General features: G+C 48.0%; 196 protein-coding genes and 2 riboswitches (1 of these 198 cut by a window edge). Of the genes, 32 read left to right on the top strand and 164 right to left on the bottom strand.

Going from position 1 to position 230,686, the window contains the following annotated elements; all coding sequences use genetic code 11:
• The 26 genes from aroA to NQS30_RS03905 all read right to left on the bottom strand — a co-directional run.
• Positions 1-1,294: 3-phosphoshikimate 1-carboxyvinyltransferase (aroA, locus tag NQS30_RS03780; protein WP_350322183.1), on the bottom strand; the 1,294-nt coding region annotated here is incomplete at its 3' end.
• Between the two features lie 11 nt (positions 1,295-1,305).
• Entirely contained in the window at positions 1,306-2,421 is a 1,116-nt protein-coding gene (locus tag NQS30_RS03785; protein ID WP_085342375.1) for a prephenate dehydrogenase, read from the bottom strand.
• Between the two features lie 51 nt (positions 2,422-2,472).
• Positions 2,473-3,555 (bottom strand): histidinol-phosphate transaminase, encoded by a 1,083-nt coding sequence (gene hisC, locus NQS30_RS03790; RefSeq protein ID WP_043021738.1) that lies wholly within the window; start codon positions 3,553-3,555, stop codon positions 2,473-2,475.
• 11 nt (positions 3,556-3,566) lie between these two features.
• Positions 3,567-4,364, bottom strand: a complete 798-nt coding sequence (gene trpA, locus NQS30_RS03795; protein ID WP_007409464.1) for a tryptophan synthase subunit alpha — start codon at positions 4,362-4,364, stop codon at positions 3,567-3,569.
• Positions 4,357-5,559: a tryptophan synthase subunit beta gene (gene trpB / locus NQS30_RS03800; RefSeq protein WP_015240101.1), complete on the bottom strand. Its 1,203-nt coding sequence runs from the start codon at positions 5,557-5,559 to the stop codon at positions 4,357-4,359. Before trpB ends, trpA begins: the two co-directional genes overlap by 8 nt.
• Complete coding sequence (locus NQS30_RS03805) at positions 5,540-6,193, bottom strand: phosphoribosylanthranilate isomerase (RefSeq protein WP_012117858.1); 654 nt, start codon at positions 6,191-6,193, stop codon at positions 5,540-5,542. Before NQS30_RS03805 ends, trpB begins: the two co-directional genes overlap by 20 nt.
• A 4-nt stretch (positions 6,194-6,197) precedes the next feature.
• The gene (gene trpC / locus NQS30_RS03810) at positions 6,198-6,950 is read right to left on the bottom strand and encodes an indole-3-glycerol phosphate synthase TrpC (protein ID WP_007612237.1); all 753 of its coding nucleotides are present in this window, start codon (positions 6,948-6,950) and stop codon (positions 6,198-6,200) included.
• On the bottom strand, positions 6,943-7,959 hold the full coding sequence (gene trpD, locus NQS30_RS03815) for an anthranilate phosphoribosyltransferase (RefSeq protein WP_015240102.1): 1,017 nt from the start codon (positions 7,957-7,959) through the stop codon (positions 6,943-6,945). Before trpD ends, trpC begins: the two co-directional genes overlap by 8 nt.
• The gene (gene trpE / locus NQS30_RS03820) at positions 7,931-9,478 is read right to left on the bottom strand and encodes an anthranilate synthase component I (RefSeq protein WP_015240103.1); all 1,548 of its coding nucleotides are present in this window, start codon (positions 9,476-9,478) and stop codon (positions 7,931-7,933) included. Before trpE ends, trpD begins: the two co-directional genes overlap by 29 nt.
• 223 nt (positions 9,479-9,701) lie before the next feature.
• Complete coding sequence (aroH, locus tag NQS30_RS03825; RefSeq protein ID WP_003153463.1) at positions 9,702-10,085, bottom strand: chorismate mutase; 384 nt, start codon at positions 10,083-10,085, stop codon at positions 9,702-9,704.
• The gene (gene aroB, locus NQS30_RS03830; protein WP_015240104.1) at positions 10,082-11,170 is read right to left on the bottom strand and encodes a 3-dehydroquinate synthase; all 1,089 of its coding nucleotides are present in this window, start codon (positions 11,168-11,170) and stop codon (positions 10,082-10,084) included. The genes aroH and aroB overlap by 4 nt, the downstream gene beginning before the upstream one ends.
• Positions 11,170-12,342, bottom strand: a complete 1,173-nt coding sequence (aroC, locus tag NQS30_RS03835) for a chorismate synthase (RefSeq protein ID WP_003153459.1) — start codon at positions 12,340-12,342, stop codon at positions 11,170-11,172. The genes aroB and aroC overlap by 1 nt, the downstream gene beginning before the upstream one ends.
• Positions 12,343-12,413: 71 nt before the next feature.
• Positions 12,414-13,184 (bottom strand): protein-glutamate O-methyltransferase, encoded by a 771-nt coding sequence (locus NQS30_RS03840; RefSeq protein WP_012117864.1) that lies wholly within the window; start codon positions 13,182-13,184, stop codon positions 12,414-12,416.
• Positions 13,185-13,373: 189 nt separating this feature from the next.
• Positions 13,374-13,820: a nucleoside-diphosphate kinase gene (gene ndk, locus NQS30_RS03845; RefSeq protein WP_012117865.1), complete on the bottom strand. Its 447-nt coding sequence runs from the start codon at positions 13,818-13,820 to the stop codon at positions 13,374-13,376.
• 121 nt (positions 13,821-13,941) lie between these two features.
• Positions 13,942-14,904, bottom strand: coding sequence for a heptaprenyl diphosphate synthase component II (hepT, locus tag NQS30_RS03850; RefSeq protein WP_003153454.1), 963 nt, complete (start codon positions 14,902-14,904; stop codon positions 13,942-13,944).
• A gap of 28 nt (positions 14,905-14,932) precedes the next feature.
• A complete protein-coding gene (gene menG / locus NQS30_RS03855) occupies positions 14,933-15,634 on the bottom strand; it encodes a demethylmenaquinone methyltransferase (protein ID WP_003153453.1) in 702 nt (233 codons plus the stop codon).
• A 5-nt stretch (positions 15,635-15,639) separates the two neighbouring features.
• The gene (hepS, locus tag NQS30_RS03860) at positions 15,640-16,395 is read right to left on the bottom strand and encodes a heptaprenyl diphosphate synthase component 1 (protein ID WP_015240105.1); all 756 of its coding nucleotides are present in this window, start codon (positions 16,393-16,395) and stop codon (positions 15,640-15,642) included.
• Positions 16,396-16,551: 156 nt separating this feature from the next.
• Positions 16,552-16,779 (bottom strand): trp RNA-binding attenuation protein MtrB, encoded by a 228-nt coding sequence (mtrB, locus tag NQS30_RS03865; RefSeq protein WP_003153449.1) that lies wholly within the window; start codon positions 16,777-16,779, stop codon positions 16,552-16,554.
• A 20-nt stretch (positions 16,780-16,799) separates the two neighbouring features.
• Positions 16,800-17,372 (bottom strand): GTP cyclohydrolase I FolE, encoded by a 573-nt coding sequence (folE, locus tag NQS30_RS03870; protein WP_003153448.1) that lies wholly within the window; start codon positions 17,370-17,372, stop codon positions 16,800-16,802.
• Between the two features lie 186 nt (positions 17,373-17,558).
• Entirely contained in the window at positions 17,559-17,837 is a 279-nt protein-coding gene (gene hbs / locus NQS30_RS03875; protein WP_003153447.1) for a non-specific DNA-binding protein Hbs, read from the bottom strand.
• A 374-nt stretch (positions 17,838-18,211) separates the two neighbouring features.
• The gene (gene spoIVA, locus NQS30_RS03880; RefSeq protein ID WP_007409454.1) at positions 18,212-19,690 is read right to left on the bottom strand and encodes a stage IV sporulation protein A; all 1,479 of its coding nucleotides are present in this window, start codon (positions 19,688-19,690) and stop codon (positions 18,212-18,214) included.
• Between the two features lie 185 nt (positions 19,691-19,875).
• Entirely contained in the window at positions 19,876-20,610 is a 735-nt protein-coding gene (locus tag NQS30_RS03885) for a hypothetical protein (protein ID WP_122504094.1), read from the bottom strand.
• Positions 20,611-20,629: 19 nt separating this feature from the next.
• Positions 20,630-20,833 carry a DUF2768 domain-containing protein gene (locus tag NQS30_RS03890; RefSeq protein ID WP_122504095.1) on the bottom strand — a complete coding sequence of 68 codons (204 nt, stop codon included), beginning with the start codon at positions 20,831-20,833 and terminating at the stop codon, positions 20,630-20,632.
• 318 nt (positions 20,834-21,151) lie between these two features.
• Entirely contained in the window at positions 21,152-22,189 is a 1,038-nt protein-coding gene (locus NQS30_RS03895) for an NAD(P)H-dependent glycerol-3-phosphate dehydrogenase (RefSeq protein ID WP_003153434.1), read from the bottom strand.
• 17 nt (positions 22,190-22,206) lie between these two features.
• Entirely contained in the window at positions 22,207-23,517 is a 1,311-nt protein-coding gene (gene der / locus NQS30_RS03900; RefSeq protein WP_218791279.1) for a ribosome biogenesis GTPase Der, read from the bottom strand.
• 192 nt (positions 23,518-23,709) lie between these two features.
• Positions 23,710-24,312, bottom strand: a complete 603-nt coding sequence (locus tag NQS30_RS03905) for a YphA family membrane protein (protein WP_122504096.1) — start codon at positions 24,310-24,312, stop codon at positions 23,710-23,712.
• Positions 24,313-24,388: 76 nt separating this feature from the next.
• Here NQS30_RS03905 and NQS30_RS03910 point away from each other — a divergent pair, with 76 nt between their 5' ends.
• Positions 24,389-24,520 carry a YpzI family protein gene (locus tag NQS30_RS03910; protein ID WP_003153429.1) on the top strand — a complete coding sequence of 44 codons (132 nt, stop codon included), beginning with the start codon at positions 24,389-24,391 and terminating at the stop codon, positions 24,518-24,520.
• Between the two features lie 34 nt (positions 24,521-24,554).
• Here the strand turns inward: NQS30_RS03910 and fni are convergent, their stop codons facing one another.
• The 17 genes from fni to NQS30_RS03995 all read right to left on the bottom strand — a co-directional run bounded on the left by fni (position 24,555) and on the right by NQS30_RS03995 (position 40,407).
• On the bottom strand, positions 24,555-25,604 hold the full coding sequence (gene fni, locus NQS30_RS03915) for a type 2 isopentenyl-diphosphate Delta-isomerase (protein ID WP_122504097.1): 1,050 nt from the start codon (positions 25,602-25,604) through the stop codon (positions 24,555-24,557).
• Positions 25,605-25,618: 14 nt separating this feature from the next.
• The gene (rpsA, locus tag NQS30_RS03920) at positions 25,619-26,767 is read right to left on the bottom strand and encodes a 30S ribosomal protein S1 (protein WP_007612259.1); all 1,149 of its coding nucleotides are present in this window, start codon (positions 26,765-26,767) and stop codon (positions 25,619-25,621) included.
• Positions 26,768-26,994: 227 nt separating this feature from the next.
• On the bottom strand, positions 26,995-27,669 hold the full coding sequence (cmk, locus tag NQS30_RS03925; protein WP_015240110.1) for a (d)CMP kinase: 675 nt from the start codon (positions 27,667-27,669) through the stop codon (positions 26,995-26,997).
• Positions 27,670-27,747: 78 nt separating this feature from the next.
• The gene (locus NQS30_RS03930; RefSeq protein WP_003153420.1) at positions 27,748-27,924 is read right to left on the bottom strand and encodes a YpfB family protein; all 177 of its coding nucleotides are present in this window, start codon (positions 27,922-27,924) and stop codon (positions 27,748-27,750) included.
• A gap of 46 nt (positions 27,925-27,970) precedes the next feature.
• Positions 27,971-28,627 carry a flagellar brake protein gene (locus NQS30_RS03935; protein ID WP_122504098.1) on the bottom strand — a complete coding sequence of 219 codons (657 nt, stop codon included), beginning with the start codon at positions 28,625-28,627 and terminating at the stop codon, positions 27,971-27,973.
• A gap of 87 nt (positions 28,628-28,714) precedes the next feature.
• Positions 28,715-30,064: a germination protein YpeB gene (gene ypeB / locus NQS30_RS03940; protein WP_007409448.1), complete on the bottom strand. Its 1,350-nt coding sequence runs from the start codon at positions 30,062-30,064 to the stop codon at positions 28,715-28,717.
• Positions 30,065-30,088: 24 nt separating this feature from the next.
• Positions 30,089-30,958 (bottom strand): spore cortex-lytic enzyme, encoded by an 870-nt coding sequence (gene sleB / locus NQS30_RS03945; RefSeq protein WP_012117872.1) that lies wholly within the window; start codon positions 30,956-30,958, stop codon positions 30,089-30,091.
• A 130-nt stretch (positions 30,959-31,088) separates the two neighbouring features.
• A complete protein-coding gene (prsW, locus tag NQS30_RS03950) occupies positions 31,089-31,745 on the bottom strand; it encodes a glutamic-type intramembrane protease PrsW (RefSeq protein WP_003153415.1) in 657 nt (218 codons plus the stop codon).
• A gap of 96 nt (positions 31,746-31,841) precedes the next feature.
• Positions 31,842-32,825, bottom strand: a complete 984-nt coding sequence (locus NQS30_RS03955) for a YpdA family putative bacillithiol disulfide reductase (protein ID WP_012117874.1) — start codon at positions 32,823-32,825, stop codon at positions 31,842-31,844.
• A 105-nt stretch (positions 32,826-32,930) separates the two neighbouring features.
• The gene (gene gudB / locus NQS30_RS03960; protein WP_003153413.1) at positions 32,931-34,205 is read right to left on the bottom strand and encodes an NAD-specific glutamate dehydrogenase; all 1,275 of its coding nucleotides are present in this window, start codon (positions 34,203-34,205) and stop codon (positions 32,931-32,933) included.
• A gap of 160 nt (positions 34,206-34,365) precedes the next feature.
• Positions 34,366-34,950, bottom strand: a complete 585-nt coding sequence (locus NQS30_RS03965) for a genetic competence negative regulator (protein WP_003153412.1) — start codon at positions 34,948-34,950, stop codon at positions 34,366-34,368.
• A gap of 151 nt (positions 34,951-35,101) precedes the next feature.
• Positions 35,102-35,890 (bottom strand): metallophosphoesterase, encoded by a 789-nt coding sequence (locus tag NQS30_RS03970; RefSeq protein WP_020956008.1) that lies wholly within the window; start codon positions 35,888-35,890, stop codon positions 35,102-35,104.
• A gap of 86 nt (positions 35,891-35,976) precedes the next feature.
• Positions 35,977-36,435 carry a YpbF family protein gene (locus tag NQS30_RS03975; RefSeq protein WP_007409443.1) on the bottom strand — a complete coding sequence of 153 codons (459 nt, stop codon included), beginning with the start codon at positions 36,433-36,435 and terminating at the stop codon, positions 35,977-35,979.
• 68 nt (positions 36,436-36,503) lie between these two features.
• Entirely contained in the window at positions 36,504-37,286 is a 783-nt protein-coding gene (locus NQS30_RS03980; RefSeq protein ID WP_069007647.1) for a LysM peptidoglycan-binding domain-containing protein, read from the bottom strand.
• Entirely contained in the window at positions 37,264-37,851 is a 588-nt protein-coding gene (locus NQS30_RS03985) for a CPBP family intramembrane glutamic endopeptidase (protein WP_015240111.1), read from the bottom strand. The genes NQS30_RS03980 and NQS30_RS03985 overlap by 23 nt, the downstream gene beginning before the upstream one ends.
• Before the next feature lie 14 nt (positions 37,852-37,865).
• Entirely contained in the window at positions 37,866-39,356 is a 1,491-nt protein-coding gene (locus NQS30_RS03990; protein WP_122504099.1) for a RecQ family ATP-dependent DNA helicase, read from the bottom strand.
• Complete coding sequence (locus NQS30_RS03995; RefSeq protein ID WP_032870103.1) at positions 39,349-40,407, bottom strand: YpbB family protein; 1,059 nt, start codon at positions 40,405-40,407, stop codon at positions 39,349-39,351. Before NQS30_RS03995 ends, NQS30_RS03990 begins: the two co-directional genes overlap by 8 nt.
• Positions 40,408-40,675: 268 nt before the next feature.
• Between NQS30_RS03995 and NQS30_RS04000 the strand changes: the two genes are divergently transcribed.
• Complete coding sequence (locus tag NQS30_RS04000; RefSeq protein WP_003153403.1) at positions 40,676-40,924, top strand: ferredoxin; 249 nt, start codon at positions 40,676-40,678, stop codon at positions 40,922-40,924.
• Between the two features lie 140 nt (positions 40,925-41,064).
• On the opposite strand, the gene NQS30_RS04005 is transcribed toward NQS30_RS04000, so the two are convergent.
• Entirely contained in the window at positions 41,065-41,637 is a 573-nt protein-coding gene (locus NQS30_RS04005; RefSeq protein ID WP_083673820.1) for a riboflavin transporter FmnP, read from the bottom strand.
• Between the two features lie 147 nt (positions 41,638-41,784).
• A riboswitch (FMN riboswitch) is annotated at positions 41,785-41,919 on the bottom strand.
• A 206-nt stretch (positions 41,920-42,125) separates the two neighbouring features.
• On the opposite strand from NQS30_RS04005, the gene serA reads away from it, so the two are divergent.
• Positions 42,126-43,703: a phosphoglycerate dehydrogenase gene (gene serA / locus NQS30_RS04010; protein WP_007409437.1), complete on the top strand. Its 1,578-nt coding sequence runs from the start codon at positions 42,126-42,128 to the stop codon at positions 43,701-43,703.
• 45 nt (positions 43,704-43,748) lie between these two features.
• Here the strand turns inward: serA and NQS30_RS04015 are convergent, their stop codons facing one another.
• From NQS30_RS04015 to NQS30_RS04080, 14 genes are all read right to left on the bottom strand, one after another.
• Complete coding sequence (locus NQS30_RS04015) at positions 43,749-44,849, bottom strand: sugar dehydratase (RefSeq protein ID WP_458410878.1); 1,101 nt, start codon at positions 44,847-44,849, stop codon at positions 43,749-43,751.
• Positions 44,785-45,369 carry an RNA polymerase sigma factor SigX gene (gene sigX, locus NQS30_RS04020; protein WP_003153399.1) on the bottom strand — a complete coding sequence of 195 codons (585 nt, stop codon included), beginning with the start codon at positions 45,367-45,369 and terminating at the stop codon, positions 44,785-44,787. The genes NQS30_RS04015 and sigX overlap by 65 nt, the downstream gene beginning before the upstream one ends.
• A gap of 190 nt (positions 45,370-45,559) precedes the next feature.
• Complete coding sequence (locus NQS30_RS04025; RefSeq protein WP_007409435.1) at positions 45,560-47,341, bottom strand: ATP-binding protein; 1,782 nt, start codon at positions 47,339-47,341, stop codon at positions 45,560-45,562.
• On the bottom strand, positions 47,338-48,060 hold the full coding sequence (resD, locus tag NQS30_RS04030; protein WP_003153397.1) for a DNA-binding response regulator ResD: 723 nt from the start codon (positions 48,058-48,060) through the stop codon (positions 47,338-47,340). Before resD ends, NQS30_RS04025 begins: the two co-directional genes overlap by 4 nt.
• A gap of 81 nt (positions 48,061-48,141) precedes the next feature.
• Positions 48,142-49,317 (bottom strand): c-type cytochrome biogenesis protein CcsB, encoded by a 1,176-nt coding sequence (gene ccsB, locus NQS30_RS04035; RefSeq protein WP_007409434.1) that lies wholly within the window; start codon positions 49,315-49,317, stop codon positions 48,142-48,144.
• Positions 49,318-49,335: 18 nt separating this feature from the next.
• Positions 49,336-50,964, bottom strand: a complete 1,629-nt coding sequence (resB, locus tag NQS30_RS04040) for a cytochrome c biogenesis protein ResB (RefSeq protein WP_032870107.1) — start codon at positions 50,962-50,964, stop codon at positions 49,336-49,338.
• On the bottom strand, positions 50,961-51,500 hold the full coding sequence (resA, locus tag NQS30_RS04045; RefSeq protein ID WP_003153391.1) for a thiol-disulfide oxidoreductase ResA: 540 nt from the start codon (positions 51,498-51,500) through the stop codon (positions 50,961-50,963). Before resA ends, resB begins: the two co-directional genes overlap by 4 nt.
• Positions 51,501-51,584: 84 nt before the next feature.
• Positions 51,585-52,319, bottom strand: coding sequence for a 23S rRNA pseudouridine(2605) synthase RluB (rluB, locus tag NQS30_RS04050; RefSeq protein WP_007612296.1), 735 nt, complete (start codon positions 52,317-52,319; stop codon positions 51,585-51,587).
• A 93-nt stretch (positions 52,320-52,412) separates the two neighbouring features.
• Positions 52,413-52,949: a spore maturation protein SpmB gene (gene spmB, locus NQS30_RS04055; protein ID WP_003153387.1), complete on the bottom strand. Its 537-nt coding sequence runs from the start codon at positions 52,947-52,949 to the stop codon at positions 52,413-52,415.
• Between the two features lie 4 nt (positions 52,950-52,953).
• Positions 52,954-53,544 (bottom strand): nucleoside recognition domain-containing protein, encoded by a 591-nt coding sequence (locus tag NQS30_RS04060; RefSeq protein WP_003153385.1) that lies wholly within the window; start codon positions 53,542-53,544, stop codon positions 52,954-52,956.
• Positions 53,532-54,683 (bottom strand): D-alanyl-D-alanine carboxypeptidase family protein, encoded by a 1,152-nt coding sequence (locus NQS30_RS04065; RefSeq protein ID WP_124692870.1) that lies wholly within the window; start codon positions 54,681-54,683, stop codon positions 53,532-53,534. The genes NQS30_RS04060 and NQS30_RS04065 overlap by 13 nt, the downstream gene beginning before the upstream one ends.
• Positions 54,684-54,795: 112 nt before the next feature.
• Positions 54,796-55,281 (bottom strand): DUF3907 family protein, encoded by a 486-nt coding sequence (locus tag NQS30_RS04070; protein ID WP_076425394.1) that lies wholly within the window; start codon positions 55,279-55,281, stop codon positions 54,796-54,798.
• 89 nt (positions 55,282-55,370) lie between these two features.
• Complete coding sequence (gene scpB, locus NQS30_RS04075) at positions 55,371-55,964, bottom strand: SMC-Scp complex subunit ScpB (RefSeq protein ID WP_007409428.1); 594 nt, start codon at positions 55,962-55,964, stop codon at positions 55,371-55,373.
• Positions 55,954-56,709 carry a segregation/condensation protein A gene (locus NQS30_RS04080; RefSeq protein ID WP_007409427.1) on the bottom strand — a complete coding sequence of 252 codons (756 nt, stop codon included), beginning with the start codon at positions 56,707-56,709 and terminating at the stop codon, positions 55,954-55,956. Before NQS30_RS04080 ends, scpB begins: the two co-directional genes overlap by 11 nt.
• A gap of 207 nt (positions 56,710-56,916) precedes the next feature.
• On the opposite strand from NQS30_RS04080, the gene NQS30_RS04085 reads away from it, so the two are divergent.
• Entirely contained in the window at positions 56,917-57,006 is a 90-nt protein-coding gene (locus NQS30_RS04085) for a YjcZ family sporulation protein (RefSeq protein ID WP_003153376.1), read from the top strand.
• An 88-nt stretch (positions 57,007-57,094) separates the two neighbouring features.
• Positions 57,095-57,616 (top strand): DUF309 domain-containing protein, encoded by a 522-nt coding sequence (locus tag NQS30_RS04090; protein ID WP_218791280.1) that lies wholly within the window; start codon positions 57,095-57,097, stop codon positions 57,614-57,616.
• Between the two features lie 65 nt (positions 57,617-57,681).
• On the opposite strand, the gene ribT is transcribed toward NQS30_RS04090, so the two are convergent.
• From ribT to NQS30_RS04135, 9 genes are all read right to left on the bottom strand, one after another.
• Entirely contained in the window at positions 57,682-58,056 is a 375-nt protein-coding gene (ribT, locus tag NQS30_RS04095; protein WP_015240122.1) for a GNAT family N-acetyltransferase RibT, read from the bottom strand.
• 116 nt (positions 58,057-58,172) lie between these two features.
• Complete coding sequence (gene ribH / locus NQS30_RS04100) at positions 58,173-58,637, bottom strand: 6,7-dimethyl-8-ribityllumazine synthase (RefSeq protein ID WP_015240123.1); 465 nt, start codon at positions 58,635-58,637, stop codon at positions 58,173-58,175.
• A 32-nt stretch (positions 58,638-58,669) separates the two neighbouring features.
• The gene (locus tag NQS30_RS04105) at positions 58,670-59,866 is read right to left on the bottom strand and encodes a bifunctional 3,4-dihydroxy-2-butanone-4-phosphate synthase/GTP cyclohydrolase II (RefSeq protein ID WP_015240124.1); all 1,197 of its coding nucleotides are present in this window, start codon (positions 59,864-59,866) and stop codon (positions 58,670-58,672) included.
• A gap of 14 nt (positions 59,867-59,880) precedes the next feature.
• Positions 59,881-60,528 (bottom strand): riboflavin synthase, encoded by a 648-nt coding sequence (gene ribE, locus NQS30_RS04110; RefSeq protein WP_007409425.1) that lies wholly within the window; start codon positions 60,526-60,528, stop codon positions 59,881-59,883.
• On the bottom strand, positions 60,509-61,624 hold the full coding sequence (ribD, locus tag NQS30_RS04115; protein ID WP_015240125.1) for a bifunctional diaminohydroxyphosphoribosylaminopyrimidine deaminase/5-amino-6-(5-phosphoribosylamino)uracil reductase RibD: 1,116 nt from the start codon (positions 61,622-61,624) through the stop codon (positions 60,509-60,511). The genes ribE and ribD overlap by 20 nt, the downstream gene beginning before the upstream one ends.
• Positions 61,625-61,755: 131 nt before the next feature.
• Positions 61,756-61,902: riboswitch (FMN riboswitch) on the bottom strand.
• Between the two features lie 119 nt (positions 61,903-62,021).
• Positions 62,022-62,366, bottom strand: a complete 345-nt coding sequence (locus tag NQS30_RS04120; RefSeq protein WP_007409423.1) for a hypothetical protein — start codon at positions 62,364-62,366, stop codon at positions 62,022-62,024.
• 247 nt (positions 62,367-62,613) lie between these two features.
• Positions 62,614-63,189: a signal peptidase I gene (gene lepB / locus NQS30_RS04125; RefSeq protein WP_032861567.1), complete on the bottom strand. Its 576-nt coding sequence runs from the start codon at positions 63,187-63,189 to the stop codon at positions 62,614-62,616.
• 80 nt (positions 63,190-63,269) lie between these two features.
• Positions 63,270-63,761, bottom strand: a complete 492-nt coding sequence (locus NQS30_RS04130; protein WP_052827617.1) for a CcdC protein domain-containing protein — start codon at positions 63,759-63,761, stop codon at positions 63,270-63,272.
• Between the two features lie 149 nt (positions 63,762-63,910).
• The gene (locus tag NQS30_RS04135; protein ID WP_003153363.1) at positions 63,911-64,342 is read right to left on the bottom strand and encodes a peptidylprolyl isomerase; all 432 of its coding nucleotides are present in this window, start codon (positions 64,340-64,342) and stop codon (positions 63,911-63,913) included.
• Between the two features lie 284 nt (positions 64,343-64,626).
• On the opposite strand from NQS30_RS04135, the gene NQS30_RS04140 reads away from it, so the two are divergent.
• The gene (locus tag NQS30_RS04140; protein WP_218791281.1) at positions 64,627-65,526 is read left to right on the top strand and encodes a DUF1002 domain-containing protein; all 900 of its coding nucleotides are present in this window, start codon (positions 64,627-64,629) and stop codon (positions 65,524-65,526) included.
• 44 nt (positions 65,527-65,570) lie between these two features.
• Here NQS30_RS04140 and lysA read toward each other — a convergent pair whose 3' ends face one another.
• From lysA to NQS30_RS04260, 24 genes are all read right to left on the bottom strand, one after another.
• Positions 65,571-66,890 carry a diaminopimelate decarboxylase gene (gene lysA / locus NQS30_RS04145; RefSeq protein WP_012117893.1) on the bottom strand — a complete coding sequence of 440 codons (1,320 nt, stop codon included), beginning with the start codon at positions 66,888-66,890 and terminating at the stop codon, positions 65,571-65,573.
• Positions 66,891-67,014: 124 nt separating this feature from the next.
• Entirely contained in the window at positions 67,015-68,496 is a 1,482-nt protein-coding gene (locus NQS30_RS04150) for a spore germination protein (protein WP_007409417.1), read from the bottom strand.
• Positions 68,450-69,058 carry a stage V sporulation protein SpoVABEA gene (gene spoVAEA, locus NQS30_RS04155; RefSeq protein ID WP_025284950.1) on the bottom strand — a complete coding sequence of 203 codons (609 nt, stop codon included), beginning with the start codon at positions 69,056-69,058 and terminating at the stop codon, positions 68,450-68,452. Before spoVAEA ends, NQS30_RS04150 begins: the two co-directional genes overlap by 47 nt.
• Before the next feature lie 3 nt (positions 69,059-69,061).
• The gene (gene spoVAE / locus NQS30_RS04160; protein ID WP_015240131.1) at positions 69,062-69,412 is read right to left on the bottom strand and encodes a stage V sporulation protein AE; all 351 of its coding nucleotides are present in this window, start codon (positions 69,410-69,412) and stop codon (positions 69,062-69,064) included.
• Positions 69,413-70,429: a stage V sporulation protein AD gene (gene spoVAD / locus NQS30_RS04165; protein ID WP_218791282.1), complete on the bottom strand. Its 1,017-nt coding sequence runs from the start codon at positions 70,427-70,429 to the stop codon at positions 69,413-69,415.
• Positions 70,430-70,440: 11 nt separating this feature from the next.
• A complete protein-coding gene (gene spoVAC / locus NQS30_RS04170; protein WP_003153353.1) occupies positions 70,441-70,893 on the bottom strand; it encodes a stage V sporulation protein AC in 453 nt (150 codons plus the stop codon).
• A gap of 12 nt (positions 70,894-70,905) precedes the next feature.
• The gene (locus tag NQS30_RS04175) at positions 70,906-71,331 is read right to left on the bottom strand and encodes a stage V sporulation protein AB (protein ID WP_218791283.1); all 426 of its coding nucleotides are present in this window, start codon (positions 71,329-71,331) and stop codon (positions 70,906-70,908) included.
• The gene (locus tag NQS30_RS04180; RefSeq protein ID WP_007409412.1) at positions 71,321-71,941 is read right to left on the bottom strand and encodes a stage V sporulation protein AA; all 621 of its coding nucleotides are present in this window, start codon (positions 71,939-71,941) and stop codon (positions 71,321-71,323) included. The genes NQS30_RS04175 and NQS30_RS04180 overlap by 11 nt, the downstream gene beginning before the upstream one ends.
• 126 nt (positions 71,942-72,067) lie before the next feature.
• On the bottom strand, positions 72,068-72,835 hold the full coding sequence (gene sigF, locus NQS30_RS04185; protein ID WP_015240133.1) for an RNA polymerase sporulation sigma factor SigF: 768 nt from the start codon (positions 72,833-72,835) through the stop codon (positions 72,068-72,070).
• 11 nt (positions 72,836-72,846) lie between these two features.
• On the bottom strand, positions 72,847-73,287 hold the full coding sequence (spoIIAB, locus tag NQS30_RS04190; RefSeq protein ID WP_003153347.1) for an anti-sigma F factor: 441 nt from the start codon (positions 73,285-73,287) through the stop codon (positions 72,847-72,849).
• Entirely contained in the window at positions 73,284-73,637 is a 354-nt protein-coding gene (gene spoIIAA, locus NQS30_RS04195) for an anti-sigma F factor antagonist (protein WP_007409411.1), read from the bottom strand. The genes spoIIAB and spoIIAA overlap by 4 nt, the downstream gene beginning before the upstream one ends.
• 95 nt (positions 73,638-73,732) lie before the next feature.
• Positions 73,733-74,902, bottom strand: coding sequence for a D-alanyl-D-alanine carboxypeptidase family protein (locus NQS30_RS04200; protein ID WP_099566881.1), 1,170 nt, complete (start codon positions 74,900-74,902; stop codon positions 73,733-73,735).
• A gap of 137 nt (positions 74,903-75,039) precedes the next feature.
• Entirely contained in the window at positions 75,040-75,858 is an 819-nt protein-coding gene (locus NQS30_RS04205) for a purine-nucleoside phosphorylase (protein WP_007409407.1), read from the bottom strand.
• 11 nt (positions 75,859-75,869) lie between these two features.
• Positions 75,870-77,054 carry a phosphopentomutase gene (deoB, locus tag NQS30_RS04210; protein ID WP_167340740.1) on the bottom strand — a complete coding sequence of 395 codons (1,185 nt, stop codon included), beginning with the start codon at positions 77,052-77,054 and terminating at the stop codon, positions 75,870-75,872.
• Positions 77,055-77,221: 167 nt separating this feature from the next.
• Positions 77,222-78,112, bottom strand: coding sequence for a site-specific tyrosine recombinase XerD (xerD, locus tag NQS30_RS04215; protein WP_007612347.1), 891 nt, complete (start codon positions 78,110-78,112; stop codon positions 77,222-77,224).
• A gap of 7 nt (positions 78,113-78,119) precedes the next feature.
• Positions 78,120-78,347: a YqzK family protein gene (locus NQS30_RS04220; RefSeq protein WP_003153331.1), complete on the bottom strand. Its 228-nt coding sequence runs from the start codon at positions 78,345-78,347 to the stop codon at positions 78,120-78,122.
• A gap of 115 nt (positions 78,348-78,462) precedes the next feature.
• Positions 78,463-78,912 carry a ferric iron uptake transcriptional regulator gene (fur, locus tag NQS30_RS04225; protein WP_003153330.1) on the bottom strand — a complete coding sequence of 150 codons (450 nt, stop codon included), beginning with the start codon at positions 78,910-78,912 and terminating at the stop codon, positions 78,463-78,465.
• 112 nt (positions 78,913-79,024) lie between these two features.
• Positions 79,025-79,669, bottom strand: a complete 645-nt coding sequence (gene spoIIM / locus NQS30_RS04230) for a stage II sporulation protein M (RefSeq protein WP_007409404.1) — start codon at positions 79,667-79,669, stop codon at positions 79,025-79,027.
• A 76-nt stretch (positions 79,670-79,745) separates the two neighbouring features.
• Positions 79,746-79,973, bottom strand: coding sequence for a hypothetical protein (locus NQS30_RS04235; RefSeq protein WP_012117898.1), 228 nt, complete (start codon positions 79,971-79,973; stop codon positions 79,746-79,748).
• Positions 79,974-80,029: 56 nt separating this feature from the next.
• On the bottom strand, positions 80,030-80,320 hold the full coding sequence (locus NQS30_RS04240) for a hypothetical protein (protein WP_020956025.1): 291 nt from the start codon (positions 80,318-80,320) through the stop codon (positions 80,030-80,032).
• Positions 80,321-80,432: 112 nt separating this feature from the next.
• Complete coding sequence (locus tag NQS30_RS04245) at positions 80,433-81,746, bottom strand: NAD-dependent malic enzyme (protein ID WP_059368500.1); 1,314 nt, start codon at positions 81,744-81,746, stop codon at positions 80,433-80,435.
• Between the two features lie 12 nt (positions 81,747-81,758).
• Positions 81,759-83,165: a Na+/H+ antiporter NhaC gene (gene nhaC, locus NQS30_RS04250; RefSeq protein ID WP_122504103.1), complete on the bottom strand. Its 1,407-nt coding sequence runs from the start codon at positions 83,163-83,165 to the stop codon at positions 81,759-81,761.
• A gap of 141 nt (positions 83,166-83,306) precedes the next feature.
• Entirely contained in the window at positions 83,307-84,734 is a 1,428-nt protein-coding gene (gene aspA / locus NQS30_RS04255) for an aspartate ammonia-lyase (protein WP_003153322.1), read from the bottom strand.
• 37 nt (positions 84,735-84,771) lie between these two features.
• Positions 84,772-85,761, bottom strand: a complete 990-nt coding sequence (locus NQS30_RS04260; protein WP_003153321.1) for a type I asparaginase — start codon at positions 85,759-85,761, stop codon at positions 84,772-84,774.
• A gap of 176 nt (positions 85,762-85,937) precedes the next feature.
• Between NQS30_RS04260 and NQS30_RS04265 the strand changes: the two genes are divergently transcribed.
• Positions 85,938-86,291: a helix-turn-helix domain-containing protein gene (locus tag NQS30_RS04265; protein WP_122504104.1), complete on the top strand. Its 354-nt coding sequence runs from the start codon at positions 85,938-85,940 to the stop codon at positions 86,289-86,291.
• A 10-nt stretch (positions 86,292-86,301) separates the two neighbouring features.
• On the opposite strand, the gene NQS30_RS04270 is transcribed toward NQS30_RS04265, so the two are convergent.
• Together NQS30_RS04270 and NQS30_RS04275 are read right to left on the bottom strand one after the other, a co-directional pair.
• Complete coding sequence (locus NQS30_RS04270; RefSeq protein WP_122504105.1) at positions 86,302-87,465, bottom strand: TIGR00375 family protein; 1,164 nt, start codon at positions 87,463-87,465, stop codon at positions 86,302-86,304.
• On the bottom strand, positions 87,465-88,019 hold the full coding sequence (locus tag NQS30_RS04275) for an NUDIX hydrolase (protein ID WP_003153317.1): 555 nt from the start codon (positions 88,017-88,019) through the stop codon (positions 87,465-87,467). The genes NQS30_RS04270 and NQS30_RS04275 overlap by 1 nt, the downstream gene beginning before the upstream one ends.
• A gap of 78 nt (positions 88,020-88,097) precedes the next feature.
• Between NQS30_RS04275 and mciZ the strand changes: the two genes are divergently transcribed.
• Positions 88,098-88,220 (top strand): Z-ring formation inhibitor MciZ, encoded by a 123-nt coding sequence (mciZ, locus tag NQS30_RS04280; RefSeq protein WP_003153315.1) that lies wholly within the window; start codon positions 88,098-88,100, stop codon positions 88,218-88,220.
• 62 nt (positions 88,221-88,282) lie between these two features.
• A complete protein-coding gene (locus tag NQS30_RS04285) occupies positions 88,283-89,203 on the top strand; it encodes an aldo/keto reductase (protein WP_007409397.1) in 921 nt (306 codons plus the stop codon).
• 32 nt (positions 89,204-89,235) lie between these two features.
• Here the strand turns inward: NQS30_RS04285 and NQS30_RS04290 are convergent, their stop codons facing one another.
• Positions 89,236-89,460 (bottom strand): YqkE family protein, encoded by a 225-nt coding sequence (locus NQS30_RS04290; RefSeq protein ID WP_007409396.1) that lies wholly within the window; start codon positions 89,458-89,460, stop codon positions 89,236-89,238.
• A gap of 122 nt (positions 89,461-89,582) precedes the next feature.
• On the opposite strand from NQS30_RS04290, the gene NQS30_RS04295 reads away from it, so the two are divergent.
• The gene (locus NQS30_RS04295; RefSeq protein WP_098081554.1) at positions 89,583-90,497 is read left to right on the top strand and encodes an alpha/beta hydrolase; all 915 of its coding nucleotides are present in this window, start codon (positions 89,583-89,585) and stop codon (positions 90,495-90,497) included.
• A gap of 39 nt (positions 90,498-90,536) precedes the next feature.
• Here NQS30_RS04295 and NQS30_RS04300 read toward each other — a convergent pair whose 3' ends face one another.
• The 5 genes from NQS30_RS04300 to NQS30_RS04320 all read right to left on the bottom strand — a co-directional run bounded on the left by NQS30_RS04300 (position 90,537) and on the right by NQS30_RS04320 (position 92,978).
• Complete coding sequence (locus NQS30_RS04300; RefSeq protein WP_003153307.1) at positions 90,537-90,776, bottom strand: DUF2552 family protein; 240 nt, start codon at positions 90,774-90,776, stop codon at positions 90,537-90,539.
• Positions 90,751-91,113, bottom strand: coding sequence for an iron-sulfur cluster biosynthesis family protein (locus tag NQS30_RS04305; RefSeq protein WP_122504132.1), 363 nt, complete (start codon positions 91,111-91,113; stop codon positions 90,751-90,753). Before NQS30_RS04305 ends, NQS30_RS04300 begins: the two co-directional genes overlap by 26 nt.
• 90 nt (positions 91,114-91,203) lie before the next feature.
• Complete coding sequence (locus tag NQS30_RS04310) at positions 91,204-92,154, bottom strand: GNAT family N-acetyltransferase (RefSeq protein ID WP_122504106.1); 951 nt, start codon at positions 92,152-92,154, stop codon at positions 91,204-91,206.
• Positions 92,151-92,495 carry an antibiotic biosynthesis monooxygenase family protein gene (locus NQS30_RS04315; RefSeq protein ID WP_015240143.1) on the bottom strand — a complete coding sequence of 115 codons (345 nt, stop codon included), beginning with the start codon at positions 92,493-92,495 and terminating at the stop codon, positions 92,151-92,153. The genes NQS30_RS04310 and NQS30_RS04315 overlap by 4 nt, the downstream gene beginning before the upstream one ends.
• Before the next feature lie 12 nt (positions 92,496-92,507).
• Complete coding sequence (locus NQS30_RS04320; protein ID WP_122504107.1) at positions 92,508-92,978, bottom strand: GNAT family N-acetyltransferase; 471 nt, start codon at positions 92,976-92,978, stop codon at positions 92,508-92,510.
• Between the two features lie 216 nt (positions 92,979-93,194).
• Here NQS30_RS04320 and NQS30_RS04325 point away from each other — a divergent pair, with 216 nt between their 5' ends.
• The 5 genes from NQS30_RS04325 to NQS30_RS04345 all read left to right on the top strand — a co-directional run bounded on the left by NQS30_RS04325 (position 93,195) and on the right by NQS30_RS04345 (position 96,492).
• Positions 93,195-94,421, top strand: coding sequence for a DNA polymerase IV (locus NQS30_RS04325; RefSeq protein WP_218791284.1), 1,227 nt, complete (start codon positions 93,195-93,197; stop codon positions 94,419-94,421).
• 15 nt (positions 94,422-94,436) lie between these two features.
• On the top strand, positions 94,437-94,781 hold the full coding sequence (locus NQS30_RS04330) for a YolD-like family protein (protein ID WP_124692861.1): 345 nt from the start codon (positions 94,437-94,439) through the stop codon (positions 94,779-94,781).
• Between the two features lie 100 nt (positions 94,782-94,881).
• On the top strand, positions 94,882-95,088 hold the full coding sequence (locus NQS30_RS04335; RefSeq protein WP_003153294.1) for a YqzH family protein: 207 nt from the start codon (positions 94,882-94,884) through the stop codon (positions 95,086-95,088).
• Positions 95,089-95,161: 73 nt separating this feature from the next.
• Complete coding sequence (locus tag NQS30_RS04340; RefSeq protein WP_033574766.1) at positions 95,162-96,244, top strand: AI-2E family transporter; 1,083 nt, start codon at positions 95,162-95,164, stop codon at positions 96,242-96,244.
• Positions 96,245-96,324: 80 nt separating this feature from the next.
• Positions 96,325-96,492, top strand: a complete 168-nt coding sequence (locus NQS30_RS04345) for a DUF4083 family protein (protein ID WP_007409388.1) — start codon at positions 96,325-96,327, stop codon at positions 96,490-96,492.
• A 1-nt stretch (position 96,493) separates the two neighbouring features.
• Here NQS30_RS04345 and NQS30_RS04350 read toward each other — a convergent pair whose 3' ends face one another.
• The 5 genes from NQS30_RS04350 to NQS30_RS04370 form a co-directional block, all read right to left on the bottom strand.
• Positions 96,494-96,883, bottom strand: coding sequence for a VOC family protein (locus NQS30_RS04350; RefSeq protein ID WP_029973629.1), 390 nt, complete (start codon positions 96,881-96,883; stop codon positions 96,494-96,496).
• A gap of 24 nt (positions 96,884-96,907) precedes the next feature.
• The gene (gene coaA / locus NQS30_RS04355; RefSeq protein ID WP_003153290.1) at positions 96,908-97,867 is read right to left on the bottom strand and encodes a type I pantothenate kinase; all 960 of its coding nucleotides are present in this window, start codon (positions 97,865-97,867) and stop codon (positions 96,908-96,910) included.
• A gap of 75 nt (positions 97,868-97,942) precedes the next feature.
• Positions 97,943-99,292: a D-serine ammonia-lyase gene (gene dsdA / locus NQS30_RS04360; RefSeq protein ID WP_124692860.1), complete on the bottom strand. Its 1,350-nt coding sequence runs from the start codon at positions 99,290-99,292 to the stop codon at positions 97,943-97,945.
• 16 nt (positions 99,293-99,308) lie between these two features.
• Positions 99,309-100,085, bottom strand: a complete 777-nt coding sequence (locus NQS30_RS04365) for an SDR family NAD(P)-dependent oxidoreductase (protein WP_015240149.1) — start codon at positions 100,083-100,085, stop codon at positions 99,309-99,311.
• 5 nt (positions 100,086-100,090) lie between these two features.
• Positions 100,091-101,050, bottom strand: a complete 960-nt coding sequence (locus NQS30_RS04370) for an MBL fold metallo-hydrolase (protein WP_069007651.1) — start codon at positions 101,048-101,050, stop codon at positions 100,091-100,093.
• 396 nt (positions 101,051-101,446) lie between these two features.
• On the opposite strand from NQS30_RS04370, the gene proC reads away from it, so the two are divergent.
• Positions 101,447-102,286, top strand: a complete 840-nt coding sequence (gene proC, locus NQS30_RS04375) for a pyrroline-5-carboxylate reductase (RefSeq protein ID WP_012117916.1) — start codon at positions 101,447-101,449, stop codon at positions 102,284-102,286.
• Between the two features lie 36 nt (positions 102,287-102,322).
• Here proC and NQS30_RS04380 read toward each other — a convergent pair whose 3' ends face one another.
• The 15 genes from NQS30_RS04380 to fabD form a co-directional block, all read right to left on the bottom strand.
• Positions 102,323-103,069, bottom strand: coding sequence for a polyketide synthase (locus NQS30_RS04380; protein WP_015240152.1), 747 nt, complete (start codon positions 103,067-103,069; stop codon positions 102,323-102,325).
• A 59-nt stretch (positions 103,070-103,128) separates the two neighbouring features.
• Entirely contained in the window at positions 103,129-104,376 is a 1,248-nt protein-coding gene (locus NQS30_RS04385) for a hydroxymethylglutaryl-CoA synthase family protein (RefSeq protein ID WP_124692859.1), read from the bottom strand.
• Positions 104,377-104,433: 57 nt separating this feature from the next.
• Positions 104,434-105,588, bottom strand: a complete 1,155-nt coding sequence (locus NQS30_RS04390) for a cytochrome P450 (protein ID WP_015240154.1) — start codon at positions 105,586-105,588, stop codon at positions 104,434-104,436.
• Positions 105,589-105,668: 80 nt separating this feature from the next.
• A complete protein-coding gene (locus tag NQS30_RS04395) occupies positions 105,669-111,881 on the bottom strand; it encodes a beta-ketoacyl synthase N-terminal-like domain-containing protein (protein WP_218791285.1) in 6,213 nt (2,070 codons plus the stop codon).
• Positions 111,878-118,030 (bottom strand): type I polyketide synthase, encoded by a 6,153-nt coding sequence (locus NQS30_RS04400; protein WP_218791286.1) that lies wholly within the window; start codon positions 118,028-118,030, stop codon positions 111,878-111,880. The genes NQS30_RS04395 and NQS30_RS04400 overlap by 4 nt, the downstream gene beginning before the upstream one ends.
• A 22-nt stretch (positions 118,031-118,052) precedes the next feature.
• Positions 118,053-125,771: a type I polyketide synthase gene (locus NQS30_RS04405; RefSeq protein WP_218791287.1), complete on the bottom strand. Its 7,719-nt coding sequence runs from the start codon at positions 125,769-125,771 to the stop codon at positions 118,053-118,055.
• A 4-nt stretch (positions 125,772-125,775) separates the two neighbouring features.
• Positions 125,776-141,390: an SDR family NAD(P)-dependent oxidoreductase gene (locus NQS30_RS04410; protein WP_218791288.1), complete on the bottom strand. Its 15,615-nt coding sequence runs from the start codon at positions 141,388-141,390 to the stop codon at positions 125,776-125,778.
• A 51-nt stretch (positions 141,391-141,441) separates the two neighbouring features.
• Positions 141,442-147,168, bottom strand: coding sequence for a type I polyketide synthase (locus NQS30_RS04415; protein WP_015240159.1), 5,727 nt, complete (start codon positions 147,166-147,168; stop codon positions 141,442-141,444).
• Between the two features lie 23 nt (positions 147,169-147,191).
• Positions 147,192-153,503 (bottom strand): type I polyketide synthase, encoded by a 6,312-nt coding sequence (locus NQS30_RS04420; RefSeq protein WP_218791289.1) that lies wholly within the window; start codon positions 153,501-153,503, stop codon positions 147,192-147,194.
• A gap of 18 nt (positions 153,504-153,521) precedes the next feature.
• The gene (locus NQS30_RS04425) at positions 153,522-166,115 is read right to left on the bottom strand and encodes a type I polyketide synthase (RefSeq protein ID WP_218791290.1); all 12,594 of its coding nucleotides are present in this window, start codon (positions 166,113-166,115) and stop codon (positions 153,522-153,524) included.
• Between the two features lie 39 nt (positions 166,116-166,154).
• Positions 166,155-166,892 carry an SDR family oxidoreductase gene (locus NQS30_RS04430; protein WP_025284970.1) on the bottom strand — a complete coding sequence of 246 codons (738 nt, stop codon included), beginning with the start codon at positions 166,890-166,892 and terminating at the stop codon, positions 166,155-166,157.
• A 14-nt stretch (positions 166,893-166,906) separates the two neighbouring features.
• Positions 166,907-168,271, bottom strand: coding sequence for a long-chain fatty acid--CoA ligase (locus tag NQS30_RS04435; protein WP_069007145.1), 1,365 nt, complete (start codon positions 168,269-168,271; stop codon positions 166,907-166,909).
• Complete coding sequence (locus tag NQS30_RS04440; RefSeq protein WP_003153264.1) at positions 168,268-168,540, bottom strand: acyl carrier protein; 273 nt, start codon at positions 168,538-168,540, stop codon at positions 168,268-168,270. Before NQS30_RS04440 ends, NQS30_RS04435 begins: the two co-directional genes overlap by 4 nt.
• Positions 168,541-168,564: 24 nt before the next feature.
• Complete coding sequence (locus NQS30_RS04445) at positions 168,565-169,545, bottom strand: LnmK family bifunctional acyltransferase/decarboxylase (RefSeq protein WP_015240163.1); 981 nt, start codon at positions 169,543-169,545, stop codon at positions 168,565-168,567.
• A gap of 40 nt (positions 169,546-169,585) precedes the next feature.
• The gene (gene fabD, locus NQS30_RS04450; RefSeq protein ID WP_218791291.1) at positions 169,586-171,844 is read right to left on the bottom strand and encodes an ACP S-malonyltransferase; all 2,259 of its coding nucleotides are present in this window, start codon (positions 171,842-171,844) and stop codon (positions 169,586-169,588) included.
• A 733-nt stretch (positions 171,845-172,577) separates the two neighbouring features.
• Between fabD and loaP the strand changes: the two genes are divergently transcribed.
• Complete coding sequence (gene loaP / locus NQS30_RS04455) at positions 172,578-173,108, top strand: antiterminator LoaP (protein WP_007408401.1); 531 nt, start codon at positions 172,578-172,580, stop codon at positions 173,106-173,108.
• Between the two features lie 341 nt (positions 173,109-173,449).
• Here the strand turns inward: loaP and NQS30_RS04460 are convergent, their stop codons facing one another.
• On the bottom strand, positions 173,450-174,328 hold the full coding sequence (locus NQS30_RS04460; protein WP_015240165.1) for a LysR family transcriptional regulator: 879 nt from the start codon (positions 174,326-174,328) through the stop codon (positions 173,450-173,452).
• A 138-nt stretch (positions 174,329-174,466) separates the two neighbouring features.
• On the opposite strand from NQS30_RS04460, the gene NQS30_RS04465 reads away from it, so the two are divergent.
• The 3 genes from NQS30_RS04465 to NQS30_RS04475 all read left to right on the top strand — a co-directional run bounded on the left by NQS30_RS04465 (position 174,467) and on the right by NQS30_RS04475 (position 176,833).
• Positions 174,467-174,790, top strand: coding sequence for a GlpM family protein (locus NQS30_RS04465; protein WP_015240166.1), 324 nt, complete (start codon positions 174,467-174,469; stop codon positions 174,788-174,790).
• A 139-nt stretch (positions 174,791-174,929) separates the two neighbouring features.
• Complete coding sequence (namA, locus tag NQS30_RS04470; protein ID WP_003153250.1) at positions 174,930-175,946, top strand: NADPH dehydrogenase NamA; 1,017 nt, start codon at positions 174,930-174,932, stop codon at positions 175,944-175,946.
• 113 nt (positions 175,947-176,059) lie between these two features.
• Entirely contained in the window at positions 176,060-176,833 is a 774-nt protein-coding gene (locus tag NQS30_RS04475) for an alpha/beta fold hydrolase (RefSeq protein WP_205164423.1), read from the top strand.
• A 49-nt stretch (positions 176,834-176,882) separates the two neighbouring features.
• Here NQS30_RS04475 and rpmG read toward each other — a convergent pair whose 3' ends face one another.
• Both rpmG and rnz read right to left on the bottom strand, forming a co-directional pair.
• Positions 176,883-177,032 (bottom strand): 50S ribosomal protein L33, encoded by a 150-nt coding sequence (gene rpmG / locus NQS30_RS04480; RefSeq protein WP_003153246.1) that lies wholly within the window; start codon positions 177,030-177,032, stop codon positions 176,883-176,885.
• 76 nt (positions 177,033-177,108) lie between these two features.
• Positions 177,109-178,035: a ribonuclease Z gene (gene rnz, locus NQS30_RS04485; protein ID WP_205164424.1), complete on the bottom strand. Its 927-nt coding sequence runs from the start codon at positions 178,033-178,035 to the stop codon at positions 177,109-177,111.
• A 208-nt stretch (positions 178,036-178,243) separates the two neighbouring features.
• Between rnz and zwf the strand changes: the two genes are divergently transcribed.
• Positions 178,244-179,713, top strand: coding sequence for a glucose-6-phosphate dehydrogenase (zwf, locus tag NQS30_RS04490; protein WP_003153243.1), 1,470 nt, complete (start codon positions 178,244-178,246; stop codon positions 179,711-179,713).
• 89 nt (positions 179,714-179,802) lie between these two features.
• Here zwf and gndA read toward each other — a convergent pair whose 3' ends face one another.
• Complete coding sequence (gene gndA, locus NQS30_RS04495; RefSeq protein ID WP_007408395.1) at positions 179,803-181,212, bottom strand: NADP-dependent phosphogluconate dehydrogenase; 1,410 nt, start codon at positions 181,210-181,212, stop codon at positions 179,803-179,805.
• A 108-nt stretch (positions 181,213-181,320) separates the two neighbouring features.
• A complete protein-coding gene (locus NQS30_RS04500; protein ID WP_012117936.1) occupies positions 181,321-182,565 on the bottom strand; it encodes a DNA polymerase IV in 1,245 nt (414 codons plus the stop codon).
• 75 nt (positions 182,566-182,640) lie between these two features.
• Between NQS30_RS04500 and NQS30_RS04505 the strand changes: the two genes are divergently transcribed.
• Entirely contained in the window at positions 182,641-182,922 is a 282-nt protein-coding gene (locus NQS30_RS04505) for a hypothetical protein (protein WP_003153239.1), read from the top strand.
• A 32-nt stretch (positions 182,923-182,954) separates the two neighbouring features.
• The gene (locus NQS30_RS04510; RefSeq protein WP_015240168.1) at positions 182,955-183,791 is read left to right on the top strand and encodes a membrane protein insertase YidC; all 837 of its coding nucleotides are present in this window, start codon (positions 182,955-182,957) and stop codon (positions 183,789-183,791) included.
• 113 nt (positions 183,792-183,904) lie between these two features.
• Here NQS30_RS04510 and NQS30_RS04515 read toward each other — a convergent pair whose 3' ends face one another.
• The 3 genes from NQS30_RS04515 to mce are packed head-to-tail and all read right to left on the bottom strand — an operon-like array spanning position 183,905 to position 186,975.
• A complete protein-coding gene (locus NQS30_RS04515; RefSeq protein WP_015240169.1) occupies positions 183,905-185,020 on the bottom strand; it encodes a tripeptidase T in 1,116 nt (371 codons plus the stop codon).
• Positions 185,021-185,036: 16 nt separating this feature from the next.
• Positions 185,037-186,560 (bottom strand): acyl-CoA carboxylase subunit beta, encoded by a 1,524-nt coding sequence (locus NQS30_RS04520; RefSeq protein WP_025284976.1) that lies wholly within the window; start codon positions 186,558-186,560, stop codon positions 185,037-185,039.
• Positions 186,547-186,975: a methylmalonyl-CoA epimerase gene (gene mce / locus NQS30_RS04525; RefSeq protein WP_015240172.1), complete on the bottom strand. Its 429-nt coding sequence runs from the start codon at positions 186,973-186,975 to the stop codon at positions 186,547-186,549. The genes NQS30_RS04520 and mce overlap by 14 nt, the downstream gene beginning before the upstream one ends.
• Before the next feature lie 93 nt (positions 186,976-187,068).
• On the opposite strand from mce, the gene prli42 reads away from it, so the two are divergent.
• Positions 187,069-187,164: a stressosome-associated protein Prli42 gene (gene prli42, locus NQS30_RS04530; protein WP_007408390.1), complete on the top strand. Its 96-nt coding sequence runs from the start codon at positions 187,069-187,071 to the stop codon at positions 187,162-187,164.
• Positions 187,165-187,177: 13 nt separating this feature from the next.
• On the opposite strand, the gene NQS30_RS04535 is transcribed toward prli42, so the two are convergent.
• The 6 genes from NQS30_RS04535 to brxB all read right to left on the bottom strand — a co-directional run bounded on the left by NQS30_RS04535 (position 187,178) and on the right by brxB (position 191,694).
• Positions 187,178-187,708: a L,D-transpeptidase gene (locus NQS30_RS04535; RefSeq protein WP_007408389.1), complete on the bottom strand. Its 531-nt coding sequence runs from the start codon at positions 187,706-187,708 to the stop codon at positions 187,178-187,180.
• A 69-nt stretch (positions 187,709-187,777) separates the two neighbouring features.
• Complete coding sequence (locus NQS30_RS04540; RefSeq protein WP_007408388.1) at positions 187,778-188,731, bottom strand: aromatic acid exporter family protein; 954 nt, start codon at positions 188,729-188,731, stop codon at positions 187,778-187,780.
• A gap of 76 nt (positions 188,732-188,807) precedes the next feature.
• Positions 188,808-189,530 (bottom strand): arginine ABC transporter ATP-binding protein ArtM, encoded by a 723-nt coding sequence (artM, locus tag NQS30_RS04545; protein ID WP_059368145.1) that lies wholly within the window; start codon positions 189,528-189,530, stop codon positions 188,808-188,810.
• Entirely contained in the window at positions 189,523-190,182 is a 660-nt protein-coding gene (gene artQ, locus NQS30_RS04550) for an arginine ABC transporter permease ArtQ (protein ID WP_003153227.1), read from the bottom strand. The genes artM and artQ overlap by 8 nt, the downstream gene beginning before the upstream one ends.
• Positions 190,183-190,243: 61 nt before the next feature.
• Positions 190,244-191,011, bottom strand: a complete 768-nt coding sequence (gene artP / locus NQS30_RS04555) for an arginine ABC transporter substrate-binding protein ArtP (protein WP_015240174.1) — start codon at positions 191,009-191,011, stop codon at positions 190,244-190,246.
• 245 nt (positions 191,012-191,256) lie between these two features.
• Positions 191,257-191,694, bottom strand: coding sequence for a bacilliredoxin BrxB (gene brxB / locus NQS30_RS04560; RefSeq protein WP_003153223.1), 438 nt, complete (start codon positions 191,692-191,694; stop codon positions 191,257-191,259).
• A 178-nt stretch (positions 191,695-191,872) separates the two neighbouring features.
• Between brxB and NQS30_RS04565 the strand changes: the two genes are divergently transcribed.
• A complete protein-coding gene (locus NQS30_RS04565) occupies positions 191,873-192,769 on the top strand; it encodes a YegS/Rv2252/BmrU family lipid kinase (protein WP_015240175.1) in 897 nt (298 codons plus the stop codon).
• A gap of 44 nt (positions 192,770-192,813) precedes the next feature.
• On the opposite strand, the gene NQS30_RS04570 is transcribed toward NQS30_RS04565, so the two are convergent.
• The 8 genes from NQS30_RS04570 to NQS30_RS04605 all read right to left on the bottom strand — a co-directional run bounded on the left by NQS30_RS04570 (position 192,814) and on the right by NQS30_RS04605 (position 202,846).
• Positions 192,814-194,076: a dihydrolipoamide acetyltransferase family protein gene (locus NQS30_RS04570; protein ID WP_015240176.1), complete on the bottom strand. Its 1,263-nt coding sequence runs from the start codon at positions 194,074-194,076 to the stop codon at positions 192,814-192,816.
• Between the two features lie 21 nt (positions 194,077-194,097).
• On the bottom strand, positions 194,098-195,081 hold the full coding sequence (gene bfmBAB, locus NQS30_RS04575; RefSeq protein ID WP_003153216.1) for a 3-methyl-2-oxobutanoate dehydrogenase subunit beta: 984 nt from the start codon (positions 195,079-195,081) through the stop codon (positions 194,098-194,100).
• Between the two features lie 12 nt (positions 195,082-195,093).
• Positions 195,094-196,086, bottom strand: coding sequence for a thiamine pyrophosphate-dependent dehydrogenase E1 component subunit alpha (locus tag NQS30_RS04580; protein ID WP_015240177.1), 993 nt, complete (start codon positions 196,084-196,086; stop codon positions 195,094-195,096).
• Positions 196,087-196,108: 22 nt separating this feature from the next.
• Positions 196,109-197,530, bottom strand: coding sequence for a dihydrolipoyl dehydrogenase (gene lpdA / locus NQS30_RS04585; protein ID WP_085342183.1), 1,422 nt, complete (start codon positions 197,528-197,530; stop codon positions 196,109-196,111).
• Complete coding sequence (buk, locus tag NQS30_RS04590; protein WP_014721483.1) at positions 197,520-198,635, bottom strand: butyrate kinase; 1,116 nt, start codon at positions 198,633-198,635, stop codon at positions 197,520-197,522. The genes lpdA and buk overlap by 11 nt, the downstream gene beginning before the upstream one ends.
• A 17-nt stretch (positions 198,636-198,652) precedes the next feature.
• On the bottom strand, positions 198,653-199,747 hold the full coding sequence (bcd, locus tag NQS30_RS04595; protein ID WP_085342184.1) for a branched-chain amino acid dehydrogenase: 1,095 nt from the start codon (positions 199,745-199,747) through the stop codon (positions 198,653-198,655).
• A gap of 13 nt (positions 199,748-199,760) precedes the next feature.
• Complete coding sequence (yqiS, locus tag NQS30_RS04600; RefSeq protein WP_059368137.1) at positions 199,761-200,654, bottom strand: phosphate butyryltransferase; 894 nt, start codon at positions 200,652-200,654, stop codon at positions 199,761-199,763.
• A 122-nt stretch (positions 200,655-200,776) separates the two neighbouring features.
• Positions 200,777-202,846: a sigma-54 interaction domain-containing protein gene (locus NQS30_RS04605; protein ID WP_015240180.1), complete on the bottom strand. Its 2,070-nt coding sequence runs from the start codon at positions 202,844-202,846 to the stop codon at positions 200,777-200,779.
• Positions 202,847-202,999: 153 nt separating this feature from the next.
• Between NQS30_RS04605 and NQS30_RS04610 the strand changes: the two genes are divergently transcribed.
• Entirely contained in the window at positions 203,000-203,242 is a 243-nt protein-coding gene (locus NQS30_RS04610) for a DUF2627 domain-containing protein (protein ID WP_007408378.1), read from the top strand.
• A gap of 29 nt (positions 203,243-203,271) precedes the next feature.
• Here NQS30_RS04610 and prpB read toward each other — a convergent pair whose 3' ends face one another.
• The 10 genes from prpB to ytaF form a co-directional block, all read right to left on the bottom strand.
• Entirely contained in the window at positions 203,272-204,177 is a 906-nt protein-coding gene (prpB, locus tag NQS30_RS04615) for a methylisocitrate lyase (protein ID WP_015417790.1), read from the bottom strand.
• Positions 204,178-204,195: 18 nt separating this feature from the next.
• Positions 204,196-205,623 carry a bifunctional 2-methylcitrate dehydratase/aconitate hydratase gene (locus NQS30_RS04620; protein ID WP_161936392.1) on the bottom strand — a complete coding sequence of 476 codons (1,428 nt, stop codon included), beginning with the start codon at positions 205,621-205,623 and terminating at the stop codon, positions 204,196-204,198.
• A 25-nt stretch (positions 205,624-205,648) separates the two neighbouring features.
• Positions 205,649-206,746 carry a citrate synthase gene (gene mmgD / locus NQS30_RS04625; RefSeq protein ID WP_007408375.1) on the bottom strand — a complete coding sequence of 366 codons (1,098 nt, stop codon included), beginning with the start codon at positions 206,744-206,746 and terminating at the stop codon, positions 205,649-205,651.
• A 23-nt stretch (positions 206,747-206,769) separates the two neighbouring features.
• Complete coding sequence (locus NQS30_RS04630; RefSeq protein WP_015240185.1) at positions 206,770-207,903, bottom strand: acyl-CoA dehydrogenase; 1,134 nt, start codon at positions 207,901-207,903, stop codon at positions 206,770-206,772.
• A gap of 29 nt (positions 207,904-207,932) precedes the next feature.
• Positions 207,933-208,784: a 3-hydroxybutyryl-CoA dehydrogenase gene (locus tag NQS30_RS04635; protein WP_205164427.1), complete on the bottom strand. Its 852-nt coding sequence runs from the start codon at positions 208,782-208,784 to the stop codon at positions 207,933-207,935.
• Positions 208,785-208,804: 20 nt separating this feature from the next.
• The gene (locus NQS30_RS04640) at positions 208,805-209,986 is read right to left on the bottom strand and encodes an acetyl-CoA C-acetyltransferase (protein ID WP_218791292.1); all 1,182 of its coding nucleotides are present in this window, start codon (positions 209,984-209,986) and stop codon (positions 208,805-208,807) included.
• A 140-nt stretch (positions 209,987-210,126) separates the two neighbouring features.
• Positions 210,127-210,864, bottom strand: coding sequence for a glycerophosphodiester phosphodiesterase (locus tag NQS30_RS04645; protein WP_012117955.1), 738 nt, complete (start codon positions 210,862-210,864; stop codon positions 210,127-210,129).
• 87 nt (positions 210,865-210,951) lie between these two features.
• Positions 210,952-211,578: an N-acetylmuramoyl-L-alanine amidase family protein gene (locus NQS30_RS04650; protein WP_020956072.1), complete on the bottom strand. Its 627-nt coding sequence runs from the start codon at positions 211,576-211,578 to the stop codon at positions 210,952-210,954.
• Positions 211,579-211,596: 18 nt separating this feature from the next.
• The gene (locus NQS30_RS04655; protein ID WP_014721488.1) at positions 211,597-211,914 is read right to left on the bottom strand and encodes a hypothetical protein; all 318 of its coding nucleotides are present in this window, start codon (positions 211,912-211,914) and stop codon (positions 211,597-211,599) included.
• 308 nt (positions 211,915-212,222) lie between these two features.
• Positions 212,223-212,846, bottom strand: a complete 624-nt coding sequence (gene ytaF, locus NQS30_RS04660; RefSeq protein ID WP_007408366.1) for a sporulation membrane protein YtaF — start codon at positions 212,844-212,846, stop codon at positions 212,223-212,225.
• 146 nt (positions 212,847-212,992) lie between these two features.
• Between ytaF and NQS30_RS04665 the strand changes: the two genes are divergently transcribed.
• From NQS30_RS04665 to alr, 6 genes are all read left to right on the top strand, one after another.
• Positions 212,993-213,625: a helix-turn-helix domain-containing protein gene (locus tag NQS30_RS04665; RefSeq protein WP_007408365.1), complete on the top strand. Its 633-nt coding sequence runs from the start codon at positions 212,993-212,995 to the stop codon at positions 213,623-213,625.
• 296 nt (positions 213,626-213,921) lie between these two features.
• Positions 213,922-214,059, top strand: coding sequence for a hypothetical protein (locus NQS30_RS04670; protein WP_014470646.1), 138 nt, complete (start codon positions 213,922-213,924; stop codon positions 214,057-214,059).
• A 93-nt stretch (positions 214,060-214,152) separates the two neighbouring features.
• Entirely contained in the window at positions 214,153-215,271 is a 1,119-nt protein-coding gene (locus tag NQS30_RS04675; protein ID WP_015240192.1) for an NADH-dependent flavin oxidoreductase, read from the top strand.
• A 127-nt stretch (positions 215,272-215,398) separates the two neighbouring features.
• The gene (locus tag NQS30_RS04680) at positions 215,399-215,611 is read left to right on the top strand and encodes a spore germination protein (protein WP_007408362.1); all 213 of its coding nucleotides are present in this window, start codon (positions 215,399-215,401) and stop codon (positions 215,609-215,611) included.
• A gap of 125 nt (positions 215,612-215,736) precedes the next feature.
• Positions 215,737-215,949: a spore germination protein gene (locus NQS30_RS04685; protein ID WP_003153181.1), complete on the top strand. Its 213-nt coding sequence runs from the start codon at positions 215,737-215,739 to the stop codon at positions 215,947-215,949.
• Positions 215,950-216,125: 176 nt separating this feature from the next.
• Positions 216,126-217,307, top strand: coding sequence for an alanine racemase (gene alr / locus NQS30_RS04690; protein WP_012117960.1), 1,182 nt, complete (start codon positions 216,126-216,128; stop codon positions 217,305-217,307).
• A 148-nt stretch (positions 217,308-217,455) separates the two neighbouring features.
• Here the strand turns inward: alr and spo0A are convergent, their stop codons facing one another.
• The 13 genes from spo0A to accC form a co-directional block, all read right to left on the bottom strand.
• Positions 217,456-218,256 (bottom strand): sporulation transcription factor Spo0A, encoded by an 801-nt coding sequence (gene spo0A, locus NQS30_RS04695; RefSeq protein ID WP_003153177.1) that lies wholly within the window; start codon positions 218,254-218,256, stop codon positions 217,456-217,458.
• A gap of 280 nt (positions 218,257-218,536) precedes the next feature.
• Positions 218,537-219,817 carry a SpoIVB peptidase gene (spoIVB, locus tag NQS30_RS04700; protein ID WP_007408360.1) on the bottom strand — a complete coding sequence of 427 codons (1,281 nt, stop codon included), beginning with the start codon at positions 219,815-219,817 and terminating at the stop codon, positions 218,537-218,539.
• 163 nt (positions 219,818-219,980) lie between these two features.
• On the bottom strand, positions 219,981-221,711 hold the full coding sequence (gene recN / locus NQS30_RS04705) for a DNA repair protein RecN (protein ID WP_007408359.1): 1,731 nt from the start codon (positions 221,709-221,711) through the stop codon (positions 219,981-219,983).
• 31 nt (positions 221,712-221,742) lie between these two features.
• Positions 221,743-222,192, bottom strand: coding sequence for a transcriptional regulator AhrC/ArgR (gene ahrC / locus NQS30_RS04710; protein ID WP_003153173.1), 450 nt, complete (start codon positions 222,190-222,192; stop codon positions 221,743-221,745).
• 96 nt (positions 222,193-222,288) lie between these two features.
• Positions 222,289-223,134: a TlyA family RNA methyltransferase gene (locus NQS30_RS04715; RefSeq protein ID WP_007612503.1), complete on the bottom strand. Its 846-nt coding sequence runs from the start codon at positions 223,132-223,134 to the stop codon at positions 222,289-222,291.
• Positions 223,131-225,032, bottom strand: coding sequence for a 1-deoxy-D-xylulose-5-phosphate synthase (gene dxs / locus NQS30_RS04720; RefSeq protein WP_015240195.1), 1,902 nt, complete (start codon positions 225,030-225,032; stop codon positions 223,131-223,133). Before dxs ends, NQS30_RS04715 begins: the two co-directional genes overlap by 4 nt.
• 143 nt (positions 225,033-225,175) lie before the next feature.
• Positions 225,176-226,066 (bottom strand): polyprenyl synthetase family protein, encoded by an 891-nt coding sequence (locus NQS30_RS04725; RefSeq protein WP_218791293.1) that lies wholly within the window; start codon positions 226,064-226,066, stop codon positions 225,176-225,178.
• Positions 226,056-226,310, bottom strand: coding sequence for an exodeoxyribonuclease VII small subunit (locus NQS30_RS04730; RefSeq protein WP_007408352.1), 255 nt, complete (start codon positions 226,308-226,310; stop codon positions 226,056-226,058). Before NQS30_RS04730 ends, NQS30_RS04725 begins: the two co-directional genes overlap by 11 nt.
• Positions 226,310-227,653 (bottom strand): exodeoxyribonuclease VII large subunit, encoded by a 1,344-nt coding sequence (gene xseA / locus NQS30_RS04735; protein WP_007408351.1) that lies wholly within the window; start codon positions 227,651-227,653, stop codon positions 226,310-226,312. The genes NQS30_RS04730 and xseA overlap by 1 nt, the downstream gene beginning before the upstream one ends.
• A gap of 123 nt (positions 227,654-227,776) precedes the next feature.
• Entirely contained in the window at positions 227,777-228,628 is an 852-nt protein-coding gene (gene folD, locus NQS30_RS04740) for a bifunctional methylenetetrahydrofolate dehydrogenase/methenyltetrahydrofolate cyclohydrolase FolD (RefSeq protein WP_007408350.1), read from the bottom strand.
• A gap of 11 nt (positions 228,629-228,639) precedes the next feature.
• Complete coding sequence (nusB, locus tag NQS30_RS04745; RefSeq protein WP_007408349.1) at positions 228,640-229,032, bottom strand: transcription antitermination factor NusB; 393 nt, start codon at positions 229,030-229,032, stop codon at positions 228,640-228,642.
• Positions 229,033-229,296: 264 nt separating this feature from the next.
• Positions 229,297-229,704: an Asp23/Gls24 family envelope stress response protein gene (locus tag NQS30_RS04750; protein ID WP_003153156.1), complete on the bottom strand. Its 408-nt coding sequence runs from the start codon at positions 229,702-229,704 to the stop codon at positions 229,297-229,299.
• A gap of 21 nt (positions 229,705-229,725) precedes the next feature.
• On the bottom strand, positions 229,726-230,686 hold the 3' portion of the coding sequence (accC, locus tag NQS30_RS04755) for an acetyl-CoA carboxylase biotin carboxylase subunit (RefSeq protein WP_007408348.1). It continues 392 nt past the right edge of the window; only the last 961 of its 1,353 coding nucleotides appear in the window; the start codon falls outside the window, past its right edge; it ends in the stop codon at positions 229,726-229,728.

A 230,686-nucleotide genomic window follows, 5' to 3' on the forward strand; every position in this document is an offset into this window, starting at 1 on the left:
AATCTCTTCGGGCTTTTTTGGCTAATTGATCTAAATGCTCAAAAAATGTCGGATATGAGACATGGATTGCCTCAGTATCACAGATGTCAATCGGCTCTTCTGTCAGGCATGAAGCGACACCGAGCATCATGCCGATGCGGTGGTCGCCGTGGCTTGACACATCGGCTCCGCCCGCAAGCGTTTTTTTGCCGTGTATTTTCATGCCGTCTTCAGTCGGTTCAATGTCTGCGCCGATTTTCCGGAGCTCTGATACGACGGTGTCGATCCGGTTCGTTTCCTTCACCTTCAGCTCCGCAGCGTCTTTAATGACAGTTGTGCCTTCAGCCTGCGTTGCCAAAAGGGCGATAATCGGGATCTCGTCAATTAAACGGGGGATGATTTCTCCGCCGATTTCTGCCGCTTTCAGATCTGAAGTTTCAATAACCAGGTCTCCGTAAGGCTCTGCGCTGTCCGCTTCTGAAGGAATCACTTCAAGTGAAGCCCCCATTTGCTTTAAGACATCAATCATTCCCGTGCGTGTCGGGTTCAGGCCGACGTTTTTCAGCACAATCCGGCTTCCGGGAACGACAGCGCCTGCCGCGAGGAAAAAGGCCGCTGAAGAAATATCGCCGGGCACGAAAATATCAGCCCCCCGAAGCTTCTGACCGCCCGTTACGGAAGCGCTCGTCTCCGTTTCCGCAAGCTCGGCGCCAAAAGCGTTCAGCATCCGTTCCGTATGGTCTCTTGATTTATGAGGCTCAGTGACGGTCGTCGTCCCTTCAGCCTGCAATCCGGCAAGCAGCACGGCGGATTTGATCTGCGCGCTTGCAACAGGGGAGACGTAATCAATGCCTTTCAATTGTCCGCCTCTTACGGATAAAGGCGTAAATCCTCCGTCCGCTCTTCCGTCAATCGCGGCTCCCATCTGTTTTAAAGGCTCCGTCACCCTCTTCATCGGGCGCTTTGCAATACTTTCGTCGCCCGCTACCGTACTGTGAAATGGGCATCCGGCTAAAATGCCGAGCATCAGGCGGATGGTCGTGCCGGAATTTCCGACATCAAGAAGGCTGTCAGGCTCACAAAGTGCGTCAATGCCCTTCCCGTATATCGTTACATCACTTCCGTTTTGTTCAATGGAGACACCCATTTTTCTGAAGCAGGCAATGGTGCTCAGACAATCGGCTCCGGGCAAAAAGTTTTTTACCGTTGTCGTTCCTTCCGCAAGCGCTCCGAACATAACAGAACGGTGGGAGATGGATTTATCCCCCGGAATATGAATTTCACCGTTTAAAGACGTCACTTTTTCTCTTTTCAATGTTTTCCACCTCAGTCAGCGTAAAATGTGTCATATTTGGCGCGGGATTGAATGCAGGTTTCCGCACGCTTCCGGTCATCATCAGTCTGGAAACTGATTCTGAGAATTCCGTTAATATCTTCTCTTGTTTCGATAATGCGGATGTTGGTGATACTGATTTTTTCTTCTGCCAATATCGCCGTAATTTCCGAAATGACCCCCGGATGATCGGGAACATCGACATAAAGGTCATAAAAGGACGGGATCGCTCCTTTTTGACGGAGCGGCAGACCGTCGCGATAATCTTTCGCTTTTTTAAAATATCCGAACAGGCTGTCCGCATCTTCATTTTCTACATAAGACTCGATCGTGTCAATCTCCCGTTTCCATTCTTTGAAGCGGTCAAGCAGTTTATCTTTGTTATGAAGAAGTATGTCCCTCCACATCGCCGGGCTGCTTGAGGCGATCCTGGTGATGTCCCGAAAACCGCCGGCTGCGAAACGTTTCAAAAACGGATAATCTTCTTCAGCATGATGAGCCTGATGGACGAGGCTTGCAGCAACGATATGAGGGAAATGGCTGATGACGCTCGTTACGCCGTCATGCTCCTCGGGGGTCATCTCCACAAAGTGGGCGTTTGCCGCTTTCAAAAGTTCCTTCAGATGCGTTACTGACTCTTTAGAAGTTGATTTTCCGGGTGTTAAAATATAAAACGCATTTTCGAATAAAAATTCTTTCGCGGCAGCGGCCCCGGATTTATGAGATCCCGCCATCGGATGGCCGCCGACAAATTGATAGTGAGCCGGAAGCACTTTGTCGGCGTAGCTGACGACTTTCTGTTTCGTGCTGCCCACATCCGTAATCAGGAGTTCATGGGTGATGTCTGATGCGGCCAGCACATCGAGCATTTTCAGCGTTTGGGCGACAGGCGTGGCGATAATGACAACAGACGCTTGCTGCACACCTTCCGTAAATGAGCCGGCCCGCTCGTCAATAATTCCGAGCTTCAGCGCGGCAGTGAGCTGTTCTTCCGAAATATCCACACCGATAATCCGTTTATGAGGATGCTCCTTTTTGATGGCCAATGCGATCGATCCGCCGATCAGCCCGATCCCCGCAAGCAATATAGTATCCTTCATTTCACTCATTTCCTTTTTCAACTATTTTAATAGAGCAAAGAGGTGATGCCTGATCACCTCTTATAATATTTCAGCTAAAATTGTGAGAATTTCCTCATTCTGCTCTTTCGTACCGACCGTAATCCTTAACGCTGTCGGAAATCCGAGCGCCTGTCCTGAGCGGACGATATATCCTTTTTCCAACAGGGCTTGGAACAGTTCATCCGCCGGGCGGTTAAAATCAATGAGCACAAAGTTGGTTTGTGAAGGATAACAAGTTAATCCGTGAGTTTCTGCAAAATCATAATACTGCTTAAGGCCTGCTTTATTTTTCTCGACGCATTCCTGAATAAATGTCTGGTCATCAAGCGCTGCCAGTGCCGAAGCCTGACCGATTCTGCTCGTATTGAACGGCTCTCTCGCCGGTTCAATCTGGCGGATCAGTGCTTCGTCCGCAATGCCGTATCCGACGCGCAGCGCGGCAAGTCCGTACGCTTTAGAGAAGGTGCGGAGGATCATAACATTCGGATATTGCTTTAAAAGCGGAATGCTTTCTGGGTAATCTTCCGCCGTAACATACTCGTAGTAAGCTTCATCAAGTACAACGAGTATATGCTCGGGAACTCTGTTTAAAAAGGCAATTAGCTCTTGCTCAGAAGTATATGTCCCCGTCGGATTATTGGGGTTGCATACCCATATGACTTTCGTCTCGCCGTCAATTGCTTCCAGCATCCGGTCCAAATCATGAGCGCCGTCACTGCGGAGCGGAACCTCGCGCACCTCAGCGCCTTCAATCACCGCATTGTGTCTGTATTGCGGGAAAGTCGGGGCGGCGGTAATCGTGTTTGCCTGATCATTTAATAAAGAACGGCAGATAATCTGCACAAGCTCATCAGAGCCGTTGCCGAAAATGATCGAAGATTCACTGACCTGCAGATGCTCACTGAGCCGTGTTCTCAAAGCGGCACTGTAACCGTCGGGATACAGCGCAAGCTGCTCAATCTCCTGATGCAGCGCATCTTTAGCGGCCTGTGAACAGCCGAACGGATTTTCGTTAGAAGCGAGTTTTACTACTTTCTCAAGCCCGTATTCCATTTTCACTTCTTCTATTGGTTTGCCCGGCTGATACGGTTTCAGCTGCCGCAGCTGTTCTTTAATCTGCAAATCCAGTCACCTCATTTTACACTGTACAGTCGTCCGAACGTCTTTGCGTATTCTTCAAATTCAAGAAGCGCATCAGCTCTTGTTCCGGGATTCACAAGCTTTGTTTTAAGCTCTTCAACTTTTTTGACAAGCGCGCTGCCGACAACAACACCGTCAGATATTTCATTCATCCCGTCAACCTGTTTGCGGTTTGAAATGCCAAAACCGACCGCCACCGGAACAGGGCTGAATTCTTTCACCTTACGTATGAAAGAGTATACAGACGGATCGAATTCGCTGCGTACGCCTGTCACTCCTAAAGAGGATACACAATACACAAAGCCGCAGGCCTGTTCAGTAATTATTTTCAAACGGTCTTCACTTGTCGGCGCAACCAGTGAGATATAAGCGATGTTCTCCTTTTTGCATGTCATTTGCAAAAGGGCGCTTTCCTCTAATGGAAGGTCGGGTACAAGCAGACCGTCTATGTCGTTTTCCCGCAGTAAAGCGAAAAAGTATTCTTTTTCTAATTGTAACACAGGATTATAATACGTAAAGAGGATAATTGGAATATGAACGCCGTTTTTTTTCATTTTGCCGCCAAGTTCAATTGCTTTTACGATATTCATTCCGTTTTCCAGAGCCCGTTTTGAAGCCCGTTGTATGACGGGTCCGTCCGCAAGCGGATCTGTGTAAGGAACGCCGATTTCAAGGGCAGAAGCGCCTGCATTCTGCAATGATATTGCCAGCTCAACAGAAATGTCAGGAAGCGGATCGCCAGCCGTAATAAAAGGGATAAATAATTTTTCAGAATCTCGCAGATTAAACATGTGTCTCCACCCCGTTTTCCAAAACATTCATCAGCGTATGAACATCTTTATCTCCTCTTCCTGATAAACTGACGAGAATGATTTTGTCTTTATCCATGTCTTTTGCCATTTTAAACGCTTTTGCCAGGGCGTGGGCAGATTCAATAGCCGGAAGAATACCTTCTGTTTCAGAAAGCAGACGTAACGCGGCAATCGCTTCATCGTCTGTCACGCTTTCGTACGTTACACGGCCGCTTTTATGCAGATAGGCGTGCTCAGGGCCGATCCCCGGGTAATCAAGGCCGGCTGAAATGGAATACGGTTCGATAATCTGCCCGTATTCATCTTGTATTAAATAGGTCATTGAACCGTGAATCACCCCGAGCGTCCCTTTTGCGATCGTTGCCGCATGCAGCGGCGTATCAATTCCTTTTCCCGCCGCCTCGGCGCCGATCAGCTCAATATCTTCGTCTAAAAAGGCCTGAAATATGCCCATCGCATTGCTTCCGCCGCCGACACATGCAACAACCTTGTCCGGGAGTGTTCCTTCAACCCTGCGGAGCTGTTCTTTCGCTTCCTCGCCGATGATTTTCTGAAATTCGCGAACGATATACGGATACGGATGCGGCCCCACTACAGAACCGATAAGGTAGAAATGATCTTCACAATGCTGGACCCAATACCTGATCGCCTCATTCGTCGCATCTTTCAGCGTGCCGTTGCCGCTTGTGACCGGCACCACTTCCGCGCCGAGCAGTTTCATCCGGAATACGTTCAGCGACTGGCGCGCAACGTCTTCTTCACCCATAAAAACCGTACACTTAAAACCGAATTTTGCAGCGGCTGTTGCGGCAGCCACACCGTGCTGTCCCGCACCGGTTTCGGCGATGATTTTCGTTTTGCCCATCTTTTTGGCAAGCAGAATCTGGCCTAACGCGTTGTTAATTTTATGAGAGCCGGTATGGTTTAAATCTTCTCTTTTCAGATAGATTTTCGCCCCTCCCAAATACTCTGACACCCTGTCTGCGAACGTTAATGCGGTCGGTCTTCCGGAGTAATCAAACAATAGCTTTTTATATTCGGCATGAAAAACGGGATCATTCTTTAATTCTTTGAAAGCCGTTTCGATTTCCTCAAGGGGCCGCATCAATGTTTCAGGGACAAATTTGCCGCCGAATTCGCCGTATCTTCCGATTTCATTTGGATATGGATACATAGTGGTTCATCCTTTCTTCTAAAAGCCGGATCAGTGTTTGATCCTTTTGTCCGTTTTTTTCAATTCCGCTGGCAAGATCTATACCGCACGGACGCGATCTCAGTAAGCCGGTAATCGTTTCAGGATTAACGCCGCCCGCGATAAAACAGCGCTTGTTTGCATTTTGAGCCTGCTTTCGGTACAAGGGGACACGAGCCCATGAAAACGCGATTCCCGTGCCGCCTCTCATTCCTTTTACTGAAGAATCAATGACATAGCCGTCGACAGCAGGTGCAAATTGAGCCATCTGACGAAGCGTCCCTTCCCCGTGATGGAGCGCTTTCCATATTTCCGAGCGCACAAGCGGACGGAGGCGGCGGGCATCCTCAGGCGATTCATCACCGTGAAGCTGGATGACGTCAAGTGCCAGATCAGAGGCGATTTGCGCGATGTTTTCTATCGTTTCATTTACAAATACACCGACATGTTTCTTGTCTGTCAGGACCTTCTCTTTCCATTTCCTGACCTCACCCGGCGTTACTCTCCGTTTGCTTGCGGCAAAAATAAATCCCAGATAATCCGCTCCTGAAGCTGCCGCAAGTTCGTAATCACGCTTCGATCGTATTCCGCAGTACTTTACCTCAGGCTTTTTCATATCGTCACTCCCCGAACAGTCCGCGGATCGCCTTTTGCTGCGAATCCTCTCTCATTAAGGATTCTCCGACCAATACAGCCTGCGCCCCGTGCTTGTTGACGAATTGCAGGTCAGCCAAAGAACCGATGCCGCTTTCGCTGACCAGCAGACAGCCGTCCGGTACAAGCTGCGCTATTTTTTCCGTTTGCGAAACAGAAGTACGGAACGTTTTTAAGTCCCGGTTGTTTATGCCGAGAATGTCCGGCTGAAACACTTGTAAAATCCGTTCAAGCACAGTTTCATCATGGACTTCAACGAGAACGTCCATGCCCTTCTCGCGGGCTTCCAGATAAAGCTCATGAAGCTCTGAAGGTTCCAGCGCTTCCCCGATCAGCAAAATGGCATCGGCGCCGATCCTGAACGATTCCTCCACCTGAAGGGAATCAATAATAAAATCTTTTCTCAGCACGGGAAGAGACACGGTTTGTTTAACATCTGTCAGAAATTGATTTCTCCCCTGAAAAAAACGGGTATCCGTGAGAACTGAAAGGGCGTCGGCTTTAGCCGCTTCATAATCCGCCGCAATCGTTTCCGGAACAAAATGCTCTTTAATCAATCCTTTAGACGGCGAAGCTTTTTTCACTTCGGCAATCAGCCCGATAAAACGGTTCGGGTTCAGGAGCGCTTTTTTAAAGGATCTCCGTTCAATTTGACAGGTTTCCGGCAGCACGATGGATTTGATTTCTTCTTTTTTCTGCTGAATGATTTGATCAAGCATACATTTCTTCCTCTTTCTGTTTCAGACGTTCGAGCTGCCTTTTGGCATCTCCGTTTTGAATCGCTTCTAAGGCGGTTTTCGTTCCTTCTTTCAGATCGTTTGCAAGACCTGCCGTATAAATGGCCGCGCCCGCATTTAAGGCGGTAATATGCAGAGCGGATGACGGAGCTTTATTTGCAAAAATATTCTGAATGAGGAGCGCGCTTTCTTCCGATGAACTCACTTGAATATCCTTTAGTGAACCTTCTGTAAAACCGAATTGTTCAGGTGAAACGGAATATTCCAGACGTTCACCGTTTTTCAGTTCAATGATATCGGTCGGTGCTGAGATGGACAATTCATCTAATCCGTCACGGGCCGACACAAGCATGACGTGTCTGACATCAAATTGTTCCAGAGCGCTTGCCATCAGGCGCGCTTTATCAAATGAATAGACGCCGATCACCTGCCGCTTCACCTGCAGCGGGTTGCTGAGCGGACCCAGCAGATTAAATACGGTTCGGAAGCCAAGCTCTTTTCTTGCGGCGGCGACGTGCTTCATTGACGAATGAAACAGCGGCGCAAACAAAAACCCCATTTGTTTCATTTCAATGCTGCGTTTGACGCTGTCTGGTGTGGCTTGAATGGAAACCCCCAGTTTTTCCAGCACATCCGCGCTGCCGCTTTTAGACGAAACGGAGCGATTTCCGTGCTTGGCAACTTTAGCTCCGGCAGCAGAAGCTGTAATCGCCGCTGCCGTGGATATGTTAAACGTAGAAATCCCGTCTCCGCCTGTTCCGCACGTATCAACGACATCCGCCAAGCCACCTGATGTCTGTGCCCGCGCCCGCATCACTTTTACAAATCCGGCAAGCTCCTCCGCCGTTTCACCTCGGTGGGCTAACACCGATAAAATCCCGCCGATCTCAGACTGCGACATGTCCCCGTTCATCATCATTTCCATCAGCTTTTCGGCTTCTCCGGTTTTCAGCGTACGGCCATTAACGCATGATTGCAGAAATTTGTTCATCCGTCTTCTCCTCCCCGCCAGAAAAGATGTCTTCTGCGATTTGAATCGTTTTTAAAAGCGCCCCCGCTTTGTTACAGCTTTCTTCATATTCGGCTTCCGGGACGGAATCGGCGACTATTCCCGCGCCCGCCTGCACCGATGCCGTACCGTTTTTGACACTCATGGTGCGGATGGTAATACACGAATCAATTGACCCGTCAAATCCGATATAAGCGATACATCCGCCGTAGGTTTCTCTGGAAGTCGGTTCTAATTCATTTAAAAGCTGCATCGCGCGGATTTTCGGAGCGCCCGTGAGTGTTCCTGCCGGGAATGCCGACATCAGCGCGTCAACGGGATGGATGCCCTGCTTTAAACGGCCGGTTACAACAGAGATGATGTGCATCACATGTGAAAAAGAAACGACCTTTGTGAATTCCGGAACGGCTACGGAACCGTACTCCGCAACTCTGCCGATGTCATTGCGCGCAAGATCGACGAGCATGTAATGTTCAGCTTTTTCTTTTTCGTCATTCATCAGCTCTTTTTTCAGGCGTTCGTCCTCTTCTTTTCCGGCGCCCCTTCTTCTCGTTCCGGCAATCGGATGAATTTCCAGGTGCCTGTCATGCACGCGGATCAGACGTTCAGGCGAACTCCCGACAATGTCTCTGTCAGGCAGTTTGATATAGTACATATAAGGTGAAGGATTGACGATGCGGAGCACCCTGTACAGCTCAAATGAATGTCTGGATACCGGAATGTCAAACTTTTGCGAAAGCACCCCTTGAAAAATGTCTCCGGCTTTTATATATTCTTTCAGTTTATCGACGCCGGCCATAAACTCTTCTTTCGTATAATTGGATGTCACAGCGGCAAAACTTGGCGTGTCAAACGTTTCTTTAGAAAAAAACGGCTCTTTCATATCTTTCGATTCTGTCAAAATACTGATAAGCTTACGAAGCTCCGCGCAATTTTCTTTAAAAACGGCCCGCTTTTCTTCCTCCGTCTCCCGGCCGTTAAGCTCCGCATATTGAATGAAATGCACTTGTTTCGTTTCGTGGTCGTACGCGATGATTTTCCGGCAGACAAACAGCATGCATTTTTCGAAATCTGTTACTTTCGCGTGGCTTGGCACGGAAGGCTCAATCAAAGGAATCATGTCATAGCTCAGATAACCGACCGCCCCTCCCGAAAATGGGATATCAAGCTCGGGTGTTTTAATGCGGAAGCTCTCATTCATCCAGTCAAGCACGGCTTTTAATTCTCCGGCTTCAAACAGCGTATGCCCGTTTGGATCAGCGGCAGTGAATGTGTTATGACTCTCTTTAATCGTGATAAAAGGATCGAGGCCGATAAAAGAGTATCTCGACCAGCTTGACGACTCATCCTTGCTTTCTAAAAGATACGTAATGTTTCTGTCCAGTTTTTCAACCATCTGAATGGGTGTGATCGTGTCGACCGTAAAAGTCTCTGCGATTGGAATGGTGCGGTGTGTCAGACTGTCCTTTAAAAATAAAGAAACATCCGATTGTAAATTCATGATTCTCCTCCTTACGGTAAGGAGAATGAGATGAAGAGTGAGAGGAGTCTTGCGTATAAGAAATAAACCCAAAAGAAAGGCTTCTTTTGGGCAGAATAAAAACGTGTTTATCTCAGCTCAGCTAAACTCATTCTCTGCTACCCTATTCTAAACTCAACTGTTCAATGTCTTACTTACCAGCTCTATACACACTCTTGTGCATTTCTAAGCTTTGTTTATCGTATTACATGTCAGTATTTTTTGTCAATGATAAATCCGGCCTTAACACAACGGCTTTTTCTAAATAGACATGCTTGATTTCATCCTGAGGCGTATCCGTCTGAACCGTCATCAGGACACGGATACACTTTTGCAGAGCGCCGGTAACATCCATTTCCTGCATGCACGTCACCGGGACGTACTGCCACCCGGAAAGGCGGCGGACCGCTTTTGCCGGAAATACGGAATGGATATCAGGCGTGGCGGATAACAGGATCTGTACAACGTCTTCCGGCTTGCATCCATTTTGTTCAATGATTTTTTCAAGCAGCTGCTGTGTTTTTTCTAAAATTTCTTGTTCGGTGTCTTGTTCCACCGTTGTTGCTCCGCGAATGCCGCGTATCATCATGCTGTTTCCTCCATTCGCCATTTGTTCAGCAAATTTTCGAGCTCATCTTTTGAAAGCATGCAGTCCCGCGCTTCGCCTAATTCCTTTAACACGATGAACTGTGTCATGCCTCCGCGCGTTTTTTTATCATTCATCATCCGGGCGGAGAGAACCGGCGTTTCAATATCTTGTCTGATGCTTCCCGGGTAGCCGAGCCCAATCAGCCATTGTGTGAGTTCTTTCCTGTTCATCTTGCAACGTGCAACCTGTTCACTCACGTAAAGGGCAAACTGCATGCCGAGGGCGACCGCATCTCCATGTGTAATCCGTCCGTAGCCGTATTCCGCCTCAACGGCATGGCCGAGCGTATGGCCGAAATTCAGAAAAGCTCTTATCCCCTCTTCCTTTTCGTCCTCACGCACGACGGCCGATTTGATTGAAATTCCTTTATAAATCATTTCATTCAGCTCAGCGCTTGTCAGTCCTTGCAACGTGTCAAACGTGAGAAGTTTTTCTAAAAAAGCATAATCGGCGATAAACGCGTGTTTGATCACTTCAGCCATGCCCGATCTCAGCTCTTGTTCCGGCAGGGTTTTCAGAAGCTCCGTATCGTAAATCACCGCTTTCGGCTGATAAAACGCACCGATTAAGTTCTTTCCGAGTTTATGGTTGACGGCCACCTTGCCGCCGACCGCGCTGTCATGGGCAAGCAGTGTTGTCGGCATTTGAATGAAATCAATTCCGCGCATAAAAGTTGCTGCGCAAAAGCCGGCCAAATCACCCGTCACGCCGCCTCCGAAGGCGATCATACATGAGGAGCGGTCCATATGGAAAGCGATCGCTTCCGTTTGAATCCGTTCATACTCTTTTAGAGATTTCGCTTCTTCTCCGCTTGGAACGATCACTTTTTTCACGGGCCATGTTTCGTTTAAAAGCCGGAACATCTCATCACCGTAAAGCCGGTCAACTTCAGCATCGATGATGAGAAGGATCTTTGTCAGCGGCCTGTTCAGTGAAGACAAAAGGGCAGCGGCCTGTTTCCTTATACCTTCACCGATATACACGGGATATGCGGAGGAAGCTGTCCGAACCTCAAGCTCTTTCATCAGAATTCCCTCGATAATTTTTTCATGTTTTCAACATTTTCTTTAATTCGGTCGATCTGGTCAAGCCCGAATTGTTCTACGACGGCATTTGCGATTTCCCAGGCCACTGCTGCTTCAGCCACTACACTTGCTGCCGGAACCGCGCAGCTGTCTGAACGTTCAATGCTCGCTGTAAACGGTTCTTTCGTTTCAATGTCGACGCTTTTCAGCGGCTTGTACAAAGTAGGGATCGGTTTCATAACGCCGCGGACGACAATCGGCATTCCCGTCGTCATACCGCCTTCTAATCCTCCGAGCCTGTTTGTGGCGCGTGTATAGCCTTTCTCTTCATCCCATACGATTTCATCATGAACTTCACTGCCGTTTTTGCCGGCCGCTTCAAAACCGATGCCGAACTCTACGCCTTTAAACGCGTTAATCGACAGAACGGCAGCAGCGAGCTTGCTGTCCAGCTTACGGTCATAGTGGACATAGCTTCCGACACCGACCGGCATACCTTCGACGATCACTTCAACGATTCCGCCGATCGAGTCGCCGTTTGCCTTCGCTTCATCAATGGCTGCCATCATTTGACGGCCTGCTTCTTCATCGTAGCATCTGACCGGTGATTCTTCCGTTACCCGTTTGAGATCCTCAATGGATGTGTAATCGGTTTTCTCTGCTTTTACACTGCCGATTTGCAGGACATGTCCGGCGACTTTAATGCCAAGCTCAGCTAAAATCTTTTTAGCGACGGCTCCGGCAGCCACGCGAACCGTTGTCTCACGCGCGGAAGATCGTTCTAACACATTTCTCATATCACGGTGATTATACTTAATAGCACCGTTCAAATCTGCGTGTCCCGGTCTCGGTCTTGAAATCTGGCGTTTCATTTCACTTTCTTCTTCTTCTGTAATCGGTGCGGCACCCATAATTTTTGTCCAGTGGGTCCAGTCTTTATTTTCTACAACGAGCGCGATCGGTGAACCGAGTGTCCGGGCATGCCGCACGCCGCTTGTGATCTTCGCTCTGTCCGTTTCAATCTGCATGCGGCGTCCGCGGCCGTGCCCTTTTTGACGTCTGGCAAGCTCAAAATTAATGTCTTCTTCAGTTATATAAAGCCCCGCAGGCACACCTTCTATAATTGTCGTCAGCTGCGGACCGTGTGATTCTCCGGCTGTTAAGTATCTCATTTCTTTCTTCTCCCTTCATCGCATTAACGCTTTTAAGTAAAACTATACCACAAGTTTTCATTAAATGTCTTCTATCTTTTTTGATAAAAAAATGTATCAGTGCTCTCAAGGCCGAATTTTTCCGGGCTGAAAATTTGTTCTGTACTGCCGACAAACAGAATTCCGTTCTTTTTCAGACTGCCCGCCATTTTCACATACAGCTCTTCTTTTGCTTTTTCAGTAAAATAAATAAAGACGTTGCGGCAGACGATCAGATCAAAATCCTGTTCATAGCTGTCGGCAAGCAGGTTGTGCCGCTTAAACCGGATGTTGTTCTGAATCTCTTGTTTTACTTGATAACTGTTGTCAGCCTGCTTAGTGAAATAACGGCTTTTCACGGAAGCCGGCACCTCTTGCAGCGAGCGTTCCTGATAGATGCCCCGCTTGGCTTTGCTTAGCGCCTTTTCATCAATATCTGTCGCCAATATATCAAATCCGGCCAGTCCCGTCTGCTGATTGAGAATCATCGCCAAAGTATAGGGCTCCTCTCCCGTTGAACAGGCCGCACTCCATATTTTTAACGGTTTGTTATGCTTTATTAATGGGAGAATTGAGGTTTCAAGAACTTCCCACCGTTTATAATTTCGGTAAAATTCAGAAACATTGATCGTCATTCTGTCCAATGTTTCGTTTAATAAAAGCTTGTCCTTTTCCAAAGCGGCGGCAAATTCCTGAAAATCTCTGAACCCCTTCTTTTCATAAAGGGACGTCAGCCGCCTTTTCATCTGTGCTTCTTTGTATAAAGATAAATCAACGCCGGTTATTTGTTTCCACTTGGTGATAAAAATGTCGTAAGGCTCCATTGCTTCTCTCCCAATCTCGCTGTCTTTTGTCCTAGTATAGCCTGTTTTCTGTCGAAATTGTACGATTTCAATAAAAAAATCAGCCCGCGGGCTGATTTGTGAGAAACGAAAAGACAGGGCAGCGCAGCCTCTGTCTTTCATAAATGATGTAAACCTTTTCATAATGCGAGAAAAAGAAAGGCTGACGGCTTAGTACACCCAGTCGGCCATTAATTTTTGATACGGTACAAGCTCTTCCTGTTTAAAGAAAATGTGAATTTCCCGCTCAGCGCTTTCTAAGGAGTCTGAACCGTGAATGATATTTTTGCCGACAAACATGCCGTAGTCACCGCGGATTGTGCCCGGCAGTGCATCTTTCGGGTTCGTTTTTCCGATCAGCTGTCTTGTGATCTCTACTACATTTTCCCCTTCCCATACCATTGCAAATACGGGTCCTGATGTAATGAATTCCACAAGCTCGCCGAAAAACGGCTTCCCTTTATGTTCAGCATAATGGGTTTCAGCCATCTGTTCTGAAACTTGCATTAGCTTGGCTCCTGCCAATTGTAAGCCCTTACGCTCAAATCTGGATAAAATCTCTCCGATCAGCTGGCGCTGTACGCCGTCCGGTTTTACCATGATAAAAGTTTTTTCCATAAGATTCTCCACCCCATCATTATGTATAGGCTTTCAAGTTGCACACCGAAATCGTAACATCTTTCTGACAATTAATCAATCCAGGGCGGAGAATGTTCACATCTTGTTCGTAAAAAGGAATTTAAAATTTCCGTTTGCCGATATATTTGGCGATGGCGGCCAATGATGAGCGCGCACGTCCTCTCGGCAGTGTATTCAGTTTTTCAAACGCTTTTTTTAAGTACCTGTCACTGACGGCCATTGATTTTTCAATCGCGTCTGTGCGTTTAATATTTTCAATAATGGGGGCGAGCTGCTCCTGTGTTGTTTCACTGTTAATTAATTTCAGCTGATTTTTCAATTCAGGCTGACGGAGCGCGTACAAAACGGGCAGAGTGACATTTCCTTGCAGCAGATCCCCTCCGACCGGTTTTCCCAGTTCCTCTTCCGTTGAGGTGAAATCAAGAATGTCGTCAATAATCTGATAGGACATGCCCACGTAATAACCGAACCAATATAATGCTTTGTGAATCTTCTCATCAGCTCCCGAAGCGATGGCGCCGAGCTGGCAGCTGACGGCAATGAGAAGAGCCGTTTTCCGTTTAATGCGGCGCAAATAGGTTCTGAGGTTTTGCTCCATATTGTATTTATCTCTGATCTGTTCAATTTCTCCGAGGCATACTTCTACGATGGTTTTGGACAGGATCCGGTGGGCTTTCGGCTCATCCAATCTCGTCATCATCTCAAGTGAGCCCGCAAGCATATAATCACCGGTATACATGGCGATGCGGTTGTCCCACTTGGCTTTGATGGTCGGTTTTCCCCTCCGCAGCTCGGCGTCATCAATGACGTCGTCATGCACGAGGGACGCCATATGAATCATTTCCAGCGTCACCGCAACATATTTTATTTTATTAATGTCATAGTCGCCGAACATGCCGGAAAGCAATACGAAAACAGGGCGGATCCGCTTGCCGCCCGCCTGGAGCAGGTGGAGCCCGGCTTCACTCAGCAAGGGATAGTCTGACCGCACCGTTTGCTCAAGCTCCCTTTCGATCACATCAATATCGTCATTTAAAAAAGAATAGGCCATTTTAAATTTCATATCATTCACCCAAACATCTGTATATTCATCATTTCCAACCGATATGCGTAGCAGCCACTCCGCCGGTAAACGAATGGTATTTGACATTCGTCAGGCCCGCTTCTTCAAACAGACGGGCAAGTTCTTTCATACCGGGAAATTCTCTTGCCGATTCTTGAAGCCAAGAATATTCTTTATAGCTCTTCGCAAACATTTTTCCGAAGAAAGGCATGATGTATTTAAAATAAAGAAAATATGCCTGTCTGAATCCGAACATTTCCGGCTGGGATGTTTCCAGACATACGACCTGCCCGCCCGGTTTGACGACCCGCCGCATTTCTTTCAGCACGGTCAGATAGTCGGGAACGTTCCGCAGCCCGAAGCCGATGGTGACAAAATCAAAAGAATCATCAGCGAAAGGAAGCTCCATCGCATTTCCGTGCAAAAGCTCAATTTGGCTGTAACCGCCCTCTTTCACTTTTTTCTCACCGATGCTCAGCATATTTTTGCTGAAATCCAGTCCTTTGATTTCGCCGCTTTTTCCGGCCGCTTCTGCGAGGGCAATCGTCCAGTCAGCCGTTCCGCAGCAGACATCAAGCGCTTTTGCGCCTTCTTTTACATTCATGATCTGCATCGTTTTATCGCGCCATTTTTTATGCTGCTGAAAACTGATAACAGAGTTCATTTGGTCATAATTTTTATAGATTTTTTCAAACACGCCGTGTACGCGCTGTTCTTTTGACTCCTGCATGTTGATTACCCTTCTTCCACTTTCTGATGATATGTTTTGTCCTGGCTGATCGCTTTAAGCCGGTTCAGCATTAGGTTTTGGATTGGTGAATTGAGCGGCAGCAGCGTTTCAATGCTTTGCTTTGCCTTTCGGAAGCTATCTTCCATTATGTCAGCCTTTGATTTTCCTGACTTTACAATATTGCCGATGACATCGAGAAATATAGCATTGCCGTTCATCAGCCGCTTATATACAAAAAAATCACTCGCCAGCTCTTTCCAGCGCGGAAGATTAAAGTGGTCTGACACTCTGTGAAACAGGGCCGCTTCCACAATCGCCATGCTTTCGATCAATTGATTCAAGTCATTGACAGACCGATCGTACAGACGGATTTTATGCTCATTGATTTCTTTAATTGCCGTAGCGAGCGTCCGAATCATATAGATATCCTTCATTTCAGATAAAAGCGAATAATACAGTCCGCTGAAATAGTCGCCGGCAAGCACGGTGAGCTGCCGGTTTTTATTTTCGTCTCGCTTTAACGCTCTGGCTGTTGTCACTTCATCGTGGGTATCAAGGGCGCTTTGGACAAGCATCGCAGTTACTATGTAATTTTCTCTGTCGTTGTTCTTAATGTCCGCCTCTTCAAACAAAGCGTGAAAAAGAAGAAGCTTATCCTCATCGATTTTAGGCGCAGAAATATGTTTCGCTAAATAAGGATGAGACAGCTTTTGTTTTAATTTCATATTTAGATTCGCTAAAGTTCCGTAGATGTCTTGCAAAAATATCACCCTTGTCCCCAAATTCACATTTATTCTAATATGTATGAGATTTACTCGTCATTATTATACGCAGGTATCATTATAGCATAAAAAAAAGAAATTGGCTGTATTCTCCCGCCGTTTGCGGGCATTTGGCAAAAGCGGGAAACAGCCGGCTTATTTTTTTTCGCTGTTCATTTCTCCGTAAGCGGTCTGGATGAGGGCGTTGCCTCTCACTTTGATGGCAGAGGTATGCTCAGTAAACTGAGCGATAATCACTTCGCCTTTGTCCAGTTTTTCGGAATGGTGAAATTTCGTATCCGTTCCTCTCGTTAAACCGATGACGTTCACGCCGTCCTCGACCGCTTTAATGACGACAAAATCACTTGAATGCTTTGAATTCATATCTGCACCCTCTATCATTATTAATCCGCACGTTTAATATGTTCTAACACTTCGGAACGCGCCGCTGCGTCATCTTTAAAAATACCTCTTACAGCGGAAGTCACTGTTTTTGCACCCGGCTTTCTTACGCCCCTCATCGTCATGCACATATGCTCAGCTTCGACGACAACCATGACGCCGTGGGGATCTAAGGTCTCTACAATGCTTTCTGCAATCGTTGAAGTGATGCGCTCCTGCAGCTGCGGGCGTTTTGAGACGGCTTCCACCGCCCGCGCCAATTTACTCAGGCCCGTCACTTTGCCGCCGCGCGGAATGTAGGCAATATGCGCTTTTCCGTAAAAAGGAACAAGGTGATGTTCACACATGGAATGAAACGCGATATCTTTTACTAGAACAAGCTCCTCATGGTCTTCTCCGAAAACGGTTTTAAAGTGTTCTTTCGGGTCTTCATTTAATCCCGAGAATACTTCCGCGTACATTTTTGCCACGCGTTTCGGCGTATCTAAAAGCCCTTCCCGGTCCGGGTCTTCTCCAATCGCCTCTAAAATCTGGCGAACCGCCTGTTCAATCTGTTCTTTATTAACTTCTTTCATTGTCTGTGTCCTCCACCATTGAATACATTTAATTTCGATTCTAGCACATTTGCCGCGCCAAAAGCAAAACGAAAGTCCTGCCCGGTGACCGAGGCTGCTTAAATATGAAAAGCCCCTTTATCAAGGGGCTTTTCTGTGAAGAAACAAAGTGTATGTATCAGATGCATACACGATCTATATTCACAATTATTTTCCTGCAACAGCGTCTTTAAGAGCTTTACCTGGTTTGAAAGCAGGTACCTTGCTTGCAGGGATTTCGATTTCTTCACCTGTTTGCGGGTTACGTCCTTTACGTGCAGAGCGCTCGCGCACCTCAAAGTTACCGAAACCGATCAGTTGGATTTTATCACCGTTTTTAAGTGCATCTAAAATCGTATCAAAAACAGAATCAACTGCTTTTGTAGCGTCTTTTTTAGACAATTCGCTTGCTTCAGCAACCGCATTGATTAGTTCTGTCTTGTTCATGCCTTTCACCTCCTCCCAAAAGGGTATCAAATCAGCAGTTTATTATCATTTCTTCACAGTTCAGCCTGATTCTAAACCTGTCTGATAAAAAATCAAAGCAGGGAAGAACAGACAAGTAAACGGCTTTTCAAAAGAAAACAGACACTTTGAGGAATGTTTGTCCAACAAAGTGAAGATTTTCTGTATGTAGAGTAACACATATAAAAAGCCATATCAAGCATTTTAAAGCCTCAATCCCTTGCTCGTCAAGGTTTTCACGTGTTTTACCGAACAAATATTCCTTTTTTTGCTTTTTTCCTCCTAATCCTTGATTGATTTCCAGTATCTAAAAAGAATAAAAAAAGACCCCCCGTTTCAGGAAGAGGTCCTTCAGCTTACAAAATAATGGCGATCAGGCCGCCTGAGCCTTCGTTAATAATTCTCTCCAGCGTTTCTTTCAGTTTATATCTCGCATTTTCCGGCATGAGTGACAGTTTTGCGGAGATTCCTTCTCTTACGATAGAGCTCAATGATCTGCCGAAAATATCGGAGTTCCAGATAGAAAGCGGATCATCTTCAAAGTCCTGCATTAAGTAACGGACAAGTTCTTCACTTTGTTTTTCCGTCCCGATGATCGGCGCGAATTCACTTTCCACATCCACTTTGATCATATGAATGGACGGAGCGACCGCTTTGAGCCTTACTCCGAACCTTGATCCCTGTCTGATGATTTCCGGTTCATCAAGGCTCATATCGGCTAAGGCCGGGGCGGCAATGCCGTAGCCGGTCTGTTTCACCATTTTCAGCGCATCTGATACCTGATCATATTCTTTTTTCGCGTGGGCGAAGTCCTGCATTAATTCAAGCAGGTGGTCTTTCCCGCGGATTTCAACACCGACAACTTCTTTTAAAATCTGGTCATATAAATGATCCGGCGCATACAAATCAATTTCTGCGACACCCTGGCCAAGTTCGATTCCGGCCAGACCGGCGCTTTCAATAAACTCAAATTCACTGAAGTGGCCGACAACCCGGTCGACATCGCGCAGGCGTTTAATATCTTTTACGGTTTCTTTCACTGATTCCTGGTAGCTCTCTCTGAGCCAGTGATTTTCTTTCAGCACCATGACCCAGCTCGGAAGGTTGACATTGACTTCCAGCACAGGGAACTCGTAAAGCGCTTCTCTGAGGACGCTTAACACATCTGTTTCCCGCATGCTTTCAACACTCATGGCGAGGACGGGAATATCATATTTCGCGCTTAATTCAGCTCTGAGCGCTTCTGTTTCCGGGTGGTACGGTTTTACCGAGTTGATGACCATAATAAACGGTTTGCCGACTTCCTTCAGCTCGTCGATGACTCTTTCTTCCGCTTCCACGTAATCGCCCCGCGCAATATCGCCGATTGAGCCGTCTGTCGTAATGACGACCCCGATTGTGGAGTGTTCCTGGATGACTTTTCTCGTACCGATTTCCGCTGCCTCATGAAAGGGAATCGGTTCTTCGTACCAAGGTGTATTGATCATTCTCGGGCCGTTTTCATCCTCATATCCCTTCGCCCCGGGAACCGTATATCCCACACAATCCACAAGACGGATGTTGACATCAAGTCCTTCCGCGACATGAACGGACATGGCTTGATTCGGGACAAATTTTGGTTCTGTGGTCATTATCGTTTTTCCTGCTGCGCTTTGCGGAAGCTCATCCTGCGCCCGCGCTCGATCGGCCTCATTGCTGATATTCGGGAGCACCACGAGCTCCATAAATTTTTTAATGAATGTAGATTTCCCTGTACGGACAGCGCCAACGACTCCTAAGTATATATCGCCCCCTGTTCGTTCAGCGATATCCTTGAAAATATCGACCTTTTCCAAGTGATCCCCTCCCGGACTTCCTATCCTTATCATTTTTCATTCACCATTCTCCAATCAAATACAGGACACTATATGTGTATGACGTTGTCCTATTTCAATATGACATCTTTAGAAAATTTTCAGGCAGTCTTTTCTATCAAAATCAAAAAAACCTTTCTCCCTATTTGTATGCGCGGGAAAAAGGTTCATTCCTGTTTCGTTTGACTTTCTAAAAAAACGGGTTCCTGTTTTTCATTTACGGTGTATGTGACTGAAAAGGCCGGGACGAAAGGAGTCTCTTCCCATAAAATATCTTGAATTTCCGCGCCCGGTTTGATTTTCTTTTTGTTTTCCTTCAGGCAGCGGGCGAGATCGACGCGATAGTCGGCATAGATTTCTCCGTCAGCGCCGATTAAAAGCGGCAGAGACGTGCCTGAAACCGGACTTTTGACTGAAGGAGAGTCTTTCATGCCGAGCTTTTTTTTATTTAAAGTGAACAGCCCTTTTGAAACGGCGTCCTCATAGGGAGGATATGTATGCTTTTCCTGATACATTTTGACACGCAGCTTCATGCCGCGGATTGCTTCCGCCATTTGGAGATCGACCAGCTTGACGGTCGGCTTATTTTCCACATCGACAAGCACGTATTGGTACATTCCACCGCTTTCATAAGCTGAGGCCGGCGGCTCCTCTATGTATCTGGGCGCGAGCCGCTTAAAATCTATCGGATATTTTTGATAGAGCGGTGTTTTCATATCTTTTGTCTGAATCGGCAGAAGTCCGCCGTTCGCCTTTTTAAATTCATCCACTGCCGCTTGCACCTGCTGAAGCTGATGTTTGTAAGATACTTTATTTTCAGTTTTTTCCGCTTCAGGGTACAGACAGCCGGACAGCAGGAGCACCGCCATTGCCGTTATGACGGCCATTTTTAACTTATGCATTCCGCGCCCCCTTTTTGCTTTATTCATTGACAGGCCCGCTGAAAACGACCATTAACACGATCAATCCCGAGATGACCATGCAGGCATAAGCAAGTGAAGAAACCGCTGCTTTTATCAGTTTGTTTTTCACTTTGTACCTGCTGACATAAATAGAGACCACCGCAACAAACATTAATCCCATAGCACCAAGCGCAAACCACATTTTCATCAATGCCACACTCACGTTCGTGCCCCCCGTCCCATCATTGTAAGCGTTATATTTCATTTTAATATACAAATGTTGAAAAGATCAACAGGTTTTCCATCTATTGAAAAAACAAAAAAACTGAAGCAAAGAGGGGGACTTTGCTTCAGTCAAGTTGACTATATTCACCTGTACGTCTGAGATACACTCTCTTGGACTTCGATGCTATAGTATGCGCAGATGCATACGTCTGCATCCTCTTCTGCCTAAATCAGCAAATGTTTTAAGCGATTTCAGCCGGAGAGTTCTGCGTTTTGGACTTTCGTCACTTCAGAATATGCTGACGGCATGTTATTGTCACTTCACCCGGTTTTCGAATGTGTTGACCAAGTCTTCCATCTCATGGGTTTTCACTCTGGCCATTAAGGATTCTACGGCCGTTTCTACCTTCTGCCCGTTAAATAATACTTGGTGAAGCGCCTCTGTGATCGGCATTTTCACTTGGTATTTTTGAGACAGCTGATACGCAGCTTTCGTCGTCCGCACGCCTTCAACAACCATCCCCATCTTATCCAGGACAGCTTCCAGCTTATATCCTTTGCCGAGCAGGTTGCCGGCGCGCCAGTTTCGGGAATGAACGCTTGTACACGTCACGATTAAATCGCCTACGCCGGTCAGGCCGGAAAAGGTGAGCGGATTTCCGCCCATCTTTGTGCCGAGTCTGGCGATTTCAGCAAGACCTCGGGTGATTAAGGCCGCTTTTGCATTATCTCCGTATCCCAATCCGTCTGTAATCCCCGCTGCAAGAGCGATGATATTCTTTAACGCTCCCCCTATTTCCACACCGATCATATCCGGATTGGTATAGACGCGGAAATGCTGGTTCATGAATAAATCCTGAACCGCTTCTGCAGCCTTGATATTTTTTGAAGATGATGTAACAGTCGTCGGGTGTCTTAATCCGACTTCCTCAGCGTGGCTCGGCCCTGAAAGCACGACGATGTCTTTTCTGTACTCCTCAGGCAGCTCCTCTTCCATTAATTCTGAAATGCGGAGAAGCGAATCCGGCTCAATTCCCTTGCTGACATGAACAAAAATCGATTGTTTCGGGATGTACGGCAGAGCCTTTTTCAGCACTTCCCGAATGGCTTTTGTCGGAACTGCCACAATGATGAAGTCAGCTCCTTTTAAAGCCTCGCTTAAATCAGCTGTACCGATGATAGAACTTGATAGCTCCACCCCCGGCAGGTAATCTTTGTTTTCATGCAGTTCGTTGATTTGATCGATCAATTCGGCACGGTGTCCCCACATCATGACTTGATGTCCGTTATCAGCCAGCACTAAAGAAAGTGCAGTGCCCCAGCTTCCCGCTCCAAGCATTGCCACTTTTTTCATCTCTGTATCACACCTTTTTATTTTCTTGCTCTTGCAAATATTTTAATTGGCGTACCTTCAAATCCGAAAGCGTCCCGGATTCGGTTTTCTAAAAAGCGTTTATAAGAAAAATGCATCAGTTCCGGATCGTTGACAAAAACAACGAAGCTCGGCGGCTTAACAGCGACTTGAGTCGCATAGTAAATTTTCAGACGGGAGCCGTTGTGCGTCGGAGTCGGATTCATGGCGACCGCATCCATAATGACATCATTTAAGACATTTGTCTGCACGCGGAGAGAGTGGTTTTCACTCGCTTTAATAATCGCAGGCATGAGTGTATGAATCCGCTTTGTCGTCAGTGCCGACATAAACAGCACCGGCGCGTAATCGAGAAATTGGAAATGTTCCCGAATATTCTGTTCAAATTCTTTCATCGTGCGCTCGTCTTTATCAACGGCATCCCATTTGTTTACGATAATGACGACGGCTTTCCCGGCTTCATGGGCGTATCCGGCGATCCGCTTGTCCTGCTCAAGGATGCCTTCTTCTGCATTCAGCACAACGCCGACGACGTCTGAGCGGTCAATGGCTTTTAACGCCCGAAGCACACTGTATTTTTCTGTTGTTTCATATACTTTACCCTTTTTTCTCATTCCCGCCGTGTCAACGATTACAAATTCCTGCTGATTGTAGGTGAACGCCGTATCCACAGCGTCTCTAGTCGTTCCGGCTACGTTGCTCACGATAACCCGCTCTTCGCCGAGCATCGCATTGACAAGGGATGATTTTCCGACATTCGGGCGGCCGATCAGGCAGAATTGAACGACATCATCACTGTACTTCGTCTCCGGAATGTTTTTAAAATGCTCGGCACAAGCATCGAGCAAATCTCCCAATCCTAAACCGTGTGTGCCCGAAATCGGATACGGTTCTCCAAAGCCGAGCGCATAAAAGTCATAGATGTTCGCTCTCATTTCGGTATTATCTAATTTATTTACGGCTAATACGACCGGTTTTTTCGTCCGGTACAGTATTTTCGCCACTTCTTCATCCGCAGACGTCACACCTTCGCGGCCGTTCACCATAAAGATGATCACATCAGCCTCGTCCATGGCGATTTCAGCCTGCTGGCGGATCTGTGTCAGAAACGGTTCGTCTCCGATATCAATTCCGCCCGTATCAATCAGGTTAAAATCATAATTCAGCCATTCCGCCGAACTGTATATCCGGTCCCGCGTCACTCCGGGGGTATCTTCTACTATTGAAATTCTTTCACCCGCAATCCGGTTAAAGATTGTGGATTTTCCCACATTCGGTCTTCCGACAATGGCTACGACAGGTTTACCCATAGTACCCTTCCTTTCAATCCAGCCGCTTACATTTTCACAAAAAATTGTTCAACCGGTTATTAAAAATCATCTTCGCTATGAAAAGAACCCTTCAAACAGAAGGGCTTAACTCATTTATTATATCAGTTTTCACTGAGATCACAATGTATTCTTCAAAATGTTTCGCATTCATGTAACAGTCTCCGTCTGTTTTCAAGACATTTTTGTCGCTCCTTTGCCCTGCTTTTTGCTTTTTTGGCTGATGCGCGCCGCAAGCTGTTCATATGTAGTCAGCCCGACGAGAAGAACCACTCCCGCCGAACAGCCTGAAAGCCATTGATAATCCCCGACGGCTGCAGCACCCGCAATATTGCGGATGACCGCAGCATACAATAGCTCCCCCTGGCACATGCCGAGAACAAAAAGACAAAGCCTCTCAGGGAACCGCCCCTCAACGGAAAGCGTAATAACGGTAAGCAGTATAACCGCCGCCCATTCAGGTTTTATGATAAACCAAACAGGATCATATAATGCAAAAAGAAAAATAAAGCTGTACGCCGCAGCCGCCGTCAGATGAATCACAATATTACGGAGCCGTTTATGCATGCCGAGGCTTCCCGCATAAACAAATGCCGCAGCAAAAAACATGACATATGCCGCATTCAGCGTAAAATAAGCCGTAATCTGATGTATGCTTGCCATCATATTAGTCAAAATAAAGACTGATACGTAAAAACGGCTTTTCGTTTTGGCAAAAATAAAAGTCGCTAGTATCCATAAAAACCACATTGACCAGTAATAATAAAACGGTTCCATAATCGCTCCTCCTCTGATCAGTATGGAGCGGGAACGCATTTTTTAAACCAATTATGCCTGAAAGGAGCGGATAAGGATGGGAAAAGACAGACAGGAGAAAAAACTGAAAGCCTCCCGCCGGGTGGAATCTGATCGCGATGATTCGATTCACCATAAAGGAGCGACAAGCCTTGAGCAAAACGGGGAATTCCGAAAAAGAAAATCGTAAAAAACAGAAAAAGGCATGCGGGTTCGCATGCCTTTTAACGTCTGCTGAAACGGGATGTGTCAATTCCCCGTTCAGAAAGCCAATGATGTGTGTCACCTTTTATGACCAAAGGCGCCTTTTGCAATTGGGAAACCGATTGGCATCCGAGGGCGGTCATAATCATTTTCAGCTCTTGCAAAAGCGCCGTCATCTCGTCAAACAGGCCCTCTTCTCCTTTAGAGGTGAGAGCTTTCAGAAAAGTGCCCGCCATTCCCGCGCCGGAAGCGCCGAGGGCAATCGATTTGGCGACATCCAGGGCGCTTTGCAGCCCGCCGGATGCAATAATTGATTGATCAGCGGAGAGCGAGTGGATTTCCGCTAAGCTTGCGGCAGTGGAAATCCCCCACGTATTAAAAAATTGAAGCGCCTTCTCTCTGCGCATATTTTCAATCTTAGAGAAATTTGTACCGCCGTATCCGCCGGCATCAACTGCTGCTGCGCCAGCCTCAAATAACTGCCGTGCCGATTCCCTGCTCATTCCGAAGCCGACTTCTTTGACAAAAACGGGAACTCCCGCTTCCGCCGCAATCCGCTCAATACGGCCGAGAGCGCCAGTAAAGCTTCTGTCACCCTCTGGCATGACGATCTCCTGAATCACATTTAAATGAATCTGGAGGGCATCTGCTTGAATCATATCAACTGCCCTTTTCGCCTGCTCGGCATCCGCCTCGCTGCCTAAATTGGCAAATATCAGCCCGTCCGGATTCTCTTTTCTGACGATCTCGTAAGAACACCGTTCGGAGGGATCTTTTAAAGCTGACATTTGCGAACCGACAGCCAGCGGCATGCCGGCTTTGCGCGCCGCTCTTGCCAGCGATCTGTTAATTTCGTATGTAAGCTGTCCGCCGCCGCCTGTCATCGCATTGATAAAAATCGGCGAACTGCTTGTGAGTCCGCCGATTTTCGTTGATATATCCACTTTTTCCAATGCTAGGTTCGGTAGGCTGACATGAACAAACGTAATATCATCAAGCCCCGTTTCCCGGTTTTGGCCGGTAGACAGCGCATGATTTATATGTTCTCTTTTTCGTTCTGCTCGTGTCACGTTTTATCACCAATTTATTTTAATTTATTAAGCTTGTCTCCGATTAAATCGCCAAGCTGGAAGCCGGTGCTCGGCTCTTCTTTCGCCTGGTATTGGCGGAAGTCCTCCTGATCGGCTTTCGGCGCTTCTTCAAGCTCACGCATGCTTAAGGAAATGCGCTCTTCGCTTTCGTTCACGTCAAGCACTTTCACTTTAACAGTCTGTCCTTCTTCAAGCACTTCATGCGGCGTTCCGATATGTTTATTGGAAATTTGCGAAATGTGCACAAGTCCTTCCACGCCCGGAAGAATTTCAACGAAGGCGCCGAAGCTTACAAGGCGCTGCACTTTTCCTTCAAGCACATCTCCCTGTTTTACCTTTTCGCCGACCTGGCTCCAAGGTCCCGGCAGCGTTTCTTTAATAGATAAAGAAATACGCTCGTTATCGCGGTCTACGGACAGTACTTTCACTTTTACGTCCTGACCTTCTTCCACCACGTCAGACGGTTTTTCGACGTGTGAATGAGACAGCTGCGAAATATGAACAAGCCCGTCAATTCCGCCGATGTCGACAAATGCGCCGAAATCAGTCAGACGCTGCACTTTTCCTTCAAGCACGCTTCCAACCTCAAGCGTTTGGAGAAAATCATGCTTTTTGGCTGTCTGTTCTTTTTCCACTACAGCCCGGTGTGACAGAATCACCCGGTTTTTATCACGGTCGAGTTCAACGACGATAAGAGAGAGGGTTTTCCCTTTATAGTCAGTGAAATCCTCGACGAAATGAGCTTCGACAAGTGATGCGGGAATGAAGCCGCGAACGCCGATATCAACGACGAGACCGCCTTTCACCACATCTTTCACTTCAGCTTCAAACACTTCTTTTGTGTCGAATTTTTTTTCAAGGTCTTCCCAAGCGCGGTCAGCATCAACGGCACGTTTAGATAAAATCAAAGCATCGTCTTCCACTTTTGTTACTTTCAGGTCAAGCTCGTCGTCAACTTTTACGACATCCGATGCTTTCTCTACATGAAGACTTGATAATTCACTGATTGGAATGATTCCGGACTGTTTGACATTGACAATTTCGACATCTACATGCTTGTCCTCTACCTTTGTCACAATCCCTTTTACTACATCTCCAACCTCTGGCACTTGAACATCAATTTGATTCATTTCCTCTGTCATTTGAATAACCTCCTTGGTCCAAACCTACACAGCTTAATTAATACGGTTTGAAAGCTGAACATGTGAATGTCCGCTTTTCAGCCGAATATGTATTAAAGAATCATCCAAAAAAGATTTTGAATGATCAATAAAAAGTTTTATTAGTATTAACTTCTAATAAATGGACTGGTTTGTCAAGCAATAACATCTTGTCTTTCGAAAAAAATTATAAAGCGCTCCGCCCGAAGTTAACGTGATTTCTGTTCGACGATCTCCAGAATTTTTCCTGCGACTTCGGCAATGCTGAGTGACGTCGTATCGATTTCAATCGCGTCTTCCGCTTTGCGCAGCGGGGAAACTTCCCTCTCTGAATCGAGTTTGTCGCGTCTGGAAATTTCTTCAATGAGCGTCTCGTAATTCACGTCATAGCCTTTTTTCTTATTCTCTTCATATCGGCGCTTCGCTCTTTCCTCTACGGACGCGAGCAGAAAAATTTTCACTTCGGCATCAGGCAGCACATGAGTACCGATATCACGGCCGTCCATGACGACACCGCCTTTTTGTCCGAGCTGCTGCTGTCTTTTGACCATTTCTTCTCTGACGCCTTTATGCTTGGCGGCGATTGATACTTGGTTGCTGACTTCGTCTTTACGGATTTCTTCTGTCACATCTTCTCCGTTTACCAGAACGATTTGTCCTTCCGGAGCGGATACAAGCTCAATTTCCGTACGCTTCAGCAGCTCTGTAAGCGCTGCTTCATCAGTTAAATCGGCATTCTGCTTGAGCGCCGTATATGTAATGGCACGATACATCGCTCCTGTATCAATGTACACATATGATTTTTTCTCAGCCACTATTTTAGCAACGGTGCTTTTTCCGGCAGCGGCCGGCCCGTCGATCGCAATTGATAATTTCTTGTCCATAATCTCTCTCCTTGCTCTTTACTCCTCTATGGATTGTATCATGAACTGCCGGAAAAGGGGCGAAAAAATTGAGCTGATTTACCGCTTTACCGTTTCAATCCATTCTTTTTTCTCCATTTTATCAACTCCCTCATATTTCACAGCTTTCGAAATATAAGGTTCAATAGGCTGATAATGAAGCAAAAATTGCACCGCGCCCAAAATGATAAGCTGAATACAGACCAATTTGACCAGCAGACGTTCAAACGTTTTCATATACGCGCACCTCCATTAGGATTAGTATGGAAAAGTGCGCTGCTGTTTATTCCGACAGACCGTTTCTTCTCTGCTGAAGCTGCGCGCGCATACAATATTGGAGTAAAAGCTGCTGTGATGCGGGATCGATTTCTGCAAATTCAAGCGTCATTTTTTGTTTATCCGCCTTTTCATCATAAAAAATCCGCTGGGTAACAGCCTCGGCCGTAATATCGGCTGTATTTTCCTTGCCGGGAAGAGAAAATGAGACATACAGCTTTTCACCTGGTTCCGCGGAAATATGCTCAGGCATCACAACAGCGATTCCGCCGGCGCTGATATTAGAGGAAACCGTTTGGAAAGCGGTTTTTTTCGCTTCCATTTTGACGGATACATCCAATACTGCGTCTGCACGGACGTATCGGCGTCTTTGAATCCGCTTCATTTCCTCCTGAGGGGGGATGTCCAATCCGATCATCGGGATGGGGTCTTTTTTCTTTCCTTTGATTATGCTTTTAAATTGATACGGCACGTGGCCATTCCCCATAAATTCCGCTGTTATTTCCAATCCTTTATGCAAAAAGACCGTCCGTCCTGAATCCAAATCGACGGGATATGAGATGTGCAGTTCGCCGTTTTCAACGCTTACTGCTTTGCTCCTCGCTTTTTTGGGCTCATTGTTCTCTATGTATTCAATCCAAATATAATCTCCGACAGCTATCATGGGCCTTCACTCTTTCATTATTTATGCTTTTATTAAAGCATGTAACGAAAAAAAGGAAAAGACTTTTAGTCCTTTCCTCCTTTATTTTTATAGGTCTTTATATATAGGTTCTGCACTTTTTAACTTTTCTATTTTTTCCTCTTTTCCGTCGTCCGCATTAATGAACATTTGATATGTGTCTTTCCCGATCGTCCCAAGCATTTCGTAGCAAAGCACTTCCTGACCGAGTTCATTCGTGATCAGCGCCTGCCGGGTCTCCCGCACTTCAACATTTTTATTCAGCTTCGCTTTCGCTTCATCAGCTGACAGAGCGGGAGCCGGAATCGTTCTCGTGCGGTGCGCCGCCAGGTAATCACGCGCGGAAAAACCGACGACTTCACCATCATCCAGCGCCACTTTCATTCGGATGGCTTCCGGATAAATGCGGACATTTTTCTCCACGGGGATAAAAGAAAAGACGCCGATGTTATTATATTGCGCGCTTTCATCAATTTCGAGGCCTTTTGTTTCATATCCATTTTTCTTTAAAAACGCGACGGCCCGGTTAGATGCTTCATTGAGGCTGATCTTTTGTTTCTTCACGGCCCGTTTTTGAATCAAATAGACCGGATGTCCGCCTTTTTGGGTAATATCCATATAGATAAAAGACTTGTTGTCGGCGTCTTTCATGCGGATGCTGTATACGTCCCGATTCGTCTTCCTGCCGCTTTTGACCACTTTAATTGAATAATTATGATCAGGCGCAAACCGTTGTGCGATTTTGACCGCTTCTTTTTCCGTAATTTGTTTTCCTTTCAGATGCGTAAAACCTTTTCGTTCTGTATTTGCTCCCGTAAATGTGGGGCTGATGCTGTCTTCAGAAAAAGCGCCTACATTTTTTTCGACTGTTTTAAAGCTGTCGACGATCGTATTATCGCTTTGTTTTTTGTCAGAGGCGAGCGCCATCTCAACATCCATCCACCGTAAATTTTTGCTCATGACGAGATGCTGAACGCTGCGGAGCTGGTTTTGAATGTTCTCCGCCTGTTTGTACAGGCTGTTCAGTGTTGTATATTCTTTCTTATCAAGCGGTTTTTGATCTAAATCCCGGACGGATGTTTTATAGCTGAAATCTCCTATGTTGGATAAAAACTCCTCCGTCTTATTAAAAGGCATGAGAGTCAGCGGCAGCTGGCTCACATTGTTATGTGCTTCAGATGTAATTCTCCATACATCAATGAGCGCCGGAGACAGAGATTTTTTACTGTTCATTGCAAGCGTCGTCCCGATTTTGTCGTGAAGCTGATCAACATGGTACGTCAATTCATGAAAAGCCCTCTGATAATTATTTTCCGCATGCAGAAGGACCGCATCTTTTTCCTGATGCTCTTTATATCCCCAGTATCCGGTTGCGGCGATCGCGACACCGAGAACAGCGATAATGATTCCTCTAATCATGTTAACACCTCATTTTGCGTACTTTTACTCACAGAAAATGTGTTTTCCGATTCTTTTTATCTGCGGACGTCCCCAAATCCATTTGCTTGTCGCCGTATCAGGATTGAAATAATAAATCGCGTTTTCAGAAGGATCCCAGCCGTTGATCGCATCAAGAACCGCTTCTTTTGCTCTTTCATTCGGCTGCATATATATTTGGCCGTCGGCAACGGCGGTAAACGCGAGCGGTTCGAAAATGACGCCGGCCACCGTATTCGGAAATAACGGGCTTTTAATACGGTTTAAAATAACCGCGGCGATGGCAACCTGCCCTTCAAACGGCTCACCGCGCGCTTCCCCGTACACAGCCTGTGCCAGAAGATTGATGTCGTTGTTTGAGAAACCGCCAGGCATATTGGCCGCTGTCGTATTTTGCTTTTGATTTGACTGACCGCCTGTTTTGTTTTGCGGCTTTTGAGCAGGCTTATTCGTTCCCGCCGGCTTCTGCGTTCCGGCTCTCGGTTTTGTTTGGTTTTTCAATGGGACGTTGCCATAATGAGTGAACGTATTCCCTTTTTGGATCTGCTCCATTACATATTCACGGTAATATTTTGATTTAGAAATCAGCACCTGTTTGGTTTTCGCGCCGACGAGGCCGTCAACCGGCTTCATGCCGAATTTCTCCTGAAAATTTCTCACGGCCCAGTATGTGGTCCAGCCGTAAACACCATCGATTTTCCCGTTATAAAATCCGTTATATTGAAGACGGGCCTGCAATTCTATAACATCATCACCCGTCGCGCCTCTTTGAATCACTTGATTTGAAAACGCATGAACCGTTTCATGATGATCGAAGAAAGCAGCGGCGAAAGAAAATAGAATGAGACATGCCATAAAGGCTCCTTTGCACTTCATCTCTTCAAGCCTCCTACTGCAAAATTTAAAGTGTACCCGTATTGTCTGTCACGAGGTTATTTTTATGCACGTTTCCTTCTTATCCCCTGTCAAGGCATAAAAAAGAAACCGCACGCGACGCGCGGTTTCTTCACACTTGGATCATATTGACGGAGCGTGCTTTTTTTGCCTTTCGCAGCCCGAACCACCATAAAAACAGCATAAACGGCAGCATATAATATACCCAATGATTGAGGGCGGTAAGAATAAAATCGTAAGAACCGTGCAGACATGAAGGCACGGCCAGCGAAATCACAAGCCATTTGACACGGGCTTTTTTCTGCGAAAAGCGGGCTTTTCCGAGATAAAATCCCATAATCACTCCGATCAGCGCATGGCAGGAGACCGGCAGAAGCGCCCTTATGAAAGCATGCTCAACGCCGTGGCCGAATAGATACAGAATATTTTCAAGCGTGGCAAATCCTAAAGACACACTGGCCCCGTAAACGATTCCGTCATAATGCTCATCAAAATGAGCATGCGGATACACACTGATCATCAGAACGAACCATTTCACCGATTCTTCCAGAAATCCCGAAGACAGAAACGAAACGAAAAAGCTTCCTCCCCCCACATGCTCTTTTTCAAGAACATATTGGATAAACATGGTCGGAAACACAAGGACAACCCCGAGAAAAAAAGACCTCAGCACCATATGTACGGGTTCATTGTCATACTGATCTTTTAAATAAAAATAGCTTAACAGCGCAATGCCGGGAGCAATTCCTGCAGAGATGATTGCAAACATCAGGCAACCTCTTTCCTTTATATTCCTATATCTATCGTACCATGTTGTTCATATTTTTACATCTTTCAATTTTTTTAAAAAAGAGCATATGAATGATCATATGCTCTCTGCACCCAGCCGTTTTGATATTTCATTTGCGATCAAGCCGCCGTGAAAACGGCCGTTCTCGATAAAAATTTCGTTGGCGTTATTTCCAGCCGCAATGACTCCGGCGATAAAAACACCGTCAACATTTGTTTCCATCGTTTCTTCCCGGAAAAACGGCCGGCCTGATTCCGCATCAATCCGCACACCGATTTTTTCGAGGAAACCGTGATCGGGATGGTATCCCGTCATGGCAAATACGAAATCGTTTTTCAGCCGGACCGTCTCATTTCGGCCGGAGCGGAAAATGATTTCATCTTCCGTCACTTCTTCAAGACAAGCGCCGAATTCCATCCGGATTGTGCCGTTTCTGACGAGGGCCTCAAACTCAGGCAGAATCCATGGCTTGATGCTCGGGGAGTACTCATGTCCTCTGTAGAGCACCGTGACGCGCGCACCGGACTTCACCAGTTCCAAAGCCGCGTCCACACTTGAGTTTTTCCCGCCGATCACAGCAACATCTTTATCAAAATAAGGATGGCCTTCTTTAAAGTAATGAAATACCTTAGGAAGCCCTTCACCCGGTATGTTCATATAATTCGGATGATCATAATATCCTGTCGCAATGATACAAAACGGAGTGAGGTAGCGGTCTTTTGATGTTTCTACAAGAAAACGGCCGTCTTCCTGTTTCGTTACGCGCTCCACCGTTTCAAAGGCGTTTACGCGCAGCTCTTTTCTTCTGACAACCTCTCTGTAGTAAGAGAGAGCCTGTATGCGGACCGGTTTTCTGTTTTCCGTAATAAAGGCGACATCGCCGATCTCCAATTTTTCACTTGAACTGAAAAAAGTTTGGTGGGTCGGATAGTTATAAATGCTGTTTACGACATTCCCTTTTTCGATCACAAGCGCGTTCACGCCAATTTGCTTCAGATGTATAGCCGCCGATAATCCGCAAGGACCTCCGCCTATTATAATTGCTTTTTCTTCTGTCATGTCCTTCAACTCCTGCGATTGGCATTTCCATCATAAGTTTCCACTCATATAAAAAATCTCCTATATTATCATAGGAGATTTTTTTTGTTTATGCAAACGATTGGTTTATATCCAGCCTCTGAAACGCGAAGCCTCCGCCATTTTCCGCACGCCGACCATGTAAGCCGCAAGCCTCATGTCAATCCGGCGGTTTTGGGACATTTCATAAATATTATTAAACGATTTTATCATCATATTTTCCAGTTTTTCCTCGACTTCTTCTTCACTCCAGTAGAAGCCTTGGTTGTTTTGAACCCATTCGAAATAAGAAACCGTTACACCGCCGGCGCTCGCCAGAACATCGGGAACCAGCAGCGTTCCTTTGTCTGTCAGGATTTTCGTTCCTTCCAGTGTCGTCGGTCCGTTTGCCGCTTCTACAACGATTTTCGCTTTGATGCGGTCAGCGTTCTCTTCTGTAATTTGGTTTTCGATCGCCGCCGGGACAAGTATATCACAGTCCAGCTCAAGCAGCTCCTGATTCGTAATGGTGTCATTGAAAAGCTTGGTCACCGTTCCGAAGCTGTCTCTGCGGTCAAGCAGATAATCAATATCAAGACCGTCCGGATCGTAAAGGCCTCCGTACGCGTCAGAAATTCCGACAACTTTCGCGCCGGCGTCATGCATAAACTTGGCAAGATAGCTGCCCGCGTTTCCGAAACCTTGTACGACGACGCGCGCGTTCTGAATATCGAGACCTTTTTTCTTGGCCGCTTCTTTTATGCAGATGGTGACGCCTTTTGCTGTCGCTGATTCCCTGCCGTGGGATCCGCCGAGTACAAGCGGTTTTCCCGTAATAAAACCGGGTGAGTTAAATTCATCAATTCTTGAATATTCATCCATCATCCAAGCCATAATCTGTGAGTTTGTAAATACGTCAGGCGCCGGGACGTCTTTAGTCGGTCCGACAATCTGACTGATTGCTCTGACATATCCCCTGCTCAGCCTTTCAAGCTCTCTGAATGACATATTTCTCGGATCACAAACAATTCCGCCTTTACCACCGCCATAAGGAAGATCAATAATTCCGCATTTTAAACTCATCCAGATGGAAAGTGCTTTCACCTCTTTTTCAGTTACATTCGGGTGAAAACGAATGCCGCCTTTTGTCGGACCTACGGAATCATTGTGCTGCGCACGATAGCCTGTAAATATTTTCACAGACCCGTCATCCATCCGAACAGGAATTTTAACCGTTAATAATCTGAGCGGCTCTTTCAGCAGTTCATACACTTCTTCTGGATACCCCAATTTTTCCAGAGCTTTATGTATTACGGTTTGGGTTGATTTTAATACATCATGTTTGTCTTCTTCATTATGACCGGTGAATCGATCGGCTGCCATTTGAGTTAACCTCCTAAAATCTTCTGTTTCTCTCATGCTCCCTTTCAGTGACTAGTATACACCTTCAATATCTCCGTGCATAGAAGAAAGACAATGATTTTTCCATTATTTCGCTTAAAAAAAGACGGCCGCTGAAAACAGCTGCCGTTTCAAATCTTTTTTATGAAAAATGTTTCTGGATGGTCTCCACAGCATTGCCGTCCATGATGAGTTTTCCGTACTCATGGAGCCTGTAAATCGTAATCGTCGCCGGGTGTCCGTATTCAGCCAGCACCGCGATGACGCCTTCGGCGGAACGGGAGCCGAGGTCTTCAAGGCTTACATAGTATTGGTTCTCATAGTGGTAGACGGTGCCGCCGGTAATCCCGATTCGGTGAAGGCTTCCGGCAAGCTGAATGATATCTTCAAACGAATGGAACTGATAAATAATATCCGGGCTTTCGTCAAGTTTGACCTGCATCTCGATATAATCATCGTCATATTCGTCATCTTCTGCGTCCGCGTCATGATTTTTCGTTACAATCACAACCATGCCTTGTGCCTGAAGAGAATATACTTCCACCGCGATCGGACCATTCGCTTCAAAGCCGAGCTCTGTATTTGCTTCATTCATCATATCTTTAAATAACTGGTGGACTTTAAACGAGTCCTTCCAGAGGTCTTCTTTTGTCAGTCCCCGATCAGTCAGATCGTCGAGGGTTAAAAAGATTTTAATCTTATTATAGTTCAGACGCTCAAGCCGCATAATGTTCCCTCCTGCCTCTTCTTGCACACAAATCATATAACACAGTATATGAATAAATGAGTCATAGGTTCTTAATTTGTTATCAGTTTACACCGTGTACAGCGGGAAGACAAGCAGAATGCCGTTTTTTATCACCGCGGCCGGGTTTGTTTCAGGAAGACGGCTCATCCGGTCCGCACAGCGTAATCATATGCGTCTCCGGTTTCGCCCCGAGCCTCAGCGGAACTTTTGTCGTCCCGTAGCCGTTGCTGATCAGGTAATGCGCTTTTTTCACCGTTCCCGTCCCGCCCAATTCGTACGGCCCGAACCGGCCGAAACGGATTTGGCCGCCATGCGTATGGCCGCTGAACACAGCGTCAATCCCGTCTGACTCCCTCATCTGCTCATGGATGTCCGGGTTATGGCAAAGCAGGAGGTTTACTTTGTCAGCATCCGTATATCTGATTGCAGCATCGTAATCATCCATCATCATCCTGATATCATCCACGCCGCAGATCGTAACGGTTTCCCCTTTATAAGCAAACTGAACCGATTCATTTCTCAGCGGGATCACTTTGTATGCCCGTAAAAGAGAGAGCAGTTTTTGCTGGCTGACCTCGTAATCGTTATTTCCCCACACATACATGACAGGCGCGAGAGCCGTCAGACGTTTGATGTTTTCTTCAATTCTGGCGTAAGGAACTCCGCCCTCCGCCAAATCACCGCCGAGCAAAACGGCATCCGGCTTATAACCTGCCGCTTCGCGGAGAAGCTTTTCATCAATTAAACGGCGGTGCACGTCAGATATAAAAAAGATGGTGAGCGGCTTCATCCCCTTCATTTTATCAAGCGTAAATGTATGTGTTTTCAGATGGCTGCCGTTTGCCGTTTTGTACATAACGGCCGCCATAACCGCAGCCGCTCCCGCCAATGAGCCGAGAATTCCCGCTGTAAGCTTCATAAACGCACTCTCCATTCTGTCATTGTCTTATATTAGACGGACAAACAAAAAAAGACGTTTCTATCCTTTCCGGAAAACGCCTCATTTTATTTGCTTTCAAAATAAAGATTGATATCATACCGATGTTTCATCAAGTGAAAAACAGATTCTCTCGCCCTCCATTTTTCAGGCTGGGGCCATAAATCCGTGCTTTTTTGGATAATTTCACATCTCAGTTTATGAAATTCACCCTCAGCTTTTTCTTCCTTTTTTTTGAAATAATAAGAAGTGCAATACGCAAAAGCGGAAGCCATAATCCAGCACAAGTAAACCGTATGGCCTAATATTTCCTGCAGAATCAGCTGCGGAGAGGCTTGGGGGGCATTAAAGCTTTTAAACATCAGCAGTATGCACATCAGGGAAAAACAAACGAGGGACGCCCACTGCCATCTTCGGCATTGTGCGGCATAATTTTCGTATTTTAATTTCCGTTTCACCAGCGCCTGAAGCATTTGTTTCGTCGGTCCGTCAGCAAATCGGTCTAATTGCTTCCATAAAGAATCCATGCGCTTCACACCTTGTCCGTTTTCATTGGTACACTATATGAAAAACGAGGTGAAAACATGCATTTATTTTAATCAGACAGCGGAATGTTCAGAACCTGGCCGGTGTACACGTCGTTTCCGTTTAATCCGTTGTAGCTGCGGATTTTTTCTTCACCCGCCCGGCTTTTATAGTATTTCATTGAAATGCGGTAAAGCGTTTCTTTCGGCTGTACAATATGCTGTACGGTCCGCACTTTTTTTGGGACAGTCCCGGCTTGATCACTCGCCTCAGCCGGAGCCGCTTTTTCACGGACAGCCGGCGGAGACTGCTGTTTTGTCTCCGCGTATTCGGTGTCTGTCGGCTTTACTTGTTTTTCTGAGGGCGTTTCCGTTTTTTTAGGTGTTTTTTCACTTTGTTTTTCACTTTGTTTTTCTTTCGTTTTTTCAGGTGCAGCCGCTTCTTTCTTATCTTTGTCGTCAGACTTTTTTTTCGGTTGTTCTAAAAGAGCGGTTTCTGACGTTTCTTTCTGAGCGCCTTTCGGAATAACGGCAGGCGCGCTTTCACTGTGGTCTATGAAGACATCTTCATAGTCCTTCGGGTCAAATCTGCTGCTGTTCGTCATATAAAGAAGACCGAAAAAGACACCGATTGTTACGATAATGAACAGGACGGTCAGAAAAGTGAACAGCGGCGTTTTTGTTTTGGTTTTTTCCTTCACCTGCTCTTCCTTTTTTTTACGCTCCTCTTTTACAGATTGTCTTGTCGGGAGGCTGTCTTCAAGATATTCAATTTGTTCATCCGCGGCCGCGGCAACCTGCTGCTCGGCACGCAGCTGAGCTTTTCTTCTTTCAACTCTTGACATTTCCGTCATGCAAACCCCTCCTAACATATTGAAAACGGATCTGACAGGCAAATACCGCATCAATAATAAAATGCGCTGTAACCGGAACGAATAAATTGCCGGTCCATTCATAGATAAGCCCCAGCAAAAGACTGATGCCCGCAACCATCATAAACAGAAGCCACTTCGCCAAGTATCTGAAATGAAGCACGGTAAAAATGAAGCTGGCGGCCCATAAGCCGATATGTGTCTGCAGAACGCCTCTGAACAAAATCTCTTCGCTGAACGAAATGAGAAGCGTCAAAAACAAAATGTGCAGAACCGGCCTGTTCTTAAAAAGCAATACATTAATGCCGCCGTCATCATATAAATGCGAAGGACACCATTTCATCACCGCCAGATCGGCAAAAATGACAAGGACGGCAAGAGTTACACCGTACCATATGATATTATCGTCACGTATATGCCACAGCTTTAAAAAATCGTGAATGTCGGTAAAAAAGAAAAAGCCGATAATAGCTGAAACCGCCAATATGAGCAATTGGGTGGCATACAGCTGCATCACAATCTCCCGGTCTGAGAGCTGCCGGATCAATTCGCTTTGCCGTCTCAGCTGAACTCACCCGCAGACTCTGATCCGAAAATCCGGCCTAATTCCAGCTTCCAATCTTCAAACCGTTCCATATTTTTACGTTCTCCTTTTTGCTCGTACGGAGCCAGATCAAGTCCGCAGCTGCTGCAGCATTGTCCGGTTTGACCATCAGGCTCATACGGTTCATCAAAATAAGACAGCAGCGCTTCTCTTATACATTCTTTCCGCTCTAATAACGCCGAAAAACGATTCATTTTACGCAGCTTCTTTTCCACGCGGTATGTCAGTTCTTCCTGCAGCTGCTCTTTTGTGGTTTTTCCTTGCAGATACAGATGGACGGCCGTTCGCGCCTGTGTTTCCTGGACGCCCTTATTGATCAGAACGTCCCGAAGCTTTCGCTCATCACTCGTACCGGCATCCCGTATGACGGCCAGAATGCCTTCCAGGTCATAATCAGACAGGCTTTCTGTCTGAATAATCTGCTGCTGAAGCTCGGTATCGCCGGGCGCCCTCAGCAAAATACTGACACTCGGGCTGCCGTCGCGTCCCGCTCTGCCGATTTCCTGCATAAAGGCCTCGGCCGTTTGGGGAGGATAAAAGTGAATGACAAAGCGGATATCTGACTTATCCACACCCATGCCGAACGCATTGGTGCAGCAGATGCAATCAAGCTGGTTATGGATAAATTGCTGCTGGATTAAAATCCTGTCGCCTGTATCCATTCCGCCGTGATAATAATCCGTCCGCTTTCCCGTTTTTTCGTTCAGCTCAGCCGCAAGCTCTTCCGCCCATTTTCTGGTCGGACAATATATGATACCCGGGCCTTCAAGCTTTTCGGCAAGCTCCGTGAGCCTGCTTATTTTTTCGGCATTATCAGCCAAATGTTCTGCCGCCAGGAGAATATTCGGCCGGTTGACTGAATAAAGATGACGCACCGCATGCTCAAGTCCGAGCACATCCGTCACGTCTCTGAGCGTTTCTTTTGTCGCTGTTGCGGTCAGCGCCAATACAGGCGGCTTTCCGAGTGCCTGCCTGAAAGGCCCGAGCTTCGAGTAATCAGGCCTGAAATCATGTCCCCATTCTGATATGCAATGAGCCTCATCAATAACAAATAAACTGACCGGGACATTTTTCAAACGGTTCAGCACATAAGGTGAAGAAAGGGCTTCAGGAGACATATAGAGAAATTTATACCGGCTGATGTTGCTGAGGATAAAATGCCGCTCTGCGGAATTCAGCATGCTGTTTAATGCAGCAACCCGCTTTTCTCCTTTCGCTTTCAGCTGCTGCACCTGATCTTCCATTAATGAAAGGAGCGGCGAAATAATCAGCACCAGCCCGTCCATCATGTAACCCGGGAGCTGATAGCATAATGATTTTCCCCCGCCGGTCGGAAGCATGGCGACCGTATCTTTTTTTTGGAGCACGCTAGTCATAATCTCTTCCTGCCCTTTTTTAAAGGAATGCAAACCAAAATACCTGGATAAAGCTTTATGCAGCTCAGTCATGCTGATTCACCGTCTTTGCCAGCGCCAGCCTGATCTGAAAATAGCTGAAGCGCATCTGCATTCCTTCGCGAATCCGTTTAATTTTATTCGTTTGATGCTGTTTTGCAAATGCCGTTATCATACGCTGTTCCTCTTCAGAAAGATACTGTTCTATAAAAAATGCAGGCTGATGCAATGATATTTCTACGATATGATCTTCGATTGTGGCGGTTTTTAAATTTCTGACCGCGGCGATCCGTTCAATCGGAAACCCTTTTTCCAACAGCTCAAAGGTTTTTCTGGCAGACTGTGTCAGCGCGCTTTCCGCCTGCAGATCGGACAACAGCTCACGCAGAGCGGGATATGCACATTGCGGAAGCGATTGAATAACATAATGTACCGCTCCCCAAAACTGGACGGACACATACCATTCATCTTCGTTCAGCTGGAGAGCAAGCTGCTTATTCGTTTTGCCGATTCTGTTGAATGAAGTTAAAGAATAGACAAAAATAAGCGCCTGCCGTTCACTTACGCCTTGCAGAAGGTGAAACAGCGTCTCATGCATTTGGACGGAAAGCTCTTTAGCATCTCTGTTTTTCCGCATGAACCGTTTGACCCATCTCAGCGTCTGCACATCGTTTGTAACCGGGATATATTGACTGCATTGATGCTCTTTGTTTGACAGGACTTGAATGAGCAGGGAAAGCCGCCTCCACAGGGTGACGGCAGGCGTTTGATAATTCGCGCCGTGGCAGTGCTTCGGCCAAGGCCGCTCGGCAAACGCCCGTTCAAGCCTTTGAACGCCGCGCGCAGTCACTTTCCACGTTCCCTCTTCTTTTCCGGCTGTAATGTATGAGTTCTCGGTGAGTTTATGCAAAGAAGCCGCAATATCGCCGCGTTCACAATGTGAAGCCATGCCGAAATATTTAGCGATCTGAAATAAGCCGGCATCCTGAATGGTTTGAGACGACTTTTTTCCTTTTAATAAATGAAACACAGCACTCGGAGTCCGTTCGCCGTCTATTTTGTCCAGACAGTCGAGAACCACGGTATCAAAGTAGTTTATCGCCAATCTAAACACACCTACATTTCTTCTGTGACAAGTTTCGTTTTTTGGTTCTTTTTATTTTAACAGATTTTCATATAAATTTGACGTTTAAAGTCATCTTTTAGGGGGAAGTGCTAAAGAGAATCCCTTATGTGATAAGCATTCTCAATCATTTTTCTGTTGAAATTTGACACTAACATCATTACAATAAGTAAGAGGAATAGGTGTTATATTTAAAAATATATAAGGTAAACCATTTGTTCCAACACGAACAATCTGGGAGGTTTTATTCATGGCAAAGTACACAATTGTAGATAAAGATACGTGTATTGCATGCGGCGCCTGCGGAGCTGCGGCACCAGACATTTATGATTATGATGATGAAGGCATTGCGTTCGTTACGCTTGACGAAAATAAAGGCGTCGTCGAAGTTCCGGAAGTTCTGGAAGAAGATATGATTGACGCATTTGAAGGATGCCCTACTGATTCAATCAAAGTTGCGGATGAACCGTTCGAAGGCGACCCGCTGAAATACGAATAAAAAAGCCCTCCCCATGAGAGGAGCTTTTTCGTCCTGAATAAGACTCCGGCTGTTATCGGCCGGAGTCTTATTTTTTTGCGTGATCAAACAATCAAAAAAGCGCCCGGTCTGTGTTTTACAGAGCGGGCGCTTTGAAGTGGTTATTGTGTCTGGATGCTGCGTTTTTGTTCAATCCAAGGTTTCAGCCTCGTAAAGATGAACGTAAAGACGATGGTGATGATAACGCCTTTTACAATGTTAAACGGCAGGATTCCTGCGACAACCGCCGTTTTTAACTGGCTGTTTGACAGTGCCGGTGAATGTAAAAACCAAGTATACGCGGGCAGGATAAGAATATAGTTCAAAATACTCATCAATACAGTCATCGCTGCGGTTCCGGCCAGCAGGCTCACTGCAAGTCCTTTAGCAGATTTGAGCTTTTTAAACATAAACGCCGTCGGCAGAATAAACAGCGTTCCTGCGATAAAATTGGCTGCCTGCCCGACAGGCACGCCGGCCATGCTTCCTTGAATGATATACTGCAGAATATTTTTAATCGCTTCAACCGCAATCCCCGCCGCAGGCCCGTAAACCAAAATGGCGATAATTGCAGGAACGTCACTGAAATCAATTTTCAAGTAATCCGGCAGCCCCGGAAACGGGAAATTTAACAGCATAAGCACAAAAGCAATACTGCTAAGCATACTGATGACAACTAATTTTTTTACTTTCACAATGCTCTCTCCTTTTCGATCAAATCTCTCGAAAAGAGGAAAGGTTCTTTTGCGCCCCAATAAAAAAACCGCTTTTGTTAAAAAGCGGGAGCTTACTAAGGCTTGGCAAAGAAACGTTTGATATAAGCATCAAAACGTCTGCTGAACCTCCATCTTCTCCCATCCAGACTATACTGTCGGCTCCGGAATCTCACCGGATCCTGCCGCCGAAGCAGCTCGCGGGCTTAGAGCATGATGCTCATCACCGCCGGTAGGGAATTTCACCCTGCCCCGAAGATTGATCTTATGAATTTATTCACATTATATATGATCAAATTGCAATTGTATAGAGAACCGCTCAAATTTAAATAAAATATTGGGGAAGCCCAATTTAAGCTGATTCAGCGGTTTCCTTTTCTCCTTTACTGCGTCAATACACATTGACACTCTATTGAGAATATGATAAATTATCAGATATTTAGTCAGCTAAACTAGGAGGAAATCTAACAATGTTTCGAGTTTTGGTCTCAGATAAGATGAGCAATGACGGCTTAAAGCCGCTGATGGAATCAGACTTTATAGAAATTGTTCAAAAAAACGTCGCGGATGCAGAAGATGAATTACATACCTTTGATGCCCTGTTAGTCCGCAGTGCCACGAAAGTAACCGAAGAATTGTTTAAAAAAATGACTTCTTTAAAAATCGTCGGCAGAGCCGGTGTCGGCGTAGACAACATCGACATCGATGAGGCCACAAAACATGGGGTTATCGTGATAAACGCGCCGAATGGAAACACCATTTCAACGGCAGAGCATACATTCGCGATGATTTCTTCATTAATGAGACACATTCCGCAAGCCAATATCTCAGTAAAATCAAGAGAATGGAACCGGACGGCTTTTGTCGGGGCGGAGCTCTACGGAAAGACTTTAGGCATTGTCGGTCTGGGCCGGATCGGAAGCGAGATTGCCCAGCGCGCCAGAGCGTTCGGTATGACGGTTCATGTATTCGATCCTTTCTTAACCGAAGAGAGAGCCGGCAAAATCGGCGTAAACAGCCGGACATTCGAAGAAGTGCTTGAAAGCGCGGATATCATTACCGTCCACACGCCTTTAACAAAGGAAACAAAAGGACTGCTTAACAGAGAAACCATTGCCAAAACGAAAAAAGGCGTCCGTCTTATCAACTGCGCAAGAGGCGGCATTATTGATGAAGCGGCGCTTTTGGAAGCGCTGGAAAGCGGCCATGTCGCAGGCGCTGCCCTTGACGTGTTTGAAGTGGAACCGCCAGTTGAATCAAAGCTTCCCGACCATCCGCTGGTGATCGCCACACCTCACTTAGGCGCTTCAACGAAAGAAGCACAGCTGAATGTCGCTGCACAGGTTTCTGAAGAAGTGCTGCAGTTTGCAAAAGGTCTGCCTGTCATGTCAGCGATCAACCTGCCTGCGATGACGAAAGATGAATTCAAAAAAATCCAGCCTTATCACCAAATTGCTGATAAAATCGGAAGTCTCGTGTCACAATGTATGAAGGAACCCGTCAAAGATGTTGCGATTCAATATGAAGGCACCATCGCCAAACTTGAAACATCATTTATTACAAAAAGCCTGCTGTCCGGTTTCTTAAAACCGCGTGTAGACTCAACGGTCAATGAAGTGAACGCCGGCGGTGTAGCAAAAGAACGCGGAATCAGCTTCAGCGAGAAGATTTCCTCCAATGAATCAGGATATGATAACTGCATCAGCGTAAAAGTAACCGGAGACCGGAGCACATTTACGTTAACGGCTACGTATATCCCTCACTTCGGTGAACGAATCGTTGAACTGAACGGCTTTAATATTGACTTAAATCCTGCCGGCCACCTCGTTTATATCCAGCACCAGGATACGACTGGTGTAATCGGACGCGTAGGACGCATCCTCGGCGATAACGATATCAATATCGCTACCATGCAGGTAGGCCGTAAAGAAAAAGGCGGAGAAGCCATTATGATGCTTTCTTTTGATAAACATTTAGATGATAAAGTCGTCAATGAGCTGACTTCAATTCAGGATATTGTTTCCGTTAAACTGATTGACCTTCCGTAACCAACAAAAAACCCAAAACATTCATATGTTTTGGGTTTTTTACGTTTAATGGCTTGGAAGCGGATTAGGCGCGGCAGGCACAGCGATAGGTTTTGTCACATCATAATTACCGATTTTCTTTGTATGCGCATGTGTGAACAGCACCTCAGAATAACCGAATTCCTTCGCAGTTAACAGAAGCCCCTCGATCATTAAAATCCCTTCCAGCGAATCTTCAACCGTATGCTTTTCGGACAATTGAATCCGCAGCTGCTCGCCGTCTTCCCTTTCCGATACCGATGCAATCGCATCTGCTTCTATAATGCTCGCGGTCTGTGAGCCTCCGTCTGTTGTCTTCATCCCGTCAATAGCCTGATATACTGAATAATAGGTTTGTTCAGACGGGACGAGATACTCTTGTCCCAGACTGTCGCTGTAAGAAAAATACGCCCGGTTTGTCTGTTTATGTACGGACATCTCAGCGGAAATGCCGTAAGATTTATAAAAATCCTGTCCGGCTCCGTTTTGAACCTTTTTCAATTTAATCCGCTCGTAAGGACTCCATGTCAAAGTCTCTTTCAGCATCTTTTTCAATAAGTCAGCTTCGGCAGCTGATTCGATAGAAAGCCGTCCGTTTACCTGCACAAGCAAATCCTTCTTATCCGCCGTTACCTGCACACCGTCCAAAAGGTTCGGCACAGACAGGAAGGATTCGGGCACTTCTAGGTTTTCCGCTTCGGATAAAGCCTCTGATACCGATTCATCCGGCTTCTTTTTTTCAAAACTGACCGGTATGACGGCGGATGTATCTGAATCGGCAAACGCCAAAGTAATGTAATTGTTTTTGTTTTCGTTAGAAACGACAAACGTCTTCTGATCCGGCTTGACAGCAGCTGACTGACTGGCTTTTTCAGCTTGACCGCTGTCAGCTGTAAGATCACCGGCAGATTTGTTTGTCATCAGGTGAGGAGATATAATCAGAGCGATGCACAATGCGCAGACGCCGGCTGCGGCGGGGCCGATCCAGCTTCGGGCCGGTTTTTTCCTGTACGGTTTACCCGTTTCAATATTCCGGTAAATGGCCTCGGGTGAACGATGATCTCTAACCGCCGGAAGTTGTCTTAACAACTCCTCTACTCTTTCTTCGTTCCAATATGACTTCATCATCCATTAGCTCCTCCCTCAAAAGCTCCATCTGTTTCCGAAGTATTTTGAGCCCTCTGTGTTGGGTCGTTTTGACTTTGCTTTCCGAGAAGCGGAGAGCGGCGGCTGTTTCCTGAATGGAATATCCCTGAATAAATCTCAAGATAATAACAGCTCTTTGATCAATGGTGCAATGATCAAGCGCGGTATAAATTTCCCGGACGTTTTCATGCTGTACGGCGAGTTCGTCCGGAAGCAAATGCTGATCTCTGACATCTTGTGTATCCCAATCAAACGTACCCATAATACGCTGTCTGATCGTCTGCTGCTTGCGGAACCAGTCAATCGCCACATGGCGTGCGATGGACAACAGCCATGTTTTTTCACTGCTTCTTCCTTCAAATGTATGATAGGAATTCAAGACGCGGATATACACTTCCTGCGTCAAATCTTCAGCCTGCGACTTATCTTTTACCATATAAAATAAAAATTGATATAAATCTTGATGGTATGCATCATATAATATCTGAAAGGTTTCTTCCATGGGAAACCCCTCCGTTCACTTTTTTGTCGTAAAAATGCGTTGAAAAGTTACATTACAACTATATTACGAGAAACTGGAATTTGGAAGGGAATTTATATTAACATATTCTTAAATTTTTAAAGGAGAAACAAATAAAAAACACCCGCAGAACATGCGGGTGTTTCGTATGGAACAAGATTGTTCGTCAATTTCAGACGTCATCCTGCACTTTTGTCGGAATATAAAATGTAAACGTCGTCCCTTTGTCGATGCTGCTGTGAACCGCAATTGAGCCGCCGTGGGCTTCCACGATATTTTTTACGATGGCGAGTCCGAGTCCGGTTCCCGCCCTGCCTCTTGTTCTTGCTTTGTCCGCTTTATAAAAACGTTCAAAAATAAAAGGCAGGTCCTCTTCCGGTATTCCCGAGCCGGAATCTTTGATATCGATCTTCAGTCCGTCTTTTACGGTCTGAGCCGCGATATGAACGCTTCCGCCTGACTCCGTATGGCGCAGCGCATTATCTATAAGGTTGGTAAACACTTGTTCCATTTTGTCTTCATCAAAGACACACTCCGGCTGAGACACCGAGATGTCCTCTGTGAGCGAAACGCCTTTTTCCTTCGCTACCCCGGAAAATTTGCGGGAGATCTTCTCCAGAAATTCATGCAGGTTTACCGTTTCATAGTGCAGGCCCGTATGTCCGGATTCCATTCTGGCCAAATCCAGCAAGTCATTGACGAGCCGGCCCATGCGAAGAGATTCATCATAAATGATCTGCGCAATTTCTTTTTTCTCCTCTTCTGTGCTTGCAATGTCGTCCACTATTGCTTCGCTGTATCCCTGCAGCATAGAAATCGGGGTTCTGAGCTCATGACTGACATTGGCAATGAAGTCTTCACGCAATTTATCCAGCCTGCGCTCTTCGGTCATATCACGGAGCACGGCCACGGCGCCGCGGACGTGTGATTCCGCATAAAGAGGCGACATCAATAAAACCCATGACCTTCCTTGAAGCGTCATTTCAATCATTTGCTCTTTTTCCGTGTTCACTGCATTTTGAAATAGCTCTTTTGCTTCAGGGGGAAGGTTGTCTCCTTCTTTAATGTTCATGTTCTGCTCATAATACCATGCCTGCAGAAAACGTTCGGCCGGCGGGTTGGTCACCAAAATGGTGCCGTCGATATTAATGGTGATGACCCCGTCTGCCATACTGCTTAAAATATTGGACAGCTGTTCTTTTTCCTGATTCAGCGCGTTAATATGGAAATTGAGCTGCCGTCCCATCTGATTAAAGGCAATGGCCAGTTCCCCGATTTCATCTTGGGTCAGAATCGGAATTTTCGTATCAAACTTTCCTTTCGCCAAGTCTTGAGCGCCTTCCCGCATTTTCCGAAGGGGATATGTCACCCTGCTGGATAAAAAGAACGCGAAAAACGTTGTCAAGACGATGGCAATGCCCGCCGCAAGAAAAATATAGCGTGTCGTATGTTTCGTCGTATCTTTTACGGCAAGCAGCGATTGGGATAAAAAGACCATGCCTTTTTTGCCGTCTTTTTCATACGGCACTCCGACGATCAGCCGTTCGTTATCCGAACCGGCATTGTTGGGGACCGCTCGTTTGCTTACTTTTTTGCGGTCTGTCAGCGCCTTGTGCAGATCCCGGTCATGTTTGATCTGCTCTAATGTAATAGAGGATAAATGATTATCGTCATTGGGGGAATACCAGACATGCTTATCATCCTGAATGATCGCGATGCTCGTTAAATTGTCCGCCAGTTCCCACGTGATGGATCTGGCAAGCGGCTGGTCTTCATGATTTTCTATTATGACCGCAATTTTATCGGCAAGCTGCGTTAAATCTTTTTCCGCTTCTTCAACGTGGTAATTTTCGATAAATTCCAGAAGCAGCACCGTTAAAATAAATAAAACAATTAACACGAGTGAAAGAATGGTAAACCAAAGCTTTCCTACTACGCTTTTCCAAAACTTCATTCAGCGCCTACCTCAAATTTGTATCCGACTCCCCATACGGTGACGATTTTTTTCGCCGCTCCCGGGGACACTTTATTTAATTTTTCACGGAGCCGTTTGACATGGGTGTCCACCGTTCTGAGGTCTCCGAAAAATTCATACTGCCACACTTCTTTTAAAAGCTTTTCCCTGTCGTACACTTTGTCCGGTGTTTTCGCCAGGAAGTACAGCAGTTCATATTCCTTCGGCGTCAGGCTCACCTCCGTGCCGTCCGCAGTCACCCTGTGAGCATCGTGATCAATAGATAGATGCGAAAAGACGAGCACATTTTTTGTCGGGGTATTGGCTGTCAGATAAGATGTTTGGGAAGCTCTTCTTAAAAGCGCCTTTACCCGAAGCACCACTTCTCTCGGGCTGAAAGGCTTGACGATATAATCGTCCGTACCCGCTTCAAACCCCTGGACGCGGTTGGCTTCTTCCCCTTTTGCCGTCAGCATGATAATCGGCGTCGCTTTTTTTTCTCTGAGCTGCCGGCATACTTCGATTCCGTCCGTTCCCGGCATCATTAAATCCAAGAGCACCAGATCATAATCTGATGCCAGCCCCATTTTAATGGCCTCGTCGCCGTTTTCCGCTTCTTCAATCACATAGTTTTCCCGTTCAAGGTACATTCTTAAAAGGCGTCGAATTCTGGCTTCATCATCTACTACTAATATTTTAGTTTCATTTGTTTGATCCATCGTTTTCCCCCTGCTTTCCTTCTGTTACTTTCATTTTAACAAACTGTGCGGCAGCTTGAGAACTGTATCGGCTTTTTACATCTATGCGTACGAATGAAGTCCGGCAAGCACGAGATTCACAAAAATTAAGTTAAACATAATAATGGCGAAGCCGATGACGGCAAGCCACGCGGACTTTTCGCCGTGCCAGCCTCTTGACAGCCGCAAGTGCAAATACGCTGCGTAAAATAAAAAGGTGATCAGCGCCCATACTTCCTTCGGGTCCCAGCCCCAAAAACGCGTCCATGCAAGCTGCGCCCAAATCATCGCAAACACAAGCGCGCCGAGTGTAAATACCGGAAAACCGATGGAAACAGCGCGGTAGCCGACTTCATCGACCAAGTCCAGATTCACATTTTTGACGAGCGGGCTGATAAGAGCGCTGATTCTCTTTCTGAATATCAGCCTGAGCGCACCGTATAAAACGAGACCTGCGCCAAACGACCAGATCACCGTATTGACCTTTCTGCCTGAAAAAATGGCCGGAAGCTCAATAAGCGGCTTCATTGCGCCTTCCGTAAGCAATTCTCCCTCATGCGGGCCGACAAGCGCAGGCATATCATATATCATGACGCTTTTGGCTTCTTTTTTATCCACCCAATTAAATTCAGCTTTGTAGTCCGCCAGCCGGAATGCCGACGTGACGGCGATAAATGCCACGGTCGTCACGAGTATAAACATGATGACTTCAAGCCAGAACGTTTTTTTGCCCGGTCTTGATTGGTCGACATGCTTTAACAGGAAAATGACGCCGGCTACAAAACTGATCGCAAGAATCGCCTGCCCGAGCGCCGCCGTCGTGACGTGAATGTACAGCCAATTGCTCTGCAGTGACGGAATAAGCGGCGTAATGTCTGTCGGAAACATGCTTGCATATGCGATAAGCAAAAGCGCGATAGACAATGTGAACATGCCTAATGAAGGCAGTCTGTAAATAAAGTAAATAATAATAAAAGCGAGAACAAGCATCATGCCGAATGACGTCGTAAATTCAAACATATTGCTGACAGGCGCATGTCCGCTTGCCGACCATCTCGCAATGAAGTAGCCGAGATGACAAAGAAATCCGAAAATGGTTAACGTGATTCCGATAGCCGACCAGCGGCCCTTACCGTCCTTAGCACCTTTTGTTCCCCGGATGGCGCCGCCGAAAACCGGGACGGCAATTAAATAAATCAAAAAGGCAGCATAAAGAAAATTTGCGCTCAGCTCCGCCATGACACCACTCCTTTTTCACTAGGCCTGATTTTTGGCCAATTCTTTTTGATCGGCCGGCTCTTGAATCCCGGTCCCGCTAAGAACAAATTCGATATCTTTTTTCAGACCGAACCAGTTTTTGTTCGTATGTCCCGCCACAAGCACTTCATGATCACCTGTTTTGATCCAGATCCTTCTGTGCTGCCAGTACATTCCTTGAATGACGCCGATCATAAAGATCGCGCCGCCGACGGCAAGCACCCATAAGGTTAAGTCTTTTCTGACGGTGAGTCCTGTAATGTTTTTCGTTTCCACATGGTCGAATTTTAATTTGTACTTGTTACTTTCGGAACCTTCAACAGTCTGCTGAATCGCAACAAAACTTTTCTCCCCTTTCGGCTTGTCAGGAGCCGTGATTTTAAAGACAAAAGCCGGATTGTTAGGAACCTTCGTTTTTGTGCTCGGTTCTCCGTCCTTGTTAAAATAAAAATCAGGAAGATAACTGGCGATCTGCACTTTGTAACCGTTACCAAGATCATAGTCCGTGTCGGGATCAAGAAGATTGATCTTCAGTTTGCCGAATGACTGTTTTGTTTTTTGGTCGATCAGCTGAAATACCATCTGATCGAGCTGGTTTTCTTTATAGTCCACCTGATACACAGAATAGGAGTCAAAGCGCAGCGGTTCATTGACGCGGATATTGTTTTCTTTGACTCTTTTAAGCTTCGGCTTTTCACCGAATACAATGTCGCCTTCCCTCTTGTACAAAACCGCGTCCGTTGTGAAGGATTTGGCGACTTTGCCGTTTCCAGCTCTGTCAATGGCGTCGGCGAATACTTTTTTCTCAGTGTCTTTGTTATATGTCTGCATCGTGAACCGGTTGTTTTTTAAGTAATATTTGCCGTCAGTACCGGGGATCTGGGCGGTTTCGCCTTCACGGACCCAGAGCGTTTCATCGACATACATACCGGGTACAAATCTCAGCATGGCTCCGATCAGAAAAATGATCAGGCCGATATGATTGACGTAGGGCCCCCACCTTGAAAAACGGCCTTTTTCCGCCAGAATGCTTCCCTCTTGTTCTCGCACTCTATAATGCTTTTTTTTCAATCGTGTTCTGAGGCTATCAGCCGCATCCCCGCTCAGCTCGGTTTCTGTCCGGCTGTATAGACGCTGCCTCTTCAAAAAGACCGGATTCCGCCGAACTCCTTGATTTTTCAGCGCCCTGTACAAAGGAATCACCCGATCCAGGCTGCAGATGACCAGTGATATGCCAATGGATGCGATCAGGAGCATATACCACCATGAGCCGTACAGATGATGAAATCCCAGCAGATAATACATTTGGCCGATTATGCCGTACTGCTGTTCATAATATGTATCCGGCTGGGCGCCCGGCGGCAGATAAGCTTCCTGCGGAAAAACCGTGCCGAAAGCAGACGCCGCCAGAGTAATGACGATCAGCCATATTCCGACTTTTACGGAAGAAAAGAAGTTCCATACCTTATCTACGATTGTTTTGTTATATGTTTGCGAACGCCTTGCGCTGCCGTCGTACCGCATATCGGCAAGCGGCGATTTTTGATCATCAAGCGGCTTCCCGCACGACTCGCACAAAACCGTCCCGGCTGGATTCACGTGCCCGCATTCACATTTGACCTTTTTCATGAAGACGCCTCCGGCTTAATTAAATTCATATAGTCATGAACCATGCGTTCTGTCATCGTGCCGGTCACCACTTTCACGACTTTTCCGTCGGGATTAATCAAAAATGTCGTCGGAATAGGTGATACGCCGTACGCGTCCAGCACTTGCCGGTCAGTATCGAGCGCAACCGGGAAATTGACGCCGTATGTTTTCATAAAATTATGTACTGCAATTTTTGATTCGCCGACATTTACCGCAACCACCTCGACACCGAGGTCTTTAAAATGCTTGTATTGATTCTCCATATAGGGAAATTCCTGCTTACACGGCTCACACCACGTTCCCCAGAAATTCAGAAAAACACCTTTTCCTTTTAACTGACTCAGTTCTATGAGTCTGCCCTCTGTATCTTTCAGCGCGAAATTCGGGGCTTTGGACCCCTCAGATATACGCTCACCGTTTGTGTATACGGCATTATAGATGGTATATCCGAGCGCGCAGAGTAAGATGAGAAGGATGCCGGTCCGAATGAATAAACGCCGCCGTTTTTTGTTCATTGTACACTGCTCCCCTCCCCTGCCTGCAAATCCATTCAATTATATCATCAACACGTTTTGTAATTTTTGAAGGTTATGTGAAAATTAGAAAGCGTTTTTACCGTGTTCAGCTAAAGCCCGCAGCCTTTTCACCTCATGCGGCGACAATTCTCTTGCGTCTCCTGTGCGCAGGCCTCTTAAATCTAAAAATGCGTATTCTTCACGTTTTAGTTTCAGCACGTCATGACCGATCGCCTCGAACATGCGGCGGACCTGTCTGTTCCGGCCTTCATGAATCGTCAGCTGAATGATGCTCGTCTGCTTTCTTTTGTCCAGGGAAAGCATTTTCGCTCTGGCCGGCGCCGTCTTGCCTTCTTCAAGCTGAATGCCGCGCTCAAGCTTTCTCAGAAGTTCCTTGGAAGGAATCCCCTTCACTTTGGCGACGTACGTCTTATCAATTTCGTATTTCGGATGCATGAGTTTGTTGGCAAACTCGCCGTCATTTGTCAGCAATAAAAGTCCGCTCGTATCATAATCAAGCCTGCCGATCGGATAAATGCGCTGCGGCACTTCTTTGAAAAAGTCGGTCACCACTTTCCGCCCTTTGTCGTCATCAGCTGCTGAGATCACTCCTCTCGGTTTATAAAGCAGAAAGTACACGGGTTCTTCCCGCTCCACCTTTAATCCGTTTACTTCAATCTGATCAGAACCGGTCACTTTTACGCCGAGCTCTGTTATTACTTTTCCATTCACCTTTACTTTTCCTTCTTTTATCAGCTCTTCTGCCTTTCTGCGTGATGCCACGCCGGCATGAGCAATAACTTTTTGCAGTCTTTCCATGTCGTTCACCTCAAGTATAATCTTACTTTTTTCCCCTTGAACAAACAAGCTTTTTCAAGGAGAGTTATTCTGATATATAAAAAGCGCCTGATTTCAGGCGCTTCCAAATAATAACGTAACTATAATGATTGATGCAACCACCCCGATCAAATCAGCAAGAAGACCAACCTTTAAAGCATCCCCCATTTTTTTGATGCCGACCGCCCCGAAATACACCGTCAGGACATACAGCGTCGTGTCAGTCGATCCCTGCATGACCGAGGCCAGCCTGCCGATAAATGAATCAGGCCCGTACACGGCGATCAGATCTGTCGTCATGCCGAGCGCCGCCGTCCCCGAAATCGGGCGGATCAGAGCAAGCGGCACGACTTCTGCGGGAATGCCGAGCGCTGTAAAGAAAGGCTTGCACAGCCCCATGACAAAATCCAGCGCGCCCGAGGCCCGGAATACGGTAATCGCCACCAGCATCCCGACCAAATACGGAATGATGGAAAACGCAATCTCAATTCCTTCTTTTCCGCCTTCAACGAATGATTCATACGTCGGCACTTTTTTGATCGTGCCGTATATCAATATACCGGCGATAATAATCGGAATCATGGCTAAAGACAGCCAATTCACCATTTCCATTCGCTTACCTCCCTTTTCTTTTGCGGCGGTACCAGAAGTAGCGGTCAATGAAAATCGCGCCGATTCCCGAAATTAAAGTCGCTAAGATGGTCGGCCCGACGATATCGGTCGGTGATTTCGCCGAGTAAGCCATGCGCACGGCAATGACGGTTGTCGGTATCAATGTAATACTCGAAGTATTTACCGCCAAAAAGGTAATCATGGAACGGCTGGCCTCAGACTTACCTCCATTCAGCTTTTTCATCTGCTCCATGGCTTTAATGCCGAGCGGTGTCGCCGCATTTCCCAGTCCGAAAAAGTTTGCCATGAGATTTGATAAAATGTATCCCATCGCCGGATGATCAGGGGGAATATCGGGAAACAGCTTAGAAATAAACGGGCGGCACATTCTGCTGAATATATCCAAAAGGCCGGACTGCTCGGCTATTTTCATCAGGCCGAGCCAGAACACGAGAACGCTCATTAATCCGAACGAGATCGTAACCGCTTCTTTCGCTCCTTTAAAAACGGCTTCATTCACATCCTGCAAGGTACCGTTAAACATCGCAAAGACAAGTCCGATTACCGTCAGACATACCCAGATTAAATTGACCATGACGAACCGCCCGCCGCGCTCATAAACAGGCTCGTAAACGTCTCAATGAAATGCTTTTTCGGTTTTTTATGGCGCTCATTTTCATAATAGACGGGGATCTTGGCGATCACTTTCCCATCATGCATAACAGTCATCCGGCCGACGACATCAGGAATGAGAGAGGCGTCCTTTTTCCAGGCTTTTTTCGGTTTTATTAAGGTTGTGCGGATTTTTACATCGTCGATTTCATCCTCATTTAACAAATACTTGACATCCCGGGCAATAAAAGCGTGTTTTCCGTAAAACGTCTTTTTCAGCTTCGGGATGCCGCCTTTTTTGGCGATGACATAGGTTTTATAGTGATCAAAGACATAATTAAACATATTCATATGATCATCCCAATCATCCGGATCATTTATGGTGACCGCGATGAGATCCGTACCGTCTTTTGAGGCCGTCGAGACGAGCGTCCGTTTCGCGATTTTTGTGTAACCTGTTTTTCCGCCTGTGCTGTAACGGTAGAGCCCTGTCAGAAGCTTGTTTTTATTTTTCCATACCCGGTCCATCGTTTCCGCCTTATACACTTTTGTGCCTGAAACGGTCCGGTATTCCTTGATTTTCATCGCGTATTTAGTCAAAAGCGCCATGTCATACGCCGTTGAATATAAATTTTCATGGTCGTCCAGCCCGTGCGGATTTTGAAATTTTGTATTTTCCATCCCGATTTGCTCGGCTTTTTTGTTCATCATAAATACAAAACCGTCAAGGCTTCCGCCGACATATTCCGCTATTGCCGCAGCGGCGTCATTTCCTGACCTTAACATAAGCCCGTATACGAGATCTTTCAGCTTTACTTTTTGTCCCGGCTGAAGATAAATGGCTGAGCCTTCCGTTTTTACGGCATTCGGGGAAACCGTCACGGTCTCTTCCATCTTCCCTGATTCAATCGCCAGCACCGCCGTCATGATTTTCGTAATGCTTGCAATCCGCCGCTTATGATGTTCATCCTTGGCGAATAACACCCTGCCAGATGCTCCGTCGATTATAATCGCGCTTTTTGCGCTGACATGTATTTGGGCATGTGCCGTATTGCCGTCTGTAATGGAAAAAAGAATAACAAAAGTCAAAAGAAATACGGCAGCTTTTTTGAGAAAGCGCATGAATGCTCACGTCCTTGTTGTGGGTTTGTACAAGTTTATGCGCATGTCCATGACTTATGAATACCAATTGCATCACTTTCACATAAAAAAACTCTCCCAAAAGGAAGAGTTTTTATCTGACTGATGCCATATTTGAGCCTGATGCTTCATATTGCGCCAATTCTTCCCGCATGCGCAGAAATTCACTGCTGAGCGAAAGCAGAAGGCTCCGCAGCGAGTCCGGCACTTGCTGGTAGAATTCAATCGCGCTTTGGCCTGTATAAGCGGCGCGGCTGTTTTCGTACCATGTATCCTTTTTCGGCATGAAAAACTCTTCCACGCACTGATGATATACTTTATACAGCGTTTTTTCCGCTCTCGCCTCATGAAACGGCTCCTGCATTAAAAGCCGCCTGCAGGCTTCCTGGGCGCCTTCGCAAAAAACGGTCATCCTCCTCAGCACACTGAGCACGTCGCGGCAGTATGCCTCATCCGCCTCTCCTTGAGCCCGCATCTCCGGCAAAGTTGTATGATTTAAATACCTGCTGACCATCGTGACAACCTCGGCTAAAAATTCACCAGTTTCTTCAGTATGGGCCCTCACAATCGAATTTCCCATTTCCGTCCGTTTCCTTCCTCTCTTGTACGTCGTCATTTGCGTCATTCATCAATGGCCTTTCCCTACTATCGTATGATGAAAAACGATTATTATTTAATATCCTCAAAAGTTTGGTTGAAGTTTTCAAAGAATAAATCAGCTTCCTCCTGGAGAACGTCTTCCTCCGCATTTTCAGGAAGCGGCGGGAGCTCCTCCAATGTTTTTAAGCCGAATTGTTCAAGAAATACCGGTGTCGTGCCGTATAAAATCGCCCGGCCGGGACCGTCGGCGCGGCCCACCTCACACAGCAGCGCTTTTGACACGAGGCTGTGCAGAATCCGCTCAGACTTCACGCCCCGGATATCTTCAATTTCCGCCCGTGTGATCGGCTGCTTGTACGAAACGATCGCCAGCACTTCCAAAGAAGCCTGTGACAGCCCTTTTGACGGCACTTCGATTAGTTTTTTCAAATAAGGCACGAATTCTTTTTTCGTTCCAAGCATATACGTATCCGCATATTCGGTAAGCTCGATGCCTCTGTCGTCTTCCTTGTACTGAGCGGCCACTTCTTCCATGATTCCGGCCAGTTCCGCTTCTTCTATTTCAAGCACCGTCACCAATTGCTTTTTGGTCAGCCCTTCATCACCCGCCGCATACAGCAGGGCTTCCACAATCGCTTTCCAATTCACGATATCAAGCGCCATGAATGGATTCACTCCCCGTAATGTATATATCTGAAAAGTTTTCTTCCTGTTCAATGATAATCTGCTGATTTTTCATCAGTTCCAGGACTGCTAAAAACGTCACGACGAGATGGTCCTTTTGCCGAGAAGGAAAAAGCTCCGTGAAGTTTATTCTTCTCCCCGCCGTTTTTAAGCTTTTTACGATTTCGTTCATTCTGTCTTCAATCGGTATTTCCTGTCTTGTAATGGTCGTTTCTTTCGGCCGCGTGATTTTTTTACGCTGAAGCACCTTTTGAAACGCGCCGATCATGTCATAAACGGTCACCGACAGCTTCTGCTCCGTCTGTTTGATTTCTTTTGCATACTCGCTTAAATCACTCGGCGGCTTTGTAAATGACTTTTGTCTTTCTTCTTCCCGCTCTTTTAAATCCTTCGCAGCGGTTTTATACTTTCTATACTCAATCAGCTTTTCAATCAGCTCGTCCCGAGGGTCTTCTTCTTCAAGCATTTCGTCTTCAAACAGCTCTTCCTCTTGTTTCGGAAGCAGCATTCTGCTTTTAATGCTGAGAAGCGTCGCCGCCATGACCAGATATTCACTGGCGACATCAAGTTCAAGCTCTTGCATTGTATGTACATATAATAAATATTGTTCAGTAATGGTTGCCACGGGTATGTCGTATATGTCGATTTCAAGACGGTTAATCAGATGAAGCAGCAGGTCCAATGGGCCTTCAAACGTATCAATTTTCACTTGATATTCTACCATTATCTCACCATTTTCAATATCACTCTCATTGCCGGAAAAACTGGCTACCCTTTAGTATAATCCACCGAAATGCTCTCGTCCAATACTTTTATACACGTCCTCCGTTATTTAGAAAATACTGAAAAAGAAGATATACGCCTATACCTTTAAAGGCGGATGCACATATGATAGCCGTGTAAACTTGAAACAAAGGGAGGCTGATTTCACATGAGCGGAGCTTGTTTCGGCGGAGGTTTTGCATTAATTGTCGTTCTGTTTATTTTGCTCGTTGTCGTAGGAGCATCTTACATCTGCTAGTTCCTCAGGCTTCAGGCACCAAGCCGCTCTTTTTTTCCTTTTCATAGCGCTGTGGTACACTGGTTTTAGCATAAAAGGAGGAAGCGGCTTGTATCCTAAAGCTTATATCGGCTTTTTGGCCGAATTTCACGCATCAAGAGATTATTTTGAGTGTCATGAACTGTTAGAGGAATATTGGAAAGAAAGCCCGGCTGAAAAGCGGAGCATTCATTGGGTCGGCCTGATTCAGCTTGCCGTCGCTCTGTATCACCAGCGCAGGGGAAATGAAGCTGGGGCGAAACGGCTGATTGCCAACAGCTTACGTATTCTCCGGTCTGAAAAGCAGGCGGTCTGTTCTCTCGGTCTCAGCCATCCGAAGCTGATTGAGCTGATAGAAACGCTGGCAGACGATATAGAAGCGGGCCTGCCTTATAAAAGTGTTATGCTGCCGATTACAGATGAAGCCCTGAAAGAAGCATGTCTTGCCGAATGCCGCCGAAAGGGCTATACATGGGGGCGAGACGGCGTATCAGATACCTTTCTTATTCATAAACACCGCCTGCGGGACAGGACGGATGTCATTAAGGAACGCGAACGGGAAATTGAGAGAAGAAAAAAAAGCAGAGGCTGACGGTCAGCCCTGCTTTTTCTATATCAAAACAGCTCCCGAAACCGTGAAGATTCCGGGAGCATTTGTCAGTTATTATATGAGATATCCTGATCTTTTTGATGTTGACAGCGTTCAAAAAAGCTTTGCGTTAATTCATTCGGAACGAGTGCCTCCGTTTTGAACAGACGTTTTAAGGCGTCCATCATTTGCTTTCCGATTCCTTGATGGCGGTAAGAAGGATTCACGCTGATATGCCGGATTTCAACTTCTGAGTCCTTTTTTTCGACTCCGATCGCTCCGACGATATCTTCATCCTCTTTCCAAAGAAAGAGCTGGCGGCCAGTATCCGTTTCATAGTCCTTTATTGTCTGCTGAAGCTGCTTGAGATCTTTTTCATTCGGCATAAATGACAGAAGACCCATCGCAATCTTTTCAAACGATTTTTTATAACGAATTAACATAAAAACCCCTCTATATCCAAAATGTCCATTCATGTCCTATCAAACGGATACATAAAGGCGATCCGTTTCCTCACATTATATCATTTTCGCCGCTGTTTTAAACGCTTTTCAACAAATTATTCAAATGAACGGTTTAAGTTTGCCATTTCAATGGCAGATACCGCGCAATCCGCTCCCTTATTTCCGGCTTTTGTTCCGGCTCGTTCGATGGCCTGCTCAATGGTTTCAGTCGTCACGATGCCGAAGATAACCGGGACGCCCGTCGCCGTTCCCGCCTGGGCAATGCCTTTTGCCGCTTCATTGCAGACATAGTCATAATGCGTTGTCGCTCCTCTGATAACCGTGCCGAGCGTAATGACGGCATCGTATTTTTTCGTTTCCGCCATTTTCTTTGCCGCAAACGGGATTTCAAACGCTCCCGGCACCCAAGCGATGTCAATGTCGTTTGATTCTACACCGTGGCGAAGCAACGTGTCTTCCGCTCCGCTTAACAGCTTGCTCGTTATAAATTCATTAAATCTGCCGACGACGATTCCGATTTTAAGTCCTGTTCCTACTAGGTTTCCTTGTATGATATTCATATGTTATCCATCCTTTTTTGTGAGATTTGTTTTTAGAAATGAAGCAGATGTCCAAGTTTTTTCATTTTGGTCTGTAAATATTGCTTGTTATGCTCACTCGCTTCCATTTGAAGCGGCACCCGTTCTGAAATGCTGAGACCGTATCCTTCGAGGCCGGCGATCTTCCGGGGGTTATTGGTTAAAAGCTTCATATGCTGAACCCCTAAGTCGCGGAGAATCTGGGCGCCGATGCCGTAGTTGCGCAGATCAGGCAGAAAGCCGAGCGCTTCGTTCGCTTCAACCGTGTCGTACCCTTGTTCCTGCAATCGGTACGCCTTCAGCTTATTGATTAAACCGATTCCTCTGCCTTCCTGGCGCAAATACAATAGAACGCCGCGGCCTTCTTCAGCAATTTGCGCAAGCGCGGCATGAAGCTGAGGTCCGCAATCACAGCGATGGGATGCAAACACATCGCCCGTCAGGCATTCTGAGTGCACTCTGACAAGAACGGGTTCGCTGTTAAACGGGACATCCCCCATGACAAAGGCGAGATGTTCTTTTCCGTCAACCTCGTTTGTATATCCGTAAACTCTAAACGTGCCGAAGTCAGTCGGCAGCGTAATATCAACTTCTCTGTTCACAAGTGTCGTAATGTTGTAACGGTACTCTATTAAGTCTTTTATCGTAATCATTTTCAGCTGGTGGCTTTCGGCGATTTCGGCTAACTCCGGCACTCTGGCCATTGTGCCGTCTTCATTCATAATTTCACAAATGACGCCCGCTCCCTGAGATCCGCAGGCTTTTGCAAGGTCAACGGCTGCTTCCGTATGGCCGGCCCGCTTCAGGACGCCTCCTTTTTTTGCGATTAAGGGGAAAATGTGGCCCGGACGCTGAAAATCGTCAGACACAGATTCTTCGTTCAACAGCGCCTGAATGGTAAAGGATCGTTCCTGCGCGCTGATGCCCGTTTTTGTCAGCCTGTGGTCAATACTGACCGTAAACGCGGTCTCATGTGAGTCCGTATTATGATCGACCATCGGGTGAAGATCCAGCCGGCCGGCGATGTCTTCAGACAGCGGCGTGCAGATCAGGCCTCTCCCATGGGTCGCCATAAAATTCACCACTTCCGGCGTGGCATGCTCAGCCAGCGCTACGAAGTCTCCTTCGTTTTCTCTGTCTTCATCATCGACAACAATGATGACTTCACCTTTTTTCAGCGCCTCTAACGCCTCTTCTATCGGATGAAACATATTGATCTTCCTTTCTAAAAGCCGTTCTCGCTTAAAAAGGCTTCCGTGATAGTTTGATTGCTTTTCGTTTGTTCTGTTTTGTGCAAAAAGCGGTATAAGTATTTGCCGATCATGTCACACTCAATATTTACGGTCGATCCGACTGTTTTCGTCTGAAAAATCGTTTCTGAGATGGTATGCGGAATGATGGATACCGTCACGCTTTCGTCTGATAAACCGAAAATCGTCAGGCTCACGCCGTCTACCGTAATTGAACCTTTCAATACGAGCGTTTTTGTCAATTCCGGCGAAAGTTTTAAGTCGTAATAGACCGCGTTGCTTTTTTTCTCGATCCGCGTAATTTCCGCCGTTCCGTCCACATGCCCTGATACAAAGTGGCCGCCGAACCGTCCGTTGGCGGACATCGCTCTTTCCAGGTTTACTTTACTGCCTTTTGACAAGCCGTTCAGCGAAGTGGCTTTCACTGTTTCCGGCATGACATCAACCGTAAATTGATTGTCAGAAAATCCGGTTACGGTCAGGCAGATGCCGTTTACCGCAATGCTGTCGCCAAGCTTCACATCACTTGTCACTTTTGAAGCGGCGATGGTTAATGCCATGGAAAGGCCTGTCTTTTTGATTGCTTGGATCGTGCCTGTTTCTTCAACGATTCCTGTAAACATCGTCACCATCCTTTCCATCTTTAGGTATGGCCGTCAGTTTTATATCCGGCCCGATTTGGGTGATTTGTGTGAATTGTAAATGGGGGACATCTTTCATTGATTGAAAACCTTCACCGGAGATCAAGCTGGGAGCAAGCGTTCCTCCGATTAATTTAGGGGCGAAATAGAAATGAAGCTCTTGGAAACAGCCTTCCTTGACAAAACTTCCGTGTACGGATGCTCCGCCTTCCACATAAACGGACATTATGCCGTTTTCAGCGAGAATACTGAGCACCTCAGGGACGTGAATGCGGTCTGTTTCCAACGGAATAACTTTTATTCCGAGTGCGGTCAGCCGGTCTTTCTTTTGCACGTCTGCACCTTTGGCCGTAAATATCCATGTCGGCGCAGCGCCGTCAGTGAGCACATTTGCCGTTTCAGGAATGGTCAGCTTTGTATCGAGAATCACTCTGACCGGCTGCTTCACCGCATCAGGAAGCCTGCAGGTCAGGCTCGGATTATCGGCTTTGACTGTGCCTGCTCCGACAAGAATGCTTTGATGCGATTTCCTGTATTGCTGGGCATCAAGCCTTGCTGCCTCTGATGTAATCCATTTGCTGTCACCGGTTTCAGTCGCTGTTTTCCCGTCAAGGCTCGCGGCCGCTTTCAAGGTGACATACGGAAGTCCGGTCCGCATGAAGTGAAGAAACATTTTATTCAGCTCTTCTGCCTGCTGCCTGAGAAGTCCGGTTTTCACTTCGATGCCCGCTGCTTCCAGCATTCCGATGCCTTTTCCGGCTACAAGCGGATTCGGATCTTTCACAGCGATGAACACCCTTTTTATCCCCGACTTTATTATCAGTTCGGCGCATGGCGGTGTTTTTCCGTAATGGCTGCAAGGCTCCAGCGTCACATACAAATCGGCGCCTTTTGCGTGTCTGCCGGCCATATGAATCGCGTGAACCTCGGCATGCGCTTCTCCGTATTGCAAATGGGCGCCCATTCCGACGATCTGTCCGTTTTTGACGACGACAGCGCCGACAAGAGGATTGGACTGTGTCTGTCCTTCACCGCGTCTGGCAAGTTCTATTGCCGTATTCATATAATATTCTTCCATCGTTATCCCTCCCTTCTTCCACGCAATTTGGCGTCAAAAAAGCCCCGAATGTTTACACAGTTCGGGGCTTTGCCAGTTTTAATCCATAGGAAATAAGACTATACAGTAAGTTTATTTTTTGCATAGCTTCTCTCATCCTTCTCCCATCCAGACTTTCACTGTCGGCTTCAGCTTTTCACTGAATCCACCGTATACAGATGCATACGGGTCACGGGCTGTAAAGCGCAAAACGCCTTATTACCGCCGGTCGGGATTTTCACCCAGCCCCGAAGGATACAATCAATATTTTTTTGTCCTTATCCGCTATTATAACATCCTTTGCGGCAGGCGCAATGAATTTGCACCTAATTATTCAGAAAAATAAAAAGCGCCCTTTTCCCATAAAAGGCGCCTTTATTTATTCGTTCACTTTGACGACCTTCAATAAGCCGTCAATCCGGTTTGATTTGCTGAAATACGCTTTAATCTTATCTCCCTTTTTCACGTCGGAGAGATCCTGCTTCAGCTTGTCGCCGTTAAAAATAATTTTTGTGCCGTTTTCTGCCGTACCGTGGTACTCAGTTCCTTCGATTTTCGTAATTTTATATGTTTTGACTGTATATTCTTCTTTTTCCTGGGACAGGGTTTGTCCGATTGCAGTCGGCACGTCTTTCAGTTCAATATCGTTTATGACCATATAACCGCCCGCTAATAACAGCAGCAGTACAAGTAAAATGGCTGCTTTTGTTTTAATTCTTCCCATTTTTCTACCTCCAGCCCGTATCAATCTATTCATTACTATGTCATATTCCTTTTTTTCATGAATAGAAAACCGTTCTTCCCTGCGTGAGTTATTCATATAACGTTTCATAAAGGGAAGATGTTTCATGTATCTGTAAAACTTTCTATCTATTAAATAGATATACGAATTTATGTTCTGTTTTTGAGGGTGGAAAGATAAATTTATATAAAAAAGCAGTTTTCCTCATGAAGAAAACTGCCTGTACGGTTTATTTCGTCTTGCGAATTTCATTAAACGGGAAGAAGACGAATTTTGATGTGCCCGCTATTTGTTTTTTCGTAAAAAGACCGAGGCCGTTGCGGCTGTCCATAGATTCTCTGCGGTTATCACCCATGACGAAATATTTGTCGTCCGGCACCTTCACCGGGCCGAAGTCTTCTGTCAGCCGGTCATAGCCGTCTTGCTTCGCCTTGTGCTTATTTGCCGCTAAATACGGTTCGGACACTTTTTTGCCGTTGATGTACAGCTGGTCGTTTTTCATTTGTACCGTGTCGCCGGGAAGTCCGATAATCCGCTTGACATAGTGCTCGTTTTCTCCGTTCAGAACGACGATCTGGCCGCGTTTGAAGTCGCTTATGTATTTGACCGTCATATTGACAAAGATTCTCTCGCGGTCATGCAGCGTCGGATCCATTGATCTTCCATCAACGAGATAAGGGGCAAATAAAAAGTTTCGGATGAGCAGTGCCAGAACGACAGCGATGATAATGGCTTTCGCCCAATCAAGTACGGCGCTTTTTTTAGAAGTTTTTTCTTTTTCTGATTTCAAGTGATTTCCTCCCATTAGCCATGGTCGTTTTTATTTTACCATGAATCCCTGCACAGAGGGCAAATAAGCCCCGCACCTCATCCATTTTTTTCATTTTATAAGCTGGATCTGCTGATTTTACGGTATTTCACGAAGCTTCCGATCCGCCAAATGCACAAATACACAAAAGCAAGTTCCATCGTTAAAACGGCGAATTCCGCCGCGTCAATGTTTTTGAAATATTGGCTGAGCACGATACGGATCGCAATAATCGCGATAATGACATATTTAAAGTTTTTATTCCGCTTGGAGTAGACAAAGCCGTCTTCCCGGATTTCATAGGCGGTTTGCGACAGCATGATGACGCCGAATACCGCGCCTAACAGTCCGGCGATGGCGAGCTCCCAAAGAGCGGGAAAATGAAACGGCTTTCCCGGGATATTCATGAGCTGGCTGATGCTGAATGTAAAAATGACGGCGATAATCAAAAGCGGGAGAATGATGCCGAAGCCGCCGCCTTTAATCGGCCTGTTCCCCTTTTTCACCCTGAACCAAATTATAAGTGCGAGAATGATAATGACAAATAAAACGGTTGCCAATTGAACCAACGTTTCTACCTCTTTTCATTGTTGTAATCGGTCTTTATCACTATACCAGAGGAACTACTATCATTCATATATGTATTTCTTCATGATTTACACATGAGAATTTTCATATACATAAAAAAACCCGCCTGAAAAAGGCGGGTTTTCCGTCATTATCCTTCTACACGGATTTCTTTCATTTTGTCTCCGTTAGACATGTTTTTCGCATGCTCTAAACCGCTTGTCACTTTTCCGAATACAGTATGAACGCCGTTTAAATGCGGCTGCGGCTCATGTACGATGAAGAATTGGCTTGAACCCGTGTCTTTACCGGCATGCGCCATTGATAAAGAACCGGCTTCGTGTTTATGCGGATTGCCTTCTGTTTCACATTTGATCGTTTTTCCGCTTCCGCCCATGCCTGTCCCAGTCGGATCTCCGCCTTGGCTGACAAAGCCCGGAATCACGCGGTGGAAAATAACGCCGTCATAAAAGCCCGTATTCGCCAGGTTTTCAAAGTTAGCGACTGTATTAGGCGCTTCATTCGGATAAAGTTCAAATTCAATTCTGCTGCCGTTTTCCATTTCGATGTAACCAGTTTTCATTCTCATTCCTACTTCCGTATTGTTTTTTGTCAAAGCCTTCTTCAATATGAATTTCAATTGTAAGCCGGCTTTCTTTTTGATATTCTTTTGAAGGAAGAGGCCTCTGCTCTTCTTTTCGCGGCTATTATACCACACCTTCAACCGGAAAACGAATCTCCCCGCTTCCGCAGAAAGAAAATGAAACCAGAACAGCTTCACAGCCGTCTATGTATCGGAACTGCTTCACGCAGGTCCTCACAAACCGCTTCAAAACGGCATTTGTGAAAAGAAGGAGGTTAACCGCTTTGAAAAAAATGTGGATTGGATTGCTGGCGGCGGCCGTTGTATTGTGTACAATACCGAAAATCAGCCTGGCCGATGCCGCAGTCGGAGATGTCATCGTCACACTAGGGGCGGATCTGTCAAACGAAAACCGTCAGAAAGTGCTTGACGAATTAAGTGTCCCTGATAACGCGACAAAAGTGACGGTCACGAATAAAGAAGAACATGAATATCTGGGAAAATATATATCGAATGCTCAAATCGGCACAAGAGCCATCTCTTCATCATCCATCACGGTGGCAAAGAAAGGGTCCGGGCTTGACGTTAAGACCCATAATATCAATTCCATCACGGATGAAATGTACTTAAACGCCCTGATGACAGCAGGAGTGAAAGATGCGAAAGTATACGTGACGGCGCCGTTTGAGGTATCAGGCACCGCAGCATTAACGGGAATTATCAAGGCATATGAAGTCTCATCAGACAAAGCGATTTCAGAAGATGTAAAACAGGTCGCCAACCAAGAGCTTGTCACCACTTCAAATCTCGGGGATAAAATCGGGGATAAAAACGCCTCCGCGCTCATCGCAAACATTAAAGATGATTTCGCGAAAAACGGTGTGCCCGATACAAAAGAAGGAATCGAGAAAAAGGTCGATGATGCGGCTTCAAACCTTAACATTACACTGACTGACGCTCAAAAAGACCAGCTCGTTTCATTGTTTAATAAAATGAAAAATGCCAAGATTGATTGGGGCCAAGTCGGCAGCCAGCTTGACAAGGCAAAAGACAAAATCACGAAGTTCATTCAATCCGATGAAGGCAAAAGCTTTGTTCAAAAAGTCATTGATTTCTTCGCTTCGATTTGGAATGCGATCGTGTCTGTATTTACAGGAGACAGCGGATCAAGTTCTAACAGCTGAATGCAAAAAGAGACCGGACGCCATTGTTCCGGTCTCTTTTTTATTTATTGTTTGACCCCCGTCTTAAACGGCAGATCCAGTTTTACAATGTCTTCATAAGTTTCCCTTCTAATGACAAGATGCGCTTCGCCGTCTTCCACAAAAACGACGGCGGGACGCGGAATGCGGTTGTAGTTGTTAGCCATGCTGTATCCGTATGCTCCCGTGCAGAAAACGGCGAGAAGATCGCCTTCTTTCACTTCCGGAAGATCTATATCCCAAATGAGCATATCACCGCTTTCACAGCACTTACCCGCAATGGATACCGTTTTATCGTGGTGTTCTCCGATTCTGTTTGCCGATACGGCTTCATATTTCGCCTGATACAGCGCAGGACGGATATTATCGCTCATGCCCCCGTCAACCGCTGCATATTTACGGGTGCCGGGCACTTCTTTTTGCGAACCGATGGTATAAAGCGTCGTTCCGGCGTCTCCGACGAGCGAGCGTCCCGGTTCAATCCAGATCTCCGGAATGTCAAAAGCGTGCAGCGCTGCGTTTTCTTTTACCGCTTCGATAATTTTTTCCACATAAACGGCGGGATGAAGGGGTTCATCCTCCTCCGTGTAGCGGATGCCAAAGCCGCCCCCTAAATTCAGCACTTCAGAGACAAAGCCGAATGATTCTCTCCATTCATTCAGTTTTGCGAAGATTTTTTCTGCGGCCAGCACAAAGCCCGCCGTATCAAAAATTTGCGATCCGATGTGGCAGTGAACGCCGAGAAGGCGGATATGGTCTGACTGTAATACTTGTTCAATCGCCTTTTCTATTTGCCCGTTATGCAGATCAAAACCGAATTTGGAATCTTCCTGTCCCGTTGTAATATAATCATGCGTATGCGCCTCTACCCCCGGAGTGATCCGCAGAAGCACATCCATTGTGCGCCCTGATTTGCGGCACAGTTCCGCGAGTAAGGATATTTCATAAAAATTATCAACGACAATGCAGCCGATTTGATGATCGAGCGCCATTTTCAACTCTTCTTCGCTTTTGTTATTGCCGTGAAAGTGAATCCTGTCAGCCGGAAAACCGGCCGCAACCGCCGTAAACAGCTCTCCGCCGGATACAACGTCCAGTGAGAGCCCCTCCTGCTCAGCGAGCTGTATCATCGCAACAGAAGAAAACGCCTTGCTCGCGTACGCGACCTGCGCCTTTAAATCCGCGTCAATGAATGCCTGTTTAAAGCTTTTAGCGCGCTCACGTATTAAAGCCACATCGTAAACATAAAGAGGCGTGCCGTAATGCTCCGCTAAATACAGCGCGTCCACACCTCCGATTTCCAAATGACCTAGTTTGTTTTGTCTGCTTGTGCCATGTAAGAACAATGCTCATTCCCTCTTTCTGATCCGCATATGGGTGAAAAGGACAGCTTCTTTTGAGCTGTCCTTATACAAGTCCCGTATAAGTTAAGACATACAATATCATAATCTTCTGTCGGTTTCAATGCGATTATGAACCGCTTGGCTGTCTTTGACGGTCTTTCGGGTGAACAATGCTCGGTCTGACTTTGGCTCCCGGCACTGTCGTCCGGACGAGCACCTGCCACAGCGCCTTGCCGTTAAACGGTAAAAACGGCCATAAATACGGCGTGTGAAACGAGCGGATATTCGCCATTATGATCAGCAGCAATGTAAAACCTATCACAAAGCCTTTCACTTGGAAAATGGCCACGAGCACCATTAAGATGAGGCGTATCATTTTATTGGCGAGGCTGAGCTCATAGCTCGGCGTGGTAAATGATCCGATGGCGGCGATCGATACGTACAGAATCACTTCTGCTGAAAACAGCCCCACCGCTATGGCGATTTGACCGATCAGCACCGCCGCAATCAGACCCATGGCGGTGGATAAAGCGGTCGGCGTATGGATCGCGGCCATCCTGAGAAACTCAATCCCCAAATCGGCCAAAAAGATTTGCAGAATGATCGGGATGTGCGTATTTTTATTTAAACCGATAAAATCCAATCTTTCAGGCAGAAGAGACGGTTCGAGAACAAAGAGGAACCAAATCGGAAGCAGAACGGTTGAAGCAATAATACCGAAAAACCTGATCCATCTTAAAAATGTGCCCACTGAAGGCGCCTGCCTGTATTCTTCCGCATGCTGAACATGGTGAAATATCGTTGTCGGCGTTATGATAACACTCGGTGACGTATCAACGACGATGATGACGTGCCCTTCCAAAATGTGATTGGCTGCCACATCCGGCCGCTCTGTGTATCTGACCATCGGAAACGGATTGTAGCCTTGTTTGACGATGAATTCCTCCACCGTTTTATCAGCCATCGTCAATCCGTCAATGTCAATCGCATTCACTTCGTTTTCGACGATGCTGACAAGGTCCGGGTCCGCGATGTCTTCTATATACACAATCGCAAGATCGGTCTTAGAGCGCTCGCCGACTTTCGTAATTTTGACGCGGAGCCTTTCGTCCCTGATTCGTCTTCTGATCAATGCTGTATTAATGACGATATTTTCGATAAAACCGTCTCTTGCACCGCGGACGACCTTTTCCGTATCCGGTTCTTCAGGTGTGCGTCCGGGATAACTTCTGACGTCAACGATAAAGGCGAAGCCCGCGTCTTCAACGATAACCGCCACAAGTCCGGAAAGCACTTGATCCGTTGCTTCGTCGAGCGTTTTGACTTTTTGAACCTGCTGATTGACAAGCCTGTTTTCAACAACGTCAATCGCTTCATCCGCATTCTCGTCATAATTATTGACGTCGACGAGCTGTTCCATTAAATGAATGATAAACAAAGTATCGGTTAATCCGTTGACAAAGTAAATCTGGACTTCCCGGTCTAATACTCGAACTTTGCGGACGCCGACATCATAGCTCGTTCCCATACCGACGCGGTCTTTAAAAAATTGTTCATTTTTTCTAGGATCCCGGTACACCTTGATCATGTTTTCCGGTTTTTCCGGCATGGCTTTCGCTCCTTTCTAAAATGAATTCGACCGCCTTCATCGTAATCGGCGAGCCTTTGGATATGTCATCTTTTCTCCCCATCTTTCCTATGTCGCCGATGCCCACAATGAGGGGAACGTCCAATTTATCCAGACAATACACCGTATCTCCGTTCATTCTGTGCTCGTCCATTTCTCTCATTCCGGTTTTATCGACGCCAAACTCCGTCACTTCTCCATCACGGTCAATGGAGACATCGACTTTCGTCCATTCAGCCTGATGGGTCTTAGAAGCGACCGCAATCACCCCCAGCACTTCAATGTCCTGATGTGAGGCGACATATTTCAGCGCCGTTTCGCCCGGCCCTTCCCCTTGCAGGCCTGAATCGTCAAACATGACAAACACCGGGTCATTCGGCGCGGCTTTAATCAGCTGAACAAGTTCGGGGCCGCTTCTCGTTGACGGATTGCCCTTTGATTGGGAAATACACCGTCCGCCTGCTTTTTCCGCGGCGTATTCAATTGTTTTTGCGGCGTATACGTCCCCGTCTGTCACAAGAATGACCTTCCGTTTCGTCATCAGGCATTATCCTTTCGGTTTAAAAATAACGGCTACAAGAAATGCGAATAAAATCGCTGAAGATATACCGGCGGAAGTAAGTTCAAAAATCCCCATGGCGATCCCGATAAATCCATGCTCTTGAGCTTGATGCATGGCGCCGTGCAATAAGCTGTGACCGAAGCTGACGATGGGAACCGTCGCGCCCGCGCCTGCGAATTCGATAAATTTGTCATAAATTCCGAACCCATCTAACAAGGCGCCGATGACGACAAAAGTTGTCATCACATGGGCGGGTGTCAGTTTAAAAATGTCAAGCAGCAGCTGACCGATAATGCATATGATTCCCCCGCAAACAAAAGCCAACAGATATTCCATTTATGATGCACCTCCCGCCCGCTCAAATACCACACCGTGCGCGATGGTCGGAATGGTTTCCTTCTGCTGGATCATTGTCGGACTCAAAAGCGCTCCTGTCGCGACAACGAGTACCCTGTTTAGAGTCCCCGCTTTTAATTGATTAAAAATATGTGTGTACGTAACAAGCGCGGAGCAGGCGCAGCCGCTTCCGCCCGCAAACACCTGCTGGTCCGGCGTATAGATGAGAAGACCGCAGTCATCGTGTTTCGTTCCCACGGGATAGCCTTCTTCTTTGAGCAAATCTTTCACGATCGGCGAGCCGACGCCTGAAAGGTCTCCCGTTAAAATCAGATCATAATCATCCGCCGTGCGGTTTAAGTCCTGCAGGTGCTGTTTGATTGTGTCGGCGGCAGCGGGCGCCATGGCGGACCCCATATCGAACGGATCTGTTATTCCGAGGTCGCTTACTTTTCCCACTGTTGCGCTTGTAAGCTTGATATCAGAAGGGTTTTGGCTGATGATGACCGCCCCGCCCCCCGTGACCGTTGAAGTGGCGGTATCCGGTTTTTGCCCGCCATACTCCGTCGGATTGCGGAATTGCCGTTCTGCCGTCGCGTTATGGCTGCTCGTGGCTGCGATCGCCCGGTTCGCAAAACCGCCGTCAATGAGCGCGGATGCGACGGCAATCGTTTCCATTGATGTCGAACAGGCGCCGAACAGACAGAGGAACGGAATTTTCAGATGTCTGGCGACGTAGTTGGCGGTCACATTTTGATTTAAAAGATCCCCCGCGAGTAACAAATCAATATCGCTCTTTTTCAAATTCTGTTTTTGCAAAGCGGAGTTGATGGCATCTTCCATTAACTGACGTTCCGCCATTTCCCAGTTTTTCTGATTGCAATGCATTTCATCGTATGTCTTATCAAACAGCGAACCGAGCGGGCCGTCTTTTTCTTTCGGTCCGGCTGCCGTCCCCGCCGCATTTACAAATAACGGGTTTTCAAACACCCAGGTTTGCTTTCCGGTCAATTTCATTTTTTCTCCTCCTACGAAAACAGTTTTTCACAAGCAAACCGTATCAGGCCTACGATATAGGCTGCCACGACGCCGAATACAATGACGTTTCCCGCCAATTTAAACATGTTTGTCGCTACCCCGAGCACGAGTCCTTCACTTCTGTGTTCGAGAGCGGCGCTTGTCATACTGTTTGCAAAACCCGTCACCGGCACGGCTGAACCCGCTCCGGCAAATTGCCCGAGTCTGTCATAAATGCCGAATCCGGTCAAAAGGGCGGAAATTAAAATAAGAGTGGCGGCCGTCGGGTTGCCCGCTGTTTTTTCATTAAAATTAAAAAAGTGGATGTAAAAGTCTTGAAGAGCCTGCCCGATCAGACAGATCAAACCGCCGATCAGAAAGGCTTTGACGCAATTCCAAACATATGGCGGTTTCGGCTGATAGTCTTTCACTTTTGTTTTGTAATTTTCTTTTAAGTTTGTCACGTCGGTTCCTCCTTATGAATGATGGATAAAATACAGCCAATGAAATAAAGAGCCGGCTATTTTACCGAACACAATGGCCATCAGCAATATGATGATTTTGCTGCCGAAGCCGATCCGTTTGGCAAGAATGGGAAGCACATTCAGCACTTCTGTAAGCGCGGCGGCCAGCATGCCGACAAACATGCCGACCAAAAGCCCGACCGGAACGGCCAGCCATTCAGATAAAAAAAAATGATTCATATTTAAGGTTTCCCAGCCGCCGAACACAGCTCCTGAAATAACAGCTCCTTCGTAGGCCTGTACAAAGCGCATTGTTTTTGTCAGCTGCATAAGGCGGGGGACGATTCCCATAACGGTTAAAAAAGCCACAAAGCCCGCTCCCACGGTCAGCCCTCCGCCAAGCCCGACAAACATAACGAAAAGAATGCTAACGATCATGCAGATCTTTCATCGTCTCTTCATTTTCGTGCATTGCGACATAATGATCGAGATCAAGCTGATAATTAAACATCTCGACTTCCAGCGGGCTTGGCTCTTCATTCAGGCGTTTTTTGAAGATGTGATTAAAAAAGACGATCATACCGAGACCGAGGCCGATGCTGTACGGAATCTGAAGCAGATACGGATATTCATTCCGTTCGCCCGTTATGATTTCATATAAGGCGATATGAACTTCTCTCATACTGACATCTTCATGAAAATTCATAATGGCAAGACATGAACCGATAAAAAGCAGGAGCCAGACACCGACGAACAAAACGGCTGACAGCTGCTTTTTCTGGTAATGGATTTCCACTATCGTTTCAGCGCCGCCGACGGTCTGTACATCAAGAGCGGGAAAAGCGGTATGAATGGTTTTCAGCACTTTTATAATGTCCAGCACAACGATATTTTTGTCTTTTTTCGTGACCTTATACAGCGGCAGTGCCGACAGTTTTTTTTTCAGCTTTTGCTGTCCCGCGATCTGCGCGGCATCGCCGATTGTGATGATATCTCCGGTATGAGCCTTCACGCGGTGGCGAAGTCTGAGAAATATTCGTCTTTCCATCTTGCATCACCATCTTTCGGGTGGTTATATATGTAGTATGCGGTTCACTTTTGTTCTCATTCACCAGCGGCAAAAGACCATAAATTACCACCGATGCACAAATAAAAAAAGCCGGCCCGTAAAAGGTCAGCTTTCCGTATGATCCATCTGCACTTTAATCTGCTTTAATATTTTTTTCTCCAGCCTCGATACCTGGACTTGGGAAATCCCGAGCCGTTCGGCTACTTCCGACTGTGTCTGATCTTTATAATATCTCAGATAGACAATGAGTTTTTCCCGTTCTTCCAAATCACTGATCGCTTCCTTGAGGGCGATTTTGTCAAACCACTTCTCTTCTGAATGATCGGCGATCTGATCAAGCAGGGTGATCGGGTCCCCGTCATTTTCATACACGGTCTCATGAATGGATGAAGGCGCCCGCACCGCTTCCTGCGCAAGCACCACATCCTCCGCATCAATTTCTAAATGGTCCGCGATTTCCTGGACGGTCGGCACTCTTCCGTATGTTTTTGACAGTTCATCTTTCGCCCGGCGTATTTTATTGCCGAGCTCTTTTAAAGATCTTGATACTTTGACGGTTCCGTCATCGCGGATGAAGCGCTGGATTTCTCCGATAATCATCGGCACGGCATAAGTTGAAAAACGGACATCATAGGACAAATCGAATTTATCAACGGATTTTAACAATCCGATACAGCCGATCTGAAACAGATCGTCCGGCTCATAGCCTCTGTTTAAGAACCTTTGAACGACGGACCACACAAGACGCATGTTTTTTTCTATGAGGAGGTCTCTTGCCTGCTGGTCGCCCTCTTGGCTCTTTTTGATTAATTCTTTGACTTCATGGTCCTTGAGCTGCGCGTTTTTGGTGTTTTTCTTAACCTCCACATCCATAACAAATCTCCTTAATTACAAAGCGCTTTGCTTTTTGATAGGTGTTTTGTTAAGCGTATCGTCGTTCCCATCTCCGGCGAGGAATCAATCGTGACATCATCCATGAAGTTTTCCATAATGGTAAAGCCCATTCCGGAGCGCTCAAGCTCGGGTTTTGTCGTAAAGAGCGGCTGGCGCGCTTCCTCAAGATCCGTGATCCCGAGGCCTTCGTCACGTATGGTCAGATAGACGACATGATCCTCCAGCGTAACGGAGATGTACACCTTTCCGTCGCAGTTTTCTTCATAGCCGTGGATGATCGCGTTTGTTACCGCTTCTGATACGACGGTCTTGATTTCCGTCAGCTCATCCATCGTCGGGTCGAGCTGTGCGATAAAAGAAGCAACTGTTACGCGCGCAAACGATTCGTTCTGACTGAGGGCTGAAAATTCAAGATGCATCTCGTTTTTCATGATGCCACCCCCAACGTTAAAAGCGCTTTTTGTTCTGATTGTTCGAACCTGATGATTTTAAACAGGCCGGACATGTCAAACAGACGTCTCACCGCGGGCGAAATCGCGCACACGACCATTTCTCCGCCGAGCTGTTTAATTTGTTTATAACGCCCTAAAATCACGCCGAGGCCGGAGCTGTCCATGAAGGTAAGATCTTCAAGGTTCAGCACGATGTGACGGATGCCGTCAGCCTCCAGCGATTCAGTAACCTTTTGTTTTAATGATTCTGCCGTATGATGGTCGAGTTCACCTGTTAATCGAATACAAAGCACGGATTCTTTGACATGAAAGTCAATTCCAAGGCTCATGCTCATTCCTCCTTGATATGATCGGATAATGAGTGTTTCGATTTTCGGGAAAGCAATTCCTTCACTATGACAAAACTAGTGCCCGTTCGCCACGATTATTTAAATTTTGTCCAATCTCCCATCGTCCGCTTCAGAAAAGTGAGAAAACCCGCTTTTTCCATGTCGTCTTTTGCCGTGACCGGGCTTTCAACGAGCACCTTTCCGTCTTTTTTCAGAACGAGGCTGCCGAGCACTTCTCCTTTTTTAACCGGAGCCGTTACATTGCCGTTGATTTTCACTTCTTTTTTTACTTTGTCCATGTTCTCTCCCTTTTTGGCCAGAAGAGAAATCGGCTCAGATGTGGTCAGCTTGATCAGTTTCTTTTTTCCTTTTTTCACTTTTACCGTTCCGACGATTTGAGCCCGTTTGTACAGCGGGTGTGTTTTAAACTGGCTGAAGGCGTAATCAAGCATTTTGGTCACTTGGGCATTTCTTTCTTTCGGAGTGCTGGCTCCGAAAACAACAGCAATGACCCTCATATTTCCTTTTTTAGCGGTGGCGGTTAAACAATACTTCGCTTCGCCTGTAAAGCCCGTCTTCACGCCGTCTACACCCGGATAAAATTTGATCAGCCGGTTTGTATTGACGAGCCAGAACTTTTTGTCTGTATTTTCTCTTAAATAATCCTCATACGTTCCCGTAAATTGAGTGATTTTATCATACTTTAATAATTCCTTCGCCATTTTCGCCATGTCATAAGCAGAGCTGTAATGGTCTTTTTCAGGCAGTCCCGTCGGGTTTTTGAAGGAGGTATCTTTCAATCCCAATTCTTTTGCTTTTTTGTTCATCCGGCTGACGAAATCCTCTTCTGAACCGGCAATATACTCCGCCATTGCGACAGATGCGTCATTTCCGGAAGCTATCGCAATTCCTTTGAGCATTTCTTTTACCGTCATTTCTTCTCCGGGTTCAAGGAAAATCTGTGATCCGCCCATGGACGCGGCATGTTCACTCGTCCTGACTTTATCGCCCATCTTTATTTTCCCTTTGTCAAGCGCTTCCATGATTAAAAGCATGGTCATGATTTTTGTCATGCTTGCCGGCGCCAGACGCTCCCGGCTGTTCTTGTTATAAAGAATGCTTCCCGTATCGCGTTCAATCAGCACGGCGCTTTTGGCTTCATGAGCGAGCTCCGATGTATGTTTTCCGTCCGGCTTTGCAAAAGCGGACGGTGCTGATGCCGTTAATAAAATGCCAATCAACAAAGTGGATATAAGACGTTTCATCTCCAAAGCCCTCCATTTTCATAATCCTTTTTATTTTTTCCAAATCCGGTGGTTTTATACGCCTCATCTGGAAAATGTTTCGTGTTGAGGGCACAAAAAAACAGCTGCTTCCGAAGAAACAGCTGACTTATGCTGACTTATTTTTGAGATCGTGCGACTACGGCTTTTACAAGCTTCAAAAAGCCGCCTTTTACTTTTTCCGTCATTTCCATTACTTCTTCATGGGATAACGGCTGGTCAAGAATACCTGCCGCCGCGTTGGAAATGCATGAGATGCCGAGCACGCGCATCCCCGCGTGGTTGGCGACGATGACTTCCGGCACAGTCGACATGCCGACAGCGTCAGAACCCATCGTTCTTAAAAACCGAACCTCAGCAGGCGTTTCGTAAGACGGCCCCGTAACAGCTGTATACACTCCTTTTTGAACAGGAATGCCTAGCTCATCGGCCGTTTTTTCAGCCAAGCCTGACAGCTCTTTGTCATAGGCTTCTGACATGTCCGGGAATCTCGGTCCGAATTCAGCTTCGTTCGGCCCGATTAACGGGTTGGTGCCCGTAAAGTTGATGTGGTCTGTAATAATCATCAGATCGCCGGCGCGGAATTCAGTGTTGATACCGCCGGCTGCATTCGTCACGACGAGAGATTCAACGCCGAGCGCCTTCATCACGCGGACGGGAAATGTGACCTGATCCATTGAGTAGCCTTCATAGTAATGAAAGCGGCCCTGCATCGCGATGACCTGCACACCTTCAAGCGTTCCCATCACAAGCTGGCCGGCATGGCCTTCTACCGTTGAGACCGGAAAATCAGGGATCGTTTCATATGTAAGCTTGACAGCTCCTTCAATTTCATCGGCCAATACGCCGAGCCCTGACCCTAAAATCAGACCGATCTTTGGTGTTTCTTTCACGTGTTCTTTAATAAATGCAGCAGCACGTTCGATCTTTTGTTTCAAAAAAAGTCCCCCTACTGTAATCTTGATAAAAAGCTTTTTCCGTATTTCGGCTTTTCCGTTTTGAAATTATCCGCAATGGTTGCGCCGATATCGGCAAATGTATCCGCAAGCGGCAGCTGTTCAGTGTGTTTGTGCTTTTTGCTGTACACAAGAAGCGGCACATACTCCCGCGTGTGATCCGTGCCGTGATGGACAGGATCATTGCCGTGATCCGCAGTGATGATAAGCAGATCGTCTTCTTTCATTTTCTCAAACACTTCCGGAAGCCTCGCGTCGAATTCCTCGAGCGCTTTTCCGTACCCTTCTGGATCGCGGCGGTGTCCATACAGCGCGTCAAAATCAACGAGGTTGGCAAAGCTCAGGCCCGTGAACTCTTCACCGAGCGTTTCAATCACTTTGTCCATGCCATCCATATTAGATACCGTGCGGCGGGAAGATGTAATGCCTTCTCCGTCATAAATATCAGAAATTTTGCCGATGGAAATGACGTCTAATCCGCTGTCTTTCATTCCGTTCATTACCGTGCGGCCGAACGGTTTGAGCGCATAATCATGACGGTTCGGCGTGCGTTTGAAGCTGCCCGGTTCTCCGACGAACGGTCTTGCGATAATCCGGCCGACCATGTATTTCGGATCAAGCGTCAGTTCTCTGGCCGTTTCACAGATGCTGTACAGTTCGTCAAGCGGAACGACATCTTCGTGAGCCGCAATCTGCAGCACGGAATCTGCTGATGTATAAACGATCAGCGCACCCGTTTCCATATGTTCTTTTCCGAGCTCATCCAGAATCGCCGTGCCTGAAGCCGGCTTATTTCCGATGATTTTATGTCCTGAACGCCGCTCTAGTTCCTGAAGAAGTTCATCCGGAAATCCTTCCGGAAACACTTTAAACGGTTTTTCAATGTAGAGGCCCATAATCTCCCAGTGCCCCGTCATCGTATCTTTCCCGTTTGACGCCTCCTGCATTTTTCCGTAGTACGCAAGAGGGTGCTCCGTTTTTTCCACGCCCTTAATGTCTCCGATCAGTCCGAGACCGAGCTGCGCCATATGGGGCATATGTAAGCCGTTCATGTGCTCTGCGATGTGTCCGAGCGTATTTGCGCCTATATCATTAAAATCGGCGGCGTCCGGCGCTTCACCGATTCCGACAGAATCCATTACGATCAAAAATACCCGGTTATATTTGTATTCAGACATCATAAAAGCCTCCTTTTCTTCCATCTGTCCATTGTAGCTTACAGAGGTCAGACAACTCAAGTATAAACCGTTTACATTCTTGCTGACAATGCCGATTCAAATAATTAGAACCTTCTCTGTATTCCGCCAATCCGGCAAAAAAGCCGCGGCCCCTCTGGCAGCGGCTCCTAAGCGCGCGGATGATACTGTTTGTACACGTCCTTCAGCCTTGTTTTCGTCACATGCGTATAAATTTGCGTTGTGGAAATATCGGCATGTCCGAGCATCTCCTGCACGGCGCGCAGATCCGCCCCGTTTTCGAGCAGGTGCGTTGCAAAGGAGTGCCGGAGCGTGTGCGGTGTCAGCTCTTTTTTAATCCCCGCTTCAAGTGCGATTTTTTTCAGGTTTTTCCAGAATCCCTGACGGCTGATCTGCCTGCCGTGATGATTCAGAAAAAGCGCTTCGGTTACGTTTTTCTTTAATAATTTCCCTCTGGCTTTTTCAATGTATGCTTCTATCGCATGAGAAGCGGCTTCACCAATCGGCACAATCCGCTCTTTCCGCCCTTTTCCGAAGCAGCGGACAAATCCCATCGTCAAATGGACGTCGGATAATTTCAGCTCGATCATCTCGCTGACCCTGATGCCGGTTGCGTACAGCAGTTCAAGCATGGCTTTATCCCTGAGACCGAACGGGCTGTCAAGCTTAGGCGTGTCCAATAACCGCTCAACTTCGTGAAGCGCCAATACTTTCGGAAGCGTCCGCTCTGTTTTTTGTGTTTCAATATGTACCGAAGGATCTTTATCCGCGGCTTTTTCCCTTAACAGAAATTGATGAAAAGACCGGATCGACGCCAAATGCCTCGCAGACGTCTTGCCGGATTTCCCGGAGTCCTTTATATGCTTTAAATATTGAATAATATGAAGACGGGTCACATCATTCCATGAAGTGATCTGAAGGCTTTCAGTTAAGAAGAGAGAATAACTTTTCAGATCACGCTCATAGGACATCATCGTATTTTGGGACAGCCCTCTTTCAACCCTCACATAATGGATGAAATCCTTAATTTGATCCTTCACTCTTGATCTACTCCCCGTTTTGGTAAAAAAAGATCAATCGGCCGAACCAGCCGTCTTTCTCCTCATGTTCCGTTTTGGCCACTTTGACGGCGGAGCCTTCCGGTTTATCGTACCGATGATAGTTTTCATACTCTGAATTCACCCATATCATAGCATAATAGAACAGCGCGGTAAAACCTGTGAACAGAATAAACACTTTGATCGTATCCGCGGCTGTTTTTAAGAATCTGCCCATCTTTCGATCGACCCTTTCTTTTGGCGGCTGTTAGTACACCTTATGCCAATTTCAAAGGCTTTTATACATAAAAACAGCAAAAAACCCTTTCCTGGCAGAAAAGGTTCGTAGGCTTTTACTCTGTTTCATCCCCGCGGCAGCGGTGGCAGATTCCGTGAAAAGTCAATCTATGATCTTTAATTTTAAATTTCCAATCACGTTCAATCACTTCTTCAACGTCTTCAAGCAGATCTTCTTCAATTTCATCGACGGCTCCGCACTCCATGCACACCAAATGGTGATGAAAGTGAGCCGCGCCTTCTTTGCGAAGGTCGTAGCGGGATACGCCGTCCCCGAAGTTAATTTTATCAACGACTTTTAATTCTGTTAATAATTCTAATGTACGGTATACTGTAGCGAGACCAATTTCAGGAGATTTCTCTTTTACGAGGAGGTATACATCTTCTGCGCTTAAATGGTCTTCTTCGTTTTCAAGCAGCACTCTTACCGTTGCTTCCCGCTGTGGCGTAAGCTTGTAGCTTGACGAGTGCAGCTGCTTTTTAATTCGATCAATACGGTTTTCCATGTCTTTCCCTCCTACGCCGCATTCCATGACTCATTATAACAAAATACGCGCAGAGTTCCAACTATAATTATTATAAACTGATAAATAAAAGTATTATTTTATGATAATCATTCTAAAATATGCGTGATGACAGCTTTTCCATAAACAGCGGAGACACGTACGCCTCGAGCAGCGAGGCGATGACCGAGAAGAAAACGATGAGAATCAGCACGAAGGCGTAACGTCCGAACCATTGGATCGGCGCGTCATGAAGGCTGCGTTTGACAAACAGCTGCCGGATCAGTTTCAGTGAAAAAGCGATAGAGCATGTCCCCATGATAAGATACGCCGGAATGAGAACGATGTTTTGCGGCAGAACCGAAATAAATGACAGGAAAAACCCGTTCATCCCCATTTGATTCACTAAAAAACCGACCGTGAAGCCGACGACGATTCCTTTTAAGAACACCATAATGAAAATAACCGGAAGACCGATCACGGAAATACCGAGAATCCACATCAGCCCCAAATATTTCACATCATGAAAGACGGCCTGCCAAAACATTTCTGAAGCGCCGGCATGTTTTCCGTCAGACAGCTGTCCGAAAAACTTGCTTAAATAGTAATACAAATCTTCTTTCTGCGTGATGGTCATGCTGTTGACGATGATCGCCCCGAAAATGACCCCCATCAAAAACAAGACGAACACAAATATATAAAGTGACAGATGATCCTTTACATGGCGAAAAAACAGTTCTTTGTACGATTGTTTTCTCATACCGCTTTCCTCCCGCTAATCTATTGACTTGATTTAGTAGATTGTATGAAAGAAAAGAGAAAACATGACAGAGAAATCATAGAAAGGCGCGAGATTCGGGCATAAAAAAAGAACCCCCGTCATCACTCCGGTGATCATAGGGGTTCCTTTTTTTATGCTTTATTCTTTCAAGCCTGTCTTTTTTGGTTTTCGTCACTCTTTCATGGGTGCTGAAAGACGGCGCCGTCCCCCTTGACAGGACTGCGTCACGCATCCCGTTTCTTTTGAGATGCTCCCGCATTTTTTTCGTTTTGCTCTTCGCCATGTGCCAACCGCTCCTTTTTCCCTTTTCTTTATCATAACAAAAAAGTCCGGATGTGTTCATGAATACGGCTTATGTTTCGACCGGTAAGCGCGCAGAGACGTTTTGGCAGATGAATAGCTCCCCATTGCGGCGTATCCGTAAAAAAACCCCATAAAAATCCCCGCATACACGTGTTCATGATGACCGAAAACGATAGACACAACATTTCCGGCAGCAAGGGCAATCGTGGGAACGAATATGCCCGGAACCCGGCAGAACACTTTGATCAGCTGTGTGACGCATAAGACGACCGGCACGCCGATCACAGCATCCCAAATATTTGTATGGATCAGCGGAAAATAATCCACATCGACACCTCTTTATTCCGTCTTTTGCTATCTGTTAGCCTGCCTAAGAATTCCGCTTCCTATTCATGATAAAAAAACAGCACCGGCACATGTCCGGTACTGTAAGAGTTGTTTATTTTCCTGCCGCGGCCCGTTCTACGGCTGCTGATACGGCTTGATGCACGTCCGCATCCAAAGGCTGAGGCACGAGATCGCCGTGTTTCGTGCAAGAGGCGATGGCTTCTGCGGCCGCCACAAGCATTTCATGGTCGATTTTCTTGCTTTTGGCGTTCAGCGCGCCGCGGAAAATCCCCGGGAAGCCGAGAACATTATTGACCGAACGGCCGTCAGCTGCATAAGCGGCTCCGGCTTGTAATGCCTCTTCCGGTTCAATCTCCGGCTTCGGATTAGATAAAGCCAGAATGACGTGTCCTTTTCTGACATCCTCTTTTTTAATGAGACCCGGAACTCCTGTGGTGCTGATCACAATGTCACACGTGTCCATTAATTCTTTGATGCTTCCAAGCGGCTGACCTCCGTACTGAGCGAGGCGGTTCATTGCGTCTTCTGACTTGTCCGTTCCGCAGACCGCTTTGACTCCGTATGCCATAAACATGCGGCAGATGGCGACGCCTGCCGCGCCGAGACCGATCTGACCGACCTTCGCTTCTTTTAAATCAAGACCGGCGCTTTTACAAGCGGAAATGGCGGCGGCGAGCGTGACGACCGCCGTGCCGTGCTGGTCATCGTGCATAACCGGAATGTTCAGTTCTTCTTTCAGGCGGTCTTCAATGTCAAAGCAGTGGGGCGAACCGATATCTTCAAGCAGAATTCCGCTGAACCCCGGAGAAATATGTTTTACCGTGCGAATGATTTCTTCCGGATCAGAGGTATCGAGCAAAATCGGAATTCCGCTGATACCCGCCAGCTGGTCAAAAAGCGCGGCTTTCCCTTCCATTACGGGCATTCCGGCGACAGAGCCGATATTGCCGAGGCCGAGAATTGCCGTTCCGTCGGTGACAATGGCGACAGAATTGCTGATTGTCGTATAGATGGACGCTTTTTCAGGCTCGTTTTCAATCAGTCTGCACACATCGGCGACACCCGGTGTATAAACACGCCCAAGCTCAGCCAGTGTCCGGATCGGCATTTTGCTTTTCATCTGAATTTTGCCGCCTTCATGAGCAGAGAGCACTTCATCTGAGACTGTATGAAGCCGGATGCCTTCACCGAGAGCTTCAATGGCTTGAATGATTTCCTGCAGCTGCTCTTCATTTTCGGCCTGCACCGTGATGTTGCGCATTGTGTAGTTCGGGCCGACTTTAACGGTTTCAACTTCCCCGATATCTCCGCCCATCACTCCGATGGCAGTTGCCACTTTTCCGAGATTTCCGGGAACAGTCGGCGTTTCAATCATTAACGTCCGAATCATATGCTTTGTAATCATGAAATGAACCTCCTAACCCAATTTTTGAGATTGCAAGGATTTTTCTTTCGTGTACCAAATGAATTTCCCCGTGTACCCGTACAATATTGCCAGTCCGATAGATACAAAACTGAGCCACATGAACGGCAGATAAGAAAATGTGGATACGCCGAGAATGCCGGCCATATAGATGCCGTTATCAGACCACGGCACCATCCCTGAAGTAAGCGTGCCGCCCACCTCTGCGTTCCGGGATAAAACTCTTCTGTCAAGTTTCAGTTTATCATAACTGTTCTCCATGATTTTCGGCGTCAGGATCAATGACACGTACATCGCACAGCCGAAAATGTTTCCTAAAAGGGCGACGATCAATGTCGAAAGCGTCACATTTCCCGGTGTGGTCAGCTTTTTCTCAAAAGTTGAGACAATCACTTTTAATACGCCGAGCTTCTCAAGAATTCCTCCAAAACCGAGACCGAACAGGATAACGACTAACGTATCCAGCATACCGGTAATGCCTCCGCGGTTTAACAGGCCGTTTAAAAATTCGACATCCGTTTTAATGGAAAAACCATTATAAGCAGTCGCGATGGCACTGGCAAAATTCATTCCCTGAAAGACGGAAGCCCAGATTGCGCCAAGCAAAGCACCGATGATAATAACGGGCATAGATGGCTTTTTCAAAATCAGAAGGACAACGACGACAACAGCCGGAATGAGCATCCATATATGAATGTCAAACGTTTTCTGCAATGAAGATTTTAAAAATTCCACTTTGCCAAGATCAATATTTTTTCCGCCGTATATAAATCCCGTTACGGTAAACAGAATGGCCGTAATAATATAGGACGGAATTGACAGAAACATCATCGCTCTGACGTGTGACAGCACATCCACCTTAGAAAGCGTGGAGGCAAGCACCGTACTGTCAGACAGCGGTGAAAGCTTGTCTCCGAAGTAAGCGCCGGACAAAACGGCTCCCGCCACGATCGGAAGCGGTATACCCATTCCTTCTCCGATGGCAATCATGGCGATCCCCGCGGTCCCCACGGTTCCCCACGACGTTCCGGTCGCAACGGACATAACGGAACAAATCACCAATGTAGCAAGCAGGAAAACATGAGGATTAATAAACTCTAAACCATAATAAATTAACGTCGGCACAACGCCGCCGGCAATCCATGTCCCGATGAGCGCACCGACCGAAACGAGAATCAATACCGCTTCAAGACCGTTTGATATCCCGGTGACAATCGAAGCCTGCAAGTCTTTATATGAATATCCCAGCCTGACTCCGAGAATAATAGCGAAAAACCAGGATATTAATAGAGCTAGCTGGATCGGCAGGTCTAAAAACACTGTGAACGATAAGACAAGTGCTAAAAACCCGAATAATAAGATAATAATTTCCAATAAATTTGGCAATCTGGCCTCTTTCACAAGAAAATCCCCCTAGAAGAAAAAAGCTAAAACGCTTTCATCAAATGATATAACAAATTATACTATACTGCCTCATCCCTTTGTATGGCAACCGCCTATTCACTAAAAAACGTGAAAAGGCGGCTGTTGTTGCTTTAAAATTTATTTTTCTAATAGATCTTTTCCGGCAATCCCCGGTTTTGTCATTTCATATGGATTCAAAATGATATCCAATTCTTCTTCTGTCAGTACATCATTTTGAAGACAAAGATCTCTTACAGATTGCCCCGTCATGATTGCTTCACGGGCAATTCGCGCAGCCGCTTCATACCCGAGGTGCGGATTGACCGCTGTAATGACGCCGACGCTTTTTTCCACGTATTGCTTCAGACGTTTTTCGTTGGCTTCAATTCCCGCCAGACAATGATCGGTAAATGAACGGAACCCGTTATTCATGATGCTGATGGATTGAAGCAGGTTAAATACGAGTACCGGCTCCATTACGTTAAGCTCCAGCTGGCCCGCTTCTGAAGCGAGGCAGATCGTATTGTCATTCCCGATGACCTGGAAGGCGATTTGGTTGATCAGCTCTGCCATTACAGGGTTGACTTTCCCAGGCATAATGGATGATCCCGGCTGACGGGCGGGCAGTGAAATTTCCGCAAGTCCCGCGCGCGGACCTGAAGCCATTAAGCGCAGATCGTTGGCGATTTTAGACATGTTCATCATGCATACTTTCAACGCGGCTGAAACTTCCGTATACGCATCAGTGTTTTGTGTGGCGTCAACCAAATGGCCGGCGCCGACAAGCGGCAGTCCGCTGATGTCAGCCAGGTGCTTCACAACCTGTTCTATGTAGCGCGGATCGGCGTTAAGTCCCGTACCTACGGCCGTTGCCCCCATGTTTACTTCATACAGATGCTGGCGGGATTGTTTAATTCGCTTTATGTCACGCTCAAGCACGCGGCTGTATGCTTCAAATTCCTGTCCGAGACGGATCGGCACAGCGTCCTGAAGGTGTGTGCGCCCCATTTTAATGACAGAATCAAATTGTTTCGCTTTATCTTTAAAGACACTGAGCATATGCGCCATCGTATCAAGGAGCTTATCCAAAAGTTTCAAGGTTGAAATATGGATTGCCGTCGGAAACACGTCGTTCGTCGATTGTGACATGTTGACGTGTGTGTTCGGGCTGAGGTGAATGTATTCACCTTTTTTATGCCCCATGATTTCAAGAGCCCTGTTGCCGATTACTTCGTTGGCATTCATGTTCATGGACGTTCCGGCTCCCCCTTGGATCGGATCGACGATAAATTGGTCATGCCATTTTCCCTCAAGAATTTCATCTGCGGCCTGTACAATCGCATTTCCGATTCCTTCATACAGCCGTTTTACATCCATGTTGGCAAGCGCCGCCGCTTTTTTGACGATGGCGAGCGCATTAATCATTTCTTCGTGGATGCGGTAGCCGGTAATCGGAAAGTTTTCTTTCGCGCGCAGCGTTTGTATTCCGTAATACACATCAGCTTCAATTTGTTTTTCTCCGAGGAAATCTTTTTCCTGACGATATTCTTTTTGCGCGTTTGTCATGCTAAAACCCTACTTTCTCTTTGTGGTAGTCATGTTTTTACAGTACAACGTCGTCTGCGATCGGTGTCTCCATAATGTTTTTGACTTCAGCCAAGTTGTGAGACTGGCCGAGCGCCCACATTAATTTCGGCACGATGGCTTCCGTGTTCATATTTCTGGAGCGGATAATGAGATCTTGATTGACTCTTCGGCCGACTTCATAGACGCTCATGTCCTCTCCTTCTTCAAGACATTGTGTCGTAATGACGACGACAATGCCGCTTTCAATCATTTCATTGACTTTGGCGAGAATGTCTCTTCCTTCAAACGGCACGCCGCCGCTGCCGTAGCTTTCAATGACGATTCCTTTGTACATGCCCTTTAATGCGTCAAACATTTCCGGTTTCAGCCCCGGGTGTAGCTTGAGCAGGCACACGTCCGTGCAAAGTGAAGTATTGACCGTAAAAGCATCGTCTTTTGGCATGTGCACTTGTTTGTTGTATTCAATTCCGTTTTCGGTAATAAACGCGATATACGGATAGTTAATGCTCTCAAATGCATCATAGCTTTTCGTTCTTAATTTAATGGCGCGTGTGCCTTGAATGACTCTGCCGTCAAATACGACGTATACGCCGCCCACCCCTTCACATGCGAAGCGGATCGCGTCCGTGATATTTTTTTTGGCATCGGTTTTTTGAAATGTAATCGGGATTTGCGAACCCGTAATGACGATCGGTTTATCAGCATGCTGAAGCATATAAGACAGTGCCGCCGATGTATAAGCCATTGTGTCTGTCCCGTGCGTAATGACGAACCCGTCATAAGCGTCGTATTTTTCTTTGACAGCATTTGCGATTTCGGCCCAGTATTCAGGCTGCATATTTGTGCTGTCGATGTTCATTAACGAATGGGTTTCCATCGTGTAATCGTTATCAAGTTTTGATACGTAGGTTAACAATTCGTCTGCTTTCACCCCGGGTGCAAGCCCGTTTTCTCCTTCGACTGAGGCGATTGTTCCTCCGGTTGTTAACAGCAATAATTTTTTCATACCCTGCACCTCTTCATCCATTTCTCAAGATGTGTTAAGCATTCGCTTTTCGCATACTTTTAATCAAATTATAGACAGACGAATGAAATTAATCAAGTGATTATTATTCAATTCGCGTACACTTTTGCATATCGATATGATATAATTTGCTCAAGTGAAAAGGAGCGGTTTTGAATATGAATTTAGATCGTTTAACTGAACTGAGAAAAAAGAAAAATTGGTCTCTTCAATATACGGCTGACCGTCTCGGCATCGCCAAAAGCACGTACGCCGGGTATGAATCAGGGTACCGGCGGCCGTCATTCGAGGCGCTGGGCACGCTTGCCGATCTGTTTGACACGACGTGCGACGATTTACTGGGGCGCACTGAAAAAAAGGCGGAGGCGTTTACCCAGACCATCGAATTAACAAACGCCGCACAAGGCTGCGGCATACTGACCGTTGACGGACAGCCGCTTAACCAGGATGAAATCATCGAATTGATTGCGTTTGTCCGCACGAAAAAGAAGGTGCAGGAGGAGCTCCGCTAAAAATCGGCTTTTACGGCTTGATTCTGCCGTACGTCCCTCCGCCCCCGGCCTCAAGGACGAGCTGCCCGGTGCGCGCTTTATGAATGACAGCCGCTATTTTAGGTTGGACGACACGCGCCAATTCCTCTTCTTGCGCCTGATGTAGAATCGCCATCTCCGTCCCGAAAGCCCGCTTCAGTTTTTCTAACGTTTTCGGCCCGACCCCGGGAATGAACTGCAGCGGGATTTGATGAATATACGGCGGCCGCGGCACGCGGCTTTTTTTCGGACCGCTCAGTTCCTCCAGCCGTTCACTGACCCCTTTTGTCATTGTTTTCCCCCCGCACTCCGGACATACGGTAGCTCCTTTTTCAACCGGGCTGCCGCAGCGGTCGCAAGCCGTCCGGTAATACTTCCCGAGCTTCGGGTTCAGCCCGTAATTCGCCGTGATTTTTCTTCCGTCCTTCCCTTTTAAAGCCAGCGAAAATTCCGTGAAATTCGCTTCTTTAAGAAGCATTTCATTATATTCTCTGCCGATTTTTCCTAAGGAATGCGCATCAGAATTTGTTAAAAATGTATACGGATCAAGTTCTGCTACCCGCGAAGCCATGTCGGTGTCACAGCTTAACCCGAGTTCCGCCGCGTCAATGAGCGACGGGTCGAAAACCTCTGTCAAAGAAGATCTAACCCCTTTTCCGTACAGGCTTTTATGCGGGGTGAACATATGGGCGGGAATAAACAGCCCGCCCAATTCCTTTGTTTTCCTTTGAAGATTCAAACCGGTTTCATAAATGCGCTGGGAACTGAGATGGATATTTTTAAGCCTTTTTGCAAGCCACTCAGAAAACATCTTCATTTCGGCAAGAGACGGCATAAAGACGAGAACGTGAATCGGCCCGCGGCATGTGTGATCATAGATTTCAAGCTCACTGCCCAACAGAAGCGTCGTATTCCGATACCGGATGCCGCCTTCTTTCAGCTCACGGTATCTGCCTTCATCAATTCCGCGCTCGATTTCTTCTATGACTTCCGGGGAATGGCAGTCGATGATGCCCAATAGTTCAATTCCCTTCCCCTCACTGGCTTCTTCTAAAATCCGGTGCAGCGTCAACGTTTTGGCCCCGGTGATTTTGACCGGTTTTCCCGTATAGGTGCGGCCGATATGAATATGCAGATCCGCATAGATGGTTTTCATCATTTTTCCTTCAGCGCTTCTTTCAGCTGGAGATACTGAATCGCGTAAGCCGTTTTTGCGTCATACACCCTGCGGGATTCAATCAGCTTCACGGCCTCTTCAAGCGTGACCTGCATGACTTCGACAAATTCATCCTCATCCAGCTCTCGTTTTTCTTCCAGCGGCGAAAGCCCTTCCGCAAGAAAGAGATGCACGATTTCATCAGCAAACCCGGGTGATGTATAAAAAGCGGTGATTTTCGTCAAGGTTTCCGCCGTATATCCCGTTTCTTCCTCGAGCTCTCTTAACGCCGTATGTTCCGGCTCTTCCCCCTTTTCAAGCTTCCCGGCCGGAATTTCAACGATTGTCCGTTCCAGCGGCTTTCTGAACTGGTTCACCAAAATGATTTTTCCTTCTTCGGTTACCGCAAGTACGGCCACCGCTCCCGGATGTTTGACGATTTCCCGCTTGCTTGTTTTTCCGTTCGGGAGCTCTACGTCCTCTAAGTAAAGATCTATGACTTTCCCGTCATACAGCTTTTTTTTCGCAAGTGTTTTTTCTTCTAAATGTTTCATCATGTCATCTCCCGTTCTGTCTCTCTATTATGCCTCATATATTTTATCATACATGCATGAGAGGGAGGTGCTTTTCGATTGAAGGTGTACCGGAAGGATAAGAGTATCGTATTGGTCGGAAAGGCGTGGGAAGTGCGGGCTAAACTGAAAGAATACGGACGGACATTCCGCTATGTCGGAGATTGGATCACCGGGCCTTAACAGTTGAAAACTTCGCGCCTTTATATTACGGTCAATAAAAGACTATAAAAAGGAGCGAAACGATGAGAAAACGCACACTGGGACATTCTGATTTAGAAATAAGCGAAATCGGGCTCGGCTGTATGTCGCTGGGCACGGATAAAGCTAAAGCGCTGTCTATTTTGGATGAAGCGATCGAGCTTGGAATCAATTATTTAGATACCGCTGATCTTTATGATTTCGGCAGAAATGAGGAAATTGTCGGGGAGGCCGTCAAAAACCGCAGGCACGACATCATTTTAGCCACGAAAGCCGGAAACCGCTGGAATGATGATAAAGACGGCTGGCATTGGGACGCTTCCAAAGGATACATAAAAGAAGCGGTCAAAAACAGCCTGCGCCGGCTGAAAACGGACTATATCGACCTTTATCAGCTGCATGGCGGCACGATGGAAGACCATATTGACGAAACGATCGAAGCATTTGAGGACTTAAAACAGGAAGGTGTCATCCGGTATTACGGCATTTCCTCGATTCGTCCGAATGTTATTAAAGAATATGTGAAAAAATCAAATATCACCAGCGTTATGATGCAATACAGCCTGCTGGACCGGCGTCCCGAGGAGTGGCTTCCCCTTTTAGAGGAGAACGGAATCAGCGTAGTCGCAAGAGGGCCTGTCGCTAAAGGGCTTCTTACGGAAAAACCGCTTGATCAAGCGGCCGCAAGCGTAAAAGAGAACGGCTATTTAACATATTCTTTTGCAGAACTGGCAGAAACCAAAAAAGCGATCAGCGCTGCCGCACCTGACTTGAGCATGACGGAGCTTTCTCTTCAATACTTGCTGTCACAGCCGGCCGTCGCTTCTGTCATCACCGGAGCCAGCTCACTTGAGCAGCTGAGAGAAAACTGTTCGGCTGCAGAGGCCAGGCGTTTAAGCAGCCAGGAAATCAAAGCCCTGCAATACCATACAAAACGGGACGTATACGAAGCCCATCGTTCTTAAACAATAAAACCGGCACCTTTTCGGATGCCGGTTTATTTATATTTGTGCCAATCGAGACTGCTTTCATTCAGCAGCTCTTCAAAGCTTTTATGTTTTTCTTTTTCTTTTCGTTTTCTGATTTGTTCCGCCTTTTGCTGCGCCTGTTTTTTCTCGTCTTCTTCCTTCAGCTCACTTTTCATTTGCAAAAGCCTGGCCTTCAGATCTTCCTCCAGATCGTCTTTTAAGCTGTGTTTTTCTTTAGGCAGCTGCTTTTTCATCATTACGCCCCCCGTATCTGAATATGGTGAAGCAAGTGTACCACGGAGCGCCGGAGGCCGGCAACGTTCACGGTCCTGAATAGCCGGAGGAAGGATTTTTCATATGAAAGGAGGGTGCCTGTGTGAAAAAATGGCTGGCGGTGTTCGGTTCGGCTTGCGCAGTCTTTTTGGCTGCCGGATTCGCTTTTACGAATCTGATTATGTTTATGAAGAAAAAGACGGATGAAGATATCATGAAAAAAGAAACGGCGGACGGGCATGATAGATTTGATTCCTTTCAGGCCATGGAAAAAGAAGAAGCCGTCATCCTGTCACGCCACGGGTATGAGATCAAAGGCTTTTACGTCGCCCCGCATCATACGGCAAACACCATGATTATTTGTCACGGCGTTACCGTAAATTCGTTCAATTCATTGAAATACATGGATTTATTTTTAGATTTAGGCTGGAATGTGCTCGTATATGACCACCGCGGGCACGGAAAAAGCGGCGGCAGAACGACGAGCTACGGCTATTTTGAAAAAGATGATTTGGAAGAAGCCGTGAATTGGGTGAGACACAAAACCGGAGACGGCGGTCAAATCGGCATCCACGGGGAATCGATGGGAGCGGTGACGGCCTTATTATACGCGGGCGGGCATCAGGATGAAAACGGCGCTGATTTTTATATTGCGGACTGTCCGTTCGCAAGCTTTCGCGATCAGCTCGCCTACAGGCTGAAACGGGAGTTCCGGCTGCCTCCGTGGCCGCTTCTGCCTTTGGCTGATTTCTTTTTGCGGATGAGAGAAGGCTACCGTATCCGTGATGTATCTCCTCTATCGGTTATCAGCCGCATCCGGCAGCCCGTGCTGTTTATTCACAGTAAGGAAGATGATTATATACCCTCCGCTTGTTCCGAATTGCTGCACCGCAAAAAACGCGGCCCTAAGATGCTCTATCTGCCCGAATCGGGAGGGCATGCCATGTCGTACACCAAAAATCCGGAGAGCTACCGCAAAGCCGTTCAAACCTTTTTAGATACCATGACGCAAACGTAAAAAAGCGAAAGAACGTATGCTGGTTCTTTCGCTTTCCCGTCATAAAACGTCGGTAATCCCGTCCATATTTTCTCCAATCCAATCAATGGCGAGGTCGATTGTCGTAAACTCCTGCGCTTTGAAGGTCATCTCATCCTGAAGCAGCCAGACATCCTTCTGAACGGATTCAGCGCCTCCGATGGACCAGTGCAGCAGACTGTACGGGTGGTTGTTGTTCAGAAAGGATACCCACGTTTTATGCTGTGCCGTCTGTTTAATGGCTTTCAGCTTTTGATTCACTTTCCGTTTCTCCCTGCTTTACTAATATGCTCATTCTCGGGCTCAGCATCTCTGCCGGGCTTTTTAAGACGAGCGTTTTTGCCTTTTCATTGTAATCGATTGTCATTTCCTCGTCAAAAAACACTTTTTGTGAGGTCTGGATGTAAAGCGGAAGTCCGTTGGTTTCAATGGCTTCGCATTGTCCCGTTAATTCGTCCGCCAGCCAGATGGTCGGCACGCCGCTCACCGCGCACCCGCAGCCTTCTGCGTCATAGCGGAGCTGCGCTTTTTTCCCCGGGTTGACGTCCATCGCCTGCTGAAGTGTGTGTTTCGCCGCATCCGTCACATGTATTTGCATAGATGATCCTCCGTTTTTCATTTTCGCCATTGTAGCATACCGAGCCGCTGTATGCATTGTTTCTGCTTTCTTTACAGCAGCCCGCTCTCCTTAGTCCTTTGCCTCTTGTTCAGCCGCCTTGATCCAGTCATTTTTCCCTTCACTATACTTTGCCATATCGTATGGGTACGTCTTAGCGAGGTGCCGTTTCAGTTCCATGTATTGAGCCGCTTTTTCAGGCTTTGCGGTGAGGTAATCCCGGAACAGCAGATGACGCTTCACGTCCGGATGGCCTGTTTCGTATATGTGAACGTGGTGTGTGCGCTTGTTGCCGCCTTTTTGAAAGAAACGCCGGCCCTCTATCCCGTTTTCCCCTTTCGCCTCATAGCCGAGTGCTTCCAGCTGCGGACTGAATCGGTCAGCGTCCGAAATATCTTTAACCTCCGCCAGTATATCGATGACGGGTTTGGCGGCCATCTGCGGGATGGAGGTGCTGCCGATGTGGCTGACAGAATGAAGTGCTGGGCCGAAGATTCGGATCAAGTCCGCCTTCTCTCTTTCAAACATTTCTTTCCATTCCGGCTTGTACGGAACAACTTCCGCTTTCCTCTTCGGATAAAGATGAAAAAACGAGAGGATCAGCCCTTCCGGCGTCTCTATCTGTCCGGCTTCTGTGAACCCGGTTTTTAAATAGAGAGAGACTGCCGGAACGTTTTGGCTGGCGGTAGCCGCCTCTATTTTTTGGGCGTCCCGGTTCTCGTCTATCACAAATTGAATAAGCGCCTGTCCGATTCCTTTCCGAAAGCCGGACGGGTGCACCGTCAGCCTGCATATGACAAGGTCATATCCCTTTTTTTCATACGAAATGACACCTGCAAGCTGATCTTTTTCCTTGAAACCGGCAAACGTCTCCCGTGACTGCTGTATATCATCAGGTGTTTCATGCAGGGCGGGAATGCCGAAAAAGCCGATCAGCTCGGCTTCTTTTTGATAAGAGCAGCGCTGAACCGCCGCAATTTCCCGCGCGGTCTGTTCTTGTGTATGCTGTAAAAATGTAATCAATCTTCCGCCCCTTTTGACGCAAACATCCGCTGTGACTCCGTCTTCGTAATGCGGACCGCGTACGCTTCATACCAGGCGGTTTTTCCTTTTTGTTTTGCCGCCTGGTGGTCAGTATGATCTTTCCACCTTTTAATCGCCTCCAGGCTGTCCCAGTAGGAAACCGTGATGCCGCAGCCGTTTTCCTCCCGAACGCTTTCCGCGCCTAAAAAGCCCGGCTGTCCGCCTGCCAAATTCATCATGCGCTCTGCCGTATGTTCATATTCCTCATCATATTTTCCCTTTATTGATGAAAAAATGACCGCATAATAGGGCGGTTTGGGCGTGTCAGCTAAAAAACCCATATTCAACCCCCTCTACATATATTTCACAAACAGAATCCGGTCTTCTCCCGGACCGTCATAATTCGCAAAAACAGGGATTCCGTTTACGATTTTGGTTCCTTTTTCAGCTTCAAAGCCTAATTTTGTATGATAAGCGATTGATACTTTATTGACAGGCGCCGTCACGCAATTGACTTTCGTGCAGCCCCTTTTCTTCACCGTCTCCATAAATCGGTCGTAGAGCTGTTTTCCAATTTGCATTTTTCTGAAATCCGGATGCACACCGGAAAAATGAATGTAGGCTGTCTCAGGGTCTGATTGTGACTGAAAACCGATTAAAAAACCGGTCATTCCCTCCGGCCCGTACGTGATAAAGCTTGTGTCCTGAAAATGTTCAAAAAACAAGCGCGGCAGTTTGTCTTTCATCTGCCTGCCACCCCACCATTCATTCAAAACAGACGTAACCATTTCATAGTCTTCAGGGGTAATTGTTCGAATATCCATTATCGATTGACTCTCCTTTTCGTCCGGCAAAATGAATGTCAGCTCTTCTCATTGGAATATAAAAAATTATATGTGGGTTGTTTGCAATTGTAAATGATTTCTTTTCAAGCGAACGAATCAGCACGTCTTCCAGCCGGGGAATGATTTACCAGTATAAACGTGATCATTGTTCGGGTACAATGAAAAAATAGAACAAATGTTCCCGGAGGTTTTTTTATGGCTGATATTCTTCTTGTAGATATGCAATCGTTTTATGCGTCTGTGGAAAAAGCGGAAGCGCCTCATCTCAAAAGCCGGCCCTTGATTGTCTCGGGAGATCCCGAAAGACGCAGCGGCGTCGTGCTTGCGGCTTGTCCGCTCGCCAAACGATACGGCGTAAAAAATGCCGAACGGCTGTGGGAAGCGCAGGCCAAATGTCCCGATGCCGTTATTGTCCGTCCGCGGATGCAGCGGTATATTGATGTATCCGTCATGATTACCGAACTGTTTGAACGGTATACCGATCTTGTAGAACCCTACTCCATCGATGAGCAGTTTCTCGACGTGACCGGAAGCAGGCGGCTGTTCGGTGATCCTTTTACAATTGCCAAAAGCATTCAGCAAGCGATTATGCGTGAATTCGGAATTTATGCCCGTGTCGGCATCGGGCCGAATAAGGCGCTCGCGAAAATGGCTTGCGACCATTTTGCCAAAAAAAACGCATCCGGCATCCACAGATTGGATATGTCAAATATCAGGCAGGATCTGTGGCCGCTGCCGGTCGGAAAATTATTCGGCATCGGAAAACGGATGGAGCATCATTTAAGACGGATGGGCATCGGCACAATCGGCGGGCTTGCCGGACACCCCGCCGAATTGCTGAAAAAACGCTGGGGCATTAACGGCGAATTGCTTCAGCGGACAGCCCGCGGCATCGATCCCTCTCCGGTCACCGTCAACACGCACAGCCGGCAAAAAGCGATCGGCCATAACATGACCCTCCCGAGAGACTACAGCCGCTTTGAGGATATCAAAGTCGTGCTGCTGGAGTTAAGCGAAGAAGTGGCCCGCCGCGCCCGTTTCAAACAATACATCGGCCATACGGTTTCGGTCAGCATCAGAGGCGCTGATTTTGAATTCCCTTCAGGTTTTCACAGACAGAGAAAGCTGGTGTCTCCGACTAATTTCGGAATGGATATTTTTAAAGCGGCGGTCAAGCTCTTCAAAGAGCATTGGAACGGTGAGCCCGTCCGCAGCGCCGGCGTCTCCCTTTCCCAGCTGGAGCCCTGTGATTATGTTCAGCTGAGCCTGTTCGATGCCCAGGAAAAAAAGATCAGTCTCGGCAAAGTATTGGATGATATTCATGAGCGGTACGGCCCTGCGTCGCTCCTCCATGCCGCTTCACTGACAGAGGCCGGCCAAGCCTTTCACCGGGCTGAAAAAATCGGCGGGCATTACAAATAATTTGAGGTGATATACATGAATCCGAACAAATTAACACCCGGGTATAATGTCATGTGGGAATCAAGCCGGATGATGCTGCCCGAACATCGGGAGCAGCTGCTTGCAAAAAAACGAAAAGAACGGGAATTCCGGCCTCCGGAACTGAGCGAAGAGCAACTGAACGACATGAACCGCATCGTTGCGGCGTCAATTGAAGAAGACAGGGCCATCTCGGTCACCTATGCTTCAGCACACGGTCCCCGCCGCTTTTGGGGCTGGGTAAAACAAGTGAGGCATGACGAAAAGCGTTTAAAAATCATAAACGATGAAGATGCGTTAACGCTGCCGTTTCATCGTATTCTCTCAGCTGAATTGGAATAAAAATCCTACCCCGGCCTGACAGAAAATATGATAGAAGAGTGGGAGGATCACATGATATTTAGTAGAATAAAGATGAATGACAAGAATAGGAGAATATATGATGGATCAATTTATAGAAAAAATGCTGGGACAAGCCCTCCGCCAGTATGGACGGAATGTGTCGACAGATCCGCTGAGCCCCTATGAAAAACAGAGTTTAAAAAAAGCTTTAGAAGAAAGAAGGAATGAAGAACCCGATGAGGATCTCCATGCCCATGTAGAAGATATTATCTACGATTACGTCACCAATCAGGGGCAGTTTTCCTGACACGGACGTTTATGCACCGGGCGATAAGGGAAACGTCCGAGAGTAAACCCTTAAAGATTGCGTGGTGCAGGATATGCCTGTCGGGCCTTATTTCAGGATCGGCTATGCCGTTCTTCTGTTATTTCTCATCATTTATCTCGGAACATTAATAGACTTTTTGTTCCAGCCTGTTGTGATTACGGTTAAAACCTTGTTTCCGCCCATTGTATTATCGGGCGTCCTTTACTATTTGTGCCGCCCGCTCGTCAGAGTGCTGCATGCGAAATTAAAGCTGCCCGAAGGAATCGCGATTTTAGCGATTTATGCGGGAACAGCCGGCCTTTTTGTCCTCTTCCTTTATACGGCGGGCCCTGCCGTTCAAAAACAGTTTACAGCCTTCACAGATCATATTCCGGAGCTTTCCGCAAAAGCTGAAAATTGGATCGGGCATCTCCAGGACAGCAAATGGTTTTCCCGGCTTCAGCATGGGGATTCCTTTAAAAAATTAGCAGACAAAGCCGCAAATTATTCCGGTTCAATCGCTGATTCTCTCAGCAGCCTGGCCGGTACGGCTGCCAATGCCGCCATCACCGCAGCCATTATTCCGTTTGCGCTGTATTACATGTTAAAAGAAGGAAACAAAGCCCCTCGGCGACTGCTGCAGCTTCTTCCGGAAAAACATCAAAAAGAAGGAAAACAAATCCTTCGGGACATGGATGAAGCTCTCAGTTCATACATACAAGGACAGCTGCTCGTCAGTTTCTGTGTCGGCGTTCTCGTCACGATCGGCTATTTTATAATCGGGCTCGATTATCCGCTCGTTCTGGGCGCGTTCGCCATGGTGACAAACCTGATTCCGTTTATCGGGCCTTGGATCGGCACATTTCCCGGAGTCATTGTCGGATTGTTCGATTCACCGACCGAGGCGGTGCTGGTGATTACGGTCGTCGTCATTGTCCAGCAGCTTGAAAGCCAGCTGATTTCCCCGCAAATTATGGGACGGAAGCTGGACATTCACCCGCTGACCATTATTTTTCTTCTGCTTGCCGCCGGCAAATTCTCAGGAATTGCCGGGATGCTTCTGGCCATTCCGGGATATGCGGCCGCAAAAGTGGTCATAAGCCACATGCAGAAACTATTCATTCTCAGAAAAAAAACAAAGCTAGGAGAGAAATGATTCATCCCCCATGTCTTCACATCGGTCAAAATGAAAAAACGGCGGGCTGAAGAAGCCCGCCGCACACGGAGGTAAAAAAGATGAACATCGGTGATGTCATTTTTCAATTGATTTCATTTATTGCAGCCGCATTTTTCCTGTTTGCCGTGATATACGTATTCAGAAGCTTGAACAAGCGCCGCATACAATTGGACAGAATCGAAAAGAAACTCGACGCGCTGCGCGAAGAAAAAAATGAAAAGTTATAGTTCATTCAGAAGCAGGCGCAACGAGCTCCACTTTTATCCGATCCGGGTCCTCCGTGTATACGGCGTAATGCGTGCTTCCGCCTGCATATGGATGGCGGTCCCTGTAAAGCACGGGGCATCCTCTGGCAAGCAGCTTTTCTGTCATCTCGTCAACCTGCTCTCTTGATGCAGCATGAAAAGCCAGATGGTTCAGCCCGACCCGGCATCTGTGGTACTCCGGTGTTAAAAAACGCTCCTCTGTCTGTACAAGCACAACATAAAATCCTGCGTTTTTCCAGCTGATGCCGGAGTCCCAATTTTGAAATTCCCTATAACCGAGCTCACCTAAAAACCATCCCCAAAACCGGGCGGAGGCTTTCAAGTCAGATACATACAACTCAATATGATGCATCATAATATTCGCTTCCTCCTCACATCACACCCGCCTTACCAGCACCTCTTCAACTTTATGGCCATCACCTTTTCTCAAAATCAAATCCGATCTGAATTTTGTCGGCAGGATATTTTCATACAGATTCGGACGGTTGACGCTCTCCCAAATGGAGGCGGCCATGGTATCCGCTTCTGCATCAGACAAATCCTTAAATTTATGAAAATAAGAAGCCGGATCCTGAAAAGCGGTTTCTCTTAAGAGGCGGAAACGCTCCAAATACCACGTGAAAATCCGGCTTTCTTCGGCATCCACATAGATCGAAAAATCAAAGAAATCCGATACAAAAATCCGCGGATCTTCCCTGTCGTCCTCTAAGGTCGGCGACTGCAGGACATTGATTCCTTCGATAATAACGATATCCGCACCTTCGACAACCTCGACGGCGCCCTCTTCCCTGTCATAGGTAAGATGGGAATATACGGGCGCCTCCACTCTCTCTTTCCCTGACTTTATATCGTTCAGAAATTCAAGCAGCGCTTTCACGTCGTAGCTTTCCGGGAATCCCTTTCTGGACAGAAGGTTTTTCCTTTTTAATTCCGCCGTCGGATACAAGAAACCGTCGGTTGTCACCAGGCTCACCTTCGGCCTGTCCGGCAGACGGGAAAGAAGCTTTTGCAAAATTCTCGCCGTCGTGCTTTTGCCGACGGCGACGCTGCCCGCGATTCCGATGATAAACGGGATTTTCGCTGAATGCGGATGTTTAAGAAACACATTGACATGCTGATTCCGTCTTGCGGCAGACGTGACATGAAGATGGAGCAGGCGCACAAGCGGAATGTAAATTGTTTCTACTTCTTCCACCGACAGGTAGTCATTCAGCCCCTCTACGGCCTTGGCTTCTTCCTCTGAAACGGCAATGGAAAGATGGCCGCCGAATCCGGCCCACGACTCGCGGCTGTGCTGCGTATACAATGTATGTAAGTTCAATTCTTTACTTTTCACAATTCACACCAATCTCTCTGTATGGCTTTCCGATAAAAAAACAAACGCTTACAAAGATTGTAACGGAAAACCGCTTCACTGTCTGCCCATTTTTTTCAAAAATGAGGAACCGATCCGGCTGTACTCTTCCATTTCCTCCTCCGGAACCATGCTTCCGCCGGTGCTCCACACAAGGTGCACGGCATTTTCCATCTCAAGCCCCCGCTCTTTTATATAACGGTTTCCGGCTTCGGTCTGGACGACCTTGACGGCTCCGGCCAGTCCGGCGAGTGCAGAGGGTTCAAGGCTCTTATTCTCGGCCGCCCTTAATTGATAAAGCAGCGAAAAAAGCGTGCCGTCATCGGCGGTATAACAGCCGCTGAGTATAGGTTCCATCAGAGGGCCGGCCAGTCCGGACGGCCTTCCCACCGCAAGTCCGTCGGCGGCCGTTTGATTATCAAGACCGATATCCTGCACGCTGATTCCGTCATGCAAGCCGGAAAACAGTCCTAACAGCATACACGGTGAATGCGTCGGCTCACCGAAAAAAATATGGACATGCTCGCCATAGATCAGCTTTAGCGCAAGCGCGACGCCGCCCGGGCCTCCTCCGACCCCGCATGGCAAATAAACGAAAAGCGGTTCATCTGCATCAGGCTTTATGTTCATTTGATCGAGCTGCTTTTTCACACGGCTTCCCGCAACGGCATACCCCAAAAACAGATCCCGGGAATGCTCATCATCAATAAAATAACAATAAGGGTCCTGCTTCGCCTGCATGCGCCCCTCTTTGACAGCCAGACTGTAGTCTGCTTCATATTCGATGACGCGAACCCCCTTTTCCCAGAGCAGCTCCTTTTTCCACTGCTTTGCGTCACTGGACATATGAACGGTCACACAAAAGCCGAGCTTCGCGCCGATTATGCCGATACTCAGACCTAAATTGCCCGTAGAGCCGACGGCTATAGAGTATTTTGAGAAAAAAGCGGTAAACCGTTCTTCAGTCAATATGCTGTAATCGTCGTCTGCTGAGAGCATTCCCGCTTTTACCGCGAGATCTTCGGCATGCTTCAGCACTTCGTAAATCCCGCCGCGCGCTTTAATGGAACCGGAAATCGGAAGTTCGTCGTCGCATTTCAAAAGCAGACGCCCGGGGAAAGCCTGAGCGGCGCTGTGTTCCAGACGCTTTTTCATTTCATTAACCAAGACAAGCGGAGATTCAATGAGGCCTCCCTCCGCTTCCGTCTCCGGAAAAGCCGACGCGATATAAGGCGCAAACCGGCGCAGCCTTTCTCCCGCTTCGGCAATCTCCTTTTTCCATTCAGCGCCATGCTTTACTGGATCATCGGTTTTATGCGGATTGATCCAAAATACTTCACGCGCCTCCGCCATTTGCCTGACTAGAGGCTCTGCCATCAATGCCTTGTGTATATCCCGGTCGGACATTCCTTTTTCCCCCTTGTTACTTTTTCTTTAATGCGCGGCCGGCCAGTTTTTCTGTAAACGATGGGAAAAGCTGATACAGCTTCGTCCCGAGGCTCATCCATCGCGGAAGATTCATTTCCCGTTTATCCGTCAGAATCACGGATGTAATGCGCTCTGCCACATGGTCGGCATCAAGCATCCATCTGCCGACGCTTTTCACATAACCGCCCTCTTTATCTGCAATTGTAAAGAAGTCTGTTTTGATCGGACCGGGATTAACCGTTGTCACAGCTACACCCGTACCGGCCAGCTCAAGCCGCAGCGCATTGGAATACCCTAACACGGCGTGCTTCGTTGCAGAATAAAGGCTTGATTTCGGCGTCGCCAATTTGCCGGCCTGTGAGGCGATATTGATAATATGGCCGCTTTTCGCATGAAGCATCACAGGAAGACAGGCCTTCGTACAGGCGATTAATCCGAAGACGTTGACTTCAAACATTGCCTTCATATCATCCAAAGATGAATCAGCGGCCGTTTCAAAAATGCCGAAGCCGGCGTTGTTGATTAATACGTCAACATGACCGATCAAACGCCTTACGTTTTCAGCCTCTTCTGCATACCGGACGTCAAACGGAACGACATCACACTGTCCGCCGCGCGCGGTAATCGTCTTTTTCACTTCCTGCAAGCGGTCCTCCCGCCTGGCGGATAAAAAAACATGAGCCCCTTCTGCCGCGCAAGAATATGCAAGCCGTTCTCCGAGTCCGCCGGATGCTCCGGTGATCCAAATCCGCTTATCCGTTAATCTGCTCATTTCCTTCACCCCTTCACAGCTTTAAACTTCAGAGTGTTCCCCGACTGAAAGGATACAGCCTTCCCTTCGGCGGCCAGCACGTCAAGATGGCCGATCGTTTCTGACATCGTTAAAAACAATTCATTTTCATACACAGCCGGAAACAGCCGCCGGCATACCTGGAAAGCCGTCAGTGTTTCCTCTGACAACAGGCGCAGCACATATTCCGACCGATTTCTCTGTTTTTCAAGCCGCCTGTCAAAAGCAGGCTTTACGTCTGTCAGCAGATCGCCGTGTCCCGGATATAAAAAGGACGGGTTTACGTCATACAGCCGCTTCATTGAGTTCAAGTAGTCGAGCATCGGGGCCGCGCGCACGCCCCCCTTTTCCGGAGCTTCCAGAATCGGATTGGTGGAGCTGTTGGACAAAAGCAGATCGCCGCTGAACATTTCACCGCTTTTTTCATGGTAGAGCGCAATGTGAGAAGCGGCATGACCCGGGATTTCGAGCACCGTCCAGCCGTTAAGCCCGTCAATTTTTCCGCCTTCCCTCACTGTTTTCGTTAACGGACGGTTTGCAGAAAATAAGTATGACAGCTTAACTGTTTTATGTATGTCTTCGGGCGTCAGAGGAACGCCCATTTCTGTCATAAGCGACAGAAAAAAATCCTCCTGCCGGGCGATATACGACTGGTCCTGAGTAATGTACCTGTCATTCAGCGAGTGCCCTATTACTTCCGCATCATCGGAAAAAAGGTGCAGCAGACCTGAATGATCTGCGTGATGATGAGTGAGCACCACCTGTTCTATATCCGCCGCAGAAACCCCGTGTTCCTTAAGCTGAAATGAGAGCGATTCAGCCGCTTCCTTTGTATTCGGGCCGCAATCAATAAGGGTTAGGGCTTCATCTTTTACTAAATAAACGATAACGTCGCCGACTGCAAACGGAGTCGGCACACGTATCGGAATGATCTTTCTCGCTGCCATGTTTACGCTCCTTCGTTCTTTTCATTCCTGAATAATCATATTTTAGCGTTTTCTTTTCACTGTGTCATTATTGCCGCATATCGGAAAAAAAGATTGACATCCCGCTCTTGCGCATAGCATAATGAACAACAAACTAGAAAACACGGAACGCGATGACGAGGAACTAGTATATAAACAACGGCAGCAGAGAGCAATGTCCCCGGCTGAAAGACATTGCGGCCCTCTTGTTTACAGAACCTGCCCTCAGAGCGGTTAGGAAAACCTAAACGTATCCCCTCGTTACGGGATTTGAGCTGAGCACGGCTGATTCGTGCTAATGTAAGGTGGTACCGCGAAACCTTTTCGTCCTTTTTGACGGGAAGGTTTTTTTGTGTTTTGAGAAGAAGGAGGATTTATATGAAGAAAATCGGTTTTATCGGGGCCGGATCAATGGCGGAAGCAATGGTGAACGGACTGCTGCAAAGCGGGATGACAGCCCCCGGACATATATATATGACAAACCGGTCAAATGACAGCCGGCTTGAAGAGCTCCAAAAAACGTACGGAGTGAAACCGTGCCGGGATAAAGAAGAGTTTTTCAGCAATACCGACATTATCGTTCTCGCCTTTAAACCGAAAGATGCGGCAGAAAGCATTGAGAACATTCGCGAATACGTGAAAGATCAGCTTGTGATTTCTGTCATCGCAGGGCTGACGATTCACACGATTCAGCAATATTTCGGCAGAAAGCTCACCATCATCCGGGCGATGCCGAATACATCCGCGGCCATTCAGCAATCGGCGACCGGTTTTTCCGCAAGCTCCGAGGCGAGTGAAGCTGAAATCCGGACGGCAAAAGAGCTTCTGGAAACAATCGGAGAAGCGACGCGCTTTGAAGAAAAACACCTTGACGCCGTCACAGCCATTGCCGGAAGCGGTCCCGCCTATGTGTACCGGTATGTCGAAGCAATGGAAAAGGCCGCCCTTCAAGCCGGCCTGCCGGAAGAAACGGCAAAAGAGCTGATTTTACAAACCATGGCCGGGGCGACGGAAATGCTCAGAACAAGCAGCAAACGGCCTGAACGCCTGCGCAAGGAAATCACAAGCCCGGGCGGCACGACTGAAGCAGGCCTTCGCGCATTAGAAGAGCGCCGCTTTGAAGAAGCCATCATGCACTGCATCGCAGAAACCGCAGCCCGGAGCGCCGAAATTAAAGAACAATTCGCAGGCTCCGTTCTGCAAAAGACGGACCAGTGATAAAGCATGGGGCTTCCCATGCTTTTTTCATTCTGTTTAACTGCCGTATAAGCGGCTGATTCTCTCTTTTACTTCAGGAAGATGGAATGTGGCTTCGTGCATGTTCACCTCTTCCTCAACCGCTTTTGTCAGCTCTCTTTTGATCCGTGCGGTCACATTGGTTTTCAGCGCAACCAGTGAGGCTCTCGGTTTATCCGCCAGCAGCCGGGCTAATTCGCGGCCTCTTTGAAGGACGTCTTTTTTCGGCAGCACTTCAAACGGAACTCCCCGTTTTTCCAGAGCGGCGCCGCTGAAATTCGCGGCCGTAAACAGCATTTCTTCCCCGAGGACAATTCCCAGTTTTTCAGGCACAATATACGTCGCGCCCATTCCCGGTGTAAATCCGTACTTCATATAATTACAAGAATAAAAACTCTCTCTGCTTAAAATCACGAAATCCGAGCTCAGACCGATCGTAAAGCCGGCTCCGATCGCATGCCCCTGCATGGCGGAAATCACAGGGATCCTGCAATCCAATAAAAGACTGTGAAGCTTTAAATCTGTAAATTGGAGCTTTCCGCTCTGAATGGTCAAAAGCCCCTCCTGCGTTCCTCCCGTGCAGAAATAATTTCCGTAACCCGTCAGAAGGACGGTTTTATAGGACGGATGGGCATTGATGTCTTGGAATACCCGGTGCAGCTCTCTGACAAACTCTTCTGACAGCCCGTTTTTCCCGGCCGTATCCTGCATTGTGACCTGCACAATGCCCGGTTCTGTTTCCTGTACATCAATCATTGGATTCATGTTTATTCTCCGTTTCTTTAAAAATACTCAAGCCTTTCCGGCTCTGAGTGTTTCTGATACTAGGTCGTCCATTCATACTTTCTGTGAAACTCTTTTATTTCAGTCAGCATCAATCGCGTTTTTCCTTGATGCGTATTCGGGATGTCTGCTGCGGGCGCGGCATTTCTTGTGCCGAATTTTACGATACCGCTGTCTTGGAGCAGCCGGTCATAATCAGCCATCGATAAACGGACGCGTTCATCCAAATGCCGGCTGATCTGAAATTGATTCTGCCGCGTACGGCTTTGCGGCAAAACGACACCGCTGTAAAATTCAGAGCAGCAGCCCGAACCGTATGAAAAACAGCCGACGCGTTTCGGCGTTTCAAAAGAGCCGTTATCAATCGTGCTGGCAAGAGATAAAAATACGGTGGCCCCCATGATGTTGCCGACGCGCTGACAGTATTGAATCCCAGGCAGCACGCGTTGCTGAAAATCCGCTTCAATGTCTTGCGGCTTAGCCTTTGCCAATTTTCTCATCATCGTCCGATGCGCTCCTTTTACCATTCCGCCAAACGGAGTATGAAAAGAAAGGTATTGAAATGTATTCTTATAATCCGCCCCGCTCACACGCTTTCTGTATTCCTGAAATGATTTTTCACAGCAGTCCAAATAAGACATGAGCGACAGATCAGCATCCCCCGCTTCACTATCCGGGATCGGGCGGCACGTATCCATGACTTCATACCCGTAATACCCGCTTGCGCCTTGATCAAGCAAAAAGACATGAGGGGTGCTGCTGACTAAAAGCGCCACAGCTCCCGCCCCCGCACTCGGTTCGGCATAGGACCATTCCTCCGTCAACGCGTCACCGCCTTCAGCCACTAAAAAGCGGGAAATATCCGTTCCGATGATGAGCGCTTTCGCTCCCGGCGATGTTTGCGATAAGATGAAATTCACGCCCATTTGAAACCCGGCCGTTAAAGAATAGCAAGCCTGTTTCACCTCAAATAACCGGCAATTCCGCTTCAGCTGCAAATAATCATGGACGTATGTACTGATGGATTTGCCAAAATCAATCCCGGATTCCGTACAGGTGATGACCATTTCAATCTGATTCCGTTCCTCTTCTGACAGAGAGTCGATAATTGGTTTTGCGGCATTTACGGCGAACGTAATCGGATCTTCAAACGGAAGCGCCACCACTTTTTCTTTCATCAGCAGGTTCTCAAACCTTTTTTTATCCAGGTTCCGATGTTCCGCAAGCTCCATGACGTCTACATACGCGGTTCCGCCAAACACGTTCATTGCTTCGATTCCTACATTCATTTCTCCAAGCCCCCAGAGTAAAGAGGCTTCCTGTGGAAGCCTCTTTTATTTTTTCGCTCAAAACTCAACAAGCAGCCTGTCAACGCCGTGAAATACAGGGCTCGGAACCAGATTCGGCTCTTGATCCTCAGTAAAACGCCATGCGGGCACCTGTTCAAAAAAGTGGGAAAGCGCGATTTTCGCTTCAAGCCGGGCCAGCGGCGCTCCTAAACAATAATGGCTGCCCTGACCGAATGACAGATGCTGATTCGGCTTTCGTCCCAAGTCAATTTGATCGGCATTTTCAAACTTCTTTTCATCTCTGTTCGCCGATCCAATCCACGCATACACTTTTTCTCCGGCCGGAATCGTTTTTCCGCCAATCTCGCTCTCAACCGCGGTGTAGCGGGTTACCCGCTGAATGGAAGGTCTGAGGCGGATGACTTCCTCAATAAAGTCAGGAAGGAGCGCCTTGTTTTCAAGCAGCCGGGGCAGAATGTGCGGGAACTCCTTGAGACTGAGAAATGAATTTCCGATCACATTTTCCGTCGTTACGTGCCCCGCGACGATCAACAAGCCGCAAAAACCGATTAATTGCTTGTCTGACAGCGGCTCTCCGTCTAAATCAGCTGAAATTAAATGGCTGATTAAATCATTTTGCGGCTGTTTTCTCCGCTGTAAAATAAACTGCATGAAGTATCCGATCATCTGCTTTTGCACTTCATTCATTTTCTTTTCATCTTTTACATTCTGGCTTTGGTCGACCCAGCTTTTAAAGATATCTCTGTCTTTCGGAGGAAATCCTAGAAGCTCTGCGATCACGATAATCGGAAGCGGAAATGCGTAATCTTCAATAATGTCCATCCTGTCTTTTGAACGGACGGTCTGAAGCAGGTCATCAGCGATAGCGGCTATACGCGGTGCAAGAGTCTCAACCGATTTCGGCATAAACGGCTGATTGACCAATTTTCTGAAGACGGTGTGTTCAGGCGGGTCCATTTTCAAAAGGCTGTCTTTGTTAATATGCCGAATCATTTTTTCCTGTTTGTCCGCACTTAAGTATTTATGATCGGAAGAAAAATGACTGTAGTCAGAAATCACCCGCTTCACTTCATCATAGGTGAAGATTTCCCAGCAATCTTCCTTTTCATTGTAATGAACGGGAGAGGTTTCTCTCATCGTTTGGTACCACTTGTACGGCTGCTGCTGTCTGATTTTTGTTAAACTGGTCATTTTCATTCCTCCAAGATGTGATCAAGATTTGAAATGACCCGCCGAAGCTTACGAGTAACCCGGCGGGCGGATATGTGAAATTAAGGTCTTGTTTTGGCGGGCTGCTTCAGCATCTCACCATGCACGTTCAGTATCTTTTCCTGCAGCTGCAGAAAGCTGTGTTCTGTCATTCCGTCTGCCGAATATAAAACGCCGCAAAATTCAGAAATCGTTTCGGCTGCGCTGTCTTCAGCCAATAACGTCATATGGTTGGATACCGCCACATCCATGATGGCGATGTTTGTCATATGCTCTTCCCACTGGCTCCAATAGTTGACGAAATCAGCAGATAAAATATCAGCCCTGATTGTAAAATACGGATCAAGCTCACCCAAGAAAATACCGTTTTTATTTCGGAAATAATAGCATGTCACCCCGTTCGGATCCGGAAGCAGCAGGAGTTCGTAATCAGTGATTTCGTAAGCGTCCTGAACATTTATATTCTGCCTGATCAGATTTTTCACCAACGCGTCCGTCTTCGTTAACCCCCGCTGTTTGGCTTTTGCGATTAATTGCTCTAAAAATATGTCTTCATGAAGATCGGCATTCAGTTCATCACGATGAATCAAGGTTTCAGAAATGCGTTCCGGATGTTGATAGATTGGTGCAAATAAAGCCATGTTCACCGTCTGCAGCATCATATTTTTATCAAATAATTCATCAGGAATGTTTATTTCCCGCGCACCCGCTGAGTCAAAGGAGTCGAGCATGACGATTGACTCAACGGTTTCTCCAGCCAGCTGCAATTGCCGGGTGACTTCATAAGCGAGCATGCCCCCTAATGAATAGCCGCCTACATCGTAAGGACCCCGGGGCTGCACGGTACGTATGAGCTTAACGTAATATTCGGCCATGTTTTTAATGCCGCGGATCGGTTCCCGGTCTGTCATCCACCCTCTTGCCTGAATTCCGTAAAAAGGACGCCCGGTCCGTTCGGCAACAGGCTGGTACAGCTCTACTGCCCCCAGCGCGGAATGAAACCAGAAAATCGGTCTTCCCTTTCCACCCGGGTTAAGACAGATCAGCTCGGGCGGATCTTGATCATCTGTCTCTTCTGATATATCGTTTTGTTTCGTATGTTCCCCATGTACTTCCTCGGTGTCTTTTTGGACAGAACCGGTCAGATACCCGGCTAATGTTGCGATTGTCGGATATTCATAGACCAGATTTGCCGTAATAGACGCTTGATAGGTTTTATTAATGGACTGAACCCATTCCACACCGATAATAGAATCCAGCCCCATCTCAATGAATGCCTCATGCTCATCAATATCTTCCGGCTTCAGAAACAGGATGTCCGCAAGGCTTTCTTTGAGCTCTTTGCGCAAAGTGCCGTCAGAGATGCCGGCAAGGGGAGTTTCTGCTTCCGGGATTTGCGGACGTACCGCTGTTTCCTCCGCTTCAGCATACTCGGGTTTCTTTATTTGTCCCGCTATATATTCCGCAAGCTCTTCAAGCGTCGGGTGTTCATACACCTTATTGGCAGTAATCTCAGTGTGGTACGTTTTATTTACTGATTGTATCCATTCAACCCCGATAATGGAGTCAAGCCCCATGTCGATGAAAGGCTCATCAGCATCAATATCTTCCGGTGACAAAAATAAAATATCTGCCAGGCTTATCCTCAATTCTTCAAGCAATGTTCTATTGTCTTCGGAAACGGCTTTTTCTGGCTGCTGGACAGAAACAGTACAATCCAAAGGCTGTAACACGATCGGTTTTTGCAATGTCTCCGGTTCAAACGCTGTCATTTCGATCTCAGTTAAAGGACTCAGAGAAATCAGCCCTTCATGTTCAGGCGGCGAAGACGGGAGAACGGTTTGCGTTTCAGACTTTTTCATGGTCTGTCCTGGTAAAGAACTGTTTACATCAGCCGCCCAATACCTTTCTTTTAAAAACGGGTAGGCAGGCAGCGGCGTTTTATAATATTGTCCTCCGTCAAAAAGCCGTGTAAATGGAAGATCACACCCTCTGCAAAAAAGGTCAGCGATATGTGCCAGGTTTTCTCTGTACTGTGCGGGCGAAGCCGCCGAGCGGCACTGTTCAATGCATTCCATTCCGAATGTTTTCATTCCGGCTTCTTCTGCCGGCTTCTGATCCTTCAAATTGGACACAAACACACCCGGAAGCTCTCTTTTTACAAGCCACTCCGATAATACCCGCTTCAGTTCGTCCGCACTGCTGACGATACAGGCAAACCGGTGATGTAAATGCTTTCTGCCGAGCAGGAGCGTATAACTTATATTTCCCAGATCGCTGTCTTTGTTCTTGCTGAGTGAATCCAGCAGGCGTTCTGCCTGAATTTCCAGCTGACGCTCCGTCCGCGCAGATAAAGGAATGAGGCAGGCTGGTTTTGCCGGCGACCGGCGCACGGTTTGCGGCGCCTCTTCAATCACAAGATGGGCATTTGTTCCGCTGAATCCGAATGAACTGATGGCGGCTCTGCGCGGTGCATCCGGATTCCGTTCCCACGGTATCAGCTTTTCATTCACAAAAAACGGGCTGTCCGCAAATTGAATATGCTGATTGGCTTGATGAAAATGCAGGGAAGCCGGAATCTGCCGATGCTTCAGCGACAGCAGGATTTTAAACAGTCCGGCCATCCCCGCGGCCGCAGCGGCATGTCCGAGATTGGTTTTCACAGAGCCGATGGCGCAATATCCTTTTTTATCCGTATAGCGGCGGAAAGCGCGCGTTAAGGCGCCGAATTCGATCGGGTCGCCCAGTGCAGTGCCCGTTCCGTGAGCTTCCACCATTTGAATGGTTTCCGGATCAATGTGAAAAGTATCATAGACATGACGTTCCAATCGTTCTTGAGAAAGCGCGCTTGGAGCGGTGATTCCGTTTGTAGCGCCGTCCTGATTCATTGCAGATCCTTTTATGACGCCGTACACATGATCTCCGTCACTAACGGCGTCGCTAAGACGTTTCAGCACCACCGCTCCCACGCCTTCACCAGGCACGAACCCGTCCGCGCTTTGATCAAACGTATGGCAGCGTCCGGTCGGTGACAGCATATTCGCCTTATTTGACGACTGATAAAAAGCGGGAGTGGATTGAATGAAAACCCCGCCCGCCACCGCCATTTCCGTTTCTTTCGTCCAGAGCCCCTGACATGCCAAATGAATGGCTGTCAGCGAACTGGAACATGCCGTATCAACAGTGATCGCCGGACCTTGTAAATTAAGGTGATAGGCGATCCTTGCCGGAGTGACGGAATTATGATTGCCCCAAAACGCCTGCGCGGGCCCCTGCTGTTTAAAAATGGCCTGGTAATCTCCGCCGCAGGAGCCGGCATACACGCCGCATTCCCGGCCTTTTACCGAGTCTCCCGCATATCCCGCATCTTCAAGCGCTTTCCATGATTCTTCCAAAAACAGCCTCTGCTGAGGGTCCATATAGGTCGCTTCACGTCCCGATATATGAAAGAAAACGGGGTCAAAACATTCAATGTCCTCTATAAAACTGCCATACTGGCATTGGCTGTCAGAGATATCCCATCTGTCTGCTTTTTTAATCAGATCCCGTCCGGCGGCTAAGTGTTCCCAAAACTCATGGAGATTCTCCGATTCAGCAAACCGCCCGCTCATCCCGATAATCGCGATCGGTTCTTTTTCAGGTAACACAGCTGCTGATTTTACTGTATCGGCCGGATCCTTTTGTTCGGGGCGGTACGTCATTTGATACGGCTCAGAAACGCTGATGACGATTTTCCCGATATTTCCGCGGTCATCCAGACAGTGATACGCTTCTTTTATGTCTTCAAAGGAAAAGATTTTTGAGATGACAGGCTGAATGACTCCCTCTTCCGCCAGCCGCTGCAGTTCCAATTGATAGTCCTTGACCTGATCCGGATTTTGAAGGGACAGCTTCCGCAAATCCACGCTGTGAAACGATTGATTGTTATGAAGGACGGACAAGTCGACTGATTTAGCGGATTTCAGCGCAGTCATGGCAATTTCGATATATCTTCCGCCCGGCGCCAGGCAATTCATTCCTTTTTGCAAGGCATCACCGGCCAGGGTATTAATGACAACATCCACCCCCCGGCCGCCGGTCATTCGCATGATTTCCGTTTCAAAATCTTCTTCTAAATAGCAAATGGTATTGCGAACCCCGAGCGAATGCAAATACTCAATTTTTTTCTGTGATCCGGCCGTGGCATATATTTCCGCGCCGATATGCCGGGCCATTTGCACCGCGATCAGCCCCGTTCCTCCCGTCGCGGTCTGAATTAATATTTTTTCGCCTTTTTTAAGTCCGGCTTTCCGGAAGGCGTCTATCATTGTCACCGCCACGGTGGGAAGAGCGCATGCTTCTTCAAAGGTCAGCCGGGCCGGTTTATGATAGACTTGATGTTCTTTACATGTGATGAGATTTGCCTGAGATCCAAATTCCTCTCCCATGCCGACAATCACTTCATCACCTGGAATGACGGATGTTACATGCCTCCCTGTCTTGATCACGACGCCGCTTGCTTCAAATCCCGGTGTGAACGGATAAGGCGGCATCGTCGGGTACAGCCCTCTGACACAAAGCAAGTCTCCGAAGTTTAAAGAAAAGGCGCGGACGGCTATTTGAACCTCGTCATCTTTTGTCTCGGGCACTTCACTGCGGGCAATCGTCAGATCTTCAATGCCGCCCGGACGGTCAATCACAACCCGGAACATTCCCGAGTCATCGGACTTTGCGAAAGAAGGCGGCATACGTTCTTGTTTCGGTTTCTGATAACCGTTTTCCTTTCTTTCCGTCTGCAGAGGTTTTTCAGCAGGCCGTTCTTCCTGAAGCGCCGGGCGGATTTTCGCTCTTTCGGCCTTCAGAGACGAGGCTATGATGGTTTCGTATTCTTCCGAGATATAACCGGTCAGCAGTTTCACATGATAGTAATCAAATAAAATCGTTGTCTGCAGTGTAAGATTCAATCGCTTATTAATCTCGTTAATCACATTGACGGCCAGAATGGAATCAATGCCGTATTCAGAGAAATTCAGTTCTTCCTGAATATCCTCTTCTTTCATTTTTAATACATCGGCAATACTTGTTTTGATGACTGAGCGGACATGGGAAGCGACCGATTCCCCATCAGCCTTAACAGCTTGATGCTCCTCTGGCGCGCGGCTGCGGGAAGCAGGCTGCGCGGGCTTTCGGAAAACTTCGGCCGGGGCGGCGTATGGCTTTCTGCCGTCTCTGATCCCTTGCATCCGGACGAGTCCGTCACTCTCAGCTGCGATAATCTGCTGGCCTAAATCATGAGCCGTTTCAGCAGGGAAACAAACCGCTCTGTATCCTTCCGAATGCAGCACACGCTCCCACGATTTTGGATATAAGCCGGGACTTCCCGGAATCCGAAGCTCAGCATCCTCATAGGACCACCAGCCGTCAAGCAGCCCGAAGGTTAAATGGGTAAAAACAGAACGATCGCTGATTTCGTTTATCAAAATCATCCCGTTGTATTTCAGGAGCGCTTTCAGGCGGCGCAGTGTCAAACCGATATTTTTTGTGGCGTGAAGCACATTGGCGGCGATGACAATATCGTAAACACCCGTTTTGATATTTTGTGATTCGCAAGGCTCCTCCGCATTAAACAAGGCTGTTGTCAAATACGGCACATCAGGTCCGTATTCCTGTTCGGCATGCATTAAAAAAGCTTTAGAAACGTCCGTATAACAATATTCCGCAATCTGTTTTGCAAATGGTTTCAGTTTTGTAAACAGCATGGCGCTCGTTCCGCCCGTCCCGGCCCCTACTTCTATCAGCCTGATACGGGCATCGGGGTGTTCTGTAAGATAGGCTTTCAGGTAAGCGGCCGCGGAATCTGCTAACACTTCATTAAAATAATCCGCGACGGGATTATGCTTATAAACACCTTCAACGAGCCGCATTGATGAATCGGGAAATACGATATCCGTAGCCGGACGTTCTCCTTTTAAAATGGAAGGCATCGCTTTTATCGTCGCCTCGGCCAATTCAGCTTGCGCCTGCTCCCCATTGGGAAGCAGGCGTTTATGGGCATTCCACTCATTCCAGACTGTGCGGCCGTCCGGGCGCTGATCCGTGAGAAGAGTGATCGTGTATCCGTCATACGCGATATATCCGTTTTCTTTTAATAGATTCAAGCTTTCTTCCAGCCATCTGCCGTATGTGCCGATCACGCCGGCGCTCCGCATGGATGCTGCAGGTGTGGTGACAGGCTCGCTGAAAAACCCGATTGACTGTAATTGGTAAAAGAGCAGTTTGCAAAGAAGGCTGTTCATATGCGCAACTCCATTTCTCGTTTTAAAGTCTCAAGCCGTTCATTCCGATCCGGATTTTGCCGCTTGACGCTTTCCATAAATGAAGGCTTCGGGCCGGATACAACCGATATTGCATCTTGATCCGTCAGCGCGGCTAAGCCGTGCGGAGCAGCTTTGATGAATGCCGCTTGGCTGAACGGTTCTGATAGTAAGACTTCCAGCGCCTCCATTGCTTCATCGGGTTCAATAGAACCGATCCCTGACGCCTCCATCCGTTTTCTGTAAGACGGGTCTGATACAACACCCAGACTGCCCCAATATCCCCAATTCATGACTTTCACTTCACAATCAAGCAAGGAAGCGATATGGCGGGCAAAGGCGTCTTGAAATGTACACCCTGCCGCATAGTTGCTTTGCCCGGCATTTTTTGTGAAAGAATTAACGGATGAGAAAAACAGCACAAAATCAAGCGGTTCTCCCTTAAAAGCTTCGATCATTCGGACGCTCGTATTCACCTTAGCTGAATAAGCGTTTCTGAAAGAAGCTTCATCCATATTCGCCATACTTTTGTCGGCAAGCGTTATCGCGGAATGGATGACTCCCGTTATATTGCCGTATTGCTCTCTTACGGAACGGACGGCCGCTTTAAGCGCTGCGGCATCTTGAGCATCAGCCTGTATATAATGCGGCGCGGGGCCTGATAGCGCCAGCCTGTCTATTTTGCTCTGAATCTCCTGATCCTTCGGCCGCCTGCCGATCCATATCATCCGTGCCTTGTAACGGGTGATCATGTATTTGCTCCATGCTTCTCCGATGCCGCCCGCTCCGCCGATGACAGCATAAACGCCGCCTTCTCTGTACGACATACGCGGAGCGGAACTTGTCAGCACCCGGACTGTTTTTTGCTTGTGCCAAGCTCCGTTACGGTACGCGGCAGCATTTCCGTCCGGATCTGGAGGAAGGCACCAGATGTTTTTCATCTCAGACGAATCACTGCCTTCTTCTGCATCAATCAGCCTGATGTCCCAGTTCGGATATTCTTTTGCCAATGAACCGATCAAACCGTGTACGCCTGCATGCTCAGGCTGCGGCAGATCACCCGGATACACGGACTGTGTCTGCCGGGTCACCGCCGTAAAGCTGATGTTTCGGTTTCCATACCCGAGTGACAGCAGCGCTTTGATGAAACGGAAACATTGAATCACCCCATTCTCCTGCTCATCAAGCATTTCCTGACTGACGGATGCGGGTGCGAAACGATCCGGCGCAATCCATAAGAAATGGCGGATATCCTGATACCCGGCTGTCAATTCACGGAATGTTTGCTCGCTTGAATGATCCGGCGTCTCCGCCAGATGGGCGCGGGGCCACATTTTTGCCGCAGCCTTTATTGTATTTCCCGGCTTTCCGATGATCAGCATTTGTTCTTGATCAACCGCTCGATTTTCTTCCAGAGAAAAGAAAGTTTTGTCCCAAACAGGGGCAAGCATCGCCGTCTGAACTTCCTGCCGTTTGCTTTCGGTTTGGTTTGTCTGCCGGACAGCCCGGCAGGAAAATCCTGTTAATCTCATACAAACAGCGCCGTTTTCATCACATAAATCAATATCCAGCGTCAGCGCTCCGTTATCTGACCGATCGCTCTGTTTGCGGACAAGCGCCCACATCGTTTTCTGAGTCGGCTGAAATATTTCTGCCTGCCTCAGGGAAAACGGCAGCATCGGAGTGTCTCCGGCAGTATCTGAACCGGCACCCAGTGACGCCTGAAACGCGGCATCTAAAAGACTCGGATGGATGTTAAACTGATCGGCGGTACTGTCTGCCGTTTCCGGCAGCGACAGCCGGGCTGCAGCACCCCTCTCTCCGATCATCAGCTGATCAATTCCTTGATGGCTCGGCCCGTATATCATACCCGCATGCCGGAAAGCCTGATAAACCTCATCAGACGTCATAACCGATTGGCTGCAGCCGGACAGCCAGCCCTCTAAGTGAACTGACGGAACCGCTGCTATCTCTCCTGATACCGCGGTGCCTTTACTGTATATAATCCGTTCTCCCCCGGGTTCTTCCGATAGGCTGTAAATTGTAAAATCAATGTCTTCATTTCCCTTAAGGATAAGGCTGATATGGACTTCTACATCCGTCCCCTTATGAACGACAGGCCTCATCCATATGAGATCTTTCAAATACAGTCCTTTACGTCCGTCCGGCACAGCGTATGCGGCACGCTCAACGGCCGCCCTGGCCATTTCGATCACAGCGGCTCCCGGGAGCACCTTCTCCCCATTGACTGTGTGGTCAGTGAAAAAGAATTCCCGTCCGGTAAAAACAGAGGTGAATTTCAGCTCCCACAGATCGGATGTGTTTTCATGAAGCAGCGGATGGATCACCGTTTTGCCGTCATTCCGTTTTGAAACCGCCTCGGCTTCATCTTGAATCCAGCATCTGACCTTTGCAAACGGATAGGCGGGAAGGCTGATTCTCCGGGGTTTTTGTCCCGAATATAACAAGTTCCAGTCCACATCGACTCCCTGCACCCACATGTTCAGCAAATGACCGTACTTTCTCTTTTTCAGCCATTTGACCATGGCTTCCTGCAAATCTTCATCAGATTCAAACACAGCCACTGTCTCATGATTTCGCTTCGCCCGCCCCCTGTAAAGATGCGGTGCGTTTTCATTTTCCAAGTACGATCTGAGCTTGTCCTCCAGCTCCTTAAGAGAGTCCGCAATGAAAGCCAGCCGCTCATCCATCGCTTCCCGCCCCGCTTGTAAAGTGTATGCGACATCAAATAAGTCCGGCTTATCCGTATGCTTCTTTTGAAGTAAAGCAAGAAGGCGCTCCGTGTATTCTGTCAGACGCTCCCCATTTTTCGCAGACAGCAGAATGACAGCCGGCTCTTGGCTGCTGATTGCTTGTTTGACAGGAGCCTCATATTCTTCAATAATGATATGCGCGTTAGAACCGCCCGCACCAAAGCTGCTGATCCCCGCCCTGAGCGGCTGTTCTGCTCCGTCTGCTGCAATCCGTTTCCAATCTGTTAATTCCCGGCAGACGGAAAACGGTCCTTCATCAAATTGGATATTCGGATTTAAAACATCTGCATGCAGAGATGGGGCGATTTGTTTGTGCTTCATCTGCAGCAGCACTTTTGTGACAGCGGCGATGCCTGCTGCAGATTCCCCGTGTCCGATATTTGATTTGACAGACCCGATGAGACATGTTTCAGGAACATCACCGAATGCATCGGTTAAAGCCCGGATTTCAATCGGATCGCCTAATTTCGTCCCTGTCCCGTGCGCTTCCACATAGCTGATCTGGCCCGGAGATACCCCCGCCTCCTGTAAAGCTTGAGAAATGACTTCGCTTTGCGCCTTGGGGTTCGGTACGGTGTAACCGCTCGCTCTCCCGCCATGATTAATGGCAGCTCCTTTAATGACGCCGTAAATCCGATCTCCGTCTTGTACGGCGTCTTCTAAACGTTTAAGAAGCAGCACCCCGACCCCTTCTGCCGGAATATAGCCGTCACCCCCGGCGCCGAAACTCCCGCAGTGTCCTTTAGATGAGATGAACTGCCCCTGGCTCAGCATGAAGTACTTGTTAGGATGAACGGTGAGATTCACTCCGCCGGCAAGCGCCGCGCGAATCCGATGATCCCGCAGATCTCGGCACGCCATGTACAATGAAGTCAGCGAACCCGAACACATCGTATCGACCGAAATGCTCGGCCCTTGAAAATCACAAAAATAGGAGACACGGTTAGCAATGGATGAAATCCCGCCGGGGAGCCCGATATGCCGTCCTTTCACTCCCGCTTCAGCCGCGAATAGCGGGTATTCCTGATACATGACACCGGCATACACACCTACCTGACGGCCAAGTTCAGGTGATGTCCTCGTATATCCCGCATCCTCCATGGCCATCCACGCATGCATTAAAAACAGCCGTTCCTGAGGATCAAGGTGTTCCGCTTCACGGGGGGAAATCTTAAAGAACTCAGGATCAAAATCGGCGATCCCGTCAATGAATCCGCCCCATTTGCTGTAGATCGCTCCCGGCGCCGTCCGGTCCTCGGAAAAGTAATGTTCCCATTTCCAGCGGTCTTTCGGAATTTCGGTAATACAATCCTTTCCTTGTTTGAGATTTTCCCAAAACGCATTGATATCATCGGCCTGCGGATACTTGCCGGAAATCCCGACAATGGCAATATCCAGCGGTTTTCCTTTCGTTTTCGGACGGTTTTGATTCCCGGACGGGACAAAAGACGCATTTTCAAGCCGATTTGGCTGAAGCACTTCTTTCACAGACGCGTTTTTCAATTCCGCCAGCTGTTCCCCGGTATGACTGAGGACTGCGGCATCAAATGAGAGAAACCCGTCTTTTTTATGTTTGATTGTATTCACCACATAGACGGTATCAGACATGACTGGTCCGTAAAGCGTCAGCCTCTCAATCATGAGCGGGACGTGAATCCGCTTTTTCAGCTGCAATTCTTCTTCACCGAGCGACATATAACAAGAATTCAATATAAGCGGGTCAAATGCAAAGTGACGCAGATCGCCTTTTTCTTTTTTTCCTGATAAGTCCAGCTGCAATAAAAAGGAGCTCTCACTCATTTTGTATCCCGCCGTTACCGTTTTCAGCATCGGGCCTATCGTGAAGCCGGCAACCGAATCGTACAGACGGGAAATAACATCCGGTGCTACCTTTTGTGCATGCGCCTTCATTTGTTCAACGTCATACGATTTTTTTACGGGTGCCTCTATACCTCTGCTTATTTCTCCTTCGGCACACGTCTTCCGGCTTTCTTTACCGGAGACAGTGCAGCTTGCGGTAAAGCGTTCGGCACTCTTTTCTGCCGCAAATGAAATGTCAATCTGTGCGGCCTCTCCCGGCTCCAGCGTGACGGGCCCGCCCGTAAAGCGGATATCTTTCAGCTCGGCGGGATACGTGCCGGAATGAGACGCTCCGGATGCTTCAAGCACCAGACACGGATACACTACACCCATCAGTGCCGGTTTGCCGAAAACCAGATGATCCTTAAGGAATGCTTCATGTTCATAGAAAGTAAATGTCTGACTGACTGATTGCGTTTCAGAGACCGGTGCTGCATCCGCGACAAGGCCGGAAGATTCACCTGTTCCTTTTGTTTTTATGTCTTCAAGCAGTTCGGATATGCTGCTGCACTCAAATAAAAGAGTCGGATTCAGCCGCAGATCAAACGCCCCTTCGATGTCTTTAATAATGGCCAGAAGCTGTGACGATTCAAGGCCTAATTCAAAAAATACGGTGTGCGCATCATTTCTTGTGACAGGACGGCCTACGTATGTTGAGAAAATGCGGTATAAGGTTTCCTCCATCTGCTGAACGCCTGGTATCAGCTGCCGGTCTGTCCGCACCTTTTTGGCTGTCAGGCCGAGCAGTGAAGCAATATGCGCACCGCTGAGGCTGTAAAAGTCAATATCCATTTTCACCATTTCAGAAGGCGTGCCGGATTTTTTCAAAATCACCGCGTAACAGCGCTCCGTAACGGTTTCAGCGGCACTAAACGAATCATAATAAATCGGTAAAAACAAACCGGCGCCTGCAGCTGTCTGCAATACGCCGGAGGCCATGGCGGCACCGTCCATCAGCGCGGGATGAAAGAGAGCGCCGGGGAGATTTTCCTGGCATGAATCAGACTGCCGAATATCAAGGAAACATTCCTCTTCATTTGCATAGATCTCTCCCTCCGGCTTCATCAGCCCGTCATGCGACAGTCCGCGGCTTCTCGCGCCTTCGTAAACCGTATGCAAGGAGACTGATGGAAGCGCAACTTGTTTTTTCTCTTCCGCGTCAAGGCGCTTATCTGATGAGAAAACCCCTTCATGCACCTCCGCTGATAAGAAAACCGTCCCGGAATCCGCCCTGCAAATCGAGGCTGTCCAGAACTCCTTTTCTTTGCTGAATATGACACTCACATCAAGCCGCTCTGACCGTTTCACTGATAAAGGATGATAAATGGTCACCCGTTTCAGACAGATGGAACGGAATGAAAGATCAAGGCTTTGCTTTGCCAGCTGATACAGCATATCAATATAGGCCAGACCGGGCATGACAGATTCTCCGTGAACAAGATGGTTTTTCATAATGGGATGTTCTGCCGTCAGGCGCAGATTCACTGTTTTTTTCATGGTTCGTCCCCTTTTAAAAACGTCACGTTGTCACCTGCCAAAACGAGTCTGCAGGTGCAGTGCTTGTCTCTGCTTTTTTCTCATATTTCTTTAAAAGATCCGCAATGTCTGTTTTTTCATTACTTGTTTTTTCCGCTTCATTCTCCGTGCTGTTCCAGCCGCCCAAAAGCGGGTAGTGTTTTTTTCTGAATTCCGGCGGCTGAGGCGCCCGGTGATGTTCCCGCTGCCTTTCACCTCTGTATTCTTCAACGAGGATATGAGCATTTGTCCCGCCGTCAGGAAATGAACTCTGAGCTGCGACGCGGGGTTTCTTCTCTGAATGCCAATCAATGGGTTCACGATTAAAATGAATACGCGACGCTTCAAAGTCATAATGTTCAAATGGCTCACGCGCTGATAAGAAAGGCGGAATCCGCTTATGATAGACGCTCAGCACACATCGGATGAAGCCCGCAAGACCTGAAGACAGAAGCAAATGCCCCACATTCGGTTTCACCGATCCGATCCGGCAGGGCAGAAGCGTTTTCCGGTTCAGCTGATAGACATCTGAGAGTGCCTTGATTTCCACCGAATCAACGATTGGGGAACCGCCTCCGTTCACTTCTATATATCCAATGTCTTCGGGCGACTTTTCCGCCATGTCAAGCGCAGTTTGAATGGCGTCTCTCTGCGCTCTTATATTCGGTGAACCGGGACCGAGCGTCCGGCCGTCATTGTTTACCGAGACGGCTTTTATGACGCCGTAAATACGGTCTCCGTCCCGCACCGCATCGCTCAATCGTTTGATAAAAACCGCCCCCGCTCCTTCTCCGAGCACTTCTCCCGCTGATTCACGGTCGAATATATGAAACACGCCGTTCTCATTTAAAATATGGCGCGCTCCGAATAACCGGTGCGCGGACGGAGATAAGAGCAGACTCACCGAACCGACTAAGGCCGCGTCAATCCTTCCGGCCAAAAGGGCGTCTTTTGCAAAGGACAGCCCGATCAGCCCTGAGGAACATGCTGTATCCACGACAAGGCTCGGCCCTGTGACATTCAAAAATCGTGAAATGTTGGCCGCTAAATAGTTTTGCCCCGCCCCCAAAATCGGGTTAGGCGCCTGCAGGATATGTTCCATACCGGCTGAAGGCTGCGCCCTGCCGCCGATGTACACGCCGACTTTCCGGCCCGATAAATCCTTTTGGCCGTACCCGGCATCATAAACGGAATGAACCGCTTCTTCTAATATGATCCGCGCCTGCGGGTCCATAATTGCCGCGTCTTTTTCAGAGATGCCGAAAAAGCCCGCATCAAACATGTCGATATCATCAATCCACCCCGCATAATCCTTTGCATTTGCTGTTGCATGCCAGCGCGATGCGGGGACAGGCCGGATGGCGGTGTTTCCTTTCATCAGCAGCTCCCAAAAAGCATCCGTTCCGCCCGCCCCCGGAAAACGGCAGGACATGCCGACGACGGCAATATCGTCTTCAGTATCCGCTTTCGGCTCCATGAATGTTCTCTCTTCAGCGGCGGCGGTTACATCAGGCTCTACGTCCCTGTCTTGAACGAAACCATTTTCTTTTGTCACAAAATCGGCTTCATGATGCGCTGCGAAATAGTCAACCATTTCTGTAATCGTTTGATATTGAAGCATTAAGGACGGTGTTAACTTTATGCTGATCCGTTTTTGCAATGATTGAACCAATTCCGCAAAGAGTATTGAGTCAATCCCGTATTCATCAAACGGCATATCATCTTTTATCTGCTCATCCGTCATTTTCAGTTCTTCGCTGAAAACGGTGCGCACCCATTGACGAATCATATCCTTCACCTTTTGGTCACCGGCAGTGCTTTTTTTCGTGGGAGCTTCAGCTTTCTTCACCTTCAGAAGATCACCAAAATCAGCCTCACTGTCTTCGGAAACACAAGGAATTCCGCAGCTTTGTCCGTTTAAAATGATGTAATCTAAAAACTTCAGTCCGTCTTCGGCAGACAGCCTGGAAAGTCCTGATTTTTGATAAGCAGGTGTTTCCGGCAGGCCTTCAGCCATGCCGGTTTCTTTCCAGACGGGCCATTGAACGGCTTTAACAAACACGTTTCCTTTACCTGCTTGATGATTTGCAAAAGAGTCCATAAATGAATTAGCCATCGCGTAGTCACTTTGCCCCGCAGCAAGCGAAGGGATCAGACCCGAAACGGATGAGAACAAAATAAAAAACGACAGCGGCTCATTCTGAACAGCTTCATAGAGACCGCGAAGCCCTGTTACTTTCGGCTTGCAAACGCTTTCTATTTCAGTTTCGGTTTTATTATAAAAAGCGGGGTGTTCTCCCATTGCGCCCGCGCAATGAAAAACGCCGGTAATCGGTCCCATCGTGCCGCGGATGCTGTCCGTCATTTTCCGGAGCCCCTTTTGATCCGTAAGAGAAACGCTGTAATAACGGATCTCCGCGCCCCGCTCGGCTAACCTCTGCATCCGCTCGGCTTTTTCCGGGAGAATGCCGTCCTTTTTCATGTCTGCCCACTCTGAGGAATCGGGAAGCGGCTCCCGCCCCATGATGACCAGTTTCCTGCATCCGCGTGAAACGGCATGCTCCGCCGCAATTGCGCCGATCCCGCGCGATCCGCCCGTTATTAACAGCACATCATCAGACGAATAGGAAAGCTCAGGCGCCGCCGAAACATTCATACCCTGCTTCAGAAACGGCACATAACGGCGATTCAGCCTGTAGCAGCATTCACTGACGCTTTTGGCCCGCGGCTGTAAAAATTCAGTCTCAATCTGTCTGCTTAATTCTTCTGTATGCTCAATCTCACAATCGCTATCTATCGTAAAAGAATGAATGTTGGCATACTCAGCGCCCAGCATCCGGTACAGCCCCGCCGTTTTCGCCCCTTGCATCAGAGGTTTACTTTCCTTGAAAGGCTGGAGGCGGTGTGTCACTTGGCTGAACACAGCGCCGCTATGACGGAGTGATTCCAGAGCCTGCTGTAAAAAGGCAAGCTTTCCGTGTTCTATCTCTTCCTGCCGTTCATATTCCGCGTCATATGCGGTTATGTCGACGACCCCGAGTATCTGTTTGTTTTGAAGAGACTCCCGCACTCTGCCGTAAAGGTTTCGCCCCGATGCGGCGGCGTAATAATCAGCGCCGTCTTTTGCCTGATGGATGAAGCGGATCGTTTCAATATGGCCGTTTCCTTTAAAAAGAGCATCGGCCAATCGGCTCGTCTTATCAGTTGCAAGTATCATTACTGTTCCTGATAATGCTTCAGATTCCGCCGGATCTTGCTGCTTCCAGTCTTTTTGAAGAATGATCTTTTGGTTTTCCGCCGGTTCGTCTGTCTGTTTCCGGATATCCGCAGGCACAGGCACCCAATACCGCTCCTTCGCGAACGGATATACAGGAAGGCTGACCCGTTTCGGCTTCTCTCCTTCGTATAACAGGCTCCAGTCAACGGCGGCTCCTTTTGCCCACTCAGTGAGCAATCTGGAATATTGCTTGTTTTTCAGCAGCTCGGCCATTCCACTTGATGAAATATCATCTTGAGCACGTCCGCGGAAACATCCTTCAATTTCTGTTTTCCGTTCAAGCACATCCTTCAGTTTCGCTTGCAGGCCGCAAACGGATGTAACGATAAATGCCAGCCGTTCAGGCATCGCTTCTCTGCCAGCTTGAAGCGTGTAGGCCAGGTCTTTAAGGTTGACTTCTTTTTCCCGTAAAAAGCGGTCATACCGTTTGACATATTCTAATAGGCGTTCTTCATTTTTTGCCGAAAGCAGAAACAGAACCGGCTCGTCTTCCCGTATATTCACCGATTTCTTTTCAGCCTGCGGCGGCAGATATTCTTCTATGACAAAATGGGCATTGCTCCCGCTGGCGCCAAAAGAGCTTAAACCCGCTCTTCTCAGCTGGTCAGGATGTGACGGCCGTTCCCATTCTACCAGCCGGTCCGCCACATAAAACGGCGTGTCCTGAAACGGAATATGGGGATTCAGCGTGTCCGCGTGCAATGACGGAAAGATTTCTCCATGCTTCAGCTGCAAAAGCACCTTTGTTAATCCGGCGATCCCGGCTGCTCCTTCTAAATGGCCGATATTTGATTTGGCAGAGCCGATGGCGCAAAACCGCTTCTTGTTTGTCCATTTGCGGAATGCGCGGCTCAGCCCTTCAATTTCAATCGGATCACCCAAAGACGTGCCTGTTCCGTGAGCTTCAATATAACTCAATGTCTCCGGATCAATGTCGGCACTCTGAAAGGAATCTGTAATGACTTCCGCCTGTGATGCCGGATCAGGCACGGTCAAACCGGATGTTTTTCCGACATGGTTTAAAGCGGAGCCTTTTATGACGCCATATATCGGACAGCCCATTCTTTCCGCTTCTTGAACGGTTGTCAGTAACACCGCGCCGACGCCTTCTCCCGGCACATAACCGTCACCGCCGTCGGCGAAGCTTTTGCAGACGCCTTCTGAAGACAGAAATCCGGCATTCGCCAAAAACGCATATTTATGCGGGTGTGTGACCGCATTCACACCGCCGGCAATGGCGAATTCGCACTCCCCTCTTTTAATGCTTTCACATGCCAAATGTATGGATGTGAGCGAAGAAGAGCACATCGTATCAACAGCCATTGACGGCCCTGTAAAGTTCAGGCAGTGAGACACGATATTCGGAACAGAGGCAGGCGTCACGCCCATAGACAGCGGTGTGCCCCGCTGTGTGATTTCAGCGCCGAACAGCTCATAATGGCTCCAAAACACACCTGCGAATACCCCGACGCGTTTTCTTTTTTGTGAAGATGGCCCGCGCGCCGTTCTGTCTTGATAAAAACCGGCATCTTCACAAGCTTCCCAAGCCGTCTCTAAAAACAGCCGCGCCTGCGGGTCCATCATTTCAGCCTGGCGAGGAGTCAGATTGAAAAACAGCGGATCAAAGCTGTCTATGCGATCTAAAAATCCTCCGTAACGGTAGAACTGATCTGCTTCATATGAGAAAGGATAACCTTTCCATCTGTCTTTCGGCATTGTTGTGATGCAATCTTTCCCTGAGCGCAGATTTTGGTAAAATTCATCAATGCTTCCCGCCTGCGGGTATCTTCCCGCCAATCCGATTACCGCAATATCGTGCTCTTCTGTATGTCTCTCTTGTTTTCGGCTCCTTCTCTTTACAGCTGCATGGGACAATGAAGAGCGGTTCTTGTCTGCCACCTGATCCAATCGGCCCATGCTTTCAGTTACAGCCGGCTCCTTCCCGTATAAAATAACAGATTGCAGCTTGCCGAGACGCAGCATATATTCAAGTGAAGCCATCCCTTCCCCGTCCGGAAGCGGGCTGGTGCCCGTTGCATCATTCATGATCTCTTTCATCAAGCTGTCAACCTGCATGCCGCCATCTTCCCAAAGCGGCCAGTTGATCGTCATAGAAGCCCCGGTCCGTTCGCCTTTTTCCGCTCTGCAATCGCGATATTTCATATATTCATCCATAAAAGCGTTCGCTGCGGCATAATCTGTTTGGCCCGCATTTCCGGCCAACGCCGAGAATGAGGAAAATACGGCGAAAAACTCAAGCGGTTCATGCCGTGAAGCTTCGTCCGCATGAATCAGGCCGCTGATTTTCGGCAGGAACACCTGCTTCAAGTCAGAACTGTCTTTTTGGATGATAAATTGATCTTTTAAAACACCGGCGCAATGAAAAATGCCCGTCAGCCGGCCGAAGGTTTCTGTAATCTGAGCAAATGCCCGCTCTGTTTCGGCTTTGCTGCCGATGTCCGCTTGAACGTAAAGAACTTCTGCGCCCAATGCTTTCAGTCTGCTGATCTTCTCAGACTGTTCCGGCGAACGGCCGATGAGTGCGAGCTTCACCTTTTCTTTTTCTGCAAGGTGACGGGCTAGCAGAAATCCAAGACCGCCGAGACCTCCTGTAATGACATATACGCCGTTTTGTTTCCAAGGAGACTGTGTCTGCCCGTCCAGTTTCTCAATACGTTCGAACAATCTGATCTGCCGCATATTGTCTTTATACCGAATGTCTGTGCAGCCTGCATGAGAGCAGTCTGCTTCTGTTCTTATCATTGCGGCCGTATCACTTGGCAATCTCTCATTCTTGTCACAGAAGGTGATTACCTGAGTGCGAAGAGCCGGATTTTCCAGATGTGCCGTTTTCAGCATAGCCCCGAGAGCGGAAGACAATGCCGCTCCATTCTCAACGGCGCATACAAGCTGAATCAATGTATGTTCTTTCGGATGGTCTGTCAGTTCTTGTTTGAGCATACGAAATATGCGCTCGGCATCTGCTTCAAACTGCTCATCTGCAACCTCATGCTCCCTTTTCAGTTCTATCACTTCCGCTTCCGGGCAATGTGTGCCGAGTTCACCGGTGAGACGGGGTCCTGCATCGGCAGCGATAATGAGATGACGGGTGTGTTTTTGCCCGTTCTGCACCGCCGTTTCCAGCGGATGATCTTTCCAGGCGGGTTCAAAAAACAGAACCTCATCAGCAATGTCAGCGTCTGATGTATGCCGTTCTTCGGCCGAATCTTTCAGCACACAGCCCGCTTCATTGATAAGGTAATCCGCAAGGCGGCGGACAGAGGAATATTCAAAAAGCAGTGTCGGATAAAACTGCTGCTGAAAAGTCTGCTCTAATATCTTTACAAGCTTCAGCAAATGCGCCGAGTCAAGCCCCATATCATAAAAGCCTTTCCGCACATCAATATCCTGTGCCGGACGATTGATCAACCTGGCGATTTCCGACTTTATGTAAGTCACCATGTTTTGTTCCGGCGTTTGCTGTTCAGACACGTCTTCTGCGGCCACAGAATTTTCCGACTCACCACGGCCGCTTCTGTTCTGCTGAGGCGGCTTCTCTTTGTCTATCAGATGGGTAATCATATTCGCTTGTCTGACCCTTTTTACTGTCAGTTTCTCACATTCGGCCAATACGTTCCCTGCCCTGTCGTAAATCGTGAAGTCAGCCGAATAAACATCAGGTTCGCTATCTGATACGCCGCTTTCAGTGCGGCTGTTTTTCGCAGAATAAGTGTAAATCGTTTTCGGAAACGGCTGATACATGCAAAAACGATCGATCATAAAAGGAATATAAGGTGTGTCATTCTGCTTTTGGGCCGACAATGCAAAGGAAGAGCCGGCAAGGGTGGACGCATCTAAAAAAGCCGGATGCGCCTTAAATTTCTCCCGGAATCCTTCAGCCAAATCACTTAGAGTGAGCTCCATTAATTCTTCTTTATCCTGAAGCTGATAAACGGCCCCTTCATTTTTCATAAACTCGCCATGCTCAATATGGCTTCTTCTTGCAATTCCGTAAATGTCATGCATGTCCCATTTTCGGCTTGCGTTTTTCATGAACGCTTCAATATTCAGTTCTTTTGCCCGGGGCGTGTCTTCTTGCAAATAAAGCTGGCATTCCATATTCTCATCCCGGTTTCCGCCAAGCGGTGTGCCGTTTTTTGCTTTTTCGCTAGTAATCTCAACTTTCCAGCTGTCACGCGCCGGCGTAAAGGTCACATACAGGTGTTTATCAAACTCTTCAGATGTTACAACAGGCTGCTTAAAAATAATCTGTCTTAATTCTATAGGCCTTTCACCGAGATACCCGGCGGCGAGCCGATACAGCATATCTATTAAAGTCACGCCCGGGAGGACGCGGATTTGATGAACGCGATGATCCCGGACGATATAATTCGTATGGCTGATTTTCTGCAGGAACGTTTTGACTTGATCGGTGGCAACTGCCAATCTATCACACCTCGCTTATTTCAAACATTGCTTCTGTGCCCGCCTCATTTTCTTCCACTTCGGACAACTGTGCTTTTTCAGGCCAATACCGTTGTTTTCGGTATACTGTCTGGCCGCCTTTCGGTTCCATGGCCGCTTTTCGCTCTTTCGGAATTCCTTCGTTGCTGACAATGATATGGGCATTATTCCCGCCCAAACCGAACGCGCTGACCCCGGCCCTGAGTATCTCTTTTTTTCCGTTCCACCGCTTCAGCTCAAGCACAGGATAAAGCGGCGAATCTTTAAATTGGAAGCGGGGGTTCGGTTTATGGCAATGCAAAGTCGGCGGCAGTTCTTCATTGGCAATCGCCAGCAAAACTTTGATGATTCCCGCCGCGCCCGCCGCACTCAGCAAGTGGCCGATATTGCTTTTGACGCTTCCTACACCGCAAAATTGTTTTTCATCGGAATAAGCAGACAAGACATTGGTTAATCCCTTTAATTCAATCGGGTCGCCGATCAATGTACCGGTTCCGTGCGTCTCTACGTATGTCATGGTGTCCGGATCGATTTCCGCTGATTGAACCGCCTGCTCAATCAAGTCCTGCTGCGCCCGGGGATTCGGCGTCGTCACGCCCATTGTGCTGCCGTCATTATTTATCGCAGAGCCGTCAATAACGCCGTATATTTTATCTTCGTCTTCTATCGCTTTTTCGAGCGGCTTCAGCATCAGCACACCGCAGCCCTCTCCGATTCCTGTTCCGTCCGCATCGGCATCGAAAGATTTTGAACGGCCATTTGGCGATAAGATTCTCGCCGCGCTCATTGTGAGAAAAGGTTTTTCATCAAGCAAAATGTCAACCCCGCCCGCAAAGGCCGCTTCCGCTTCTCCATTTTGAATGGCCTGTACGGCCAAATGAATTGCCGTAAGCGAACTGGAGCAGGCCGTATCCACGACCAGGTTAGGCCCTGTAAAGTTATAAATGTGCGCCATATGTGCAGTAATAAAATTTTGCCCCGCGCCAATAATCGCATCTTTTTGCAAATATTGAAATTTCTGATGAAACGCACCTGCCCTTGCACCGGCAAAAACGCCGATACGGCGGCCCCAGAGATCCTCTTTTTGATAACCGGCATCGGCCAAAGCTTCCGCGCTCACTTCGAGCCACTGCCTTTGCAGCGGGTCTATCATCGGTGCCAGCGTTTCTGAAATATTGAAATACTCCGGGTCAAATTGATCAATATCGTGAATAAAACCGCCCCATTTACTGATGCTTTTTCCTTCTTGATATTCACCCGGCTGATAGTGTTCCCCGGCGTTCCATCTGTCCGGCGGAACTTCAGTGACGGCATCCGTTCCGCTGCGGAGATTCTTCCAAAATTCTTTTATATCTCCCGCTTTCGGAAAATGGCAGGCCATGCCGATGATCGCAACCTTTCCCCGTTTCCCAGGCTTATCTGCCTTTTTTTTGCTCCGTTTCGGCGTCTTCTGCAAAGGGACCTTCTCCGCGGGAACTGCTGCATCTGCCGAAAAAGCTTCCGGACAATGTACGGCTAAATAATCCGCGAGCTGTTCTATGGTAGGGTGTTCCAGAAGGACAGTCGGATCAATTGAAACGGACGGCAGTTTTTGATCGATCTTTGTCAGCACTTGCGCCAGAAAGATAGAATCCATTCCGTATTCCTGAAAAGGCACATCGATATCCATATGCGTTTCATCGATACTCAGCTCTTTTGCCAAAAGCGACCTTAGCCAAGATTGAATATCAATCCGGTTATGTTCCCGTTTTTTTGTTTCAGGAGGTTTGGAAGCTGCTTTCATTCCTTTATGGGCGGCTGGCTTGGCATTTTCCAGCGCTTTGGCGTCCCAATCATGTTTCACTTGTGCCGGCAGCACGACAGCTCCGGGTCTTTCTCTTAAAATGTAATCAAGCATCTTGAGACCTTCAGCGTCAGAGTGCCGCAGCAATCCCGTTTGCTCATAAATCCCGCTTTTTATATCCCTGCTCATGCCCGTCTCATCCCATGCCGGCCATTGTATGCTAATGATGCCGCTCTCATTGTTTTCTGCAAAATAGTCCATGTAAGAATTAGCCATCGCATAATCGCTCTGTCCCGCCGCAAGAATCGGGACGGCTGCTGAGACAGATGAAAACAGGACGAAAAATGCCGGCGCATCATCCTTTACACTCTCATACAGACTGTGAAGGCCGTCTGCTTTCGGCGCGAGCACCCGCGCGATACTGTCTTTGGATTTGCGGAGAAAAGCAGGGTTTTCACGGTCCGCAATTCCCGCGCAATGCAGAATGCCTCCGACAGGTCCGAGCGTTGTGGTTACCTCTTTTATAAGCCGTCCGACGGCCTGCTTATCCGTCAGATCAACTGCTGAGACGCACACTTTTACACCTTGTGATTCCAGCTGCCGGATAAGCTGTATTTTTTCCGAAACGACAGGGTCTGTTTGCTCAAGATCCCACTCGGTTTTCGGCGGCAGCTCCTTTCTGCCTGTCAGAAGCAGTTTCTTCACACCGTATTCGGAAACGAAATGCTTGGCGCATAAAGCGCCGAGTCCGCGCGTTCCTCCGGTTATCACCAGGACGGCGTCTTTTGGAAACGCAGTCCGGTCTGTTTGCACAGCTTCTGGTTCAATCTGATCAGTCTGCTGAAGAACATAGCTGAAGCGCATGCCGTCCCTGCAGCAAACAGCAGACTCCGTTAAGTCTGATTCAATTTCTTGTTTAATAAAAGCGGCTGTCTGCTCCAGCGGCCCTTCAGGATCAATATCGGCGTGACAGGTGAGAATATGGCTGTATTCATGCCGCAGCATGCGATAAAGCCCCGCTTTTTCAATACCATGCATGACGGCAGCCTTATTTTTGAAGGCTTCAAGCCCTTTTGTAAGATAAAGCATTTTCATGTTTTCTTGTCCGCGGCCGTATTCAATCAGCTGCTGCAGCGATGCCACCCAGCTGATGTCCTGCCGCTTTTGTCGGGAGCCGCAGCCGGTGAAGTCAATAAACCCGGAATAGATGGCCGCGTTCGGATCCTGTAAGAAAGAGATGAGCTGATTTTCCTGCACAATGTCAGCATCATTCAGCTGTTTTTTCACCTCGGCGGCAAGGTCTTTTGTATCTTCAGAGACGATGAGCGCTATTTTGTTGTTGAATGGCTCGGATGAAGACACTGGCTCGCACGGTTCCCATGTTTTTTGCAATAATACTGTTTTTTGATTCGAAAGCGGCAGCTGCTCCCGTTTCGGCACCCAATAGCGGTCGGATCTGAACGGATAGGAGGGCAGGCTGATGCGGCGCGGTTTCCTGTCCGTATACAGCTGCTCCCAATCTGTGTCAAATCCGTTTGCCCAGAGCCGCAGCACTTTCCTGTATTTCTTTTTCTCAAGCCAGGCGCTGACGAGGTCAGCCGCGTCTTCATCGTCTGAGAACATGGAAATCGTGTTATTCTCGCGTTTTTTACGGCCGCTGATGATATCTTCGCTGTTTTTTCCCAACAGAAACGCATTCAGTTTTTCAGTCAGTTCCTCTGCGGAGCCTGCAATGATTCCCAGCCTCGCTTCCATCGCGTCCCGTCCGGTCTGCAGTGTGTATGCGGCATCTGCAAGATCGATATCGCGGGATGATCCGTTCTGGATAAAATCTCGAAGGAGACGCGCTCTTTCTTTCAGCCGCTCTTCATTTTTAGCTGACAAAACAAAAAGAGATGACGCTTTCTCACTGGTTTCCTGCTGTTCCGTCTCACTTCTGCCCATGTATTCTTCAATAACGATATGCGCATTGACACCTCCGAAACCGAATGAGCTTACACCCGCCCGGCGGGGCAGGACCCGGCCGTTTTCATCACGCAGCGCTTCCCACTCCTTTGTTTCTGTCACAATGTAAAACGGACTGTCCTTCAACTTGATATGGGGATTGATGTTCTCGCAATGCAGACTTTTGGCGAGCGTCCGATGTTTCAGCTGCATCAATACTTTGATAACGCCCGCAATACCTGCTGCGAGCTCCAAATGTCCGATATTTGTCTTCACTGAGCCTATCCCGCAATATCCGCCCGGCGCCCCGTCTGTTTGGAAAGCTTTTTTCAATGCATTGATCTCAATCGGATCTCCGAGTGCCGTTCCGGTTCCGTGCGCTTCTATATAAGTGATCGTTGACGGGTGAATACCGGCTTTTTGATAAGCGCTTTTCAGCACATCCGTCTGAGCCTGCGGATTCGGCGCGGTAAGTGACGCTGAGCGTCCGCCGTGATTTTCCGCTGTACCGCGGATGAGGCCGTAGATGTGATCCCTGTCACGCTCAGCCTCTGAAAGCTTTTTCAAGACAATCATGCCGGCGCCCTCTCCTCTGACATAACCGTCAGCCTGATCGGAAAATGTTTTGCAGCGCCCGTCTTCACTGAGCATGCCTGCTTTTTGAAAACCGATATGCCCTTCAGGCGTGACGATCGTGTTGACGCCCCCTGCGACCGCCATATCACAATCTCCCGTTTCAATGGCTTTTACCGCGCGGTGAATGGCGACTAAAGAGCTTGAACAAGCGGTTTCTACCGGCTCGCTCGGCCCGTGGATATCAAGAAAATAACTCATCCGGTTCGGCCCGACGGACGGCACGATTCCGGTCATCGTATACCCCTCGACAGGAAGACCCGCCTTATTGATTAAAGTTTGATATCCGCTTCCCAGTGTGCCGGTGAAAATGCCGGTTTTTGTTCCAGCAATCCGTTTTGCTGAGTACCCCGCGTCTTCAATGGCTTTCCACACATACATCATTAATAGACGCTGCTGAGGATCCATCATTTCAGCTTCTTTCGGAGATATCCCGAAAAACAGCGGGTCAAACCCGGCGATTCCATCTATGAAACCGCCCCATTTAATTGACGTTTTATTTGCATCCGCTGCCGGATCGCCGTAATATTCGCGCCAATCCCAGCGATCTCGGGGAATTTCTGTAATGCAATGCTCCCCTTTTGATAAACGTGTCCAGAATTCATCTATGTCTTTCGCTTGCGGAAAAATACCGCTGATTCCGATAATGGCTATCGGTTCGGTTTTTTCTTCTGATCTTCCTTTTACGGATACGGGCGTTTCCCGCTTGACATGAACGGCCGCCGGAGCTTCAGCTTTTCTTATTCCGGCTTTTGGAGCGGTTTTTAAACGCTCTCCTTCTAAGCCGCTGAATGCTTCTTTCCATTCAGATATCAAATGGCCGCTCAGTTTGCGCAATGTCGGAAATTCAAAGAAGATAGTCGGGCTGAGCTCAAGCTGATAAGACCGATTTAATAGATTGGTAAATTCAGTGAAGATGATCGAATCAAATCCGTATTCCGTCAGTTCGCTGTCAGCCTCAATATCTTTCATGCTTACCTTTAAAAGATCTGATACATGCCGCTTTAGTTTCTCTTGAACCTGATCTTTCAGATCTCTTGCATCTGCCACTGCCGGAGCTTGTCCGGCGGCGCTTTGTTCTTCGCCCAGATCGAAAATATGGCTGCGGATCCGTTTTTCGTCGCCTTCTGCCACCATGACCTGATGTTCTCCGGAGGCAAAAGCGGCGTACAGTGCTTGGATGCCTGAGGCTGATCGCATGGCTTTCATTCCGGTCTGTTCGTACATCAGCCGTTCGGTCTCTTTGTCCACGCGCATACCGCCTTCTTCCCAAAGCGGCCAGTTGACGGAGAGGGTCTTCCCGCTCCGCTCGTTGTCCCGCACGAGACGGTTCCGGCGGGCTGCATAAACATCCATAAATGCGTTGGCTGCCGCATAACCGGCCTGCCCCGGATTTCCCATGCCTCCAGCCAAGGAAGAAAACAGAATGAAAAAATCCAGCCGCACATCTTTCGCTGCTTCATCAAGATTGATAAGCCCTTTCACCTTCGGCGCCATGACGGTCTTCCGTTCGTTTTCTGTCTGGTTCAGAATGTAATTGTCAGCGATCACGCCTGCGCCGTGAATGATCCCGTCGAGTGTTCCGTGCTCCTCCTGTATGCCGCGGACGAGGGCGATGACCGCCGCCCTGTCTGTCACGTCTACCGGTTGATACAATACGCGGGCACCCGACGCTTCCAAGCGCCGTAAGCGGGCGGAGCGGTCTTCATCAAGCGCTTCCGCCCTTCCCGTTAATACGAGGACAGCGTTTTTGACGCGGGAGGCTATTTCTTCAGCGAAAATCAGGCCGATGCCGCCCGCTCCCCCGGTGAGGAGGTAGACCCCTTCGTCTTTCCACGGAACGGCGCCGCTTTGAGGCGCCGGCAGATGACGCCAGTTTCTGACGAGACGTTTGCCGTCTTCATAACGGATTTCCGCTTGTTCAGGATGCGCCCGGTTTTCTTTCAGCTTGGCAAGAAGCGCCGATGCTGACTCGTCCGGATCGGCTTGGATGACTTGGCCGTACAGCTTCGGATGTTCAAGGTGAGCCGTTTTCAGAAAAGCGGCCAGCCCCGCCAATACATTGTCTTCCCCCCTGTCGGGGACAAGAAGCTGGATCAGCGTTTTTTTCTTCTGTTTTTCTTTGATAAGACGCGTGACGATCGCTGACAGCTCCGCCGCGCATGCGTCATAACGGTCTTCAATCGGACCTTCGCCGTCAGCCGCACATACGGCGCCGCTTATGTCCTCAGCGTTCATTCCGCCATACAGTGTCACGTATCTGAAAGACGCTTCTTGTCCGCCGCCTTCATCCGGCGGTGATTCCTGCCACTTTGGCTGAAGCAAGAGCGGTTTTTCCTCCGTTTCCTCTTCCAGAAAACGGGCGGTGAGCCCCTTCAATCGGACACATACCGCGCCGTTTTCATCACACAGCTCAATATGATAGGCGCCGTCCGCTGAGGAAAGCACCGCCCACATCGTCTCCCGGCACGCAGAAAACACCTGCATATCCTGGAGGGCAAACGGCAGAAACGGCCGTCCGGACGCGGAACCGTCTGAGAGCACGAGACCGATAGAAGCCTGAAGGGCGGCGTCCAGCATGCTCGGATGCAGGATGAACGGCTCCTTTTCCTCGCGGGCGGACGGCGGAAGAGTGAGCTTCGCGAGCACTTCTCCGTTTCCGGCATAGACGGCGTCAAGCGCCTGATGCGACGGTCCGTAGGTGATGCCGAGGCTGTCGAACGCTTCATAGCACTCAGCCTTTGACAAGTGACGGCCGCTGCAGCGCGCCTGAACCGCTTCCACATCGAGAACAGGAGCACGCTCCGTCTCTTCGAGCACGGCCTTTCCCTGGAAAAAGACAAGCGGCTCTTCTCCTTCGGCATACGCTTCAAAAGCAATGTCTCCGTTTTCTTCCGGCTGAAGCTTTACATGAAGCGTCACTCCTTCAGAAAGCGCCGTCACCGGACGGAGCCAAACGATCTGTTTGAGCCTGACACCCGTTTTCCCGCCGGGTAAGTCTTCAGCAGCCAGCGTAACGGCGGCCCGGGCCATTTCTAAAGCAGCCGCGCCCGGAAGCACCGGTTTTCCATTGACGATATGATCGGCAAAAAACGGTTCATGCCCTGAAAAAACAGAAGTGAAGCGCTGGGCGGTAAAGGTCGATGTATTCGCATGGAGCAGCGGGTGAAGCTTTTCACGTTCAGCTGAATTCCGGCTTCCAATCTCTCTCTGAAGACGATCCGACGCCCAATACGTCTGCCTGGCAAACGGGTAGCCCGGCAGATTGCCGATTCGCGGCAAAGGTCCGCCATAAAGCAAGTCCCCTTCGATTTCATAACCTTGACAATAAAAATCTGCCAGCACGCATAACAGCTCCTGATATTTTCTATGGTCAGAATATGAGGCGCTGCACTTGCCGAGCACTTCTATCATGTGCTCCTGAATATGCTGACGCCCTGCAAAGTGCTGCGGTACTTTTCCCGAAAACACATAAGGATGATGTTCATTAAGCTTTGCCTGCTTCCATACATACACTGCGTCATCAGCATCTTGAACCACGATGGCGGCGCGATGGTTAAAGTGATGCCGTCCTTTTAACAACGTATAGCTGAGCTGGGCCAGATCATTTTCTTTCAGTCCGCCATTTTCCGCCCAAGTGATCATATCTTCGATTTTTTCCTGAAGGGCCTCCTTTGTTTTTGCAGACAAAGTCAGTAAATATGCAGGGGCATCCGGATGAGGTGAAGCGCTGCGCTTATAGCTTTCCATAACGACATGGGCGTTTGTTCCGCTCATCCCGAATGCGCTGACTGCCCCCATTCGGTTTTTACCCGGCAGAGAAGGCCACGCTTTAGCCGTTTTATTCACATAAAAAGGACTCTTCTCCCAGTTGATATAGCGGTTTTCCCCGCTGCAATGCAGACTGGCGGGAATCATTTCACGGGAGAACGCCTGTAAAAGACTGATCAAACTGACAATGCCTGACGCGGCAAACGTGTGGCCGATATTGGTTTTAATTGATGTGAGCGCGCAAAAAGCTTCTTCGTTTGTATAGGCAGAAAATGCGTCATAAAGCGCGTTAAATTCCACCGGATCACCGAGTTTTGTACCCGTGCCGTGTGTGACGATATATTCGATATCTTCAGGGTTGATACGGCCCCGGTCATAAACGGAAGTAAGCAGCCGGGTCTGCGCGACGCCGCTCGGAGCGGTAATTCCGTTTGTTTTCCCATCATAATTGATGCCGCTCGCCCGAATCACCCCGTAAATCGGATCACCATCTTTTTCCGCCTCTCTCAGCGGCTTCAGAACAACCGCCGCGGCCGCTTCCCCCGGAACCATGCCGTCAGCCCTTTTATCAAACGCGAAGCATTTCCCGTTTTCCGACAGCATTCCGGCTTTATCTATCGTTTCAAAAAAGTCCGGGGTATTCATGATATTCACCCCGGCCGCAACAGCTGTTGTGCACTCTTTATTCTGCAGGCTTAATACCGCCTGATGGACAGAAACGAGCCCCGAAGAACATGCTGTATTTATCGCCATCACAGGACCGGATAAATTCAAGTGATAAGCCAGCCGCGCCGCCAAAATACCGTTATGATGAGACGTGACATTGCCTTTGTCCCGTGTTAAAAGGTGATAATCTCCTTCTTCCGCCCCCACAAACATACCGATCGTCTGCTGCTTGATGTGACTGGCGCCGTAGCCGGCGTCCTCAAGGGCCCTCCACGCTTCCTGAAGAAGCAGCCGCTGTTTCGGATCCATCGTTTCAGCTTCCCTCGGCGATATTTCAAAAAATAAAGGGTCGAATTCGTCCGCCCCCGGTACAGCGCCGAGTTTCCATTTTGAACTTGTGAAGCCTTTTTTTGCGACCGGTGCGACAACATCCTTTTCCTGAAACAGAATGTCCCACAGCTCGTCCGCCGTGCGCGCCTGAGGAAATCGGCCGCTCATGCCGATAATGGCAATGGAATCAGCTGCCTGACTGCCCTCGGTTCCGGCATTCAGCTTATTTCTTCCCCTCTGCTTCTTTCGCTTTTCCGTTCCTGCCTTTTCAAAGACAGATTGATCTGCGGATTCAGGTTTCTTTTCTTCATAGACATGCTCCATGACGGACTGGTGTTCCGTCAGAAAATAGCGGACGACCTTCTCCAGTGTAGAATGTCCGAAAAACAGGGCCGGTGTCACTTCAATTCCGTAATGGGCGGACAAAGAAGAGGCGAATTCCGCCAAACTGATAGAATCAAAGCCGAAATCAGCCAGATTGTCAGCGTCCGTCAGTCTGTTCTTGTCTATTTTCAAAAGCCCCGCCGCCAGTTCTTTCACATCCCAGCTTACGCATTCTTCCAGTGTAAAGCCTTTCATTTCACTCCGCCTTCCTGAAAACGGGACGTTTCTGTTTACAGAACCCGAAATCGGCCGTTCGCCTTGATCTATCTGCAGGAAGCGTTTGGCCCTCGACGGAAAACCAGCCAGGACGAGATACTGGCTGGACGGCTGGACTAACAATGTTTTAAAAACTTCGAGTCCTTCCTCAGTGTATAAATAACGCTGTCCGCTTGATTTTAAATACATATCGGTGCTTTCCGCCGTGCCGACATGCATCCCCCCTTCTTTCCAAAGCGGCCAATTGATTGCAAGTGACTTGCCGCTTCTGAGTCCGAGGCTCACAAGTTTATCCCGGTGACGGACAAAAGCCATTTGGAAGCGGTTCCCCATCGCGTAGTCACAAGAACCGAAGTCTCCTAAAATCGCTGAAGAAGAAGAGAAACAACAGAAGAAGTCAAGCGGCTCCCGTGACAGAACCTGATCTAACACCGCGGTGCCGTCCGCTTTTGGCGATAAGACTTGCTGAAAGGTTTGCAGATCTTTCTCCAGAATGCTTTCAGTGCCTTGAAGACCTGCAGCGTGAATGACACCTTGAATCGGCCCGCATCCTTTCTCTTTCGCTTCTTGCAAACCTTTCTCCATCTGAGCCTGATCAGCGGCATCCGCCTGCACGTAAAACACCTTGGCGCCTGATTCTTCCAATCTCTTTATCTTGTTCAGCACCGGGCCGCCTGCCGCTGATCTCCCCGTCAAAATGAGCGTAATCGGTCCTTTTTCAGCAAAATATCCGGCAAATAACAAGCCTAATCCCCCGCATCCGCCGGTAATCAAGTACGTTTTCCCGCTTTTTATCACACGCTTCTCAACAGGGGCAATATCCGTCTGCTTCATTTCCATGACGTGACGAATTTCCCCACTGTACATGACACTGCGGAACGACTCGCTGTGAAATTCTTCACATACGTTATAGATCAGTTTTTCTAACGGTCCTTTTTGTCCAAAATAAACCGCGGCCGTATCCGTCTCCGGCAAGATCAGTTTCAGCGACCGTTCCAGCCCGATCCATGACTCGGCGTAACTGATATCGGTATCGGTCCCGCACTGAGCGGAAAGAAGGATCCGCCTCGGTTTAGAACGCAAAGAAGCAGCTGCGCGGATCACATGATACAGAATGGAATAGTCTTTCACGGCCTTTTCATCTTCAAGCGGCCATCCATATAAAACGGCATCCGCTTTGCCTGCAGCCGTTTCAATATGCCGAAACGTTTCTTGATATGCTTGTCCGTCAGTGATTTTAATTTGATAATGCGTATTTGAAAGCTTTTGAGTTTCCTCACCCTGTGAAATAAAAAACACGCCGGCTCCCGGATAAAGGGATTGTAAAGACTGATAAACATGCTTTCTGGCAGCTTCTCCCGTAAGAAAACAGATGACCGTTTTCAGCTCTTCATGAATGGATTTCTTCAGAGGCTGCTGCGTCCACATTTCTTCAAATATCATCATCTCGGATTGTTCCTCTTGCCCGTGATCCTGCTGAGACGGCTGCCTCATTCTTATCCCTTTGATTTCTGCGCAGACAATGCCGGTTTCGTCACATAATTGAATGTCACAGCCGGTTTGATTCTTTTTATTAATATACATCCACATGCTGGATGAGCACGGACGCATGACGCGCAGTTCTTCAACCGCTTCAGGCACGATATGGACTGACGGCTCCGTTTTTGCCAGGACATGAAAAGCTGCGTCCAGAAATTCCGGCGGTATATGATATCCCGGATTACGGCCGCTTTCATCTGTGAGAGCAAGCTTCGCCCAAACCGCACTTTCTCCCGCATAAAGCTTTTCAACGGTGCGGAACTCCTTACTGATCGTTACACCTGATGTGCCTGGTGTTTCATAATCGAATGACAGCGGGCGGCAGTCTTTTTGTAAGGAGGCAATATCAAGCACGCGGGATGGCTGTATGTTCCCTTGTCCGATGATTCCATAATGATGCAGCTTCTCTTCGTCACTGTATATTTCATAATGGATGCCTTCCTCGTCTTCAGACAGAAGGGAGAGATTGATGCCCGCACCGTGATGTCCGCTGGTAATCGGGTCAGTCCATGCCGCCGTTCGGATCCATATCTCTTTTTCTTCAGAGCTGTCTGCCGCATGATGAAAAGCCGCAAGCGCCATTTCTAAATAAACGGCTGCCGACAGAACCCGCTCCCCGCTCACATCCTGGAAAACGTGTTCCCGGCCTGTAAAAGATGTATGATAGCTTTGCTCCGCCAAGGTTGACGTATTTTCATGCAGGAAAGGATGCACATATTCAGTTGTTCCTGTTTTTGGTTCTTCCCGCTTCATCCAGTAGCTTTCTTTTGCAAATGGATAAGACGGCAGACTGATACGATGCGGCAGCGCGCCTTTATATAAAGATGCCCAATCGACGGGCGTCCCGTGAACCCAGGCATTCAAAAGACTGTCAAATTGACGTTTTTCCATCCAATCACTGACTGTGCCTTCCGTCTCCGTGACAGCACTATCACTCCGGCCTGTAAACACCCCGCTTACGGAACCAGCATTATTCAGAAAAGCACTCAGCTTCTGTTCCAATTCAGAAACAGAGTCCGCTGTCATCGCCAGCCGTTCTTCCATCGGGACCCTCCCGACTTGAAGGGTAAATGCCGCGTCAAGCAGGTTCGCATCTGTAATTGTTCCGTTTCCGGCGGCATCCGACAGCAACAGAGCCCGCTCGCGCAAGCGGTCTTTATCTTTTGCCGATAAAACAAAAAGCGCCGGGCGGCCGGTGTCTGCCGAAGTCATTTCAGCCGGTTCATACTCTTCTATCAGCAGGTGGGCATTTGCACCGCCCGCTCCGAAAGAAGATGTACCCGCGATTCTCGGATATTCCCGTGTTACTCCTTCAGATTCTATGACCGGCCGTCTCCATTCCGCTGTTTCCTGCTGCACGATAAAAGGAGAAGTTTCAAAATCAATTTCCGGGTTCAGCTGCTTTGAATGCAGCGACGGCACCAGATATCCGTGTTTCATCTGAAGAAGAATTTTGGTGACCGCAGCAATGCCCGCCGCACTTTCCAGGTGTCCGATATTGGATTTAACAGAACCGATGGAACAAAATTGGTTTGCATCCGTATAGCGGCGGAAAGCCTTGGTTAACCCGGCGATTTCAATCGGATCTCCCAAGGAAGTGCCGGTGCCGTGGGCTTCCAGATAGCTGATTGCTCTCGGGTCAATCCCTGCCCGCTCCATCGCGTCTGCGATCACTTCTCCTTGTGCATTCGGATTCGGAACGGTGAACCCGTTCGTTTTGCCGCCGGCGTTCAGAGCGCTTCCTTTAATGACACCGTATATATGATCATGATCTTCAACAGCCTTCTTCAACGGCTTTAACACGATACAGCCGACGCCCTCTCCGTCAACAAACCCGTCAGCCTTATCACCGAACGCTTTGCACGCGTTTGACGGTGACAGCATTCTCATAGAAGAAAGTCCGATATAATGAACCGGATCTGTAATCAGGTTTACGCCGCCGGCAATCGCGCATTCAGATGCACCTGTTCTGATGCTTTCTGCGGCGAGATGAATGGCGGTTAAGGATGAGGAGCATGCGGTATCGACCGCGATGCTCGGACCGTGAAAATCAAACACATAGGATACGCGGTTCGGGATAAAGTGGTAGTGGGCCCCTGTCGGATAGTTGCCGTTCATGACACCCGCAAAGACACCAACCTTTTTACCGGCGCATAGTGAATCAGGGGTATATCCGGCATCCTCCAGGGCCGCATAAGCGGTTTCCAGAAACAGTCTCTCCTGCGGGTCCATGCGCTCCGCTTCTTTCGGGGAGATTTTAAAAAACAGCGGATCAAATTTATCAATATCTGTTAAAAATCCGCCCCACTTTGTATACATCCGGCCTTCCTTACCTTTTGTCTCATCATAGTAGTCCCGCCAATCCCAGCGGTCTTTCGGAATTTCGGTGATTCCGTGTTCACCGGTCTTTAACCGTTCCCAGAACTCATTAACATTTTCAGCTCCGGGATACCGTCCGGCAAGACCGACAATTGCCACTTCAAGGTGTTTTGACGGCGGTTCGGAAGCGGGCGGCGCTTTTTCAGAAAAAGATGCCGCTTGGCGCTTCGTCAATCCGGCGCTTTTTTTGCGGCTTTGCTTTTTCTGTAGAATGTGCGGCGCCTTTTCGGCTTCTTTATTTGTCTTGAAAATCCCAGCCATATCATCCTGTCTTGAGCTGACGAGATATTCCGCTAATCCGCCGATTGTCGGATACTCGAAGAACAATGTGCTGCTGATATCAGGTATGTCTTCCCGCACGCGGTTGGTCAGCTGTACGATTAAGATGGAATCGATTCCGTATTCTTCAAGGGGCGTATGGGCTTGAACGTCCTCAATCGGCATCTTTAAGATGGCGCTGACGATCTGTTTCAGATACTCTGTGCTTTTTTCAAGCAAAGAGCCGGATGATGCCGCTTCAGTATGACGGACTTCTTCAGAAAATTGCGCATGCAGTTCGCGCTCCTTCGTTTCAGCCAAGTATGCGGCAAGCTCTCCTATCGTCCGGTATTCAAAAAACAGCGTGCTGCTGATATCAGGGACGAGATCCCGCAGCTCATTCGTCAGCTGAACGATCAGAATAGAGTCAATGCCGTATTCATCCAGAGGAGCCAGCGGATTTATCTCTTCTGCCGGCATTTTTAATACTTTTGCCGCAGCCCTTATCAGAAAAGCCGCTGTCTTTTCCGAAAGCCCCTCTCCCGCTTGTTTGATGGGGAGCTGACGATCAGAGGATGTTTGCAGTACGTTTGATTGGCGCTTTTGCGCGGTGTAAGCTTCCCTGCTCTGCCTGATGACTCCGTTGCTTTTCGCCGTGATAATCTGCTGGGTGTGCAGACGTTCGTTTTCAGCCGGAAATTGAATGGAATGAAAACCTTCAGCCATTAAAACGGATTTCCATGTTTCCGGATAAAGACCGGGACACCCCGGAATCCGCAGCGCCTCGTCTTCGTACAGCCACCAGCCCTCTAATAAGCCGAATGTAACATGTGTAAACGGCGTATGCCCGCCCAGTTCATTAACGAGCAGCAAACCGTCCTTTTTCAATACGGCTTTTGCCGTCCTTAAAGTTTTCCGGATATTTTTGGTGGCATGCAGCACGTTTGCAGCGATAGCGATATCGTAGGTTCTCAGATGTAATCGCTGGCCCGCCGCAGGCTGCTCCACATTAAACAGCTGATACGTCAAATACGGATTGTCCGCGCCGTATTCCTTTTCGGCATGCATTAAAAAAGCTTTTGACAAGTCGGTATAACAGTATTCCTGAATATGATTTTGATAGGGGCGGAGCTTTTTAAACAGTGTGCTGCTCGTTCCGCCGGTGCCCGCTCCGATCTCCAGCAGACGGATGTTTGCCTCAGGATTGTTTTTCATTACATTTTCCACATAAATACACGCTTCATTTGCCAGCACATCGTTGTAATAATCAGCGAGAATATTATGCTTATAGATTCCTTCAACAAGCTCCATTGAAGAATCGGGAAACATCACGTCAGTGGCTTTTATTTTGCCTGTTAAAATGTCAGGCAAAGCTTGAATGACGGTATCCGCCAGCAGAACCTGCGCTTTCATATCCGGATCTTTCAGCCATTCGTTTTTCTTCTTATGCCACTCTTCCCAAATCGCGGCCGTTTCACCGCTTTTAAAATCGCTGTCTAAAAGACGGATGCTTTCTTCCAGCCAGCGTTCATATAAAGGCAGACAGGAAGCCGCCGGCGCTTCGCCGGTCAGACCCATTGAACGCAGCGTCACCCGCAGCACTTGCAGCAAAAGCCGATTCAATTCTTTCATTTGATTGCTTATTTCTGTTCTTAAGGATAACTGTGTACGGTCTTTTTGTTTGTCTCCCTTACCCAAAACCTTATCCTCCTAAGAAAATTAAATTTGCTCCGTCATTTTGACAGGCAATCAGATAGTCACAAATTCATGAGGGTTCATTCCCTCGATCGGAATCGGCTTGGTCAGCTTCATCAGCCCCATGCGGGAGATCGGCTGCGTCAGCAGAGTTTCCAGCGCCTGCATCCCTTCCGCCCGGCTGATCAGCCCGAGACCGATTGCACTCAGTCTGTCAAACTCTTCAGAAATGTGATTGTCAGCCCGCTCCCAATAACCCCAGTTCATCACTTTGACCCGGCATGACAGCCGTCCGGAAAGCTCATGGGCAAATGCGTCTTTAAATGCGCACCCCGCCGCATAATGACTTTGATTCGGATTCTTAATATATGAAATAACCGAAGAGAAAAAGAGAATAAAGTCCAAAGACTCTTTCGCAAATACTTCGGCAATGTTGACGGAAATATCCACTTTCGCCGCAAGACCGGCGTGAAACTGTGATTCTTCCATATCTTTTACGCTTTCATTCGCAAATACCATCGCTGAATGAACGACGCCGCTGATGATGCCGTATGTGTTTTTAATCTGTTCATAGGCGCGCTGAAGCGATGGAAGATCAGAAGCATCTGCGGCTATATATTCGGGAGCCGGGCCTGATGGCTGGTACCGGTCTATTTTTTGGCGTATCCGGCTGTCCAGCGGCCGCCTCCCGATCCAGACGACTCGGGCTTTATACGTCGTCACCATATAATCTGTCCAAACCTCGCCGATGCCTCCCGCACCGCCGATGATGACATATACGCCTCCATAGCGGTAAGGAACACTTTCAGACGGCCCGCTTTGGACCGGAAGCAATTGAGGCCGGTACCATTCCTGATGTCTGCGCACCCATGCTTTACCCGTACGGTCGCGGGGCAGGCTGAATATGTCTTCTGCGGGGAAATCCCCCCCGTCTTCAAGATCGGCCAGACGGATGTGCCAGCTCGGATGTTCTTTAGCGAGAGACCCGACAAAACCGTGCACACTGGAATGAGCGGGACGCACCTCATCATATTGGGTGATAGGCTGTGCTTGGTGCGTAATCACCGTCATCCCGAGCTGCTCTTTTCCATACCCGAGACCGATAAGAGCTTTGGCCGCTCTGAAAATCTGCAGCACCCCGCTTTTTTGATCATGGCTGTCAGAATCAGCCGGCTGAGGGGCAAACCAGATCATATGCTGAATCTCACCGAGACGGCGGAGCCGATCAGATATCACTTCAACGGAAGCACTTTGGCCGATATCAAATCGCACAGCTTTAGGAAACAATCGTAAAACCGCGTCCGCCTGCCCGTCTGTACCGCCTATGATGACAGCTTTTGCTTCGGAAATGGAGAAGCCGGTTCGGTTGTCTATCGGTTCCGCGTCCCATACCTGCATCAGTTTGACGGCTCCGGTAAGGTTACCCGGGAGATCGTATTGCTTATTATCGGTTACGGCCGGCGCACTTTCGGCCATCCGGGCAGAAAATCCTTTTATCCTTACACACACATTGCCGCGTTCATCACATATATCAATGTCCATTCTTCGCACGGCCAATGTTTCATGCGTCACAAACACGGCAGCCCACATGTTTGGCCTGCACGGATGAAAAACGGTCAGTTCATGCAATTCAAAAGGCATTAACGGCTGCTCCGGATAACCCGCTTGATCTTCATTCATAACGCCGATGGCCGCCTGAAAAGCGGAATCAATCAGACTCGGATGGAGCACAAACTGTTCGGCTTCATCAGAAACGGAAGCGGGGAGCACCAATTTTGCCAAAGCTTCTTTTTCCCCGCAATAAATGTGATCAATTCCTTGATGTGAAGGTCCGTATACAATTTCCGCCTTTGCAAACGCCGCATAGCAGTCTTCTTTTGACAGCACTTTTTTGCGGCATCGCGCTTTCAGCTGTTCAATATGCAAAACCGGCGCCTCAGACAGCGGCTCAATCACAGCGCTGCCTTCACAATAAATGTCTGAATCATTTTCATTGCTGTACACTTGAAATGAAACATTGCCGTTATCCTCCAAAGAAAGCCCTGTCGTCATACGCAGCGGCTCTTTTTTATGAACGGCCTGGCGTATCCAGCTGATATACCGCAGCGAAATGCCGGTTTTAGCCGTGTATTCAGCGGCTAACGGCGCGGCAGCCAGTTCAGCCGCGGCTCTCGCCATTTCAAGATAAGCCGCCCCGGGGAGAACACGCTTGTTTCGGACGATATGATCGGCTAAGAAGAATTCATCTCCGTTCAGTATCGTACTGAATTTTTGTTCTAACAAATCTGATGTATTGCGGTGAAGCAGCGGGTGAAGCCTGCTTTCTGTATTTGCGGAAGTGACGGGATGATCGGGCTCCGGTATCCAATATCGTTCCTTTGCAAAAGGGTACGTCGGCAGACTCATCCTGCGCGGTTTCTCCTCCCGATACAGCCGCGTCCAGTCTATCTCAAATCCTTTTGACCACAGCTCCGCAAGTTTTTTGTAAGTGCCGCTGTCCATCCATTTTCGGATCAGCTCCTCCGTATCCTGATCATCATTCAGGAAACCCCTGATTTCCGTTCCGCTATCAGACCGCCCTTGAAAGCAGCCGTCAATCTGCCGTTTTCGTTCTGTAAATTCAGTTAATTTCCTGATCAGGTCTGCTTGATCGTCCACTAAAAAAACAAGCCGCTCTTCCATTGCCAGCCGTCCCGTTTGCAGCGTATACGCCAGTGACCGCAAGGAAAAAGGTTCATCAGGCTGCTTATCTAAGCCGGACTGACCGAAAAGACCGGAAAGAATATTCTTATGTTTCACATCGTTTGTAAGACATTCTGCTAAAGTCCGGACGGAAGTATGCTGTATGAGATCAGTCATGTCTATTGCCAGCCCGTATTGATCCGTCATCAGCTCAGAAAACTGTGTCAGCTGCATGACATCCAAGCCGAATTCCTTCCAATCCTGTTCATCATCTACCGAACCGGCCGCAACATGCAGAACTTCGGCCAGAACACCTCGCAATGCATCTTCCAGCTGATTTTGCATTGTATCTATTTTGTCATGAAGCGGACTGCTTCCTTCAAGCGCTTTATCTTTGAGAAACATCAGCAGGCGGGCAGCGTATTCCTTCAGCCGCTCCGGATTTTTCGCTGACAGAGGCACGATATACGGTCTCTCTTGATCCTCCGTAATACCGAGGTTTTTAGGCCTGTACTCTTCTAAAATGAGATGAACGTTTGAACCCGTCGCCCCGAATGAACTGATGCCTGCGCGTCTCGGGCAGGCATGCTCACGGCCGTTCTCTGTATACGCCGGCCTTTTCCATGACTCGGTTTTTTGCTGCACGTAAAATGGCGAGTCCTCTAAACGGAGATACGGATTCATCGTCTCTGAGTGCAAAGAAGGAACAAGCGTTTTGTGAAACAGCTGCAAAACCGTTTTATGAAGCCCGCTGATCCCGGCAGCTGATTCCGCATGTCCGATATTCGATTTAACGGAACCGATCGCACAAAATTGCCGATCCTCCGTAAACGTGCGGTAAGCTTTAACAAGACCTTGTATTTCAATCGGATCTCCTAAAGAAGTTCCGGTTCCGTGCGTTTCCACATAAGAAATCGTCCGGGGATCGATCCCCGTCTTTTCAAGACATTCAGCTATCATATCCCCCTGCGCCACGGGACTCGGCACGGTAATCCCGCTGACGGTCCCCACGTGATTGACGGCGCTGCCTTTTATCACCGCATAAATATGATCCTTATCTTCTTCGGCTTTGTGAAGCGGCTTCAGCAGCACGGCCCCGATGCCGTCAGCTGAGACATAGCCTGTGCCTCCTTCGCCGAACGTGCGGCACAGCCCGTCACTCGAATGCATATCCATCAAGCCGTATGTGATATATTTTGTCGGGTGCAATGATAAATTGACGCCTCCGGCAAGAGCTGCTTCACATTCACCGCGTCTCAGACTTTCCGCCGCCATATGAACGGCCGTCAAAGATGACGAACACACCGTGTCAACCGCCATGCTCGGCCCGTGAAAATTGCAAAAATATGAAACCCGGTTTGCGATCGGCGCATAGTTCAAGGGATAAGGAAAGACCAGCCCTTTAGCCGCAGCTTCAGCGCCGGCGAGAGAATAATCCATATGCATCACCCCCGCAAACACACCGACGTTCATTCTCTTATTCGGCCCTTTCGGCTGAACGATTGTTTCCGGGGTGTAGCCCGCATCCTCAATCGTTTCCCAGCATGTTTCTAAAAACAATCGTTCTTGCGGATCTTTAGCTTCTGCCTCTCGCGGAGAAATCCGGAAAAATTTCGCGTCAAAACAATCCGGATCGTCTATAAAACCGCCCCATTTGGAAATCGGCTTGCCGGACGGCGATCGCAAATGCTCATATGTCCTCGTATCCCAGCGGGAACGAGGCACTTCCGTTACGCTGTTTTCTCCATTTTTTAAATTTGTCCAAAATTCACGAAGATTTTTGGCACCGGGGTACCGTCCCGCCATCCCGACAATCGCAATATCTCCATTCTGCGTCCCGGCTGACGCCGATTTTTTCACGCGGATTTGGGTCGTCCTCTTTTTTTCCCGGGGCAAAGGCTCAGCACTTGAATGCCCGTTTTGAGCATGGCCGAAACCGGCTCCGTAATGTTCGCACAAATATCCCGCCAATTCCGCGATGGTCGTGTATTCAAATAACAGTGTCGGCAGTAGCTGCGTTCCGATTTTTTGTTCAATTTCCTTTACCATGTCCAACAGCCCCGGAGAATCCAGCCCCATTTCATAATAGCCGATATCCGGGTCAATCTCTTTCACAGGTTTGTTCAATCGGGCGGCAAGCAATTCTTTTAAATAAAGGATGCACTGTTCAGTAAGGCCGGCGGAAGCCTCCGCACGGCGGGGCTCAGAAGGCGCCGATTCCGCTTGCGGAGCCGGGACGGCATTCCGCCCGTCAGGTTCTTTCTTTTGCCGTTTCTGATTGATCTGTTCCGGGTCCCTCACCAGTTTATTGGCGAAGTTTTTCAGTTCGCCGACTTTTCTGCCTTCCTCATTGAAAAACTCCATTGTCACGTAAACGAGATCTTTCTTACGGGTGACGGATTCTTTTTTTATCTTGGTGATACATGTCGTCTGCAGCAATTCGGCGCAATAAAACGATTCATAAAACAGCGGCAGAAATAATTGCCCCTCCTTCCTCGTCAAAGGAGCGAGATATACATTGGAGCCGATGCTGCTCGCATCTATCAATGCGGGATGAAACATCGTCTCTTCTGCATGTTCCAGCTGATCCTTTTGCACCGACAGATCAATATAAATCTCTTTTTCAGTTTGGTAGACGCTTCCGCAGCCTTTCATCATTCCTGAATGAACCAGTTCTTGATCCCTGCATTCCGCGTAAATGTCCTCAAGCGGTATTTCTGCCGCCGTTTGTTTTACGGCATCCATCCGGACGCTTTCTTGGAAGCCGGCGGGCTTGACGGAATGCATTTGCGCCGCGGCATATACCTTTGTCTCTGCTGCTTCGTCACCTTGTTTTTGCCCTTTCACCTCTACCTTCCACTGCCCTTCGCCGTTCTCTGTACAATTAACGGAAAGCAGGATTGTTTCTCCCTGTTCAGGAGCTAAAGGGTGAAAAATCGATAAGTGCCTGAGTTCAAGGCCGGCATGAAAAAAACCGTTTTCTCTGAAAGTCTGATAGATCAGGTCAATATAAGCCAGACCCGGCAGCAGTTCCTTTCCATAGGCTTTATGATGTTTCAGAACGGGATGCTGATTGTTAATAAGAAGCTGCTCTTGCATATGAACTTCCTCCATATCGACGTTCAATTTTCAGCGCAATCGTAAGTCTTCATTTGTTTCCAAAACGTATTCAGACGGGACTTATGTGCGTTTCCATGCAGGCTTTCGGCTTTGTCCGGACGAATGGGCCGGCGTTTTAATTCCTGTCTCGGCAAAGGCTTTCTAACAGGGGTATACGCCTCTTGCTCCCAGGCTTCCATTATGACATGAGCATTCGTCCCTCCGTCAGCGAAGCTGCTGACGGCGGCAATCCGCGGTGAATCCGTCCATTCACGCAGAGCGTGCGAAAAATAAAACGGCGAGGCGGACAGATCGTAATGCGTCATCGGCTCTTTGCCCGAAAGGAAAGGCACACGCATTCGGCGCGAGAGCATAAGCACTGTTTTAATGAATCCGGCAATCCCTTCAGCGCATAACGGGTGTCCGATATTCGGCTTCATCGACCCCAATTCGCAAGGCGCGCTGTTTTGCATACGGTACACCGCTTCAATCGCCCTCAGTTCCAAAAGGTCTGTTACTTCAGAGCCTGAACCGTTTGCTTCAATGTAGCTGATATCCTCCGCTTTTCTGCCGCTTTTGGCAAGCGCCTTGGCCATCACTTCTTTCTGCGCCTGTATATTCGGTGTGGCAGGCCCCGCGGTTCTGCCGTCATTGTTTACGGAAATGCCTTTAATGACCGCATGAATCCGGTCCCCGTCTTTTACAGCCTGGGCCGCTGTTTTTAAATACACCATTCCGACGCCTTCTCCCAATACGATGCCACCGGTGCGGCGGTCAAAAATATGAAACGCAGGCTCTTCGCTTAACAGATTGCGAAGTTCGAACATCCGGTGGGTTTGACCGGATTCCAGCACACTGACTCCCCCGACCACCGCTGAGTCGATTTCACCGCAAGAAAGCGCCTGTATCGCCATATTCATACCGACAAGCGCTGAAGAACAGGCCGTATCCAAAACAAGACTCGGCCCCTTCAAATCAAAGAACTGAGAAAGATTGGCCGCTAAGTAATTCGGACCGGCTGCGACTATCGGATTTTTTGCATGCTTCAGACGGTTTTCATCAGGCATACTGCCGCCGCGTCCTCCTAAATAGACACCGGCTGACCTGCCTTTCATTTCTTGTAAAGAGTAACCGCTGTCTCTGAACAGATGAAGCGCCTCTTCTAATATAAGAAAGGACTGGATATCCATTGCCTTGATGTCTTCTTCGGGAATAAGGAAAAACTCCGGGTCAAAATGCGTTACATTTTGTAAAAGGCCCGCATAATCCGCCTTCTCCGTTTTCCAGCGCTCTTTCGGAACTCTTTGAATGGCTGACGTTCCTTCAGACAGCAGCTTCCAATAAGCTTCAATTGATTCAGCTCCCGGAAAACGGCAGGACATTCCGACAACAGCGATGTCTTGCGCCGCTCTAGCACGAGAAGGCTGAATAACAGCGGCTGCTGTTTGTTTGGGAGCGTCCGGGATTTCAGGCTGAACCGGTTTTGAAACGGCAGCTTTGATTTCCGGATATGCTGTTTCAAGCCATCCCGCCAGCGCAGCAACCGTAGGGTATTCATACAGCACCGCCGGGTCAAGGTCAGCTTTGATCCTCTTTCCGATCGCTCTGGACACTTGGGCAAGCATGATGGAATCGGCTCCGTAATCTTGAAACGGTGTATCAGATTCAAATCTTGACGGCTCCAGTCTTAATTCCCGGCAGCAAATGCCCGTCAGCCACTCCTCAACGCTTTCTGTATCGGCCTGTTCCTGCTGCTTTGTTTCAGTCAGGCCGGATGAAAGCAGCAGACGGTCAGGCTCCCATTTTTCCGGGTGAATGACGGCCGGCATAATAACAGATCCGCAATCGCCTGCCATGATGGCATCAAACAGGCTCAGCCCTTCTCTGTCAGTGATGCTCTTTAAACCGCTTTTCTGATAGGCCCGGCTTTTTGATTCGCCCATACCCGTTTCTTTCCAGCTCGGCCACTGGATGCTCAGCACCGGAAAACCTTTTGCAGCCGCAAAATAATCCATATAGGCGTTAGCCATGGCATAATCGCTTTGTCCCGCTCCTAATTCCGGCATCACGCCGGACACTGAAGAAAACAGCGCAAAAAACCGGAGAGGCTCCTTGTGCAGCGCTTGATACAAAAGGTCCAGTCCGTCTGTTTTAGGCTCAAGCACGGGCATCATCTGTTCGCTTGTTTTGCGGATAAAGGCCGGATGATCGAGATCTACTGCTCCCGCTGCGTGTAACACGCCTCCTATCGGCCCCATTTGATCTTTCACACGGCTGACGGCCTGCTCATATTCAGGGCCGGAAGATACAGACAGCACTTCCGTTCGGATACCTTTTTGTTCGAGCTCTCTAATTCTTCTCACCTTATCGGAAAACGGGGAATTCCGTTTGATATGATCATCCCATTCCGCTTTCGGCGGCATTGTTTCTTTTCCGGTAAGCACGAGTTTCGTGACTCCGTAACGTTCGGCAAAATGCCGGGCAAATAAATATCCGAGTCCCCGGGTCCCTCCGGTGATCCAGAGCACATGGTCTTTCGGAAATGAAAATTCTTTTTCAGCTAAGCTGTTTGTTTCCTTTAACCGCGCGTGATAGCGCACACCGTTTCGGTAACACACTTCGATGTCTTCAGAATCGCGAAAAAACTCATCTGCGATCTGGTTTGCCAGCTCAGGATCTTCGGCAGTCCGTTCTGCATCCATATGCCGCGAGCGGATATCCTTATACTCACTTTGGAGCATCCGGTACAATCCGGCCTTTTTTGCACCTGAGAGATTTATCGTTTCATTTGCAAAGGGTTCAAGCCCCTTTGTCACACAAAGCAGCTGAAGCTTTCGGCCGCGGTTTCTGTTGTCAATGAGAGACTGCAGACGATGAATCCAGCCGTCATCATGATTGATTTCCGTCCCGCATCCGGTCACATCAATCAGACCGCCAAATCGGGCCGCGTCCCCGGATATTTCCGGTGATGCAGCGTCAATGATTTCAGACTCGGGGAAATAACGGGACAGCTCAACGGCTAAATTTCCTGTCTGGTGATCAGCAGCTATTCCGATGACGCCCCGCACTTCCTTAGCCGGAACACGGCTGCTTTCTGCCCAGCTTTTCTGTAAAAAGCGGATTTCACGAAATGTTTCAGAATGTGATTCAGCATCACGAACATTGTCCGGCGCTGCATCGTCCGGCCAATACCGATCCTTTATAAATGGATAACCGGGAAGGCTGATGCGATGCGGCAGGCTGCCGTTATAAAGCTCTGACCATTCAACCTTCAGCCCTTTTACCCAAAGTTCCAGAAGCTTCGCGAATTTTTTTCGTTTCATCCATTTACGGACGGCTTCCTGCATATCTTCATCCTTAAAAACGGCTAGAATGTCTTTATACTGTTTGCTTTTTCCCCTGAAGCAGCCGTCTGTCCCGCCGTCAATAAAACGCTGCAGTTTTTCCGCTAACTGCTCTGTCGACGTCACGATAAACGCAGCACGTTCTTCCATCGCTTCTCTTCCGGTTTGAAGGGTGTAAGCCGCATCCCGGAGGCTGCGGTCTGTGACGTCATTTTTTCTGATCGCTTGAAGAAGCTGCTGCGCCCGCTGCTTCAGACTGGCCTCCTGTTTGGCGGATAATAAAATGACTGCGGGATCTTCATCTGTGAATGGCTCATAAATCTCCCTATCAGGTTCAATATATTCTTCTATCAATATGTGGGCATTTGCCCCGCCCGCGCCAAAAGAAGAGATTCCCGAGATTCTCGGAATCTCTTTTTGCGCTCCGTTTTCCTCAATGACCGGCCGTTTCCAGTCTGCCAATTCACGCTGCACCACAAACGGCGTCCGGTCGAATGCAATATTCGGATTCAATTTTCTGCAATGTAAAGAGGGAGCCAGCTGTCGTTTTTGAAACTGAAGCAGCAGTTTCGTTACACCGGCAATGCCTGCCGCGGCTTCCAAATGCCCGATATTGGATTTAACTGAGCTGATGGCGCAAAAACCTTTATCTGACGTTTTCGTTTGAAATGCGCGGGTCAAACCGTCTATTTCGATCGGATCTCCGAGTTCAGTGCCCGTGCCGTGGGCTTCGATACAGCTGATCATCCGCGGATGTATTCCTGATTTTTCAAGCGCGCCGGAAATCACGTCAGCCTGAGCGCTCGGACTCGGCACTGTATACCCGTTTGTTCTGCCGCCGTGATTGATATGAGTGCCGCGAATCACCCCGTAAATATGGTCCTTATCAGCTATCGCTTTTGACAGCGGCTTTAACAGCACGGCCCCGACGCCTTCCCCGGGAACAAATCCGTCCCCGCCTTCACCGAAACTTTTGCACGTTCCGTCTTTTGAAAGCATTCGATAGGCGCTGAGCTCCGCATAAGCCGAAGGATGCGTATACACATTCACACCGCCGGCAATCGCCATGTCGCATTCGCCGCGAAGGATGTTTTCACACGCTTCATGAATTGCAGTCAGCGAAGACGAGCACATCGTGTCGACCGGCATGCTCGGCCCTTTCAGATTAAGAAAATAGGAAACTCTGTTGGCCGCTGAACTGAACGACGTTTTCGGCTGCAGGGTGCCGCCGTTTTTCCAGTACATTCCGTACCCGTTTTTCGTAATGCCCGCAAAAACGCCGACCCGGCCGTTATACAAATTCTCAAGCTGTTCCTTCGTATAACCGGCATCCTCCAGCACCTGCCAGCACATTTCAATAAAGAGACGCTCCTGCGGGTCCATATTCAAAGCATCACGGGGTGAAATTTGAAAAAACAGCGGATCAAAGAAAGCGGCATCTTTCAGAAACCCGCCCCGCTTACTGTAACTTTTCCCTTCTTTCACGGCCGCTTCAGGATCAGGGTTGTAGTACTTGTCCTTTTCCCAGCGCTCTTCGGGAATTTCCGTCACACAGTCTTTTCCGGCCGCTAAGTTATCCCAGTACTCTTCAAGTGTTTCAGCTTGCGGATAACGTCCGCTGACTCCGATAATCGCAATCCCTTCTTTTGTCTGGTTCTCATTGGAAAAAGCAGGCCGTTTCTTTCGCTTGATAAACGACGGAAGCACCGGAAAATCTTCATTTGCCAAAACCTGTTCTGATATGCCTGAACGGTGGTCATCATCATTTGTCCATTTTCGGCATTCTTTTGGATAATCCGTGACAAAGTGAGCTGCCAGAGATCCCAGTGTCTTATATTCGTAAAAAACCGTTTTGGAAAGGTCACCGAAAAGCAGAGACAATTCGCGGTTCAATTTCGTCACAGTGACTGAGTCGATTCCGTAGGTTTCCAGCGGCTCTTCAGTATCTATGTTGGAAACAGCAATTTTTGTAGTCAGGGCAAACAGCGTTTTGAGCTGAAGAAGCGTTTGTTCATACAAACGTTCACTGCGGTGTTCGGCATTGGTTTTTCCGGGAGCGCCCGTCTTGATGACAGGCTGCAGCTTCAACCCTGATAGGGAAGCCCATATTTTCCCTTCTTCGTCACATAAATCAATATAAAAGCTCCCCGCCTTCTCTTGTATCTCGGCCCATACCTTGTCAGGACAAGATTCATAAAACAAAAGCTCGTCCAATGAAACCGGGGCGAGCGTTTTATATTCTTTGCCGCCAAGCAGCGCGCATGCCTCTGTCACACTTTTCATCACACAGGGAGGGAGGCCGAATCGGGCGGATTCTTTTTGGTTTGTCAATGGAATTGATATGTCTGCCAGCATCCGTCCTGCTGAGGCGTAAATACGCTCAATTCCTTTCATGTGCTCACTGTATTGAACGGTATCGTTCTGAGTGATGGCTTCAATTTGCTGCTGATCCATCAGGGAACCGCTGTTTTCCTTCAAGCGGCTGATATCCAGCATGCCAGGCGCAGCATCAACTGGCTGAATCATCCCTTGGCTGTACACATCATGATGACTGAAATCGGCAGAAAATGGATTGTAAATCTCAAACCTTTTGGCTTCACCCTCTGCGGGTATCAGCCTGATTTCGATATGGAACGGCTCAGCCTCAGTCAGAATGGGCTTTGACCACACGATATGTGTCAGCCGGACAGCCTCAGTCTCCTTTACTGTCAAAACAGCCGCAGCTCTCGCCATTTCCAAAAGAAGTTCTCCGGGCATAAGCTTTTTACGCTGTAAAGAAACATCAGCGAGAAAAAATTCCCGGCCGCTGAAAGCTGCCGAGAATCCCTGTCCCGTTTCATCAGAAATATGCTGCTGAGCAAGCGGATGAAGGGAAGCCGCTTGGCGAAGTCCCATCCGCATATCATAATCGCGCAAAATGCCGATCGCATCCTGTTTTGTCATTTTTTTATTTTTGACGTCAGAAAAAACCCGGTGCAGAAACTCTTTCATATGGTTTCCTCCATTACGCTAATCCCTGTAAAAACCGATCGTTCTTTTTACAGCGGCTTCTATGCTTATTTCGTTTTTCTCCAATTCATCAAGCAGGCGCTCATAAGTCTCAAGCGGGGACGTATCAATCTCATAAGTCTCCCGGTGCCTTATATGCTGCGCACTGTGCGGTATCCAGCAATGTGTTTTCGCAAAAGGATAGACGGGCAGGCTGACTTTTTTTGGCCTTTCGTCCGGATATAATTTATTCCAGTCGACATGTAAACCTTGCACCCATAATTTTGCAAGCATTGCATATTTGCCTGCTTCAATCCATTGATCTACGGTCCCGCTCATTTCTGCGTTGTCCGTCATCTCTGTAAACAGCTGTTTCATCGCTTTGTTCCGGCCTGTAAAGAAATTCTGCCCCGTCTCCTTGCCGCTGAGGAAATCATTCAGCGCGTTCGTAAGCTCTTCTTTTGTTTCAGCAATGACGGCAAGGCGCTCTTCCATTTCATCCCGGCCAAGCTGTAGCGTATAAGCGATACCCGCAAGAGCTCCGTCAGCTGAATGTGTCTTTTCCAAATATCTGCGCAGCTGTTCCGCACGTTTCTTCAGCTGTTCCGCCGTCTTTGCCGAGAGAATGAATAAGGACGGCTGAAGTTCACCGGACGTCCATTGTTTCTCTTCAACAGGAGAAACATATTCTTCGAGCACGACATGAGCATTGACACCGCCAAATCCGAACGAGCTGACACCCGCTCTTCGCGGCAGTTCATTCCCGCTATCATCAGCCGCTGCTTTCCATGGCTGAGTGTCGCGGACGAAGTAAAACGGGCTGTCGTCGAGGCTGATATACGGATTAACGGTTTCACAATGCAGACTTTTCACAAGCGTTTTGTGCTGCATCTGCAAAATAATTTTTAAAAGCCCGGCCATGCCGGCGGCAAGCTCTGTGTGGCCGATATTCGTTTTGACGGAACCGAGGCCGCAATGAGGCTGATCGGGTGCCGTTACTCCGGCTTTCTGATAAAGCGCTGCAAAAGCCGCTTTGAGTCCGTTGATTTCTATCGGATCTCCGAGCGCCGTTCCCGTGCCGTGGGCTTCAATATAACTCACTGTACGGGGGTCGATGTTCGCTTGCTGATAAGCTTTTATCATGACTTCTGTCTGTGCTTTCGGATTCGGCGATGTAAGGGAAGCCGCCCGTCCGCCATGATTTTCCGCCGTTCCGCGAATAACGGCATAAATACGGTCGCCGTCACGTTCCGCATCGGATAATGTTTTCAAAACAATCATGCCCGCACCTTCAGCTCTGACATACCCGTCCGCTTGATCGGAAAATGTTTTGCATCGCCCGTCTTCACTGAGCATTCCCGCTTTATTAAAGCTGATATGCATATCCGGCGACACAATAGCATTGACGCCTCCTGCAATCGCGATGCCGCAGTCTCCGGCCTGAATTGCCCTGACCGCACGGTGAACAGCGACCAATGAGCTTGAACAGGCGGTTTCAATCGGTTCGCTCGGCCCATGTATATTCAGAAAATAGCTCATGCGGTTCGGACCGATTGACGGAACCGTACCGGCGGCGGAAGAACCCTCAATCTCTATATGGAACTTTGAAGCTTCCTGAGCGTAACCGCTGTTTGTCGTGCCTGCAAAAATGCCTGTATTTGTTCCTGACAGGCTTTTGGCAGAGCAGCCGGCATCTTCAATCGCTTTCCATACATGCATCATTAAAAGTCTTTGCTGAGGATCCATCATTTCGGCTTCATGCGGAGAAATACCGAAAAATAAAGGATCAAATTGAGCGGTTTCATCAATGAAGCCGCCCCACTTTACATTGCTCGCATTTTTATCTTTCTGCGGATCTCCGTAATACTGTCTCCAGTCCCAGCGCTCCGGCGGTATTTCAGAAATGCAGTCCTTTTCTCCGGCTAAATTCTCCCAAAACATTTCCGGATTTTCAGCCATTGGAAATGCACAGCTGATTCCGATTATCGCCACGGGCTCAGGTGCAGCTGCGGTTTTTGTTTTAGGAAGACGGGACGGAATCAAGAATGGCTCCGTCTTCATTTTTTTACGCACAACCGGTTTCTCCGTTTCTGTTTCTGCCTGTGAGCCGAATGTATTTGGATGTTCCGTCAGCAAGTATTGGGCAAAACGAAAGACTGTCGGATATTCAAAAAACACGGCCGGTGTCAGTTCAAGCCCATACATTTTATTTAGTTCATTTGCAAACTGCGTGAATGAAACCGAATCAAAGCCATAATCTCTCATCTCTGATTCAGCATCTATCTCGTCTTCTTTCACCTTCAGAATGCCTGATATCATATGTTTGAGTTCCGCTTGTACTTTATTCGGCATATGGACGGGCGTCTTCCTTGACACATGAATGCTACGGGACGGTTCCGGCGTTTCAGGCATCAGGTTTTTTCGAATCCGTTTTTCGTCGCCCTCTGCCACCATGACCTGGTGTTCTCCGGAGGCAAAAGCGGCGTAAAGTGCCTGGATGCCTGAAGCCGATCGCATGGCTTTCATTCCGGTCTGTTCATACATCAGCCGTTCGGTCTCTTTGTCCACACGCATACCGCCCTCTTCCCAAAGCGGCCAGTTGACGGACAGGGTCTTCCCGCTCCGCTCGTTGTCCCGCACGAGACGGTTCCGGCGGGCTGCATATACGTCCATAAATGCGTTGGCTGCCGCATAACCGGCCTGCCCCGGATTTCCCATGCCTCCCGCCAAGGAAGAAAACAGAATGAAAAAGTCCAGCCGCACATCTTTCGCTGCTTCATCAAGATTGATAAGCCCTTTCACCTTCGGCGCCATGACGGTCTTCCGTTCGTTTTCTGTCTGGTTCAGAATGTAATTGTCAGCGATCACGCCGGCGCCGTGAATGATCCCGTCGAGTGTTCCGTGCTCCTCCTGTATGCCGCGGACGAGGGCGATGACCGCCGCCCTGTCTGTCACGTCTACCGGTTGATACAATACGCGGGCGCCCGTCGCTGCCAAGCGCCGTAAGCGGGCGGAGCGGTCTTTATCAAGCGCTTCCGCCCTTCCCGTTAATACAAGGACGGCGTTTTTGACGCGGGAGGCTATTTCTTCAGCGAAAATCAGGCCGATGCCGCCCGCTCCCCCGGTGAGGAGGTAGACCCCTTCGTCTTTCCACGGAACGGCGCCGCTTTGAGGCGCCGGCAGATGACGCCAGTTTCTGACGAGACGTTTGCCGGCTTCATAACGGATTTCCGCTTGTTCAGGATGCGCCCGGTTTTCTTTCAGCTTGGCAAGAAGCGCCGAGGCTGACTCGTCCGGATCGGCTTGGATGACTTGGCCGTACAGCTTCGGATGTTCAAGGTGAGCCGTTTTCAGAAAAGCGGCCAGCCCCGCCAATACATTGTCTTCCCCCCTGTCGGGGACAAGAAGCTGGATCAGCGTTTTTTTCTTCTGTTTTTCTTTGATAAGACGCGTGACGATCGCTGACAGCTCCGCCGCGCAGGCGTCATAACGGTCTTCAATCGGACCTTCGCCGTCAGCCGCACATACGGCGCCGCTTATGTCCTCAGCGTTCATTCCGCCATACAGTGTCACGTATCTGAAAGACGCTTCTTGTCCACCGCCTTCATCCGGCGGTGATTCCTGCCACTTTGGCTGAAGCAAGAGCGGTTTTTCCTCCGTTTCCTCTTCCAGAAAACGGGCGGTGAGCCCCGTCAATCGGACACATACCGCGCCGTTTTCATCACACAGCTCAATATGATAGGCGCCGTCCGCTGAGGAAAGCACCGCCCACATCGTCTCCCGGCACGCAGAAAACACCTGCATATCCTGGAGGGCAAACGGCAGAAACGGCCGTCCGGACGCGGAACCGTCTGAGAGCACGAGACCGATAGAAGCCTGAAGGGCGGCGTCCAGCATGCTCGGATGCAGGATGAACGGCTCCTTTTCTGCGCGGGCGGACGGCGGAAGAGTGAGCTTCGCGAGCACTTCTCCGCTTCCGGCATAGACGGCGTCAAGCGCCTGATGCGACGGTCCGTAGGTGATGCCGAGGCTGTCGAACGCTTCATAGCACTCAGCCTTTGACAAGTGACGGCCGCTGCAGCGCGCCTGAACCGCTTCCACATCGAGAACAGGAGCACGCTCCGTCTCTTCGAGCACGGCCTTTCCCTGGAAAAAGACAAGCGGCTCTTCTCCTTCGGCATACGCTTCAAAAGCAATGTCTCCGTTTTCTTCCGGCTGAAGCTTTACATGAAGCGTCACTCCTTCAGAAAGCGCCGTCACCGGACGGAGCCAAACGATCTGTTTGAGCCTGACACCCGTTTTCCCGCCGGGCAAGTCTTCAGCGGCAAATGTAACGGCGGCCCGGGCCATTTCTAAAGCAGCCGCGCCCGGAAGCACCGGTTTTCCATTGACGGTATGATCCGCAAAAAACGGTTCATGTCCTGAAAAAACAGAAGTAAAACGCTGGGCGGTAAAGGTCGATGTATTCGTGTGGAGCAGCGGGTGAAGTCTGGCTGCTTTCTCACTTTTCGCTGAGCCTGTTTTGTCAAGTGACACATCAGCTTTTGTGACCCAATATCGGTCTTTGGCAAAAGGGTAGGCCGGGAGACTGATGCGGCCCGGGTTGCGCTGATAAAGAGCTGACCAATCGACGTCAAGTCCTTTAACCCAAAGGTCAAGCAGCTTTCCGTATTTCCCTTTTTTCAGCCAAGCATTTATGGTAAGCGCCATATCTTCATCAGAAGTGAGCGAAGCCGCCAATGAATGATGTTTGGCTGTCCTGCCCCGCCAGATATGAGCATGTTCGATATTATGATCGTTTGAGAAACTCATAAGCTTCATTTTCAGTTCTTCTATCGACTCGGCCGTAAATGCAAGCCGCTCAGCCATCGGTTCTCTTCCCGCCTGAAGCGTGTAAGCGATCTTGGCTAAATCCCCGTCAGAACGCTTTTTTCTTATGACATCATCCAGAAGCTGGCGGGCGCGCTCTGTCAATTGCTGCTCATTTCGCGCTGATAAAATAATAACAGCCGGTTTTTGCGGAGAAACAGACGCGTTTTCCATTGGTTTCAGGCTGTCAGACGGCACAAATTCCTGAATGATGACATGCGCGTTTGAACCTCCTGCTCCAAACGAGGAAATGCCGGCAATTCTCGGATATTCCTTCATTTCACCCGTGATATTCAAGACAGGTCGCTTCCATTCCGTTTCTTTTTGCTGTACGAAAAACGGAGTGTGCTCAAACTCAATATTCGGATTCAATTCCGCCGCATGCAATGAAGGGGCAATCCTCTTATGTTTCAATTGCAGAAGCAGTTTGGTGATCCCCGCAATCCCGGCAGCGCTTTCTAAATGTCCGATATTTGATTTAATTGAACCGATGGAACAAAACTGCCGGTCTTCTGTTGTCAGGCGAAAAGCTTTCGTTAACCCGTCGATTTCAATCGGATCACCGAGCTCAGTGCCCGTTCCGTGGGCTTCCAAGTAACTGACCGTTCTCGGGTGAATGTCGGTCCGTTTCAACGTCTCTGCGATCAGATCAAACTGCGCTTTCGGATTCGGCACCATATAAGCGTTTGTCCTGCCTGCTGCGTTCAGCATGCTTCCTTTAATAACGCCGTAAATATGATCGCCGTCTTTCTCCGCTTGAGCAAGCGGCTTTAACACAATCGCCCCTACTCCTTCACCGTCAACAAAACCGTCCGCACTGTCTCCGAAAGATTTGCATTTATCACCGGGAGACAGCATTGAAAAAGCGGACAGCCGCTCATAGTGGGCCGGATCAACGATAAGATTGACTCCGCCGGCAATCGCTGTTTCACTCATTCCGCTCCGCAGGCTTTCTGCGGCGAGATGGACAGCTGTTAAAGAAGAAGAGCATGCTGTATCCACAGCCATACTCGGCCCTTGGAAATTGAACAAAAACGATACTCTGTTTGCGATAGACCAGTCGCTGGGAACTGTCGGGTAATTGCTGTTCATCACACCGACAAAGACTCCGATTTTCCGGCTGTCACAAAGCGTGGACGGGGTGTACCCCGCATCTTCAATGCTTGAATAAGCAGTCTGCAGAAACAACCTTTCCTGCGGATCCATCCTTTCAGCTTCCGCGGGAGATATACGGAAAAACAGCGGATCAAATTTATCAATGTCATCGAGAAAACCGCCCCATTTTGAATAAATGGACCCCCATTTTCCGCGTTCCTCGTTATAAAACGTTTTCCAGTCCCAGCGATCTTTCGGCACTTCAGTAATAGAATGCCTGCCGGCTTTTACATTTTCCCACAGCTCATCAACGTGATCGGCGCCCGGATACCGGCCTGACAGACCGATGACAGCGATATCCTGGATATAGGGATCTCCGTTCGTCCTTTCGCCTTCCTCGTTTTGAGGAATCTTGTTTTGTTTTACATTCAGATTATCTGTGTGATCAGACAGCTGTGCCTCACGCACACCCATCGCTTTCATAAATGCTCCCCGCTGAGAAAGAAGCAGGTAATCCGCGATTTCTTCTATCGTCTGATATTCAAAAAAGAGAGTGCTGGTCATTTGGTCAAACACGTTACGAAAAGCATTTGTGAGCCTGACGACCAGGATAGAATCCAAACCGTATGCGGTTAAGGAAACCGACGGATCCATTCTCCCGCTCGGCATCTTCAGCGTTTTTCCTATTAATTCCGTCAGATATGTGATGCCCCGTTCTCTTACGTTTGGAATCGGCGCGGCGCTTTCTGCGGGAGCCTGCACCCGTCCGGCGTTTTCGGGATGAGCCTGTCCATTCCCGAATTGCCGCTCGAGCGCTTCTTTACGGGAAGACAGAAAGTAATCAGCAAGCTCATCAATGGTTTGATATTCAAAAAACAAAGTGCTGCTGACAGAACCGAAGACGTCTTTTAACGCGTTGGTCAGTCTGACGACCAGTATGGAATCCAATCCGTATGCGGTTAAAGGTTCATGGGTTAAAAGACGATGCGCCGGCACTTTAAGCGCTTCACCGATGACCTTCTTCATCAGTTCAACGCTTTTTTCTCTCAGGCTGACATGCAAAGTATCATCCGAAAGACCTTCTGCGTCATACGGACGGCGCTCCGGCTTCTCTTCTGACGCCTGCGTGAGGGCAAGCCTGACCGTTCCGTCACTTTCAGCCGCTATAATCTGCTGGCCTAAGTCGTGTGCGGCTTCAGCCGGAAACAGAGGATGGACGAATCCTTCAAGCGAAAGCGCTTCCGCCCAGCCGGCCGGATCAACCCCCGGACAGCCCGGAATCCGTAAATCATGATCCTCATACAGCCACCAGCCTTCAAGAAGGCCGAACGTCACATGGTTGAATATGGTACGGCTGTTGATCTCATTTATAAACAGCTGGCCGTTTTTTTGCAGCATTGCTTTCGCATGGCGCAGCGTAGAGCGGATATTTTTTGTCGCATGAAGCACATTGGTCGCGATCACTGCGTCATACGTGCCGATGTCCGGCGCTTCTGCTGATACCGGCTGCTCAGCGTTGAATATTTTATAAGTGACATAAGGATATTCCGGACCGAATATGTCTTCTGCATGTAAAAGAAATGCTTTAGAAATATCCGTGAAACAATATTCGGCAATATGCGCTTCATACGGTTTCAATTTTCTCATGACCGCGGCGCTCGTCCCGCCCGTTCCGGCTCCGATTTCTAAAATGCGGATTTTCGCCTGCGGATCTTTTTCCAGACGTTCCTTCAAAACTGCAATCAATGTGTCAGCAAGCTTGTCATTGAAAAAATCAGAAATGATATTATTGCGGTAAATGCCTTCCACAAGACGGAAAGAGGAGTCAGGGAACATCACTTCCGTTGCCGGAAGCTTACCGGTTAAAATGTCTGGAAGCACACGCAATGTCTCTTCTGCCAATCTGACATGCGCCCTCATGTCTTTCTGGCGCAGCCAAGTCTCTTTTTTCCGCTCCCATTCCTCCCACACCTGCCCTAGATCCGTTTTTTCCGGAGTAAGCGCTAATTTATTCAGGAGGACAAAGCTCTCTTTCAGCCATCTGCTGTATTGTTCCGTTATGCCGGCAGCCGATTGAAATAACGGCAAAGCCTGACCAAGCCCGGCTCCCATCTCATAAAGGGTTGATACAAGCATTTTTTCAATAAGGGACTCCATCTCTCTCATGCAGCTCATGACACTTGATGCTTTTAACCGCTCAGCTTCGTCATTCTGCGTGATGTTAACCGTTAATTGTCCGAGTGCGGAAGGAATCTTTTCCGGATAAACCGTTACTTGTTCTTTCAGATCGTCTTTCATAAAAACCGGATCTGTCGTTTTGATCAGCGCCAGCTGGTCATGAGGTCCGGAAAGCAGGGTTTCCAGCGTTTTCATCGCTTCGGGCGCCTCAATAGAAGCGATTCCGTCCCGCTCCATCCGTTTCCGGTATTGTTCTGAAGCGACAACGCCGACACTTCCCCAAAAGCCCCAATTGACAACTTTTACGGCATACGGCGCTTTCTGTGAGATCCGCTTAGCAAAAGCGTCTTTAAACGTGCACCCGGCGGCATAATTGCTCTGTCCCGGCGCTTTTTGAAACGACATCATCGAAGAGAAAAACAGCAAGAAATCCAGGGGTTCCCCTTCAGCTACCCGGGCAATCTGCAAGCTCACATCAGTTTTTGCAGAAAGTGACGCGCGGAACTGATCCTCTTCCATATTGGCAAAACTGCGGTCTGATAACACGATGGCGGAATGAATGATTCCGCGGACCTTTCCATTTTCCTTTACAATGGTGTCATACGCCCGTTTGAGAGAGTCATAATCGGCAGCATCCGCGCTGAAATATTGCGGTGCGGGACCTAAAGCTGCAAGTCTTTTCAGCTTTCTTTCAATCTGTGTATCTTTTTTCCGTCTCCCGATCCAGATAATTTTCGCCTGATAGGTCTGAATCATATATTCAGTCCATACTTCTCCTATTCCGCCTGCTCCGCCGATAATCACATAAACCCCGCCGTGCCGGTATAATGAAGGCTCATCTGCATGAGGCTGGCAGACGGCCAATTGCTGTCGGTGCCACTGACCTGCACGAAAGACCCACGGATTTCCCTCGGGGTTCGACGGTAAAGAGAAGACATCAGGAAGATGCCGGTCTCCCCTTTGAGATTCCAAATCAAGAAGCCGGATGCTCCAATTGCTGTATTCTTTTGCGAGCGCCCCCGCTAATCCGTGTATGCTTGCATGACTCGGATTGACCTCATCATGTTCATGAATCGGCTGTGCTTGAAACGTGCAGATTGTCAATGATAGTTGTTCCGTGTCAAAATTCAGAAGCAGAAGCGATTTTACCAGCCGGAAAAGCTGCATGACCCCGTGCTCCTGTCCCTCGGCCGTATCCGCATCATAAACGGATGGAATGGGATGATCCGGCGCCGCCCATATCATGTGTTGAAAAGAGCCTTGCGCTTTAAATGTTTCAGCCATTTGTTCCGCGCTGTCCAAAGAAGTGATGTCCGGAAAACGGACATCGGAATACATCTCTTTCAAAGCCTGCTGAAAATCCAGCCCGGCCCCGATGACGATTATTTTTTCTTCACGCATGAAAGACATGCCGGTTTCCGGAATGGTGACGGTGTTCCAAACCGGTGTCATAAGCAATTCCGTTTCACAGCTTTTCTTCGGCGTGACGCCAGCTTTTTGGTTAAACCCGGCGCTTTCCTGCACCTCTTTTATGATAAAATCTTTCACTGCCGCCAACAGCACGCCGCGCTCATCACAAATATGCAGATCAAATTGGTGAACAGAGGCCGCTTTTACCTCCGCATACACAAATACGGTTTTCGCTAACGGTTCAAGCAGCTGTATTTCTCCGAAGGAAAACGGTACGATAAGCGCAGGCTCTTTTTGAAATTGCAGCACATGCGCCATTGCAGTTTGAACAGCGCCATCCATTAAGGACGGATGTAGGATGTACTGTTTAAAATCGGCTTCCAAGTGTGACGGGAGCGTTAATTTGGCCAGTGCTTTCCTTTCTGTATAAGAGAATTCGCGGATGACCTGAAAACTGTCCTTTTGCACGATTCCCGCCTCAGAGAACGAGTGATAGATGTCTTCCGGCTCCGTTCTCTGCGCAAATGGCGCCGGGAGCTGAAAGGCCGGGGCCTCTAAAGACGTCCCTTTTTCTTTACAAATCACTTCTCCTTGCGAAAAGAGGGTGCCGTCCGCTCCTTTTTCTTTCATGACATAGCTTATACGCTCTTTTTCTGCTTCAAACTCTATCATGACGGATCTTGGGTCTGTCCCTGTCACAATCGGCTCCATGTACCACACACTTTGAAGAGAGACGACCGGGCGTTCTCCCCACAATCCCGCGCCGTATGCCGCCATTTCCAGATGACAGACTCCGGGAAGCACATATTTTTCGTTCACTAAATGATCTTTAAAGAAATATTCATCCTTGGAAAATATCTTTTGAAACGTCCCTTTCCGGGCGGATGAAATATTCTCATCAAGCAGAGGATGCAGCGCTTCACGCTTTTTGATATTTTGGGGCTTTTTTGTATACCGCTTTTTTTGATCGGTCAGCCAGGACGTTTCCTTTAAAAACGGATACGTAGGAAGCGGAACTTTCTGATACGGCGTTTCCGGCTTTTTGCAACCTTGAAGGCCTTTCACCCACAGCGCGGCAAATTTCTCAGGATCTGAAACGGATTGGCCTGAAACGTCCGGCCGCCCGTGTGACGCTTTTCCGAAGTACATATACCTGCCGTCGCTGTGACCGCTTACAAATCCGTCCAATCGCTGTTTCAGCTCAGAAAGGGATGATGCAATGACAGCAAGCCGGAAGGAGAAAGGCTCTCTGCCTGACAATAAGGTGGCAGCGATATTTTCCAGACTGTATCCGCCGGCAGAAGGCAGGTTTTCCAAACGGGCAAGAAAGGAGCTCAATTTCCCGGCATATTCTTTCAGCTGCTGTTCGGAATGTGCGCTTAATACGACGGCATGCGGTTTTTGCTCAGTATTCTTGTCCGCTTGCCGTTTTGGCTGATAAGCACCTACGATCAGATGGGCATTAGAGCCTCCTGCGCCGAATGAACTGATTGCGGCGATTCTCGGTTTATCTCCTTCAGCCGGCCACGGCCGGTTGTTTCGGACGACATAAAATGGCGAATCAGAAAAAGAAATCTTGCGGTTCAGTTCCTCGGAGTGCAGACTGGCGGGAAGCGTTTCATGTTTCATGCTTAAAAGCACCTTGATTAAACCGGCGATCCCTGCAGCCGCTTCCAAATGTCCGATATTGGATTTCACCGAGCCGATTCCGCAGTAGTTTTTCTCATCGGTCTGTTTATCAAATGCCATAGACAGGCCGCGTATCTCAATCGGATCGCCGAGCGCCGTGCCGGTTCCGTGAGCTTCAATGTAGCTGATATCCGCCGGACTTACCGCGGCTCTGTTTAGAGCGGATAAAATCAGGTCCCGGTGCGCTTCCGGATTCGGCACCGTATACCCGGTCGTTTTGCCGCCGTGATTAGTGGCTGACCCCTTAATGACACCGTAGATGTGGTCTTTGTCCGCAATCGCTTTTTTCAATGGTTTTAACAAAACGGCTCCCGCGCCTTCGCCGGGCACGTAACCGTCTCCGCCTTCACCGAAACTGCGGCATTTTCCTTCAGAAGACAGAAAATGCGATTGGCTTAAAAACATGTATTTTTGCGGATGTAAGCTGAGGTTGACGCCTCCGGCCAGCGCCATTTCACAGTCGCCCGACATAATGGCCTGACAAGCCTGATGGACGGCGACAAGCGATGAAGAACACGCCGTATCAACAGCGATGCTCGGGCCATGGAGATCAAGGAAATAAGAAACCCGGTTCGGAATGCCCCAATATAAGGAGCCGGGGCCTTTGTACTGATCTTTGAGGAAACCTTCTTCGTGTGCAATTAATGAATATTCATTCCAGGTCACTCCGGCGAATACACCGATTTGATCCGTCGGCCTCGCCGCCGGATTCCCGTAACCGGCATCCTCCATCGCTTCCCAGCAGCACGTGACATACAATTTTTGCTGAGGATCCATTAAATCAGCTTCCCACGGGGAAACAGAAAAAAACAGCGGGTCAAATTGATCCGGATGATCAATAAAACCTCCCCATTTACTGTATGAAGCGTATTCTGCCGTTTTCTCTTCCGAGTAATAAGAGCTGTCCCATCTGTCCTCTGGGATTTCAGTGACACAATCTTTATTTTCCATTAAATTGTTCCAAAAATCATGCTGGTTTTCCGCTTTCGGAAACATCCCGCTCATTCCGATAACCGCAATATCAGAGCTCCCGTCCGTTGCCGGTTCAGGCACCTTTTCAGCCGCCTGTACGGGAAGCAATTCTTCTTCCTGCCGGCTTCCCGTATCAGGCTCCGTTTCTGTGAATTCAAGAACGCTTTCGGGATTTCGTTTCTGCGCACTTAAAAACTCACTCAATTTCTCAATGTTCGGATATTCAAACAGCAGCGTTTCAGAAAGGCCGGTAAATTCTTTATGCAATATGGTCATGATTTCTTCACTGATGAGAGACGTCACGCCAAGAGTAAAAAAAGCGGTTTTATCTTCCGCTTCGGTCACCTCGGCACCCAGCTTTTGCGCTATTACCGTTCTTAAAAATTCGTTAATACATTTCATGAGGATACCATCCCTTGTACAAAAGAATTTTTCTGTGCTTTAACAAGTTAATCCGCCGTCTATTGCCATTGTCTGTCCGGTCATAAAGGACGATTCAGGAGAAAGCAGGAAACGAACGAGTCCGGTCATATCGTCTGTTTCGCCTAAACGGCCCATCGGCGTCCTTCTGATAATCTGTGATTTTTGTTTTTCCGGCATATTTTTCGTCATATCGGTGTCCACAAAACCGGGCGCAAGAGAATTGACACGGATTCCTTTAGACCCGAGCTCCCTGGCCAGGCTTCGCGTCAAGCCGTCAAGAGCCGCTTTGGATGCACTGTAGACTGAAGTGCCTTTAAATCCTCTTGAGCCGATAATGGAGCTTATGTTAACGATTGATCCGGAATTTTGTTTCAGCATGACACGGGAAACGTTCCGGGTCAGCTTGATGACTGAGCCGATATTCAGATTGAGGATGCGGTCAATGTCTTCATCATTGGTCAGGGGCAGCAGCTGATCAAGGTTCAAACCGGCGTTATTGACCAAGCCGTCTATTCTGGAAAACTTGCGGTATACTTGAAGAACAAACTGTTTCATGGCGGCATCATCCGCCGCATCCGCCGCTTCCCAATAAAAGCGGCCGCGGTACTTTTCACTCTCTCTCAATGTGTTAATAAAATCAGATTCACTGCGGCTGAAAGCGGCTACTATGTAATCCTCATCCAAAAGCGTCTGTACAATCGCTTTTCCCAGCCCCCGGCTTCCTCCGCTGACGACCGCTACTTTTCCGTTATTCATATTTGCCTCCTGTTTTACACGTTTCTTATTTTTTTAAATCGATCATTAGACAGTTTCCGATCTGTAACAGAGATGATCTGCGGTATCTGATATGGCTGCAGCTTCTGTTTGCAATGAGCTACGGCCCGCTTTCTGAAAGATTTGATATCTTCTTCTTTTTCGAGCACGGCCTCTGCCGCGACAATCTCGCCTGTAATCGGATTTTTTCTGCCTGTTATGAGAACATCCCGGACATTCGGTATCTCCAGAAAGACGCTTTCCACCTCTGCCGGAAACACTTTCTCTCCGCCCACATTAATGATTTCACTCTTTCTTCCAAGGATTCTTATATATTCGCCGTCTGTTTCCACCTGGTCACCGGTGTCATACCAGCCGTCTTCATCGAAAGGTGACGGTGCGTTTAAATAGCCGAGCATCGCGGACTCAGAACGGACCCAAAGCGTGCCTCCGGTAATTTTGGTCTCTGTTCCGGCACCGCCCACTTTCATCCAAGTGGATTGGCTGTCTTTTGATTTCGTTGAGAATATACCCAGTTCAGTTAATCCGTATGTTTGTTTCAGCCGTACATCCGGAAACAGCCGGTGAATGCCACGCAGCGTTGATTGGGGCATCGGTTCCGTGCCGTAAGTGATCAGCCGGAGTGAAGAGAGGTTATAGCCGGCATCCGCCTTGGACATCAGCAGCATGTTTAAAAAGGTCGGGGTGGCGGGGAGCACTTGGACAGCATGCTTGTCGACCGCCTGATAAACGGACTCCGGCGTTCTGCTGTCTGATGTGACGATGGTTCCCCCGTTAAATAGAATCGCAAACAGCGTATTAATGCCGCCGATATGATCCAATTTCAGAAAAATGAGCGTACGCAGCGGTTTTCTCTTCGCCGTTTTATATTTTTCAAGCAGCCGGCCGGCGCTTAACACGGATGCTTTGCTTTTGCCGGAAGTTCCCGATGTGAAAATAATAATGCCTGACTCCCTTCTCTCGCGCAGGTCATCAAGCAGAGGGTGAGAGGCGCTTTCAGAACCTTCACGAAGCGTCCAGCTGTCATTTTCATTTATTTCAATGATTTGATTCACTTTCGCGTCTTCAAACATGTCGAGATGCTTTTCCCTTGATTCATTGCTTAGAGGGACAACGATATTTCGGTTTAACAAAAGCGCCATCAGCAAAAAAATAGCGTTCGGGGAATAATCCCCGATAAGCGCCACACATTCTCCTTCATGTATTCCGTTTTGTTCAAGTTCTTTCTGAAAAAAGCTAATTCGTGCCAGCAAATCATCATACGTAAAAGTCTGCCCTTTAAAAATGAGAAACTCACTGTCTTGCGTTTCCCTAAGCTTATCAGTCACCCAGCTGATATCTCCCCCGCTTTCTGTTTTCATGATTGAGCACTGTCCATATATTTTTGATAAATATCACAAATGCTGCCGACGGTTGTAATGCTTGAAATTGTTTCTCCTTGGGAAAAAGGATCTACTCCGGTTTCCATCTCCATCTGTGCGACTAATTGAGCGATATCCAGTGATGAGAAGCCCAGATCCTCTATGACTCTCACATCATCTCCCGCTTCGACGGCCCGATATGACTGCTGTTCTTGAATGTCCTGAATGATTTGAGCGATGATCTGCTTCATTTCCTTGGTTTGTTCCATTTGCTTTCAGCTCCATTCTTCATTTTATAGACTTCTGATGACCCGCTTATAATCCGGAATATGATCTTGTGAAGAGGTCGGCACCGCCAGCAGCTTGTCCACCTTGGAAATGGCCAGCAATGTATGATTTCTTTTCATATAGACTTCAATCTGATAGCTGATTTTCGCCACTGAGATCATACCGAGGGACTCACCGTGAAAGTCGGGATCGCATTCTTCAATGTGTCCCGTCATATAAATATCAAGCTCTTCATCTGCAAAACAATTTCCGTAATAATACGTCTCTCTTTCAAGCAAAAATAAATGCCGCGCGATTGAAACCGGAAAACCCGGCTTCGACCGGCGCGTCATCCATTCAAATTCCGCCGCATCCATTATCTTGCTGAATTTCGCAAACACCATGGCATGCCCGGGCGCAGCATCCTGATCAACAGGAACCCGATATGAAACGGGGTCTGCTGTTTTGAGATTGCCCGGCTTCATACCGAAGGCGTCCGTTCTGATTTTCTTTGACCGCATCAGGGCGTAAGGCGGCTTGGCTAGCTTAGAAAGTTCCGCAATGCATTCAGCCTTAGGCGCTGAGACTTTGCGCGTCGAACCTTCTGTTTGTGTGACGTCGACGACAATTAAACTATTGGCTTTCATAGAAGGAAACCGTCCCCGGTCCCACTCGCTTTTATCAGAGCTGACCGCTCCTTTCGGCCCGAACAAATAATCAGATTCTAATATGGTTTCTCCAAACCGGGAGATATCGACTCCGACGGAAACCTCGTCCCATAATCGGTACTGATCAAGAGGCTGATCTGAAGGAACTTTGAGATGTGTCATAAAATAAGCCGGATACAAAATCAGCCCTTGGTGATCGGCCATCTGATCAGGCCGGAATCCCGTTCCGTCCGTTAAATGGTGACTGTGTGCGTTGCCGAATAACAGCAGCAGCGCGTACTCATTCAAATTCCCTAACCCGACATGGCTCATCGTTAATTCATGATTTTCAATCAGCATGGTCTGTCCTCCGCAGAAAAAATGTAATGGCTGGTCATACTCAGCCTGTAATCGATACCAGCCTTTGCGCAAGAAGGCCGGCTGTTTCTTCCATGAGCTGTTTGCCGATCAGATCGACATGCCTGTTTCTCCAATTTTCAAGCGGGGTTCCTTTCACCCATTGATTAAACGCGCCGAGCGCAGGACCGCAATGAATTTGGTAATCTATTTTACTTTCACTTTTTCCTTCCAGAGCGAGCCTTGTCGTATGAGAAAAATACCATTTAAATACCATCGCCATTTTGTGTTTCGGATTCTGTTCGGCTTTGGCGATCTGCTCAGGAGATTTATCACGTTTCAACTGCTCATACACTTCTTCAAAACTGCGCTGGAAATACTTTTCTTCAATTAATGTTTTCGTTTTTTCATCTATTTCATCTAAAGAATTGTATTGTCTGTACAAGTCAAAGAGTTTATTGGCTCTTGCCGGGAAAAACAGGCCTTTTTTCAGCACCTGCACCCTTGCTCCCGCTTCAAACATATCTCCCGCAGGAGCGTATGACGTATCCTGCACGTTCGCTTCCTGAAGCAGATCTTTCACTGAATCACTTGTCCCGGCTTCGACCGTGCATTGATTAATAGAACCGGTTCCGATAAATTCGGCGCCGAGCAGAAACGCGGCAGCAGCCGCTTCCGGAGTGCCGATGCCGCCCGCTGCGCCGATTCTTACTTTTTTCGCATAACCGTGCTTCTCCATCATGCGGTCTCTGAGTCTGATCATGGCAGGCATTAATGTATACGGAATCCCTTGGTCGGTATGCCCTCCTGAATCCGCTTCAACGCAAATGTCATCAGCCATCGGAATTTCTTTTGCAAGCGCCGCTTCCCCGGCTGTCAGCCGATTGTCAGACACAAGTCTTTCCAGCACATGAGCCGGAGCCGGATTCAGAAAGGCCTCAGCGACTTCAGGCCGGGATACTTTCGCGATGATTTTGTTTTGAACTGACACCGACCCGTCATGATTCCTGGTTAATCCCTTTGCCCTGTATATAACAAGAGCGGGGGTTATGCCCATAAATGCCGATGCTTCAATAAGATGAATGCCGTTTTTCAAATATAAATCTATCATTCTGACTTCCTTGTCAGGTGACATCATATGATGAAGAAGATTCATTCCGAATGTTTCCCCTTGCCGCAGTGCAGACCGGATGGTGCCGATGGCCTGTCCGATCCGTTCGATACTCAATCCGCCCGTTCCGAAAAAGCCCAGCATTCCCGCTTTTGCCGCTTTAATGACCATCTGTTCCGAAGCAATTCCCCTGTACATGGAGCCCGTCATGTAAGCATATTGGATGTTATAATCTTTTTTAAAATCTTCGTTCCCTAATCTCATTCCCGCCGTTTTTTGCGGATCAGCTGCCGATGCTTTAACATCAGCAGTATCAGACTCTTCTTTCGGCATAGGTAATGGGACGGCATCTTTTTTAATCTGACGCGTCAGTTTTGTCAGCACTTCCCCGGGCCCGACTTCTGCAATTTCATTATTTTCAAGTCCCATCAGACGGCGTATCGTGTCCGTCCACTTTACCTGATTGGTCATTTGCAAAGTCAGATTTGTTTTGATTTCATCATTCTTATAAGGTGCGGCATGAAGATTTGAGATCACCGGAAAACGAAGAGGCAAAAACACCGTTTCTTCTAAATAATCCGCGAACTCTTTTTCAGCATCTTTCATATAGCGGGAATGGAAGGCGCCGCTCACATTTAAAGGAAGGTACATTCTCACGCCGGCTTTTTCAAAGACGGGGCCCGCTTTTTCAATGTCTTGTTTCGTTCCGGCGATCACAATTTGCGAAGGTGAATTGTGGTTAGCGATATCAATGCCGGTCAGATGATAATCGGATAGAACCTCTTTTACTTGTTCAGCCGTAAACCCCAAAACCGCCGCCATGCCTCCGGGAGCTGCCTTGCTCATGAGCTCCCCTCTTTTTTTCACAAGCTGCAAACCGGTCTCAAAATCAAAGCAGCCGGCCGCAAATAACGCATTATATTCTCCTAAACTGTGCCCTGCGGCGTAATCAGGCTCTCTGCCGGACTCTTTCATTTTCTTTAAATAACTGAGTGCACTCACCGTATATAACGCCGGCTGGGTAATTTGCGTTTTCCCCAGCTGGTGATTCGGATCCTCCAGACACAATTCTTCTATAGAGTAGCCTAATATGTCATCAGCCTGACGTGTCAGATCTTGAAATTCATCAAACAGTCCGGCTCCCATTCCTTTAAATTGAGAACCCTGCCCCGGGAACACAAACGTAAGCATCTTATCCTCATCCTTTCCGCATCGCCAATTTTGTACATCACATGTGGATCTCCATACAAAAACGTCTCTTATTTCATATATTGACTGGTGTAAACACCGGCATAAAAATAAAAACACAAACGCGTTTGCGATTCAGCACAGGTTTAAAAATCGCAAACGCATTGTGTTTTCCTTTTCTAACATAATTTATATTAAAACATATTGCTTGTTTACTGAATGTTTCGCATGACAAGCTGCAGTGCCAATATGCCCGAAAACAGCCATGACGGCACACTTCTCCCTTATCATGTATATGTAGATATATACACTACAATCATTTTTATAATCCCTATTTCCTCTTCAACGTGCCGAAACAGCGATTGAAATTTAATAGGTGCTTTACATCAATTTAATAAATTTAACAAATAGTTGCTATTTAAAGAGAATAATATCAATTTATAGATAATAATGTCAAGGAATTATTTCATTATTTTCTGACATTTATTTCACAGTTTTATGTTCGGTGGACAGTCGGCATAATTGTTTCGGGATAAATGTCAGATAATTCCCTGAACCCTATTCATGTCAAAGAAAATTCATCGCTTCTCTGTCAATTGGGTCTATACTTATTTTTCATTTTCATATATTATGTAAAAAAAAGACGAATTAGAAAAATTTTTAATCACTTTAAATACTATCCATTAAATACTTTCTTTGTATAATAATTTCTTATTATTCTAAGGAGGACCCAGTCATGAAATGGTACGCACTTTTTGTAGAGTCCGGAAAAGAAGAAACAGTTCAAAAATTTCTGCGTCTGCAGTTTGATGAGCAGGCTCTCTACTCAATCATACCCAAGAAAAAAGTCACAGAACGAAAAGCCGGAATCAAATACGAGGCACTCAAAAAGATGTTTCCGGGATATGTTCTGTTTAAAACGAAGATGACAGAGCGGACATTTCATAAAATCAAAGAACTCCCCATTTCATGCAGAATCGTGAATAACGGCGCATATTATTCCAAAGAGCGTAAAACCTATTTCACGACAATTAAGGATGAAGAAATCCTCCCTATTATCAGGCTGATCGGAGAAGGAGACACTGTAGATTATTCAAAAGTCTATATTGAAAATTCAAAAGTAACCGTTGCCTCAGGGCCTCTTAAAGGAATGGAAGGCATTATTAAAAAGATCGATAAAAGAAAAAGACGCGCCAAAATCTGCCTGTCTTTTATGGGACTGGACAAAATGGTCAACGTCGGAATTGAGGTGCTCTCCAAACCCTAGCATTTCAAAAAAAGCATCAACAGCATATGCCGTTGATGCCCTTTTTATATACAAACGAAAGCCCGACACCGAAATAACCCCGCTCACCACCGTCACGGTCAAACTTTTTGTTTTCAAGGCATAGTTGACCTGAAGCCGGGCTGCGCCCATGAGGCAAAATCACATTTAGGGGAAGATACATTTTAATCAAGAGCGGTGAATTGACGGTTGAGCTTCATGACGAAAAGCATGTGCTGACTTCGGGCGATGCCGCACAGTTATTTTAATTCCACGGATGAACCGGTGACATATTTTATGCTGGTCTATTATGCTGAACCGGCTTAAACGCATATCAGGCTTCTTCAGACAGAAGCCTGACGGACCGCAACCCATTCTTGTATGCATTGAATCAGTTTCTGGACAGAAGGTGTCTGCGTCTCCTTTGCATGAGCTGTCAAAATGCCGAGCTGCCTGGAGACATACCGATCAAACCGTTTGATGAGCACATCACAATCATTCACCAAAAGCTGCGGCAAGATGCTGATCCCCAGATTGTTCCGCACCATTGCAATAATCGCTTCATCCCCTCTGATTTGATAAGCGACCCGCGGCGTAATCTTTTCTTCCTTCAGCACTTTCAGCACATCAAAATGTGTCTCCGGATAAGGCACGATACATTTGACGGACTCCATGACATGTAACGGAACCGTTTCACATTGCGCCAATTCATGCTGCGGGCTCATCACCGCTACAATCGGATCCTCTGCCAACGGGTAAAAATGCCACTTCTCGCTGTGGGATGTCCCGATCGCCGCATCAATCCGATCATCTTTCAGCCATTCTTCCAGTTCAGTAGAATTTCCTTCAAACAGATGCACCTTAATGGAAGGATACAGCTCATTAAATTCCCTCAAAATTTTCGGCAGCCATTTTACCGCCACGCTCGTAACAGTGCCGAGCCGGACTTCCCCTCTTTCTAACCCATTAATATTATCAACGGTTTCAGACAGTTTTTCATAGTTTTTTTGAATTTCCTTCATAATATGTAACACTTTCAAGCCATTTGCGGTGGGCCTCACTCCATGCCGCTGTCTGATCAAAAGCGGAAAACCGTACTCTTCCTCTAATTTACTGATCATTTGGCTGATGTTCGGCTGTGTGTAATTCAATATGGCAGCGGCTTGGGTCAGGCTGCCGCTTTCAACCGTTTTAATAAAGGCTAAATGCTTCTTTAAATCCAACCGGCTTCATCTCCCAGATATCATTCTTTATTATCCAATGCATTAGTTATATTTAGTTTACTTATACATCAATCAAAAATAAAATGGCAATGTCTCCATCATTATACTTGATAACAAACAGAAGGTGAGCGTTTCAGCATGAGTTTTCTCATTCAATTTTTTATCGGCGGCACCGTTATGGTGGCCGCCGCGTATTTAAGCAAATCGAAATACTTATTCTTATCAGGCGTTATTACATTGCTGCCGATCATGACGTTACTGAATATTCACTTGCAGCTGAAAAATATGAGCCCCGACGATTTCAGAGCCGCTCAAAAAAACGGAATATTCGGTGCCTTCGGCGCAGTGATCTTCATCAGCAGTATTTTCATCCTGACAAACTGGTTCAAAGGAGGCCACGCAGTCATCGGTGCGTTTCTCATCTATATTTGCTATATGATCGGCTGTAAATGCCTGTTATGAAGATACGGCCACGCTGTGTATAAAAAAATGCCCGTCCAGAACAATAAGAACGATGTGTTCAGTTGTGAGCAGTTTATATGACTGAATGATCAAGAGTTGTTATAATCAATGTCTAAAAACATTCCGGGAGGCGAAATAAATGGCCAGAAAATTATTCACACCATGGACCGTTAAAGATGTAACGATCAAAAACCGTATTGTTATGGCACCGATGTGCATGTATTCCTCACATGAGAAGGACGGAAAACTGCAGCCTTTTCATATGGCGCACTACATATCGCGTGCAATCGGACAGGTCGGCCTGATTATCGTGGAAGCGACAGCCGTTAATCCTCAAGGGCGCATTTCCGATCAGGATTTGGGCATTTGGAGCGATGATCATATCGAAGGTTTTGCCAAACTGACGGAACAAGTGAAAGCGCAAGGATCTAAAATCGGCATTCAGCTTGCGCACGCCGGACGTAAAGCTGAGCTTGAGGGAGACATTTACGCTCCGTCAGCCATTCCGTTCGATGAGCAGTCCAAAACACCGGCTGAAATGACGACAGAACAAATTAAAGAAACCATTCAGGAATTCAAACAGGCAGCGGCGCGCGCGAAAGAAGCCGGCTTTGATATTATTGAACTTCATGCGGCACACGGCTACTTAATGCACGAATTTTTGTCCCCTCTGTCCAATCACCGTACAGACGAATACGGAGGCTCACATGAAAATCGCTACCGCTTCTTAGGCGAGACCATTGAAGCCGTCAAGGAAGTCTGGGACGGCCCGTTATTTGTCCGTATTTCTGCATCGGATTATACAGACAAAGGGCTGGACATTGCGGATCATATCGGTTTTGCGAAGTGGATGAAAGAACAGGGAGTCGACCTCATTGATTGCAGCTCAGGCGCACTCGTTCAAGCTGATATTAATGTCTTCCCAGGCTACCAAGTGAGCTTCGCAGAGAAAATCCGTGAACAGGCCGAAATCGCAACAGGCGCCGTCGGTTTGATAACGACGGGAACAATGGCGGAAGAAATTCTGCAAAACAACCGCGCTGACCTTATTTTTGTCGCGAGAGAACTTCTGCGCGATCCGCACTTTGCAAGGAGTGCAGCGAAGCAGCTGAATACTGAAATACCGTCACCGGTTCAATACGACAGAGCATGGTGATGAAGTGGCAGCCGGAGTTTTTCGATCCGGCTGTCTCTTTTTTTATTTTTTGAGAAACGATTGCCGAAGCTTCTCCGTCTTCCCTATAGAACCAATTAGAGGGGATGACTCCAATGAAAGCAGCATGGATGGAAAGGACATATCTGATTGACGGGTGTCCGTTTTATACGAAACACCGTAAAGGCGCCGGCGAAGTGACGATCGTCTTTGAAGCCGGCTACGGCACTTCTTCTGAAACATGGACATCATTACTCGCTGACATAGATGAAGAATTTGGGGTTTTCACATATGACAGAGCCGGAATCGGCAAAAGCGGACAAAGCCGAAACAAGAGAACGGCGGACCACATGGTACAGGAATTAAACGCTCTTCTTCTGAAGGCCGGCGTCAAGCCTCCTTATCTTGTCGTCTCGCATTCATACGGCGCGATTATCAGCAGACTTTGGGCGAGCCGGAACCGCCGGGATATTCTCGGGATGGTGATGCTTGATCCGGTTTCTGAGGATCAGGAGACGAAAGTGCTTCCGCTTCTTCCCGAAGAAATGAAAGCCGCCTATTTGAAACAGTTCATATTGGAAGGATCACACGCGGAATTTTTGACGAGCCTTCGTCAGATCAAGCATCAGCAGATTCATTTCGGCGATATGCCGCTGTTGATTTTATCATCGGGAGAGCGGGATGAGCGCTTAAAGCACGCTCATAAACAATGGGTGAAACTGCACAGAAGCATGCTTGATGTCTCTTATCAAAGCGGATGGATTCAGGCCAAAAACAGTTCTCATGCCATTCACCACGATGAACCGCACATCGTCCACCTTGCCATTTATGATGTTTGGTGCGCGGTGCGCCAGCAAATGAATGCTCCTGCCTATCAGGCGGTAAACTGATAAAACAAAAGCCATTGTGCAACGGCACAATGGCTTTTGTTATCGTGATCTATTTTGTCTCACGATGCAACGTATACTTTTTCAACCGGGGGGAATACTTTTTCATTTCTAACCGGTCCGGATTCGTCCGTTTGTTCTTCGTCGTAATATAATTTCTGTCCCCTGTCTCTGTACAGGCCAATGTAACATTCACACGCATCATTTTCACCCCTTTAAATCGTAATTATTACGTTTTATTATATCTCACCAGAAAAAAATGTCAAGTTGTCCATTTTTTAAGACCGCTCCACAGTGACCTCCATGAAGTCAAATGCGATCTTACTGTTTTCAAATACCGCTTTCGCCTCATGTTCGAGACGCTCCATCGGCGATTCACCCTGATACCTTGCGCTGATATGAGTTAAGATCAGCTGTTTGGCGCCTGCTTTTTTTGCCGTTTGCGCAGCCTGTTCTGTCGTCGCGTGATAATAATTATGTGCGAGCTTTGCATCTTCCTTGGCAAATGTCGCTTCATGAACAAGCACATCCGCATTGCGCGCCAGCTCCGTTACCCGCTCTGATACCCTCGTATCCCCGGAAAAAGCGACGATTCTCCCTTTTTTCGGGGGTTCCAAAAAATCCCGCCCGTTAATGATTCTGCCATCGTCAAGTGTGACCGTTTCGCCGTTTTTGATTTTCTGATAGACGGGTCCGGGCGGGATATTCATTTCTTTTAATCTGCCGGCCTGCAATGCGCCGGGAATATCCTTTTCCTGAACCCGGTAGCCGAACGCTTCCACGCCGTGAATGACGGATGCTGCGGTAACAATGAATTGCTCATCTTCAAAAACCGTCCCCTCTTCGATTTCAAGTACGGTAAGAGGATACGTCAGATGAGTCGCCGTCACGTTCAGGCTTGTTTCGATAAAGGCTTTAATGCCTTTTGGCCCGTAAATCGTCAGCTCTTCTTCACCGCCCTGAAATGAACGGCTCCCCAACAGACCCGGAAGACCGTAAACATGGTCGCCGTGAAGGTGGGTGATGAAAATCTTCTCAATTTTCCTCGGTTTGATTGTTGTATGTAATATCTGATGCTGAGTGGCTTCTCCGCAATCAAACAGCCATACGGAACGCCTTTCTTCAAGAAGCTTCAGCGCGACGGACGTTACGTTTCTCGTCTTTGCCGGCATGCCGGCCCCCGTCCCTAAAAATAATAATTCCACAATGCTTCCTCCTAGATCTTTGTACTACTAAGGATACAGGATCAGGCTGAAAATGTGAATTCACCCGGGCCTTCTCCGGCCTGATTAATTTTTTTCCGCAAACCGCAAAAAACAGGCTGAAATGTTTGCTTTCAACGAATTTTAGATTTAAAATGAAGGAAATATGCGGGGTTTTAAACCATGCTTCAGATAAAGTGAGGTACTCTAAGTGAAAACAAACGACAAACCAAAAGCAGTAATTGTAATATTTGGTGCCACAGGGGATTTGGCAAAACGAAAACTTTACCCATCCATTCACCGTTTATATAAAAATGGTCAAATTGGTGAAGAGTTTGCAGTTGTAGGTGTTGGAAGAAGACCTTGGTCAAACGAGGACCTCCGGGAAACCGTTAAAACGTCTGTTTCTTCTGCCGGGCAAAAAGACATAGACGATTTCACATCTCATTTTTATTACCATCCGTTTGATGTAACGAATCCGGGTTCCTATCAGGAGCTGAATGTCCTGCTTGATCAGCTTGAACATACATATGAAATCCCGAACAACAGAATGTTTTACTTGGCGATGGCTCCTGAGTTTTTCGGCACTATCGCAAAATCACTTAAAAACGAAGGTGTCACAGCGACAAATGGCTGGTCCCGTCTCGTCATTGAAAAACCGTTCGGCCATGACCTGCCGAGTGCGAAAGAGCTTAACAAAGAAATACGCGAAGCTTTCACGGAAGATCAAATTTACCGGATCGACCATTACTTAGGCAAACAAATGGTTCAAAATATCGAAGTCATCCGGTTTGCGAATGCGCTGTTTGAGCCGCTGTGGAATAACCGCTACATCTCAAACATCCAGATTACGTCAAGTGAGGATCTTGGCGTTGAGGATCGTGCGAGATATTATGAGAAATCAGGCGCACTCCGTGATATGGTTCAAAACCATATTTTACAAATGGTCGCTCTCTTGGCGATGGAACCGCCGATTAAACTGAACACGGAAGAAATCCGCAGCGAAAAAGTGAAGGTGCTGAGAGCTCTCCGCCCTGTCGCCCCAAACGAAGTGAGCGACTACTTCGTCCGCGGACAATACCAAGCGGGAACGATTGACGGAAACTCTGTACCAAGCTATACAGATGAGCATAATGTAGCACCGGATTCCAATACGGAAACATTCGTGTCCGGAAAGCTGTTAATCGATAACTTCCGCTGGGCCGGCGTTCCGTTTTATATCCGCACAGGGAAACGGATGAAAGAAAAATCAACGAAAATCGTCGTTCAATTTAAAGACATTCCGATGAACCTTTATTACGGCAATGAAACGAATGTAAATCCGAACTTGCTTGTCATCCATATTCAGCCGGATGAAGGCATTACACTATATCTGAATGCTAAAAAATTAGGCGGAGCCGCTCATGCTCAGCCGATTAAGCTGGATTACTGCAGCAACTGCAGTGACGAAATGAACACACCGGAAGCCTATGAAAAATTAATCCATGACTGTCTGCTCGGTGATGCGACAAACTTTGCCCATTGGGACGAAGTGGCGCTTTCATGGAATTTCGTCGATGCGATTTCCGAAACGTGGGCAGCCGATAAAACCCTTTCTCCGAATTATGAAGCCGGGTCAATGGGACCGAAAGCTTCGGACGATCTTCTTGAAAAAGACGGTCTCCACTGGTGGAATATATAAGAAAACATTAAAAACCGCGGCGCCGTTCATGACGGCCCGCGGTTTTTAATATTAGAAAAGCCCCCGCAATAACTGCGGGGGCTTCTTCATTACTTCATCCATTCAGTATGGAAAATGCCTTCTTTATCTGTGCGTTCATACGTATGCGCGCCGAAGTAATCACGCTGCGCTTGAATCAAGTTTGCAGGAAGCACTGCCGTACGGTAGCTGTCGTAATACGCAAGTGCGCTTGAGAACGAAGGTACCGGCACGCCTTGGGCTACGGCAAGTGAAATCACTTGGCGAAGGGCGCCTTGGTAGCTTTCTGCAATGTTTTTGAAGTAGCTGTCTAACAGCAGGTTGTCAAGCTCCGGTTCACGGTCATATGCGTCTTTGATCTTTTGCAGGAACGCCGCGCGGATGATACAGCCGCCGCGGAAAATCATCGCGATTTCACCGTATTTCAGATCCCAGTTATATTCTTCAGACGCGGCTTTCATTTGGGCGAAGCCTTGTGCGTAAGAACAGATTTTACTCATGAAGAGCGCTTTTCTGACCGCTTCAATCAGCTCTTCTTTATTTTCAGTGACCGGCTTAACGTCTGGTCCGGACAGAAGGCTGCTTGCTTTCACACGCTCTTCTTTCATTGCGGAAATGAAACGCGCAAAAACAGATTCAGTGATAATCGGAAGCGGCACGCCTAAGTCAAGAGCGCTTTGGCTTGTCCATTTACCCGTTCCTTTTTGGCCTGCTTTATCAAGGATCACGTCAACAAGCGGTTTGCCCGTTTCTTCATCTTTTTTAGTGAAAATGTCAGCCGTGATTTCGATCAGATAGCTGTCAAGCTCTCCTTTGTTCCACTCAGCGAATACTTCGTGAAGCTCTTCGGCAGACAATCCGAGCACCTGTTTCAAAATGAAATATGACTCAGAGATCAGCTGCATGTCACCGTATTCGATACCGTTGTGCACCATTTTTACATAGTGCCCCGCTCCGTCCGGGCCGATGTATGTCGTACAAGCTTCTCCGTCCACTTTAGCAGAAATGGCTTCTAGAATCGGTTTCACGAGTTCGTGCGCTTCCTTTTGGCCGCCCGGCATAATAGAAGGCCCTTTCAGCGCTCCCTCTTCACCGCCTGATACACCCGTTCCGATAAAGTGAATGCCGCTTTCGGCAAGCTCTTTGTTCCGGCGCTGTGTATCTTTATAGTATGTATTTCCGCCGTCAATCAAAATATCGTCTTTTTCCAGATGAGGAAGAAGAGATTGAATCGTCGCATCCGTTGCAGTTCCCGCTTTAACCATTAATAAAATTTTACGGGGTGTTTCAAGAGACTGGACAAACTCCTCAATGCTGTATGTACCGACAACATTTTTGCCTTTTGCCTCTTCTAAAAACTCTTCCGTTTTGCTGCTTGATCTGTTGTATACAGACACAGAAAATCCCCGGCTTTCGATGTTAAGAGCCAGATTTTTACCCATTACCGCAAGACCGATAACTCCGATTTGTTGTTTTGACATATTCTAACGTCCCTTCTTCAAACGTTTAACCATTTTAAAATTTAAATTAAAATAAAATGATATTTATACTAAAGAAATTATCATACATAACCCCTTTTTTCAAGTTATTCACCTTTTCTTTTCATCCTGAAAAAAGTCTCTGTTAAAGCTCGTTCCCCTTGTTTTGCTTTCTTCTTTTTTTATAACGGCGCCTTTTCTGATCAGGTTTTGGCCGTACTTTTCATTCAGCTCGTTCATCATCTGAAAAATCGGCTCATCCTTTGCGTCCTCCTTGAATGAAAACAGATCAAGCTGTTTATACGCCTGCTGTTTTTCAACCAGTTCCGTTCCGGTGATGCCGAGAAGCCTTACCGGATTTTGGTTCCAGTGCTTGTCAAACAGTTCCATCGCCGCTTCCATGATGTCTTTTTTCTGATCAGCCGGATTGCTGAGGGTCATGCTTCTTGTGACCGTTTTCCAATCCGCATACCGAATCATGATGAACAGCCGGCAGGCCATGACCTCCTTACGCTGGAGCCGTTCGCTCACAGACAGCGCGAGCCGGTCAAACACGCCCGTTAATTCATCCCAGTCAGCCGAATCATGCGACAGGGTGGATGAGTTGCCGACGCTTTTAAATTCATATATCCGCTCGGGATTGACTTCTGCAGGATGGATGCCGTTCGCTTTATCCTTCAGCCTCGGGCCGTTTATGCCGAGAAGCGTTTTCAGCGCATGTTCATCTCCTTTTGCCAAATCACCGATCGTTTTGATGCCGAGCGTTTTTATTTTTTCCGCAGTTTTCGTTCCTATACCGTGCATCTCTTCAATCGGAAGAGGCCATAATACGTCCGGCAGCTCTCTTTTTCTTAAAATGGTGATGCCGAGCGGTTTTTTCATGTCAGAAGCCATTTTAGCGAGAAATTTATTCGGGGCGATGCCGATGCTTGACGGAAGCAAAAGCTCTTTTTGCAGTCTCGCCTGAATGTCTTCGGCTGTCTCATACGCCCTGTGGCTGTGCGGTGTGTCCGTAATATCCATGTATCCTTCATCAATAGAAACAGGCTCGACTAAATCCGTATACTCCCTCAGAATGCTGAACATTTCTTTTGACGAACTCCGATAGCGGTCAAAATTCGGAGGCACGACGATGAGTTCCGGACAGAGGCGTTTTGCCCGCCACACCGGCATGGTGGTCTTTACGCCCCGCGCTCTCGCTTCATAGCTGCAGGTGACGATGATTCCTTTCCGTTCCTTCACGTTTCCGGCAACGGCGATAGGTTTTCCTCTTAAAGACGGATCATACGCCATTTCTACGGAGGCATAAAAACTGTTCATATCGATATGAAATATAATTCTCCCTTTTCCGGCCACTCCCGGCGCCTCCTTTCCTTTCATAGACAACCTTATATATATGTAGTAAAATAAGAGCTGAATGGATGTGATAAAATGATTCTTGAGTCAATGAATGACTTTTTATTTTTAGTCGATTTTTTCACAATTATTCTTCCCGCTCTGACCGCGATCGGCATCGCTTTTCTTTTGCGTGAGCGCCGCGCAGGCGAGCATTGGAGAACGAAACGAATAGATGAACATCAAGCAGTCGTTCAGCTGAACCGAACAGACTTTCTTATTATTATATATCATCGCATTACAACTTGGATACGTAAAGTCATCCGCATGAATTCACCGGCGAATGATGATGAAGATGTCAGCTTCCTCCTTTTATAACGGCAAGTGAAGATAAAAAGGAGGAGACATAATTGTCTAAAACATATCAAAAATGGATCGCATTCGGATTGTTTTTTATCGTACTGTGCACAGGCCGCTCGGCTTTTGCGGCGACATCTCAGACTCAGACGGGAGGCCTCGGGAATATCGGGTTTTTCCACGATTACCTGATCGAGCCGTTTTCGGCACTTTTAAAAGGTGTGGCGGGCCTGTTCCACGGTGAGTACGGACTGTCGATTATTCTGGTGACGATTATCGTCCGGATCGTTGTATTGCCTTTGTTTGTGAACCAATTTAAGAAACAGCGGGTGTTCCAGGAAAAAATGGCTGTGATCAAACCGCAGGTCGACAGCATTCAGGCTAAAATCAAACAAACGAAAGATGCGGAAAAACAAAAAGAACTGCAAATGGAAATGATGAAGCTTTACCGTGAGCACAATCTGAATCCGATGGCAATGGGATGTCTTCCGATGCTGGTGCAATTCCCGATTTTGATCGGTTTTTATTACGCCATCCGCTCAACGCCGGAAATCGCTTCACACTCATTTCTGTGGTTCAGCTTAGGGCATTCTGATATTCTTGTATCACTGTGCGCGGGGGCCATGTATTTCTTACAGGCTTATATTTCCCAAAAATTAAACGAGAAATATTCACCGGCTGCTCAAAATCCGGCCGCAATGCAGTCAGCAAAAATCATGGTCTTTATTTTCCCTGTCATGATGACCGTTTTTTCACTTAACGTACCGGCTGCGCTGCCGCTTTACTGGTTTACAAGCGGACTGTTTTTGACAGTGCAGAATGTACTTTTACAGCAGACGCATCATAAAAAGAAACAAGCTGCGGCTCAGGCGGAGCCCGCCAAATCATAATACTGAAACCCTGCCGGAACCTATCCGGCAGGGTTTTTTCTTGTATATGCAAGGCTTTAAGCCAATTATCATGAAGAATGAAAAAAGCACCCAATCAACTGGGTGCTTCGTTTTTAGTTGGCTGCTGTTTCGATAATGGCAACGACCATTTCCGCCGTTTTGACGAGCTCTTCGATCGGCATTTTTTCATTTTTCGTATGGATTTGTTCATAACCAACTGACAGGTTGACTGTCGGAATGCCGTGGCCGGCAATGACGTTTGCGTCACTTCCGCCGCCGCTTGTCTGAAGTTCGCTCGGCCGGCCGATTTTTGCCGCCGCTTTTTTCGCGACTTCCACAACCTGATCGCCGTCCTGATATTTGAAACCCGGATACATGACCGCGATGTCCACTTCCGCGCGGCCTCCCATCTCAGCTGCAGCAGATTCGAAAGCTTCTTTCATTTTCTGCACTTGCGCTTCCATTTTTTCAGGCACTAATGAACGCGCTTCGGCCAGAATATCAACCTGGTCGCAGACGATATTGGTTTGCGTGCCGCCTTCGAAACGTCCGATATTAGCCGTTGTTTCTTTATCAATACGGCCGAGCGGCATTTTAGAGATTGCTTTTGATGCGATTGTAATCGCGGAGATGCCTTTTTCCGGTTCTACCCCCGCATGAGCCGTTTTCCCGAAAATGGTTGCTCTCACTTTCGCTTGTGTCGGCGCGGCTACAATAATGTTGCCGACTTTTCCGTCTGAATCAAGCGCAAAACCGTATTTCGCGGTAATGTCTGAACGATCCATTGCTTTTGCCCCGACTAATCCCGATTCTTCTCCGGCCGTGATAATGAATTCAATGGTGCCGTGCTCGATGTTTTTTTCTTTCAGCACTTTAATGGCTTCAAACATTGCGGCAAGTCCCGTCTTATCATCAGCGCCGAGAATCGTCGTGCCGTCGGATTTTACATAGCCGTCTTCCACAATCGGCTTAACGCCTTTGCCCGGGACAACCGTGTCCATGTGCGATGTGAAATAAATCGTATCCGCATCTTTTGTGCCCTTTAACGTACAGATTAAGTTGCCGGCTCCATGCCCCGTCACTTCTTTTGTATCATCTTCTTTTACGCTCAATCCTAAATCAGTGAATTTTTGTTTGAGCACCTTGCTGATTTCCGCTTCATGTTTTGTCTCTGAATCAATTTGAACGAGTTCAAGAAATTCTTCAAGCAGACGTTTTTCGTTAACCATTTTCAGTTCCCTCCGTTTAAAGCGGTATATTACCGTGCTTTTTTTTCGGTCTTTCCTCTTCCTTATGCGCAAGCATGTCAAATGCCTGAATCAATTTTTTCCTCGAGTCTTCCGGCCGGATGATATCATCCACCATTCCGCAGGCCGCTGCTTTATACGGACCGGCGTTTTTCTTTTCGTATATGGCTTTTTTTTCGCGCTTCGTTTTCTCCGGGTCGTCAGAAGCCTGTATGTCTCTGCTGTATAAAATCGACGCCGCGCCTTCCGCTCCCATCACGGCGATTTCCGCATTGGGCCAGGCGAATACAAGATCTGCCCCGAGCCCTTTCGAATTCATGGCGACATAGGCGCCTCCGTAAGCTTTTCTGATGATGAGCGTCACTTTCGGCACCGCCGCTTCGGCAAAAGCATACAGCAATTTTGCTCCGTGACGGATGATTCCCGCATGTTCCTGCTGAAAGCCCGGAAGAAATCCAGGAACATCAGCGATCGTCAATAGCGGAATATGAAACGCGTCGCAAAAACGGATGAATCTCGACGCTTTGTCAGCGGCATCAATCGTGAGGCTCCCCGCCAAGTGTTTCGGCTGGTTTGCGACAACACCGACTGTACGCCGTCCGAGTTTCAGAAAACCGACAGCAATGTTTTTGGCAAAATACGGCTGAATGTCAAAAAACGTTCCGTCATCCGCCAGCTCTTTTATTACCTGTAACATATCGTAAGGTTTCGAACTGTCCGCGGGAACGAGGGTGTTTAATAACGGTCTGGCGTCTTCCTTTTTAACGGGCAATGCCGTCTGTCCGCCGTGCGGGAGATAAGAAAGCAGGGTTTTCACAGCGGAAAGAGCCTCTTTTTCCGTTCGTGCGGAATAGTGGGCATTTCCGCTTATCACATTATGTATTCCCGCACCGCCTAAACTTTCCGCGTCAATCTGTTCACCCGTCACCTGTTCAATGACTTTCGGGCCTGTAATAAACATGTGCGACGTATGCTCCGCCATAATCACAAAATCCGTCAATGCGGGTGAATAAACAGCACCGCCGGCACACGGCCCAAGGATGACAGAGATTTGCGGAATCACTCCCGAGTAAAGGACGTTGCGCCTAAAGATATGACCGTATCCATTTAATGATACCACACCCTCTTGAATTCTCGCACCACCTGAGTCGTTCAGCCCGATGATCGGAGTTTTATTTTTCGCCGCCAGATCCATTACCGCCGCGATTTTTTCCGCATGTGTCTCGCCGAGCGTCCCGCCGAGTACGGTAAAGTCATGGGCAAACAAATACACGGGCCGTCCGTCAATTGTGCCGTATCCGGTAACAACGCCGTCTCCCGGAGCATTCTGGCATCCGGGCATGCGGCTTTTGGCAAACGGCTGCAGCTCTGAAAAACTGTCTTCGTCCAATAAATAGTCAATTCTTTCTCTTGCCGTCAGCTTGCCTTTTTTGTGCTGTTTTTCATTTTTTTCCGCTCCGCCGCCGTTTGTTAAAAAGGAACGTCTTTCATTTAAGTGTCTGATATGATCACTCATGCTCATCTTGAGTTTCTCCTTTTTCAATTGTTTCACAAAGCTCAATCAGGACCCCGTTCGCCTCTTTTGGAGAGAGAAATGCGATCTTCTTCCCGCCCGCTCCGTTTTGCGGTTCATGATGGATCAAAGTCATGCGGCATGCTTCAAGCTCCTTGATCGTTTCCTTCATATCGGCGCAGCGGAATGCCAAATGATGCAGCCCTTCGCCTCTTTTCTGTAAAAAAGAGCTGACGGGAGACGCGTCCGACAGCGGCTCAATCAGCTCAAGCTTTGTGCCTCCCGCTTCTAAAAAAGCAACTCTCACATTTTGGCCGCTTACCAGCTCGTCTCCCATATACGTAAGCCCGAGCATCCGTTCGTAAAATCCTCTCGCGGCTTCAATAGAGCTGACGGCAATGCCGACATGATCAAGTTTTTTCATAGCGCGGCCACCTGCTTTCCGCCATAGGATATGGCTTGTTCATACAAGCAAAACACGTTAAAATGATAGACAGTAATCTTAAGGAGTGAAACAATGTCTCAAAAATTTATGAAAAGCGCCGTCATCGTCATTTTGGGCGTATTTATACTTTCAACCCTCCTCTCAGGCATTATGATGTATTTGCGGTAAAAAAGCAGGCGCCTCATTGCAAGGGGGTTTCCTGCTTTTTTATGAGGGCTTTCCGCTCTATTGCAATGTCCTCGAATGAGCGGTTTTCTTTTGTAATCAATACTTTCGTTCCGGGAGGGATAATCCGGAAAATACGGATGACATCCCGGTTTTTCATACGGATGCAGCCGTTTGAAACAAACCCCCCGATCAGCTCTTCTCTGTTTGTTCCGTGAATGCCGTATATCCTGCCGTCGGTTCCTTTCGCGTCAAAACCGATCCAGCGGACGCCGAGCGGGTTTTCCGGCGCGCCTCCCTTTACATTTTTCTTCCGGTAATACGGATTGACGGCTTTGACCGTTACCGTAAATTCTCCTTCAGGCGTCAAATCATCCGTTTTTCCCGTCGCCACCTGATAAATGCCTTGTATTCGGTTATCCTTCACAACAGCAAGCGCATTTGTGGCTTTATTGACGATAATATAAGGGTCACCCGGCAAAGGGTTCGCGCCAAGCGGCCAAAGCGGAGACAGCAGCAGGGCGGCTGACAATAAAAAAAATCGCATGGGCTCCCCTCCTTTTTTCATTAGAATGACCAATGAAAGGAGGACTCATGCGATTGATCCATATGTTTTTTACAGCTTGATGCCTTTGAAATAACTTTTAATCACGAGATATTGTTCCATCTCACCGAGGAGGTGGAACAAAGCCGCCCGCGCTTCAAACTCTTCGCGCGTTGCGGGGAGCGGCATTTCTTCAAATTCCGTTCTCATTTCTGCAAGTCTTTTTAAAAATTTATGAGCGGTATTGCCGGGATGAATGGCTTCCCTTAATTCATGGATGAAATGGGCGATTATTTTGCCCTGCTCCACCGTTATTGAAATAGAGGTAATCTTCGGCAGCAGCCGTTCAATGATTTCAAATTGTTTCTGTCTCATCTTAAAATAATGATAGTAAAGATTTTCATGGCGCAAAATATGATTCTGCACGTCCCGATAGGCGAGGTTTTTCGCCTCTTGAATCATCTGATGCGTCTCCGGTATTTCCTTCCCCGACCAATCTTGCTCACCTGTTAACAAATACCGTTCGATTTCGGCGAAGATGACGGAAAAGTTGTCCTCGATTTTTTTCCGGTACGCCGCGAGTTTTCTGTCGAGGCTCGGCATATACAGATTCATTAACAGCGCGACGCCGATACCTACGGTGATCAGCTGGAACTCATTCCAGATAAACGCCATCGTAATGCCGCCGGACATATATAAATGAAGAATGATTACTGAGCTGGTGACAATTCCTTCGTTTATTTTTAAAACGACTGTAGTCGGAATGAACAGCACCAGCAATATTCCGATCGCAAACGGATAATAGCCGATCAGCCCGAAAAAGACATATGAGAAGACGATCGCCAATAAACAGGCGGCAAATCGGGCCCACGAGGCCTGAAGCGACCGCTTTTGCGTAATCTGGATGCACAATATGGTGATGATTCCTGCGGATGCGAAGTTTTGCAGATGCAACAGCTGGGCTAAATAAATGGCCAGCGCCGTTCCAAGTGCGGTCTTTAGTGTGCGGTAACCGATTTTAAACATTGCTTGCTCCATTCTGTTTGTTTCTTTCTCAAAAAAAAGAAGAAGAGCACTCTTCTTCTTTTCTTACAGTTATATTTTATAATATTTTTTCTAAAAAGTCCTGTGCTCTTTTTGACTTCGGAGAAAGAAAAAATTCTTCCGGCTGCCCGTCTTCCACGATCGTCCCTTCATCCATGAATAAAACGCGGTCTGCCACTTCTTTGGCAAATCCCATTTCGTGCGTTACGATCACCATCGTCATGCCCGTCTGCGCGAGCTCTTTCATCACCTCAAGAACTTCTTTGACCATTTCCGGGTCAAGAGCCGAGGTCGGTTCATCAAACAGCATGATGTCAGGATTCATGGCAAGCGCACGCGCGATGGCGACCCGCTGCTTCTGTCCGCCTGACAAACGGTTCGGATAGTCGTTCTGTTTGTCAAGCAGTCCGACTTTTTCAAGGAGGGCGCACGCCTTTTCCTCCGCCTCCTTTTTAGACTCTTTCTTCACGCTGACTGGCGCGTATGTGATATTTTCAAGCACCGTTTTATGAGGAAACAAATGAAAATGCTGAAATACCATGCCGATATTTTCCCGCACTTTCAGTTTATTCGTTTTAGCTGCGGTAATTTCATTTTCTTTAATGGCAATCGTTCCGCCGCTCGGGGTTTCCAGCAGATTTAAGCAGCGCAGAAACGTTGATTTGCCGGAACCGGAAGGGCCGATGACAGCGACGACTTCCCCTTCTTCGATCTGTGTTGAAATGTTTTTTAGTACTTCATGTTTCCCGAATGATTTTGACAGGTTGTCGACCTTAATCATTGGCTTTCAGCTTCCTTTCTACGCCTTTTCCGATGAATGCTAAGATCAAAACGAGCACGTAATAGATTAAGCCCGCCACAATAAGAGGTTCTAAATAGTTGTATGTTGCGGCGCCGGACTGGTAGGCCCGTCTCATAATGTCGCCAAGACCGATAACTGTGACGATCGCCGATTCTTTCGTTAAGGTGATTAATTCGTTAATAATAGCCGGAGAAATGTTTTTAAACGCCTGCGGCAGCAGCAGATCTTTCATCATTTTTCCGTACGGCACGCCGAGAGCGACGGCAGCCTCTTTTTGTCCTTTGTCAATTGCGTTGATTCCCGCTCTGATAATTTCAGAGACGTAAGCGGCTGAATTGAGCGATAATGCGGTGACCGCCGCCCAAAATTGATCGATCTGAAAGCCCAGAAGCTGCGGCATACCGAAATAGATGATCATCAGCTGCAGCACGAGCGGCGTGCCGCGGAATATCGAAGTATAAAAATCCGCAATCCATTTCAGCGGACTGATCGTGCTGATTTTAAATAAGCTGAGCACGATGCCTAATACAAGACCGATGACCGCTGAAACGAGCACAATTTTTAATGTGACCGCAAGGCCTTCCAATATAAAAGGAATTTGGGGGATTGTCGCTGAGAAATCCAAATTCATACGTGTGATCTCCTTTGTCTTTATTCAAGATAAAAAGCTCAACGAAAAGTTGAGCTTTCTTTTATTTCTCGTTGGTGAACCATTTTTTCTTCAGTTTTTCGATTTCTCCGTTTTTCTCCATTTCTTTCAGCGCTTTGTTGAACTTCGCTGTCAGATCACTGTCTTTGCGGAACGCAATCGCGGAACCCGATTCGTCTGATTTCGCATCTGCTGACGCAAAGCCCTGCAGATCTTGATTTGAACTGAAATAGCCTTGTGCTACGATGTCTTCGATAATCGCGGCATCAAAACGCCCGGATTTGATCTCTTCGGTTAAGTCTGAGATCCGGTTGCGGTCTTCGAGCTGAAAACCGTATTTCGAAGCGAGCTTCTTGCCTTTTTCCTCTTGAATGGAGCCGAGCTGAACACCGACGGTTTTGCCTTTCAGATCATTCAGGGATTTAATGCTGCTTCCCTTTTTCGTAACGATCATATTGTTAGCAGTATAATAAATATCAGAAAAATCAACTTGCTTTTTCCGTTCCGGCGTAGGTGTCATTCCAGATAAAATCATATCTACCTGCTTGGACTTCAAGGCTGTAATCAGGCTGTTGAAGTCCATGTCCTGCACCTCAACGTCATAGCCAGTCTTTTTGCCCAGAGCTTTTGCCAGATCAACGTCAAATCCGGTGATCTGATCGCCGTCTTTATATTCAAATGGTTTATAGTCAGCCGATGTACCCATAATCAGCTTGTTCTTTCCGCCCTCTGAGCCTGAATTGCCTGATCCGCAAGCGGACAGCGCAAAGGTGATACATGCGGCAGCTAATACCAACAGCCATTTCTTCATGATTCATTTCCCCCATATCTACTGATCTCTTAAATTTGAATATTTATTCGTTAACTTGTATTTTAAACACTTTTTAATTGTGATGCAATACTATTTTCGAAAAATATATTTTCCTTTCTATGTTTATTATAGTCATTGTTTTTCAGATTAGTGACAGCTGAACGCTGATGTATAAATATTTATATTTATACAGATGTCATATAAAAAAACCCCGCAAGCGGTTGGCTCCGGGGTTTTTCTTTCACTTATACTTCTTCACAATATTCTTCAAATGCTTCCTGCAGTTTTGTGACGACGGCCATCGGCTCATGGCCTTCAATTTCATGGCGTTCCACCATTTTCATAATTTTCCCGTCTTTTAAAATGGCAAATGACGGAGAGGACGGCGGATAGCCTTCAAAGTATTCTCTCGCTTTGGCTGTCGCTTCTTTATCCTGTCCGGCAAATACCGTCACAAGCTGATCCGGGCGTTTATCGTAATGTACGGAATGGTACGCGGCAGGCCGTGCAATACCGCCTGCGCATCCGCACACAGAGTTGACCATGACGAGTGTCGTTCCTTTTTTCGAAAGCGCTTCGTCCACTTCCTCAGCGGTTTTCAGCTCTGTATACCCGGCGGCCGTGATTTCCTGGCGGGCTTGACGCACGACATCATTCATAAATAAATTAAAATCCATATTCAACTGGGACCTCTCCTTTTTGATCATCTCTTCTTATGATAGCAAGGAACCTCCCTATCGGCAAATGACACCGCTCATATCCAATTGTTTTTTGTCCCTTTTATGTTCCCGATGTAAGTTTATGACCCTTTAAAAACGGGAAACTTGTTAAGGAGATTGTCTGAAATAAAGGAGCAGTCATATGAGCCAACGGAAAGCAGTTTTAATTTATAACGGAAACGCCGGTCAAAAACAGATTGATAAAACGCTCGGCACGGTCGTCCCCATTTTGGCCCAGTCAGCTGATGAACTTTTGATTAAACCGACCAAACATCAGGATGATGCCCGTCAGTATTGTGAAAATCTCGACAGTTCAGTTGACCATTTATATATTTTAGGCGGAGACGGCACTGTGCATCAATGCATCAACAGCATCAGCAAGCTTGATCACAGACCCGCTGTCGGCATTTTGCCGGGAGGAACGTGCAACGATTTCTCACGGGCGCTCGGCATCCCGCAAAACCTTCAAAAGGCCGCTGAAGCGCTCGCGGCCGGACATAAACGGATGATTGACGTCTGTAAAACGGATGACGGCTATTTTCTGAACTTCTGGGGCATCGGACTGATCACCGAAGCATCAAGCCATATTAATGAAACTGAAAAAGCATGGCTTGGTAAAATCAGCTACTTCACGAGCGCCTTGCGGACGATGACAAGCGCGAACCCGTTTCCTGTCAAATTGACGATTGACGGCGAGGTGAAAGAAGACGAAGCCGTAATGGTGCTTGTCATGAACGGGCATTATATCGGGACAAACAAAGTTCCCCTGCCTGATGCCAGCCTCCAGGACGGCTTAGCCGATGTGTTAATCTGCCGCAACACAAGCCTTGCCGCGTTGCGGGAGCTGATGACGATGGAGCAGGGTTCGTTTGATGATTTCAAAGGGGAGCTGTCCTATATTCAGGCCTCCAGGATTGAAATCGAAACCGGACGTGAGATGGACGCGGATACAGATGGCGAGGTATACGGAACAACACCTTGTACGATCGAAGTGAAAAAACATCATCTCACTATGATTGTTCCCGAGGATTCACAATGAAAATAAAAAAACTCCTTTTGCCGCCCGGGCAAAAGGAGTTTTTTTTAATAGACGGAAGTATGTTCATCAATGTTTTCTAAGATCTCTTTGACGCGTCCGAGGAATCGGCCGCACACGAGCCCGTCGAGCACTCTGTGATCTAAAGACAGGCAAAGATTAACCATATCACGAACGGCGATCATCCCGTTATTCATGACAACCGGACGTTTGACGATAGATTCTACCTGAAGAATCGCCGCCTGCGGATGGTTGATAATGCCCATAGATTGAACTGAGCCGAAAGATCCCGTGTTATTGACGGTAAATGTGCCGCCCTGCATATCTTCCGCGGTAAGTTTTCCGTTTCTCACTTTTTTCGCAAGGTCCGTTATTTCTCTGGCTATGCCTTTAATCGTTTTTTCATCAGCATGCTTAATAACCGGAACAAACAGCGAATCTTCCGTGGCAACGGCAATGGAGATGTTGATGTCTTTCTTTTGGACGATTTTGTCTCCCGCCCACATGCTGTTCATCTGCGGGAACTCCTTGAGAGCCTGCGCCGCCGCTTTTACAAAGAAAGCGAAAAACGTTAAATTGAAGCCTTCTTTCTGTTTAAATGAGTCTTTAATGCTGTTTCTGTACGCCGTCATGTTCGTGACGTCCACTTCCATCATCGTCCAGGCATGCGGAATTTCTGTTTTGCTTTTATGCATATTGGCGGCGATGGCTTTTCTGACGCCTGTAACCGGAATTTCAATATCACCGGCTGACAGAGCGGGTGCCGGCGCTTGTTTTTGCTGTTGTTTCGGCGCTTGTTGCGTTGTTTGAACGGCAGCCGGCACCGGTGCTTCCGACTTCTGCTTCATTCCCGAATCAATGATCTTTTGAATGTCTTTTCGCGTAATTCTTCCGCCTGCACCCGTTCCTTCAACTTCTTCAAGCTGAATGCCGTGTTCTCCCGCTAACCTGAGCACGGCCGGCGAATAACGCGCTTTATTTGACTGATCTTTACCTTGACGGTTTGCATCTGTGTCTGAAGGGGTATTCTGCTCTTCTTCCCGCTTCGGCGCCGCTTCGGTTTCCGTTTCTTCTGTTTCAATTTTGCAGATGATCTCGCCGACTGCAAGAGTCTGGCCTTCTTCTCCTACAAGTTCTCTAATCGTACCGGTAAAAGAAGACGGCACCTCCGCGTTCACTTTATCTGTCATGACCTCCGCGATGGGGTCATATTTATTCACTTGATCACCGGGGGATACCAGCCACTTGCTGATCGTCCCTTCCGTCACGCTCTCTCCGAGCTGAGGCATAGCCATTTGTTCAATCGCCATGTCAAAAACCTCCTTACGTCTTTAAAACTCCGCTAATTCTCTCATCGCGGCTTCTGCTTTGTCAGGATTCATCATGAAGTATTTTTCCATTGTCGGCGCATAAGGCATTGCCGGAACATCAGGACCTGCAAGCCGCTTGATCGGCGCGTCTAAATCAAATAAGCAGTTTTCAGAAATAATGGCGGCGACCTCGCTCATAATACCGCCTTCTTTCGTATCTTCTGTGATCAGCAATACTTTTCCCGTTTTAGACGCGGCTTCAATGATGGCTTCTTTATCTAACGGATAAACCGTACGCAAATCTAATACGTGTGCGGAAATTCCGTCTTTTTCAAGGCGCTCGGCAGCCTGCAGAGCAAAATGGACGCATAATCCGTACGTAATAACAGTAATGTCGCTGCCTTCGCGTTTTACATCCGCCTTTCCGATCGGAAGGACGTAATCATCCGCAGGGACTTCGCCTTTAATCAGACGGTACGCCCTCTTATGTTCGAAAAACAGCACCGGATCTTCGTCACGGACTGCAGCTTTCAACAGCCCTTTTGCGTCATAAGGAGTTGAAGGCATGACAATTTTAAGGCCCGGCTGGTTGGCAAAAATAGCCTCCACAGATTGGGAATGATACAACGCGCCGTGCACGCCGCCGCCATAAGGCGCTCTGATGACCATCGGACAGCTCCAATCATTGTTTGAACGGTAGCGTATTTTTGCCGCTTCTGAAATGATTTGGTTGACCGCAGGCAGAATGAAATCGGCAAACTGCATCTCGGCAATCGGGCGCATGCCGTACATCGCGGCGCCGATGCCGACACCGGCAATCGCTGATTCAGCAAGCGGCGTATCCATCACCCGCTCTTCTCCGAACTGTTCATAGAGACCCGCCGTGGCTTTAAACACGCCGCCTTTTCTCCCGACGTCTTCCCCGAGAACAAACACGCGCGGATCTCTTTCCATTTCTTCTTTCATTGCTGCATTAATACTGTCAATATAAGACATTACAGACATAAGTATTCCTCCCTACTTCGCATAAACGTGATCAAGCGTTGATTCAGGAGATGCGTATGGCGCTTTCTCCGCTTCGTCTGTCGCTTCGTTTACGATAGCCATGATGTCATCCAGCATGGTCTTTTCTTCTTCTTCACCTAGAAGCCCGGCTTCTTGCAAGTATGCTTTGTATAAAAGAAGCGGATCTTGTTTCTTCGCTTCTTCTACTTCTTCGCGTTCTCTGTAGCTGCTGTCGTCGTCATCACTGGAATGCGGCGTCAAACGGTAGGAAACCGTTTCTATTAATGTAGGGCCTTCGCCTTTAGACGCCCGTTCGCGCGCTTCTTTTACGACCCGGTAAACTTCCAGCAGGTCGTTTCCGTCAACAGTGACTCCCGGCATGCCGTAGCCTGCCGCCCGGTCGGATATTTTCTCGCACGCCACCTGTCTGTCATACGGGACAGAAATAGCATACTTATTGTTTTCACACATGAAAATGACCGGCAGTTTATACACGGCGGCAAAGTTTGCCCCTTCGTGAAAATCCCCCTGGTTGGAAGATCCTTCTCCAAAGGTAACGAAAGAGACGATATCCTTTTTATCCATGCGTCCCGCAAGCGCGATTCCGACTGCATGAGGAACCTGCGTCGTAACAGGGGATGAGCCCGTTACGATTCTGTTTTCCTTTTGCCCGAAGTGGCCCGGCATCTGCCTTCCGCCTGAGTTCGGGTCAGCTGCTTTCGCAAAACCCGACATCATCAAATCCTTTGCAGTCATACCGAATGCAAGTACAACCCCTATATCTCTGTAGTACGGAAGCACATAGTCGGTATCACGGTTTAAGGCATAGGCCGCGCCTACTTGCGCCGCTTCCTGTCCTTGACATGAAACAACGAACGGAATTTTGCCCGAGCGGTTTAAGAGCCACATTCTTTCGTCGATTTTTCTGGCTAACAGCATGGTTCTATACATTTCAACGGCTTCTTCGTCAGAGAGCCCTAATGCTTGATGGCGGTTTGTAGTCATTCAAACCCCTCCTTCTTTCCTTTTAAAAATGAATCGCGTTTCCGTCTGCGGCTAACGCAGCTTCTCCAATCGCTTCTGACAGCGACGGATGCGGATGTATGGATTGGCCGATTTCCCAAGGCGTCGCGTCGAGCACCTTGGCAAGCCCCGCTTCAGAGATCATATCGGTGACGTGCGGACCGATCATATGGACACCGAGAATATCATCTGTATTCCGATCGGCGACGATTTTGACAAAGCCATCGCTTTCTCCGTATACAAGAGCCTTTCCGATCGCCATGAACGGAAACTTCCCGATCTTCAGTTCATGCCCTTTTCGAAGAGCTTCCTCTTCTGTCAGACCGACGCTCGCCGCTTCCGGATTTGAATAAATACATTTCGGCACAAGAGCGGCATCAAGCGGAGCCGGATTAAGACCCGCCATATGCTCAACGGCAATGATGCCCTCACGGGAGGCCACATGCGCAAGCTGCAGCCCGCCGACAACATCACCGATCGCATAAATGTGCGATTCCTTCGTCTGTCCGGCTTCGTTCACGATGATAGAACCGTTTTCCGCTTCAATATCCGTGTTTTCAAGCCCGATCCCTTCAATGTTCGGCTGGCGGCCGATGGAAACAAGCATTTGTTCCGCGTGATACGTTTCTTTTTTTCCATTCTTTTCAGCGGCAATTGAAACGCCGTCCGCTTTTTCCAATGTATCCGGAAGCACTTTCGCACCCGTCACGATCTTAATTCCTTTTTTCGTTAACAGTTTTTCCATCTCACTTGAAATATCACGGTCTTCCGTCGGCAAAATGCGGTCTGCATATTCAATCACAGTGATATTGACGCCGAAATCGTTCAGCATGGATGCCCATTCAATTCCGATGACACCGCCGCCGACGATCATCATGGATTGGGGCAGACGTTCAAGCTCTAACGCTTCATCTGATGTCAGAATATATGTACCGTCTGCTTCTAAACCCGGCAGCATTTTCGGCCTTGAACCGGTTGCGATAATCAATTGTTTCGGTATCAGCATGTCGTTTTCTTCACCATTTGCGTATTCGACGGAAACCGTACCGGGAAGAGGTGAGAAGATGGAAGGGCCGAGCATACGTCCGTACCCGTTGAATACATCAATCTTCCCCTTTTTCATCAAGTGGGCGACACCGCCGGCCAGCCGGTCAACGATTCCCTGCTTTCGTTTTTGCACGCTGTCAAAGCGGAGGGAGACACCTTCCGTTTCAATGCCGAATGCTGCCGCTTCCTTTGCGGTTCGGTACACTTCCGCGCTTCTTAACAGCGTTTTACTCGGGATACATCCTTTATGCAGGCATGTTCCGCCAAGCTTTTCTTTTTCTACAACGGCCGTTTTTAAGCCGAGCTGGGCCGCTCTGATGGCGGCTACATAACCGCCCGTGCCGCCGCCCAGAATGACCACATCATACTCAGTCGCCATTTGTTTTCACTCCTTCGCCGATCTGATATTGCTTTGACTGCTCCTCACCAGCTAAAACCCGAAGCGCGCCTTGCGCGAGAGATTGCAGTTCATTTTCTCCCGGGTACACCAGTACATCCGAAATCCAATCTATGTACGATCTGATGGCGGATACAAAACTTTTCCCGTACGCCAATCCGCCCGTCAGGACGATAATGTCTACTTTTCCTTTTAAAACGGCGCTTGCCGCCCCGATTTCTTTTGCTACTTGATAAGCCATGGCGTCATAAATGAGACGCGCGTTTTCATCTCCGGCCTGAATGCGTTTTTCCACCTTCACCGCGTCCGTTGTCCCCAGGTAGCCGGAGAGTCCGCCCGTGCCGACAAGTTTTTTCATCATATCGGCTTTTGAATACTTGCCGGAAAAACACATTTCTACCAAATCACCCGCCGGAACAGTTCCCGCGCGCTCCGGGCTGAAGGGTCCTTCTCCGTGAAGCCCGTTGTTGACATCCGTCACCCGTCCGCAATCATGGACACCGACTGTGGTGCCGCCGCCCATATGAGTGACGATCATCTTCATCTGTTCATACCGTTTGCCGAGGGACGCCGCCGCCTGACGGGCAACAGCTTTTTGATTCAAAGCATGGAAAATGCTTTTCCGCTTGATTTCAGGCATTCCTGATACTTTAGCGAGCGGAGTCATCTCATCCACCACAACCGGATCGACGATATACGCGGGGATATTTAATCCGTCAGCTATTTCCCTGGCAATAATTCCGCCCAGATTAGAAGCATGCTGGCCGTTGTAGCCGTTTTTCAAATCAGTGATCATGGCGTCATTCACTTCATATGTGCCGCCCTCAATCGGTCTGAGCAGGCCGCCTCTGGCACAAACGGCATCGAACTTTGAAATGTTGATGCCCTGTTCGTGCAAAGACTCAAGAATGCTTATTTTTCGAAATTCGTATTGGTCGATGATGCTGTTAAATGTTTTCAGCTCTTCTTCGGGATGCCGCAGCGTCTTTTCAAAGATACAGCGTTCATTGTGAAAGACACCGATTTTCGTTGATGTTGAGCCTGGATTCAGAATGAGAATGCGTTTTTCCTTTTCGAACATTTTCATACCTCCAGATCAAATTCCTATCGTCTGCTTAATATACTTTGGCCGTTTTGCAGAAACTGGCTTCTTGAACGGCGCATGCGCTCAATTCGTTCCTCAGCCAGACTGTCGGCCGCTAAGTATGTCGGAATGCCGTCACGCGCGGAAATATCGAGCACCCGCTCAATGTTTGCATAGATGCCTTCAACCTTTTTCAAAGCCCGCTCAGCATTGTAGCCGTAAAGCTCATCGGCCACATTGATGACGCCGCCTGCATTGATGACATAATCCGGAGCGTACACGATTCCCATTTCATGAATGGTATCGCCGTGACGTGTTTCTTTCAGCTGGTTATTGGCCGCTCCCGCAATGACTTTCGCCTTCAGCTGTTTAATCGTGTCATCGTTAATGACGGCGCCGAGAGCACATGGGGCATAAATATCGCACGCCTGTGAGTAAATGTCGCCGGGATCAACTGCGCGGGCGCCGAAATCCTCAACGGCACGTTTAACAGATTCTTTATTGATATCCGTTACGATTAAAGAAGCGCCTTCTTCGTGAAGGTGGCGGCATAGATTGTAAGCCACATTTCCCACGCCTTGCACGGCAATTGTTTTACCTTCCAGTGAATCAGTGCCAAACGCCGCTTTCGCTGCGGCTTTCATCCCTTTGTAGACGCCGTACGCCGTAACGGGAGACGGATTTCCTGATGAACCGAATGCCGGAGAAATTCCGGTTACATAGTCTGTTTCATCATGAATGATGTCCATATCTTCAACGGTCGTGCCGACGTCTTCCGCCGTAATATACCTTCCGTTTAAGCCTTGGATGTAGCGGCCGAACGCGCGGAACATTTCTTCATTTTTATCTTTGCGCGGGTCTCCGATAATAACGGTTTTCCCGCCGCCTAAGTTTAAACCGGCAGCCGCATTTTTATAAGTCATGCCTTTTGCGAGTCTCAGTGCATCTTCAATCGCCGCTTCTTCACTGTCATATGTCCACATTCTTGTTCCGCCGAGTGCAGGGCCGAGCGTCGTATCATGAATCGCGATGATCGCTTTTAATCCGGATTGTTCATCTTGGCAGAATACCAATTGTTCGTAATCATAAGTCTCCATATATTTAAAAATTTCCATAGGTTCGTTCCTCCTACTGTTCTTGTGATGCGCAAATCGCAAGCGCAATTGAATACAGTTTATTTTCTGCGGTATCCGCTCTGCTCGTTAATGCGATCGGCGCTTTTGCACCGGCGATGACGGCAGCAACACTTGCTTTCGCAAAATAAATCATTGACTTATAAAGCATATTTCCGGCCTCGATTGAAGGAACCAAGAGAATATCCGCCTGGCCCGCTACGCTTCCGGAAATCCCTTTTTGCAGCGCAGCCGCTTGGGATACGGCATTATCCAAAGCAAGCGGTCCGTCCGCAATGCAGCCAGTAATCTGTCCTCTGTTGCACATCTGGACGATCGCAGCCGCGTTCAGCGTCGCCTCCATTTTCGGATTAACCGTTTCAATAGCGGCAAGGACTGCGGCTTTCGGCATAGGGTTCCCTACTGAATGTGCGACATGAACCGCATTTTGCAGAATATGCCCGAGCTCTTCAAGAGACGGGGCAATGTTCAGCGCTGAATCAGTCACATACATCAGCCGGTCATAGTCCGGCACCTCAAAAACGGCTACATGTGATAACACCCTTTTTGAACGAAGCCCTTCATGGCGGTTTAAAACCGATTTCAGAAGAGTTGAGCTCGGGAGATTCCCTTTCATTAAAACGTCCGCCTCTTGTTCACGCACTGCGCGCACTGCTTTTGCCGCAGATTCTTCGGGTGAATCGGCGTGGATGATTTCAGCATTGAACTTCGGCTCATTTGCGAGAAGCTCTTTCAGCCTTCCGCTGTCACCCGTCAGTAAAAATCGTGCCGACAAGTGTTCTGCCGCCATTTTGACGGCCTGGATCACTTCTTTATCTGCTGCGTGGGCCACTGCAATGGTTTTTGCGTTTTTTGCCGCGGCTTTTTCAACTAGGTCTCTCAGCTTCATTTTGTACCACCTTCCTTGTGCGAATCCGCTTTTAACAATGCAAGTTCCGTGCCAAATGTGCGGGAGGGTTTATTCCGGCTTTCTTCAAGAAAACATGCAGCTGTTTGCGCTTTCTCTGCAATTTATTGCATGCCGTCATTTGCAAGGCCGTACTTATCCATTTTGTAGTACAGATTCCGAATACTGACACCAAGCGCTTTTGCCGTTTTGGTTCGGTTGAATTTATGCTTTTCAAGCGTTTTTTGAATGACGTGCGCTTCAAATTTTTCAACAGCCTGAGACAGCTTTTCCCCTTCCACATCCGGAAAATCACTTTGGGTGCCGTTTTTTTCATTCAGCTCTGATTCAAAAACAGGCAGATGCTGCTGTTCGATCCGTTCCATGTGCGGCTCTAAAAATATCATTGCCCGTCCGAGAACATTTTCAAGCTCCCGGACGTTTCCCGGCCAGCTGTAGGCTGATAAAGCTCGCAGCGCGTTCGGCGTGAGCCCCTTTACATTGCGGCCGTAATCCTGATTGATTTTTTCAATGAGCCGAATGCTCAGCGCTTCAATATCTTCTTTGCGCTGCCGAAGCGGCGGGATTGAGATCGGATAGCGGTTAATCCGGTAATACAGGTCTTCACGGAACGCGCCTTCCGCCATGGCCTTTTCGATGTTGACGTTTGTCGCTGCGATAATTCTGACATTGACAGAAATCGCTTTAGCGCCGCCGACTCTGATAATTTCTTTTTCCTGCAGAACTCTGAGCAGCTTTGCCTGGGTGCTTTGGGTCAGCTCTCCGATTTCATCTAAGAAAATGCTGCCGTTATTCGCTTCCTCAAATAGTCCTTTTTTGCCCCCGCGCCTCGCGCCCGTAAACGCGCCTTCCTCATAGCCGAAAAGCTCGGATTCTAGCAGTGATTCAGACAAGGCCGCACAATTGACCCGAATGAACTTATTGTATTTTCGGTCGCTTTCATTATGGATGGCGTGGGCGAAAAGTTCTTTTCCTGTGCCGGATTCTCCCCGCAGCAGAATCGTCGCCGGCGTTTTCGCCCCGAGCTTCGCCTGTTCAAGGGCGACCAGCATTTGCTCACTCGTGCCGATAATGTCGTCAAACGTGTATTTCGCTTCAAGCGTGCGGATGATCTGGCGCGCCCGATTCAGCTCAGCAGTCAGCGTTTTAATTTCTGACACGTCGTGGATGACGCCGACGCTGCCTTTTAAAATACCGTCCACAATAACGGGGGCAACATTTACGATAACATCCTTTTTATTGGGGCCGACCTTCATTCTCACACCCCGCACGGGCCGCCTTGTCCCCAATACTTTCAGGTGCATGCTCTCCCCTTCTGAGATATCGGTGGAAGCGGGTTTTCCGATGACTTCGCTTTCTGACAGCCCGGTCATTTTTGTATACGCTTTGTTGATTAACATTCCGATGCCGTTTTCATCAACGACAGAAATGGCCTCGTCGGATGATTGTATAATCGCTTCAAGCATGGTGCGGATTTGTTTTAAGTTCGTGACCTCTTCCGCCAGTTCAACTGCGTCGGTGATATCTTTAAACACGCATAACGCGCCAAGAAGTTTTCCGCCTTCATCAATGATCGGCAGTCTTGTCGTGACAATCTGCAGGTGCTTTCCGAGAAGCTGCTTCTGGTTATATTCCGGCTCTCTCGTTTCCAGAATCCGCGGCAGCTTTGTGTTCGGCACTACATCTTTAATTTGGCGGCCGATGACATCCTCCCGTTTTTGGCCGACCATTTTTTCTGCCATCTGATTAAATAAAATGATCGTTTCGTTGACGTCTATAAAAATCATGCCGTCGTGCGTTGAATTAAAAATCCGGTCATGCTTATACGTCTGCGACTTCAGCATTTGGATAAGCTGCTGTTTTTCCTCCATCAGCTGAAACACCATGTACGCCAATTTTCCCGGCATGACGATGGTTTGTTCTTTTTTCTCATGGAGCAGCTCATCCATGACCGCTTTATCGCCTGTTGTATGGATGATAATATCTATATCTTCAGTTATGTAGGGTTTCCAATCTGATGAGGTTGCAATTCCATATTTCCGGGCTTCTTGCAGCCCTTGCGCCTCCGGATCTTGATCAACCACCGCAATAATCCGGATCAGCTTTGTTTTCATCAAAATCTGTAGGAGCGCCGTGCCTCCTTTACCAGCACCTATAATCAGCACCTTCTGCATCCCGATACCCCTTTATATGAAAAAATTTGCACACCTGTATTTCCCGTTGCAATAATTTGCACAACCCCTATGTTACCACGTTTTGATCTCTTGACAAAATATTTTTTCGATTGGACAATAAAGGAAAACATATCGTAAAGGGGTTTTCTGAATATGAGCCGGCTTGTTGCGCTTTTGATTCTGGTCCTCCCCGGCGCTGTCGCGGCGCTCGGCATTAAGCTGATGAGAGATGCATTATTCGGGCATGCGTTTTCCCCGTTTCCGTCCCTTTTTCTTCAGGGGGCGGCCGGATTGGCGTTTTTTTTGTTCGGCCTTTATGTTCTGGCCGGGTTTATTCTGTACAGAGATCGGAAACGCAATCAAGTCAGCCCGCGGTTCAGGAAAAAAAAGCTGTAAAAAAAGCCCTTGCAAAAAAAAGGGCTTTTTCAGTCGTCCGGCAGTATCGTTTTGGCAATGGATTGATCCAGTTCTTCATAGTCATCGTAAGCGATCGTTTCATATAGTTCTTTTCTCGTCTGCATATCCGAAAGCCCCTCTTTTTGCGAGCCTTCTTCTTTCAGAAGGCGGAAAATACGCTCAAAAGCCTTGGCCGCCGTTCTGAGTGACGTGACCGGGTAAATGACCATCTGACAGCCCATATCGGAAAATTCATCAGCACTGTAATACGGCGTTTTTCCGAATTCAGTCATGTTTGCGAGAATCGGCACACTGATTTGTTTGGAAAACGCTCTGAATTCACTTTCGGATTGGAGCGCTTCCGGAAAAACAGCGTCAGCACCCGCTTTTATATAAGCGGACGCCCTTTTTAATGCCCCCTCCAATCCTTCCTGCTGTCTGGCGTCTGTTCTCGCAACAACAAGAAGAGTCGGCGCGGCCCGCTTGACCGCTTGGATTTTTTGCGCCATTTCTTCAATCGGCACGAGCTGCTTCCCATTCAGATGTCCGCATTTTTTCGGCAGGCGCTGATCCTCCATCTGGACGGCGGCCGCGCGCGCTTCATACATTTCTTTCGCCGTCCGGGCGGCATTCAGCACTCCTCCGAAACCCGTGTCAATATCGACAAGGACGGGCAGATCAGACGAGCGGACCAGATCTTTAACCCGTTCAGCCATTTCCGCCGACGTGATGATCCCTAAATCGGGAAGCCCTCTGCTCGCCGTGTAAGCCGCGCCTGATAAATAAAGAGCCGAAAACCCCGTTTTCTTGGCGATAAGAGCGGCCATCGCATCGTGAGCGCCGGGGATCTGCAATAGATCCGGCGCTGCCATCAGCGTACGGAACCGCTCTGCAAGCTCCTCTTGAGACGACTGCTTGCTGACGATCCACGTCATGTTTGTCACCCTCCTATTTTATACGAGAAATAAGTCCATAAATTCACTAACGCTGAGCTTCTGCATTCGGCCGCTATGTTCGCAGGCCTCTTTGATTTTACGCTGCTGCTTCAATGAAAAATGAGTGCTGATGTTTGCTGAAAACTTGGCAAGAATCTTCGGAACGGCTTCTTTTCTGCGGAACCGGTGCCCGAGCGGGTATTCACATTCAATCCGTCCCGTAGCCGTGCCGTCTGTAAAATGCACCTGTACGGCATTTGATATGGATCGCTTATTCGGGTCTAAGTAATCTTTTGAGTACGCTTTGTGTTCCGTCACCTCCATTTTGCTCCGCAATGTATCAATTCGCGGGTCAGACGCCGTTTCCTCTTCATAATGATCGGCCGTGATATCTCCGAAAAGCAGCCCGATTGCCGTAATGTACTGGAGGCAGTGATCCCGGTCAGCCGGATTGTGAAGCGGCCCTTTTTTATCGATAATCCGGATTGCCGACTCATGCGTCATAATCGTGATCCTGTCAATGTCTTCGATGCGGTCTTTCACCTCCGGATGAAGCCGGACCGCGCATTCCGCCGCTGTCTGGGCATGGAATTCAGCCGGGTAGGATACTTTAAACAGAACATTCTCCATCACATAAGACCCAAGCGGGCGGGCAAGCTTCATTTCCTGCCGGTTAAACAATACGTCTTGAAATCCCCACCCAGATGCGGTCAGAGCCGTCGGGTACCCCATTTCACCTTTGTGCGCCATAAGGGCCAAATATACCCCTCTGCTCGTCGCGTCGCCGGCCGCCCATGATTTGCGTGATCCGGTATTCGGCGCATGACGGTACGTTCTGAGGCTTGAATTATCAATCCAGGCATGAGATACGGCGTTATTGATTTCCTCTTTTGAGCCGCCCAGCATTTGCGCGCAAACAGCCGCAGTCGCCACTTTCACAAACAGCACATGGTCAAGCCCCACTCTGTTTAAGCTGTTTTCCAAAGCGAGAATTCCTTGAATTTCGTGCGCTTTGATCATTGCGCAAAGCACATCGCGCACGGTAAGCGGTTCTTTCCCTTCTGAAATCCGCACTCTGGATAGATAATCCGCACAAGCCAATATGCCTCCGAGATTGTCAGACGGATGACCCCATTCCGCCGCAAGCCACGTATCATTATAATCGAGCCACCTGTTGATACAGCCGATATTAAAAGCAGCCGTGACCGGGTCTAAAACAAAAGGCGTGCCCGGGACTCTGCTGCCGTTGGGCACGGAGGTTCCCGGGACAATCGGGCCGAGCAGCTTTGTACATTCGGGATAGCTGAGCGCCAAAATTCCGCAGCCTATCGTATCAAGAAGCACATGTCCTGCCGTAGTAAAAGCTTCTGAACTGTCAATCTCCTGATGGAGCACGTAGTCAGAAATCTCTTCGATTACAGCGTCCATTCGGCGGGGTTCTGTCATGTTTTCATCTTCCTTTCTCATCTGTTTACAGGCGCGCTCCGGTATAGCGGACACGCGGGCGGAAAAGCCGATTTCGGCTGTGCTGTTCAATGACGTGGGCGCACAATCCGACCGTCCGTGCGCTGAAGAATATAGGCGTGTACAGCGGTATCGGGATGCCGAGCATGTAATAGACCGGCGCTGCGTAGTAATCTAAATTCGGATAAAGGCCTTTTTTCTCCCGCATGACGGTTTCGCCGGCTTCACACATATGATAAAGACGGAAATCACCTGAAAGATCAGACAGCTTTTTTAACGCTTCTTTCATCATGAGCGCCCTCGGGTCCATTTTTTTCATGTAGACACGGTGGCCGAAGCCCATGATTTTTTCTTTGTTTGCGAGTTTTTGAGTTAATAATTGTGTAAACCCGTCTGTATCCTTCGCTTCTTCAAGCATGTACATAACCGCTTCGTTCGCTCCGCCGTGAAGATTTCCCTTAAGCGAGGCGACGGCTCCGGTCAGCGCGCCGTAAATATCCGATTGCGTCGAAGCGATGACACGGGCCGTAAACGTTGAGTTCGGCAATTCATGCTCACTGTATAAAAGAAGCGACCGGTCGAAGATTTCTTCTTCCAAAGATGACGGCGTTTTTCCGGTAATCATATATAAAAAGTTTGCGCTGTATGATAAGGTTCCGACCGGCGCCAAAGGCTCCAGCCCGTTGATGACTCGATAGCTGTTGACCGTCAGATTCGGCATTTTGCCTATCAGTCCGCGTACGCGGTGCTGATTTACGGAAGATGAACGGTCATCGATGTCCTTGTCAAAGCCTCCAAGCGCAGACAAACCCGTCCTCAATCCGTCCATCGGGTGAGTATGTTCGGGCAGCAGACGGCATATGTGCAAGATTTCCTCGGGAAGGTGTCCGCCGCGCCGAACGTCTTCTTCAAGCGCTGCCTTCTCTTTCGCATCAGGAAGTCTGTCTTCCAATAAGAGATGAACAATGTCCATATAGCCGGCCGTTTTAGAAAGCTCAATCAGATCGTGGCCTTTGATTAAAATACTGCCCTGCTGTGTATCCAGGAAAGAAATCCCCGTTTCCACCGCAATGACGCCATCTAAACCGGGAGAATAAGATTCCATGGTTTCGCTCCTTTGCGCACTTTTTATTGAAGAAGATACTTAGAAATAATCAGCCTTTGAATCTCATTGGTTCCTTCATAGATTTGCGTAACTTTCGCATCCCGAAATAAACGCTCCGCGGGATACTCTTTCATATAGCCGTAGCCGCCGTGAATCTGCACAGCCTCCACCGCCGCTTTCATCGCCGCATCGGACGCGAATTGCTTCGCCATAGATGCTTCTTTTCCGCACGGAAGCCCTCGCTGATACAGATCAGCAGCATGATAGACCAATAATTTGGCAGCTTCCGCATTCGTCGCCATGTCAGATAATTTAAATGAAACAGCCTGATTCGAAGCGATGGGTCTGCCGAACTGGCTGCGGGTTTTGGCGTACTCCACCGAGCAGCCGAGCGCCGCTTCGATAATCCCGAGCGCCTGAGCCGCTATGCCGATCCGTCCGACGTCAAGGTTTTTCATGGCGATTGAAAAGCCTTCGCCCTCTTCGCCGAGCCGGTTTTCAATCGGAATTTCCGCTTGGTCAAACTGCAATTCGACAGTATTGGAACCTAACAATCCGAGCTTTTTTTCTTTTTTTCCGATAGAAAAACCGGGTGTGTTTTTTTCAACGATAAACGCTGAAATCCCCTTTCTCCCCTTACCCGGATCGGTTATGGCGAATGTCAGATACAGATCTGCCGCTCCGCCGTTTGTAATAAAGATTTTTGAACCGTTCAGAATATATGAACCGCCTTTTCGCACGGCCGTTGTTTTCAGGCCTCCCGCATCAGATCCGGATTGAGGCTCAGTAAGCGCAAAAGCCCCAATATATTCGCCCGCTGCCAGCTTCGGAATATACGTTTGTTTTTGGGCTTCTGTCCCGAAATGCAAAATCGGGATTGTCCCTACTGATGTGTGGACGGACAAAATGACGCCGACGGCCGCGCTGACTTTTGATATTTCATGAATCGCTAAAATGTAAGATGTTGTATCAGCACCCGCCCCGCCGTAAGTTTCCGGGACGGGAATACCCATCAATCCCGCTTCGCCCATTTTTTTAATCAGCCGCTCCGGAAATTCATCTGTTGATTCCATGAGCTCAACCACCGGCGCGATTTCCTTGCGGGCAAAATCACGCACCATTTTTCTCATCATGATGTGCTCTTCTGTAAAATGCATGGCTGCCGTCTCCCCTCATGATCTTTACGTCATCTGCCGTACTCATAAAAACCGCGCCCGCTTTTTTTGCCGAGCCAGCCGGCGCTGACATATTTTCTGAGCAGAGGGCATGGGCGGTATTTCGGATCTCCGAGCCCCGCATAGAGAACCTCCATAATGGAAAGGCACGTATCCAGCCCGATGAAGTCAGCTAAAGTTAAAGGACCCATCGGATGCCGCATGCCGAGCTTCATCACCGCATCAATCGCTTCCTTTGAAGCTGCTCCTTCGTAAAGGCAATAAACGGCTTCGTTAATCATCGGCATTAATATGCGATTAGATATAAAGCCCGGGAAGTCATTGACTTCGACAGGGGTTTTATTCATCCGGACGGCAAGCTTCTTTACTGTTTCCGCCGTTTCTTCCGATGTGGCGAGTCCTCTGATGACTTCGACAAGCTCCATGACAGGAACCGGATTCATAAAATGCATGCCGATTACTTTTTCAGGCCTTTTTGTGGCCGCGGCAAGCTCCGTAATGGGAAGAGAAGACGTATTGCTTGCCAATACGGCATGAGGGGGACAGATTTTATCTAGTGTGTCAAACAATTCTGCTTTTGCTTTTTTGTTTTCTGCAATGGCTTCAATTACAAAATCAGCACCTCCCGCTTCTGTGAGTTCTGCCGGGGAAATACGGCTGAAAACGGCATCTGTCTCCTGCCGTGACTTCCGTCCTTTTGCCTGCTCTTTCTCCAGGTTTGTCTTTATGCGGTGAAGACCTTTTGTTACCGTTTCCGGCTCCCAATCGTATAACTTGACGGCAAACCCGGCTTCTGCAGCCGTCTGCGCGATGCCTGCTCCCATCTGACCGGCACCTGCGACCATGATTGTTTTCATTTTCATCTGTCGCTCCCTCCTTTTGATCAGTACACCTCAAGCAGGACGGCATCTCCTTGAGCCGCTCCGCTGCATATAGCAGCTACGCCTAAACCCCCTCCGCGACGCTTTAATTCGTATATTAAACTCATGATGATTCTCGCTCCGCTTGCGCCGATCGGGTGGCCGAACGCGATTGCCCCTCCGTTTACATTCACTTTTTCCCGGCTGAACCCGGCTATTTTTTCACTCACCAGCACGACGGACGCAAATGCTTCATTTACCTCAAACAAATCAATATCGTCAACGGACAGTCCGGTTTTTGTCAAGAGCCGGCTGATGGCCTCTCCCGGCGCGCTTGCCAGCTCGCACGCTTCCAATCCGACAGACGCAAAGCCAAGTATCGCTGCGAGCGGCCTGACATGCTGCTTCGCGGCTTTTTCCTCTGACATCAGCACAAATGCTCCGGCCCCGTCATTTACACCGGGAGCGTTTCCGGCTGTAACCGTTCCGTCGGCTGTAAAAATTGGCTTGAGCGCTGCGAGCTGCTCAAGGCTCGTATCAGGGCGCAGCCCCTCATCCGCTTCAACGGTATGCTGTTTGCCCTTTTTGCCGGTCCAGGTGACGGGAACGATTTCTTCACGCAATTTGCCCGCTTCAGCCGCCTCTGCCGCACGTTTCTGGCTCAAAAGAGCGTAATGATCCTGTTCACCCCGGGAAATGCCGTACTTTTTGGCCGCAGTGCTTCCGTGGACAGCCATATGGACCTGGTCGAACGCACAGGTCAGCCCGTCATGAACCATTAAATCCTGAAACACTCCGTCCCCCATCCTCACACCCCAGCGGCCGGCCGGAATGGCGTACGGAATGTTGCTCATGCTTTCCATTCCGCCTGCAATCAGCACGTCCGCATCTTTCGCCCGAATCATTTGATCACAGATGGTAACGGCCCTGAGCCCTGATGCACAGACCTTATTAATGGTTTCAGCCGGAACGGACCACGGAAGCCCGGCATATCTTGCAGCCTGCCGTGCCGGAATCTGCCCGGCACCCGCCTGGACGACCATTCCCATCACCGCTCCTTCCGCTTCGCTTTCACTGATAGCGGCGCGCTTGATTGCTTCTTTTATGGCAATGCCGCCAAGCTCGGCTGCCTTTACCTCTTTTAATGCGCCGCCAAATTTTCCGAACGGCGTTCTTGCCGCACTGACGATAACCGTTTTTCCCACAATTTTGCCTCACTTTCAATAAGATAAAAGATAACGCTTACACAAAACGCCCTGTTACAATATATGAACCGGCTGACCGAGTTATGAGTGCACCGCCTTTTTCCCGCCCATAAAAAAAGAAGACTGTCTGAACAGTCTTCTCAGCTGCGGCATTCTTCTTTTATAGAAACAGCCAGCTTTGGATAATCGGTAAAAATTGCGTCTGCTCCCGCTTTCATCATCTGCTTCATATCCTCAGGACGATTGACGGTGAACGGACGGAGCGCCGCTTGGTGTTTTGCAAGATGTTTGATCACTTCAGCGCTCACCGCCGGCGTACCGAGCTTCGGATGATAACCCGAAGCGGGAATGGCGGCAAGATACCGTTCAGGCCGGTACAGCACATCCATTGTCAGCACCGCCCGTTCAATTTCAGGCGCCAAGGCGTGGCAAACCGCAAGACTCTCATGATTAAATGAAGAAAAAATAACGCGCTTTTCCAGTCCGTAATATCTGACTTTTTTAATCACTTCTTCTTCCATTCCTTCGTAACGGAATACACTGTTTTTCAGCTCAATGTTTATCAGAAAATCAGCACGTTCCGCAAAACGCAGCACATCTGACAAAAGCGGAATTCTGACACCTTTAAAAGCATCTTTCCATTTTCCGGCGGCATCGGCGGTTCTGATTTTGTCATACGCCGTATCTTTCACAAATCCTTTCAAAGACGTCGTGCGGTCGAGTGTTTCATCGTGAATGACCACGATCCGGCCGTCTTTTGTCATCTGTACATCAAGTTCGATTCCGTCAGCCCCGTCCTCAATCGCTTTTTTGAATGCGGGCATCGTATTTTCAGGGCAGTCGCCCGACGCCCCCCGGTGGGCAAAAATATTCGTCATATGTGTCACCTCAGGTGTTTGTCATCGGTTTTCTCTATTATAATCGTTATGCACATAAGGAGGGCGCTATTTACACATATTTTATAATTACCGTCCGCTGTAATAGGTTTCGATTCCCTTTACAACGGCGTCCGCGGCGTGCTCTTGTCCGTTATCGCTTTTCAGCTTGTCCGCATCTTGAGGATTTGTGATAAAACCTAATTCAGCCAGCACACTCGGCATCTTTGAATATGTAATGACATAAAAAGGAGCTTCTTTTACGCCTCTGTCCTTCATCCCTAAAGACGTGACAAGCTGCTGCTGGATGTCGGAAGCAAGCCTTTCGCTGTCTGCTCCTTCATATGTCGAATTAAAATACGTTTCCGTGCCCGATGCCGTTGAGACGGCTGAATTCGTATGGAGGCTGACGAATAAATCGGATTGGCTGGCGCTTGCTTTCGCCACCCGCTCGTCCAAACGTAAAAAAGTATCGTCAGTCCTTGAAGCAACAGGTTTTGCGCCTTCTGTCTCCAATTTGGCGATCACCTTGTTTGACACCGCTAAATTGATGTTTTTCTCAAGCAGTCCATTTCCGCCGGCCCCGCTGTCTTCTCCGCCATGTCCGGCATCGATATAAATGGTTTTCCCTTGCAAAGGTTCAGCTGCATAAGCAGACGGCGCAAGCAGAAGAAGAGCGGCACCGAAGGCAGCAGCGCTTTTTGTCAGTAAACCCACGTTTTTTCCTCCCCGTTTTCACATATCTGTTTCTTTTTTCAGTTCCTCAAGCCGTAATTGTCCGTTGCTCTCTTTTTTATAGGTGATTTGCACCGCCGTATGTTCAGGCAGAGACTGACATTCAAACCGCTTAGCGAAAGGCACCTTCACCTCTTGCCTTTCTCCGTCAATTTCGACCGCGATCGTATCGTTTCCGGCCGCTTTTATAAATGTTCCTTCCTGTGTAAATGACGGCGCCGCATCAGCCTCCGCGGTATACTCGCAGCCTGATAACAGCCATGCGGTGAAGATCAGAAGTATGACAGACTTCACACAGATCACCTCACGTTTTCTCATTCGGCTTTATCTTTGAACAGAATAGCCGATTTGTAAAGGGAGCCTCCATTCCTCCAGCGCTTTTCCATATTTGGAATGAAGGCTATCTGACCTGCTGTTTACCTGAACTTAGAAAGAAAACAAGCTGATCAGTCTATGAAAAAGGTTCTGTCTGAAGGCCGAATATGCAGAATTTAACGGAAACGGACGACTTTCTGTTCATTTTGAAAAAATATCAGATCGGCAAAAAAAGAGAGCCGCGTCATGCGCTCTCCCGAATAGAAACATTCATATTTATTTTGAGCTTTTCATAAAATGAACGGGACAACTTAAAAGAGCAGCGTATTGGCGGCAATGATGAGAATAATCACTCCGCTCAGCACCGTGCTGAACTGTCCGACGTGAAAAGAACCGATGCGCAGTGACGCGGCTTTTTTTCCAAGCGAGCAGCCGATCCATATGGTCAGAAAGCTTCCGACCGCCGCAGTGATGGAAATGGCAGCGGGAGAAAGCCCGATCAACCCCGCGCTTAATCCGTTGGTCAGCGCATTTGCGGATACGGCCACCCCGAGAACCATGGATTCCAATATACCGATTTCTCCCGAACCGTCGGCATCCGCTGCCTCCGGATTTTGCAGCAGACCGGCAAAACGGCCTTTTTTTCCTGACGCGCCAACACGCGCTGTTTTTCTCGGCACAGCCAGCAGAATGATGCGGATACCGATGACAGATAAAATAAACGCCGCCAGTAATACAGGAAGAAAGCCAGGTAAAACGGCTGAAATCCATTTGCCGAAATAAATTCCGATATAACTGAATACAAAACAGATAAAAGCGATCATCATATTTGACGCATGCGATATTTTGATTTTTCTGATGCCGTATGACATCCCCACTCCTAAATTATCAATGCTCGAGGACACTGCCAAACCTAAAATCAATAACCAAGCCATGTTCGTTTCTCTCCATTCTTTGATGTCTTTTCAACATGTTGTGCCGTTGAATCTACACTATCCTATTCAGCAGCACAGAAAAGGTACCTATTCTGCAAAAATTATTGATTAATGATCATCATTCCGGCGGAAACGAGGTGACACCCTTGACAGAAAATAAAAATACGACACTGGGGCCCCTTTTAAAATCACTGCTTGATAAGCACTCGCTCTCCATGAGAAAACTCGGCGCCTTAACAAACATTGATACGGCCACCATCTCCCGGATTATAAACGGCAAGCAGAAGGCCAATTTAAAGCATCTTCAGGAATTTTCAAAACATCTCCGCACCCCGCTGGAGGAATTGCTTGAGGCGTCAGGCATAGACATCGGCCATGAAAAAGAAGCTGCGCCGCAAGACCCGATGCACGCGATTCAGGATATGCTGAATATGGCCGAGATGTTTGATCAGCCTTTTTCCCGGGAGCAAATTGAGCGCGAACTGACCAGATATGAACAATATGCCAAAACCCAGCAGGGCCATCGCCTGATTTGCGATGAGTTTCAAAAGAAAATGGACAATGAAGAAAGCGTCGGCCCTTTTATTGATCATTTGAAAAACATGCATCATCAGTATATGGATGAATCAACACCGGCTGAAGACCGCGCGATTCTCGGGAGCGCGCTGCTGTATTATATTTTAGCGACCGACGTCATTCCGGATTACATGTTTCCGATCGGCTACCTGGATGACGCCATCGCCGTTCAAATCGCTTTGAACCGGCTGAAAAAAAAGTAAAGGCGCTTAAAAAAGCGCCCTTTTTGTGTTGAAAAATATGAAACACCGCATTACGGTTTTGTCAAAACAGAGACAGCTGTCATATGATACATCAACCTAACAAAAAGGAGGGTGTCTTCTATGGACAGCAACACAGTTGTGGCAGTGTGCGCTCTGTTAAGTGTTGTGATTCAGATCGGAACGATATTCGCCGCAGGAAAGTGGAAAAAAGAATAAATAAAAACAAATTGACGGTTTTTTCGCACAAGCGTATGCTTATAAATAACCTTGTAAAAGATAAGAAAGAAGATATGTATATGAAAAAAATCATTCTCCTCTTCGCCGCCGCTGTCATATTCAGCTCGATCGGCCATCAAATTTCAGGAGGATATAAAGATCCTGAAAAGGAACGGAGAAAACCGTTTCATTCGTTTAAATGGTTCAGCCGGTCATAACCTCAGGAAGAAGAACAAGCAAAATAATTGCACACAATTAAAACATAAGCTAGAATACGGACGAGTTAAACTCCTAAGGAAGAAGGCGAAATGATGAAGCAAACTTATAAACCGCTGTTTGAACCTTTTACGTTCGAAAGCGGCGTCACCATACCAAACCGTATTTCAGTCGCACCGATGACACACTATTCATCAAATGATGACGGAACGATTTCCGACCGTGAATTAAGCTACATTACTCCCCGTTCAAAAGAAATGGGCATGGTCATTACGGCATGTGCAAACGTAACGCCGGACGGCAAAGCGTTTCCAGGCCAGCCCGGCATCTATGATGATTCTCACATTCCCGGCTTGAAAAAACTCGCTCAGGCGATCCAGTCTCAAGGAGCGAAAGCCGTTGTGCAGATTCACCACGGAGGATTGGAATGCCCTCCTGAACTCGTGCCAAACAACGACGTCGTCAGTCCGAGCGGCTCAGAAGAAGACGGGAGACAAACGTCCCGGGCTCTCACCGAACAAGAAATTGAGCACATCGTGAAAGCATTCGGCGAAGCGACACGCAGAGCGATTGAAGCCGGCTTTGACGGTGTTGAAATTCACGGGGCAAACGGGTACCTGATTCACCAATTTTATTCACCGAAAACAAACCGGCGCACAGACCGCTGGGGCGGAAGCGATGAAAAGCGCCTTGCGTTCCCGCTTGCAGTCGTTGACGCTGTCAAACAGGCAATTGATACACACGCTGAAAATCCATTCGTTCTCGGCTACCGCCTGTCACCGGAAGAGCCGGAAACACCGGGGCTTACAATGAAAGAAACATTCATGCTCGCCGACGCGCTTGCGGAAGAGAACTTGGATTATCTGCATATTTCACTGATGGATGTCAACTCCAAAGCCCGCCGCGGGGCGGATTCTTCACGGACGCGGATGGATTTATTAAACGAACGCGTCGGCCATAAAGTGCCGCTGATGGCCGTCGGTTCCATCTATACCGCGGACGAAGCGCTTGCTGTATTAGAAAGCGGAATTCCGCTGGTGGCTCTGGGACGTGTCATTTTGATTAACCCCGAATGGGCGGTGCTGGTCAAAGAAGGCCGCGAACAGGAAATCGAAAAAGCCATTCAAGCATCTGAAATTGAGAAATACCGACTTCCTGAACCGTTATGGGAAATGATTCAGAATACAGGCGGCTGGGTGCCGTTTGAAAAGTAGACTAAAAAAACTGCCGGATGTCCGGCAGTTTTTTTTGATTTACAAGTTTTTACCGCTTTGTTTACTCCTATTTCTAACACACAGCGTACATATAGTAACTAGATTAATAGAAAGGAGACCGTATATGATGGCTGGTTTTCCTATTACGATTAACAGTCTTTCCGGAAACGGGGTTGTCAATGTCGGCGGTGCGTTTTCGATAAGTCCTTTAACCGTATCAAAAACCGTCTACGGCTCAGGTGGGGGAAATACAGGGATGGTCCTGCAAATGAATCAATCCAGTACATCTCAATCTTCAAGCTCTCAATACTCTGATCAAAATGTAACGAAAACACTATGACATCCGTATTTCCCTCCCTTTCCGGCTGGCAGCAGCCGGATTCTTTTTGCCGTTTTGTTTAATCTTATTCCATATCACAGCGTACATATAGTTAGTAGACTGTGAGAGAAAGGAGAAAAAATAGAATGAGCGGTTGCCCGATTACGATAAACAACGTATCAGGAAACGGAGTTGTCAATGTTGGCGGCGCCATATCCATCAGTCCGCTGACTGCATCAAAAACTGTTTTCGGTGCCGGAGGGGGAAATATCGGCATTGTCATTCAAAACAATGCTGTAAGCCAGTCCAAAATGTTTGAACATCAATTTTCAGATCAGAATATTGTAAAGTCAATTTAAGGGCTGCCATGCAGCCCTTTCAGCATAAATAAAGCAGACACACTGATTTCCCAAAAACTTGATTTTTAAACATCAGCGATCACCTTCCCTTGTTTTGAATGATTTCAGTTCAAGGTGAATAGAATGCAGATTGAAAGCATGAGTACTGAAACTCATTAAGGAAAGAAGGAATCGTGATGAAAAAACTTTGCCGGGAAGTTTGGATTGAAGTTGACCTTGATGCGATAAAAAAGAACGTACGGGCGATCCGCCGCCATATTCCGAATACGTCTAAAATTATGGCCGTCGTAAAAGCGAACGCTTATGGCCACGGCTCTGTGGAAGTAGCGCGGCAGGCATTGGAAAGCGGGGCGAGCGAGCTCGCTGTCGCCAGCGTCGAAGAGGGAATTGTGTTACGGAGAGCGGGAATTACGGCACCTATTCTTGTGCTCGGCTTCACAGCTCTCAGCTGTGTGAAAAAATCTGCCGTTTGGAACATAACATTATCAGCGTTTCAAGTCAGCTGGATCAAAAAAGCGAATCGGATATTGGAAAAAGAAGCAGATTCGAAACGGCTGTCCATTCATATCAATGTGGATACGGGAATGGGCCGGCTGGGTGTGCGTACGGAAGAAGATCTTTTAGCAGTGGTGAAAGCGCTCAAGTCGAGTACATATCTGTCATGGGATGGCATCTTTACACATTTTTCAACAGCGGATGAACCGGACACTGAGCTGACGATGCTGCAGCACGAAAAGTTTATCAGCTTTCTCCGCTTTTTAAAAAATCAAGACATTACGCTGCCTACCGTGCATATGTGCAATACAGCCGCCGCTATCGCATTCCCGGAATTCAGCGCCGACATGATCCGTTTAGGCATTGGGTTATATGGTTTATATCCGTCCGCCTCGATAAAGGAACTGAACCTCGTGGATCTCACACCCGCACTAAGTTTAAAGGCGCGTATCGCTTATGTGAAAGCTATGGTGACAGATCCCCGGACCGTCAGTTATGGCGCCACATATATCGCCGAACCGGGTGAAATCATCGCGACGATTCCGATCGGCTATGGTGACGGTTACTCCCGCGCCCTGTCCAACCGCGGGTTTATTCTTCACCGCGGCAGACGGGTGCCGGTGGCGGGGAGAGTGACAATGGATATGATCATGGTCAGTTTAGGTGAGAATGAGGGCAAACAAGGAGAAGAAGTCGTCATCTACGGTAAACAACAAGGTGCCGAGATTTCCGTTGATGAAATTGCCGAAATGCTCGGTACGATCAGCTACGAAGTCTTATCTGTGTTAAGCCGCCGCGTCCCCCGCTTTTATTTCAGAGACGGCAAAATCATTAAAATATCAGCTCCGGTATTATACGTGTAGACAGCATAGATACCGCATTTATGTATAGAACAAGTAACGGCGTGAGTGATTTCCATTGTTTTCGCCAGCAAAATTTCAAAACGCCTTCTCTTCCGCGTTCATGCACGGAATAGAAGGCGTGAAAAAGACATCTAGCCAAAAGCTTGCGTTACGAAGCTTTATGCTCTAATCTCAGCTTGTCAGCAACCATCGCGATGAATTCCGAGTTGGTTGGCTTTGCTTTTGTCATGCTTACCGTATATCCGAACAGTGAAGAAATGGAATCAATATTTCCCCTGCTCCATGCGACTTCAATGGCGTGGCGGATGGCCCGTTCTACACGGCTTGCGGTCGTGTTGAATTTTTTGGCGATGTCGGGATAAAGGACTTTTGTGATGCTGCCGAGGAGTTCAATATCGTTATACACCATGGAAATGGCTTCACGCAAATAAAGATAGCCTTTGATATGGGCAGGCACACCGATCTCATGGATAATGCTTGTAATGCTGGCATCGAGATTTTTCCGCTTCGGCTCAGGCTGGCTGCGGATAATGCTGCTTTGCGCAGACGGGGCACGGTGTGTGACACTGCTGACATTTCCGCTTACCTGGCGGATATGGCCGACAAGGTTTTCCATATCAAACGGCTTCAGGATGAAATAGGACGCGCCTAAATCGACGGCTTTTTTCGTAACGTCTTCCTGACCGAATGCCGTCAGCATGATGACGTTCGGCTGCTTCTCGAGCTCTGATTCCCGCAGACGCTCCAAAACCGCAAGTCCGTCCAGATGCGGCATGATAATGTCTAAAACGAGCACATCTGGATTCTTATCTTTAAACAAAGAAAGACATTCCTGTCCGTTATAAGCAACGCCGATCACTTCCATATCATCCTGTCCCTCTATATATTCACTCAACAGGCTTACAAGCTCTCGATTATCATCAGCAACACAAACTTTAATTTTCTCCACGTTTCTTCCTCCCCCAATGTATTAACAGGACGCAACCCATTTGACTGCTACATGTTACATTCGACAAAACCACTACTTCCCCTTTTAAAAAATCCATATTTACCAATAATAGTGGTATATCTTTGTTTTTTTAGCATTTTCTAGGTTTTTCGACTAAAAATTAAGTTTGACAAATCAGGAAACGTGAATTTGTCGAAAAATCTTCATGTCTTATTTTACATGAATCCAGGAAAGAAGTGAAGAACGCATCACATAAAAAAACTGCCGGATCATCCGGCAGTCAGCTTGCTTTGTCTTTCCCGTAAACATCAACACCCGCTTCAGACAGCATCCATTCGATATGAACGCCGTAGCCGCTTGTCGGATCATTGACAAATACGTGGGTTACGGCTCCGACGACCTTTCCGTTCTGGATGATCGGGCTTCCGCTCATCCCCTGAACGATTCCGCCGGTTCTTTTCAGCAGTTTCGGATCTGTCACTTTCAACACCATTCCCTTTGTCGCCGGGAATTTTTGCGGCGTGGTGCTGACGATTTCAATATCAAATTTCTCTACTTTATCGTTTTCGATAACCGTCAGCATTTGCGCAGGTCCTTTTTTTACTTCATTTGACAAAGCAATCGGAAGCGCTTTGTCGGAAATGTTGTTTTTAATCGGCTGATGCAGTGTCCCGAAGATGCCGAACGGGCTGTTGCGGTTAATATCGCCGATCGTTTTCCGTTCTGACGAAAACCTTGCCAGTTTTTCGCCTGGATTGCCGCCTTTTCCTTTTTCAATCGATGTTACAGTTGAACGGACGATTTCTCCGTCTTCTACAACAATCGGTTTTTTTGTATCCATATCAGAGATGACGTGGCCCAATGCGCCGTATTTTTTTGTTTTCGGTTCAAAAAATGTCATGGTGCCGATGCCGGCTGCCGAATCGCGGATATAAAGGCCGATTCGATATTTCCCCTCGGCTTCGTCCTTTGTCGGAATCAGCTTTGTTTTGATTTTTTGCTTATCGCGTTTCACCAATAAATCCAAAGATTCACCGGTTTTGCCCGCTTTTTGAATAAACGGGGCGATGTCGCTCATTTTTTCAATTTTATGTCCGTTCATTTTAATAATGATGTCGCCAGATTCAATTCCCGCTTGTTCTCCCGGAGACTTTTTTCCATCCTTTGTCATCACTTGGTGAAAACCGACGACCAAAACACCGACTGAATGCAGTTTTACACCGATGGACTGTCCGCCCGGAATGACCTTCAATTCTGGAAGGACACGCACTTTCGTTTTTTTAATGGGAAATCCGGCAAGATCATATACTACTTCTGACCGGCCTTGTGTTTGCCCTGTTATGTTTGCATGGCCGTGCTCTTCTTTCAGCGTAAAGGCTTCTGATAATTCGCCCTTTTCAGCGCTTATTGATGCATTGACCGGAACGGCCTGTGTCTGGTTTTCAAAGACGCTCATTTCTGATGGTATCAGTAAATATTCTTTAAATGGCTTAAAAAAGCCTACACTTAGTAAAGAAACAAGGAGAATTACACCTATTGCTTTCCTCATGTTATCGTGCATTCATTCCTTCACTCTCCTCGCTCCTATCCCACACCACTTTCTTTTTCTGCTACATCTATACTTTTGCCTTCCTGCGCTTGATTTATAACCGGCATACGAAGAAAAACATTGGATACACTGTTAGAGAAATGGAACAAAAAAATAAGCTGCCTGTATCAGCAGCTTATCCTGTCGTTTTTACCTGTCCGGCCTGTTTTAAAAGCTCTTGTGCATGCCGTTTTGTCAGATCGGTCACTTCGACGCCCGCAATCATGCGGCCGATTTCCGCTACCTTGTCCTGTTTGGAAAGCGGCGTGACATGCGTTGTCGTCCGGCCGTCTTTGAATTCTTTTGCGATTAGAAGGTGCGTATCCGCCATAGCTGCAACCTGCGGCAGGTGTGTAATGCAGAGCACCTGTGAACCGGTCGATACTTTATGGATTTTTTCCGCGATGGCTTGGGCAACCCGCCCGCTTACACCGGTGTCCACTTCGTCAAAGATGATGGAGGTGACATCCTGCTGGGAAGAAAAAATACTCTTCATCGCCAGCATCACCCTTGAAAGCTCGCCTCCGGAAGCGACCTTTGACAGCGGTTTTAAAGGCTCACCGGTGTTTGTTGAAATTAAAAACTTCACAAGGTCAATCCCCTTTTGGGTAAGCTGCACGGGCTGCCCGTTAACAACCGGTGCTTCACTGGCTGACGGATCGGTTTTCACGAGAAATTCCGTATCAAACGTGGATTTGCCCATATACAGACTTTTTAATTCCTGATGAATCGCTTCCGCCAGTTTCTTAGCCCAAGCTTTTCTGATTTTTGATAAATTGGCGGCTTCTACGGCCACATCTTTGCCGACCGACTCCAATTCCTTCTTCAGCGCTTCAAGATGGCTGTCGCGGTTCTCGATTTGATCGATTTCCTCTTCTATTTTAGAGCCGTATTCCAAAATGTCTTCTACCGTCGCTCCGTATTTGCGCTTCAGCTGTTTGATCTCATTTAAACGGGTTTCAATAAAATTCAGCCGTTCCGGGTCATATTCCAGATCATCTAACAGATTGCGCATCTGAAAGGTTGCATCCTCCAGCAGATAATAGGAACTTGACACACTTTCAGACAGCTTTTGCAGCGGTTCATTGATATCCGAAATATCTTCAAGCTGGGCAGAGGCCATTCCGACCCAGTCAAGCCCCCCCTGCTCGCTGCGGAGCGCATTATAGGCGTTTTGCAATGATTCATAAATTTTTTCAAAATTGGATATCTGCTTCCGTTCTTCCTGAAGAAGCTCGTCTTCATTCAATTCAAGCTTCGCCGACTCGATTTCTTCAAGCTGAAATTGAATCAGGTCTAGCCGATGCGCCATTTCCTGCTCGCTTTCTGACAGCTTCTTCACTTTTTTGAGCAGCTTCATATAACGCTCATAGCCTTCATGGTAAGCCTGAAGCGCGGATTCGGCCTCAGCGCCCGCAAACCTGTCCAACAGCTCTAAGTGTTTATCGTCCTCCATTAACAGCTGGTTATCATGCTGTCCGTGAATATCTAATAAAAGTCTGCCGATTTCCCTCAAAGCCGCAATCGTCACTAATTTTCCGTTGACACGGCAGACGCTTTTTCCTCCGGCATTAATGTCCCTTCTCATGACAATCATGTCGTCAGATGCGTCTATTCCCTGCTCACGGCATACTTCAAAAACGGGATGACCGCTGTCCAAAAGAAACAGTCCTTCAAGCTCGGCCTTTGTTTCACCGTAACGGACAAATTCAGACGAGCCGCGGCCGCCGACTAATAGGGAAACGGCGTCTATAATAATTGACTTGCCGGCCCCTGTTTCTCCCGTCAGGACGGTGAGCCCCCGTTCAAACGAAATCGTCAGTTCCTCTATAATGGCAAAGTTTTTTATTGATAGTTCAGCTAACAAACAGCATTCCACCTTTTATCTGATAATTACGCTACAGCAGCTCCAAAAGACGGCTTTGAACGCCCTCCGTATCTTCAGGCGTCCTGCAGATGATTAAGATCGTGTCATCTCCGCAAATCGTGCCCATGATTTCTTCCCATTCGAGATTATCCATCAGAGCGCCGATTGCCTGAGCATTCCCCGGCATCGTTTTTAATACGATCATATGGCTTGCTGAGTCAATTTTTACGAACGCATCCATTAATGAACGCTTCAGTTTTGACAGCGGATTGAACCGCTGATCCGCCGGCAGGCTGTATTTGTAGGAGCCGTTGTTTGTCGGCACCTTTACGAGATGCAGCTCTTTAATGTCTCTGGAGACAGTCGCCTGAGTTACCTTATATCCTTCTTCTCTCAGCATGTCAACTAAGTCATCCTGCGTTTCAATCTCATGGCTTGTAATAAGCTCTCTGATTTTTATATGCCTTTGGCCTTTTGTCATGTAAGCACCTCTGTTTTCAAGCTGTTCTTGTCATTATGTTAACCGCTTCTTGATAAAAAGTACATGATGGCAGAAAAAAGGAATAATAGCCCCCTATTATTCCGGTACATCTGTCTTTTTGGCTTTTAATGTCTCATGTGCTTCGCGGACGGTACGGAGAATGTCTTCTTCCGGCAGTTCAGCGCCGTTTCCGTCTTCTCCGCCCCATTCCAAATGAAGCAGAAACTCAATATTGCCGTCTCCCCCTGTAATCGGTGAGAAGGACAGTCCTTTCACTGTATATCCTTCAGAAGCGGCAAATTGATTCATGCGGCGGAGAACGTCAGTATGAACACCGGGATCTCTGACAATGCCTTTTTTTCCGACGGATTCCCGTCCGGCTTCAAATTGCGGCTTCACCAGTGCGATACAATCGCTCCCCGGTACAAGCAGCGTTTTTAAAACCGGCAGAATGAGGCGGAGTGAGATGAAAGAAACATCGATTGTCGCAAATTCCGGCAAACCCTCTGTGAAATCGGAAGGCTCGGAATAGCGGAAATTCGTCCGTTCCATGACGACGACCCTCTCGTCCTGTCTGAGCTTCCAAGCAAGCTGATTATAGCCGACATCCACTGCGTAGGACCGCTCGGCTCCGTTTTGGAGGGCGCAATCCGTGAATCCCCCTGTAGACGAGCCGATGTCAATCATCGTTTTTCCTTTTACCGAGACGGGAAACACTTCCAGAGCTTTTTCAAGCTTTAATCCGCCTCTGCTGACGTATTTAAGAGGGTTTCCTTTTACCGTTAACGGAAGATCCCGGGCGATTTTTTCACCCGGTTTGTCCAATCGGTTTTCATTTGAGTATACGATGCCCGCCATAATGGCGCGTTTCGCTTTTTCCCGCGTTTCCGCAAGGCCTTTTTCTACAAGAAGTACATCTAATCGTTCTTTTTTTGCTGTCATGATCCAATTCCTTTATGTGTCTTCGGCGGCATCAGCAGTTTGATCCGGTTCATAACCTCAACCTTAGTGAGACCGATTTCTTCAAGCAGGGCGGTTACGCTGCCGTGTTCAATAAACCGGTCTGGGATGCCCATTCTGTCAATCGGTGTATGATACATGCCGAGGTCATGAGCGTATTCAAGAATCGTGCTGCCGAATCCGCCTTCAAGCACGGCTTCTTCTATCGTTAAAATCGGCAGACCTTCATTAAGAATGGCCTTCATCATTTGTTTATCAATCGGTTTTATGAACCGCGCATTCACGACACGCACGGACAGGCCTTCTTTTTGCAGTTCTTCAGTCGCTTCCAGCGCCATTTCAATGGTCGTACCGAATGTTAAAATGACCGCGTCTTTTCCGGGACGGAGCACTTCCCATGTTCCGATCGGAATGGTTTTCAGCTCTTTATCCATCTTTACGCCGAGCCCGTTCCCGCGCGGGAAGCGCATCGCGATCGGACCCTCCTCATAATTAAGGGCTGTATTGACCATATGGCGGCCTTCATTTTCATCCTTCGGCATCATTAAAACGAGGTTTGGTATATGCCGCAAAAAGGCGATGTCAAAGACGCCTTGATGCGTCTCCCCGTCGGCGCCGACCAAACCGGCGCGGTCAATGCCGATAAATACATTCGCGTTTTGACGGCAGATGTCATGGACGACCTGATCGTACGCCCGCTGCAAAAAGGTCGAATAAATCGCAAGAAACGGCTTCATGCCTTGGAGCGCCATTCCAGCCGCCATCGTCGCCGCATGCTGTTCTGCGATTCCAACGTCAAACATGCGTTCAGGGAATTCTTTCGCAAACCCTTCCAGTTTGGAGCCGACCGGCATGGCCGGTGTAATGGCTACAATTCTGTCATCCTCACGCGCCAGCTCCTGCACGGTGCCGCTGACAAGTCCGCTCCATGAAGGCGCCGCGGCTTTCGGCTTGACGAAATCACCCGTATTGATTTTGTACGGCCCCGTTCCGTGCCATGTGCCGATTGTGTCGGTCTCAGCCGGTTTATAGCCTTTGCCCTTTTTCGTAATGACATGTAAAAGGACAGGGCCTTTCGTTTTTTTGGCGTATTGCAGGTTTTCAAACAGTTCGTGGTAGGAATGACCGTCAACCGGGCCTAAATACGTAAAGCCCAGCTCTTCAAAAAACATGCCTGACACAAGCATATATTTTAAGCTGTCTTTTATCCGTTCAGCTGTGGCAGCCAATTTTCCGCCGACGGCCGGGATGCGCTTAAATAAATATTCAAGCTCGTCTTTTACCCATTGATATTTGCCGGCCGTGCGAAGCCGTCCCAGCATAGAATGAATCGCCCCGACATTCGGCGCAATGCTCATCTCATTATCATTCAGGATGACGATCATGTCTTTTTTCTCATCACCGATATGGTTCAGCGCTTCAAGCGCCATTCCTCCGGTTAAAGCGCCGTCTCCGATAATCGGGATGATATATTCTTTCGATCCTTTAATATCACGGGCGGCAGCCATTCCCATCGCGCCTGAGAGCGAGGTTGAGCTGTGGCCTGTTTCCCATACGTCATGTTCGCTTTCGCTGCGTTTCGGGAAACCGCAAAGCCCTTTATATTGGCGCAAGGTTTCAAACTCCTTGCCGCGTCCGGTTAACAGTTTATGAACATAGGACTGATGTCCGACATCCCATAAAAATTTATCTTTCGGACTGTCAAATTCTTTGTGAAGCGCAATTGTCAGCTCGACAACCCCGAGGTTCGGCCCAATATGGCCGCCAGAGGCAGACAGCGATGTGATGAGGAAATTGCGGATCTCCTCACTCAGCTCTTCCAGCTGTTCAATTGACATCTTTTTAAGAAATGACGGGTCCTGTATTGATAAAAGATCCAAAGCGGATCAACTCACTTTCAGCATGAATTTCTGCAAATTAAACAGTGTCTTTTTGAAAAGAGAAAAAGACTCCCTTTGTATTTTCATCGAAACTGCTTACATTTTACCATAGGAGCGGCAGCCCCTTCAAATCAGGACCGTTTTTAATGATCTCTCGCCGCGATTAAATCACAGAGGTCATGCAGCAGTTCTTTCTGAAGAGAAAGGCCGCTGATGATCTGTTTCGCCTCACTGATATGATACGCAAGCTTCTCTTTCGCGCCTTCAAGTGTTAAAAGCGACGGATACGTTGATTTTTCGTTCGACGTGTCTGAGCCGACCGGTTTGCCGATCCTCTCCTCATGCCCTTCAATATCAAGGATGTCGTCTCTGATTTGAAATCCGATGCCGATATGGCTGCTGAACAAACGGAGCTTTTCGACTTCATCCTCCGGCGCATCTGCCAAAATGGCGCCCGCCGTCACGGAAAAACCGAGGAGCCTGGCCGTTTTCCGCTCGTGGATGGATTCCAGCTCCTCAAGCGTTACCTGCTTTTGTTCCGCTTCCATGTCGGCAGCCTGCCCGCCGACCATTCCTTCCGTTCCCGCTGCACTGATCAGCTCATCGACGAGACGAAGCCGTTTTTCTGCTGAAACCGCCTCAGACACATGAGATGTGATCAATTTAAAGCTTTCTGTCAGAAGCCCGTCTCCGGCCAATACGGCTGCCGCTTCTCCGAAGACTTTATGGTTTGTGGGCTTTCCCCGGCGCAGATCATCATCGTCCATGCAAGGCAGATCATCATGGATTAAAGAATACGTATGAATCATTTCGACAGCGCATCCGACCGGAATCCCGTCTTTTTCATCTTTTCCGTAAGCATTCAGAACGGCTAAGACGACGAGGGGGCGCATCCTCTTTCCGCCCGCTTCCAAAGAATACAGCATAGATTTTTTAAGGGTTTCCGGCATCGCAAGCCGTTCTGTATACAAAGAAAGCTGCTGTTCAATCAGTTGTTTGCGCGATGCTAAAAATGCGTCCAGTTTATTTGTCACCTTCGTCTTCCTCCTGAACGCTGAAAGGTGCAAGTTCGCCGTTATCTTTTAAAATAAAGTCCATTTGCTTTTCGACATGCTGAAGCTTTTCATGGCACATTTTTGAAAGGGCCATCCCTTCCTGAAAATAATTAATCGCCTGCTCCAGCGGCACGTCTCCTTCTTCAAGCTTTGCCACAATGCCTTCAAGGCCTTTCATCGCCTCTTCAAATGTCAGCTCTTCACTTTTTTTGGTTTCTGTCATTATCGTTCGCCTCTCTTTTGCAATACTTCACACGTCAGAACGCCGTCTGTCATCTTTACTTCAAGCGTATCATTTTGTTCCACTTGATCAACGCTTTTGATCAGCTCTTTGTCTTTATAGGCCAGACTGTATCCTCTCTCCATCACCTGAAGGGGACTTAATGCATTCAGTTTACCAAGAACCGTCTGAAACTGCGAATGAAGCTGCTTCAGCTGGACATTCATGCTTCGGGCGAGCTGATTTGAGCGCTCCTCGTACCGTTTTTTCGCCTGTTTCAGCTGGGTTTCAGGGTGGAGCGCCGTTAATCTGTACGTATTCCGCTCCAGCTGCCTTTGTTTCCTGTCCGTAAGCCCTGTGAGCTGTGATTGGAACTGCTGATACAAAAGGTCAAACTGCTGTTCTTTTTGGGTATACAATCGTTTCGGAAAACGGAACGCGTAGGATGACTGGAGCGATTGAACCCGTTCTTTTTTCTTGCTGATATGCTGCTGCATCGCTCTTGTCAGGCGGACTTCCGCCGTTTTTGTCCGTTCCATTAAGTCCGTCGTGTGGGGAACGGCAATTTCTGCCGCTCCTGTCGGGGTTGCCGCCCGGATATCCGCGACGAAATCACTGATTGTAAAATCTGTTTCATGTCCGACGGCTGATATAATCGGAATGGCGGAAGCAAAAATCGCCCGGGCCACGATTTCTTCGTTAAATGCCCACAATTCTTCGATCGAGCCCCCTCCCCTTCCGACGATCAGGACGTCACACATTTTTTGTGCATTGGCTTCTTCAATGCGCTTCACAATCGATCTGCTGGCATTTTCACCTTGAACGAGCGCGGGAAGCACAATGACTTTCACAAGGGGGTATCTTCTTTTGAGTGTGGTAATGACGTCTCTGACGGCTGCTCCCGTCGGTGACGTGACGACCCCGATCGTGGCCGGAAAAGCGGGGATGGCCTGCTTATGCCGGTCATCAAACAACCCTTCGCCGGCAAGTTTTTTCTTTAATTCTTCATATGCTAAGTAGAGCGCCCCCACACCGTCCGGCTGCATTTCTTTCGCGTACAGCTGATAGCTTCCGCTCGGTTCATAGACGGAGATGCCGCCTCTTACGATGACCTTCATTCCGTCTTCTGGCTTAAACGCAAGCCTCGAACTTTGCCTCTGAAACATGACGGCCTGCATGCGGGCATGCTCATCTTTTAATGTAAAATAGATGTGGCCTCTCGTATGAATTTTAACATTGGAGAGCTCACCCTTAATCCAAATGTCTTCAAGATGAGGGTCCACATCGAATTTTCGTTTAATGTATTTGGTCAGCGCGGAAACCGTGACATATGCCGCTTCACTCACATCCTGCACTCCTTTCATAAAGGCTTTTTGCCCTAAACTAAGAAAACCCGCTCTGGCTGAAAGGAGCCTTAAGAAGCGGGTATCGTGCTCATTGTCACACTTTTTGTGACTGTCTCCGATTATCTATGATAACGTACGTCTGGCAGATTTAACAGTATTATGCGCAAGCATTGTGATGGTCATCGGACCTACTCCGCCCGGCACCGGCGTAATGAAAGATGCTTTTTCTTTCGCTTCATCAAACTGAACGTCTCCGCAGAGTTTTCCGCTTTCGAGACGGTTGACGCCGACATCAATGACAATGGCTCCCTCTTTGATTTGATCAGCTTTGATGAAGTTCGCTTTACCGACCGCTACCACAAGAATATCTGCTTTTTTCGTATGCTCAGACATATTTTTCGTGCGGGAATGGCAATATGTGACGGTCGCGTTTTCGTTCAGCAGCAGCTGGCCGACCGGTTTACCGACAATATTGCTTCGTCCGACTACAACAACTTCTTTGCCGGAAAGATCTACGTTCGTCTTTTTCAATAACTCGACAATTCCGTGCGGCGTGCATGGAAGAAATGTATCTTCGCCAAGCAGCATTTTCCCGACGTTGAGAGGGTGGAAACCGTCAACATCCTTATCAGGGGAGATCCGCTCGATTACGGCTTTTTCAGAAATATGATCCGGGAGCGGCAGCTGGACGAGAATGCCGTGGAATTCCGGATTTTGATTATACTGATCAATCACTGTTAAAAGCTCCGCCTCGGTTAAGCTTGAGTCAAAGCGGTCAAGCTTAAATTTCATTCCCATTGTTTCAGCGGCTTTTTTCTTGCCTGTCACATATGAAACAGAAGCGGGATCGTCTCCGATTAAAATGACCGCCAATCCAGGCACTACGCCTTGTGCTTTCAGCTCTTCTACTTCTTTTGCCAATTGTTCGCGTTTTTCTTTAGCCGTTTCTTTTCCGTCGATGATTGTTGCAGTCATTTTCTTTCCTCCTATGATTCGATATCAGTTTTAATGTTAGAAAGAACCCCGTTTACGAATTTTGCAGCTTTATCGTCGCCGAACCGTTTTGCCAGCTCGATTGCTTCGTTTAATGACACGTTAGCAGGAATGTCGTCAGAATAAACCATTTCATACACCGCCAGACGCAGGATCGCGCGGTCTACGTTTGCAATCCGGTCAAGCTTCCAATTGACGAGATGGCCGGAAATCATTTCATCAAGCTGAACCTGATGTTCGATCACTCCGTACACCAGCTGTTCAAAGAAGGCATCTGTTTTTTCACCATCAAGCGCGTGCTCAATGGCATCGTTCGGTGCAATATCGCTGACATCAATCTGAAAAAGTGCCTGCAAAGCTTTTTCTCTAGCTGTTCTTCTTTTCATTTTCTTTCTCCTTCAGATCCGCTTTATCCGCTTGTCGTTAAGCTTAAAGAGATCATAACATATTTTTTTCTCAATCGCATGTCGAAATTTAGGTTTTTTCACCCTAATGCCGAATATTTTCACAAACCGTATTAATTTCATTCGGATTTCACAGCATGAAGAAACTCGGCTGCCGTTTGTAAGCCGGCTTTCTTCATGCCTGAAATGACGGGAAACGTATAAAAAACCAAAGGGCTGCCCATCCCCTTGGTTTTTATACGCTCATTACATTTCTTCGTCGATTTCGACTTCTTGGGCTTTCGTGTCAAATTGAATGCCGACGATATGAATATTGATTTCATTAATGGTCAGAGACGTCATGTTTAATAAGGTTTGGCGGATATTCTCCTGAACGCTTGCCGCCACTTTCGGGATCGAGATCCCGAATTGAACGACGCAATAGACGTCGATGGTAATCCCGTCATCGGCTAAATCGACCTTTACGCCTTTGCCGTGATTGATTTTGCCGAAGCGTTCTACGACGCCCGTGGCGAAATTGCCGCGCATTTCAGCAACTCCTTCAACTTCGGAAGCGGCGATGCCGGCAATGACTTCAATGACCTCAGGAGCAATTTCAACCTTGCCTAAATGAGCCTCATCATGATCCATTTTAAGCACACTGTTGTCTTCCATTCAATTCACCTCCCGCAAAAATTATGAGCCCATTACATCATATGTTTCTAAAAACTTTGTATTAAACTCTCCGCTGACAAATGTTTCGTGTTCAAGCAGTTTCAAATGGAACGGGATCGTCGTCTCAATACCTTCAATCACGAATTCGCTCAGCGCGCGTTTCATCCGTGCGACTGCCTCATCACGCGTTGTTCCGTATGTGATGACTTTAGCAATCATACTGTCATAGTACGGCGGGATCGAATAGCCGGGATATGCGGCTGAATCCACGCGTACGCCGAGCCCGCCCGGCGGCAGGTACATGTTAATTTTACCGGGTGAAGGCATGAAGTTTTTCGCAGGATTTTCAGCGTTGATGCGGCATTCAATCGCCCAGCCGTTAAATTCAACGTCTTCCTGTCTGAGCGAAAGCTCCTGTCCGGATGCCACTTTGATCTGTTCTTTGATCAGATCCGTTCCCGTCACCATTTCTGTGACAGGATGCTCTACTTGAATACGCGTGTTCATTTCCATGAAGTAGTAGCGCTGTTCTCTGTAGTCATAGATGAATTCTACTGTGCCGGCTCCCGTGTAACCGACGGCCTTCGCTGCTTTTACCGCTGCTTCACCCATCTGCTCCCTGATTTCAGAATCAAGCGCAGGTGACGGTGACTCTTCAAGAAGTTTTTGCAGACGTCTTTGGATAGAACAGTCACGCTCTCCGAGATGGATCGTGTTTCCGTAATTATCCGCAAGCACCTGAATTTCAACATGGCGGAAATCTTCTATGTACTTCTCGATGTACACACCCGGATTTCCGAATGCCGTAGCGGCTTCCTGCTGGGTAATCTCAATGCCTTTGATCAGTTCTTCTTCTGTGCGTGCGACCCGGATGCCTTTTCCGCCTCCGCCCGCAGTGGCTTTTATAATGACAGGATACCCAATTTCACCTGCAAGCGAAACCGCTTCTTCCGTATTTTTTATGATTCCTTTTGAACCGGGC

The sequence above is a fragment of the Bacillus sp. B1(2022) genome (assembly GCF_040259625.1).
GTDB classification, from domain to species: domain Bacteria; phylum Bacillota; class Bacilli; order Bacillales; family Bacillaceae; genus Bacillus; species Bacillus velezensis.

Bases quoted from the DNA above. Each gene is read 5' to 3' on its own strand.
- NQS30_RS04420 (WP_218791289.1), bottom strand. From the start codon at position 153,503: ATGAAAGAGTTTCTGCACCGGGTTTTTTCTGACGTCAAAAATAAAAAA.
- NQS30_RS03805 (WP_012117858.1), bottom strand. From the start codon at position 6,193: ATGAAAAAGCCTGAGGTAAAGTACTGCGGAATACGATCGAAGCGTGAT.
- folD (WP_007408350.1), bottom strand. From the start codon at position 228,628: ATGACTGCAACAATCATCGACGGAAAAGAAACGGCTAAAGAAAAACGC.
- rluB (WP_007612296.1), bottom strand. From the start codon at position 52,319: ATGGAAAGACTGCAAAAAGTTATTGCTCATGCCGGCGTGGCATCACGC.
- NQS30_RS04235 (WP_012117898.1), bottom strand. From the start codon at position 79,973: ATGGCGAAGAGCAAAACGAAAAAAATGCGGGAGCATCTCAAAAGAAAC.
- NQS30_RS04385 (WP_124692859.1), bottom strand. From the start codon at position 104,376: ATGAATGTAGGAATCGAAGCAATGAACGTGTTTGGCGGAACCGCGTAT.
- NQS30_RS04635 (WP_205164427.1), bottom strand. From the start codon at position 208,784: ATGAAAATGAAAACAATCATGGTCGCAGGTGCCGGTCAGATGGGAGCA.
- resB (WP_032870107.1), bottom strand. From the start codon at position 50,964: ATGAAAAAGGTCAAATGTGAATGCGGGCACGTGAATCCAGCCGGGACG.
- aspA (WP_003153322.1), bottom strand. From the start codon at position 84,734: ATGACAAACGCGCAAAAAGAATATCGTCAGGAAAAAGATTTCCTCGGA.
- sleB (WP_012117872.1), bottom strand. From the start codon at position 30,958: ATGAAGTGCAAAGGAGCCTTTATGGCATGTCTCATTCTATTTTCTTTC.
- deoB (WP_167340740.1), bottom strand. From the start codon at position 77,054: ATGTCTGAATACAAATATAACCGGGTATTTTTGATCGTAATGGATTCT.
- NQS30_RS04730 (WP_007408352.1), bottom strand. From the start codon at position 226,310: ATGACAGAAACCAAAAAAAGTGAAGAGCTGACATTTGAAGAGGCGATG.
- NQS30_RS04150 (WP_007409417.1), bottom strand. From the start codon at position 68,496: ATGCCGGAAAAACCGGAAAACATGATCAAGGTGTACCGGGATCCTAGA.
- NQS30_RS04000 (WP_003153403.1), top strand. From the start codon at position 40,676: ATGGCAAAGTACACAATTGTAGATAAAGATACGTGTATTGCATGCGGC.
- spoVAD (WP_218791282.1), bottom strand. From the start codon at position 70,429: ATGAAATTGACCGGAAAGCAAACCTGGGTGTTTGAAAACCCGTTATTT.
- NQS30_RS04435 (WP_069007145.1), bottom strand. From the start codon at position 168,271: ATGAAAACAGAAAGCGGGGGAGATATCAGCTGGGTGACTGATAAGCTT.
- artQ (WP_003153227.1), bottom strand. From the start codon at position 190,182: ATGAATTTGGATTTCTCAGCGACAATCCCCCAAATTCCTTTTATATTG.
- NQS30_RS03975 (WP_007409443.1), bottom strand. From the start codon at position 36,435: ATGGATTCTTTATGGAAGCAATTAGACCGATTTGCTGACGGACCGACG.
- NQS30_RS04395 (WP_218791285.1), bottom strand. From the start codon at position 111,881: ATGAACAGCCTTCTTTGCAAACTGCTCTTTTACCAATTACAGTCAATC.
- NQS30_RS04610 (WP_007408378.1), top strand. From the start codon at position 203,000: ATGAGCCGGCTTGTTGCGCTTTTGATTCTGGTCCTCCCCGGCGCTGTC.
- NQS30_RS04265 (WP_122504104.1), top strand. From the start codon at position 85,938: ATGAATTTAGATCGTTTAACTGAACTGAGAAAAAAGAAAAATTGGTCT.
- scpB (WP_007409428.1), bottom strand. From the start codon at position 55,964: ATGGCGCTTGATATCGTGAATTGGAAAGCGATTGTGGAAGCCCTGCTG.
- lpdA (WP_085342183.1), bottom strand. From the start codon at position 197,530: ATGGCGACTGAGTATGATGTGGTCATTCTGGGCGGCGGCACGGGCGGT.
- fabD (WP_218791291.1), bottom strand. From the start codon at position 171,844: ATGCTTACGTTTGTGTTCCCGGGGCAGGGTTCTCAATTTAAAGGAATG.
- NQS30_RS04620 (WP_161936392.1), bottom strand. From the start codon at position 205,623: ATGACAGAACCCCGCCGAATGGACGCTGTAATCGAAGAGATTTCTGAC.
- NQS30_RS04120 (WP_007409423.1), bottom strand. From the start codon at position 62,366: ATGGGAAGAATTAAAACAAAAGCAGCCATTTTACTTGTACTGCTGCTG.
- spoIIAA (WP_007409411.1), bottom strand. From the start codon at position 73,637: ATGAGCCTTGGAATTGACTTTCATGTCAAAGAATCCGTGCTTTGTATT.
- NQS30_RS04750 (WP_003153156.1), bottom strand. From the start codon at position 229,704: ATGGAAGACAACAGTGTGCTTAAAATGGATCATGATGAGGCTCATTTA.
- NQS30_RS04605 (WP_015240180.1), bottom strand. From the start codon at position 202,846: ATGCAGAAGGTGCTGATTATAGGTGCTGGTAAAGGAGGCACGGCGCTC.
- NQS30_RS04335 (WP_003153294.1), top strand. From the start codon at position 94,882: ATGGATCAATTTATAGAAAAAATGCTGGGACAAGCCCTCCGCCAGTAT.
- NQS30_RS04715 (WP_007612503.1), bottom strand. From the start codon at position 223,134: ATGACAGCAAAAAAAGAACGATTAGATGTACTTCTTGTAGAAAAAGGC.
- NQS30_RS04445 (WP_015240163.1), bottom strand. From the start codon at position 169,545: ATGCTGATTGAAAATCATGAATTAACGATGAGCCATGTCGGGTTAGGG.
- NQS30_RS03970 (WP_020956008.1), bottom strand. From the start codon at position 35,890: ATGAAGCTTACAGCGGGAATTCTCGGCTCATTGGCGGGAGCGGCTGCG.
- NQS30_RS04520 (WP_025284976.1), bottom strand. From the start codon at position 186,560: ATGAGCATGAGTGATCATATCAGACACTTAAATGAAAGACGTTCCTTT.
- NQS30_RS04080 (WP_007409427.1), bottom strand. From the start codon at position 56,709: ATGGTAGAATATCAAGTGAAAATTGATACGTTTGAAGGCCCATTGGAC.
- namA (WP_003153250.1), top strand. From the start codon at position 174,930: ATGGCCAGAAAATTATTCACACCATGGACCGTTAAAGATGTAACGATC.
- mmgD (WP_007408375.1), bottom strand. From the start codon at position 206,746: ATGGAATCTTATTCTCCCGGTTTAGATGGCGTCATTGCGGTGGAAACG.
- rpmG (WP_003153246.1), bottom strand. From the start codon at position 177,032: ATGCGTGTGAATGTTACATTGGCCTGTACAGAGACAGGGGACAGAAAT.
- NQS30_RS04330 (WP_124692861.1), top strand. From the start codon at position 94,437: ATGAATCCGAACAAATTAACACCCGGGTATAATGTCATGTGGGAATCA.
- ahrC (WP_003153173.1), bottom strand. From the start codon at position 222,192: ATGACAAAAGGCCAAAGGCATATAAAAATCAGAGAGCTTATTACAAGC.
- artP (WP_015240174.1), bottom strand. From the start codon at position 191,011: ATGAAGAAATGGCTGTTGGTATTAGCTGCCGCATGTATCACCTTTGCG.
- ccsB (WP_007409434.1), bottom strand. From the start codon at position 49,317: ATGGCGGAGCTGAGCGCAAATTTTCTTTATGCTGCCTTTTTGATTTAT.
- ribH (WP_015240123.1), bottom strand. From the start codon at position 58,637: ATGAATATCATACAAGGAAACCTAGTAGGAACAGGACTTAAAATCGGA.
- NQS30_RS04200 (WP_099566881.1), bottom strand. From the start codon at position 74,902: ATGAAACGTCTTATATCCACTTTGTTGATTGGCATTTTATTAACGGCA.
- trpA (WP_007409464.1), bottom strand. From the start codon at position 4,364: ATGTTTAATCTGCGAGATTCTGAAAAATTATTTATCCCTTTTATTACG.
- spmB (WP_003153387.1), bottom strand. From the start codon at position 52,949: ATGGAAATGGTGAATTGGCTGTCTTTAGCCATGATTCCGATTATTATC.
- NQS30_RS04260 (WP_003153321.1), bottom strand. From the start codon at position 85,761: ATGAAAAAATTATTGCTGTTAACAACCGGAGGAACAATCGCCTCAGTC.
- NQS30_RS04680 (WP_007408362.1), top strand. From the start codon at position 215,399: ATGGCTGGTTTTCCTATTACGATTAACAGTCTTTCCGGAAACGGGGTT.
- NQS30_RS03990 (WP_122504099.1), bottom strand. From the start codon at position 39,356: ATGACTGAGCTGCATAAAGCTTTATCCAGGTATTTTGGTTTGCATTCC.
- der (WP_218791279.1), bottom strand. From the start codon at position 23,517: ATGGGTAAACCTGTCGTAGCCATTGTCGGAAGACCGAATGTGGGAAAA.
- NQS30_RS04670 (WP_014470646.1), top strand. From the start codon at position 213,922: ATGAAAAAAATCATTCTCCTCTTCGCCGCCGCTGTCATATTCAGCTCG.
- NQS30_RS03905 (WP_122504096.1), bottom strand. From the start codon at position 24,312: ATGGAACCGTTTTATTATTACTGGTCAATGTGGTTTTTATGGATACTA.
- NQS30_RS04340 (WP_033574766.1), top strand. From the start codon at position 95,162: ATGCCTGTCGGGCCTTATTTCAGGATCGGCTATGCCGTTCTTCTGTTA.
- NQS30_RS04315 (WP_015240143.1), bottom strand. From the start codon at position 92,495: ATGGGTTTTTTAGCTGACACGCCCAAACCGCCCTATTATGCGGTCATT.
- NQS30_RS04675 (WP_015240192.1), top strand. From the start codon at position 214,153: ATGAAGCAAACTTATAAACCGCTGTTTGAACCTTTTACGTTCGAAAGC.
- rpsA (WP_007612259.1), bottom strand. From the start codon at position 26,767: ATGACAGAGGAAATGAATCAAATTGATGTTCAAGTGCCAGAGGTTGGA.
- NQS30_RS04380 (WP_015240152.1), bottom strand. From the start codon at position 103,069: ATGAATCCAATGATTGATGTACAGGAAACAGAACCGGGCATTGTGCAG.
- NQS30_RS04505 (WP_003153239.1), top strand. From the start codon at position 182,641: ATGATTCTTGAGTCAATGAATGACTTTTTATTTTTAGTCGATTTTTTC.
- NQS30_RS04105 (WP_015240124.1), bottom strand. From the start codon at position 59,866: ATGTTTCATCCGATAGAAGAGGCGTTAGAGGCGCTGAAAAAAGGTGAA.
- prsW (WP_003153415.1), bottom strand. From the start codon at position 31,745: ATGTTTGCAATCATCTCTGCAGGAATTGCTCCCGGCATTGCGCTGTTA.
- mce (WP_015240172.1), bottom strand. From the start codon at position 186,975: ATGAAAAAACTTGATCATGTCGGCATTGCCGTCAGCTCTATTGAAGCC.
- NQS30_RS04535 (WP_007408389.1), bottom strand. From the start codon at position 187,708: ATGCGATTTTTTTTATTGTCAGCCGCCCTGCTGCTGTCTCCGCTTTGG.
- spoIVB (WP_007408360.1), bottom strand. From the start codon at position 219,817: ATGCACGATAACATGAGGAAAGCAATAGGTGTAATTCTCCTTGTTTCT.
- ribT (WP_015240122.1), bottom strand. From the start codon at position 58,056: ATGTTAATTCGTTATAAAAAATCGTTTGAAAAGATTGCGATGGGTCTT.
- NQS30_RS04350 (WP_029973629.1), bottom strand. From the start codon at position 96,883: ATGCATCATATTGAGTTGTATGTATCTGACTTGAAAGCCTCCGCCCGG.
- trpC (WP_007612237.1), bottom strand. From the start codon at position 6,950: ATGCTTGATCAAATCATTCAGCAGAAAAAAGAAGAAATCAAATCCATC.
- gndA (WP_007408395.1), bottom strand. From the start codon at position 181,212: ATGTCAAAACAACAAATCGGAGTTATCGGTCTTGCGGTAATGGGTAAA.
- NQS30_RS03840 (WP_012117864.1), bottom strand. From the start codon at position 13,184: ATGGAGCCTTACGACATTTTTATCACCAAGTGGAAACAAATAACCGGC.
- lepB (WP_032861567.1), bottom strand. From the start codon at position 63,189: ATGGGAGGAAATCACTTGAAATCAGAAAAAGAAAAAACTTCTAAAAAA.
- NQS30_RS04645 (WP_012117955.1), bottom strand. From the start codon at position 210,864: ATGACGAATATTTTTGCCCACCGGGGGGCGTCGGGCGACTGCCCTGAA.
- NQS30_RS04085 (WP_003153376.1), top strand. From the start codon at position 56,917: ATGAGCGGAGCTTGTTTCGGCGGAGGTTTTGCATTAATTGTCGTTCTG.
- aroH (WP_003153463.1), bottom strand. From the start codon at position 10,085: ATGATGATACGCGGCATTCGCGGAGCAACAACGGTGGAACAAGACACC.
- NQS30_RS04440 (WP_003153264.1), bottom strand. From the start codon at position 168,540: ATGGAACAAACCAAGGAAATGAAGCAGATCATCGCTCAAATCATTCAG.
- prpB (WP_015417790.1), bottom strand. From the start codon at position 204,177: ATGACGTGGATCGTCAGCAAGCAGTCGTCTCAAGAGGAGCTTGCAGAG.
- alr (WP_012117960.1), top strand. From the start codon at position 216,126: ATGAAAAAACTTTGCCGGGAAGTTTGGATTGAAGTTGACCTTGATGCG.
- proC (WP_012117916.1), top strand. From the start codon at position 101,447: ATGAAGAAAATCGGTTTTATCGGGGCCGGATCAATGGCGGAAGCAATG.
- fur (WP_003153330.1), bottom strand. From the start codon at position 78,912: ATGGAAAACCGTATTGATCGAATTAAAAAGCAGCTGCACTCGTCAAGC.
- NQS30_RS04390 (WP_015240154.1), bottom strand. From the start codon at position 105,588: ATGACCAGTTTAACAAAAATCAGACAGCAGCAGCCGTACAAGTGGTAC.
- loaP (WP_007408401.1), top strand. From the start codon at position 172,578: ATGAAATGGTACGCACTTTTTGTAGAGTCCGGAAAAGAAGAAACAGTT.
- NQS30_RS03910 (WP_003153429.1), top strand. From the start codon at position 24,389: ATGGGAAAAGACAGACAGGAGAAAAAACTGAAAGCCTCCCGCCGGGTG.
- NQS30_RS04425 (WP_218791290.1), bottom strand. From the start codon at position 166,115: ATGAAATGTATTAACGAATTTTTAAGAACGGTAATAGCGCAAAAGCTG.
- NQS30_RS04275 (WP_003153317.1), bottom strand. From the start codon at position 88,019: ATGAAACATTTAGAAGAAAAAACACTTGCGAAAAAAAAGCTGTATGAC.
- NQS30_RS04175 (WP_218791283.1), bottom strand. From the start codon at position 71,331: ATGATCGTTAGCATTCTTTTCGTTATGTTTGTCGGGCTTGGCGGAGGG.
- gudB (WP_003153413.1), bottom strand. From the start codon at position 34,205: ATGGCAGCCGATCGATTCACCGGTCATAATGAAGAAGACAAACATGAT.
- NQS30_RS04570 (WP_015240176.1), bottom strand. From the start codon at position 194,076: ATGGCGATTGAACAAATGGCTATGCCTCAGCTCGGAGAGAGCGTGACG.
- NQS30_RS04015 (WP_458410878.1), bottom strand. From the start codon at position 44,849: ATGATGAAGTCATATTGGAACGAAGAAAGAGTAGAGGAGTTGTTAAGA.
- NQS30_RS04465 (WP_015240166.1), top strand. From the start codon at position 174,467: ATGAGTTTTCTCATTCAATTTTTTATCGGCGGCACCGTTATGGTGGCC.
- spoIIM (WP_007409404.1), bottom strand. From the start codon at position 79,669: ATGAGAAAACAATCGTACAAAGAACTGTTTTTTCGCCATGTAAAGGAT.
- NQS30_RS04065 (WP_124692870.1), bottom strand. From the start codon at position 54,683: ATGCGCTTTCTCAAAAAAGCTGCCGTATTTCTTTTGACTTTTGTTATT.
- NQS30_RS04245 (WP_059368500.1), bottom strand. From the start codon at position 81,746: ATGATTACAAAGCATATGATTCGGACGTTAATGATTGAAACGCCGACT.
- aroB (WP_015240104.1), bottom strand. From the start codon at position 11,170: ATGAAAGAGCTTGAGGTTCGGACAGCTTCCTCCGCATATCCCGTGTAT.
- NQS30_RS04540 (WP_007408388.1), bottom strand. From the start codon at position 188,731: ATGTTTAAAATCGGTTACCGCACACTAAAGACCGCACTTGGAACGGCG.
- hbs (WP_003153447.1), bottom strand. From the start codon at position 17,837: ATGAACAAGACAGAACTAATCAATGCGGTTGCTGAAGCAAGCGAATTG.
- hepT (WP_003153454.1), bottom strand. From the start codon at position 14,904: ATGAAATTTAAAATGGCCTATTCTTTTTTAAATGACGATATTGATGTG.
- trpB (WP_015240101.1), bottom strand. From the start codon at position 5,559: ATGTATCCATATCCAAATGAAATCGGAAGATACGGCGAATTCGGCGGC.
- NQS30_RS03885 (WP_122504094.1), bottom strand. From the start codon at position 20,610: ATGCATAAGTTAAAAATGGCCGTCATAACGGCAATGGCGGTGCTCCTG.
- NQS30_RS03935 (WP_122504098.1), bottom strand. From the start codon at position 28,627: ATGATAGCTGTCGGAGATTATATTTGGATTGAATACATAGAGAACAAT.
- NQS30_RS03895 (WP_003153434.1), bottom strand. From the start codon at position 22,189: ATGAAAAAAGTGGCAATGCTTGGAGCGGGAAGCTGGGGCACTGCACTT.
- resD (WP_003153397.1), bottom strand. From the start codon at position 48,060: ATGGATCAAACAAATGAAACTAAAATATTAGTAGTAGATGATGAAGCC.
- aroC (WP_003153459.1), bottom strand. From the start codon at position 12,342: ATGAGATACTTAACAGCCGGAGAATCACACGGTCCGCAGCTGACGACA.
- ribD (WP_015240125.1), bottom strand. From the start codon at position 61,624: ATGGAAGAATATTATATGAATACGGCAATAGAACTTGCCAGACGCGGT.
- NQS30_RS04565 (WP_015240175.1), top strand. From the start codon at position 191,873: ATGAGCCAACGGAAAGCAGTTTTAATTTATAACGGAAACGCCGGTCAA.
- NQS30_RS04345 (WP_007409388.1), top strand. From the start codon at position 96,325: ATGAACATCGGTGATGTCATTTTTCAATTGATTTCATTTATTGCAGCC.
- nusB (WP_007408349.1), bottom strand. From the start codon at position 229,032: ATGAAAAGAAGAACAGCTAGAGAAAAAGCTTTGCAGGCACTTTTTCAG.
- trpD (WP_015240102.1), bottom strand. From the start codon at position 7,959: ATGAACAAATTTCTGCAATCATGCGTTAATGGCCGTACGCTGAAAACC.
- yqiS (WP_059368137.1), bottom strand. From the start codon at position 200,654: ATGAAGCTGAGAGACCTAGTTGAAAAAGCCGCGGCAAAAAACGCAAAA.
- NQS30_RS04685 (WP_003153181.1), top strand. From the start codon at position 215,737: ATGAGCGGTTGCCCGATTACGATAAACAACGTATCAGGAAACGGAGTT.
- bcd (WP_085342184.1), bottom strand. From the start codon at position 199,747: ATGGAAATTTTTAAATATATGGAGACTTATGATTACGAACAATTGGTA.
- sigF (WP_015240133.1), bottom strand. From the start codon at position 72,835: ATGGATGTGGAGGTTAAGAAAAACACCAAAAACGCGCAGCTCAAGGAC.
- NQS30_RS04630 (WP_015240185.1), bottom strand. From the start codon at position 207,903: ATGCATTTTACAGAAGAGCACATCATGATGAGAAAAATGGTGCGTGAT.
- NQS30_RS04285 (WP_007409397.1), top strand. From the start codon at position 88,283: ATGAGAAAACGCACACTGGGACATTCTGATTTAGAAATAAGCGAAATC.
- NQS30_RS04320 (WP_122504107.1), bottom strand. From the start codon at position 92,978: ATGGATATTCGAACAATTACCCCTGAAGACTATGAAATGGTTACGTCT.
- NQS30_RS04515 (WP_015240169.1), bottom strand. From the start codon at position 185,020: ATGGTTAACGAAAAACGTCTGCTTGAAGAATTTCTTGAACTCGTTCAA.
- NQS30_RS04290 (WP_007409396.1), bottom strand. From the start codon at position 89,460: ATGAAAAAGCAGCTGCCTAAAGAAAAACACAGCTTAAAAGACGATCTG.
- NQS30_RS04580 (WP_015240177.1), bottom strand. From the start codon at position 196,086: ATGACTACAAACCGCCATCAAGCATTAGGGCTCTCTGACGAAGAAGCC.
- ribE (WP_007409425.1), bottom strand. From the start codon at position 60,528: ATGTTTACAGGAATCGTTGAAGAAACAGGCACGATCCAAGCAATCAAA.
- NQS30_RS04370 (WP_069007651.1), bottom strand. From the start codon at position 101,050: ATGGCAGCGAGAAAGATCATTCCGATACGTGTGCCGACTCCGTTTGCA.
- menG (WP_003153453.1), bottom strand. From the start codon at position 15,634: ATGCAGGAGTCAAAAGAACAGCGCGTACACGGCGTGTTTGAAAAAATC.
- NQS30_RS04400 (WP_218791286.1), bottom strand. From the start codon at position 118,030: ATGAAAAAAACAGTGAATCTGCGCCTGACGGCAGAACATCCCATTATG.
- NQS30_RS04655 (WP_014721488.1), bottom strand. From the start codon at position 211,914: ATGAGAAAACGTGAGGTGATCTGTGTGAAGTCTGTCATACTTCTGATC.
- NQS30_RS04475 (WP_205164423.1), top strand. From the start codon at position 176,060: ATGAAAGCAGCATGGATGGAAAGGACATATCTGATTGACGGGTGTCCG.
- NQS30_RS03930 (WP_003153420.1), bottom strand. From the start codon at position 27,924: ATGAAAACGTTTGAACGTCTGCTGGTCAAATTGGTCTGTATTCAGCTT.
- resA (WP_003153391.1), bottom strand. From the start codon at position 51,500: ATGAACAAAAAACGGCGGCGTTTATTCATTCGGACCGGCATCCTTCTC.
- serA (WP_007409437.1), top strand. From the start codon at position 42,126: ATGTTTCGAGTTTTGGTCTCAGATAAGATGAGCAATGACGGCTTAAAG.
- NQS30_RS04305 (WP_122504132.1), bottom strand. From the start codon at position 91,113: ATGCAAATACATGTGACGGATGCGGCGAAACACACACTTCAGCAGGCG.
- NQS30_RS04325 (WP_218791284.1), top strand. From the start codon at position 93,195: ATGGCTGATATTCTTCTTGTAGATATGCAATCGTTTTATGCGTCTGTG.
- spoIIAB (WP_003153347.1), bottom strand. From the start codon at position 73,287: ATGAAAAACGAGATGCATCTTGAATTTTCAGCCCTCAGTCAGAACGAA.
- bfmBAB (WP_003153216.1), bottom strand. From the start codon at position 195,081: ATGTCTGTAATGTCTTATATTGACAGTATTAATGCAGCAATGAAAGAA.
- ypeB (WP_007409448.1), bottom strand. From the start codon at position 30,064: ATGATTAGAGGAATCATTATCGCTGTTCTCGGTGTCGCGATCGCCGCA.
- trpE (WP_015240103.1), bottom strand. From the start codon at position 9,478: ATGAATTTACAATCGGATGTTTCTTTATTTTTAAAGGACAGTCTGACA.
- artM (WP_059368145.1), bottom strand. From the start codon at position 189,530: ATGATTAAGGTCGACAACCTGTCAAAATCATTCGGGAAACATGAAGTA.
- ytaF (WP_007408366.1), bottom strand. From the start codon at position 212,846: ATGGCTTGGTTATTGATTTTAGGTTTGGCAGTGTCCTCGAGCATTGAT.
- NQS30_RS03965 (WP_003153412.1), bottom strand. From the start codon at position 34,950: ATGCGGCTTGAGCGTCTGAACTATAATAAGATTAAAATCTTTTTAACC.
- cmk (WP_015240110.1), bottom strand. From the start codon at position 27,669: ATGGACAAGAAATTATCAATTGCGATCGACGGGCCGGCCGCTGCCGGA.
- NQS30_RS04060 (WP_003153385.1), bottom strand. From the start codon at position 53,544: ATGGTCAATTTAATCTGGGTATGTCTGACGGTAATCGGACTTGTCTTT.
- buk (WP_014721483.1), bottom strand. From the start codon at position 198,635: ATGAAAATGTTCGAAAAGGAAAAACGCATTCTCATTCTGAATCCAGGC.
- NQS30_RS04070 (WP_076425394.1), bottom strand. From the start codon at position 55,281: ATGGGAAATTCGATTGTGAGGGCCCATACTGAAGAAACTGGTGAATTT.
- ndk (WP_012117865.1), bottom strand. From the start codon at position 13,820: ATGGAAAAAACTTTTATCATGGTAAAACCGGACGGCGTACAGCGCCAG.
- NQS30_RS04135 (WP_003153363.1), bottom strand. From the start codon at position 64,342: ATGAAAACTGGTTACATCGAAATGGAAAACGGCAGCAGAATTGAATTT.
- NQS30_RS04270 (WP_122504105.1), bottom strand. From the start codon at position 87,465: ATGAAAACCATCTATGCGGATCTGCATATTCATATCGGCCGCACCTAT.
- NQS30_RS04430 (WP_025284970.1), bottom strand. From the start codon at position 166,892: ATGAATAACGGAAAAGTAGCGGTCGTCAGCGGAGGAAGCCGGGGGCTG.
- mtrB (WP_003153449.1), bottom strand. From the start codon at position 16,779: ATGAATTCAAAGCATTCAAGTGATTTTGTCGTCATTAAAGCGGTCGAG.
- spoVAE (WP_015240131.1), bottom strand. From the start codon at position 69,412: ATGGAATATCTGTTGGCTTTTGTTTGCGGGGGAATCATATGCATTATC.
- NQS30_RS04415 (WP_015240159.1), bottom strand. From the start codon at position 147,168: ATGCAAGAGCAGCTTCTTATTAACAATCAGCATCCCGTTCTGAAACAT.
- NQS30_RS03785 (WP_085342375.1), bottom strand. From the start codon at position 2,421: ATGAGTGAAATGAAGGATACTATATTGCTTGCGGGGATCGGGCTGATC.
- NQS30_RS04025 (WP_007409435.1), bottom strand. From the start codon at position 47,341: ATGAAGTTTTGGAAAAGCGTAGTAGGAAAGCTTTGGTTTACCATTCTT.
- NQS30_RS04365 (WP_015240149.1), bottom strand. From the start codon at position 100,085: ATGAGCAGATTAACGGATAAGCGGATTTGGATCACCGGAGCATCCGGC.
- NQS30_RS04180 (WP_007409412.1), bottom strand. From the start codon at position 71,941: ATGGAAAGACGAATATTTCTCAGACTTCGCCACCGCGTGAAGGCTCAT.
- folE (WP_003153448.1), bottom strand. From the start codon at position 17,372: ATGAAAGAAGTTAATAAAGAACAGATTGAACAGGCGGTTCGCCAGATT.
- sigX (WP_003153399.1), bottom strand. From the start codon at position 45,369: ATGGAAGAAACCTTTCAGATATTATATGATGCATACCATCAAGATTTA.
- dsdA (WP_124692860.1), bottom strand. From the start codon at position 99,292: ATGTCCGACCGGGATATACACAAGGCATTGATGGCAGAGCCTCTAGTC.
- NQS30_RS03980 (WP_069007647.1), bottom strand. From the start codon at position 37,286: ATGACGGAAATGTCAAGAGTTGAAAGAAGAAAAGCTCAGCTGCGTGCC.
- prli42 (WP_007408390.1), top strand. From the start codon at position 187,069: ATGTCTCAAAAATTTATGAAAAGCGCCGTCATCGTCATTTTGGGCGTA.
- NQS30_RS03955 (WP_012117874.1), bottom strand. From the start codon at position 32,825: ATGACAGAAGAAAAAGCAATTATAATAGGCGGAGGTCCTTGCGGATTA.
- NQS30_RS04220 (WP_003153331.1), bottom strand. From the start codon at position 78,347: ATGGGCAGATTCTTAAAAACAGCCGCGGATACGATCAAAGTGTTTATT.